The 224,779-nt window shown below is 73.4% G+C and carries 202 protein-coding genes, 6 tRNA genes and 2 pseudogenes (2 of these 210 running past the window's edge); 98 read left to right on the forward strand and 112 right to left on the reverse strand.

Annotation, left to right across the window (positions count from 1 at the left end):
• A protein-coding gene (locus tag ACZ6Y7_RS00260) for a helix-turn-helix transcriptional regulator (protein ID WP_465755631.1) crosses the window boundary here: on the reverse strand, positions 1-1,472 show its 5' portion. Its footprint begins 1,039 nt before the window's first position; the window shows 1,472 of its 2,511 coding nt (coding positions 1-1,472); the start codon lies at positions 1,470-1,472; the stop codon falls past the left edge of the window.
• A gap of 225 nt (positions 1,473-1,697) precedes the next feature.
• Between ACZ6Y7_RS00260 and ACZ6Y7_RS00265 the strand changes: the two genes are divergently transcribed.
• Genes ACZ6Y7_RS00265 through ACZ6Y7_RS00295 form a run of 7 tightly spaced genes read left to right on the forward strand, consistent with a single transcriptional unit; the run spans position 1,698 to position 12,378 of the window.
• Positions 1,698-3,974, forward strand: coding sequence for a TOMM precursor leader peptide-binding protein (locus ACZ6Y7_RS00265; RefSeq protein WP_465755632.1), 2,277 nt, complete (start codon positions 1,698-1,700; stop codon positions 3,972-3,974).
• A gap of 21 nt (positions 3,975-3,995) precedes the next feature.
• Positions 3,996-5,576, forward strand: coding sequence for a SagB family peptide dehydrogenase (locus ACZ6Y7_RS00270; protein WP_465755633.1), 1,581 nt, complete (start codon positions 3,996-3,998; stop codon positions 5,574-5,576).
• Positions 5,573-6,385, forward strand: a complete 813-nt coding sequence (locus ACZ6Y7_RS00275) for a biotin/lipoyl-containing protein (RefSeq protein WP_465755634.1) — start codon at positions 5,573-5,575, stop codon at positions 6,383-6,385. Before ACZ6Y7_RS00270 ends, ACZ6Y7_RS00275 begins: the two co-directional genes overlap by 4 nt.
• 10 nt (positions 6,386-6,395) lie before the next feature.
• Positions 6,396-8,672, forward strand: a complete 2,277-nt coding sequence (locus ACZ6Y7_RS00280) for an NHLP family bacteriocin export ABC transporter peptidase/permease/ATPase subunit (RefSeq protein WP_465755635.1) — start codon at positions 6,396-6,398, stop codon at positions 8,670-8,672.
• On the forward strand, positions 8,669-11,635 hold the full coding sequence (locus tag ACZ6Y7_RS00285; RefSeq protein ID WP_465755636.1) for an NHLP bacteriocin export ABC transporter permease/ATPase subunit: 2,967 nt from the start codon (positions 8,669-8,671) through the stop codon (positions 11,633-11,635). The genes ACZ6Y7_RS00280 and ACZ6Y7_RS00285 overlap by 4 nt, the downstream gene beginning before the upstream one ends.
• A 33-nt stretch (positions 11,636-11,668) precedes the next feature.
• Positions 11,669-12,019: a YciI family protein gene (locus ACZ6Y7_RS00290; protein ID WP_402223952.1), complete on the forward strand. Its 351-nt coding sequence runs from the start codon at positions 11,669-11,671 to the stop codon at positions 12,017-12,019.
• Positions 12,020-12,024: 5 nt separating this feature from the next.
• The gene (locus ACZ6Y7_RS00295; protein ID WP_465755637.1) at positions 12,025-12,378 is read left to right on the forward strand and encodes a YciI family protein; all 354 of its coding nucleotides are present in this window, start codon (positions 12,025-12,027) and stop codon (positions 12,376-12,378) included.
• A 65-nt stretch (positions 12,379-12,443) separates the two neighbouring features.
• Here ACZ6Y7_RS00295 and ACZ6Y7_RS00300 read toward each other — a convergent pair whose 3' ends face one another.
• Positions 12,444-12,899, reverse strand: coding sequence for an ATP-binding protein (locus ACZ6Y7_RS00300; RefSeq protein ID WP_465755638.1), 456 nt, complete (start codon positions 12,897-12,899; stop codon positions 12,444-12,446).
• A 14-nt stretch (positions 12,900-12,913) separates the two neighbouring features.
• On the opposite strand from ACZ6Y7_RS00300, the gene ACZ6Y7_RS00305 reads away from it, so the two are divergent.
• The 7 genes from ACZ6Y7_RS00305 to ACZ6Y7_RS00335 all read left to right on the forward strand — a co-directional run bounded on the left by ACZ6Y7_RS00305 (position 12,914) and on the right by ACZ6Y7_RS00335 (position 18,295).
• Positions 12,914-13,903 (forward strand): helix-turn-helix domain-containing protein, encoded by a 990-nt coding sequence (locus ACZ6Y7_RS00305; protein WP_465755639.1) that lies wholly within the window; start codon positions 12,914-12,916, stop codon positions 13,901-13,903.
• A 2-nt stretch (positions 13,904-13,905) separates the two neighbouring features.
• On the forward strand, positions 13,906-14,091 hold the full coding sequence (locus ACZ6Y7_RS00310) for a DUF397 domain-containing protein (protein WP_465755640.1): 186 nt from the start codon (positions 13,906-13,908) through the stop codon (positions 14,089-14,091).
• A 71-nt stretch (positions 14,092-14,162) separates the two neighbouring features.
• Positions 14,163-14,399 carry a DUF397 domain-containing protein gene (locus ACZ6Y7_RS00315; protein WP_465755641.1) on the forward strand — a complete coding sequence of 79 codons (237 nt, stop codon included), beginning with the start codon at positions 14,163-14,165 and terminating at the stop codon, positions 14,397-14,399.
• Positions 14,400-14,633: 234 nt separating this feature from the next.
• Complete coding sequence (locus tag ACZ6Y7_RS00320; RefSeq protein ID WP_465755642.1) at positions 14,634-15,035, forward strand: WXG100 family type VII secretion target; 402 nt, start codon at positions 14,634-14,636, stop codon at positions 15,033-15,035.
• A 3-nt stretch (positions 15,036-15,038) separates the two neighbouring features.
• The gene (locus ACZ6Y7_RS00325; protein ID WP_465755643.1) at positions 15,039-16,751 is read left to right on the forward strand and encodes an alpha/beta hydrolase; all 1,713 of its coding nucleotides are present in this window, start codon (positions 15,039-15,041) and stop codon (positions 16,749-16,751) included.
• A complete protein-coding gene (locus ACZ6Y7_RS00330) occupies positions 16,748-17,287 on the forward strand; it encodes a hypothetical protein (protein ID WP_465755644.1) in 540 nt (179 codons plus the stop codon). The genes ACZ6Y7_RS00325 and ACZ6Y7_RS00330 overlap by 4 nt, the downstream gene beginning before the upstream one ends.
• Before the next feature lie 288 nt (positions 17,288-17,575).
• The gene (locus tag ACZ6Y7_RS00335) at positions 17,576-18,295 is read left to right on the forward strand and encodes a G1 family glutamic endopeptidase (RefSeq protein WP_465755645.1); all 720 of its coding nucleotides are present in this window, start codon (positions 17,576-17,578) and stop codon (positions 18,293-18,295) included.
• A 114-nt stretch (positions 18,296-18,409) separates the two neighbouring features.
• On the opposite strand, the gene ACZ6Y7_RS00340 is transcribed toward ACZ6Y7_RS00335, so the two are convergent.
• The 9 genes from ACZ6Y7_RS00340 to ACZ6Y7_RS00380 all read right to left on the reverse strand — a co-directional run bounded on the left by ACZ6Y7_RS00340 (position 18,410) and on the right by ACZ6Y7_RS00380 (position 26,685).
• A complete protein-coding gene (locus ACZ6Y7_RS00340) occupies positions 18,410-19,087 on the reverse strand; it encodes a hypothetical protein (RefSeq protein WP_465755646.1) in 678 nt (225 codons plus the stop codon).
• A complete protein-coding gene (locus tag ACZ6Y7_RS00345) occupies positions 19,084-19,674 on the reverse strand; it encodes an RNA polymerase sigma factor (protein WP_465755647.1) in 591 nt (196 codons plus the stop codon). Before ACZ6Y7_RS00345 ends, ACZ6Y7_RS00340 begins: the two co-directional genes overlap by 4 nt.
• A gap of 263 nt (positions 19,675-19,937) precedes the next feature.
• Positions 19,938-20,723, reverse strand: coding sequence for an alpha/beta fold hydrolase (locus ACZ6Y7_RS00350; RefSeq protein WP_465755648.1), 786 nt, complete (start codon positions 20,721-20,723; stop codon positions 19,938-19,940).
• Positions 20,724-20,733: 10 nt separating this feature from the next.
• Entirely contained in the window at positions 20,734-21,675 is a 942-nt protein-coding gene (locus ACZ6Y7_RS00355) for a Rieske 2Fe-2S domain-containing protein (RefSeq protein ID WP_465755649.1), read from the reverse strand.
• A gap of 11 nt (positions 21,676-21,686) precedes the next feature.
• On the reverse strand, positions 21,687-22,925 hold the full coding sequence (locus ACZ6Y7_RS00360) for a flavin monoamine oxidase family protein (protein WP_465755650.1): 1,239 nt from the start codon (positions 22,923-22,925) through the stop codon (positions 21,687-21,689).
• Entirely contained in the window at positions 22,922-24,316 is a 1,395-nt protein-coding gene (locus ACZ6Y7_RS00365) for a cytochrome P450 (protein WP_465755651.1), read from the reverse strand. Before ACZ6Y7_RS00365 ends, ACZ6Y7_RS00360 begins: the two co-directional genes overlap by 4 nt.
• 33 nt (positions 24,317-24,349) lie before the next feature.
• On the reverse strand, positions 24,350-25,231 hold the full coding sequence (locus ACZ6Y7_RS00370; RefSeq protein ID WP_465755652.1) for an ABC transporter permease: 882 nt from the start codon (positions 25,229-25,231) through the stop codon (positions 24,350-24,352).
• Complete coding sequence (locus tag ACZ6Y7_RS00375) at positions 25,228-26,223, reverse strand: ABC transporter ATP-binding protein (RefSeq protein ID WP_402223965.1); 996 nt, start codon at positions 26,221-26,223, stop codon at positions 25,228-25,230. The genes ACZ6Y7_RS00370 and ACZ6Y7_RS00375 overlap by 4 nt, the downstream gene beginning before the upstream one ends.
• Before the next feature lie 93 nt (positions 26,224-26,316).
• Positions 26,317-26,685 (reverse strand): hypothetical protein, encoded by a 369-nt coding sequence (locus ACZ6Y7_RS00380; RefSeq protein WP_350526397.1) that lies wholly within the window; start codon positions 26,683-26,685, stop codon positions 26,317-26,319.
• Between the two features lie 372 nt (positions 26,686-27,057).
• Here ACZ6Y7_RS00380 and ACZ6Y7_RS00385 point away from each other — a divergent pair, with 372 nt between their 5' ends.
• The 3 genes from ACZ6Y7_RS00385 to ACZ6Y7_RS00395 are packed head-to-tail and all read left to right on the forward strand — an operon-like array spanning position 27,058 to position 29,404.
• Positions 27,058-28,338: a cytochrome P450 gene (locus ACZ6Y7_RS00385; protein WP_465755653.1), complete on the forward strand. Its 1,281-nt coding sequence runs from the start codon at positions 27,058-27,060 to the stop codon at positions 28,336-28,338.
• Positions 28,335-29,195, forward strand: a complete 861-nt coding sequence (locus tag ACZ6Y7_RS00390; protein WP_465755654.1) for a class I SAM-dependent methyltransferase — start codon at positions 28,335-28,337, stop codon at positions 29,193-29,195. The genes ACZ6Y7_RS00385 and ACZ6Y7_RS00390 overlap by 4 nt, the downstream gene beginning before the upstream one ends.
• Positions 29,196-29,218: 23 nt before the next feature.
• Positions 29,219-29,404: a hypothetical protein gene (locus ACZ6Y7_RS00395; protein WP_030245889.1), complete on the forward strand. Its 186-nt coding sequence runs from the start codon at positions 29,219-29,221 to the stop codon at positions 29,402-29,404.
• Between the two features lie 158 nt (positions 29,405-29,562).
• Here the strand turns inward: ACZ6Y7_RS00395 and ACZ6Y7_RS00400 are convergent, their stop codons facing one another.
• The 5 genes from ACZ6Y7_RS00400 to ACZ6Y7_RS00420 form a co-directional block, all read right to left on the reverse strand.
• Complete coding sequence (locus tag ACZ6Y7_RS00400) at positions 29,563-31,569, reverse strand: carbamoyltransferase C-terminal domain-containing protein (protein WP_465755655.1); 2,007 nt, start codon at positions 31,567-31,569, stop codon at positions 29,563-29,565.
• A gap of 309 nt (positions 31,570-31,878) precedes the next feature.
• Entirely contained in the window at positions 31,879-33,138 is a 1,260-nt protein-coding gene (locus ACZ6Y7_RS00405; RefSeq protein ID WP_465755656.1) for an ATP-grasp domain-containing protein, read from the reverse strand.
• Positions 33,139-33,173: 35 nt separating this feature from the next.
• On the reverse strand, positions 33,174-34,454 hold the full coding sequence (locus ACZ6Y7_RS00410; RefSeq protein WP_465755657.1) for an MFS transporter: 1,281 nt from the start codon (positions 34,452-34,454) through the stop codon (positions 33,174-33,176).
• Between the two features lie 112 nt (positions 34,455-34,566).
• A complete protein-coding gene (locus ACZ6Y7_RS00415; protein ID WP_465755658.1) occupies positions 34,567-36,168 on the reverse strand; it encodes an amino acid permease in 1,602 nt (533 codons plus the stop codon).
• Between the two features lie 231 nt (positions 36,169-36,399).
• On the reverse strand, positions 36,400-37,242 hold the full coding sequence (locus ACZ6Y7_RS00420) for an AfsR/SARP family transcriptional regulator (protein ID WP_465755659.1): 843 nt from the start codon (positions 37,240-37,242) through the stop codon (positions 36,400-36,402).
• A gap of 448 nt (positions 37,243-37,690) precedes the next feature.
• On the opposite strand from ACZ6Y7_RS00420, the gene ACZ6Y7_RS00425 reads away from it, so the two are divergent.
• A complete protein-coding gene (locus tag ACZ6Y7_RS00425) occupies positions 37,691-38,542 on the forward strand; it encodes a 2OG-Fe(II) oxygenase (RefSeq protein ID WP_465755660.1) in 852 nt (283 codons plus the stop codon).
• Positions 38,543-38,591: 49 nt separating this feature from the next.
• Here the strand turns inward: ACZ6Y7_RS00425 and ACZ6Y7_RS00430 are convergent, their stop codons facing one another.
• On the reverse strand, positions 38,592-39,581 hold the full coding sequence (locus tag ACZ6Y7_RS00430) for a ScbA/BarX family gamma-butyrolactone biosynthesis protein (RefSeq protein WP_465755661.1): 990 nt from the start codon (positions 39,579-39,581) through the stop codon (positions 38,592-38,594).
• A 148-nt stretch (positions 39,582-39,729) separates the two neighbouring features.
• Here ACZ6Y7_RS00430 and ACZ6Y7_RS00435 point away from each other — a divergent pair, with 148 nt between their 5' ends.
• Positions 39,730-40,389: a ScbR family autoregulator-binding transcription factor gene (locus ACZ6Y7_RS00435; protein ID WP_465755662.1), complete on the forward strand. Its 660-nt coding sequence runs from the start codon at positions 39,730-39,732 to the stop codon at positions 40,387-40,389.
• On the forward strand, positions 40,386-41,291 hold the full coding sequence (locus ACZ6Y7_RS00440) for an NAD-dependent epimerase/dehydratase family protein (RefSeq protein ID WP_465755663.1): 906 nt from the start codon (positions 40,386-40,388) through the stop codon (positions 41,289-41,291). Before ACZ6Y7_RS00435 ends, ACZ6Y7_RS00440 begins: the two co-directional genes overlap by 4 nt.
• 14 nt (positions 41,292-41,305) lie before the next feature.
• Here ACZ6Y7_RS00440 and ACZ6Y7_RS00445 read toward each other — a convergent pair whose 3' ends face one another.
• The gene (locus ACZ6Y7_RS00445) at positions 41,306-41,917 is read right to left on the reverse strand and encodes a TetR family transcriptional regulator (RefSeq protein WP_465755664.1); all 612 of its coding nucleotides are present in this window, start codon (positions 41,915-41,917) and stop codon (positions 41,306-41,308) included.
• 361 nt (positions 41,918-42,278) lie between these two features.
• Between ACZ6Y7_RS00445 and ACZ6Y7_RS00450 the strand changes: the two genes are divergently transcribed.
• Together ACZ6Y7_RS00450 and ACZ6Y7_RS00455 are read left to right on the forward strand one after the other, a co-directional pair.
• Positions 42,279-43,442: an IS701 family transposase gene (locus ACZ6Y7_RS00450; protein WP_465755665.1), complete on the forward strand. Its 1,164-nt coding sequence runs from the start codon at positions 42,279-42,281 to the stop codon at positions 43,440-43,442.
• Between the two features lie 87 nt (positions 43,443-43,529).
• Positions 43,530-44,360: an ATP-grasp domain-containing protein gene (locus ACZ6Y7_RS00455; protein WP_465755666.1), complete on the forward strand. Its 831-nt coding sequence runs from the start codon at positions 43,530-43,532 to the stop codon at positions 44,358-44,360.
• 100 nt (positions 44,361-44,460) lie between these two features.
• On the opposite strand, the gene ACZ6Y7_RS00460 is transcribed toward ACZ6Y7_RS00455, so the two are convergent.
• Together ACZ6Y7_RS00460 and ACZ6Y7_RS00465 are read right to left on the reverse strand one after the other, a co-directional pair.
• Positions 44,461-44,533, reverse strand: a tRNA-Lys gene (locus ACZ6Y7_RS00460).
• A gap of 48 nt (positions 44,534-44,581) precedes the next feature.
• Positions 44,582-45,379: a nucleotidyltransferase domain-containing protein gene (locus ACZ6Y7_RS00465; protein WP_465755667.1), complete on the reverse strand. Its 798-nt coding sequence runs from the start codon at positions 45,377-45,379 to the stop codon at positions 44,582-44,584.
• A 113-nt stretch (positions 45,380-45,492) separates the two neighbouring features.
• Between ACZ6Y7_RS00465 and ACZ6Y7_RS00470 the strand changes: the two genes are divergently transcribed.
• The 3 genes from ACZ6Y7_RS00470 to ACZ6Y7_RS00480 all read left to right on the forward strand — a co-directional run bounded on the left by ACZ6Y7_RS00470 (position 45,493) and on the right by ACZ6Y7_RS00480 (position 48,336).
• Complete coding sequence (locus ACZ6Y7_RS00470) at positions 45,493-46,707, forward strand: DNA glycosylase AlkZ-like family protein (protein WP_465755668.1); 1,215 nt, start codon at positions 45,493-45,495, stop codon at positions 46,705-46,707.
• 58 nt (positions 46,708-46,765) lie between these two features.
• Positions 46,766-47,527, forward strand: a complete 762-nt coding sequence (locus ACZ6Y7_RS00475) for an SDR family oxidoreductase (RefSeq protein ID WP_465755669.1) — start codon at positions 46,766-46,768, stop codon at positions 47,525-47,527.
• A 110-nt stretch (positions 47,528-47,637) separates the two neighbouring features.
• The gene (locus ACZ6Y7_RS00480; protein WP_465755670.1) at positions 47,638-48,336 is read left to right on the forward strand and encodes a tyrosine-protein phosphatase; all 699 of its coding nucleotides are present in this window, start codon (positions 47,638-47,640) and stop codon (positions 48,334-48,336) included.
• 16 nt (positions 48,337-48,352) lie between these two features.
• Here the strand turns inward: ACZ6Y7_RS00480 and ACZ6Y7_RS00485 are convergent, their stop codons facing one another.
• Both ACZ6Y7_RS00485 and ACZ6Y7_RS00490 read right to left on the reverse strand, forming a co-directional pair.
• On the reverse strand, positions 48,353-48,883 hold the full coding sequence (locus ACZ6Y7_RS00485) for an RICIN domain-containing protein (protein ID WP_465755671.1): 531 nt from the start codon (positions 48,881-48,883) through the stop codon (positions 48,353-48,355).
• Complete coding sequence (locus tag ACZ6Y7_RS00490) at positions 48,876-50,042, reverse strand: low temperature requirement protein A (RefSeq protein WP_465755672.1); 1,167 nt, start codon at positions 50,040-50,042, stop codon at positions 48,876-48,878. Before ACZ6Y7_RS00490 ends, ACZ6Y7_RS00485 begins: the two co-directional genes overlap by 8 nt.
• A gap of 76 nt (positions 50,043-50,118) precedes the next feature.
• Between ACZ6Y7_RS00490 and ACZ6Y7_RS00495 the strand changes: the two genes are divergently transcribed.
• The gene (locus tag ACZ6Y7_RS00495; RefSeq protein WP_465755673.1) at positions 50,119-51,213 is read left to right on the forward strand and encodes a hypothetical protein; all 1,095 of its coding nucleotides are present in this window, start codon (positions 50,119-50,121) and stop codon (positions 51,211-51,213) included.
• Positions 51,214-51,419: 206 nt separating this feature from the next.
• On the forward strand, positions 51,420-51,758 hold the full coding sequence (locus tag ACZ6Y7_RS00500) for a hypothetical protein (protein WP_465755674.1): 339 nt from the start codon (positions 51,420-51,422) through the stop codon (positions 51,756-51,758).
• A gap of 88 nt (positions 51,759-51,846) precedes the next feature.
• Here ACZ6Y7_RS00500 and ACZ6Y7_RS00505 read toward each other — a convergent pair whose 3' ends face one another.
• The 6 genes from ACZ6Y7_RS00505 to crcB (ACZ6Y7_RS00530) all read right to left on the reverse strand — a co-directional run bounded on the left by ACZ6Y7_RS00505 (position 51,847) and on the right by crcB (ACZ6Y7_RS00530) (position 57,397).
• Positions 51,847-52,680, reverse strand: a complete 834-nt coding sequence (locus tag ACZ6Y7_RS00505; RefSeq protein WP_465755675.1) for a TIGR02452 family protein — start codon at positions 52,678-52,680, stop codon at positions 51,847-51,849.
• 263 nt (positions 52,681-52,943) lie between these two features.
• Positions 52,944-55,097, reverse strand: coding sequence for a DEAD/DEAH box helicase (locus ACZ6Y7_RS00510; RefSeq protein ID WP_465755676.1), 2,154 nt, complete (start codon positions 55,095-55,097; stop codon positions 52,944-52,946).
• Positions 55,098-55,292: 195 nt separating this feature from the next.
• Positions 55,293-55,907 carry a hypothetical protein gene (locus ACZ6Y7_RS00515; protein ID WP_465755677.1) on the reverse strand — a complete coding sequence of 205 codons (615 nt, stop codon included), beginning with the start codon at positions 55,905-55,907 and terminating at the stop codon, positions 55,293-55,295.
• A 229-nt stretch (positions 55,908-56,136) separates the two neighbouring features.
• Complete coding sequence (gene crcB, locus ACZ6Y7_RS00520) at positions 56,137-56,511, reverse strand: fluoride efflux transporter CrcB (RefSeq protein ID WP_465755678.1); 375 nt, start codon at positions 56,509-56,511, stop codon at positions 56,137-56,139.
• Positions 56,508-56,876, reverse strand: coding sequence for a DUF190 domain-containing protein (locus ACZ6Y7_RS00525; protein WP_465755679.1), 369 nt, complete (start codon positions 56,874-56,876; stop codon positions 56,508-56,510). Before ACZ6Y7_RS00525 ends, crcB (ACZ6Y7_RS00520) begins: the two co-directional genes overlap by 4 nt.
• Positions 56,873-57,397, reverse strand: a complete 525-nt coding sequence (gene crcB, locus ACZ6Y7_RS00530) for a fluoride efflux transporter CrcB (protein WP_465755680.1) — start codon at positions 57,395-57,397, stop codon at positions 56,873-56,875. The genes ACZ6Y7_RS00525 and crcB (ACZ6Y7_RS00530) overlap by 4 nt, the downstream gene beginning before the upstream one ends.
• 70 nt (positions 57,398-57,467) lie before the next feature.
• On the opposite strand from crcB (ACZ6Y7_RS00530), the gene ACZ6Y7_RS00535 reads away from it, so the two are divergent.
• From ACZ6Y7_RS00535 to ACZ6Y7_RS00560, 6 genes are all read left to right on the forward strand, one after another.
• A complete protein-coding gene (locus ACZ6Y7_RS00535; RefSeq protein WP_465755681.1) occupies positions 57,468-57,809 on the forward strand; it encodes a metallopeptidase family protein in 342 nt (113 codons plus the stop codon).
• Positions 57,810-57,947: 138 nt separating this feature from the next.
• Positions 57,948-58,020, forward strand: a tRNA-Glu gene (locus tag ACZ6Y7_RS00540).
• A 63-nt stretch (positions 58,021-58,083) separates the two neighbouring features.
• Positions 58,084-58,157, forward strand: a tRNA-Asp gene (locus tag ACZ6Y7_RS00545).
• Positions 58,158-58,184: 27 nt separating this feature from the next.
• Positions 58,185-58,258, forward strand: a tRNA-Phe gene (locus ACZ6Y7_RS00550).
• A 118-nt stretch (positions 58,259-58,376) separates the two neighbouring features.
• Positions 58,377-58,922 (forward strand): Uma2 family endonuclease, encoded by a 546-nt coding sequence (locus tag ACZ6Y7_RS00555; protein ID WP_465755682.1) that lies wholly within the window; start codon positions 58,377-58,379, stop codon positions 58,920-58,922.
• 89 nt (positions 58,923-59,011) lie between these two features.
• Positions 59,012-59,512, forward strand: coding sequence for a DUF3995 domain-containing protein (locus ACZ6Y7_RS00560; protein WP_465755683.1), 501 nt, complete (start codon positions 59,012-59,014; stop codon positions 59,510-59,512).
• On the opposite strand, the gene ACZ6Y7_RS00565 is transcribed toward ACZ6Y7_RS00560, so the two are convergent.
• Together ACZ6Y7_RS00565 and ACZ6Y7_RS00570 are read right to left on the reverse strand one after the other, a co-directional pair.
• Complete coding sequence (locus ACZ6Y7_RS00565; protein ID WP_465755684.1) at positions 59,481-60,548, reverse strand: alpha/beta hydrolase family protein; 1,068 nt, start codon at positions 60,546-60,548, stop codon at positions 59,481-59,483. The genes ACZ6Y7_RS00560 and ACZ6Y7_RS00565 overlap by 32 nt on opposite strands.
• A 28-nt stretch (positions 60,549-60,576) precedes the next feature.
• Positions 60,577-61,497 (reverse strand): zinc-binding dehydrogenase, encoded by a 921-nt coding sequence (locus tag ACZ6Y7_RS00570; protein WP_465755685.1) that lies wholly within the window; start codon positions 61,495-61,497, stop codon positions 60,577-60,579.
• A 568-nt stretch (positions 61,498-62,065) separates the two neighbouring features.
• Between ACZ6Y7_RS00570 and ACZ6Y7_RS00575 the strand changes: the two genes are divergently transcribed.
• The 3 genes from ACZ6Y7_RS00575 to ACZ6Y7_RS00585 all read left to right on the forward strand — a co-directional run bounded on the left by ACZ6Y7_RS00575 (position 62,066) and on the right by ACZ6Y7_RS00585 (position 67,368).
• Complete coding sequence (locus tag ACZ6Y7_RS00575) at positions 62,066-63,025, forward strand: LysR family transcriptional regulator (protein WP_465755686.1); 960 nt, start codon at positions 62,066-62,068, stop codon at positions 63,023-63,025.
• A gap of 182 nt (positions 63,026-63,207) precedes the next feature.
• Positions 63,208-67,188 (forward strand): ATP-dependent RNA helicase HrpA, encoded by a 3,981-nt coding sequence (gene hrpA / locus ACZ6Y7_RS00580; protein ID WP_465755687.1) that lies wholly within the window; start codon positions 63,208-63,210, stop codon positions 67,186-67,188.
• Positions 67,189-67,294: 106 nt separating this feature from the next.
• A tRNA-Asp gene (locus tag ACZ6Y7_RS00585) sits at positions 67,295-67,368 on the forward strand.
• A gap of 346 nt (positions 67,369-67,714) precedes the next feature.
• Here ACZ6Y7_RS00585 and bldC read toward each other — a convergent pair.
• Together bldC and ACZ6Y7_RS00595 are read right to left on the reverse strand one after the other, a co-directional pair.
• Positions 67,715-67,921, reverse strand: coding sequence for a developmental transcriptional regulator BldC (gene bldC, locus ACZ6Y7_RS00590; protein ID WP_014137253.1), 207 nt, complete (start codon positions 67,919-67,921; stop codon positions 67,715-67,717).
• Positions 67,922-68,407: 486 nt separating this feature from the next.
• Complete coding sequence (locus ACZ6Y7_RS00595) at positions 68,408-69,322, reverse strand: DUF8083 family protein (RefSeq protein WP_465755688.1); 915 nt, start codon at positions 69,320-69,322, stop codon at positions 68,408-68,410.
• Positions 69,323-69,528: 206 nt separating this feature from the next.
• Here ACZ6Y7_RS00595 and ACZ6Y7_RS00600 point away from each other — a divergent pair, with 206 nt between their 5' ends.
• Positions 69,529-70,686 carry a Glu/Leu/Phe/Val dehydrogenase dimerization domain-containing protein gene (locus ACZ6Y7_RS00600; RefSeq protein ID WP_465755689.1) on the forward strand — a complete coding sequence of 386 codons (1,158 nt, stop codon included), beginning with the start codon at positions 69,529-69,531 and terminating at the stop codon, positions 70,684-70,686.
• Between the two features lie 385 nt (positions 70,687-71,071).
• A complete protein-coding gene (locus ACZ6Y7_RS00605; protein WP_402221592.1) occupies positions 71,072-71,329 on the forward strand; it encodes a DUF3073 family protein in 258 nt (85 codons plus the stop codon).
• A gap of 165 nt (positions 71,330-71,494) precedes the next feature.
• Here ACZ6Y7_RS00605 and purM read toward each other — a convergent pair whose 3' ends face one another.
• The 3 genes from purM to ACZ6Y7_RS00620 all read right to left on the reverse strand — a co-directional run bounded on the left by purM (position 71,495) and on the right by ACZ6Y7_RS00620 (position 75,347).
• The gene (purM, locus tag ACZ6Y7_RS00610; RefSeq protein WP_465755690.1) at positions 71,495-72,577 is read right to left on the reverse strand and encodes a phosphoribosylformylglycinamidine cyclo-ligase; all 1,083 of its coding nucleotides are present in this window, start codon (positions 72,575-72,577) and stop codon (positions 71,495-71,497) included.
• Positions 72,578-72,675: 98 nt separating this feature from the next.
• Positions 72,676-74,259 (reverse strand): amidophosphoribosyltransferase, encoded by a 1,584-nt coding sequence (purF, locus tag ACZ6Y7_RS00615; protein ID WP_465755691.1) that lies wholly within the window; start codon positions 74,257-74,259, stop codon positions 72,676-72,678.
• Positions 74,260-74,501: 242 nt separating this feature from the next.
• Entirely contained in the window at positions 74,502-75,347 is an 846-nt protein-coding gene (locus ACZ6Y7_RS00620) for a diacylglycerol kinase family protein (protein WP_465755692.1), read from the reverse strand.
• A gap of 126 nt (positions 75,348-75,473) precedes the next feature.
• On the opposite strand from ACZ6Y7_RS00620, the gene ACZ6Y7_RS00625 reads away from it, so the two are divergent.
• Entirely contained in the window at positions 75,474-76,757 is a 1,284-nt protein-coding gene (locus tag ACZ6Y7_RS00625; protein WP_465755693.1) for an adenylosuccinate synthase, read from the forward strand.
• 135 nt (positions 76,758-76,892) lie between these two features.
• Entirely contained in the window at positions 76,893-77,495 is a 603-nt protein-coding gene (locus ACZ6Y7_RS00630; RefSeq protein ID WP_465755694.1) for a GNAT family N-acetyltransferase, read from the forward strand.
• A 36-nt stretch (positions 77,496-77,531) separates the two neighbouring features.
• On the opposite strand, the gene ACZ6Y7_RS00635 is transcribed toward ACZ6Y7_RS00630, so the two are convergent.
• Positions 77,532-77,687 carry a hypothetical protein gene (locus ACZ6Y7_RS00635; RefSeq protein ID WP_465755695.1) on the reverse strand — a complete coding sequence of 52 codons (156 nt, stop codon included), beginning with the start codon at positions 77,685-77,687 and terminating at the stop codon, positions 77,532-77,534.
• A 325-nt stretch (positions 77,688-78,012) separates the two neighbouring features.
• On the opposite strand from ACZ6Y7_RS00635, the gene ACZ6Y7_RS00640 reads away from it, so the two are divergent.
• From ACZ6Y7_RS00640 to metG, 3 genes are all read left to right on the forward strand, one after another.
• Positions 78,013-78,861, forward strand: coding sequence for a helix-turn-helix domain-containing protein (locus tag ACZ6Y7_RS00640; RefSeq protein WP_465755696.1), 849 nt, complete (start codon positions 78,013-78,015; stop codon positions 78,859-78,861).
• A complete protein-coding gene (locus tag ACZ6Y7_RS00645; RefSeq protein ID WP_465755697.1) occupies positions 78,858-79,097 on the forward strand; it encodes a DUF397 domain-containing protein in 240 nt (79 codons plus the stop codon). The genes ACZ6Y7_RS00640 and ACZ6Y7_RS00645 overlap by 4 nt, the downstream gene beginning before the upstream one ends.
• 185 nt (positions 79,098-79,282) lie before the next feature.
• The gene (metG, locus tag ACZ6Y7_RS00650; RefSeq protein ID WP_465755698.1) at positions 79,283-81,013 is read left to right on the forward strand and encodes a methionine--tRNA ligase; all 1,731 of its coding nucleotides are present in this window, start codon (positions 79,283-79,285) and stop codon (positions 81,011-81,013) included.
• Positions 81,014-81,079: 66 nt separating this feature from the next.
• Here the strand turns inward: metG and cutA are convergent, their stop codons facing one another.
• The 6 genes from cutA to ACZ6Y7_RS00680 form a co-directional block, all read right to left on the reverse strand.
• Entirely contained in the window at positions 81,080-81,418 is a 339-nt protein-coding gene (cutA, locus tag ACZ6Y7_RS00655; RefSeq protein WP_465755699.1) for a divalent-cation tolerance protein CutA, read from the reverse strand.
• A gap of 137 nt (positions 81,419-81,555) precedes the next feature.
• Positions 81,556-82,479, reverse strand: coding sequence for a class I SAM-dependent methyltransferase (locus ACZ6Y7_RS00660; RefSeq protein ID WP_465755700.1), 924 nt, complete (start codon positions 82,477-82,479; stop codon positions 81,556-81,558).
• A gap of 226 nt (positions 82,480-82,705) precedes the next feature.
• Positions 82,706-83,200 (reverse strand): hypothetical protein, encoded by a 495-nt coding sequence (locus tag ACZ6Y7_RS00665; RefSeq protein WP_465755701.1) that lies wholly within the window; start codon positions 83,198-83,200, stop codon positions 82,706-82,708.
• Positions 83,173-83,655: a hypothetical protein gene (locus tag ACZ6Y7_RS00670; RefSeq protein ID WP_465755702.1), complete on the reverse strand. Its 483-nt coding sequence runs from the start codon at positions 83,653-83,655 to the stop codon at positions 83,173-83,175. Before ACZ6Y7_RS00670 ends, ACZ6Y7_RS00665 begins: the two co-directional genes overlap by 28 nt.
• Before the next feature lie 309 nt (positions 83,656-83,964).
• Complete coding sequence (locus tag ACZ6Y7_RS00675; protein WP_465755703.1) at positions 83,965-84,534, reverse strand: GNAT family N-acetyltransferase; 570 nt, start codon at positions 84,532-84,534, stop codon at positions 83,965-83,967.
• Between the two features lie 23 nt (positions 84,535-84,557).
• Positions 84,558-85,385 (reverse strand): imine reductase family protein, encoded by an 828-nt coding sequence (locus ACZ6Y7_RS00680; RefSeq protein ID WP_465756451.1) that lies wholly within the window; start codon positions 85,383-85,385, stop codon positions 84,558-84,560.
• A gap of 227 nt (positions 85,386-85,612) precedes the next feature.
• Between ACZ6Y7_RS00680 and ACZ6Y7_RS00685 the strand changes: the two genes are divergently transcribed.
• A complete protein-coding gene (locus ACZ6Y7_RS00685; protein ID WP_465755704.1) occupies positions 85,613-85,960 on the forward strand; it encodes a winged helix-turn-helix transcriptional regulator in 348 nt (115 codons plus the stop codon).
• 88 nt (positions 85,961-86,048) lie between these two features.
• Here ACZ6Y7_RS00685 and ACZ6Y7_RS00690 read toward each other — a convergent pair whose 3' ends face one another.
• Positions 86,049-86,537: an LURP-one-related/scramblase family protein gene (locus ACZ6Y7_RS00690; RefSeq protein ID WP_465755705.1), complete on the reverse strand. Its 489-nt coding sequence runs from the start codon at positions 86,535-86,537 to the stop codon at positions 86,049-86,051.
• A gap of 112 nt (positions 86,538-86,649) precedes the next feature.
• Between ACZ6Y7_RS00690 and ACZ6Y7_RS00695 the strand changes: the two are divergent.
• Positions 86,650-87,159, forward strand: a pseudogene (locus ACZ6Y7_RS00695) (GNAT family N-acetyltransferase); the annotation flags it as partial.
• A 318-nt stretch (positions 87,160-87,477) separates the two neighbouring features.
• The gene (locus ACZ6Y7_RS00700) at positions 87,478-89,298 is read left to right on the forward strand and encodes an NHL domain-containing thioredoxin family protein (protein WP_465755706.1); all 1,821 of its coding nucleotides are present in this window, start codon (positions 87,478-87,480) and stop codon (positions 89,296-89,298) included.
• Between the two features lie 77 nt (positions 89,299-89,375).
• Here ACZ6Y7_RS00700 and ACZ6Y7_RS00705 read toward each other — a convergent pair whose 3' ends face one another.
• Positions 89,376-90,683: a M18 family aminopeptidase gene (locus ACZ6Y7_RS00705; RefSeq protein ID WP_465755707.1), complete on the reverse strand. Its 1,308-nt coding sequence runs from the start codon at positions 90,681-90,683 to the stop codon at positions 89,376-89,378.
• 378 nt (positions 90,684-91,061) lie between these two features.
• Positions 91,062-92,891 (reverse strand): acyl-CoA dehydrogenase, encoded by a 1,830-nt coding sequence (locus ACZ6Y7_RS00710; protein ID WP_465755708.1) that lies wholly within the window; start codon positions 92,889-92,891, stop codon positions 91,062-91,064.
• A gap of 225 nt (positions 92,892-93,116) precedes the next feature.
• On the opposite strand from ACZ6Y7_RS00710, the gene ACZ6Y7_RS00715 reads away from it, so the two are divergent.
• From ACZ6Y7_RS00715 to ACZ6Y7_RS00730, 4 genes are all read left to right on the forward strand, one after another.
• Positions 93,117-93,620 carry an SseB family protein gene (locus ACZ6Y7_RS00715; protein ID WP_465755709.1) on the forward strand — a complete coding sequence of 168 codons (504 nt, stop codon included), beginning with the start codon at positions 93,117-93,119 and terminating at the stop codon, positions 93,618-93,620.
• A gap of 127 nt (positions 93,621-93,747) precedes the next feature.
• A complete protein-coding gene (locus ACZ6Y7_RS00720; protein ID WP_465755710.1) occupies positions 93,748-94,707 on the forward strand; it encodes a pirin family protein in 960 nt (319 codons plus the stop codon).
• A 180-nt stretch (positions 94,708-94,887) separates the two neighbouring features.
• A complete protein-coding gene (locus tag ACZ6Y7_RS00725; protein ID WP_465755711.1) occupies positions 94,888-95,358 on the forward strand; it encodes a hypothetical protein in 471 nt (156 codons plus the stop codon).
• The gene (locus ACZ6Y7_RS00730; RefSeq protein ID WP_465755712.1) at positions 95,355-95,657 is read left to right on the forward strand and encodes a transcriptional regulator; all 303 of its coding nucleotides are present in this window, start codon (positions 95,355-95,357) and stop codon (positions 95,655-95,657) included. Before ACZ6Y7_RS00725 ends, ACZ6Y7_RS00730 begins: the two co-directional genes overlap by 4 nt.
• Positions 95,658-95,795: 138 nt before the next feature.
• On the opposite strand, the gene ACZ6Y7_RS00735 is transcribed toward ACZ6Y7_RS00730, so the two are convergent.
• The 4 genes from ACZ6Y7_RS00735 to ACZ6Y7_RS00750 all read right to left on the reverse strand — a co-directional run bounded on the left by ACZ6Y7_RS00735 (position 95,796) and on the right by ACZ6Y7_RS00750 (position 99,171).
• On the reverse strand, positions 95,796-96,617 hold the full coding sequence (locus ACZ6Y7_RS00735) for a protein phosphatase 2C domain-containing protein (protein ID WP_465755713.1): 822 nt from the start codon (positions 96,615-96,617) through the stop codon (positions 95,796-95,798).
• A 318-nt stretch (positions 96,618-96,935) separates the two neighbouring features.
• A complete protein-coding gene (locus ACZ6Y7_RS00740; RefSeq protein ID WP_465755714.1) occupies positions 96,936-97,541 on the reverse strand; it encodes a TIGR03086 family metal-binding protein in 606 nt (201 codons plus the stop codon).
• Positions 97,542-97,596: 55 nt separating this feature from the next.
• Positions 97,597-98,919: an amidase gene (locus ACZ6Y7_RS00745; RefSeq protein ID WP_465755715.1), complete on the reverse strand. Its 1,323-nt coding sequence runs from the start codon at positions 98,917-98,919 to the stop codon at positions 97,597-97,599.
• 21 nt (positions 98,920-98,940) lie between these two features.
• Positions 98,941-99,171 carry a hypothetical protein gene (locus ACZ6Y7_RS00750; protein ID WP_465755716.1) on the reverse strand — a complete coding sequence of 77 codons (231 nt, stop codon included), beginning with the start codon at positions 99,169-99,171 and terminating at the stop codon, positions 98,941-98,943.
• 217 nt (positions 99,172-99,388) lie between these two features.
• Here ACZ6Y7_RS00750 and ACZ6Y7_RS00755 point away from each other — a divergent pair, with 217 nt between their 5' ends.
• Entirely contained in the window at positions 99,389-100,306 is a 918-nt protein-coding gene (locus ACZ6Y7_RS00755; RefSeq protein WP_465755717.1) for an LAETG motif-containing sortase-dependent surface protein, read from the forward strand.
• A gap of 72 nt (positions 100,307-100,378) precedes the next feature.
• Here ACZ6Y7_RS00755 and ACZ6Y7_RS00760 read toward each other — a convergent pair whose 3' ends face one another.
• On the reverse strand, positions 100,379-101,017 hold the full coding sequence (locus ACZ6Y7_RS00760) for an ATP-binding protein (protein WP_465755718.1): 639 nt from the start codon (positions 101,015-101,017) through the stop codon (positions 100,379-100,381).
• Between the two features lie 230 nt (positions 101,018-101,247).
• Here ACZ6Y7_RS00760 and ACZ6Y7_RS00765 point away from each other — a divergent pair, with 230 nt between their 5' ends.
• From ACZ6Y7_RS00765 to ACZ6Y7_RS00820, 12 genes are all read left to right on the forward strand, one after another.
• The gene (locus ACZ6Y7_RS00765; RefSeq protein ID WP_465755719.1) at positions 101,248-102,072 is read left to right on the forward strand and encodes a hypothetical protein; all 825 of its coding nucleotides are present in this window, start codon (positions 101,248-101,250) and stop codon (positions 102,070-102,072) included.
• A 202-nt stretch (positions 102,073-102,274) separates the two neighbouring features.
• Positions 102,275-103,039 (forward strand): YcnI family copper-binding membrane protein, encoded by a 765-nt coding sequence (locus tag ACZ6Y7_RS00770; protein WP_465755720.1) that lies wholly within the window; start codon positions 102,275-102,277, stop codon positions 103,037-103,039.
• Positions 103,040-103,128: 89 nt separating this feature from the next.
• Complete coding sequence (locus tag ACZ6Y7_RS00775; protein WP_465755721.1) at positions 103,129-103,806, forward strand: SCO family protein; 678 nt, start codon at positions 103,129-103,131, stop codon at positions 103,804-103,806.
• A complete protein-coding gene (locus ACZ6Y7_RS00780; RefSeq protein WP_465755722.1) occupies positions 103,803-104,318 on the forward strand; it encodes a copper chaperone PCu(A)C in 516 nt (171 codons plus the stop codon). Before ACZ6Y7_RS00775 ends, ACZ6Y7_RS00780 begins: the two co-directional genes overlap by 4 nt.
• A 13-nt stretch (positions 104,319-104,331) precedes the next feature.
• The gene (locus ACZ6Y7_RS00785; protein WP_465755723.1) at positions 104,332-106,386 is read left to right on the forward strand and encodes a copper resistance CopC/CopD family protein; all 2,055 of its coding nucleotides are present in this window, start codon (positions 104,332-104,334) and stop codon (positions 106,384-106,386) included.
• A 65-nt stretch (positions 106,387-106,451) separates the two neighbouring features.
• Entirely contained in the window at positions 106,452-107,783 is a 1,332-nt protein-coding gene (locus tag ACZ6Y7_RS00790; protein ID WP_465755724.1) for a Dyp-type peroxidase, read from the forward strand.
• Between the two features lie 360 nt (positions 107,784-108,143).
• Complete coding sequence (locus tag ACZ6Y7_RS00795) at positions 108,144-108,686, forward strand: RICIN domain-containing protein (RefSeq protein ID WP_465755725.1); 543 nt, start codon at positions 108,144-108,146, stop codon at positions 108,684-108,686.
• 212 nt (positions 108,687-108,898) lie between these two features.
• On the forward strand, positions 108,899-109,834 hold the full coding sequence (pheA, locus tag ACZ6Y7_RS00800; RefSeq protein WP_465755726.1) for a prephenate dehydratase: 936 nt from the start codon (positions 108,899-108,901) through the stop codon (positions 109,832-109,834).
• Positions 109,835-110,342: 508 nt separating this feature from the next.
• Positions 110,343-111,617 carry a serine--tRNA ligase gene (gene serS, locus ACZ6Y7_RS00805; RefSeq protein ID WP_465755727.1) on the forward strand — a complete coding sequence of 425 codons (1,275 nt, stop codon included), beginning with the start codon at positions 110,343-110,345 and terminating at the stop codon, positions 111,615-111,617.
• Between the two features lie 104 nt (positions 111,618-111,721).
• Complete coding sequence (locus tag ACZ6Y7_RS00810) at positions 111,722-112,579, forward strand: HAD family hydrolase (protein ID WP_465755728.1); 858 nt, start codon at positions 111,722-111,724, stop codon at positions 112,577-112,579.
• Positions 112,580-112,837: 258 nt separating this feature from the next.
• The gene (locus ACZ6Y7_RS00815) at positions 112,838-113,569 is read left to right on the forward strand and encodes a FadR/GntR family transcriptional regulator (RefSeq protein WP_465755729.1); all 732 of its coding nucleotides are present in this window, start codon (positions 112,838-112,840) and stop codon (positions 113,567-113,569) included.
• A gap of 63 nt (positions 113,570-113,632) precedes the next feature.
• A complete protein-coding gene (locus tag ACZ6Y7_RS00820) occupies positions 113,633-114,871 on the forward strand; it encodes a CynX/NimT family MFS transporter (protein WP_465755730.1) in 1,239 nt (412 codons plus the stop codon).
• A 203-nt stretch (positions 114,872-115,074) separates the two neighbouring features.
• Here ACZ6Y7_RS00820 and ACZ6Y7_RS00825 read toward each other — a convergent pair whose 3' ends face one another.
• From ACZ6Y7_RS00825 to ACZ6Y7_RS00855, 7 genes are all read right to left on the reverse strand, one after another.
• Positions 115,075-115,794: an ABC transporter permease gene (locus ACZ6Y7_RS00825; protein WP_465755731.1), complete on the reverse strand. Its 720-nt coding sequence runs from the start codon at positions 115,792-115,794 to the stop codon at positions 115,075-115,077.
• Between the two features lie 136 nt (positions 115,795-115,930).
• The gene (locus tag ACZ6Y7_RS00830; RefSeq protein WP_465755732.1) at positions 115,931-116,848 is read right to left on the reverse strand and encodes an ABC transporter ATP-binding protein; all 918 of its coding nucleotides are present in this window, start codon (positions 116,846-116,848) and stop codon (positions 115,931-115,933) included.
• An 11-nt stretch (positions 116,849-116,859) separates the two neighbouring features.
• Positions 116,860-117,759: an ABC transporter permease gene (locus tag ACZ6Y7_RS00835; protein ID WP_402221462.1), complete on the reverse strand. Its 900-nt coding sequence runs from the start codon at positions 117,757-117,759 to the stop codon at positions 116,860-116,862.
• A complete protein-coding gene (locus tag ACZ6Y7_RS00840) occupies positions 117,743-118,870 on the reverse strand; it encodes an ABC transporter ATP-binding protein (RefSeq protein WP_465755733.1) in 1,128 nt (375 codons plus the stop codon). Before ACZ6Y7_RS00840 ends, ACZ6Y7_RS00835 begins: the two co-directional genes overlap by 17 nt.
• A 168-nt stretch (positions 118,871-119,038) precedes the next feature.
• On the reverse strand, positions 119,039-119,638 hold the full coding sequence (locus ACZ6Y7_RS00845) for a hypothetical protein (protein WP_465755734.1): 600 nt from the start codon (positions 119,636-119,638) through the stop codon (positions 119,039-119,041).
• 145 nt (positions 119,639-119,783) lie between these two features.
• Complete coding sequence (locus tag ACZ6Y7_RS00850) at positions 119,784-120,671, reverse strand: LLM class flavin-dependent oxidoreductase (RefSeq protein ID WP_465755735.1); 888 nt, start codon at positions 120,669-120,671, stop codon at positions 119,784-119,786.
• A gap of 124 nt (positions 120,672-120,795) precedes the next feature.
• A complete protein-coding gene (locus ACZ6Y7_RS00855; RefSeq protein WP_465755736.1) occupies positions 120,796-121,707 on the reverse strand; it encodes a serine/threonine-protein kinase in 912 nt (303 codons plus the stop codon).
• Between the two features lie 85 nt (positions 121,708-121,792).
• Here ACZ6Y7_RS00855 and ACZ6Y7_RS00860 point away from each other — a divergent pair, with 85 nt between their 5' ends.
• The 3 genes from ACZ6Y7_RS00860 (at position 121,793) to ACZ6Y7_RS00870 (ending at position 123,985) form a co-directional block, all read left to right on the forward strand.
• Positions 121,793-122,338, forward strand: a complete 546-nt coding sequence (locus ACZ6Y7_RS00860) for an RNA polymerase sigma factor (protein WP_465755737.1) — start codon at positions 121,793-121,795, stop codon at positions 122,336-122,338.
• Entirely contained in the window at positions 122,335-123,210 is an 876-nt protein-coding gene (locus tag ACZ6Y7_RS00865) for a hypothetical protein (protein WP_465755738.1), read from the forward strand. Before ACZ6Y7_RS00860 ends, ACZ6Y7_RS00865 begins: the two co-directional genes overlap by 4 nt.
• A 94-nt stretch (positions 123,211-123,304) precedes the next feature.
• A complete protein-coding gene (locus ACZ6Y7_RS00870; RefSeq protein ID WP_465755739.1) occupies positions 123,305-123,985 on the forward strand; it encodes a hypothetical protein in 681 nt (226 codons plus the stop codon).
• A 73-nt stretch (positions 123,986-124,058) separates the two neighbouring features.
• Here ACZ6Y7_RS00870 and ACZ6Y7_RS00875 read toward each other — a convergent pair whose 3' ends face one another.
• Entirely contained in the window at positions 124,059-126,491 is a 2,433-nt protein-coding gene (locus ACZ6Y7_RS00875) for a non-reducing end alpha-L-arabinofuranosidase family hydrolase (RefSeq protein WP_465755740.1), read from the reverse strand.
• A 263-nt stretch (positions 126,492-126,754) separates the two neighbouring features.
• Here ACZ6Y7_RS00875 and ACZ6Y7_RS00880 point away from each other — a divergent pair, with 263 nt between their 5' ends.
• Both ACZ6Y7_RS00880 and ACZ6Y7_RS00885 read left to right on the forward strand, forming a co-directional pair.
• Positions 126,755-129,376 (forward strand): RICIN domain-containing protein, encoded by a 2,622-nt coding sequence (locus ACZ6Y7_RS00880; protein ID WP_465755741.1) that lies wholly within the window; start codon positions 126,755-126,757, stop codon positions 129,374-129,376.
• A 378-nt stretch (positions 129,377-129,754) separates the two neighbouring features.
• Positions 129,755-132,424, forward strand: coding sequence for a S53 family peptidase (locus ACZ6Y7_RS00885; RefSeq protein WP_465755742.1), 2,670 nt, complete (start codon positions 129,755-129,757; stop codon positions 132,422-132,424).
• An 83-nt stretch (positions 132,425-132,507) separates the two neighbouring features.
• On the opposite strand, the gene ACZ6Y7_RS00890 is transcribed toward ACZ6Y7_RS00885, so the two are convergent.
• Complete coding sequence (locus tag ACZ6Y7_RS00890) at positions 132,508-132,756, reverse strand: hypothetical protein (protein ID WP_465755743.1); 249 nt, start codon at positions 132,754-132,756, stop codon at positions 132,508-132,510.
• Positions 132,757-132,953: 197 nt separating this feature from the next.
• Between ACZ6Y7_RS00890 and ACZ6Y7_RS00895 the strand changes: the two genes are divergently transcribed.
• Positions 132,954-133,799 (forward strand): HAD family hydrolase, encoded by an 846-nt coding sequence (locus ACZ6Y7_RS00895; protein WP_465755744.1) that lies wholly within the window; start codon positions 132,954-132,956, stop codon positions 133,797-133,799.
• Between the two features lie 82 nt (positions 133,800-133,881).
• Here the strand turns inward: ACZ6Y7_RS00895 and ACZ6Y7_RS00900 are convergent, their stop codons facing one another.
• The 17 genes from ACZ6Y7_RS00900 to ACZ6Y7_RS00980 all read right to left on the reverse strand — a co-directional run bounded on the left by ACZ6Y7_RS00900 (position 133,882) and on the right by ACZ6Y7_RS00980 (position 157,067).
• On the reverse strand, positions 133,882-134,778 hold the full coding sequence (locus ACZ6Y7_RS00900) for a phosphate ABC transporter ATP-binding protein (protein WP_465755745.1): 897 nt from the start codon (positions 134,776-134,778) through the stop codon (positions 133,882-133,884).
• 22 nt (positions 134,779-134,800) lie between these two features.
• On the reverse strand, positions 134,801-135,715 hold the full coding sequence (locus tag ACZ6Y7_RS00905; protein WP_465755746.1) for a sortase: 915 nt from the start codon (positions 135,713-135,715) through the stop codon (positions 134,801-134,803).
• Complete coding sequence (locus ACZ6Y7_RS00910) at positions 135,712-137,547, reverse strand: substrate-binding domain-containing protein (RefSeq protein ID WP_465755747.1); 1,836 nt, start codon at positions 137,545-137,547, stop codon at positions 135,712-135,714. The genes ACZ6Y7_RS00905 and ACZ6Y7_RS00910 overlap by 4 nt, the downstream gene beginning before the upstream one ends.
• Positions 137,548-137,585: 38 nt before the next feature.
• Positions 137,586-138,833 (reverse strand): phosphate ABC transporter permease PstA, encoded by a 1,248-nt coding sequence (gene pstA / locus ACZ6Y7_RS00915; protein WP_465755748.1) that lies wholly within the window; start codon positions 138,831-138,833, stop codon positions 137,586-137,588.
• 64 nt (positions 138,834-138,897) lie between these two features.
• Positions 138,898-139,929 carry a phosphate ABC transporter permease subunit PstC gene (gene pstC / locus ACZ6Y7_RS00920; RefSeq protein WP_465755749.1) on the reverse strand — a complete coding sequence of 344 codons (1,032 nt, stop codon included), beginning with the start codon at positions 139,927-139,929 and terminating at the stop codon, positions 138,898-138,900.
• A 224-nt stretch (positions 139,930-140,153) separates the two neighbouring features.
• Positions 140,154-142,748, reverse strand: a complete 2,595-nt coding sequence (locus tag ACZ6Y7_RS00925) for a hypothetical protein (protein ID WP_465755750.1) — start codon at positions 142,746-142,748, stop codon at positions 140,154-140,156.
• 453 nt (positions 142,749-143,201) lie between these two features.
• Complete coding sequence (locus ACZ6Y7_RS00930) at positions 143,202-143,795, reverse strand: hypothetical protein (protein WP_465755751.1); 594 nt, start codon at positions 143,793-143,795, stop codon at positions 143,202-143,204.
• Positions 143,796-143,929: 134 nt separating this feature from the next.
• Positions 143,930-144,964: a PstS family phosphate ABC transporter substrate-binding protein gene (locus tag ACZ6Y7_RS00935; RefSeq protein WP_465755752.1), complete on the reverse strand. Its 1,035-nt coding sequence runs from the start codon at positions 144,962-144,964 to the stop codon at positions 143,930-143,932.
• Between the two features lie 320 nt (positions 144,965-145,284).
• Positions 145,285-145,689 carry a hypothetical protein gene (locus ACZ6Y7_RS00940; protein WP_465755753.1) on the reverse strand — a complete coding sequence of 135 codons (405 nt, stop codon included), beginning with the start codon at positions 145,687-145,689 and terminating at the stop codon, positions 145,285-145,287.
• Positions 145,679-146,023 carry a YegP family protein gene (locus ACZ6Y7_RS00945; RefSeq protein WP_465755754.1) on the reverse strand — a complete coding sequence of 115 codons (345 nt, stop codon included), beginning with the start codon at positions 146,021-146,023 and terminating at the stop codon, positions 145,679-145,681. Before ACZ6Y7_RS00945 ends, ACZ6Y7_RS00940 begins: the two co-directional genes overlap by 11 nt.
• A gap of 294 nt (positions 146,024-146,317) precedes the next feature.
• Complete coding sequence (locus ACZ6Y7_RS00950; RefSeq protein ID WP_465755755.1) at positions 146,318-148,126, reverse strand: sensor histidine kinase; 1,809 nt, start codon at positions 148,124-148,126, stop codon at positions 146,318-146,320.
• 58 nt (positions 148,127-148,184) lie between these two features.
• Positions 148,185-151,688: a thiol reductant ABC exporter subunit CydD gene (cydD, locus tag ACZ6Y7_RS00955; RefSeq protein ID WP_465755756.1), complete on the reverse strand. Its 3,504-nt coding sequence runs from the start codon at positions 151,686-151,688 to the stop codon at positions 148,185-148,187.
• A gap of 4 nt (positions 151,689-151,692) precedes the next feature.
• Complete coding sequence (gene cydB / locus ACZ6Y7_RS00960) at positions 151,693-152,763, reverse strand: cytochrome d ubiquinol oxidase subunit II (protein ID WP_465755757.1); 1,071 nt, start codon at positions 152,761-152,763, stop codon at positions 151,693-151,695.
• Between the two features lie 30 nt (positions 152,764-152,793).
• On the reverse strand, positions 152,794-154,338 hold the full coding sequence (locus ACZ6Y7_RS00965; RefSeq protein WP_465755758.1) for a cytochrome ubiquinol oxidase subunit I: 1,545 nt from the start codon (positions 154,336-154,338) through the stop codon (positions 152,794-152,796).
• A gap of 416 nt (positions 154,339-154,754) precedes the next feature.
• Positions 154,755-156,134, reverse strand: coding sequence for an oxygenase MpaB family protein (locus ACZ6Y7_RS00970; protein ID WP_465755759.1), 1,380 nt, complete (start codon positions 156,132-156,134; stop codon positions 154,755-154,757).
• The gene (locus ACZ6Y7_RS00975) at positions 156,127-156,738 is read right to left on the reverse strand and encodes a Uma2 family endonuclease (protein WP_465755760.1); all 612 of its coding nucleotides are present in this window, start codon (positions 156,736-156,738) and stop codon (positions 156,127-156,129) included. The genes ACZ6Y7_RS00970 and ACZ6Y7_RS00975 overlap by 8 nt, the downstream gene beginning before the upstream one ends.
• A gap of 239 nt (positions 156,739-156,977) precedes the next feature.
• The gene (locus ACZ6Y7_RS00980) at positions 156,978-157,067 is read right to left on the reverse strand and encodes a hypothetical protein (protein WP_465756452.1); all 90 of its coding nucleotides are present in this window, start codon (positions 157,065-157,067) and stop codon (positions 156,978-156,980) included.
• On the opposite strand from ACZ6Y7_RS00980, the gene ACZ6Y7_RS00985 reads away from it, so the two are divergent.
• On the forward strand, positions 157,042-157,224 hold the full coding sequence (locus tag ACZ6Y7_RS00985; RefSeq protein ID WP_465755761.1) for a hypothetical protein: 183 nt from the start codon (positions 157,042-157,044) through the stop codon (positions 157,222-157,224). The genes ACZ6Y7_RS00980 and ACZ6Y7_RS00985 overlap by 26 nt on opposite strands.
• Before the next feature lie 94 nt (positions 157,225-157,318).
• Here the strand turns inward: ACZ6Y7_RS00985 and ACZ6Y7_RS00990 are convergent, their stop codons facing one another.
• From ACZ6Y7_RS00990 to ACZ6Y7_RS01000, 3 genes and pseudogenes are all read right to left on the reverse strand, one after another.
• On the reverse strand, positions 157,319-158,827 hold the full coding sequence (locus tag ACZ6Y7_RS00990) for a sensor histidine kinase (protein ID WP_465755762.1): 1,509 nt from the start codon (positions 158,825-158,827) through the stop codon (positions 157,319-157,321).
• Between the two features lie 12 nt (positions 158,828-158,839).
• Positions 158,840-159,592 (reverse strand): response regulator transcription factor, encoded by a 753-nt coding sequence (locus ACZ6Y7_RS00995; protein ID WP_465756453.1) that lies wholly within the window; start codon positions 159,590-159,592, stop codon positions 158,840-158,842.
• A gap of 414 nt (positions 159,593-160,006) precedes the next feature.
• Positions 160,007-160,591 (reverse strand): annotated as a pseudogene (locus ACZ6Y7_RS01000) (sigma factor); the annotation flags it as partial.
• A 169-nt stretch (positions 160,592-160,760) separates the two neighbouring features.
• Between ACZ6Y7_RS01000 and ACZ6Y7_RS01005 the strand changes: the two are divergent.
• Complete coding sequence (locus tag ACZ6Y7_RS01005) at positions 160,761-161,318, forward strand: nuclear transport factor 2 family protein (RefSeq protein WP_465755763.1); 558 nt, start codon at positions 160,761-160,763, stop codon at positions 161,316-161,318.
• A gap of 67 nt (positions 161,319-161,385) precedes the next feature.
• On the opposite strand, the gene ACZ6Y7_RS01010 is transcribed toward ACZ6Y7_RS01005, so the two are convergent.
• The 4 genes from ACZ6Y7_RS01010 to ACZ6Y7_RS01025 form a co-directional block, all read right to left on the reverse strand.
• Complete coding sequence (locus ACZ6Y7_RS01010) at positions 161,386-161,964, reverse strand: GNAT family N-acetyltransferase (protein WP_465755764.1); 579 nt, start codon at positions 161,962-161,964, stop codon at positions 161,386-161,388.
• A 67-nt stretch (positions 161,965-162,031) separates the two neighbouring features.
• Positions 162,032-162,391, reverse strand: a complete 360-nt coding sequence (locus ACZ6Y7_RS01015; protein ID WP_465755765.1) for a YciI family protein — start codon at positions 162,389-162,391, stop codon at positions 162,032-162,034.
• A gap of 96 nt (positions 162,392-162,487) precedes the next feature.
• Positions 162,488-162,685, reverse strand: coding sequence for a DUF397 domain-containing protein (locus tag ACZ6Y7_RS01020; RefSeq protein WP_465755766.1), 198 nt, complete (start codon positions 162,683-162,685; stop codon positions 162,488-162,490).
• Positions 162,678-163,544 carry a helix-turn-helix domain-containing protein gene (locus ACZ6Y7_RS01025; RefSeq protein ID WP_465755767.1) on the reverse strand — a complete coding sequence of 289 codons (867 nt, stop codon included), beginning with the start codon at positions 163,542-163,544 and terminating at the stop codon, positions 162,678-162,680. The genes ACZ6Y7_RS01020 and ACZ6Y7_RS01025 overlap by 8 nt, the downstream gene beginning before the upstream one ends.
• Before the next feature lie 228 nt (positions 163,545-163,772).
• Between ACZ6Y7_RS01025 and ACZ6Y7_RS01030 the strand changes: the two genes are divergently transcribed.
• Positions 163,773-164,138: an ATP-binding protein gene (locus tag ACZ6Y7_RS01030; RefSeq protein ID WP_465755768.1), complete on the forward strand. Its 366-nt coding sequence runs from the start codon at positions 163,773-163,775 to the stop codon at positions 164,136-164,138.
• Positions 164,135-164,386, forward strand: coding sequence for a hypothetical protein (locus ACZ6Y7_RS01035; protein WP_465755769.1), 252 nt, complete (start codon positions 164,135-164,137; stop codon positions 164,384-164,386). The genes ACZ6Y7_RS01030 and ACZ6Y7_RS01035 overlap by 4 nt, the downstream gene beginning before the upstream one ends.
• A gap of 74 nt (positions 164,387-164,460) precedes the next feature.
• Here the strand turns inward: ACZ6Y7_RS01035 and ACZ6Y7_RS01040 are convergent, their stop codons facing one another.
• The 5 genes from ACZ6Y7_RS01040 to hisC form a co-directional block, all read right to left on the reverse strand.
• Positions 164,461-165,150 (reverse strand): hypothetical protein, encoded by a 690-nt coding sequence (locus ACZ6Y7_RS01040; protein ID WP_465755770.1) that lies wholly within the window; start codon positions 165,148-165,150, stop codon positions 164,461-164,463.
• A gap of 14 nt (positions 165,151-165,164) precedes the next feature.
• The gene (locus ACZ6Y7_RS01045; RefSeq protein WP_465755771.1) at positions 165,165-166,379 is read right to left on the reverse strand and encodes an ABC transporter permease; all 1,215 of its coding nucleotides are present in this window, start codon (positions 166,377-166,379) and stop codon (positions 165,165-165,167) included.
• Positions 166,376-167,179, reverse strand: coding sequence for an ABC transporter ATP-binding protein (locus ACZ6Y7_RS01050; protein ID WP_465755772.1), 804 nt, complete (start codon positions 167,177-167,179; stop codon positions 166,376-166,378). The genes ACZ6Y7_RS01045 and ACZ6Y7_RS01050 overlap by 4 nt, the downstream gene beginning before the upstream one ends.
• A 2-nt stretch (positions 167,180-167,181) precedes the next feature.
• The gene (locus ACZ6Y7_RS01055) at positions 167,182-168,570 is read right to left on the reverse strand and encodes an efflux RND transporter periplasmic adaptor subunit (RefSeq protein ID WP_465755773.1); all 1,389 of its coding nucleotides are present in this window, start codon (positions 168,568-168,570) and stop codon (positions 167,182-167,184) included.
• A 378-nt stretch (positions 168,571-168,948) separates the two neighbouring features.
• Positions 168,949-170,028, reverse strand: coding sequence for a histidinol-phosphate transaminase (gene hisC, locus ACZ6Y7_RS01060; RefSeq protein ID WP_465755774.1), 1,080 nt, complete (start codon positions 170,026-170,028; stop codon positions 168,949-168,951).
• 345 nt (positions 170,029-170,373) lie between these two features.
• Between hisC and ACZ6Y7_RS01065 the strand changes: the two genes are divergently transcribed.
• From ACZ6Y7_RS01065 to ACZ6Y7_RS01080, 4 genes are all read left to right on the forward strand, one after another.
• Positions 170,374-171,531, forward strand: a complete 1,158-nt coding sequence (locus ACZ6Y7_RS01065) for a LacI family DNA-binding transcriptional regulator (RefSeq protein ID WP_402221326.1) — start codon at positions 170,374-170,376, stop codon at positions 171,529-171,531.
• 261 nt (positions 171,532-171,792) lie between these two features.
• A complete protein-coding gene (locus ACZ6Y7_RS01070; RefSeq protein WP_465755775.1) occupies positions 171,793-173,154 on the forward strand; it encodes a metallophosphoesterase in 1,362 nt (453 codons plus the stop codon).
• Positions 173,155-173,383: 229 nt separating this feature from the next.
• Positions 173,384-174,298: a hypothetical protein gene (locus tag ACZ6Y7_RS01075; RefSeq protein WP_465755776.1), complete on the forward strand. Its 915-nt coding sequence runs from the start codon at positions 173,384-173,386 to the stop codon at positions 174,296-174,298.
• A 392-nt stretch (positions 174,299-174,690) separates the two neighbouring features.
• The gene (locus tag ACZ6Y7_RS01080) at positions 174,691-175,266 is read left to right on the forward strand and encodes a hypothetical protein (protein WP_465755777.1); all 576 of its coding nucleotides are present in this window, start codon (positions 174,691-174,693) and stop codon (positions 175,264-175,266) included.
• A gap of 82 nt (positions 175,267-175,348) precedes the next feature.
• On the opposite strand, the gene ACZ6Y7_RS01085 is transcribed toward ACZ6Y7_RS01080, so the two are convergent.
• Positions 175,349-176,245, reverse strand: coding sequence for a LysR family transcriptional regulator (locus ACZ6Y7_RS01085; protein ID WP_465755778.1), 897 nt, complete (start codon positions 176,243-176,245; stop codon positions 175,349-175,351).
• 166 nt (positions 176,246-176,411) lie between these two features.
• Between ACZ6Y7_RS01085 and ACZ6Y7_RS01090 the strand changes: the two genes are divergently transcribed.
• Positions 176,412-176,798, forward strand: a complete 387-nt coding sequence (locus ACZ6Y7_RS01090; RefSeq protein WP_465755779.1) for a VOC family protein — start codon at positions 176,412-176,414, stop codon at positions 176,796-176,798.
• An 89-nt stretch (positions 176,799-176,887) separates the two neighbouring features.
• On the opposite strand, the gene ACZ6Y7_RS01095 is transcribed toward ACZ6Y7_RS01090, so the two are convergent.
• The 7 genes from ACZ6Y7_RS01095 to ACZ6Y7_RS01125 all read right to left on the reverse strand — a co-directional run bounded on the left by ACZ6Y7_RS01095 (position 176,888) and on the right by ACZ6Y7_RS01125 (position 181,635).
• Positions 176,888-177,040 (reverse strand): hypothetical protein, encoded by a 153-nt coding sequence (locus tag ACZ6Y7_RS01095; RefSeq protein WP_465755780.1) that lies wholly within the window; start codon positions 177,038-177,040, stop codon positions 176,888-176,890.
• Positions 177,041-177,088: 48 nt separating this feature from the next.
• Positions 177,089-177,487: a type II toxin-antitoxin system VapC family toxin gene (locus ACZ6Y7_RS01100; RefSeq protein ID WP_465755781.1), complete on the reverse strand. Its 399-nt coding sequence runs from the start codon at positions 177,485-177,487 to the stop codon at positions 177,089-177,091.
• 37 nt (positions 177,488-177,524) lie between these two features.
• Complete coding sequence (locus tag ACZ6Y7_RS01105) at positions 177,525-177,752, reverse strand: AbrB/MazE/SpoVT family DNA-binding domain-containing protein (RefSeq protein ID WP_196950805.1); 228 nt, start codon at positions 177,750-177,752, stop codon at positions 177,525-177,527.
• Between the two features lie 159 nt (positions 177,753-177,911).
• A complete protein-coding gene (gene thiC, locus ACZ6Y7_RS01110; RefSeq protein ID WP_465755782.1) occupies positions 177,912-179,726 on the reverse strand; it encodes a phosphomethylpyrimidine synthase ThiC in 1,815 nt (604 codons plus the stop codon).
• Positions 179,727-180,020: 294 nt separating this feature from the next.
• On the reverse strand, positions 180,021-180,221 hold the full coding sequence (locus ACZ6Y7_RS01115) for a DUF5326 family protein (RefSeq protein WP_402221312.1): 201 nt from the start codon (positions 180,219-180,221) through the stop codon (positions 180,021-180,023).
• A 261-nt stretch (positions 180,222-180,482) separates the two neighbouring features.
• Positions 180,483-181,151 carry a thiaminase II gene (gene tenA, locus ACZ6Y7_RS01120; RefSeq protein WP_465755783.1) on the reverse strand — a complete coding sequence of 223 codons (669 nt, stop codon included), beginning with the start codon at positions 181,149-181,151 and terminating at the stop codon, positions 180,483-180,485.
• Between the two features lie 166 nt (positions 181,152-181,317).
• Positions 181,318-181,635: a cupin domain-containing protein gene (locus ACZ6Y7_RS01125; protein WP_465755784.1), complete on the reverse strand. Its 318-nt coding sequence runs from the start codon at positions 181,633-181,635 to the stop codon at positions 181,318-181,320.
• A gap of 107 nt (positions 181,636-181,742) precedes the next feature.
• On the opposite strand from ACZ6Y7_RS01125, the gene ACZ6Y7_RS01130 reads away from it, so the two are divergent.
• The gene (locus tag ACZ6Y7_RS01130; protein ID WP_465755785.1) at positions 181,743-182,123 is read left to right on the forward strand and encodes a phage holin family protein; all 381 of its coding nucleotides are present in this window, start codon (positions 181,743-181,745) and stop codon (positions 182,121-182,123) included.
• 121 nt (positions 182,124-182,244) lie between these two features.
• Here ACZ6Y7_RS01130 and ACZ6Y7_RS01135 read toward each other — a convergent pair whose 3' ends face one another.
• Complete coding sequence (locus tag ACZ6Y7_RS01135) at positions 182,245-182,673, reverse strand: SsgA family sporulation/cell division regulator (RefSeq protein WP_465755786.1); 429 nt, start codon at positions 182,671-182,673, stop codon at positions 182,245-182,247.
• A gap of 138 nt (positions 182,674-182,811) precedes the next feature.
• Here ACZ6Y7_RS01135 and ACZ6Y7_RS01140 point away from each other — a divergent pair, with 138 nt between their 5' ends.
• A complete protein-coding gene (locus ACZ6Y7_RS01140) occupies positions 182,812-183,354 on the forward strand; it encodes an NUDIX domain-containing protein (RefSeq protein WP_465755787.1) in 543 nt (180 codons plus the stop codon).
• 36 nt (positions 183,355-183,390) lie between these two features.
• Here the strand turns inward: ACZ6Y7_RS01140 and ACZ6Y7_RS01145 are convergent, their stop codons facing one another.
• The 4 genes from ACZ6Y7_RS01145 to pdhA form a co-directional block, all read right to left on the reverse strand.
• The gene (locus tag ACZ6Y7_RS01145) at positions 183,391-184,860 is read right to left on the reverse strand and encodes a globin domain-containing protein (RefSeq protein ID WP_465755788.1); all 1,470 of its coding nucleotides are present in this window, start codon (positions 184,858-184,860) and stop codon (positions 183,391-183,393) included.
• A 454-nt stretch (positions 184,861-185,314) separates the two neighbouring features.
• Positions 185,315-186,709, reverse strand: a complete 1,395-nt coding sequence (locus ACZ6Y7_RS01150) for a dihydrolipoamide acetyltransferase family protein (RefSeq protein WP_465756454.1) — start codon at positions 186,707-186,709, stop codon at positions 185,315-185,317.
• A 5-nt stretch (positions 186,710-186,714) separates the two neighbouring features.
• Positions 186,715-187,716: an alpha-ketoacid dehydrogenase subunit beta gene (locus ACZ6Y7_RS01155; RefSeq protein ID WP_465755789.1), complete on the reverse strand. Its 1,002-nt coding sequence runs from the start codon at positions 187,714-187,716 to the stop codon at positions 186,715-186,717.
• Positions 187,716-188,855, reverse strand: coding sequence for a pyruvate dehydrogenase (acetyl-transferring) E1 component subunit alpha (pdhA, locus tag ACZ6Y7_RS01160; protein WP_465755790.1), 1,140 nt, complete (start codon positions 188,853-188,855; stop codon positions 187,716-187,718). Before pdhA ends, ACZ6Y7_RS01155 begins: the two co-directional genes overlap by 1 nt.
• 149 nt (positions 188,856-189,004) lie before the next feature.
• On the opposite strand from pdhA, the gene ACZ6Y7_RS01165 reads away from it, so the two are divergent.
• Positions 189,005-189,475, forward strand: a complete 471-nt coding sequence (locus ACZ6Y7_RS01165) for an Lrp/AsnC family transcriptional regulator (RefSeq protein ID WP_465755791.1) — start codon at positions 189,005-189,007, stop codon at positions 189,473-189,475.
• 7 nt (positions 189,476-189,482) lie between these two features.
• Here the strand turns inward: ACZ6Y7_RS01165 and ACZ6Y7_RS01170 are convergent, their stop codons facing one another.
• The gene (locus tag ACZ6Y7_RS01170) at positions 189,483-190,067 is read right to left on the reverse strand and encodes a TetR/AcrR family transcriptional regulator (protein ID WP_402221289.1); all 585 of its coding nucleotides are present in this window, start codon (positions 190,065-190,067) and stop codon (positions 189,483-189,485) included.
• Between the two features lie 142 nt (positions 190,068-190,209).
• On the opposite strand from ACZ6Y7_RS01170, the gene ACZ6Y7_RS01175 reads away from it, so the two are divergent.
• The 3 genes from ACZ6Y7_RS01175 to ACZ6Y7_RS01185 all read left to right on the forward strand — a co-directional run bounded on the left by ACZ6Y7_RS01175 (position 190,210) and on the right by ACZ6Y7_RS01185 (position 194,941).
• Positions 190,210-191,472: a hypothetical protein gene (locus tag ACZ6Y7_RS01175; RefSeq protein ID WP_465755792.1), complete on the forward strand. Its 1,263-nt coding sequence runs from the start codon at positions 190,210-190,212 to the stop codon at positions 191,470-191,472.
• Positions 191,473-191,624: 152 nt separating this feature from the next.
• Positions 191,625-193,325, forward strand: a complete 1,701-nt coding sequence (paaN, locus tag ACZ6Y7_RS01180) for a phenylacetic acid degradation protein PaaN (RefSeq protein ID WP_465755793.1) — start codon at positions 191,625-191,627, stop codon at positions 193,323-193,325.
• A gap of 134 nt (positions 193,326-193,459) precedes the next feature.
• Positions 193,460-194,941 carry an FAD-dependent monooxygenase gene (locus tag ACZ6Y7_RS01185; RefSeq protein ID WP_465755794.1) on the forward strand — a complete coding sequence of 494 codons (1,482 nt, stop codon included), beginning with the start codon at positions 193,460-193,462 and terminating at the stop codon, positions 194,939-194,941.
• Positions 194,942-195,232: 291 nt separating this feature from the next.
• On the opposite strand, the gene ACZ6Y7_RS01190 is transcribed toward ACZ6Y7_RS01185, so the two are convergent.
• The gene (locus ACZ6Y7_RS01190) at positions 195,233-195,787 is read right to left on the reverse strand and encodes a CGNR zinc finger domain-containing protein (RefSeq protein WP_465755795.1); all 555 of its coding nucleotides are present in this window, start codon (positions 195,785-195,787) and stop codon (positions 195,233-195,235) included.
• Positions 195,788-196,109: 322 nt separating this feature from the next.
• Between ACZ6Y7_RS01190 and ACZ6Y7_RS01195 the strand changes: the two genes are divergently transcribed.
• The 5 genes from ACZ6Y7_RS01195 to ACZ6Y7_RS01215 all read left to right on the forward strand — a co-directional run bounded on the left by ACZ6Y7_RS01195 (position 196,110) and on the right by ACZ6Y7_RS01215 (position 202,522).
• Positions 196,110-198,281, forward strand: coding sequence for a S53 family peptidase (locus ACZ6Y7_RS01195; protein WP_465755796.1), 2,172 nt, complete (start codon positions 196,110-196,112; stop codon positions 198,279-198,281).
• A 303-nt stretch (positions 198,282-198,584) separates the two neighbouring features.
• The gene (locus ACZ6Y7_RS01200; protein WP_465755797.1) at positions 198,585-199,607 is read left to right on the forward strand and encodes an XRE family transcriptional regulator; all 1,023 of its coding nucleotides are present in this window, start codon (positions 198,585-198,587) and stop codon (positions 199,605-199,607) included.
• A gap of 174 nt (positions 199,608-199,781) precedes the next feature.
• Complete coding sequence (locus ACZ6Y7_RS01205; protein ID WP_465755798.1) at positions 199,782-200,240, forward strand: VOC family protein; 459 nt, start codon at positions 199,782-199,784, stop codon at positions 200,238-200,240.
• A 3-nt stretch (positions 200,241-200,243) separates the two neighbouring features.
• Positions 200,244-201,146: a pyridoxamine 5'-phosphate oxidase family protein gene (locus ACZ6Y7_RS01210; protein ID WP_465755799.1), complete on the forward strand. Its 903-nt coding sequence runs from the start codon at positions 200,244-200,246 to the stop codon at positions 201,144-201,146.
• 116 nt (positions 201,147-201,262) lie between these two features.
• Complete coding sequence (locus tag ACZ6Y7_RS01215; protein WP_465755800.1) at positions 201,263-202,522, forward strand: peptidoglycan-binding protein; 1,260 nt, start codon at positions 201,263-201,265, stop codon at positions 202,520-202,522.
• A gap of 1 nt (position 202,523) precedes the next feature.
• On the opposite strand, the gene ACZ6Y7_RS01220 is transcribed toward ACZ6Y7_RS01215, so the two are convergent.
• From ACZ6Y7_RS01220 to ACZ6Y7_RS01245, 6 genes are all read right to left on the reverse strand, one after another.
• Positions 202,524-203,276, reverse strand: coding sequence for a TrmH family RNA methyltransferase (locus tag ACZ6Y7_RS01220; RefSeq protein ID WP_465755801.1), 753 nt, complete (start codon positions 203,274-203,276; stop codon positions 202,524-202,526).
• Positions 203,277-203,703: 427 nt separating this feature from the next.
• Positions 203,704-205,932 carry an FUSC family protein gene (locus tag ACZ6Y7_RS01225; RefSeq protein WP_465755802.1) on the reverse strand — a complete coding sequence of 743 codons (2,229 nt, stop codon included), beginning with the start codon at positions 205,930-205,932 and terminating at the stop codon, positions 203,704-203,706.
• 9 nt (positions 205,933-205,941) lie between these two features.
• Complete coding sequence (locus tag ACZ6Y7_RS01230) at positions 205,942-207,081, reverse strand: HTTM domain-containing protein (protein WP_465755803.1); 1,140 nt, start codon at positions 207,079-207,081, stop codon at positions 205,942-205,944.
• Between the two features lie 131 nt (positions 207,082-207,212).
• Complete coding sequence (locus ACZ6Y7_RS01235) at positions 207,213-207,875, reverse strand: DUF5819 family protein (RefSeq protein ID WP_465755804.1); 663 nt, start codon at positions 207,873-207,875, stop codon at positions 207,213-207,215.
• Positions 207,876-208,041: 166 nt separating this feature from the next.
• On the reverse strand, positions 208,042-208,368 hold the full coding sequence (locus ACZ6Y7_RS01240) for a rhodanese-like domain-containing protein (RefSeq protein ID WP_465755805.1): 327 nt from the start codon (positions 208,366-208,368) through the stop codon (positions 208,042-208,044).
• 150 nt (positions 208,369-208,518) lie between these two features.
• The gene (locus ACZ6Y7_RS01245; protein ID WP_465755806.1) at positions 208,519-209,337 is read right to left on the reverse strand and encodes a hypothetical protein; all 819 of its coding nucleotides are present in this window, start codon (positions 209,335-209,337) and stop codon (positions 208,519-208,521) included.
• A gap of 248 nt (positions 209,338-209,585) precedes the next feature.
• Between ACZ6Y7_RS01245 and ACZ6Y7_RS01250 the strand changes: the two genes are divergently transcribed.
• Positions 209,586-212,429, forward strand: a complete 2,844-nt coding sequence (locus ACZ6Y7_RS01250) for an ATP-binding SpoIIE family protein phosphatase (protein WP_465755807.1) — start codon at positions 209,586-209,588, stop codon at positions 212,427-212,429.
• 54 nt (positions 212,430-212,483) lie between these two features.
• Here the strand turns inward: ACZ6Y7_RS01250 and ACZ6Y7_RS01255 are convergent, their stop codons facing one another.
• Positions 212,484-213,197, reverse strand: a complete 714-nt coding sequence (locus tag ACZ6Y7_RS01255) for a hypothetical protein (protein ID WP_465755808.1) — start codon at positions 213,195-213,197, stop codon at positions 212,484-212,486.
• A gap of 257 nt (positions 213,198-213,454) precedes the next feature.
• Complete coding sequence (locus ACZ6Y7_RS01260) at positions 213,455-215,287, reverse strand: phosphatidylglycerol lysyltransferase domain-containing protein (RefSeq protein ID WP_465755809.1); 1,833 nt, start codon at positions 215,285-215,287, stop codon at positions 213,455-213,457.
• 341 nt (positions 215,288-215,628) lie between these two features.
• Between ACZ6Y7_RS01260 and ACZ6Y7_RS01265 the strand changes: the two genes are divergently transcribed.
• Both ACZ6Y7_RS01265 and ACZ6Y7_RS01270 read left to right on the forward strand, forming a co-directional pair.
• Positions 215,629-216,279, forward strand: a complete 651-nt coding sequence (locus ACZ6Y7_RS01265; protein WP_229928260.1) for a response regulator — start codon at positions 215,629-215,631, stop codon at positions 216,277-216,279.
• On the forward strand, positions 216,276-217,421 hold the full coding sequence (locus ACZ6Y7_RS01270) for a sensor histidine kinase (protein WP_465755810.1): 1,146 nt from the start codon (positions 216,276-216,278) through the stop codon (positions 217,419-217,421). The genes ACZ6Y7_RS01265 and ACZ6Y7_RS01270 overlap by 4 nt, the downstream gene beginning before the upstream one ends.
• A 91-nt stretch (positions 217,422-217,512) precedes the next feature.
• Here the strand turns inward: ACZ6Y7_RS01270 and ACZ6Y7_RS01275 are convergent.
• Positions 217,513-217,596, reverse strand: a tRNA-Leu gene (locus ACZ6Y7_RS01275).
• A 419-nt stretch (positions 217,597-218,015) separates the two neighbouring features.
• Here ACZ6Y7_RS01275 and ACZ6Y7_RS01280 point away from each other — a divergent pair.
• From ACZ6Y7_RS01280 to pknB, 6 genes are all read left to right on the forward strand, one after another.
• Positions 218,016-218,882, forward strand: coding sequence for an FhaA domain-containing protein (locus ACZ6Y7_RS01280; protein ID WP_465755811.1), 867 nt, complete (start codon positions 218,016-218,018; stop codon positions 218,880-218,882).
• 46 nt (positions 218,883-218,928) lie between these two features.
• Entirely contained in the window at positions 218,929-219,480 is a 552-nt protein-coding gene (locus ACZ6Y7_RS01285) for an FHA domain-containing protein FhaB/FipA (RefSeq protein ID WP_465755812.1), read from the forward strand.
• A 53-nt stretch (positions 219,481-219,533) separates the two neighbouring features.
• On the forward strand, positions 219,534-221,186 hold the full coding sequence (locus tag ACZ6Y7_RS01290) for a PP2C family protein-serine/threonine phosphatase (RefSeq protein WP_465755813.1): 1,653 nt from the start codon (positions 219,534-219,536) through the stop codon (positions 221,184-221,186).
• A 160-nt stretch (positions 221,187-221,346) separates the two neighbouring features.
• Positions 221,347-222,723: an FtsW/RodA/SpoVE family cell cycle protein gene (locus ACZ6Y7_RS01295; protein WP_465756455.1), complete on the forward strand. Its 1,377-nt coding sequence runs from the start codon at positions 221,347-221,349 to the stop codon at positions 222,721-222,723.
• Positions 222,720-224,174: a peptidoglycan D,D-transpeptidase FtsI family protein gene (locus ACZ6Y7_RS01300; RefSeq protein ID WP_465755814.1), complete on the forward strand. Its 1,455-nt coding sequence runs from the start codon at positions 222,720-222,722 to the stop codon at positions 224,172-224,174. Before ACZ6Y7_RS01295 ends, ACZ6Y7_RS01300 begins: the two co-directional genes overlap by 4 nt.
• A gap of 260 nt (positions 224,175-224,434) precedes the next feature.
• Positions 224,435-224,779, forward strand: the 5' portion of a protein-coding gene (gene pknB / locus ACZ6Y7_RS01305) for a Stk1 family PASTA domain-containing Ser/Thr kinase (protein ID WP_465755815.1). The gene runs 1,749 nt beyond the window's last position; the window shows 345 of its 2,094 coding nt (coding positions 1-345); the start codon lies at positions 224,435-224,437; the stop codon falls past the right edge of the window.

Raw genomic sequence — 224,779 nt, forward strand, 5'->3', positions numbered from 1 at the left:
GCGGTGGCGGCGAGGGCGTGGGCGGCCTCGCCGAAGGGGACGGTCGCCGCGCCGGAGGAGCCGAGGGCCAGCACCGGGCCGGTGAAGGGCCGCAGCAGCCGGGCCCGTTCGACCGGGTCGGCGACGGCGGCCAGGCCGGCGGCGCAGCGGGCGGCGGCGGAGACGTCCCGGTGGAGTTCGACGGCGCCGAGCTGTCCGGTGAGCGAGCGGACCGTCTCCGGGTCGGTGGTGTCGGCGAGGGCGCGCTGGAGGTAGCGGGCGGCGTCGTCCCAGTGGCCGTCGGCGGCGGCCTCCCGGGCGGCGGTGCGCAGCACCGGGACGGCCCAGTCGAGGCCGGTGGTGCCGGAGGACATCAGGTGTTCGGCGGTGCGTCCGGCCGGGGCGCCGAGCCGGACCAGCAGGGCGGCGGCCCGCTCGTGCAGGGCGACCAGGATCCGCGGGTCGGTGCGGGCCAGGACGGCGGTGCGGACCAGCTCGTGCCGGAAGGTCTCGGGCGGGCCTGGTTCGATCAGGTCGGTGCGGCGCAGCGCCTCGCGGGCCTCGTCGGCGAGCAGTTCGCCCTGGCCGGCCAGCAGGGCGGCGGTGGCGAGGTCGGCGTCGGCGCCGAGGACGGCGAGGCCGGTGAGCAGTTCGGCGGCCCGGGGGTGGCGCTGCCGCAGCCAGCTGAGGGTGGTGTCGGCGAGGGTGCCGGCGCCGATCCGGCGGACGGTGTCGAGGTCGGGCGAGCCGGGCGAGATCCGGGCGGCGACCAGCCGGGCGGTGAGCTCCTCCAGCACCAGCGGGTTGCCGCGGGAGAGGTTGTGGCAGACGGCGGCCAGTTCCGGGTCGACCGGGGCCTCGAACTCCTCGGCGACCCGCTCGGCGACGCAGCTGTCGCAGAGCGGTCCGGGGGTGACGGTACGGGCGTGGCCGAGCGCGCCGAGTTCGGCGGCCAGCGGGTCCTCAGCCTCGTCGGCGGTGGTGGCGAGCAGGGCGACCGGCAGGCCGTCGAGCCGGCGGGCGAGGTAGGAGAACCAGTGCCGGGACTCCTCGTCGGCCAGGTGGAGGTCGTCCACGGCCATCACGACGGGCGTCCGGGAGGTCAGCGACCGGGCGGCGTGGAAAAGGCTGTGGAGGACCCGTTCGCGGCCGTTCCCGGAGTTTTCCGTACGCTCCGGGAGCGCCTCCGCGAGGAATTCCCCGCCGGGGAATTCCGGGCCTTGCGCGGGATTGCTTGACATGCGCATGATGGGGTCGAACAGCTGGCGCACCACCCCGTACGGAAAGTCCCGCTCGTCGTCGTGACATCGGGCCCGCAGCACCACCGCCTCGCCCGGCATCCGGGCCAGCGCGGCCCGCAGCAGCGCACTCTTGCCGATCCCCCGCACGCCCCTGACCAGCACCACCGCGGGCCGCCCGGCACCCGCGCCAGCCACCGCCCGGGCCAACTCGGCCAGCTCCTGTTCACGGTGCAGCAGAACTCCTGTAGGCAACGCAACCCCCCGTCGGTACGCTCGCGCGGACCCACCAGTACCCCCTCCCCCACCGGGCTGTCAACGCGCCGGACGAATACGTACCGCGCTACGTACCGGCGCCGCGGAATACGTAATTCCAGGCGATGCGTATATCGACCGGCCGCTCGAATTTGCAGTATGTACAGCCGTTTTGACGGCATGTTCAATATCAGCAACGCACTTGTGAACACAGGGGGATGACTTATGGAGCGACCGCGGCTCAAGGCCCATTTCCTCACCGAGACGGTGGACGACAAGGTCTTCCTGCTCGGAGAGGGACAGGACTACCTCGTCCCGGGGGCCGCCGCGGTGCGCCTCCTGCCCTACCTGGACGGACGGCGCACCGTCGCCGAGATCCTCCAGGAACTGGGCGGCACGGTGCCGCTCGGCCAGGCGCTCACCGCGCTGCGCCGCTACGAGGCGGCCGGGCACCTCGCCGAGGGCCGGCCCGACCTGCCGGACCACGTGCTCGCCTACTGGGACGCCCAGGGCGTCGACCCGGCCGTGGCGCTGGAGTCCGCCCGGGCCACCGAACTGCTGGTGCTCGCCCTCGGCGACACCACCGCCGCGACCCTGGTCGACGCGCTCACCGCGACCGGCCTGCGGGCCCGCCCGGCCACCGAGGACGAGGCCGTCACCGCCGGCCCCGACACCCTGGTCATCGCGCTCACCGACGACTACCTGCACCCGGTGCTGGAGCGGCTGAACACCGCCCGCCTCGCCGACGGCCGCGCCTGGATGCTCGCCAAGCCCACCGGCACCGCCCCCTGGCTCGGCCCGCTGCTGCGCCCCGGCGAGACCGGCTGCTGGACCTGCCTGGCCCAGCGCGTCAGCGGCAACCGCCAGGTCGAGCGCTACCTGGCCGGCAAGCGCGGCGAGCGCGTGCCGTTCCACCCGCTGCGCGCCGCGATCCCGGCCGGCCCGGCGACGGCCGCCCAGCTGCTGGCCGCCGAGACCGCCCGCACCCTGGCCGACGCCTGCTGCTCCGCGCTGGCCGGCACCATGGTCAGCCTCGACCTCACCACCCTGCAGACCACCGAGCACACCCTGGTCCGCCAGCCGCAGTGCCCGAGCTGCGGGGACCCGTCGCTGCTCACCGAGCGCAGCCCCAAGGTCGTCCTGCAGCCCAGCCCCGCCCGGCACACCACCGACGGCGGCTACCGGGTGCAGGCCCCGCAGGTCACCTACGACCGGCTGAAGCACCACATCAGCCCGCACCTGGGCGCGATCACCCGCCTCGGCGCGCACGAGGAGACCGGCAACGGCATCACCTACAGCTTCACCGCCGGCCACAACTTCGCCATGGTCAACGACAACATGGACCTGCTGCGCCGCAACATGCGCGGCCAGAGCGGCGGCAAGGGCCGGTCCGAGATCCAGGCCAAGGTCAGCGCGATCTGCGAGGCCATCGAGCGCTACTCGGCGGTCTGGCGCGGCGAGGAGCCGGTGGTGCGCGCCGCCTACCGCGACCTCGACCCGGCGGTCGCCGTCCACATGGACGCCCTGCTGCAGTTCTCCGAGGCCCAGTTCGCGGGCCGCGCCGCGTGGAACGCCGACCCCAACCACCGGCTGCACCTGGTGCCCGACCCGTTCCCGACCGACGTCGAACTGGACTGGACCCGCGCCTGGTCGCTCACCCACGACGCCGAGCGGCTCATCCCCTCCGGCTACGCCTGGTACGGCCACCCCGACCTGCAGCAGCACTTCTACTGCGTCGGCGACTCCAACGGCTGCGCCAGCGGCAACACCCTGGAGGAGGCGATCCTGCAGGGCTTCTGCGAGGTCGTCGAGCGCGACGCCGTCGCCCTGTGGTGGTACAACCGGCTCAGCCAGCCCGAGTTCGACCTCGACTCGCTGAACGACCCGTACGTGGACACCATGCGCGCCTTCTACGCCTCGGTGGACCGCGAGCTGTGGGTCCTGGACATCACCTCCGACCTCGGCGTGCCGGTGTTCGCCGCCGTCTCCCGGCGCAAGCACGCGGTCGAGGACATCATGGTCGGCTTCGGCGCCCACCCCGACCCGCGGATCGCCGCGATCCGCGCGCTCACCGAGGTCAACCAGTTCCTTCCGTTCGTCGACCGCCGGGACGAGGAGGGCAACACCCTCTACCGCACCGACGACCTGGAGACCCTGGAGTGGTGCAGGACCGCGACCGTGGCGAGCGAGCCCTGGCTGCTGCCGGACCGCGCGCAGGCCGCCAGCACCCTCGCCGACTTCACCCCGCTCGTCGGTGACGACCTGGCCGGCCACGTCCGGGACTGCGTCGAGCGCGCCGCCAAGGTGGGCGTCGAGGTGATCGTGCTCGACCAGAGCCGCCCCGACCTCGACCTCAGCGTGGTCAAGGTGATCGCCCCCGGCATGCGCCACTTCTGGCGCCGCCTCGCTCCCGGCCGGCTCTACGACGTCCCGGTCCGCCAGGGCCGGCTCGCCGCGCCGCACACCGAGGAGCAGCTCAACCCGAAGAACGTCTTCTTCTAGGAACGGCCGGGTGCTGACACCATGACCACCGCTCTGACCACCGCTCTGACCACCGCTCTGACCACCGACCGCGCCGCCGGTCCCGCCGCCGCTGCGGCCACCGCTGCGGACACGCCCGGCCTGCCCGCGACCGCCCGTACGGTCCGCCGGCTGCGGCTGCGCCCGGACGGCGCGTTCGCGCCGCTCGGCCCGCGCGCCGTCCGGCTGACCGCACCCGTCGGCGCGCTGAACCTGAACGACCTGGCGCCCGGCGCCCTGGAGGCCGTCGCCGCACTGGCCGCCGGGGAGCACACCGAGGAGGAACTGGCCGCCCTGGTCGCCGCCCGGGACGGCGACGCCGGGCTGCTGCGCTGGCAGCTGACCCGCCGCCGGCTCGGCACCACCGGGCTGCTGGAGCACTCCGTCCACCTGGTCACCGGCACCGCCGACGAGCCGCTCGCCCGGCTGCGGCCGGTCGGCCGGGGCGCCGCCGAGCCCGGGCCGACCCCGGACCCGACGGGGCGGGTGAAGCTGTCCCGCTTCGCCTCCGCCTCGGCCGAGGACGGTGCCCTGCTGGTCCGCGCCCCCGGCAGTCCGCTGGCCGTCCAGCTGACCGCCCGGGCGGCCGGGCTGCTGGCCGCGCTGGCCGGCTGGACCAGCCCCGCCGCCCTCGCCCAGCTGCCCGGCGGACTGCCGCTGGACGCCGTCCGGCAGACCCTGCGGCTGTTCGCCGCGGCCGGCCTGCTGGCGTACGGCTCCCCCGGCGCCGAGCCGGAGGCCGAGGAGCAGCGCTTCGCCCAGTGGCAGGCCGCCGACCTCGCCTTCCACTCCCGCACCCGCCGGCCCACCACCGTCGCCGGGTACGGGGGCACCTACCGGTTCGGCGACCGGTTCGCCCCGGAGCCCGCCTCGCCCGCGCCGTTCCCCGGCCCGAAGGTCGCCCTGCCCGTCCCGGACCTGGACGAACTCGCCCGCGCCGACCGGCCGTTCACCGAGGTGCTGGAACAGCGCCGCTCGGTGCGCGACCACGACGAGCAGGCGCCGATCACCCTGGAGCAGCTCGGCGAGCTGCTCTACCGCAGCGCCCGCCGACGGCAGACCTTCACCGGCGGCGACGGCCAGGAACTCGCCGACCGGCCGTACCCGAGCGGCGGCGCGGTGCACGAGCTGGAGCTGTACCCGCTGGTCACCTCCTGCGCCGGCCTGGAGCCCGGCCTGTGGCACTACGCGACCGACCGGCACGAGCTGGAGCTGGTCAGCGAGCCGAGCCCGGCCACCGCCCAACTGGTCGCCAGTGCGCGCGAGTCCAGCCTGATGAAGACCGACCCGCAGGTCGTGCTGCTGGTCACGGCGCGCTTCGGCCGGGTGATGTGGAAGTACGAGACCGTCGCCTACCCGCTGATCCTCAAGCACGTCGGCGCGCTGTACCAGACCCTCTACCTGGTCGGCACGGCGATGGACCTCGCGGTCTGCGGCCTCGGTGGCGGCGACGCCGCCGACTTCGCCGCGGCCAGCGGCCTCGACTACTTCACCGAGGGCACCGTCGGTGAGCTCGTGATCGGCAGCCGGCCCCCCACGCTGCGCCAGGACGTCGGCGTGCCACGGAGAGAAGCGAGAAGATGAAGTTCCGTTTCAAGGCGCTGCAGCGGATGCGCGAACCGGACGAGCTCGACTCGCCCACCCTGCTCGCCGCACCGCGCGGCTGGATCGCCCTGTTCGTCGTGATGATCACCATGGCCGCCGCGCTGCTGTGGACCTTCGCCGGGACCATCCCGATCACCGTCGACGCCCCCGGCCTGCTGACCCGCCCGCACGGCACCGCGATGGTCCAGAGCCCGTACGGCGGAATGGTCCGCACCGTCCTCGCCAAGCCCTCCGACCAGGTCAAGCAGGGCCAGTCGGTGGCCCGGGTCGAGGACGCCGAGGGCCGCAGCCGGGAGATCACCAGCCCGTTCGGCGGCCGGGTGGTCGGCCTGTCCGTCACCGACGGCCAGGTCGTCGCCCCCGGCTCCCCGGTGGTCTCGGTCGAGCGGATCGAGGACCCGCAGGAGGGCATGGTCGCCATGGTCTTCGTGCCCGCCGCCCACACCGTCGGCCTGGAGCCGGGCGACCAGGTGGACCTCAACGTCTCCACCACCCCGGCCGGCGCCTTCGGCCTGCTGCGCGGCACCGTCAGCTCGGTCAGCCCGTACGCGCTCACCAAGGAGGCCGTCTCCGGCCTGGTCGGCGGGGACCTCGCCGCCCAGCGCTACCTCGGCAAGGACGCGCCCCGGCTGGTGGTGGTCGAGCTCAAACCCGACCCCAGCACCCCCAGCGGCTACTCCTGGACCTCGCAGAGCGGCCCGCCGAACCCGCTGGGCACCCAGGTCGCCGTCACCGCGACGATCAACGTCGGCAAGCAGACCCCGTTCAACCTGATCCTCGGCCGCTGAGGGGGCTCCGATGACCGCCACGATCCCCGAGGCCACCCGGACCGCCGCCGGCCCGCAGCCCGGGCCCGGGAAGAAGAAGCGCCGCGGCCGCCCCACCCGGGCGGCCGCGCCGCGGCGCTGGCGGCACGCCGTCCCGACCGTCCTGCAGATGGAGTCGGTCGAGTGCGGTGCCGCCAGCCTCGCCATGATCCTCGCCTACCACGGCCGCTGGGTGCCGCTGGAGGACCTGCGCGGCGTCTGCGGCGTCTCCCGCGACGGCGCCCGCGCCTCCACCCTGCTCAACGCCGCCCGCACGTACGGGCTCAAGGCCCGCGGCTACCAGACCGAGGCCGAGAACCTCCGCGACCTCGACGGCCCGGTCATCGTCTTCTGGGCCTTCCAGCACTTCATGGTCGTCGAGGGCGTCCGCACCCGGTACGGGCGCACCGTCGTCGCCGTCAACGACCCGGCCAGCGGCCCGCGCCTGATGGAGTGGGACGAGTTCGACTCCGGCTTCACCGGCATCGTGCTCTCCTTCGAGAAGGGCCCGGACTTCCGGCCCGGCGGCGACAAGGGCGGCATCGCCCGCGCCCTGCTGGAACGCCGGCTGCCCACCGGGCGCGCCATGCCGCTGGTGCTGCTCGCCAGCCTGCTGCTGGTGCTGCCCGGCATCGCGATCCCCGCGTACACCCGGGTGTTCATCGACCGGGTGCTGGCCGGCAGCGGGAGCGGCTACCTCCTGCCGCTGCTGGCCGCCATGACCGCGACCGCCGTGGTCGTCTTCGTGCTGACCAGCGTCCAACGGCACTACCTGCTGCGGATCGAGATCCGGATGGGGCTGGTCAGCTCCGCCCGGTTCTTCCGGCACCTGCTGCGGCTGCCGGTCGACTTCTTCCTGCAGCGCCGCCCCGCCGAGGTCGCCAAGCGGGTGTCCGGCAACGACGTGGTCGCCGAGATCCTCTCCCGCGACCTCGCGCTGACCGTCATCAACCTCGGGCTGGTGCTGTTCTACGCGGCCGTCCTGATCCGCTACGACGTCCTGCTCGGGGTGGTCGGCGTCGGCATGGCGCTGCTCAACATCGTCGTGCTGCAGGCCGTCGCCCGGTCCCGCACCGACGCCGTCGCCGCGCTGCGCACCGACCGCGGCAACCTCACCGCGACCACCTTCACCACGCTCTCGCTGATCGAGACGGTCAAGGCCACCGGCGCCGAGCCGGACGCGTTCAGCCGCTGGGCGGGCTTCCTCGCCAAGGTGGTCACCGCCAAGCAGAAGCTGGGCATCCCCAGCGCCGTGCTCACCGTGGTGCCGCCGATGCTGGCCGCGCTCAACAGCGGGCTGATCCTGCTGGTCGGCGGGCAGCGGGTGGTGGACGGCGCGATGAGCGTCGGCATCCTGGTCTCCTTCCAGACCCTGCTGGCCTCGCTCAGCCGACCCGTCACCCAGCTCACCAACCTGGGCGGCCGGCTGCAGGACGTCACCGCGGACATCAAGCGGCTCTACGACGTCGAGCGCTACCCGGTGGCCGCCGCCTTCGCCCGGCCCGAGCCGCCGGCCGGGCCCAAGCTGGACGGCACCCTGGAGTTCGAGAACGTCCGCTTCGGCTACAGCCCGCTCAGCGAGCCGATCATCAAGGACCTCAGCCTGACCGTCGTCCCCGGCCGCCGGATCGCCGTCGTCGGCGGCTCCGGCAGCGGCAAGTCCACCCTCGGCCGGCTACTGACCGGCCTCTACACCCCCTGGTCGGGCCGGATCCTGCTGGACGGGCGGCCCCGCGAGGAGATCTCCCGCACCGTGCTGGCCGCCTCGCTGGCCTACGTCGACCAGGACATCTCGCTGTTCGAGGGCACCGTCCGCGACAACCTCACGCTGTGGAACGACGACGTCCCCGACGAGGCCGTCACCGCCGCGCTGCACGACGCCGCCGTCTTCGACACCGTGATGACCAGGCCCGGCGGCATCCACAGCGCCGTCCTGGAGGGCGGGCGCAACTTCAGCGGCGGCCAGCGCCAACGCCTCGAACTGGCCCGCGCGCTGGCCACCGAGCCGACCCTGCTGGTGCTGGACGAAGCCACCAGCGCGCTCGACCCGGAGACCGAGCGGGTGATCATGGACAACCTGCGCCGCCGCGGCTGCGCCTGCCTGATCATCGCGCACCGGCTCTCCACCGTCCGCGACGCCGACGAGATCATCGTGCTCCAGGAGGGCGAGATCGTCGAACGCGGCACCCACGACGAGCTGTTGGCGCTCGGCGGGCACTACACCGCGCTCATCGAGTCGGCGCGCCGCGAAGAGGAGGACGAACTGTGACCGTGGCTCCGGAAGTCTTCACGCCGTTCTTCACCGACGCGGCCGAACCGGTCGAACCGCTGGCCGACCGCTACCTGGTGCTGGACGACCCCGAACGGATGCTGCTGGTCCGTTCCGGCGCCGTCGACCTGTTCGCCGTCCGTCTCGACTCCGGTGCGCCGCAGGGGCGCTGGCACTTCCTGTGCCGGATCGAGGCGGGCACCCTGGTGCCCGGTGCGGCCGCCGGGGCGCGCCGCGGCATCGTCGCCCGACCGGTTCTCGGCGCCGAACTCTCCTTCCTCGCCACCTCCTGGGTCGAGGGCCTCTCCGCCCGCGGCCGGGAGTGCGGCACCGCGGCCGGCGCCGCCGTGCGGGCCCTGCCCGAGGGCGAACAGCAGCTCGCCGCCGACCAGTTCCTGGCCGGACTGGCCCGCGGCCTCACCGCGCTGGCCGGCGCGCTGCGCGACACCCTGCCGCCGCGCGAGTTCACCCCGCTCGACCCGGCCGGGCCGACCGCCCTCAAGCGCGGCCAGGCACTGCGCTCGGTCGACGGCCTGCAGTGGGTGCGGATCGAGGAGGGCACCGTCGAGGCGCCGGGCGTCGCGGCGGGCGAACTCGCCGAGGGCGCCGAACTCTGCCTCACCGAGAAGGACTGGCTGGTCGCCACCGGCGCGGCCAGCGTCCGGGCCCGCTCCCCGCGCGACCTGCTCGACGAGGGCGGGCTCTGGGAGCGCCTCACCGCGCACTGCGGGCGGCTCCTGGACGCCGTCGACCGGCGCATCGAGAGCCGCCGCGACGGCGAGACCGCCCTGATCACCGCCCGCCGGGAACGCGACGCCGGCACCCTCGCCGACTCCGCGCGCGGCTTCGAGACCATCCTGCGCGACACCGCCTCCCGGCTGCGGATCGGCGACGCCACCGGCGACGAACCCACCCTGGCCGCCGCCCGGCTCGTCGCCGGGCACGAGGGCTTCAGCATCACCGCCCCGGTGACCGGCAACGGGCACGACCGCCGGCTCGACCGGCTGCAGGCGATCGCCCTCGCCTCCGGCGTGCGCACCCGCTCCGTCCGGCTGGACGGCCGCTGGTGGCGCCAGGACCTCGGCCCGATGATCGGCTACCGCAAGGCCGGCGCCCCCGTCGCCCTGCTGCCGATCGGCGACGGCTCCGGCGGCGGCTACGTCCTCGCCGAGGGCGGCAAGGTCACCCCGCTGACCCCGAAGGTCGCCGCCGAACTGCAGAACAAGGCCACCGTGCTGTACCGGCCGCTGCCCGCGACCGTACGGACCGTCGGCGGGCTGCTCAGGTTCGGCCTGCGCAACAACCGGCGCGACCTGTGGATGTTCACCGGCATGGCCGCCCTGGTCGCGGTGATCGGCCTGCTCGTCCCGGTGATGACCGGCCAGGTGCTCGGCACCTTCGTCGCGCACGCGGACCGCAACCTGATCACCGAGGGCGCCCTGGTGGTGATCGGCTCCGCGATGGCGGTGGCCGCGCTGTCCATCGTGCAGAACATCGCGGTGCTGCGGATCGAGAGCCGGTCGACGGCGGCGATGCAGGTCGGCGTCTGGACCAGGCTGCTGTCGCTGCCCGCGCCCTTCTTCGCCGACTACTCCACCGGCGAACTCGGCACCACCGTGCTCGGCGTCAGCGCCGCCCAGGAGACCCTCTCCGGGATGATGACCACGGCGACCCTCGGGCTGCTCACCGGACTCGCCAACCTGGTGCTGGTGTTCTTCTACGACCTGCGGCTGGCCGCGCTGGCCACCGTCCTGGTCCTGGTCGGCGGGGGCTTCGCGCTGGTCGCCGGCCGGTTCGAGGTGCGCTGGCAGCGCCGCCTGTACGCGCACGAGCAGGCCATGTCCGCCCGGGTCTTCCAACTGCTCACCGCCATTCCCAAGTTGCGCGTCACCGCGGCCGAGGACCGGGTGTTCGGGGTGTGGGCCGCCGAGTTCGGCAAGGGCCGCGGCCTCGCCGCCTCCTCGCGCCGGGTGCAGAACGCCGTCACCACCCTCAACGCGGGCTTCCCGCTCGTCTGTTCGGTCATCGTCTTCGGCGTGATCGCCGGACCGCTGGACGGCAGCGTGCCGATCCCGGTGTTCCTGTCGTTCTTCACCGCCTTCAACCTGCTGATCGCCTCCAGCCTGCAGTTCACCTCCGCCGCCGTCACCGCGATGGGCGTCGTCCCGATGCTGGAGCGCCTGCGGCCGATCCTGGAGGAGAAGCCCGAGGTCGACGACAGCAAGGCCGACCCGGGCGACCTCTCCGGCCGCCTCGGCCTCAGCCACGTCACCTTCCGCTACGGCCAGGACGGCCCGCCCGCCCTGCAGGACGTCACCCTCGCCATCGAACCCGGCGAGTTCGTCGCCATCGTCGGCCCGTCCGGCAGCGGCAAGTCCACCGTGCTGCGACTACTGCTCGGCTTCGAACGGCCGGAGAGCGGGACCGTCCTCTACGACGGCCAGGACCTGGGAGAGCTGGAGGTCTCCGCGGTGCGCCGCCAGTGCGGCGTGGTACTCCAGCACGGCGCGCTGCTGGCCGGCGACATCAAGGCCAACATCGTCGGCTCCACCAACCACACCCTCGACGACGCCTGGGCGGCGGCGGAGATGGCCGGCATCGACAAGGACATCGCCGCCCTGCCGATGGGCATGAACACCGTGCTCTCCGAGGGCACCAGCACGCTCAGCGGCGGCCAGCGGCAGCGCCTGATGATCGCCCGCGCGCTGGTCTCCCGGCCCCGCATCGTCTTCTTCGACGAGGCCACCAGCGCGCTCGACAACCCGACCCAGCGCCTGGTCACCGAGTCCACCCGCCGCCTCAACGCGACCCGCGTCGTCATCGCCCACCGGCTGTCGACCGTCGCCGAGGCCGACCGGATCATCGTCATGGACCAGGGCCGGGTCGTGCAGCAGGGCCGCTACGAGGAACTCCTGGCCGACCGGGACGGACTGTTCGCCCGGCTCGCCAGCCGGCAGATGTAGTTCTCGGTTCGGGTGACGGCGTCGGGAGGGGACATGGAGTACGCACTGCTGGTGTACGGCCAGGAGACCGACTGGGACCGGATGACACCGGAGGAACGCGAGGCGCGGTTCACCGCCAACCGCGCCTTCGGGCGCGAACTCGCCGAAGCCGGCGTGCGGATCGTCTACGGCGCGCGGCTGGCCCGGCCGGCCGCCGCCGAGGGCGAGGCCCGGGCCGCGGAAGGCGTCCTGGAGGTCGGCGGCCTCTGGGTGATCGACGTGCCCTCCGAACAGGAGGCGCTCGGCTGGGCGGCGAAACTGCCGCACAGCGAATCGGGCCGGGTGGAGGTCCGTCGCTGCGACGGCCCGCCACGGACCAACCGGCCGGTGGGAACGGAGAACTGAGGCTCATGGAATACACCCTGCTCATTCACGGCGACGAGCGGGTCTGGAACGGGCTGAGCGAGGCGGAGGAGGCCGCCCTCGACGCCGCCCACGCGAGATTCGGCCGCGCGATGCACGAGGCGGGGGTCGCCGTCCGCTACGGCGGCGGGCTGCAACGCAGCTGCAGCGCGCGCCTGGTGGTGCCGGGGGGCGCCGCCGGCACGCCGGTCTCCGACGGCCCCTACCGCGAGGGGCACGAACACCTCGGCGGCATCTGGGTCATCGACGTGGCCGACGAGGCGGAAGCCGTCGCCTGGGCCCGCCGCATGCCCGCCGCCCCGGGCGACCTCGTCGAGGTCCGCCCGGTCCGGGTGACCTGAGCGGCTTGTTCCGCTACGAATGGGAGTGGGAAGTCGGCCGGGCCGACTTCCCACTCCCTTCGTCGCTATCCCGCACTGTCGACGAGGTCCAGCTCGGCCCAGACGGTCTTCGCGTTGGGGTGCCGGGGAATGGTCCCCCAGCGGTGGCAGAGGGCGTCGATGAGGGTCAGGCCACGCCCGGACTGGGCGTTCGGCGCGTGGACGGTGGGGAGGACGGGGAGCCGGTCGCCCCTGGGGTCGGAGATCTCGATGCGGAGGGTGGTGCCCCGGCGCACCGTGGTGGTGAGCGCGAGGTGCAGCTCGAACCCGCGCCCCGGAACGCGTCCGTGCGAGATCGCGTTCGCGGCGAGCTCCGCGACGATCAGGAGAGCCGAGTAGTACGGCTCGGTGTGCGTCGAATTCAGCCCCCAGGAGGTGAGTTGACGTCTGGCGATCCGCCGACAGATCGCGGCGCCCTTGGGGGTGGCGGCGAGCGTGGTGGTGTGGCTGCGGGGGGCGTCGAGGGGGATTTCGGTCGTCATGGGAGAAAAGCGTGATGGCGCGGACGTACCCTGACCATGCATCCGGCGAGCACGGAGAGTACGTGTGCGGGTGCGGAGGGTTCGCCTGTCGGGCGGCCCGGATCATTCGATCGAAAGGGCGGGTGATTGCCGTGGGTGGCGTCGAGCGCACGGTCTTCGACGACGGCGAGACCGCGGAGAACTCCGACGGGGTCGCGGAGTTCTACAGCGCGGTGGGGAAGCTGATCAAGCTCTTCCGGGAGCGGGCGGGGCTTACGCAGAAGCAGTTCGCGAAGCTGAGCGGGTACAGCGAGGACCTGATCGGCGCGATGGAACGGGGGGTGCGGACGCCGAGGATCGAGTTCCTGACGATCGCCGACGACCTCCTCAACGCGGGCGGGGTGCTGCGGGCGGTCGCGGACGACGTGATGAAGGCCAAGATCCGGGTCGCCACGCGGCACCCGGCGTTCAACCGGGCCTTCACGGCGGAGGAGGCCCGGGCAGTGGAGATCAACAGCTACAGCCTGTTCGCCATCCCGGGGCTCCTGCAGACCGAGGCCCATGCAAGGGCCCTCTACGAGATGCGCAGGCCGTGGCTGTCGGCGGAACAGGTCGACGAATGGGTGGCTGCCAGGATGCAGCGGCAGGAAATCCTGACTCGGTGGCCCCTGCCAACCATGAGCTGGGTCCTCGACGAGAGCTTGCTGCGAAGGCCGTTGGGCGGCGGGGAGACGCATCGGGAACAGTTGCAGCATCTGCTCAAGGTCGGCGAGATCCGCGGCCTGGAGCTGCAAGTGATGCCCCTCGACAAGGCCGAGAACGCCGGCATGGGTGGACCCTTCACCCTCCTGACCCCGCCCGGGCGCCCGCAGATCGCCTACGTGGAGATCCAGCACGTCAACAGGCTCATCACAGACCCTGAGGAAGTCCGTAAGATGGCCGCACGATACGGCACCCTCCGGGCGCAGGCGCTCGATATGAGGGAGTCCCTGGCCTTGATCGAGACGATCCTGGGAGAGCGGTGAGCATGGCCGAACTGTCGTGGTTCAAGAGCAGCTACAGCACCAACGAGGGCGCGGAGTGCATCGAGGTCGCCGAGGCCCCCGGCACCGTCCACGTCCGCGACTCCAAGGACAAGACCGGCCCCCAGCTTGCCTTCGAGCCGGCCGCCTGGAAGGCGTTCGTGACCTTCGCCGCCACCACCGAGGTCTGACCTGACCCAGACCTCCCCACAACGGCCCACCGCCTTCCCGGCGGCGGGCCGTTGGCGTACCGTCAGAAGATATGGAACTGGTCTGGTTCAAGAGCAGCCACAGCAGCAACGAGGGCGCCCAGTGCGTCGAGATCGCCTGGCGCAAGGGCAGCCACTGCGACAACCAGCAGTTCGCCTGCATCGAGATCGCCGAGGCCACCGAAGCCGTCCTCGTCCGCGACTCCAAGGACAAGACCGGCCCCCACCTGACCTTCACCCCACCCGCCTGGCAGGCCTTCCTCACCTTCGCCACCACCACCGAGGCCTGACCCCGCCCCCAAGACACCGGCCCACCGCGCCCAGTGACGGGCGCTGGCACGCCTTCCTCGCGCATATGGCGTGCGCACGCCTCCATGCCGGCCGTTCGCCAGGTCTCCTGAGTAGGCGCATGGCCACCTCCCGGTCGCAGCCAGAAAGCAGTCGATTACTATCCGACAATAGGATGCTGCCAAGGCGCGCGGCCCAGGCCGACGCCTCGGGGGACCGACTGCAGGGGGGAATACATGGCAGACACTGATCTCTCATTGTCGCTCAAGGTCAATCCGGCCGAACTGGACGGCTGCGGACAGAGCGCCCAGCACATCGGAGGACTCATACCGGGCGAGACCTCGAAGATCACCGAGCCGTCCAACCAGGCCGCAAACACGCTGACGGGCTGGCAGCTCGCGGCCGCGATCCGGAACTGCGGGACGAACTGGAAGACCCTGCTGGACAAGCTTGGCGGCGACATGGGAGATGTCGGCAAGAAGCTCGCCGCGTCGGCCACCTACTACCGCCAAGTCGAGAAGGACATCCACGCGAGCCTCAAGAATCCGAACATGCCGGTTGCGGACGAGCCTGACCCCTTCGGCACTGTCGTCATCCCAGGTCCTGTGAAGCCTTACAGCCCCAAGGCGGCCGAGTAAGCGATGGACATCAAGACGCTCTACGACGCCAACATCAATAACATCACCGTCGCGAAGAACGCCTACGACGCCCTCTTCACCGCCTTCGGCCAGCACATGGAGTCCTGGCAGCACGAGGTCGTGGACCGCCTGGCCAACTCGCACTGGACCGGAACAGCCTCCGGCCATGCCCATGCCCGACTCCAGCTCCTGGGCACCGAGCTGCAGGCGGCGAAACAGGAACTCGGCCTCATCAGCAAGGCACTCTCCGACGCTGCAGAGGGCATCGCGGCAGCACAGTCCCATCTGATCAGCGCGCTGGACGAGGCCAAGAACAACAAGATGACCGTGGCCCCTGACGGCCGCATCACCTGGGACAACGACCCCAATTCCGCCAATTACAGCGGTGACAAGGCTGAGGCCACCGCCCAGGCGATAAGCGCACGGATCACCGCCGCACTCACCGAGGCCGACCACGCCGATCAGGCCATCAGTGCACGGCTCGGCCACCTGGCGACCAACGCAGCCAACGGCACCGGGCTCGACGCCGTCACAGCGAAGAGCGACCAAGCTGCCGCCAATGCGCTCAATCAGATCCCTGCTGCCGGCACCGACCCGAGCGGCGTGAAGACCTGGTGGGATGGCCTCACCGACGCTCAGCGCCAGCGGATGATTCTCACCGCACCCGACAAGATCGGCGGCCTGGACGGTGTACCTGCCACCGCCCGGGACCAAGCCAACCGGATCAATCTGCAACGTGGCAAGCAGGACCTCCAGCGTCAGCTCGACGGCCTCGGGCCCGAGCCTGTGAAGACCCTGGCAACCGTCAATGGCCAAGCCGTCAAGAACCCCGCATACGAAGAGTGGAAGCGCAAGCACGACGCCCTTCAGGACAAGATGAGTGGCGTCCAGGCCATCGAGGACCGGCTGAACAAGCCTGTTGACGCCGACCACCCGCCCGCCTTCCTGCTCGGTTTCGACACCAAGGGCACGGGCCGCGCCATCGTCGCGGTCAACAACCCGGATACCGCCGACAACGTCTCGACGTACGTCCCGGGCACCGGTTCTCGCGTTGGCGGCAGCCTCAGCGGCGACATCGAGCGCTCGGACCAGATGGTCGCCTCCGCTAACGCCGCCAACAAGAACGCCGGAGACCCTGCCACCACGTCGTCGATCACCTGGGTCGGCTACACCGCACCACAATCACTCTTCCCTGACGCGGCAATCGACCTCTACGCCAAGGCCGCCGAGAACGACCTGCACAGCTTCGAGACCGGACTGCGCGCCACCCACGAGGGGAAGCCCTCGAACAACACCATCCTCGGCCACAGCTTCGGCACGACCACCGTGGGTTACACCTTGCGCGACAAGGGACTGCCCGTCGACAACGTCGTGCTGATCGCCAGCCCGGGCGTCGGCGTCGAACACGCCCGTGACCTGGGCGTAGACCCGTCACGCGTCTTCGTGGCGCAGGGCGACAAGGACCCAATCAAGTTCGCGATTCCAGAGAATGCGGACAACGTGGCGGGCAATATCGTCAACAACGTCGGCAATGGCCTTGGATACAATGACAATCCCGACCATCACGTAGCCTTCGGACGTGACCCGAGCGTCCCGCAGTTCGGCGCGCAGACGATCCCCACCAGCCCGGGGACGGATCACTCCGACTACTGGGCGAGCAACTCCGCTTCCCTCATCGCGATGGGACGAGCCATCGCGGGAAAGCCGATCTCATGAGCACCTCGATGCGCGCCTTCGCGGTGGCGGTCTCGACCCGAAGGTCTGCGCTCGCAGCCGTGTTGTCGGTCACACTGCTGGCCCTGAGCGCCTGCGGAGCGAGCACCTTGCAGGAACGCTCCAAGCCCACGATGACACTGGACCAGACCAAGAAGCAGATCGACAGCTACCTCGCGGACATCCTGGCCAAGCTGCCGATAAAGCCCACGGCGAGTTCGGGCGACTTCAGCGATCTGGAATGCGAACTCAACGACATCGGTCCGCATGGCAGAAAACAGACGAGCCGGGGATACGACTTCGGAGACGTTCCGTCCGCTACCAGGGCCGAAGCTGCCAGCGCGTTCCGCACCCTGATGACCGGGCGTGGCTTCCAGCCGGTAGCGGACGCCCCCGACTTTCATTCCGACTGGATCAAGCTCAAGAACCCCGCGGACAACTTCCTCGCTGTCCTGGACGGCGTCTCCGACGCCAGTCGCAACGTCTCCTTGAACGTCAGCTCGCCCTGCGTCTGGCCCAACGGCACCCCGCCGGCCTGATCCAACCGCCTCTCTCGGCCCGCCGCTCGCGAGCGGCGGGCCGTCAGGGCTGCGCTCAGGCCCCTGCAGTGGCCCGCGGCCGGACGGCGGCCTCAACGAGGGCGACGAGACCGGCATGAACGTCAAGTGCTGGGCTGGGCATGGCAATTACTTCATCAACCTTTGCACCCCGCCCCTTGCTGGGCTCATGACAGGTCGGCGATCCTGCTCCTGCCACGCCGCCACGGCCACCCCCACGGATCGAACCGGCGTGTGAGCCGCCTGCCCGTCCCCCACGAAGGAGCAAGCATGCGCAAGGTCCTGATACGCGTCGCCGCCCTCGCCGCCGCGGTCACCGCCGTCGCGGCGCCCGCCGTGCCGACCACGGCGGTGGCCGCTCAGGCACTGTCGTTCCGCCCGCTGAGCTACAACACCAACGGCTACAACTGGGGCGGTTACGCCGCCACCGGCAGTGGTTTCACCTCCGTCTCGGCGACCTGGACGGAGCCGCGCGCGACCTGCAACTCCACCAACGACCTGTACGCGCCGTGGGTCGGCATCGACGGGTACGGCTCCTCCACCGTGGAGCAGACCGGGGTGGCCACGGACTGCTCCAGCGGAAGCCCGGTGAACCAGGCCTGGTACGAGATGTACCCGGCGAACCCGGTCTACCTGAGCACCGGTTCGTACCCCGTCTCGGCGGGCGACGTCATCAGCGCCTCGGTGACCTACGCGGGGAGCAACAAGTACACCCTCAAGCTGACGAACTCCTCGCGCGGCTGGACGTACAGCACCAGCAAGACCCTCTCCGCGCAGCGGACCAGCGCCGAGGTCATCATCGAGTCGCCGACCGGCTCCTACCCCAACTTCGGGACGCTGAGCTTCACTTCGGCCACCGTCAACGGCAAGCCGCTCGGCTCCTACGGCCCGGTCGCGCTCGACCCCAGCGCGAACGGCACCTACGAGGCCCGCACCAGCGCGCTCGGTGGCGGCGGCACCAGCTTCACCGACACCTACCTGCACCAGTAGCCGCGCCGACACCCTCGCGAACCCCCGACCGAAGCGGCCCGCTCCCGCGCGCAGGGAGCGGGCCGCCGGTGTCCGGCCCCGGACCCCGCCCATGACCGGCCGGACGCGGGCGGTTCAGTCCACGCCGATCCCGGTCTGGGAGAGCGGGAAGCAGCCGGGAGCCTCCTTGACCAACGAGATGTCCACGTTCCGGACGGTGCTCGGGTGGAGCGCGCCCTTGGGCGCCGTGTTGACCAGCAGCAGGCTTTCACCGGCCGGGATGGCTGCGGGGTGCAGGATCGCGATGCGGCCGTTCTGGGGGTCCGGCGACATCACCTCCTCCAGCCGGCTTCCGTCGGTGACCACCCGGGTGTGGCAGTCGGCTGAGGGCGTCATGATCAGCGCGGGAACGCCTACCGAGCGCAGGGCCTCCTGGAGTCCGGACCAGTCGGCGCCGATCAGCTGGAAGGAGACGGTGCCGTCCGTATTGGCGGCCACCGTGTAGGACGCGGTGGTGAGCCGCACCGCGGTCGGGGAGCCACCAGCGGTCGGGGAGCCACCGGTTGCCGGGGAGCCATCGGCAGGCTGCGAGGCGGGAGGGCCGGCCTGCGGCTTGGCGGCCACGCCGTCGGCACCGCCGTGCGGCACCAGGACGACCGCGCTGACGGCGGCCGCCAGCCCGAAGCCGGTCACCACCAGCCCGCGGGTGCGGCGCGGACGGATCCTGACCGGGGCGCCCGCGGCGGGCAGGTTCGCGGCACGGGCGGCGAGTTCGTCGCCGAGCCGCTGCCGGAAGTTCAGGGGCGTGGTCACGAGGCGGCCTCCAGGATGGTGTTCACGGACGTGGCGGTGGTACCTGCCTGCGGGACGACCTTCTGCAGGGCCTTGCGCGCCCGGTGCAGCCGCACCCGGGCGGTCGTCGCGCTGATGCCCAGGACCTTGGCCGCCTCGCGGACGGCGAGTCCGTCGACGGCCACCAGGTCCAGCACCGCGCGCAGCGGCTCGGACAGGGCGGCGTGCCGGTCCGCCAGTCCGCGGGCCTCGCGGGCCGCGTCGATGCGTCCTTCGATCACGGACACGTCCTGGTCGTCCAGCATCCGCTGACCGGCGATCCTGGCCACCGCCTTGAGCTCGCGCACGTTGCCGCGGAAGTGGGCGGCCAGGACGTTGCGGGCGATGCCGTACAGCCAGGCGACCGGCGCGCCGCGGCGGGCGTCGTAACGGTCGGCCTGCTCCAGCGCCGTCAGGAAGATGTCGGCCGTCAGGTCCGCGGCCAGGTGCGCGCTGTCGGTGCGACGCGTGACGAAACCGAGCACGGTGTCGAACTGCTGCTGGTAGAACACGGCGAACGCCGCCGGATCACGTGAGGGTGGTGCTATCGGGTGGTGCTCCGCTGACACGGATGGCTCCTTGGGAGGACGAGCACTGCCTTACGTCCCTACTTGGCTCGCGCTCTCCGAAGCGTTACACACGGTCTCCGGCCCGTGTGCCGCGGTACGGCCCCGATGTCCGGCGCGACCCGGCCCGCCGCACGACCGCCTGGCGGGCTCACAGGGCATGACGGGGCCGCCCCCGCCCGGGAGGACGGGGGCGGCGGCGTGCGGCGCCCGCGAGTAGTGGTCCGCGTCCCTGCGCACAGGACGCCGACCCGCTCCCGTACGGCTCAGGCCAGGTGGGCGGCGATCAGCGGGGCGCACTCCTCCGGCCGTTCGAGCAGGGGCAGGTGGCCGGTCTCCTCCAGCACCGACAGCCGGCAGTCCGGGAGGGTGTCGCGCAGCAGCTCGCCGTTGCGGGTGAAGGCGGGCATGTCCTCGTCGCCCAGCAGCACCAGGGTGCGGGCGGTGATGCGGCGCAGGTCGTCCGCGGTGTGCCGGTGGGCGGTGAGGCCGTCCATGGCGCGGTTGCCCAGTTCGGCCCAGCTGTGGCGGGCGACCACGGACCGCAGCGCGGCGCGCAGGGCGGGGTGGCGCTCGGTGCCGGTGAAGATGTCGGGCGGGGACTGCATCCAGAGGTCGGCGAGCTGCTCGCCGGGGCCGGCGAAGCGGTGGAGCATGGTCAGCTGCCGGTAGCGGACGCGGGCCGAGTCCTCGTTGGGGGTGCCGGCCAGGGTGGGCGCGGCGAGCACCAGCCGGTCCAGCAACGACGGGTGCTGGAGCGCGAGTTGGATGGCCGACATGGAGCCGAAGGAGAGCCCGACCAGCCGCCGGGCACCGGTCTCCTCGGCGATCGCGGCCAGCTGCCCGGCCAGGGCCGTGAGCGTCAGTCCCGGGGGGAGCGGGGCCGAGCCGCCGTGGCCGGGCAGGTCGATGCCGATGTGGGTCCAGCCGGGGAGGCGGTCCCACAGCGGGTGCCAGGTGGTGGAGTCCATCGTGTAGCCGTGCAGCCACAGCACGGCGGGGCCGTCCCCGCTCCCACCTCGGTGCAGGTGCAGGCGGAGGGCCTCAGGCATGGCGGCGCCCTCAGGCATCACGGCCTCCGGAGAAGTCGGCGCAGAAGGCCCGGAAGGCGAGCACCGGCTCGTCCCGGGCGTCGTAGCGCGGGGTCATGGCGTGGTCCAGGTGCTCCCAGACCACCTTGTCCTCGGCGAGCGCCTTCTCGCTGCCGCCGAGCAGGGCGGGCAGCGCGGCCCGCTGGTCCTCCCGGACGCCGATGGCGACGCGGGCGACGCAGCCGCCGTCCTCGGTGGGCACCGAGCCGGTGACGATCACCTGCCGCTCCGCCTCCGGGCCGAACTCGGTGACCACCACGTTGGGGCTGAACGCCTGGGCGTGGAAGCGCGGTTTGAAGTCCCAGCGGACCCGTCCGGTGCGGACCGCCTCCCAGCGGATCTCCTCCAGCGTGCGCGCGTCCTGCCAGGGCGAGGTCTGCATCAGGAACTCGCCCTCGATGACGAGCCCGCCGCTCCCGCCGGCGCGCGCGGTCATCCCGCGGGTGCCGGGGACGCCGTGGACGGCCTTGAAGTGGTCCGGGTCGAAGGCGTTCTCGACGACGTACTCGGACGGCACCGCGACGGGCAGGCTGACGGCCGCGACCAGCGGGAACTCCGCCTCCCAGCCCTTGACCGCCTGCTCGAAGCCGCGGTCGCCGTCCGGGTCGTCGGAGAGCCGGACGAACAGCGCGTCGCCCCACGCCAGGACCCGGTGCTCGGCGACCGACCAGTGCTTGGACGGGTCGCCGAGGCCGATCCGCTTCCCGTGGAACGGGCAGACGATGCAGTCGCCCTCGCGACGGCCGCCGTGGCCGAGGTGGGCGCCGCGGTGCGGGCAGGAGGCGTCCAGGACGCGGATCCGCTCCGCCTCCCGGACGGCGATCAGCCGGCGCGGGCCGACCGCCAACGGGGTGATGTCGTCGGTCAGTTCGGAGCGGAAGGCCAGCAGGTACCAGCCGTGGTGCACAGTCATCGGACTCACGTTCATCGAGTTGCCAGAGCCTTGAGGGCCTGTTCGGCGGCCCGTTCGCCGCTCGCCAGGGCGCCCTGCACCCAGGGCAGCCGCTCGCCGGACACGGTCGCCTCGCCGGCGAAGAACAGCGTGCCGTCCACCGGCTCCGCCCACTGGTGGGCGGCGCCCTCCAGTCCGGCCCGGGGTGCGGTGAACGCGCCGCCGGCGTACGGGTCCCGGCCCCAGTCGGCGACGGCGAGGTCGAGGACGGCGGCGCCGGAGGTCCAGGGCAGGGCGGGCGCCAGCAGGCCGGCCACCGCCGCGCGGTCGGCAAGGGCCGCGCGCAGGGAGGAGGCGGCCTCGGCCTTGGCGACCACCAGGGCCTCGGGTCGGCCGGCGGTGCAGCGGACGAAGCCGGTGCGGCCGTCCACGTCGAAGACGATCGTCGTCTCGGGCGCGGGCCGGTCCAGGGTGACCACGGCGCAGCAGCCGTCCCCGGCGGGCAGGCGTGCGGCGGCGGCCCGCTTCCCCTCGGGCAGTCCGGCGATGCCGCCGACGGCCGCCGGCGGGACGGTGAGCACGAGCGCGCGGGCGGTCGCCGCCCCGGCGTCCGTCCGGACGGTGACGCGGCCCGGCTCGTGCGCCAGCTCCCGGACGGGTTCGCCGAGCCGGACGTCCAGTCCTTCGGCCAGCCGCTCCGGCAGCAGTCCGAAGCCGCCCTCGACGGAGAACTCGCCCTCGCCGACGGCGCCCTCACCGACGGTGTCCCCGCGGTGTGCGGCGGCGACGGCGGCGGCGCTCAGCTGCTCCGGGTCGGCGGCCCAGTTCTGCCGGAACCACTCGGTGGCGGCCGCGGCTTCCGTGCCCGTGCTGCCGCAGGCGCGCAGCCAGGTGCCGACGGACAGGCCGGTGACGCCGGGTGAGCGCCGCAGCATGGCCTCCAGCTGCCAGGGCGCGCGGCGGCCGAAGCTCAGCGCGCCCATCTCCCGGTTGGCGCCGCCCTCGACGATCCGGGCGGTGACCCGGCGCGGTACGGCCGTGGTGCGGCCGGGGCCGACCAGCTCGTGCACGGGGTTGCGGTGCCCGTGCACCACCTGGGCGCCGAGCTCCAGCGGCGGGCCGCCGTCGGCGGGGTGGAAGGTGTGGATCCGCCCGCCGAGGCGGTCCCTGGCCTCGTACACGACCACGGAGAGGCCCTCCCGGCGCAGCAGCCGGGCGCAGTTCAGGCCGGACGGGCCGGCGCCGACCACGATGACGTCGTACGCGGTCACCGGGCCTCCTCGAAGCCGGGGTGGGGACACCGAAGGGACGGGGCGGGTTCCGGAGCGGGGGCGGGGACAGGGACAGGAGCGGGGGCGGCGGCGGGGACCGCAGCGGCCGGCCCCAGCTCCAGCGGGAAGGCGCGCAGCCGGCGCGGCACCAGGGTCTGGTCCCAGGCCGGGGCGCCGGCCGGGCCGCGCAAGGCCGGGAAGCGGCGGACCAGGCGCGGCAGCAGCAGGGCCGCGGCCTGCCGGACCAGCGGGGCGGCGAGGCAGAAGTGCGGGCCGCCGCCGAAGCCGAGGTGCGGGTTGGGGCTGCGGTCCAGGCGCAGGTCGTCCGGGTCGGCGAAGACCTCCGGGTCCCGGTTGGCGGCGGTGAGCACGGCGAGGACCCGGGCGCCGGCCGGCAGGACGCCGCCGTTCAGTTCGACCCGGTCGGTGGTGACCCGGGCGGTGAACGGGATCGGCGCCTCCAGCCGCAGCAGTTCGTCCACCGCGAGGCGGGCGAGGTCCGCGCCGGCCCCGGCGCTCCCCTCGGCCACGGCGGCCACGTCGGCCCCGACACTCCCCGCGCCCCCGTCGCCCCCCGCGCCCCCGACACTCCCCGCGCCCCCGTCGGCCGCGGCGAGCCGGGCGACGGCCGCGCGGTCGGGCAGCAGCACGTGCAGGGCGTTGCCGATGAACTCGGCGAGCGGCTGCCATCCGCCGATCACGGCCAGGTTGAGGATGCCGAGCATCTCGGCGCGGCTCAGCCGGTCGTCGGCGGCCAGCGCGGTCAGCGGCACCGCGACGCCGTCGGCCAGCAGCCGGTCGGTGTGCCGGCCGAGGTAGTGGGTGAGCGCGCCGGCGGCGCTGCGGCCGAGGGCGGCGCGGGCGGGCGGCACCATCGGGTCGAGGTTGACCGAGGCGGCCCGGGCGAGTGCCTCGAAGCGGGTGAACTCCGTCGCGGGAAGCCCGAAGAGGCGGGCGTAGACGGCGGTGGCGAGGCGTCGGCCGAGGTCGGCGACGGCGTCCACCGGACGGTCCAGGGGCAGGGCGTCGAGCAGCGCGTCCACGTCGGCGGCCAGGCCCGCGCCGAGCGGGCGGACGGCGGCCGGCCCCAGGAGCAGCGCCCCCGGGGCCCGGAGCCGGTGGTGGTCCGGCGGGTCGGTGGTGAGCATGGACGGCGGCAGCTCGTCGTCCCGGGCGCGCTCCCGCTGGCCCTGCGCGGCCGAGAAGCGCGGGTCGCGCAGCACGGTCGCGCAGTCGGCGTGCGAGGTGACCAGCCAGAGCCGGGACGCGGCGTCGAAGTGCACCGGGTCGTTGGCCCTGAGCCACCGGTACACCGGGTGCGGGTCGGCCCGCCCGGCCGGGGCGAACGGGTGGATGAGGTGCTCCGGCAGGCGCACCGACGCCGTCGTCATGGATCCAGCCCCCAAGAGGTCTAGCCGGTCGGTCTAGCGGACCCGGGGGCCGCGCCAGCGGAAGGAGAAGGCGGTCAGCAGCAGGCCGGCCAGCGACCAGGCGGTCAGGACCAGCGCGATGTGCCCCAGCTCCCAGTTCCCGGCCGGTTCCACGGCCGTGAAGGAGTCCGGCAGGAAGACCGAGCGGAAGCCCTGGGCCATCCACTTGACCGGGAAGAACGCGGCCACCGTCTGCATCCAGGCGGGCAGTTGGCCGAACGGGAAGAACACGCCGGAGATGAACTGGAGCACCATGAAGACCGGGGTGACGATCGCCGCCGCCGACCGGCTGTTGGGGATCAGTGCCGAGTACGCGGCGCCGGCCATCGCGCAGGCGACGGTGCCGAGCGCGAGGTCCCAGCCGAGGGTGAACCAGCGCTCCGGGGTGCTGGGCAGCGGCAGGCCGAACAGGGCCAGCGCGATGCCGATCAGCAGCACCGCCTCCAGCGCGGTGGTGACGATGACCCGCACCAGCTTGCCCACGAAGTAGGCGGACTTGGGCATCGGGGTCATCGCGAGGCGGCGGACGGTACCGGTGTCGCGCTCGATCGCGATGTTGATCGCGAGGCCGGAGAACGCGGTGCTCATCACGCCGGCGGCGATGATGCCGGCCATGAACACCAGCTTGACGTCGGTGTCGGTGCCGGCCACCTTGCCCGAGAAGATCGAGCCGAAGACGACCAGCAGGATCACCGGGAACATCAGGGTGAAGACCAGCGACTGCTTGTTCCGGAAGAACGCCCGCAGCTCCACCCTGGAGCGGGCCGCGCCGGCCCGCCAGATGCCGGGCATCCGGCCGGCCCGCCGGGGCGCCCCGGTGCTCCCGCCCACCCGGGCGGTCGTCGCGGTGGGTGCGGTGGGTTGGGTGAGGGTCATCGGGGGCCCGCCTCGTGGGTGATGCTCTGGCTGTTGTCGGCGCCGCGGTCGGTCCCGTCGACGTTCTCGCGGATCAGCTCCAGGTAGATGTCCTCCAGCGTCGGCCGGTGCACCCGCAGTTCGGGCAGTTCGCCGACCCCCGCCTGGTGCGCCCACGGGACCAGCGCCGCGAGCAGCGCGGTCGGGGCGTGCGTGGCGATCCTGAGCAGGCCGTCCACGCCCACCGGGGCCGGTTCGGCCCCGGGTGGCAGCGGCGGCAGCGTGCGGCCGGCGAGCTCCGGCGGAATCCGGAAGGAGACCGTGGTCGGAGTCTGCGAGCGGCCGCCGAACTCGGCCAGCGGCCCGTACTGGACCACTCGGCCGGCGACGATCACCGCGGCGCGCTGGGCCAGCGCCTCGGCCTCGTCCAGGTAGTGCGTGGTGAGCACGGTGGTGCGTCCGCGCTCGGAGAAGTAGCGGACCAGGTCCCAGGCCTCTCGGCGAGCCACCGGGTCCAACCCGGTGGTGGGTTCGTCGAGGAAGATCAGGTCCGGGTCGCCGACGATGCCCACCGCGACGTCGAGCCGGCGGGCCTGGCCTCCGGAGAGGTCCGTGCTCTGCTTCTTCTCGTGCTTGCCCAGTCCGACCATGTCGATGACCTGGCCGACCGGCAGCGGGTTCGGGTAGAACGCGGCGAAGTGCTCGACCACCTCGCGCACGGTCAGGTCCGAGTAGGCGCCGGTGGTCTGCGGGACCACCCCGATCCTGGCGCGCCACTCGCGCCGGTCCTCGGCTGGGTCGCAGCCGAGGACCCGCACGTCACCGCCGGTTCGCTGGCGGACCCCCTCCAGGATTTCGACGGTCGTCGTCTTGCCCGCGCCGTTCGGCCCGAGCAGGGCGAAGACCTCTCCCTGGTGGATGTCCAGATCCAGACCCTGGACCGCGTGCCAGTCGCCATAACTCTTGCGCAGGCCGCGGACTGAGACGGGGTGTTCCCCGACGGCAGTCGCCACTGTGGATCGCTCCTCTGTGGGGTGTTCAGGCCGACCCGGTCCTCAGGTCGACCGGCCGGGCGCTCTGCCCGGCGGGCGGGTTTCCCGGCTGGATCAGGTGCAGCAGCAGCACGGGCAGCAGCAGGAGTTGCCGCCGGCCGCGATGTCCGACAGGTCGCCCTCGCTCAGCTCGGCGGTGTCGATCTGCGGGGTCTCCGGGATGTGGAACTCGTAGCGACCGGTCGCGAGACCGATCTCGAAGAGCTCGACCTGCACCTCGAGGTTGCCCTCCTGCTCGCCCTCGGCGGCAGTCGAGACGATGACGATCTCGGCGTCGGCCGGGAGCTCCAGGCCGGCCTCGGCGAGGGCGGCACGGGCGTCGGTGCGCAGGCGGGCCGCGTACTCCTCGCTCGACCAGGCGCTGATCAGGGCGCGGGTGTAGCCGTTGACGAACTCGGCCCGCTTCCTCTGGTCCAAAGCCATGTGACTTTTCCTTTTCTCTGGTTTCCGGTTCGCCGGCGGTCCCGGAGCCTGTTGCCCGGTGCTTCCCGGTGCCGCCGACAAATGAAGAATGACACGGCCGCAATCGGCCGCCAAGACCTCATTTCCGGTGCCCGGACTAAGTATTGAGCACATGCGGCAGGTGCGGTAGATTTCAGCCGTCACAGGCCCGTGAATACGTATCAGAATACGCATCGGAATACGCATCCGGATACGTACCGAGGAATTCCTGGTACGCATTCGGGAGCCGAGTACGCATTCCGGGGTCCCGGGTAAGCATCGAGAGGAATCACGGGGGTGGTCCGCACCGTGCCTACGCACACCGTCCCGCCAGGTCCTGCCGAGGACGTCGACATGGCGCTGATGAGGGAGTCGCCGCTCGACTTCATCACCGGCCTGGCCCGCCGCTACGGCGACGTCACCCGCCACCGCGCGGACGGCGAGACCGTCTACCTGCTCAACCGGCCCGAGTACGCCAAGCACGTGCTCAAGGACAACGGTGCCAACTACACCAAGGAGGGCACCCCGGACGACGCCATGCTGCGCCCGCTGCTCGGCAACGGGCTGCTGACCAGCAACGGCGCCGACTGGGCCCGCCAGCGGCACCTCACCGCCCCGGCCTTCCGCCCCAGCGCCGTCCGCACCTTCGACGGGATCGTCACCGAGGCCACCGCCGGCATGCTGGAGCGCTGGCGCCCGTCCGTGGAGTCCGGCGCCCCGCTGGAGGTGGACCAGCACCTCACCGCGCTCACCCTCGGCATCCTCACCCGCGCCATCCTCGGCGCCGACATCGACGGCATCGGCGAGGGCTTCGGCCGCGCGGTGGACGCCGTCAACCGCTGCATCGGCCACTACGTACCGAACCCGGACCCCGACCCGGCCGACACCGCCCGACGGTTCGCCGGCTTCGGCCGCGCCCGGGTCTTCCTCGACACCGTCACCCGCACCCTGATCGCCGCCCGGCGCGCGGGCGGCACCAGCACCGCGGGCGGCGACCTGCTGGACACCATGATGTCCACCGACCACCTGGTCTCCGACGAGGACCTGCGCGACCAGGTGCTGACCATCGTGATGGCCGGCCACGAGACCACCGCCAAGTCGCTGACCTGGACGCTCTACCTGCTCGACCGCCACCCCGAGGAGCTCGCCAAGGTCCGCGAGGAGGTGGACCGCGTCCTCGGCGGCCGCCCGCCGACCGCCGCCGACCTCCAGGACCTCCCGGCCTGCCGCCGGGCGATCCAGGAGGCGATGCGGCTCTACCCGCCGGTCTGGCTGATCTCCCGGCGGGCCGTCGATCACGACGTCATCGGCGGGTACGACGTCGAGCCCGGCACCCTGGTGTGCGTCAGCCAGTGGGTGCTGCACCGCCACCCCGACCACTGGGACGCCCCGGACGCCTACCGCCCGGACCGCTTCGACGGCGCCACCCTGCCCAGCCACCTCTACCTGCCGTTCGGCGGCGGCGACCGGATCTGCGTCGGACAGCACTTCGCGATGCTGGAGGCCGTCCTGGTGCTCGCCACGCTGCTGCAGTCCGTCCGGCTGGAACTGGTCGAGGGCTTCCCGGTGGAGCCCGAGGCCCTGGTCACCCTCCGCCCCAAGCACGGCATGACGATGATCGCGAGGCCCCGATGAGCACGGCCGTCCGTCCCCTCGGCGGGTCCTACGACCCGGCCCGCACCACCGGCGGCGGCCTGTCCGCCGAACTCGACCGGCTGGAGGCGCAGGCCGCGCTCTCCTTCCCCGAGGAGTTGCGCATCCTGCGCGAACTCGGCCTGGAGAGCGGCACCGAGGGCGCGGACCGCACCGTCCTCGAACTCGGCGCCGGCCCCGGCGCGGTGACCCGGCGGCTGCGCGCCGCGCTGCCCGCCGGCACCACCCTGATCGCCGCCGACATCGACGGCGACCTGCTCGCCCACGCGGCCGGCCCCGGCGTCACCCTGCTGGTCGCCGACGGCGCCGACCTGCCGCTGCCGGACGCGAGCGTGGACTTCGTCCTGCTCCGCTACGTCCTCCAGCACGTCCCCGACCCGGCCGCCGTGCTCACCGAGGTCCGCCGGGTGCTGAAGCCCGGCGGCCGGGTCGCCTGCACCGAGGTCGACTCCGCGCTGTGGGGCGCGGCCGAGCCCTCGTACCCCGAACTCGCGGGCGTGCACGCCAAGATGGCCGCCGCCCAGCGCGCCGACGGCGGCGACCGGTCGATCGGCCGACGGCTGCCCCGGCTGCTGCGCGCGGCCGGCTTCGACGAGGTCGTGCTGCGCCCTTTCGCCACCACCAACGACGACCACCCCACCGACGCCTTCGCCCCCCAGCTCGGCCCCCGTCGCCTGGAGCCGCTGGTGGCCAGGGGCGTCCTCTCGCTGGCCGAACTCGCCCTCGCCGCGGACCGCTGGAACCGCTTCCGGTCGGACCCCGACGCCTGGGTGATGCTGCTCGGCCTCACCGCCGCCGCGACCGCACCCGCGGGCCGCGGACCGCAGGAAACCACCTGAGCGCAGCACCGAAAGGAACCGTCATGCACCCGAAGGTCAAGATCTTCATCACCATCTTCTGCTACATCAGCGCCGTGGCCGGGCTCATCACCGCCGTGATGGACGCCAGCCACAAGCCCGCCCAGACCACCGACGCGGTCGTCGCCGGCGTGCTCGGCGTCGCCTTCCTGCTGGGCGGCCTCGCGCTGACCCGGAAGCCGCGCTACTGACGGTGGGGGCCGCACCGGGCGGCTTAGCGGGAACACCGACGGGTCGGGGGGTGAGGCTTCGAAGCCTCACCCCCCGACCCGTTCCCGCCCGGCCGTTCCCTCCCGGCCGTTCCCTCCCGGCCGTTCCCGCCCGGCCGTTCCCGCCCGGGCGGCGCCGCCTAGCGCGAGCGGCGCAGCGGGTTGATCACCCCGAACGCCCCGGTCAGCGTGGACGGGTCGACGAAGGAGCCGCCCGGCCCGTGCGTGCGGCGGAAGTTCTCGACCAGCCCGCGGAACGACGGGTCCACCGTCATCCGGTACGCGGCCAGCAGGTTGACCCGCTCCGGCGTGGACAGCTCCTGCTCGGCGCGCAGCTGGTGGCTGCGCGACAGGTGGTACATGCCCTCGACGGTGTACCCGGCGTCCAGCCAGCCCTGCCACAGCGCGTCGCGGTCCGCCTCCTGCCCGGCGAAGTACTCCAGCGCGCGTCCGCGCGGCTCGGTCGGCGCGGGCGTGGCCGGCACCGGCTCGGCGCGCAGCTCGACCCGCCGCCCGCACAGGTAGAGCACCGGAACGCCCTTGCGGACGCAGAAGTTGAGCGCCTGCGCGGCCTGGTCGACGACCGCCTCGGCCTTGTCGTTGAGCGAGGTGTTGCACAGGATCGGCACCCCGGTCGCGGCCCGGAACGCGTCCAGCGCCCGGTGCAGCCGGGGGTTGGACTCGGCGGTCACCGTCTGGTGCCGGGCCGAGCCGTCCAGGTGGACGATCGCGGGCACCAAGTCCCGCACTTCCGGCCGGACCTGGACCGCCTCCAGCATGTACGGCGACTCGCGGTCCGAGGCGAACCACTCGCCGGTGTGCTCGGCCATCACCATCGGCGCGACCGGGCGCCACCACTGGCGCCGCTTGTACGCGTTCAGCAGGTCCTTGACCTTGAGCGAGCGCGGGTCGCCGATCAGGCTGCGGTGGCCCAGCGCGCGCGGCCCGAGCTCGGCCCGGCCGTCCACCCAGGCGATCACGCCGTCCGAGACGTCGGCGACGAACCGCTCCGCCTCGAAGTCCGTCACCGAGGCGATCCACGGCGCGAACTCGGCCAGCGCCTCCTCGACGTCCCGCACGTCCCGGCCGTAGTACGGCGAGACGATCCGCAGCCCGGACTCCTCCAGCGCGCCGGCCCCGTACAGGCCGAGCAGGCCGAGGCCGATGCCCTGGCCGGAGTCGTTGGCGCACGGCGGGGTGACCAGGCCCTTGAAGCCGAAGCGGTCCATCAGCAGCGTGTTGGTGGGGCAGTTCAGCGCGTAGCCGCCGCTGGTGGACAGGTGGGTGTCCTCGGCGCGGATGCCGCCGACCTCCAGCAGCCGCTCCACGTTGCGGATCGCGACGCCCTCGCAGCAGCGCTGGATGACCTTCATGACCGCGCTGCGCAGGTGGTCCTCGTGGCTGAGCGAGTCGTCCAGCACGGCGCCGGCGAGCTGCTCGTCGGCGGCGGCCACCACCGAGCGGACGAGGTCGTGCGCGGCCTTCCAGGGCTGGGTCGCGGAGCCGCCGAAGAAGGTGACGTCCGCGATCGCGGCCTCGGCGTCGAACTCGATCTCCGCGGTGGAGGCGGAGGCCAGCGCCATCAGCGAGCCGGGCTCCAGGCCGAACACCGTCTCGGCGGCGGTGTACAGCGGGCCGGGGGACTCCACCGGCTCGAAGGTGATCCGCCCCTGCTTCACCACGCAGCCGGCGTACCAGTAGGTGTTCGGGCGGCTCTCCTGCGCGTAGTCGGGCAGCGCGTCGATCGCCATACCGATGATCTGGCCCTCGCGGAACAGCGGGACGTCCCGCAGCACCCCGCTGAACAGGTGCGCCAGGCTGTGCAGCGGGAACTCCTCCGACCCGGCCGGCTTCGGCACCGGCCGCGCCTTCGGCAGCCCCGGCGTGCCCCAGGTCGCCGTCACGTCGTCGAGGGTCAGCCCCTCCTCCGCCAGCAGCGCCGACAGGAAGGCCTCGGCCCGGCCCTCGGTGTACAGCGGCCAGAAGTGGTGCTTCTGCCCGCTGATCCGCTCCAGCTCCCACACCCGCACCAGTTCGACGTCCGCGCCGTCCCGGCGCCACAGCGCGACGTTCTGGTCGTGCCGGACCGAGAAGACCGCACCCGGCCCCGGCGGCGTGAGATAGGCGGAAAGGAAATGCTCGGCCACGGTTACCTCTTTTTCCTCGGTCTGCCCAGAGGAGGTAATTCCGACCCGTTCGCGGGGGGATTTCCCGCACCCCGCCCAGGGCCGGCCGCCCGCCCCCGGCACCAGCGACTACCCGGTCATTCGACCACGCCCGCCGAGGCCCGGTACATACTGAAATCCCCTGTTACGCACGTCCGGGACGCCCGCATACGCATGCGCAGCGCAGCCTTTCCGGCCCCTCCGGCGGAGTTCACCGGAGGGGCAGGAAAGGCCGACGGGCCTCCGGCCGGGGATCCGGCCGCAGGCCCGGGCGCACGGCCGGGAGGCCCGTCACGCGAGCCGGTAGACGTGGTCCTTCAGCTTGGCGAGCCGCTCGTAGTCGGCCGTGAGCTGCTCCTCGCGCTCCGCGGTGAGGTGCGCGCGCAGCGGGCTGGTCAGCAGGTCGACGGTCGGGGTGATGCGCGCCCCGGGCCGGAGCTTCACCGCCAGGCTGAAGACGCTCTCCAGGCCGGCGATCTCGTCGACCACCGACTGGTCGACGGAGGCCACCACGCCCTCGAAGGCGGTGGGGGCGTTGTAGACCGCGGCGGGCCGGAGCTTGCGGTACGTCCGGTCGCCGTACCGCTCGGTGAAGCGCTCCGGCCGGACGTACGCCTCCGCGGTGAGGCCCGCCTGGTTGTGGCCGAGGCAGAGGTCGTGGAAGTCCGCGTGGAGGTTCCCGTTGAGCCGGGTGCCGATCTCCACCAGCACCGGGCCCTCCTCCGTCACGATGACCTCGGCGTGCGCGGGGCCCCAGCGCACGTCCAGGGCCGCCAGCACCTCGTCGATGTACGAGGTGAGCGCCGGGACCAGCTCCCCCTCCGGGTCGGCCAGGAGGTCACGGTTGTAGATGTTCCGGCCGGAGGACAGCAGCGTCTTCTCGTACTCCCAGACGCCGCAGGTGTACCGCTGCCCGTCGCAGCTGACGGTGTCCACGATGTACTCGGTGCCCCGGAGGTAGGACTGCACCAGGATCTCGGTGTTCGAGGCGCCGAAGATGTTCTGCGAGGCGAGGACGGCCTCGGCGGCCGCGAGGACCTCGGCCGCGTCGCGGCAGATCCGCACGCCGTCCGATCCGGCCGAGCTCAGCGGCTTGACCACGACCGGGAAGTCGTCGTGCTCCTGCGCCCACGCGGCCACGGCCGCGGGGTCCGTGCTCTTGAACTGCCGGGCGCAGCGCACCCCGGCCCGGCGGAGCGTCTCGATCATCTCGTACTTGTCGCGCCGGGCCCGGGAGAGCGCGGAGCCGTTGGACGGCACGCCCAGCAGCTCGCCCAGCCGGTCCGCCATCGGCACGGCGCCGTCCTGGCCCGCCACGACGCAGACCGGGGCGTACGCGCGGAGCCGCTCGACGAGGTCCTGCTCGTCGGAGCCGACCACGTTGGCCAGGTAGTCCGCGAAGTTCGGCGGGGCCATCGAGGTGATGAGCTCGGGCGTGCTCTGCACGTGGACGAGGTCGGCGCCGATCCGGGCGAAGGCGGCGGGGTAGAAGTTCCCGGCGGAGTAGCCGTCGACGACGACGGCGACGGGCCTGCGGTCTGCGGAGTTCATGGTCATCCTGTCAACTCGGTTCCCCGGGTGGGGAGTCAGTGGGTGTGCGCGTCGGCGGCAGCGGCGGCGGGACCGGCGGCGGAGGCGGTGCCAGCGGGACCGGCGGCGGAGGCGGCGGGAGCGGCTGGCGAGGCACCGGGCGCCGGATGGAAGCCGGGCATCCCGGCCAGGGCGCGGAAGCCCAGCGTGACGGCGAGTCCGAGGCCGAGGGCGGCGAGCCAGAGGGTGGCGTACCCGTACGAGGTCGCCACGGCGATGCCGACGGGCCCGCCGGCCACGAACGCCGCGTTCCAGGCGAAGAAGAACGACCCCTGGTAGGTGCTGACCCGGCCCGCGGGCGCCCGCTTCGCGACGAAGGTCGCCGAGACCGTCGTCCAGAGCACCTCGCCGAGCGTCCAGATCACCGTGGTGACGACGAACACCGGGACGCCGTGCGCGAACACGTTGAGTCCGAAGCCCACCGCGACCAGGCCGCTGGCCAGCATGATCGGCACCACCTCGGGCATGCCCGCGATGACCCGGGGCACCAGCGGCAGCAGGACCACGGAGAGCACCGCGTTGACGGCGAGCACCAGCCCGATCCGGCCCGGGCCCAGCCCCTCGGCGCGCATCCCCAGCGGGAGCGTCGAGTTCACCTGGAGGTAGACGCAGGCCATCAGGAAGGTGAGCGACAGGAAGACCAGCATGACCCGGGAGCGGAAGGGCTCGGCGACACCCCGGACGGCGGCGCGCAGCACCGAGGTGTCGTCCGGGCCGGCCGTCCGCCGGGCGTCGTCGGCGGGGAGCGCGCAGACCAGCAGGGCGTAGAGGCCGCTGCACGCCGCCCAGACGACGAACAGCGCCGACGGGCAGGCCGCCAGCAGGACGCCGGAGAGCACCGGCCCCAGGGACATCCCGACGTTGAACCCCACCATGTAGAGGCTGTAGGCCCGGGCGAAGTCCTCCGGCGGCACGATCTTGGCGATCAACCCGGCGCCGGCCGGGCGGTCCACGGCGGACAGGAAGCCGGTGAGCAGCGAGAGCAGGCAGAGCATCGACTCGTTGCTCGTCGCGAGGAACGCCAGGGCCGTGGCGGCTGCGAGCGGTTGGGCCGCGATGATGGTGCGCCGGGGGCCGACGGCGTCCGCGACGGCACCGCCCACCAGCCCGGAGGCGACGACGCCCGCTCCGAAGAGCCCGACGATGACGGGCGTCGTCCGGGAGTTCACCAGCTCGCCCTGCTCCAGGTAGAGCACCAGGAAGGCGGGGGCGAGCGTGCCGATCCGGTTGCACGCTTGTCCGAGCCACAGCAGCCAGAACGCTTTCGGGAGGCGCATCGATTCACAGCCTGTTCGTTGGTCGGGTCCCGGTCGGGATCTCGTTTCGGTCGGTCCGCCTCGGGCCCCGGCGTCGGGGGTGGGGGGCCGGCGGCGGGGCACCGGGGCGCGGCTACACCGCCGCGGGGGCGTCCGGCACCCACTCGTCCCGGGTGGCGTCCGCCGGAGCGGAGTCCGGCCGGGAGGCCGAACCGGGGACGGGGGCGGAGTCCGGCCGGGAGGCCGGAGCGGGCTCGGCCGGCCCGGTGGTCGGGGCGAGGCGGCTGTGGCGCCGGCCGTACGCCGCGTACAGCACCAGGCCGACGGCGAGCCAGACGACGAAGGTCACCCAGGTCAGCAGTTGGAGGTTGAGCATCAGGTACAGGCAGGCGACGAAGGAGACGCCCGGCAGCAGCGGGACCAGCGGCACCCGGAAGGGCCGGGCCAGGTCGGGGCGGGTGCGGCGCAGGACCACGACGCCCACCGAGACCAGCATGAAGGCGAAGAGGGTGTCGATGTTCACCAGGTCCGCCAGCACCCCGATGTCGACGAAGCCCGAGAGCACGGCCATGACGGCGCCCAGCACCAGCAGGCTGCGGTGCGGGGTGGCGAACCGGGGGTGGACGGCGGCGAAGGCGGGCGGCAGCAGCCGGTCCCGGCTCATCGCCAGCAGCACCCGGCTCTGCCCCCGGATGCTCACCATGCAGACGGTCACCAGGCCGACGACCACGCCGACGCTGATCAGACCCGCGACGGCCGGCTGTCCGACGGCCTTGAAGGCGTCGGCCACCGGCGCCTCCACCGAGAGGTCCCGGTAGGACTGCATGCCGGTGATGACCAGGCTGACGGCCACGTACAGCACGGTCACCACCGCGAGGGATCCGAGCAGTCCGATCGGCAGGTCCCGCTGCGGCTTGCGGGTCTCCTCGGCGGAGGTCGCGACGACGTCGAACCCGATGTACGACACGAACACCATGGCGGCGGCGGTCACCACGCCGCTGACGCCGAAGGCGGACGGGACCCCGCCGCCGAGCCACTGCAGGAGCGGCTGACTCATCCCCGAAGCCGCCTCGCTGGGCTCCGAACTCGGCACGAACGGGGTGTAGTTGGAGGCGCTGACGAAGAAGACGCCCACGCCGACGACCACCAGCACGACGACGAGCTTCACGGCGACCAGCGCCCGGGTGGCGCTCTTGGAGACCGAACCGCCCACCACCAGCACGCCGACCAGCACGACGATCAGCAGCGCGGCCGGCAGGTTGACCACGGACCCCTCACCACCGCTGAGCGCGGCCGGCAGGTGGACGCCGACGCTGTCCAGCATCGACTGCAGGTACCCGGACCAGCCCACGGCCACCACGCAGGCGGAGAGCGTGAGTTCGAGCATCATGGCCCAGCCGATGACCCAGGCCGCGGTCTCGCCCAGGGTGGTGTAGGCGAAGGTGTACGCCGAGCCCGCCACCGGCAGCGACGAGGCCAGCTCCGCGTAACAGAGCGCGGCGCAGCCGCAGATGACCGCCGCCAGCACGAAGGAGAGGGCCACCGCGGGACCGGCCATCTGCTTGGCCACCTGTCCGGTGAAGACGAAGATCCCGGTACCCAGCACCATGCCGACGCCGGTCACGACGAGGTCGAACCAGCCCAGGTCCCGGCGCAGCCGTCCGCCGCCCTCGGTACTCCGCAGATCCTGGAGGGTCTGCTCGACTGTTTTTATTCGCACGGTAATCCGTCCCATTGCGGAGAACCGGCACAAGGAGATCCGGCTCAGTAAAGGAGTTCCGGGACACCGTACTGGCCGGTGCGGTGGCACGCCTAGCCCGGACAGCCTTTCCCGGGCCGTTTTTCAGCGGATCGACGGAGCCGCTTTGGCGGCGCTTTAGCGGGTTTTCCCGGGAATGCCGGACAAGGCCCGCCGGAAATCCGGCAGGCCTTGCCACCATTCACTTCTGATCTTTTCGACGGGCGTTCACACCGCAGGGGCGAAGAGGCCGTCCTTGCGTTCTTCGAGCCATTTCTCGCGATTGAGGATCGCGCGGTGCAACCGGTTGAGCCGATGGCCCGGATCCATGCCGAGCCGGTCGACGAGGGCCCGGCGCAGACCGTTGTAGGCGGCCAGCGCCTCGGCCGCCCTTCCGTTGCGGTAGAGCGCGGTCATCAGGAGGCCCTGGATCTTTTCCCGCTCGGGGTACCGGAGCGCGAGCGCGCGCAATTCGCTGAGCGCCGAGAGTTCCCGGCCGAGCAGGAGGTCGATCTCCAGCTTCCGCTCGCCGGCCGCCATCCGGGCCTCGTCGAGCACCACGCCCAGCTCGCCCAGCGCGGTGACGTCCCGCAGGTCGGCCAGGGCCGGCCCGCGCCACAGCGCGAGCGCCTGCCGCAGGTGCCGGGACTCCTGCTCCAGGGCGGCCCGGTCCTCCGGGTAGGCGGCGCCCTGGTCCCTGGTGAGCCGGCGGAATTCGCGCAGGTCGAGGGCGTTCTCACCGAGGTGCAGGACGTAGCCGGGGAGGCTGGTGGAGAGGCTCCCGCCGTCGCACCCGGTCTCCCCCAGGTGCTTGCGCAGCTTGGAGACGTACACCTGGAGCGCGGCGCGGGCGGTGGCGGGGGCCCGGCCGTCCCAGAGCAGGTGCACCAGCTCGTTGACCGAGAGGCACTGGCCGTGCTGGGACACCAGCAGCGCGAGCAGCGCCCGCTGCTTCAGCGGCCGGGGCGTGCAGGCGGTCCCGCCGCGGGCCACGACCTCGAAATGGCCGAGTACCCGGAATTCCAGATAGGACGCGCCCGGCATTTCCGGGCGGTGCGGTTCGGATGACATCGGACCCCTCGTCGAGCTCGGAAAGCGTCGTCCTCCCCGGACGGTTCCCAACACCGTGAACGTACCTCGTGGCGGAGTCCGGATCCACCGGCTCCGGCCGGCCTCCGGACGTCGGACCGAGGCGCCGCAAGGGAAATGCGGCCGACCGGGACCGGCACCCCGCCACGACTTTGGCAACTCCCCTCCCCCCGCCCGGCCGGAACGCCGGCGCCGGGCCCGCCGACGGTCCCGGCGACGTCCCGCCGAAGTTCCCGGCGACGGGTGCGCGGGGGCGAATCCAAAGAACCGCCAAAGCGCCGCGGAAGCCCGGTATTCACGCGGGTTTCCGGGCCGTGCGGCGGCATTCCGGCCTGTCCTACGATCTTGGCGACCGATCACCGGCCGACCGTTCTCCACCGGTTTTCCCCGGCCGAGGACCCGCCGGAATCCCACGGAAAAGGACCCGCACATGCTCACTGCCGCCGACCCCGTCATTTCGCCCTTCGGCGAGCTGGCGAACCCCCGCGTCATCGAGGCCGACCGGATCAACCGCGCGGACCTCCTCGACCTGGCCCACGGCGAGGCCATCGCCATCGTCGTCCGGGACTACTGCCCGCAGGACCTCTGCGAGCGGGCCACCGAGCAGCTGATGCGCGACCGCCTCTACGGCGAGTACGCGAACGTTCCCGGCGTCCACAAGTGGGGCCTGAACACCTACGAGGGCCTGTCGAGCGAGGAGCGCGAGAAGCGCTACTTCTCCGAGGCGGTCGACGCCGTGCAGTCGCTGCGCTCCGCCTGGTCCCCCTACCTCTCCCCGATCGACCGGCTGCGCCTGGAGCTCCAGGAGGGGTGGCCGGGCGGCGCCAACATGGAGCACCTGGACGGCAACCCGCTCTTCGTCGGCCAGGCCCGGGTCTTCCAGGAGGGCAACGGCGCCATCCCGCACCAGGACTTCCTGTCCTGGGAGCTGGAGGACCTGCGCCGCGCCGCCCGGGTCGACGGCAAGCCCGAGCTGCTGACCCAGATGACCGCCAACCTGTACCTGCAGACCGCGGAGGAGGGCGGCGAGCTGGAGCTGTGGTCCCGCGGCTACGAGCACGCCGAGTACGACGCGCTGCGCATCACCGCCGACAGCTACGGCCTCAACCGGGAGCTGATCCCCGAGCCCACCGTGGCGCTCAAGCCGTCGGCCGGCATGCTGATCCTCTCCCACGCGTCCCGAATCCACGCGGTGCGTCCGTCCAAGGGGCGCGACCGCGCCGCGGTGAGCTTCTTCATCGGTGTGCGCGGCACCGAGCAGCCCCTGACCTACTGGAGCTGACCCGCCGCGAGCGCAGGGGGGCGGTCGGACCGGGCCGCCCCCTGCCGCCCTACGCCGCGCCGCCGGTCGGGGCGGCGGCCGCAGTCACGGCCGCAGCACCGCTCGCGGTCACGGGCAGGGCCGCAGCACCGCTCGCGGTCACGGTCGCGGTGAACACCTCCTGGCCGTGCTGCGAGGCGGTGACCCGGACGGCGGTGCCCTCCGGTCGGACCCCCAGCACCTCGGACTCGACCCAGCACGGCGCGTCGAGCTCGACGTAGCGGTGGAAGGCGCTCTCCATGCCCGTGACGCGCACCGGGTGCGGGTGCAGCGCCTCGTGCGCGGCCTGGCGGGCCGCCTCCAGCAGCAGCATGCCCGGCGCGTGGTCGACCGGGTGGTCGAAGAGCACCGGGTGCCCGAGGTCGACGCGCAGCTGGAACCGGTGGGCCCGGTCGCTGGGCGAGAGGACCACGTCCGCGAAGCCGCTCCGGCCCACCCGCCGCGCCGAGGCCGGCGGCGCCAGCGGGACGCACCCGGCGATCGCCTGCTCCAGGTCCGCGTACTTGCCGCGCAGGCGGGCGTAGAGCTTCGGCGCCTGGTTGGTGAAGCGGGTGCTCGCGGTGCCGAGGGGCGCGCCGTCACGGGTGAGCTCGATGTCCATGCGCAGCGCGGCGAGCCGTCCCGCGCGCCGTGTCACCTCGCCGCACCGCACCCGCAGCTCGACCTCGGCCGGGACCATGGCGCAGGACAGGGCGTCGGAGTCGACCGTCCAGCTGAGGTCCTCCCAGATCTGGCGGTGCCCGAACGGGACGTCGTAGCCCAGGTGGCTGATCAGCGGAACGGCCTGACGGACGGTCTCGACCAGGAGCATCGGGTCGTGCCGGCCGTCCGACACGCCGTAGTAGCTGTGGGCGCGCGGCCACTGCGCGGCGATCCGGAAGGAGTCGTCGCCGAGCGCGTTCCAGCCGGTGAGCAGGACTTCGCTCTGGGCCGCCTTGTGCACGTACTGGCGCGGGATGGCGGTGGCCGTGGCCGGGTGCTGCGCAGTGAGGACAAGCATGGGTTGGTCTCCCCCGGGAAGCGTCGACGCGGAAAAGGGCCGTCCACGGGTGGTGGCGGACGGCTGTGGTCCTGGTCAGGACTGCGGTGGTTTGTCGCGCTGCCGGTAAGATAAAGAACGATCGTTTTTTTGTCGAGAGGTGGCCGGCATGGTGCGCGAACCCGGGGACCAGAGCGAACGAACGCTGCAGAAACGGGCATTGCGGACACGGGAGAACATCCTGCGCGCCGCAGCGGAGGTGTTCGACGAGTACGGCTTCAGCGGCGCCTCCGTCACGAAGATCACCCGACGGGCGAAGGTCACCCAGGGAGCCGTCTACTTCCACTTCGGCTCGAAGGAGGGACTCGCCCGGGCCGTGATGATCGGCCAGGGCGACGACCTGGAACTGCCCGGGGGCACCGACGGCCTGCAGCGGCTGATCGACATCACCCTCTACCTGGCCGAGCAGCTGCAGACCAACCCCGTGCTCCGCGGCGGCGTGCGACTCGCCGTGGAGCAGGGCGAGTTCGGGCTCCGCGACGACCAGGCCTACCAGCAGTGGGTCGAGGTCTTCCGGGAACAGTTCACCGCCGCGCGGGAGCGCGGCGAGCTGCGGCCCGCCGTCGACGTGGGCGATCTGTCCTGGCTGCTGGTGAGCTGCTTCTCGGGCACCCAGCTCTTCTCCCAGATCTCGACCGACCGCGCCGACCTGCCGCAGCGGATCGTCCTGCTGTGGCACTACCTGCTGCCCGGGATCGCCGTCGACGAGGTCCGCCGGTCGCTGCGCGTCGAGCCGCGGACCGGCGCGGGCGGGACGCCCGAACGGTGAGGGTCACCCTGCTCGGCGCCACCGGCTTCGTCGGGTCCGCCGTCCTGCGCGAGCTGACCGGATCGGGCGCCCTGGTCCGGGCGGTGGCCCGCCAGGTGCCGGCGCGCACCGGCGACGGCCCGGTGGAGTGGGTGCGGGCCGACCTCGCCGAGCCCGGGTCCCTGCACGGCCTGTGCGACGGCAGCGAGGTGCTCCTGCAGTTCGCCTCCTACATCGGGCCGGACGAGGAGCGCTGCCACGCCGTCAACGTCCGCGGCACCCACGCCGCGGTCGCCGAGGCACGACGCGCCGGAACGCCCCGGATCGTGCTCCTGTCGACGGCCGCCGTGTACGGCGCCGGCCCCCACCGCGGGCTCGCGGCCGGGGAGTTGGCGCCCGACCCGGTCTCGGCGGTCAGCCGCAGCCGCCTGGCCGCCGAGGAGCCGGTGCTGGCCGCCGGGGGCACGGTGCTCAGACCCGGGCTGATCCTCGGCCCCGGTGACCGCTGGGTGGTCCCCGCGCTCCAGGACGCCGTCCGGCGCGTCCCGGCCCACTGGGACGCCGGACGCGCCCTGCTCTCCCTCGTCCACGTCGCGGACCTCGCCCGGCTGACCGCCGGGATCGCCACGGCCCCTGGGCCGGGCGCCCACCCGAGCGGCGTGTACGACGCGGGCCACCCCGCCCCCGTCACCCTCCGGGACCTGATCACCGCGCTCGCCCGGAACGGCCTGCTGGACCTGCCGGAACGGTCCTGGACCCTGGCAGAGTGCCTGGCCGCCCTCTGCGGCACCGCGGGGCGGGTGACGGAGCGCCAGTTCCGGCTGTTCGCCGAGGACCACTGGTACCGCAGCGACGCGGTGTGGGCCACGGCCGGCGTCGACCCGGGGCCCGGACCCCTCACCCGACCGCTCCTGGCGGACTGAGGCCCGGGGCGGGCTCAGTCCGCCCCGGGTCCCCGGTCGGCCATGCCCGGCTGCGTGATCTGCCACAGCCGCGCCAGGTGGGCGGCCCCGGACCCGCCGTCGGCGCGGCCCTGGTCGTCCGAACCCTCGACGTGCATCCCGATGCTCCGGATGAACAGCGCGGCGAGATCCGCGGTGCCGGCGGCCGACACCGCGCCGGGCAGGTCGCCGCCCTGGTACGCCTCCTGCGCCAGCCGTCGCACCACGGGCCACCAGGTCTCCCGCCAGCGCCCGGCGTCCCCGACCGCGTCGTCCCGCTCCAGCCGCGCCGCGCACCGTACGGCCACGTCGGCGTCGGCCGCCCGCGCCAGCCCCAGGACGACGGCGGTGAGCCGCCGCAGCGGAGGGCCTTCGGTGGCGGCCGCCCGGTCGACCACCGCGCGACCGGCCTCGACCGCCCGGTCCACCACGGCGGACGCCAGGTCGGCCTTGGAATCGAAGTGGAACGTCACGGCGCCGACCGAGGTCCCGGCGGCCTTGCTGATCCGGCTCAGCGCCGCACCGGCGTACCCTTCGCGCGCGAACTCGCCCGCGGCCGTCTCGATGAGCGCCGCGCGGGTGCGCTGCGCTCTGTCCTGTTTGGTCATGCTCCCCTTCTCGCGACGGCCGGGCCACCGGCGGGATCACCGGCCAGCTTGGCATCCGATCGCCCGCTGTTGAAGGGGCACTTGCCACAAACGCATTCCGTTTCCGTCGCGGCCCGACACCGACCCGGGCCCCCGGCCCTCCCCGGCGGCCCGCCTCCCCTTCCATACGCCCCGTCCCTCCCCGGCGCCCGAGCCCCACGCCGCCTCGGCCCGGCCAAGCGCGAGCCCACCCTTCCCAGATGCCCCCGCCCCGTCCCGCCTCGCCCCGAGCGCCCCTCCCCTTCCCCCTTCTCTCGCCCCGGGCTGGAAAAAAAAGAGAGCGTTATGTATTTTTCTTCCCGTCACCGGGAGGAGCACCACCATGGCCACGCACGTCGTGACACCGCTGCCGGCCCGCCGGGGCGACGAAGCGCTCGCGTCCTTCGCGCAGGAGCTGTTCGCCGCACTGCCCCGGGCCGATCAGCGCCGCTGGGCGCGGGTCTACCTGGAAGGGCTGCTGTCCGCACCGGGCACGAAGTCCATCCGCCACCTGGCGGCCGCCACCGGCAGTCCGGCGGCCGCGCTGTCCCTGCAGCAGTTCGTGAACGCGAGCCCCTGGGACTGGCGACCGGTGCGCACCGCACTGCTGACCTGGGCGGAGCGGCGGGCCGAGGCCGACGCGTGGACCGTCGCGCTCACCGCCGTGCCCAAGCGCGGCGAGCACTCGGCCGGTGTGCACCGCCGCTTCGTCCCCGCCCTGGGCCGCACGATCAACTGCCAGGCGGGCGTGGGCGCGTTCCTGTCCGGCCCGGACACCCGGGTGCCGGTCGACTGGCGGCTGCTGCTGCCCGGCCGGTGGAGCGAGGACGAGGACCTGCGGACCCGCACCCGCATCCCGGCCCACCACCGTGACCGCCCGCTCACCGCGCAGGTCCTCGACCTGGTCGACTCCCTGGCGGCGGCGAGCCGCACGGCCCCGCTGCCCGTGGTCACCGACGTGAGTCACGAGCGGGACGCCGGACGCCTGGTGCGGGAGCTGTCCCGCCGCGGGCACGACTACGTCGTCGCCGTCCCCGCCGCCCTGCCGCTGGCGCCGTACCTGCCCGGCGACCTCTCCGGCGGCCTGGTCGGCGCGGGCGCGCTGCTGGAGCGGTCCGGCAGCGCCGTCCTCGCGCTGCGGCCCGCCGGGGACGGCCCGGAGCGGGGCGTCCGCGTGCCGACCTGCCTGGTGCGGCTGCCGGGGCTGCCCGCCACGCGGGCGGTCCACCGGCTGTTCGCCCCGTACGACGCCGCGAGCCGCCGGGTCACCGGCGTCTGGATCACCAACCTGGCCCAGGAGCGCGTGCAGCGGCTGCTGGCCCTCTCCTCCCGGCACGACCCCGCGGCCACCCCGGGCGCGCCCGCGGACGACTTCGGGCTCGGGGACTTCGAGGGCCGCTCCTACCCCGGCTGGCACCACCACACGACCCTCGCCTCGGCCGCCTGCGCCTTCCACCACCTCGCGGGGGCGCGCGACGGGGTGGTCCCGGCGGCCTCGGCCGCGTGAGGCCCGGAGCCGGCGGCCGCCCCGGGCCGTCAGCGGGCGGTCCGGCCCGGCGGGTAGGTTGGGCGGCAGCCGAACCCCGGGAGAGCGATGTCGTCCGTCAAGCCCCGCGTCCTGTTCGTCACCGACCTGGCCTACGAGGCCCGCGGCCGTCGGTACGGCGACGAGGACGTCTTCCTCACCTCCAGGCTCCGTGAGGACTTCGACATCGCGCTCTGCCACCCGCTGGACGCGGCCGCGCTGATGGACTCCTTCGACCTGGTCGTCGTCCGGAACAGCGGGCCCGTGCTGAACTACCCCGCCGCGTACGAGGAGTTCCGCGCCCTGGCCGTGCGGAAGGGCGTGCGCGTCTACAACCAGCTCACCGGCAAGGCCGACATGGCGGGCAAGCAGTACCTCGTCGACCTCAGCGCCGCGGGCTACCCGGTGATCCCGACCGCCGACGACCGCGCCGGGGCGGACCGGCTGCCGGAGGCGGAGGCGTACGTGGTCAAGCCCAAGGCCGGGGCGGACTCGCTCGGCCTGCGCGTCACCACCCGGGACCGCCTGGCCGACCTCGACTACGGCGACGTCCTCGTCCAGCCGCGCGTCGACTTCCGCTACGAGGTCTCCTTCTACTTCGTCGACGACGCCTTCCAGTACGCCCTCCACGCGCCCGACCCGGACCGGCGGTGGGAGCTGGAGCCGTACCGGCCCACCGGGGACGACCTGGCCTTCGCGCGGCGCTTCGTGGACTGGAACGCGATCGACCACGGCATCCAGCGCGTCGACGCCTGCCGCACCCGGGACGGCCGGCTGCTGCTGGTCGAGTTGGAGGACCTCAACCCGTACCTGTCGCTGGACCTCCTCTCCGCCGAGGACCGCGAGGCCTTCGTGACGGCCCTGAAGGCGGCGCTGCACCGGTTCGCCGCCAAGCCCTGACGAAAAGCCCTGACGAAAAGCCCCGCGCCGGCGCACCGGCGAACCGGCGGCGGTGACGGCGGAGGCCGGATCAGCGGGTGGCTGATCCGGCCTCGACCGGTGGGGCACCAGGGGCTCGAACCCTGAACCTACGGATTAAAAGTCCGCAGCTCTGCCAATTGAGCTAGTGCCCCGCGGCCCCGGATGCCGAGTGGTGCCTGGCGGGAAGGGCCACGGCGATCCTACCCGGTGGCGCCCAGGGCTCCGCCAGTGGATTGCGCGGGCGCGCCGGTCGCGTGGAGCGCTCCTTGAGGCGGGGTGTAGTGGGCGGCGCGGACGCGGCGCAGCCAGGCCTCGACGGGGCGCGGGTCGGGGGCCGCGGGCAGGACTCCGGGGCCGGTCAGCCGGTCGGCGGCCTCGGCGAGCAGGGGCTCGGCGACGGCGGGCCGGTCGGCGATGCGTTCGCCGAGTTCGCGGATCCGTTCGGGGTCGGGCAGCCGGATCGGGTTGCGGCCGGTCTCGTGCAGCCGGACGGCCTGCTCGACCAGCCGGACCAGGTGCCGGGCGTGCTTGGCGGCCCGGCGGCGGGTGGCCGGGTCGGTGGTGTCGCGGGTCAGCAGCTTGCGGAACTGCTGGTCGGCGTACCCGAGATAGGCCTTCCGCACGGCCGGCGCGCTGAGGAAGGCGGTGCGGATGCCGATCAGTTCCTCGCCGAGCGGGGTGCGGACCTCGTACAGGTCGTCCGGCAGCCAGACGAGTTCGGAGGCGGTCGGGTTGCAACTCAGCGCGAGCCGGCACCACTTGGCGGCCTCGTGCAGGGTGAGGTCCGGCTCGGTGCTGACGTGCGACTCGGCCGGGCGCCGCAGGCCGTGCAACTCCTCGGTGGGGGTGGCGAACAGGCCCAGCCGGTCGACGTCGGAGCCGGCGTGGGCGAAGCCGTACGCGGTGGAGCCGACGATGCCGGAGAGCAGGACGGTGCCGGGCGCATGGCCGAGCACCGGGGCGGCGCCGAGAGCGGGCGCGGCGGCGGGGGCGGGCATGGGCAGTCTCCTCCCGGAGGCGTCGGGGCGTGAGCCCGCATCCTCTCCGGAACGGGCCGCGCCGGGCGAGCGAATTCCGCTGCCGGGCCCGCCCGGCCGCCGATACTGGGCCCATGGAGCACGATCCCCACGTGGAAGCGGTGGCAGCCGTCGGCGTCGAGAAGCTGCGCGCCTGGTGGTCGCACCGGCAGTGGCTGGACCGCCCGCACACCGGGGCGTCCGCCGCCGAGGTGCTCGCCGCCACCGGCTGGGCCCGTTCGGTGGGCGGCGCGGCTCCGTACCTGGGCCTGTTCGCCCGGGCCGGGCTCGGCCGTGCGGCGGTGGACGCGGCGGTGGCCCGGCTGGAGGTGCACGAGCTGCCGTCCGCGCGGGGCTGCACCTACGTGCTACCGGCCGCCGACTTCGCGCTCGGGCTGGCGGCCGGCGCGGCCGCCCCGGTGGGCGAACTGGCCGCGGCGGAGAAGCACCTGGGGGTCGGCCGGGACGAGGTGGAGAAGCTCTGCCTGGCCATCGAGCGGGTGCTGTCCGAGGACGAGCCGCTGGACCCGACCACGATCCGGGAGGCGGTCGGCGACGCGGTCCGCCCGCTCGGCGAGGCGGGCAGGAAGCGCGGCCTCGCCACCACCCTGCCGCTCGCCCTCGGGCTGATGCAGTCGCGCGGCCGGATCCGCCGGGTGCCCGTCAACGGCCGTCTGGACCAGCAGCGTTACGGCTACGTCGGCTGGGACCAGCCCGTCGCGGGGGACGCCGTCGACCTCGCCCGCCGCTACCTCTCCTGGGCCGGCCCGGCCACCCTCAAGCACTTCCGCTGGTTCTCCGGCTTCACCGCCGCCACCGCCCGCCGGGCCGTCGCCGAGGCCGGCGCGGTCCCGCTCGCACCCGGCTCCGAGTTCCTTCTCCCGCCCGAACTCGTCGACGAGTTCACCGAGTTCACGGCGCCGAGGGAGCCGCACTACACCCTGCTCGCCGGCATCGACGGCATCCACCTGCTGCACCGCGACCTGCCCCGGCTGCTCGACCCCGCCGACGCCGCCCGCCCGCTGCCCGCCGGCCGCACCGGCCGCACCTTCGGCACCGAGGCCGACCCGCAGACCCACGTGGTGCTCGACCGCGGCCGCATCGTCGGACTCTGGGAGTACGACACCGGGCGGGCCGAGATCGTCCTGCTGCCCTTCGTCCCGCTCGACGACGCCCTGCGGGCCGCCGTGGCCCGCACCGAGGCGTTCGTCCGCGAGGAACTCGGCGACGCCCGCGGCTTCAGCCTCGACTCCCCGAGGAGCCGGGCACAGAGGATCGCCGCGCTGCGGGCGGCCGCGGCGTCCGGCTGAGGCGGGCGGCTGAGGCGTGCCGACATGACGTCCCCGACGCGCGGGTAGCCTACGGACCATGTCCACCGCCCCCACCGATGAGGTCCTGATCGTCACCGGCGCCGGCCGCGGCATCGGTGCCGCCACCGCCCTGCTGGCCGCCCGGCGCGGCTACCGGGTCTGCGTCAACTACCGTACGGACGAAGCCTCGGCGGCCGCCGTCGTGGACGCGATCCGGGCCGAGGGCGGCACCGCCATCGCCGTGCGCGCCGACGTCAGCGGCACGGCCGGGGTGGAGCGGCTGTTCGCCACCGTGGACGCCGAACTCGGCCCGCTCACCGGCCTGGTGAACAACGCCGGCACGCTGGAGAAGCAGTGCCGCCTGGAGGATATCGACGAGGCCCGGCTGACCAGGATCTGGGCCGCCGACATCACCGGCCCGTTCCTGTGCGCGGCCCAGGCCGTCCGCCGGATGTCCACCCGGTACGGCGGGCGCGGCGGCGCCATCGTCAACGTCTCCTCGGCCGCCTCCCGGATCGGCGCGCCCCACGAGTACGTCGACTACGCGGCCGCCAAGGGCGCGCTGGACTCGATGACCCGCGGCCTGGCCCTGGAGGTCGCGGCGGAGGGGATCCGGGTCAACGCGGTGCGCCCCGGGCTGATCCACACCGACATCCACGCGCTCGGCGGCGAGCCCGGGCGGGTCGACCGGATCGCCCCCGGCCTGCCGATGCGCCGTGGCGGGCAGCCGGAGGAGGTCGCCGAGGCGATCCTCTTCCTGCTCTCCCCGGCCGCCTCGTACACCACCGGGGCGTTCCTGGAGGTCTCCGGCGGACGCTGACGGCCGAGCCGCACCGCTCCGGGGACCGGTTTCGGACAGCGTCGCCCCGCCACCGAACGGCCCCCTCCGGTTTCCTTCCCCGAGCCCGCCCCCGCCCGTACCGTGGGGCCATGACCGACGACGCCTTCATCGACATCCCCGGTGTGCGCAACTTCCGTGACGCGGGCGGGATCGGCGCCCTCCGCCGGGGCGTGCTCTACCGCTCCGGGTCCTTCCACGCGCTCACCGAGGAGGGCGCGCGGCGGCTCAAGTCCCTCGGCCTGCGCACGGTGATCGACCTGCGCAGCCCCTTCGAGCTGGACGTCTGGCCGGACCGGCGGCACGGCCTCGACCACGAGACCCTCCACCTGCCGACCCTGCCCGCCGACCGCGGCGACGTCGACCGGCCCTGGCCGGAGGACCAGGCCTCGCTCTACCCGTTCATGGCCGAGACGGCCGGCCCCTCACTCGCCGCCGTGCTGCGCCGCCTCGCCGCGCCGGAGTCGCTGCCCGTCGTCGTCCACTGCGCCGTCGGCAAGGACCGCACCGGCCTCACCATCGCCGTCCTGCAGTCCCTGCTGGGCGCCTCCGAGGCCGACATCACGGCCGACTTCCTGCTCTCCAACCGCGGCCTCGGTCTGGACGAGGGCCCCGTCCCGTACCTCGACGAGACCGGCACCGAACGCGTCTCCCGCCCGGTCGGCGCCGAACACCTCGCCTCCGCCCTCGCCTGGATCCGCACCCACCACGACTCCCTCCCCGCCTACCTCCGCCACCACGGCGTCACCGAGGCCGAACTCGACGCCGTCCGCGCCAACCTCTCGGTCTGACCTGCGGGCCCCGTGCCTACCCCCGGCGCTCGAAGCGCCACCACTGGGTGGGCCGGTCGACGTCCTCCCACTGCCGCACCGCGGCGTCCGGGGCGGCCGGGTCCTCCGGGGCCGTGAGGGGCTTGCCGCTGATGAAGCTGGTGACGGTGTAGGTGCCCGGGGCGTCGACGTGGGCCTCCAGCAGCCACTCCTGGGCGCCGAAGGCGTTGGCGCCCCACTGCTGGATGGGGACGCCGTCGTCCGGGGAGGCACCGGTGACGTCGAGGCGCTTGCCGCTGCCGGCGTTCTCCAGGTGGAAGAGCGCACCGCCTGGGTGGACGGCGGCGAGGTGCCAGAGCTGGGCGTGGCTGCCGTCGTCGGCACCCAGGACGATCCGGGCGCCGCTGCGCCGGGAGCCGTCGGCGACCTGCAGCAGCAGGCCGCTGCCGACGTTGCGGACGAGGTAGCTGCCGTCGGTGATCGCGGGGTCGGTCGCCGGCGCGGTGCCGGGGTCGGCCGCAGGGGCGGTCGCTGGGTCGGCCGCGGGGTGGCGCGCGCTGTCAGTCACGGTCGAAGTCTGCCACCGGGTACCGACAGGCCTCGTACCCGAAGACCAGCGCCAGCACCACCACCACCGCGCCGACCTGGGCGAGCGCCGACACCCGGGTGCCCAGCGGCACGGTGGCGGCGACCAGGGCGGCGCCGAGCAGCCGGGGCAGGTGCGGGCGCAGGCCGAAGAAGCCGCGCAGGGCCGTGTTGACCAGCAGGTAGAGGGTGATCCCGCCGGCCAGCGCCGCGGCCTGCGGCCCGCCGATCGCCGCGGCGGGCTGGCCGACCGCGGACTTGACCCCGGCGGCGAACAGCACCACGCCGAGCAGCAGCCCGAGGTGGCCGAGGTAGTAGACGGCGACGGCCGCGCGGTTGCGCTCGGCGGAGGGCAGCGCGGCCATCCGGTGCTCGGCGCGGGCGTCGTCGTCGTGCCCGAAGTACGCCCACCAGAGCCCGACGCAGACGGCCAGGCTGAGCAGCGCCACGGCGATCAGCGCCGGCCCGAGTTCGGCGGTGCCGGCGCCGACGCCTATCGCGATCACCGATTCGCCGAAGGCGATGATCACGATCAGCCCGTGCCGCTCCACGAAGTGGTCGGCGCGCAGCCGGAACGCGGGCAGCCCGGCCACCCAGGGGGTGACGAACTGCAGGGCGAAGGCGACCGTCCAGAGGCCGAGTTGGACGGTGCCGCCGAGGTAGCCGCCGGTCACCACCACGGCGCCGACGACCACGTTGCCGGCGCCCATCCGCAGCACCGCGGCGGGCGTGACCCCGGCGGCCGTGAACATCCCGGTGTGCAGGGCGACCGTCACCAGGTACGCCCAGCCGAAGGCGGCGCCGCTGCCCTCGAAGGCGTGCGGCACGGACAGCGAGATCACCAGGAAGGCGCCCATCGCCAGCATCAGCGGGGCCCGTCGGCGGTGGGTGTGCGGCGGCATGGCGTTGGTGAGCCAGATGAAGGCGTCGTACATCCACCAGATCAGGGCCAGCATCACCAGGACCTGGGCGAGGCCGCCGGGGCCCAGGTGGTGGGCCAGGCTGCCGGTGAGCTGGGTGATGGCGAAGACGAAGACGAGGTCGAGGAAGAGTTCGAGCGGCGCCACCTTCAGCGCCGGTTCGAGGTCCGCCGGAGCCTCGGTGGCCCCGGGAGCGGCGGGGAAGACAGGGGACGCGGTCACCGCGCGAGTATCCGTCACCCGGCCGGGGAGCGGGGGCGTTTCGACCGGACCGGCTCGGCCGCCTATGCTGCGGCGAATGTCCACCGAGCAGATGCCGTCGCACCGTCAGCAGCCCACCCTCCTGGAAGCCGTGGCCGACCTGGAGGCGGCGATCGCCACCGGGGACGACGAGCGCTTCGGCCCCGCCCTCGGTCTGGTCGGCGGCCTGTTCGGCTCGGCCGACCCGCACCAGCGGGTGGCGGCCGGCCCCCGGCTGGCCGCGCTGCTGCCGGACGCCCCGCCGTTCCCCCGCTCCCACCTGGCCATGGTGGTGGGCGCCTGTGTGGAGCAGGGCGCCGACCCGGTCGCCTGCGCCGGTCCGGTGCTGGCCGGCCTGCGCGGGGCGCTGACCGGCGCGGAGCTGCTGGTGCGGCGCTGGGAGGAGACCGGTGGCGGCCCGCTGCCGGACCCGGAGGAGGACGATCCGGCCGAGGCCCACGAGCGGATCGCCGACCCGGCGCTGCTGGACGAGTGGCACACCCACCTGGCCGTGATCGGCTGGTGGACGCTGCACCTGTGGCAGCAGGCGGCGTGGGCGGTGTACGCGCACGCCGCGGTCCGGGCCGAGGCCCGTGCCTCCGGCGTCACCGAGGCGCTGGTGGAGCTGATCGGCCGCTACCGGGGCGAGCGGCACGACCTGCGGGGCCTCGCCCACCTGGCGCTGGTGCTCGACGACGAACCGCTGCTGGTGCTCGACCGCCCCACCGGCACCGGCTACCTGGTGCGGATGAGCGGCCTGAGCGACACCTTCCAGCTGCACACCCTGCTCGCCGACGTGCTGATCGGCGGCGGCCACCTGCCCGGCACCCGGCAGGACCCGGAGGTGGTGGCGCTGGCCCGGACGGCATTCCTGGACGGCCGCCGGGTGATCGCGACCGGCGCCTTCAACCTCGTCGCCCCGGACGGCTCCTGGCTCTGGAACGAGGGCACCCCGAGCGACGTCCCGGTGCTGGACGGCGTGCGCACCCTGGTGCTGGAGCCGCTGCCGTACGAGCGCTCCTGGTCGGCCGGGCGGTTCATCCAGGAGATCCCGGGCGATCTGCGGCTGGAGCGGGTGCTCGACCCGGCGGAGGCGGCGCGGCGGCTGGCCCTGACCGTCCCGGGGCGGTCCCCGGCCGAGGCCTTCCGGTAGCGGGCGCCGACGGGAGTCCTCCGGCAGCGGGCCTACGGCAGCGGGCTTCCCGCCACGGTCGTCCGGCAGCGGGGCCACCGGCAGCGGGCCCCGGGCAGCAGGCCACCGGCAGCGGGCCTCCGGCAGCGGGCGGAGGCCGCCACGGCCCGCCGGACCGGTCGGGTTATGGTCGGAAGCCGACACAGCCCCGAGGAGTGGAGTCGACGATGGCGAAGGTCCCGAACGTGCTCGCGGCCGCCGCGCCCGCCGCGCTGACCGCGGCGAGCGGTCTGGTCGGCGGCTACGGCGTCGCCCGCTGGAGCGGCCGGCGCGAGCTGGGCGGCGCGGTGCTGGCGGTGGCCGGTGCCGGTGCGGCCGCACAGTGGCGCCGGAACGCGGGCCCGGGCGCCGCGGCGGCGCTGACCGGCCTGTACGTGGCGGCCTTCGGCGGCTCGCACCCGCTGGCGAAGAGGATCGGCGCCTGGCCGTCCGTGTTCGCCGTCACCGGCGTGGTCGCGGCGGCCTCCACGGCCGCGACGGCGCTGTCCGCCCGCAAGGGCCGCTAGGCCCGCCCGGCACCACCGCCGGAGCCCGAGAAGCCCCGGAAGCCCCGCGGCCCCGCAGCCCCGCAAGCCCCGAGAACCCCAGGCCCCGTCAGGAGCCGCTCCCCGCGCCGAACCGGGCCTCGAAGGCGGCCCGGTTCGCCGAGACCGGCGTGCGGTCCCAGACCGCGAACACCACCCGCTCGAAGGCCGCCCCGTACCGGGTGAGCGCACCCTCGAAGGCCTCGGCGACCTGCGCCGGGTCGTTGCGGAACACCCCGCAGCCCCAGGCGCCGAGCACCAGGGTGCGCACCTCGTGCCGGGCGGCCGCCGCGAGCACCCGGTCGGACCGCTCGGCGAGCACGCCCCGGACGTCCGTCCCAGGCGAACGCCGTTCCAGCTGACCGGCGTTGGGCGCGGGCGAGGTCAGGAAGGTGACCGGGTACGGCTGCGCCAGCAGCTCGCCGCGCGTGCCGCGGATCACCGGGACACCGGGCGAGACGATCACCCGGTGGCTGTACCGGAGGTCGGCGGAGGCGCGGTGCGCCTCGTAGTAGTCCGGCGCCTCCAGCAGGCAGCTGTACAGCAGCGCGCTGCGGCACAGGTCCTCCTCCTGGGCGCGGGCGCCGCGCAGGTACCCGCCGCCGGGGTTGCGGGCGGAGGCGAAGTTCAGCACCCCGACCGGGCCGGCCCCCTGCGCCAGCAGGCGCCGGGCGGCCTCGATGCTCCCCTCGGCCGTCACCTCGACGTTCCCGCGCGGGCCCGGCCCCGGCGCCCCCGCCGCCACCAGTGCGTCCAGGGCCGCCGGCGCGTACGACACCGTCCCGGCCCGGGCCGCCGTCAACTGCTCTCCCACCTGCACGAGTTCGCCTCCGGCCGTCCGGTAGCTCCCCCGCGCGGCGATCTCTTCGTTCACCCGTGCCACGTCGTGCAGTCTGCTGCTCATGCCCCGGACGCTACGGGACTACCGTCTCCGCGCGCCACAGGTTATTCTCAGTTCCAGAACAACACCTCGGGGGGACGCAGGACGAGGTGTCGGGGGGTATCGGGGGAAACGCGAAGGGCCCGCTCCGGGGGACGGAGCGGGCCCTTCGTACGTTCGGCGCGCGTTCGGCACCTACCTCGCCGTACCCGGCCGGCGTGCACGTTCAGTGAGAGCGTGCAGCCGGCCGACGGTCGGCCGGGCGGTCGGAGACCGCCCGCACGAGGTCAGTTCTTCCAGCGCGGCTTGCGGTCGTCGCGGTCGAAGCCACCGGCGCGACGGTCGTCGCGGTCACGGCCGCCGAAGCCGCCGCGGTCACGGTTGAAGCCACCGCGGTCGCTCTGCGGACGGCCGCCGGAGCGGTGGTCGTCGCGGCGCGAGAACGGACGGCTGCTGCCGCCGCGCTCGTCGCGGTCCCGACCGAAGGAGGGGCGGTCACCGAAGGAGCGGGCCGGGCGGTCGCCGAAGGAGCGGCCGCCGCGGTCGTCGCGGTCACGGTTGAAGCCACCGCGCTCGCCGCCGCGGTCACGGTCGAAACCGCCCGCGCGACGGTCGTCGCGGTCACGGCCGCCGAAGCCACCGCGGTCACGGTTGAAGCCACCGCGGTCACCGCCGCGGTCACGGTCGAAACCGCCCGCGCGACGGTCGTCGCGGTCACGGCCGCCGAAGCCACCGGAGCGGCGGTCGTCACGGTCGCGGCCGAAGCCACCCGAGCGGCGGTCGTCGCGGTCACGGTCCCGGTCGCGGTCACGGCCGAAGGCCGGACGCTCGCTGCGGGCCTCGCGGTACGACGGGGCGCGCTCCTCGGCCTGCGGCGCGGCGGCGGGGGCCTCGGCGGCGGCCGGAGCGGCCTCGGTCGCGGCGGACTCGCCGCCCTCCTCGGCGGCGGCCGGCGCCTCGTCCTCGATGCCCAGCTCGGCCCGCTCGCGGGCGGCCCGGGCGGCCAGGCGGTCGGCCTCCTCGCGCAGCTCGGCGGCGCGGCGCTGCGCGCGCTCCAGCTGGCGGGTCATGTCGGCGATCTCGCGCTCGGCGGCGCCGGCGATGTTGGCGGCGCTCTCCGCCTGGACCTCGGTGAGCGAGCGGGCGCCGGTGATCCGGGCGACCTCCGCGTCGAAGGCGTGGTCCAGGATGTGGCGGCTGGCGTCGACGCCCGCGTCCTCCATCAGGCGGAAGACGCCGCGGCGCTGGTGCGGCAGCACCAGGGTGACGACGGTGCCGGAGCGGCCGGCGCGCGCGGTGCGGCCGGAGCGGTGCAGGTAGTCCTTGTGGTCGCCGGCCGGGTCCACGTTCAGGACCAGGTCGATGCCGTCGACGTGGATGCCGCGGGCGGCGACGTCGGTGGCGACGACGACGTTGGTGTAGCCGTCCTTGAAGTCGCCGAGGACGCGGGTGCGGGCGCCCTGGGTCATGCCGCCGTGCAGCGCGTCGGCCTTCACGCCGGCCTCGATCAGCTGCTCGGCGACGCGGTCGGCGCCCATCTGGGTGCGGACGAAGATGATCGTGCGGCCCTTGCGGGCGGCGATCGCGTTGGTGATCGGCGCCTTGTCCTTGGGCTTCACCACGAGGATGTGGTGGGTCATGGTGGTGACGGCACCGGCCGACGGGTCGACCTCGTGGGTGACCGGGTTGTTCAGGTAGCGCTTCACCAGGGTGTCGATCTCGTTCTCCAGGGTGGCGGAGAACAGCAGGCGCTGGCCGCCGGCCGGCACCTGGTCGAGGATCTCGGTGACCTCGGGCAGGAAGCCCATGTCGGCCATCTGGTCGGCCTCGTCGAGGACGGCGACCTGGACGTCGTCGAGCTTGGCGGAGCCGCGGTTGATCAGGTCGCGCAGACGGCCGGGGGTGGCGACGAGGACGTCGACGCCGCGCTCCAGCGCGTAGATCTGGTTCGACATCGAGGTGCCGCCGCAGACGACCTTGAGGCGCAGGCCGAGCACCGAGCCGAAGGGCTCCAGGGCGTCGGCGACCTGCATGGCCAGCTCGCGGGTCGGGACCAGGATCAGGCCGCGCGGCTGCTTGGCGCGGGTGCGCTCGCCGTCGGCGAGGCGGGTCAGCAGCGGCAGGCCGAAGCTGAGGGTCTTGCCGGAGCCGGTGCGGCCGCGGCCCAGCACGTCCTTGCCGGCCAGGGCGTCCGGGATGGTCGCGGCCTGGATCGGGAACGGGGTGGTGACGCCGCGCTTGGCGAGGGCGCGGACGACCTCGTCCGGCAGGCCCAGGTCGCCGAAGGTGACGGTCGGCTCGGCGGCCGCCTCCTCGGTGGCCTCCACGGCCTCGGCGATCACCTCGTCCGCGGCGGTGTCGAGGGTGTCGTGGGAGTCGGTGACATCGGCGGCGGCCTCGTTCGCGGGCATGGCGAAGCGGGCGTCGTCAACGAGAGACATGCAAAACCTTCCGGAAGTGGCACGCGCCAAAGTCCGGGGTTCTGTTTCACAACCGCCTCTATGCGGTCAGCCACGGATCGCCGGAACGCGCCAAGGGCGCCAGATGGGAGTAGGGCGCCAGTCAAATGGATCAAACGAACGATCTACCACCATAGAGGACCCTCGGGATCGGAGGCAAATGCCCTGCTCAATCCCCTAGTGGCCGCCCGCCCGCGGGCTCGGGGCCGAGGAACCGGAGCTGCCCGAGGAGGGCTCCGGGGCCGGCGTGGCGGTCGCGGGCGGCGAACTGCGGTCCGGCTCGGGGGTGTTCGACGGGCGGCTGCTCGGCGTGGCCGAGGGGGTGCCCGAGGTGCCGCCGGAGCGCCCCTCCCCGGTGCCGCCCGTGCCCGCCGTGCCGCCGGAGCCGGTCGGCGCGCCGCCGCCCGGGTGCGGCGGGGGGCTGGTGTCCGTCCCGCCCGGCGAACCGGCACCCGGCGCGCCCTCGGGAGCGCCCGCCCCCGGCACCGGGATCACGCCCGCGCCCGCGCCGTTCGCGCCGGGCGGCACCTCACCGGGCGCCGCGGCCGTCGCGTTCTCCGCCGACGAGCCCCCCGGCCGCTCCGGGCGCCCCGAAGCGCCGCCCGGGTGCCCGGCCCCCGGCGAGACCGACGGACCGGCCGTCGCCCCCGGCTTGCCCGCCGGACCGGCCTGCCCGACCGGCGCCACCCCGCCGTGCTTCTCCTCCGCCGCCGGACCGACCGACATGCACCCGGTGAGCCCCAACCCGGCCACCGTCAGCACCGCCGCCGCCCGGACCGCGCGCGAGCGCAAGGCCGCCGCCTGCCGTACCGGGGCCGTCCGCACCCGCGTCGCCCGTGCCGCCCGAACCGCGCGCACTGCCCGAACCGCTCGTACCGCCCGCACCGAAGCCACCGAGGTCCCTCTCTACCGCCCCACCCGGGCCGCCCACTCGCGCGCGGCCGCTTTCGGTACCCAACGCTCGCCCGGCCCGGCGGGACACGGGCAGCACGGCAGTTCGCCTCCGGCCCGCGCCGGGAGCTCAGCCCCAGAGCGCCGAGGCCAGCTCCGCCCCGGCGTACACCGCGGCCAGCCCGGCCGCCACGCTGCCGACCACGTTGGCCACCGCGTACCGTCCGGCGCCGGTCTCGGCCAGCCGCAGGGTCTCGTACGAGAAGGTCGAGTAGGTGGTCAGCGCGCCGCACAGCCCCGTCCCCAGCAGCAGTTGGAGCCGCGAGGACGCCGCGCCCGCCGCCACCGCCCCGGTCACCGTGCCGAGGACCAGGCAGCCGACCACGTTCACCGTGAACGTCCCCCACGGGAACACCGAGTCGTGCCGGGACTGCACCGCGCGGTCGGTCAGGTACCGCAGCGGCGCGCCGACCGCGGCGCCCGCCACCACCAGCAGCCAGTTCACTCCGCCGACTCTCCCCGCCCGTCCCCCGGGTCGCGGCCCGCGTACGTCACCACCTCGCAGCGGTCCAGCAGCACCAGGCCCCCGGCCACCAGCCCCTCCAGCTCCGGCAGGAACGCCCGCACCCGCTGCTCCTCGTCCACGATCACCACCGCCACCGGCAGGTCCTCGCTCAGCGACAGCAGCCGCGTGGTGTGCACCAGCGAGGACGCCCCGAACCCTTCGATCCCCCGGAAGACGCTCGCCCCGGCCAGCCCGGCCGCCCGCGCCCGGTGCACGATCTCGCTGTACAGCGGGCGGTGGTGCCACCGGTCGCCCTCCCCGACCAGCACCGTCAGCCGCAGCGCCGGCCCGCCCAGCCCGGTCACCCCGCACCCCCGCCCGTCGCCGCCCGGCGGCGGACCGCGCGGTGGACCAGACGGCGGGTCAGCCCGGCGGCCGCCCACACCGCGAGCAGCGCGCCCAACAGCGTCAGCCCCAGGTACGCCAGCCCCGGCCCGAGCCGGCCCGACTCCAGCAGCCGCCGGACGTCCACCGCGTACGTCGAGAAGGTGGTGAACCCGCCCAGCACGCCGGTGCCGAAGAACGGCCGCACCAGCGGATGCGTCTGCCGCCCCTCGGTGATCACCACCAGGAACACCCCGATCACCGCGCAGCCGACCACGTTGACCAGCAGCGTCGTCCACGGGAAGGCCGTCGGCCCGGTCCTCCAGCCCAGCCCGGCCGCGTACCGGGCGACCGCCCCGATCGCCCCGCCCAGGGCGACCACCGCCACGGCCGGCCCCTGCCCGCGCAGCACCGGCGGCCGGTTCCGCGCGCGCGCCGCGGCCGGCGCCGGCCGGAGCGGACCGTCCACCCGGTCGTCCAAAGCCGCCTCCGAGGTCGTCACAGCCCCATCAAACACCGGCTTCCGCCACCTGGCACACCGTCACTCCAGACCCGACAATGATCCGGTGGAGATGACCCGGGAAGAGTTCGAGACGCTGGTCAGCGACGCGCTCGACCAGATCCCCCCGCAGCTCGCGGCCATGATGGACAACGTCGCGATCTTCGTCGAGGACGAACCCGACCCGAGCGACCCCGAGCTCCTCGGCCTCTACGAGGGCACTCCGCTCACCGAACGCGGCGAGTGGTACGCGGGCGTCCTGCCCGACCGCATCCTGATCTACCGCGGCCCGACCCTGCGCCACTGCGAGTCCCGCGAGCAGGCGGTCGAGGAGGTCCGCACCACCGTGATCCACGAGGTCGCCCACCACTTCGGCTTCGACGACCACGAGCTCGACGAGCTCGGCTGGTCCTGATCCCCCTCCGACCCCCTCCCCGCCCCCCGCCCGCACGGCGCCCCACCCACCCGGTCGAAACCCGTTTTGGCGATCCGCCCGGCATCCCATATGCTTCTCGACGTCCCCGAACGCCGGAAACGGCGGGACAGGCCGCAAGCCCTCATCGTCTAGTGGCCCAGGACGCCGCCCTTTCAAGGCGGTAGCACGGGTTCGAATCCCGTTGGGGGCACGCAGTACCGCATTACCGTAGTACAGTGCAGTGCCGCAAGACCTTAGTGGTTCGCCACTACAAGGTCCCGTGGAGCAGTTGGTTAGCTCGCCACCCTGTCAAGGTGGAGGTCGCGGGTTCAAGTCCCGTCGGGATCGCTCGTCTCGCAAGAGACGGTGCAGTACGGCCAGGTAGCTCAGTTGGTACGAGCGTCCGCCTGAAAAGCGGAAGGTCGCCGGTTCGACCCCGGCCCTGGCCACAATCCGGAGCCCCGCAGCGCATGCGCTGCGGGGCTCCGCCGTTACCGGGCGCCGCTCACCCCCGACTACGCTGGGTGCCCGGCCAACGGCGGATTCGGTTCAGGAGGCTTCGCGCTCATGACCCCGGAACACTTCGAGCTCCTCGAGGAAGCCCGCAGGGCCCTGCCCGACGGGTTCAAGGTCGAGATCTCCGGCGACACCATCACGATGATGGTGAGCCCCTCCGGGATCCATCAGCGCAACCTGCTGGTGGTGCGCCGGCAGTTCGACGCGCACACCCCGGCGGGGCTGCTGCCGAGCGAGAACACCGATCTGGTGTCGCCCACCGTGGGCAAAAGCCGCAACCCCGACCTGACGTACGTTCCGGACGATGCGCTGTCCACGACCGACAACCAGGTGCCCGCCGACTTGGCCGCGATCGCGGTCGAACTGGTCTCGCCGTCCAATCCCGAGAACGACTGGGTCGGGAAGCTGCGCGACTACCCGTTGATGGGCATCCCGCTGTACCTACTGGTCGACGCGCGGCAGAAGACCGTCACCCTCTTCAGCAGGCCGGACGCCACGCGCTATCACCGCCGTGAGGACGTCGGCTTCGGCGAGACGCTGCACGTCCCGGAGCCCTTCGACTTCGAGCTGGTCACCGACGGACTGCTGCCGTACTGACTCCAGCCGCCCCGGATCCCCCCGCGGAGGGAGGGGGAACCGCCCGCGGGACGATCCGCCGGGGCGGGCCCGGGCGGGACGGTGGGGGCATGGAGACGACGAGGGACACGGGCTGGAACCGGGTGGCGGCGGGGGCCGGGTACGCGGCGGCGGGGTGGGCGGTGGCCTTCGCGCTGGTGCACCTGTACTGGCTGGCGGACGGGCGGCTCGGGCTGCCGGAGGGCCGGTCGGTGTGGAGCAGCACCCCGCTGCTGGTGATCGACGTGATCGCGGTACCGCTGTGCGCGGTGGCCGCGGCGGTGGCGCTGGCGCCGGTACGGCGGTGGGGCCGACGGGTGCCGGCCCGGCTGCTGACCGGGGCGCTGTGGGGCACCACCGTGCTGCTGGTGCTGCACGCCGCGCCGTCCGTGCCCGACTGGTTCGCCCTGGCCGCGGGCAGCCGGTCGGCCGCCGACCTGGACGCGATGGCCCGGTTCGCGACCTTCGGCTACGAGCCGTTCTTCCTGGCCGGCGGCCTGCTCTTCGCCCTCGCCTCGCTCGGCCGCCGGGCGGCCCGGGTCAGCGGCGCGGGGCGCTCAGGTGCGCGGTGAGCCAGTCCGCGGTGCCGGGCAGCCAGTCCGGCAGGGCGGTGCCGAGCAGGTGGTTGCCGTGCGGGACGAGGAGCAGCTCGGCCTCGGGGGCCTGCTCGGCCAGCGCGGTGGCGGCGGTGACGCCCGGGATCCGGTCCTCGCCGCCCTCGACCACCAGCAGCGGGACGGCGATCCGCGGTGCCAGGGCGGTCAGGTCCACCCGGTCGGCGAAGGCGCGGGCCGCCTCCTCCCCGCCGCAGCGCTGCGCGAGGGTCGCGGTGACGAACGGGACCAGGCCGTCCCAGTCCAGCCGGTACGGGCCGCTGACCGTGGCCACCGCCCGCAGTCGGGGTTCGTGGGCGGCGGCCTCGGCGACGTAGTAGCCGCCCAGGCTGAGGCCGATCACGGCGGTCCGGTCGGGGTCCAGGCCGTCGCGGGCGGCGAGCGCGTCCAGGGCGCGTCCGACGACACGGTGGTACTCGGGCTCCGGCGCGCTGCGGGCGGCCAGCACGCCCTGCCCGGGCCCGTCCATGGCGAGCACCGCGACGCCCCGGGCCAGCAGGGCCTCGACGACCGCGTGGAACTCCTCCTTGCCGGAGTCCATCCCCGGCACCACCAGCACGACCGGCGTCGGCGCGCCACCCGCCGCCGGGCGCCGCAGCCAGCCCGCGAACCCCTCGCCCTCGACCCGCTCCGCCGCCGGATCGAGCAGTGCCAGCGCCCGTCGCATCGCCTCGTCCGCCTCGTCCGCCGCCTCCGCCGCCGCGACCCGGTCGGGGTGCGGGAGCAACCCGGCGAAGTGGTACCAGCGGGCGGCGCTCCGGTACGCCGCACCGGCGGTGACGGTACGGCCGTCGGCGTCGGCGCGCTCCGCCGCCTCGACGTACCGGCGGCCGGCGGCGCGGCAGGCGGCCGGCCAGTCACGCAGGGAGGTCAGCGCGTCGGTCACCCGGGCGTACTCGTACGGGTCCAGGCCGGCGCCGTGGGCGCGCGGGCGGTTCTCGGCGACGAAGGCGGCCGCCAGGCCGGGGGCGTCGAGGAACGACAGGTCGGGCACGGTGGGAACCCCTCGGGAGTCGGTCGGTTCAGGAGACGGTGAGGACGGCCTTGCCGCGGATCCGGCGCTCGCGCAGGTCGGTGAGCACGGCGGCGGTCTCGTCCCAGGGCGCCACCCGGCCGAGTTCCGGGGTCAGCCGGCCCTCGTCCGCCAGGCGCACCAGGGTGGCCAGGTCCTCGCCGTCGGGCACGTCGGAGTCGGCGTAGTGGAAGTGCCGCAGGACGGCCGACTCCGGGCCCTTGAAGAAGTCGAAGAAGTCGAGCGTGGCGGGCGTCCGGGAGGCCTGGCCGAACCAGATCAGGGTGCCGCGCCGGGCCAGCCGGGCCAGGGCGAGCGGCAACGCGGCGCCGCCGGTGGACTCCAGCACCAGGTCGTACGGTCCGCGCGCCCCGGCGAGGTCGTGGACCACCTCGGCCGCCCCCAGCTCGACCAGCCGCCGGCCGCGCTCCGGCGAGGCGGTGACGGCGGTCAGCTCCGCCCCGGCCGCGGCCGCCAACTCGGTGACGTAGTGCCCGACGCCCCCGGAGGCCCCGGTCAGCAGCACCCGCCGCCCGGCCAGCGCCCCCGCCGTACGGAGCAGCCGCAGCGCGGTCAGCCCCGCGAGCGGCAGCGCGGCGGCCCGGACGGCGTCCAAGCCGTCGGGCAGCTCGGCGAGGGAGGAGGTCGGCACGCACACGTACTCGGCCCACCCCCCGGCCGGCGGGTGCGCCACGACCCGCCGGCACACCGCGGGCCCCGACCCGTCCGCGGCGGCCTGCACCACCAGCCCGGCCACGTCCTTCCCCGGCCGCCACCCGTCCCGGGGCGCCTCCAACTGGAAGGTCTCACCGCGGTTCACCGAGAACGCCTCGACCTTCACCAGCACCTCCCCCGGCCCCGGCCGCGGCTGCTCCACCTCCGCGAACCGCACCGGCTCCGCCATCCGCCCCGTCGCCACCAGCGCCTTCATCCCCGCTCCTCCCTCGGTCACCCCCTCACCCCACCGCGCCCCACCTCCCCCGGTCCAACAACCACCCCCCACCGACGACAACCACCGGTTGTGCCCGCCCCCCCCACACCCGCACCCACACCCACACCGCCCTCCCCCCCACCTCCCCTCACCCACCCCACCACCCTCCACCCCCACCTCCCCCCACCCACCCCCGCGAGAGGGACGCGCTGCGGAAGGGGCGGCGCAGGGGGCGGCCCGGAGAGGGGCGTTGCGGGTGATTTTCAGACTGCCAACGACGCCCAACCCCCGCCCCACCTCCTCCACCCCCACGACCCCCTCACCCGACCAAGCGAGAGGGACGCGCTGCGGAAGGGGCGGCGCAGGGGGTGGCCCGGAGAGGGGCGTTGCGGGTGATTTTCAGACTGCCAACGGCGCCCAACCCCCGCCCCACAGAGTGGGCAGTCTGAAAATCATCCAGCCCCTCGGAGCGGCCACCCCCGGAGCCGCCCCGGCACCCACCCTCCCGAGAGCCACCCCCCACACACCAGCCCCGCGCCAGCGGCACAGCACGCCGTAGGGTGCCCGGGTGGATCTGGATCTGGCGCAGGTGCGGGGATTCGTCGTGGCGGCCGAGGAGCTGCACTTCGGGCGGGCGGCGGCGCGGTTGGGGATCAGCCAGCAGGGGCTGTCGAAGCGGGTGGCGCGGCTGGAGGCGGCGTTGGGGGTGCGGCTGCTGGAGCGGGACGCCCGGGGCGTGGGGCTGACCGCTGCGGGGCGGCGGTTCCTGGAGCCGGCACGGCGGCTGCTGGTGCAGGGGGAGCGGGCGGTGTCCGCCGTGGGGTGTGCCGCGCGGCCGCTGCGGATCGACGTGTGGGGGCACCTGTACGCGCCGATGCGGACGCTGGCGCAGGCGGTGGACGCCGCGCCGGGGCTGGCGGTGGAGCCGGTGCCGGGCCGGGATCTGCCGTCGGTGGCGGCGGCGTTGCTGCGCGGGGAGTCGGACGCCGGGTTCGGCCGGGTGCATCCGCTGCCGGACGGCGGGGACGCCGGGTTGACGCACCGTCTGGTCCGCCTGGAGCCGGTGGACGCGTTGTTGAGCACCGATCACCCGCTGGCCGGCCGCGACGTGCTGAGTCCTGCGGAGCTGCGCGGCAGCGTGCTGCGCTACCCGGCGGCGGTGGACCGGCTCGACTTCCTGACCCGGTTCGCCACCCGCTTCGACGTCCCGCACCGGGTCGGCTCGACCAACCTGGGCCTGGAGCACTTCCTGGACCAGGTCGGCGGCGACCCGTCCTGCTTCTCGCTCGTCCCGGCGGACACCCCGCTGCCCGACCGTCCGGGCGTGCGGACCGTCCCGCTGGCCGACCCGACCCCGCTCTACGCCTGGTCCCTGCTCTGGCGGCAGGACGCGTCCACCGACCCGCACCCGCGGCTCGACGAGCTGCTCAGGGCGTTCACCACGGAGGCCGCCCGCAACCGCTGGCTGGAGTACGACCCCGCCCGGGACTGGCTTCCGGACGCCGACGAGGCCGCACTCCGGCCCTGAACCGCGGAGCCCCCGGTCTTCTGTGCTCCCACGGGCACCTCCTCACCCTCCCGGAGCCCGCGGAGCCCGCGGCGGCCGCGGACCGTTGCCCGGCGTTCGCGATTCGCCACCGGCGGCTGTGACACTGGAGGGGCTCGAAAACCGAGGTGCGCTCCGCCGTGCCTCCTTGCGAACCTAGAGGGATGCCCGCAGTGAGTTCTCCCGCAGTCCAGTCCGCCCCCGCGCCCGCCGAGGGTCCCGGCATCGGTGAGCTGGCCGCCCGCCTGCCCGAGCTGACCCTGCGCGACGAGGTGCGGATCGGGCGCCGGCTGGAGGGGGCCCGCCGGGTCCGCAAGGCCGAGGCCCGGCAGAAGATCGCCGCCGAGATCGCCGCCGACATCGACCGCGCCGAGCTGCTGGTCGCGCAGCGCCGGGCCGCGGTGCCGGCCATCACGTATCCGGCCGAGCTGCCGGTCAGCCAGAAGAAGGACGAGATCCTGGAGGCGATCCGGGACCACCAGGTGGTGATCGTCGCGGGCGAGACCGGCTCCGGCAAGACCACCCAGATCCCGAAGATCTGTCTGGAGCTCGGCCGCGGCGTGCGCGGTCTGGTCGGCCACACCCAGCCGCGCCGGATCGCCGCCCGTACGGTGGCCGAGCGGGTCGCGGAGGAGCTGAACAGCCCGCTGGGCGAGGCGGTCGGCTGGAAGGTCCGGTTCACCGACCAGGTCGGTCAGGACACCCTGGTCAAGCTGATGACGGACGGCATCCTGCTCGCGGAGATCCAGACCGACCGCGATCTGCGCCAGTACGACACCCTGATCATCGACGAGGCGCACGAGCGCAGCCTCAACATCGACTTCCTCCTCGGCTACCTCAAGCAGCTGCTCCCCCGCCGGCCCGACCTCAAGGTCGTGATCACCTCCGCGACCATCGACCCGGAGCGCTTCGCCCGGCACTTCGGCGACGCCCCCATCGTCGAGGTCTCCGGCCGCACGTACCCGGTCGAGGTCCGCTACCGCCCGATCGTGGACGAGGGCGACGAGGACCAGGACGAGACCGACCGCGACCGGGACCAGGTCCAGGCGATCTGCGAGGCCGCGCAGGAGCTGCAGGCCGAGGGCCCGGGCGACATCCTGGTCTTCCTCTCCGGCGAGCGCGAGATCCGGGACACCGCCGACGCCCTGAACCGGCTGAAGCTGCGGAACACCGAGGTCCTGCCGCTGTACGCGCGGCTCAGCTCGGCCGAGCAGCACCGGGTCTTCCAGCGTTCCAGCAGCCGTCGGATCGTGCTGGCCACCAACGTGGCCGAGACCTCGCTCACCGTCCCCGGCATCAAGTACGTGATCGACCCGGGCACCGCCCGGATCTCCCGCTACAGCCACCGCACCAAGGTGCAGCGGCTGCCGATCGAGGCGATCAGCCAGGCCAGCGCCAACCAGCGCAAGGGCCGCTGCGGCCGCACCTCGGACGGCATCTGCATCCGGCTGTACTCGGAGGAGGACTTCCTCTCCCGGCCCGAGTTCACCGACGCCGAGATCCTGCGCACCAACCTGGCGTCGGTGATCCTGCAGATGACCGCGGCCGGCCTCGGCGACATCGCCGCCTTCCCGTTCCTGGACCCGCCGGACTCCCGCAACATCAAGGACGGCGTGCACCTGCTGCACGAGCTGGGCGCACTGGACCCGGACGAGAAGGACCCGCGCAAGCGCCTCACCCAGCTCGGCCGCAAGCTCGCCCAGCTCCCGGTGGACCCGCGGATGGCCCGCATGGTGCTGGAGGCGGACCGCAACGGCTGCGTCCGGGACGTGATGGTGATCGCCGCCGCGCTGTCCATCCAGGACCCGCGCGAGCGCCCCGCCGAGAAGCGCCAGGCCGCCGACGACCGGCACCGCCGGTTCACCTCGGAGACCTCGGACTTCCTCTCCTACCTGGCGATGTGGCGCTACGTCCGCGAGCAGCAGAAGGAGCTCTCCTCCTCGGCCTTCCGCCGGATGTGCAAGGCCGAGTTCCTCAACTACCTGCGGATACGGGAGTGGCAGGACGTCTACACCCAGCTGCGCACCGTGGCCAAGCAGTTGGGCGTGACGATCGAGGAACCGCATCCCGACGCCGAGCCGGACGCCGACCGGATCCACCAGTCGCTGCTGGCCGGACTGCTCTCCCACATCGGCCTGTTCGACGTGGAGAAGCGCGAGTACGGCGGCGCGCGCGGCGCCCGCTTCGCGGTCTTCCCCGGCTCCGGCCTGTTCAAGAAGCCGCCGCGCTGGGTGATGTCGGCCGAGCTGGTGGAGACCTCCCGGCTCTGGGCCCGGATCAACGCCAAGATCGAGCCCGAGTGGGTCGAGCCGCTGGCCGGCCACCTGATCAAGCGCAGCTACAGCGAGCCGCACTGGGAGAAGAAGGCCGGCGCGGTGCTGGCGTACGAGAAGGTCACCCTGTACGGGATGCCGATCGTCTCCCAGCGCAAGGTCAACTACGGGAAGATCGACCAGGAGCTCTGCCGCGAGCTGTTCATCCGCAACGCGCTGGTGGAGGGCGACTGGGAGACCCACCACCGGTTCTTCGCGGAGAACCGCAAGCTGCTCGGCGAGGTCGAGGAGCTGGAGAACCGGGCCCGCCGCCGGGACATCCTGGTGGACGACCAGACCCTGTTCGACTTCTACGACGCCCGGCTGCCCGACGAGATCGTCTCCACCCGGCACTTCGACTCCTGGTGGAAGAAGGCCCGGCACGAGCAGCCGGACCTGCTGAACTTCGAGAAGTCGATGCTGATCAACGACGCCGCGGACGGCGTCACCGAGGCCGACTACCCGGACTACTGGCAGCAGGGCAAGCTGCGCTTCAAGCTCACGTACCAGTTCGAGCCGGGAAGCGACGCGGACGGCGTGACCGTGCACATCCCGCTGCCGGTGCTCAACCAGGTCACCGCGGAGGGCTTCGACTGGCAGATCCCCGGTCTGCGCGAGGAGCTGGTCACGGCGTACATCAAGTCGCTGCCGAAGGCGATCCGGCGCAACTTCGTCCCGGCGCCGGACTTCGCCAAGGCGGCGCTGCGCGCGGTGAAGGACCGCCAGGAGCCCCTGCTGCCCGCTCTGGAGCACGCCCTGAAGCGGCTGACGGCCGTCACGGTGCCGCCGGAGGCCTGGGACGACGAGCGGGTGCCGGACCACCTCAAGGTGACCTTCCGGGTGGTGGACGGGCGCCGCAAGCTCGCCGAGTCCAAGGACCTGGAGGAGCTGCGGCTGAAGCTCAAGCCGAAGCTCAAGGAGACGCTGTCCTCGGCCGCCTCGGGCCAGGGCATCGAGCAGGGCGGGCTGACCGCCTGGCCGGAGTCCCTGCCCGTCCTGCAGCGCACCTTCGAGCAGCGCTCGCGCGGCCACTCGCTGCGCGCCTACCCGGCCCTGGTGGACGAGGGCACCTCGGTCGGCATCAAGCTGTTCGACACCCCGGAGGCCCAGGCGCAGGCGATGTGGGAGGGCACCCGGCGCCTGCTGATGCTGACCACCACCTCCCCGGCCAAGTCGATCCAGGGCCGGCTGGGCAACCAGGCGAAGCTGGCGCTCTCGCACAGCCCGCACGGCTCGATCGGCGCGCTGTTCGAGGACGTGGTGTCGGCGGCGACGGACCGGCTGATGGCCCTGGCCGGCGGACCGGCCTGGGACGAGGCGGCGTTCGGCACGCTGCACGACAAGGTCCGCGCGGACCTGTACGACCTGTCCGCGGACACCACGTTGAAGACCGCCACCGCGCTGATCGCCTTCCACAAGGCCTCGACCCGGCTGAAGACGGTGAGCAGCCCGGTGCTGCTGAACGCGGTGAACGACGTCCGGCTGCACCTGGCCTCGCTGGTGCACCCGGGCTTCGTGACGGCCACCGGCTGGCAGCGCCTGCCCGACCTCAAGCGCTACCTGCTGGCGGTGGACCGCCGCCTGGAGGCGCTGCCCAACCACCCGCAGCGGGACGCCCAGCAGCTGCTGAAGGTGCAGCAGGTGCAGCAGGCCTACGGGGAGCTGCTGGCGGCGGTGCCGGCCGGGCGGCAGCCCTCCGCGGAGGTGCGGGCGATCCGCTGGATGATCGAGGAGCTGCGGGTCAGCTTCTTCGCCCAGTCGCTGGGCACGCCGAGCCCGGTCTCGGAGAAGCGGATCATGAAGGCGATGGAGGCGGCGAGGGCCACCCTCTGAGCTGCGGGTGGGCCTTCAGGAGCCAGTTCGACCTGGGGGCCCACCATGGGCTACGATCTGTCTTGTTCGCAGCGCGGCAAGCGAGTGAACGAGATCAGAACACTCTGGTCCCGTGGAGCAGTTGGTTAGCTCGCCACCCTGTCAAGGTGGAGGTCGCGGGTTCAAGTCCCGTCGGGATCGCCGTAGGCGAGAGGCCCGGAACCGTCAGGTTCCGGGCCTCTCGCTTTTGTCCGCCCGGCCTTATACCCCAGACCGGGCGCGGACCACAAGTGAAGGACCGCGTGACGGTCGTCACCGAACTCCCTCGAAAACCCGGCTCGGCACACCCCGCCCAAGAGGCCGTTAATTTAATATGTAAAATTGCACTTCTATTCACTGTAAATCCCCCCCGCCCCTTGAGCATCAAATCGTTATCCGGAGTTCAGCATTCCGACGGTCGGGCGGGCGGCCGGGGGTATGGCAAAGGGGCCGCTTACCGGACCCGGCGGAGTCCGGTAAGCGGCCCCTTTAAAGAGCCTTTGGCCTATCAGGCCTCAGTGCGCTGAGCCGGAATCCCGGCCAGCAGGGCGCGCACCTCCGCCTCGCGGTAACGGCGGTGACCGCCGAGCGTGCGAATCGACGTCAGCTTGCCCGCCTTGGCCCAGCGGGTGACCGTCTTCGGGTCCACGCGGAACATGGTGGCAACCTCTGCCGGCGTCAGCAGCGGCTCAGCATCAGGGGTACGAGCGGTCATGAGCGGCCTCCTCGGGAGAACCGAACCAGGGCGGTTCTATCCTTCAAATTCTGCACCTTGGCCCGCGATGCCCGAAATGGCATAGACGGGCCGAGTCGGTTATAGGACGAACGGCTTGTCCTGGTGTCTACAACTACACCATCCGTCCAGCCCTATCGACCAAACCGCCAAAATTGACCCCTCACGGGTTCAAGGCCGACGGATGGCGATGGACCACCCCATAACGGACAGTCACACGGCGATGACATCCGGTTACGAGGGGACCAGACCCTCCGTTTCCCCGCAAAGCACGCATCGACTCCAGAACCACCCAAAAGTGGGCACGCTCACGTGAAGTTGGGCTGGTTGTCCCATTTTTGCACATAGGGGTAAGTTCGCGTCAACGGTGAGTAGTGTCACGTTCGGCAGCTATTGACCCGAACCAGGACCTTGGTCATGGCCGGTGCGGCCCAAGGACCCTTCCAGTCATACACGGGCGGTCGGACGTCAGTTCGCGTACCGCAGCGCCAGCACCCGGCGCCAGCGGACCGTCAGTTCTCCGTACACGCGCAGCGCCTCGGCGGTGTCCCCGGCCCGCAGCGCCCGCAACCCCTCCTCCAGCTCTCCCGCCGAACGGTCCGCCAGCAACCGCTCCGGCCCCAGCAGATGCACCAGTCCCCCGTAGTCCAGCTCCACCAGCGAGCGCGGGTGGAACTCCTCCAGCCACCGCCCGATCCGCTCCGCCCCGCGCGCCAGGTCCCCCTGCGGCACGGCCTCGCGCAGCGCCCGGTAGGCCCGGGCCACCCGCCGCCGCGCCTGCGCCATCGGCACCAGGTAGAACAGCGCCGCCGGCCGGGCGTCCCCCTCCTCTCCGCCCCCTCCGTCCTCCTCTTCCCCCGCTCCGCCCGGCACGAAGCAGCGGTCCTCGTCCCCGAACGGCAGGAACCAGCGCACCGGGACCTCCCACCGGCTGGTCAGGATCCACGGCCGGGCGTCCGGGTGCTCGGCCCGCCAGCGCTCCCGGTCCGCCTCGGCGGCCTCCCGGGCCGCCGCCGGAAGCGCGGTGTCCAGCAGCGCCACCGGGCCCCCGGCCCGCAGCTCCTCCAGCGCCTGCCAGCTGCGCAGCCTGGTCGCCCACGGGCAGACGTACAGTACGCCGTCCACCACCCGCAGGTACGCCCGCCCGCTCTCCCGCTCGGGCAGCGCCCGGGGCGTCCGGGCGGCCAGCTCCGCGAGCGCCTCCCGCTGCTCCTCCAGCACCGCCGCCGCGACCGGCTGGGCCGCCTCCACCGCGTCCGGGCCGCGCTCCGCCGCGTAGGCCTGCCAGCGCGCCCGCTCGGGCTCCGGATAGGCCGCCAGCGGCTCGTAGACCCGCAGGTGGGCGGCGTACGGCGGTTGTACGGAGGTGCGTACGACGGTCACGTCCTGCATGGTCGCACGCGCCGACCGGACCGGGGAGGGCGTGCCCCGGACCGTTCGCGCCCGCACCGCCCACCCCTCCTCGTCTCACCCCTCGGACAACCGGCACAAGCTCGGACAAGAGGGCGGATCGGCGGCGCGCTCGCGACTACGCTTCGCCTTAGGCGCCCGCACCACAGCAGCGGGCCTTCGATACTGGAGTCACCACAGTGACCGACGTACAGACCCCCGCCACGCACCCCGCACCCGGCGTGCTCAGCAGGATCTTCCGTACCGAACAGGACGGCGCCCCCGGCGACGGCCACGAGCAGGTCGTCCTCTGCCACGACCGCGGCTCCGGCCTGAAGGCGATCATCGCCATCCACTCCACCGCCCTGGGCCCCGCCCTCGGCGGCACCCGCTTCTTCCCGTACGCCTCCGAGGAGGAGGCGCTGGAGGACGCGCTGAACCTGTCCCGCGGGATGTCCTACAAGAACGCGCTGGCCGGGCTGGACCTCGGCGGCGGCAAGGCCGTCATCATCGGCGACCCGAACAAGGACAAGAACGAGGCGATGCTCCGGGCCTACGGCCGCTTCGTCGAGTCCCTGCGCGGCCGCTACATCACCGCCTGCGACGTGGGCACCTACGTGCAGGACATGGACGTCATCGCGCGCGAGACGGAGTTCGTGACCGGCCGCTCGCCCGAGCACGGCGGCGCCGGCGACTCGTCCATCCTGACCGCCTTCGGCGTCTTCCAGGGCATGCGGGCCACCGCCCAGGCCCGCTGGGGCCAGCCGACCCTGCGCGGCAAGCGGGTCGGCGTCGCGGGCGTCGGCAAGGTCGGCCACTACCTGGTCGGCCACCTGATCGCCGACGGCGCCACCGTCGTCATCACCGACCCCTTCGAGGCCGCCGTCAACCGCGTGCGCGCGGCCCACCCGGACGTCGAGGTGGTCGCCGACACCGCCGCCCTGCTCCGGGCCAAGCTGGACGTCTACGCCCCCTGCGCCCTCGGCGGCGCGCTGACCGACGACGTCGTCGCGGCGCTGGGCGAGTTCGGCACCTCGATCGTCTGCGGCGCGGCCAACAACCAGCTGGCCCACGCCGGCGTGGAGAAGGACCTCGCCGACCGCGGCATCCTCTACGCGCCGGACTACCTGGTGAACTCCGGCGGCGTCATCCAGGTCGCCGACGAGATCGACGGCTTCAACTTCGAGCGGGCCAAGAACAAGGCCACCAAGATCTTCGACACCACCCTGGAGATCTTCACCCGGGCCGCCGTCGACGGCGTCCCGCCGGCGGTGGCCGCCGACCGCCTGGCCGAGAAGCGGATGCGCGAGATCAGCGCGCTGCGCACGGTCCTGCTCCCGGGCGCCCGCCGGGCCTGATCCCGGTCGCGTCACCGGAGTCCGGATGCGCGGGGGGCCGCCACCGCGGTCCCCCGCGCATCACGATGTGGAACCGGATTCTCACTTCTCCGTCCGAACGGGTGATCCGAGGTCCCCCTTGGGGGGATAATCGGTCCTGGAACGACGAACCTCAGACACCTCTGGACAGCGCGCAAATTGCCGCAAAACCTCCCCTGACCTGGGACGACCCGGTCTCGGGTGCGGTCGGTGCGCGCCACGTCACACCGACGACGTACCGTCCAGCGGCGGAAACAGGTACCGTTAATGCTCCAAGGGACGGTCCTCCCATTCGGGCAGACCGGTCCTGATCATGAACACGTGTCAGACTCGGGGCCGTGAGCCCCATCGTTGAGGGGGTCGACCCATGGGGCGCGGCCGGGCCAAGGCCAAGCAGACGAAGGTCGCCCGCGAGCTGAAGTACAACAGCGGCGGGTTCGACGCTCATCGTCTGTCCAACGAGCTGGGCGTATCGCCGTCCACCGCTTCGATCGACCCCGAGCCGATCGAGGAGGAAGAGGACGACGACCCGTACGCGGAGTACGCCGCCCGCTACGGCGCCCTCGACGACGAGGACGACAACGAGCCGGGTGCCGGGGCCTCGCAGGCCTCCCGCCGCTCGTAGCCACAGCTTCACCGGACCGGTCCGGGCGCCCAGTGCGCCGGGCCGGTCTTCGGCGTTCCCGCGGACGGCCCCGTGGGGCCCGCCGGTACCCGTGGGACGCGGGAGGCCCCCTTCCGGCGTGCCGGGAGGGGGCCTCTCGTCGGGTCGGGCGGGCCGGGGGCGGGATCAGGCCCGGAAGCCCTCGTAGGCGTTGTAGAGGGCCGCGCCGCCCTCGTGCTCGTCGGTGCGCTCGACGATGTCGCCGAGCAGCCAGGACTCGACGCCGCGGTCCTCCAGGATCGACAGCACGACGTCCACCGAGTGCGGCGGGACGACCGCGACCATGCCGACACCCATGTTGAGCGTCTTCTCGATCTCCAGCGTGGCCACGTTGCCGACCTCGGCGACGGTCCGGAAGACCGGCAGCGGGGTCCAGGTGCCGCGGTCCAGGCGGGCGTGCAGGCCGTCCGGGATGACCCGGGCCAGGTTGGCCGCCAGGCCGCCGCCGGTGACGTGCGAGAAGGCGTGCACCTCGGTGGCCCGGGTGAGCGCCAGGCAGTCCAGCGAGTAGATCCGGGTCGGCTCCAGCAGCTCCTCGCCGAGGGTGCGGCCGAACTCCTCGACCTTGCGGTCCAGCTTCCAGCCGGCCTCGTTCAGCAGCACGTGGCGGACCAGCGAGTAGCCGTTGGAGTGCAGGCCGGAGGCGGCCATCGCGATCACCACGTCGCCGGCCCGCACGCGGTCCGCGCCGAGCAGCGCGTCGGCCTCGACGACGCCGGTGCCGGCGCCCGCCACGTCGTACTCGTCCGGGCCCAGCAGGCCCGGGTGCTCGGCGGTCTCGCCGCCGACCAGGGCGCAGCCGGCCAGCGCGCAGCCCTCGGCGATGCCCTTGACGATCGCGGCGACCCGCTCCGGGACGACCTTGCCGACGCAGATGTAGTCGGTCATGAACAGCGGCTCGGCGCCGCACACCACCAGGTCGTCGACGACCATGCCGACCAGGTCGTGGCCGATGGTGTCGTGCTTGTCCATGGCGGCGGCGATGGCCACCTTGGTCCCCACGCCGTCGGTGGCCGAGGCCAGCAGCGGCCGCTCGTAGTTCTTGAAGGCGGACGCGTCGAAGAGGCCGGCGAAGCCGCCGAGGCCGCCGACCACCTCGGGGCGGTTGGCCTTCTTCACCCACTGCTTCATGAGCTCGACGGCGCGGTCGCCCGCCTCGATGTCGACACCGGCGGCGGCGTACGTGGCGCCGTTCTGGTTGGAGGTCACTGCGTGCGGCCCTTTCGGGTCTGGTGGGGGTGGTTCGTACAGCGGAAGGGGCGGAACAGCGGTGGGGCCCCGGTTCGCGGGACCCCACCGTGGTGTCGTTACGGGCGGCGCAGCGCGTCGGCCGCGCCCGCCCCGCCGAGCAGCGACTGGACGCCGTCCAGGTCGCTGCCGCTGGTCGGCTTGCCGCGGACGGCCGGCTGCTGCTGGCCGCCCTTGATCTCGGCCTCCAGCAGGAGCTTGCCGAGCAGCGCCGGGTCCGGCAGCTCCATCGGGTACTCGCCGTCGAAGCAGGCCCGGCAGAGCTTGTCCTTGGGCTGCTTGGTGGCCTCGATCATGCCGTCGATCGAGATGTAGGAGAGCGAGTCGGCACCGAGGGTGCGGCCGATCTCCTCGATGGTCATGCCGTTGGCGATCAGCTCCGCGCGGGTGGCGAAGTCGATGCCGAAGAAGCAGGGCCACTTCACCGGCGGGGACGAGATCCGGATGTGCACCTCGGCGGCGCCGGCCTCGCGGAGCATCTTCACCAGCGCGCGCTGGGTGTTGCCGCGGACGATCGAGTCGTCGACGACCACCAGGCGCTTGCCGGCGATGACCTCGCGCAGCGGGTTGAGCTTGAGCCGGATGCCGAGCTGGCGGATGGTCTGGCTGGGCTGGATGAAGGTGCGGCCGACGTAGGCGTTCTTCACCAGGCCGGAGCCGTACGGGATGCCGCTCGCCTCCGCGTAGCCGATCGCGGCAGGGGTGCCGGACTCGGGCGTCGCTATCACCAGGTCGGCCTCGACCGGGGCCTCCTTCGCCAGGCGGCGGCCCATCTCCACGCGGGAGAGGTGGACGTTGCGGCCGGCGATGGAGGTGTCGGGGCGGGCCAGGTAGACGTACTCGAAGACGCAGCCCTTGGGCTTGGCCTCGGCGAAGCGGGAGGTGCGCAGGCCGTTCTCGTCGATGGCGACGAGCTCGCCGGGCTCGACCTCGCGGATGAAGGAGGCGCCGACGATGTCCAGCGCCGCCGTCTCGGAGGCGACCACCCAGCCGCGCTCCAGCCGGCCGAGCACCAGCGGGCGGATGCCCTGCGGGTCACGGGCGGCGTAGAGGGTGTGCTCGTCCATGAAGACGAGCGAGAACGCGCCCTTGACCTTGGGCAGCACGACCTTGGCCGTCTCCTCGATGGAGAGGTCCGGGTGGCCGGCGAGCAGCGCCGTCACCAGGTCGGTGTCGTTGGTCGCGGCGGTCCGGCCGGAGCGCGAGACGTGCTCCTCGCCGGGCAGTTCGGCGACCATGGCCGCCAGTTCGGCGGTGTTCACCAGGTTTCCGTTGTGCCCGAGGGCCAGCGAACCGTGCACGGTCGCCCGGAAAGTCGGCTGGGCGTTCTCCCAGACCGAGGAACCGGTGGTCGAGTAGCGGGCGTGTCCGACGGCGATATGCCCGTGCAACGACCCCAGGGAGGCCTCGTCGAAGACCTGGGAGACGAGCCCCATGTCCTTGAAGACGAGAATCTGGGAGCCGTTGCTCACTGCGATGCCCGCGGATTCCTGACCGCGGTGCTGCAGGGCGTAAAGGCCGAAGAACGTGAGCTTGGCGACCTCCTCGCCGGGAGCCCAGACACCGAAGACGCCGCAAGCGTCCTGGGGGCCTTTCTCGCCGGGAAGGAGATCGTGGTTGAGTCTTCCGTCACCACGTGGCACGCCTTCGAGTCTAGGGCAGTTGGCACAGGCTTCCGGAACCCGGGATGCCGGGATTGTCGGACGATGGTTGAGTAACGCGCGTAGACAAAACCCCTTACGGGGTGGGGATTTCGGGGTGGCGCAATTCCGGCGGGTGGCGGTTGGCCTTGCGGTTCGCGCCCGTTGGGGAATTCCGTGTGCGGAGCGAGGGCCGTCGGCGCGCGGCCGAACGTGAGCCTGCTCACCCGGCGTTCACCGCCGCTTCACGCGGCCGGGAGCAGCAGGCCCCAGGCGCCCGGGTGCACCGTCCAGGTGCGGGCGCGCACCGGGCCGACCGGGTGGCCGTCCGCCTCGTAGCCGAAGCCCCGGCCGACCACCGAGACGCTGGCCGCCCTGGCCCGCACCAGGGCGCCGGAGGCCCGGACCACGACCTCCATCTCGCCCGTCCCGCCCGAGGCGCCGGAGGGCAGGGAGACCTGGACCAACCGGACGGGCCGGTGGACGTCCGCGAGCAGCCGCCCGTCCGCCTCGACCCGGACCCGGGGGCTGTGGTCGGTGCCCTCCGGAGTGAGTGCGTTCGCCTGCTCGGCCGCAGCCAGTTTCGCCCATAGCGAACGCCAGCCACCCGGACGGCCCACCAGTCGGCGGGTGCCGCCCCCCGTGATCCGCACCCCGCCGAGAGCGACCCCGCCGCCGTCGTCCACCAGCAGGTCCAGTCGGCGCGGCGCCCCCGACAGCACCGCCCGCGCGGCCCGGACCGGCTCCCCCGGCACCCCCAGCGCGCGGGCCGTCGCCAGCTCCTCCGTACGGCCGACCGGAATCATCCCCACCGCTTCCGCGCCCAGCTCACGCTGCCGATGCAGCGCCTGCAGCACCCGCTGCAGGGCGAAGTCGGAACCGATCACCACCGGTCGCCGCCGCCCCCGGTGCGAAAGCATCCGATCAAGCTCGGAAGGGTTCTCCGGAAGCACCACCTTGACGTCCGCACCCCCGCAGAGCACGTCCTTCGCGATCCGCACCGACTCGCCGTCGGTCTGCCGGGCCACCGGGTCGAGGAGCAGCAGGAGCGGCTCGGGGCCGCTCGTTCCAGGCGTGGACAGGGACGACACGACCGGTCCTTCCTCAGGTAATCTCTCGGTGCAAGAGCCCCTTGCGCCATTGCGCCAGGGGCTTCGTCTATCTCGGGGCAGACTGCGGCCTACGCAGGATGCCCCAACCGGAAGGGGTGTACGCCTGTGCCGGCACTCGTGCTCGTTGGCGCTCAGTGGGGAGACGAGGGCAAGGGGAAGGCCACCGACCTCCTCGGTGGCTCCGTCGACTACGTCGTCCGCTACCAGGGCGGCAACAACGCCGGTCACACGGTGGTCATCGGCGACCAGAAGTACGCCCTGCACCTGCTCCCTTCCGGAATCCTCAGCCCGAACGTCACGCCGGTCATCGGCAACGGCGTCGTGATCGACCCGGCGGTGCTGCTCTCCGAGCTGGCCGGCCTGAACGACCGCGGCATCGACACCTCCAAGCTGCTGATCTCGGGCAACGCCCACCTGATCACGCCGTACCACCGCACCCTGGACAAGGTCACCGAGCGCTTCCTCGGCAAGCGCCGGATCGGCACCACCGGCCGCGGCATCGGCCCGACCTACGCGGACAAGATCAACCGCGTCGGCATCCGGGTCCAGGACCTGTTCGACGAGTCGATCCTGCGCCAGAAGATCGAGGCGGCGCTGCACGACAAGAACCAGGTCCTGGTCAAGCTGTACAACCGCCGCACCATCCCGGCCGACCTGGTGGTCGAGGAGTACCTGGGCTACGCGGAGAAGATCAAGCCCTTCCTCGCCGACACCACCCTCGTCCTGGACGAGGCGCTGAAGGCGAACAAGGTCGTCCTGCTGGAGGGCGGCCAGGGCACCCTGCTCGACGTCGACCACGGCACGTACCCCTTCGTGACCTCGTCGAACCCGACCGCGGGCGGCGCCTGCACCGGCGCCGGCATCGGCCCCACCAAGATCGACCGGGTCATCGGCATCCTCAAGGCCTACACCACCCGCGTCGGCTCCGGCCCGTTCCCGACCGAGCTGTTCGACGCGGACGGCGAGGCGCTGCGCCGGATCGGCGGCGAGCGCGGGGTCACCACCGGCCGCGACCGCCGCTGCGGCTGGTTCGACGCCGTCATCGCGCGCTACGCGACCCGGGTCAACGGCCTCACCGACTTCTTCCTGACCAAGCTCGACGTGCTGACCGGCTGGGAGCAGATCCCGGTCTGCGTCGCGTACGAGATCGACGGCAAGCGGGTCGAGGAGCTCCCCTACAACCAGTCCGACTTCCACCACGCCAAGCCGATCTACGAGACGCTGCCGGGCTGGACCGAGGACATCAGCAAGGCGAAGTCCTTCGCCGAACTGCCGAAGAACGCCCAGGCGTACGTCAAGGCGCTGGAGGAGATGTCGGGCGCGCCGATCTCGGCCATCGGCGTCGGCCCGGGCCGGGACGAGACGATCGAGATCAACTCGTTCATCTGAGCCTGGGCACCGCCCGATCGCTTCGAGGGCCCCGCGGGATTCGTCCCGCGGGGCCCTCTTTCCGTCCCGGCCGGGTCGTTTGCACTAGCGCAACAACCTCTTGCTTCTAGTTCAACGTCGCGTTACGTTCGGCCCATGACCGCGAAGCTGCCCACGCCCGTCACCCTCACCGGCCGCCACATCCGGCTGGAACCGCTGGACCGCCGCCACTTCGCCGACCTGTGGAGCACCGTCGGCCCCGACCCCGAGGTCTGGCGCTGGGTGCCCGTCGTCGTGCCCGCCACGGAGGAGGAGATGAGCGCGCTGCTCGACGCCCGCCTCGCCGAGGCGGCCGCCGGGGAGTCGGTGTACTTCGCCGCCGTCGACCTCGCGGGCGGCCGGGCCGTCGGCATCACCGGCTACCACGACTTCAGCGCGGAGAACGAGTCCCTGGAGATCGGCGGCACTTGGTACGCCCGCTCGGTCTGGCGCACGGCGGTCAACACCGAGGCCAAGCTGCTGCTGCTCACCCACGCCTTCGAGGAGCTCGGGATGGGCCGCGTCTTCTGGAAGACCGACGCCCGCAACGAGCGTTCCCGCAAGGCGATCCAGCGCCTCGGCGCACAGTTCGAGGGCGTCCACCGCCGCCACCGCGCCCTCCCGGACGGCACCTGGCGGGACAGCGCCTACTTCTCGATGCTCACCGAGGAGTGGCCGGCCGCCAAGTCCCGTCTGACCGGACGGCTTTCGCAGGGCTGACGGTCCGCCAGCTGTCGGGATCGCCGAATGCGCCCGCTATTTCCGGTCGGCGCCGGTGGAATGCCCGGCCGCGAACTCGCGCTTCGCCCGGCGGGGTTCACGGGGCTGGATGTTCACCAGCCAGACCAGCCAGCCGACGAATACGACGGCGAGGAGCAGGGCGGACAATGCGGCGACCAGGAGTGCATTCACCGCGACGCGGAAATGCGACGGGAAGGGCGGGGATGATGAGGGGGGCGGAGAGACGGGGGAAGTGGCATGGCTGTCTCCGGTCGGTGATGTCGGGCGCCGCGACCATGCATCTGGCGTGTCATTACGGCTGTTTGATGACTGTTTAGACAACAACAAGTCAGTGAGTGACACGGACGACCCTAGGGTCAGGGTGCCAGAGTTGCTACCGAGCGGCAGAACGTTCACTCCATCGTGGGGTATCCCCCATTTCGGTAGCTGGCGCCCGGTATGCGCGGCACACTTCACCGGAAGCATCGACCGCAGCCGCGACCCGGAGAAGAGAGTCATGCCACCCCGCTTGTCGCCGACCGTGCGCCAGCAGCGCCTCGGGATCGAGTTGCGCAGGATGCGCGAACGCGTGGGCGTGACGCCCAAGACCCTCGCCGCCACCATCGGCACCGACCTCCCCAAGATCTCCCAGATGGAGAACGGGAAATCGGGCATCAGCGCGGAGCGGCTGCGGATCTGGGCACACACCTGCGGCTGCGAGGACGGACCGTACCTCGACGCGCTGCTCGCCATGACGCAGGACCGGCGCAAGTACTGGTGGGACGGCTACCGCGGCCGGCTGCCGAACGCGATCATCGACATCGCGGAGATGGAGCACCACGCGGCGTCCCTGTCCATCCTGAACAGCACGTTCATCCCCGGCCTGTTGCAGACTCCCGCGTACGCCGCCGCGGTGTTCGAACGGCTCCCCCCGCAGCACCGGCAGGAGGCGGAGATCCGGAAGGCATTCCGGATTCGGCGCCAGCAGGTCCTCGTCGACCAGCCGAAACCGTACAGCGCGATCCTGCACGAGTCGGCGCTGCGCATGCAGTTCGGTGGTCCGGAAGTACTGCGCGACCAGTTGCGGGCCCTGCTGGAGAATTCCGAGCGGCCCGGGGTGGAGATCCGGGCGATCCCGTTCAGCGTTCCCACGTACACGGGATCCGGGGAGAGCCTGTACCTCGCCCGGGGGCCGGTCCCGGAGCTCGACACCGTCCAGATCGATCTCTCGCACGGGCCCAAGTTCGTGCACTCCGCGGTGGAATTGGACTCCTACCGCCGGATCAAGGAGAGGACCGCGGAGATCGCTCTCGGGCCGGAGGAGACCCGGGAGTTCATCCGGACCTTACTGAAAGACTTCTCATGAGCACGTGGAACAAGGCATCGGCCAGCGGCGAGAGCACCGACTGCGTCGAAGTCAGGTCGGCGGGCGGGCTGGTGGAGATCCGCGAATCCGACCGGCCCGAGGTGGTCGTGCGCACCACGCCCCGAAAGTGGGCCGCCTTCGTCCGCGGAGTGAAGGCCGGGGAGTTCGACCGGTACGGCGATCCCCCCGTGACCGGCGGCCGGGCGGGCCGTGACCAGCGGCCCCGCCGGCCGTGACCAACGGCCCGGCCGGGCCCTGGCCAACGGCCTCGCCGGGCAGGGCGAGCGACCCCCGCCGGCCGTGGGGGCGAGCGGGCGAGCCCGGCGGCGGCGGTAGGCTTGGCAGCCCACAGTGGACCCCTGCGCCTGGCACAGCACCCCCGGGTGGGGTGCGCGTGCGGGAGAAATCGGAGCATCCGAGGATGGCTCGGCACCTGATCACCAGCGCCCTTCCGTACATCAACGGGATCAAGCACCTGGGCAACATGGTCGGGTCGATGCTCCCGGCGGACGTCTACGCCCGCTACCTGCGCCGGCGCGGCCACGAGGTGCTGTTCATCTGCGCCACCGACGAGCACGGCACCCCCGCCGAGCTGGCCGCCCAGGAGGCCGGGCTGCCGGTCGCCGAGTTCTGCGCCCGGGCGCACGACGCTCAGAAGGCGGTCTACGACGGCTTCGGGCTCTCCTTCGACCACTTCGGCCGCAGCTCCTCGCCGCAGAACCGGGAGATCACCCAGGAGATCGCCCGCGAGCTGCAGCGCAACGGCTTCATCGAGGAGCGCGCGGTCCGCCAGGTGTACTCCAACGCCGACGGCCGCTTCCTGCCGGACCGCTACATCGTCGGCACCTGCCCGCACTGCGGCTACGACAAGGCACGCGGCGACCAGTGCGAGAACTGCACCCGGGTGCTGGACCCGACCGACCTGCTGGAGCCGCGCTCGGCGATCAGCGGCAGCGCGGACCTGGAGGTCCGCGAGACCCGGCACCTCTTCCTGCTCCAGTCGAAGCTGACCGAGGAGGTCGAGGCCTGGGTCGCCGCGCACGGCGACGAGTGGCCGGTGCTGGCCTCCTCGATCGCCCGCAAGTGGCTGACCGAGGGCCTGCAGGACCGCTCGATCACCCGCGACCTGGAGTGGGGCGTCCCGGTGCCGGCCGACGTCTGGCCCGAACTGGCCGCCGAGGGCAAGGTGTTCTACGTCTGGTTCGACGCCCCGATCGAGTACATCGGCGCCACCAAGGAGTGGGCGGACGCCGCCCCGGCCGGGCAGCGCGACTGGAAGTCCTGGTGGTACGAGGCCGACGAGACCGTCCGCTACACCGAGTTCATGGGCAAGGACAACGTCCCGTTCCACACCGTGATGTTCCCGGCGACGATCCTGGGCTCGCGCCGCCCCTGGAAGACCGTCGACTACGTCAAGGCCTTCAACTGGCTGACGTACTACGGCGGGAAGTTCTCCACCAGCCAGAAGCGCGGCATCTTCAGCGACGTCGCGCTGGAACTGCTGCCCGCCGACTACTGGCGCTACTTCATGATGGCGCACGCCCCCGAGTCGGACGACTCCAGCTTCACCTGGGACCTCTTCGCCTCGGTGGTCAACAAGGACCTCGCCGACACCCTGGGCAACTTCGTCAACCGGGTGCTGTCCTTCAGCCGCAAGCGCTTCGGCGACGACGTCCCCGGCGGCCACGCCGCGGGCGAGGCCGAGCAGCGCCTCGGCGAGCAGGTCGCCGGGCTGCTGGCCGAGTACGAGGCCCAGCTGGACGCGCTCAACTTCCGCAAGGCCGCGCAGGCCCTGCGCGCGCTGTGGAGCGCGGGCAACGCCTACCTGGACGAGAAGGCGCCCTGGCTGCAGGTCAAGACCGACCCGGACGCGGCGGCGCTGACGCTGCGCACGGCGATGAACCTGATCCAGCTGTACGCGGTGGTGTCCGAGCCCTTCATCCCGACCGCGGCGGCCGCGATGCGCGCGGCCTTCGCGCTGCCCGCGGACTCCCCGGCGGCCACCCTCCGCTGGGTGGCCCCGGAGCAGGCCCGGGCGCTGGACCTGGTGCCGGCCGGGACGCCGTTCACGGTGCCGCCGGTGCTGTTCGCCAAGATCACCGACGAGGACCTGGCAGCCTGGACGGAGCGCTTCGGCGGCGCCGAGGGCTGAGGACCGTCACCCGGCGGCGGGGCCCGGAGGATCACCTCCGGGCCCCGCCGTGGCGCGGGCCCCCGGTCATCCGGCCCGGTCGGCCGTCTCCGTGGCCAGCCAGCCCAGGTAGCCGGGGCTGCCGGCCACCACCGGCACGGCGACCAGCTCGGGCGTGTCGTACGAGTGCCGTTCGGCGACGAACGCGCCGAGCCGGTCGGCCAGTTCGGCGCGGGTCTTGAGGTCGATCCGCCACTCCTCGCCCTCCTGCACCTCGCCCTCCCACCAGTACACCGACCGTACGGGGTACACCTGGGCGCAGGCCGCCAGCCGCTCCCGCACCACGGCGGACGCCAGGGCCCGCGCCTGCTGCTCGCTCTCGTGGGTGGTGGTCACCACGACGAAGCGCTGCTCGCTCGCTGTCATGCCCCGACGGTATCCCGGGCGTCGGGCGGGGCGGGCGGTCCGGCGGGGCGGCTGGTCCAGCGGGCGCCCGCCCCGGCGGCGGGCGGGCCAGCGGCGGGCGGGCCGGCGGCGGGCGGGCCGGCGGCGGGCGGGCCGGATCAGGCCTTGCGGGCCGTGTGGACGGTCATCGCGGAGAGGTAGAAGGCGTCCGGGCGGCGCAGGATGCCGGTCGGGGCGTCCTCGTCGAGGAGGGCTTCGAGGGTGGCGCGGTCCTCGGGGAGGAGGCTGTCGGCGAGTTGGTCGTGCAGGCGGCTGAGCTGGGTGTGCAGGTACGCGCGGGTGGGCCGGTCGAGCGGGGCGGGGCGGTCGACCAGGAAGGTGCGGGTGCCGCTCGGGGTCAGCCCGGCGCGCTCCAGCATGGCCGGCCAGTCCTCGATCTCCTCGGTGCTGCCCGGCAGTTCGGCCCGCATGGTGCTGAAGCCGTCCTCGTGGGCCGCGTCCAGCCGGGCCTGGAAGCCGGGGCGACCGAGGCCGAAGTCGCGGGGCAGGTAGCGCGCGGCCAGGCCGCGTTCGGCGACGGCGAGCAGACCGCCCGGCCGCAGCAGCCCGGCGAGCGAGGTGAGCGCGGCCTGCTGGTCGCCCAGGTGGTGGATCGCGTTGCCGGACCAGATCAGGTCGGCCTCGCCGAGCTTGTCGAACTCGGCCGGCAGGTCGGCCTGTTGGGTGCCCAGCCGGCCGCCGGAACGGGCCCGGGCGCGCTCCAGCAGGGCGGCGGACTGGTCGACGGCCACCACCTCGGCCGCGGGGAAGTCGTCCGCCAGCAGCCCGGCGATCACCCCGGGCCCGCTGCCGACGTCGAGGACCCGGCGCACCTCCCCCGCGCCGTACAGACCGGACAGCCAGTGCGCGGCCGCGGTGACGGCGTCGGCCCTCAGGTCGGCCTCGTGCTCCAGGTGCGCGGCTAGCGCGTCCCAGTCGAAGTCGCCGGCGGGGACGTGGCCGTGACCGTGGCCGTGGCTGTTGCCGTGACCGTTGCCGTGGCTGTTGCCGGGGTGGTGCTGCCGGTGGTGGTTCGAGGTCATGTCCGGACTCTCCGTTCGTGGGTGCCGAAAGCTTTCCCGCCGGCGCGGGCACCGAGGCGCCGGACACGCGGCGTGGCCGCGGTGCCCGTCCGCGGTCCTCCTCCGCCAGGCTGCGACCGGTCTCCGCTCTTCGGCAAGCTTTGTTGCCACCCCAGCAAATCCTCCCGCGAGCCGGCCTCGCTCAGCCCCGTCCCGCTCAGCCCCGCCCCGCTCAGCCCCGCCCCGCTCAACCCCCGGTCCGCCGCCAGTACGAGCGCGCCGCCAGGGCCAGCGCGACCCCGTACCCGGCGAACGCGCCGATGCCGACCCAGGCCACCAGCAGGGTCTGCTCGGGTGAGGCGGTGGGTTCGTGCCGGATGCCGACCACCCCCGCGCCGCACAGCACCAGGTAGCCGCTCCCGACCAGGCCGTACGGCGCCAGCGTCGCCGCACCGAGCAGCGCGGGGGTGAGCGGCAGCCAGCGCGGGACGCGGCGACCGCTCAGCGGCAGCGTCCAGCGCGGGAACACCTGCCCCCACGGGCGCACCAGGCCCCACAGCAGGAGCACCCCGACCGCCGCCAGCAGCACCGTGCCGTCCAGCCCCCAGGACTCCAGGGTGAGCCAGAGCCCGGAGGACCCGTTGCGCACGTACGCCGCGCGCACCTCGGCCCCGCTGATCCCGGCGAAGCTGCCGCCGAACGCCCAGACCAGCTTCATCGTCGCGTACGGCAGGAAGGCCAACGTCCCGGCGCAGGCGGCGAGTTGGACGGCGGCCGGGGCCGCCGAGGGGGCGGGGGTCGGTCGCCAGCACCGGGCCGTCGGGCACGGGCCGTGCGGGCCAGCAGCAGCGCCCCGCCGGCCGCGAGCGCGCGGTTCACCGCGTCCGGGACGCTGTCCACCCCCTCGCCGAACAGCAGTGTCACCACGTCCATCAGCAGGCTGAAGGCCGCCGCCGCGGCCAGCCCGCACAGCAGCCACAGCGCCCGCCCGAGCCGGCGCGACGCCCCCGGCCGCCCGCCCGGCGCACGCAGCCGCACCGCCGCCCACCCGGCCCCGACGGCGGCCGCTCCCAGCCCGGCGACCACCCACCCGAGCCCGGCCACCCCGAACAGCGCCGTCCCGCTCAGCGCGCACCCCAGCCCGAAGCCGGCGTAGCCGACCCCCCAGGTCACGACCGCCCATCCGTTCCTCGTCATGCCGCCAGGCTCACCCGCGGCACCCGGCCACGGCCTCCGCCCCCGCGACGATCCGGCTCCCCCGCCGGGGGGATCCGTGCGGCGGCCCGGCGGTTCGGCACGCTCGGCGCCCTCACCATCCGGGCCGAGCGCCGGTCCACGGCCACGACGCGTGCACCTGGTGATCGCAGCCGCCGCCCGCGGCCTGTCGCGCAACGCCCGGAACGCAGCGGAGTTCGTCGGGCTGGAGAGCGGGGGCGGCGTCATCCCGGTGTGACGTGCCCGCCCGGCCCGGGCAGCCGGGCGGGCACGCTGGGGCCGTCCCCTCTTCTACCCGCGCGGGGCGGCGAAGGAGTGGACGGTGACGGTACGGCCGGAGGCCCACCGCTGGTCGCCGCTGCCGAGGTGGGTCCAGCCGAGGCGGCGGTAGAGGGCGACGGCCGCGGTGTCGGTGGCCAGCACGTCGAGGACGGGGTGCAGGCCGAGCGCCCGCGCGTGCGCCACGGCGTAGGCCAGCAGACGGGCGCCGATGTGGTGGCCGCGCGCGCCGGGAGCGACGTAGAGGCGGCCGATCACGGCGGCGAGCTCCGGACGACCGCCGGTGCGGTGGCTCCACAGGGCGGGGGCGAGGTCGTCCGGGGCGCTGCGGGCGAGGCCGACGTGGCCGGCGAGCCGGCCCTCCGACTCGGCGATCCAGGCGGCCAGCAGGCCGTCCGGGGTGAGCCAGTCGGCGGGGCGTTCGGGCCAGTCGGCGGGGTAGCGGTCGGCGCTGTGGACGTCGCCCAGCACCCGGACGCAGTCGGCGAGGTCGTCCCCGCGGCGCGGTCTGACGAGTACCCCCGTCCCGGTCTGCCGTGAGCCGGACGCGACGCCGTCGGCGCGTTCTTCAAGGTCTGCCATGCCGGTACGTTACCGGCCGGTCCTCAGCGTCGCAGCAGGTCGACGACCCCGGTCAGGTCCTCCTCCCCGCTGCCGACGGCCAGCCGGCGCTCCATCAGCCGGAAGTACGGCTCCAGGAGTTCCGCGCTGACCCCCTGTTCCTCGGCGGTGCGCAGCAGCGTGGCCTTGCCCGCCACCTGCATCGCCAGGTTGGACACCACGCCCTCGGTGTAGTCGCCGCTCTCCAGCTGTTCCGCGGTCCTGGCCACCGAGCCGGACATCGCGGTGAGCCAACTGCCCAGCAGCGGAGCCAGGTCGCCCGGCGCGACGGCCTCGCCGCGGACCAGCGCGAAGGCGTGCGCGACCCCGGCGAACATGCCGTACATCGCGCTGAGCAGCGCCACGTCGTGCAGGGCCGCGTACCCGGCGTCCTCGCCCAGGTAGCGGGTGGCGGCGGGCGCGGCGAGGACCGTCCGGTGCTCCTCGAACAGCTCGGACGAGCCGCTGTAGAAGACGTAGGGCCCGGCCGCCGGGACACCGATCATCGGCGGGACGGCCATGATCCCGCCGTCCAGGTAGCGGGCGCCGCGCCGTTCGGCCCAGGCGGCGCGGGCGCGGGCCTGCCCGGGGGTGCCGGTGACCAGGTTGACCAGGTCCTTGCCGGTCAGGTCGAGCCCGGCCAGCGCCTCCTCGACCGAGGCGTCGTCGAGCAGGCAGACGACGACCAGGCGGTTCGCCGCGACGGCCTCGGCGGCGGTGGCGGCGACGGCCGCGCCGCGGGCGGCGAGCGCGTCGGCCCGGGCGGCGGTGCGGTTCCAGACGGTCAGCGGGTGCCCGGCGGCGAGCCAGGCTCCGGCCAGCGCGGTGCCCATGGCGCCGAGGCCGAGCAGGGTGAGCGGGGTGAGCGGGGTCGTGGTCGCATTCTCGGACGCGTTCGTGGTCGCGTTCGTGGTCGCGTTCTCGGACGGGTTCTCAACAGGCGTGTTCGTCACGGGGATCAGCCTCCGCGCCGCCCCCGGGAACGCTCAAGTACGCACTTCGAAGTGGGTGGTTACCCTGGGGTGAGCATCGAGGTCGGAGGGGTCCGGAAGGGGTGGGGATGGCGACCGTGCCGAGGCCGGGGGCGTACGTCTGCGGGATCGACGCCGCGATGGACGTGATCGGCGGCAAGTGGAAGGTGTTGATCCTCTGGGCGCTGGGCGAGCGCCCGAGCTGCCGCTTCGGCGAGCTGCGCCGGCTGGTGCCCGGGATCACCGAGAAGGTGCTGGCCGCGCACCTGCGCGAGCTGGAGACGGACGGCATCGTGCACCGGGAGGCGTACGACGAGGTGCCGCCCCGGGTCGAGTACGCGCTGACGGAGGCCGGGCACCGACTGAACGCCGCGCTGGGGCCGCTGGGCGACTGGGGGCGGCAGCACGTCCTGGGCGGGGCCCCGCGCCCCGCCTGACCGGCCCCCGGACCCTCGACCGGCTCGGTCGAGGGCCGGCGGAACACACCCCACGCGGTGGAGAGGCGGCCCGGGAACCCGGGACGGGTCAGTCCTCCTCGTGCGCCAGGTGGTCGACGCAGGCGGCGACGGCCAGCAGCAGGCCGGTGTCCGCGCCGTCGGCGATCTCCACCCCGTAGGTGTCCCGGATCCGGAACCACTTGCGGCTGATCCGGGCCAGCTCGTCGCCGTGGTCGTTCTCGATCCGGTAGTCCTTGTCGATCAGGTTCCCGTGGATCTTCAGCTCGCCACCGGAGGCCAGGTCCACCAGGTACTTGTCGCGGAACGGGGTGAACAGCTTCTCCCGGACGGTCGCGATCACCTCGCCGTCGGCGTTCTCGATCTTCATCGCGTCGCGGACGGTGAGCATCTTCTCCTTCACCACCGCCACCACCCGGTCCTGCGCGTCCCGCAGCTCGAAGGTGTGCCGCAGCCGCAGCACCTTGCCGTCCACCAGGTACGCCTTGTGGCCCCGGTCGTCCTCGATCCAGTAGTCGTCGCCGACCGCGAACAGCTTCTCCCTGACCAGATACCGCACCGCAGGACCTCCTCCGTGTTGACGTGGGACCCCATTCGACCCCGACCTCCCGCCCGCCGAAAAGCACCGCCACGAAGGACCCGCGGAAAACCCCGTCGCGACGGCCGCCGCGATGACCTTCAATACCGCCATGCGTCCCGACCTCACCGCGGCCCCGCTGCGCAGCGAGCGCCTCGACCTGCTGCCGATCGCCCCCGAGCACGCCGAGGAGCTGGCGGCCGCGCTCGCCGACCCGGCCCTGCACGCCTTCACCGGCGGCCGTCCGGCCACCGTCGGGGAGATGCGCGCCCGCTGCGCCCGGCTGGCCGCCGGTTCCCCGGATCCGTCCGAGCGCTGGGGCAACTGGGTGCTGCGGCTGCGCTCCGAGGGCGCTCTCGCCGGCTACGTGCAGGCGACCGTCCGCACCGAGGAGACCGAGCTCGCCTGGGTGGTCGGCACCCCCTGGCAGCGCCGCGGCCTGGCCACCGAGGCCGCCCGCGTCCTGCTGGCCCACCTCACCGCCGCCGGGGTCACCACCGCCGTCGCCCACGTCCACCCGGACCACCGCGGCTCCCGGGCGGTCGCCCGTGCCGTCGGCCTGCGCCCCACCTCCCGCGTCCAGGACGGCGAGACCCGCTGGCAGGCCGACCTCGGCCGGCCGGACCCCTTCTCGAACACCTCCGGCATGACGTACGAGGAGGCCGCCCGGCTGACCGCCGTCGTCGAGGAGTGCCGCCCGGTGCTCGCCGGGCAGGGCATGGAGGCCGTCCAGCGGCTGCTGGTCGAGCGCGGGCTGAGCGTGATCCCGGCGATCCTGGTCACCAGGGCCCTGCTCGGCCCGTCCGGGGTCCCGCTCCACGCGGCCCGGGAGGCCGTCGAACTGAGCGCCGCCCGACGGCCGGCGTCCTGAGAACCCGGTCCGCCCGGAATGCGGACGCCGGGCATGCGGTTTCATTGGGTCATGGCATCTCGTGCACGTGTACGCGCCCCCGAGCTGGTCGGGGCAGGCGGTTGGCTGAACACCGGCGGCAAGCAGCTCACGCTCGCCGACTTCCGGGGCAAGATCACCATCCTGGACTTCTGGACCTTCTGCTGCATCAACTGCCTGCACGTCCTGGACGAGCTGCGGGAGGTGGAGGAGAAGCACCGCGACACCGTGGTGGTCGTCGGGGTGCACTCGCCGAAGTTCGTGCACGAGGCCGACCACCAGGCCGTGGTGGACGCCGTCGCCCGGTACGAGGTGCACCATCCCGTCCTGGACGACCCGGCGCTGGCGACCTGGAAGCAGTACGCCGTCCGGGCCTGGCCGACGCTGGTGGTGATCGACCCGGAGGGCTACGTGGTCGCCCAGCACGCCGGTGAGGGCCACGCCCACGCGATCGCCCGGCTGGTCGAGGAGCTGGAGGCCGAGCACGCCGCCAAGGGCACGCTGCGCCGCGGCGACGGCCCGTACGTGGCGCCGGAGCCGACTGCGGGGGACCTCACGTTCCCCGGCAAGGCGCTCCGGCTGCCGAACGGCCACTTCCTGGTCGCCGACTCCGGCCGTCACTCGCTGGTCGAGCTGGCCGAGGACGGCGAGACGGTGGTGCGCCGGATCGGCGATGGGCAGCGCGGCCTGGTGGACGGCACGACCCCCCGGTTCAGCGAGCCGCAGGGCCTCGTGCTGCTCCCCGAGGGCCACCCGTACGACTACGACGTGGTCGTCGCCGACACCGTCAACCACGCGCTGCGCGGTCTGCGGCTGGCCGACGGCAGCGTGACCACCCTGGCCGGCACCGGCCGCCAGTGGTGGCAGGGCTCGCCCACCGAGGGCCCGGCCCGCGAGGTGGACCTCTCCTCGCCGTGGGACGTCGCCTGGTTCGACGGCCGGGTGTGGATCGCGATGGCGGGCGTGCACCAGCTGTGGGCGTACGACCCGGCGGCCGGCACGGTCGGCGTCGCGGCCGGCACCACCAACGAGGGCCTGGTGGACGGCCCCGCCGCCGAGGCCTGGTTCGCCCAGCCGTCCGGCCTCGCGGTCTCCGCGGACGGCGAGCGGCTCTGGGTCGCCGACTCCGAGACCTCGGCCCTGCGGTGGGTTTCACGTGAAACCAAGACGGTCGAAACGGCCGTCGGCACCGGCCTGTTCGACTTCGGCCACCGCGACGGCGCGGCCGACCAGGCGCTGCTCCAGCACCCGCTGGGCGTCACCGTGCTGCCGGACGGCTCGGTGGCCGTCAGCGACACCTACAACCACGCGCTGCGCCGCTACGACCCGGCGACCGGCGAGGTCAGCACCCTGGCCACCGATCTGCGCGAGCCCTCCGGGGCGGTGCTGGTGGACGGGGACATCGTGGTGGTCGAGTCGGCCCGGCACCGGCTGACCAGGCTGCGGCTGCCGGAGGAGGCGGTACGGGTCGAGTCGGTGGCGCACCGCACCCAGCGCGCGGCCACCGAGGTCGCGCCGGGCGCCTTCCGGCTGGACGTGGTCTTCTCGGCGCCGAGCGGCCAGAAGCTGGACGAGCGCTACGGCCCGTCCACCCGGCTGCTGGTCAGCGCCACCCCGCCCGAGCTGCTGGTCTCCGGCGCCGGCGCGGACAGCGAGCTCTCCCGCGAGCTGGTGCTCTCCGCGGAGGTCGGCGAGGGCGTGCTGCACGTCTCGGCGATGGCGGCCTCCTGCGACGACGATCCGGAGATCGAGTACCCGGCCTGCCACGTGCACCAGCAGGACTGGGGCGTGCCGGTGAAGCTGGTCGCCGACGGCGCCCGCCGCCTCCCGCTGGTCCTGGCGGGCATGGAGTAGCCCGCGCGGCACCGCGACGACGAGGGGCCCGACGGACGAGTGACCGTCCGCCGGGCCCTTGTCGTGCCCGGAGGGGATCAGCCCTCCAGGAAGGCCTTGATCGCGCTGGCCAGCAGGTACGGGTCCTCCGCGCCGCACAGCTCGCGCGCCGAGTGCATGGACAGCGCCGCGATGCCGCAGTCCACGGTCTTGATGCCCAGCCGCGCCGCCGTGATCGGGCCGATCGTCGTGCCGCAGGGCATCGCGTTGTTGGAGACGAAGGTCTGCCACGGCACGCCGGCCTTCTCGCAGGCGGCCGCGAACACCGCCCGGCCGACGCCGTCGGTCGCGTAGCGGTTGTTGACGTTGACCTTGAGGATCGGCCCGCCGTTGGGCATCGGGTGGTGGCCCGGCTCGTGGCGCTCGCTGTAGTTCGGGTGGACGGCGTGGCCCATGTCCGAGGAGAGGCAGACGGTGCCGGCGAGCGCCCGGGCGCGGTCCTCGGTGGTGCCGCCGCGCGCGTGGATCGTCCGGTCCAGGACGTTGCCGAGCAGCGGGCTCTGCGCGCCGGTGTCGGACTCGCTGCCGGTCTCCTCGTGGTCGAAGGCGGCCAGCACCGGGATGTACGGCAGGTCGCGGGCGCCGCCGGCGGAGGCGGCGGCGGCCAGCGCGGCGGTGGCCGCGTGCACCGAGAGCAGGTTGTCCAGGCGCGGGCCGACCAGCAGTTCGCGGTCCCGGCCCAGGTAGGAGGCGGGCTGGACGTCGTGCGTCATGAGGTCCCAGCCGACCACGTCGGCCGCGTCCAGACCGGCCCGCCGGGCGACGTAGGAGATCAGCGCGCCCTCGTCGACCGGGCCGAGGCCCCAGATCGGGGTGAGGTGGCGCTGCTTGTCGAGCTTCATGCCCTCGTTGACCTGGCGGTCCAGGTGGATGGCGAGCTGCGGCACGCGCAGCAACGGCTCGTCCAACTGGACGAGCCGGGCGGTACCGTCCTTGAGCGCGAGTCTGCCGGAGATGCCGAGGTCCCGGTCCAGCCAGGTGTTCAGCGGGACGCCGCCGTAGATCTCCACCGCGACCTGCCGCCAGCCGGCCGAGCCGGTGTCCGGCAGCGGCTTGACCCGCAGGTTGGGCGAGTCGGTGTGGGTCCCGACGATCCGGAACGGGGTCTCGGGGCCCGCTCCCTCCGGGAGGTACCAGGCGATCAGGGCACCGCCGCGGATCAGGTACCGCCCGCCGGCGGCGCCGTCCCAGGCGTCCGTCTCGGCGACCTGCCGGAAGCCCGCCTTCTCCAGCCGCTGCGCGGCGCTCGCGACCGCGTGGTACGGGGACGGCGAGGTGCCGAGGAACGCGATCAGGTCGTCGCTGTGCGTCCGGTCGAAGAATGCCTGGCGGGCGGCGGTCGACATACTGCTCCTGGGTCGAGGGAGGGTCGGAGCCGGATGGGGGTCGGCTCCGCCCCTTGAGCATATGCCCGTACACGGACAGGGCGTTCGGAACCTCAGGACCCGGACACAACCGTGAACCACCTGCGACACGCGCCGTCCTTCCACCGGATCGGCCCTGGTCGCACCCGGTCGGCGGGCCGCCCGGACGGACCGGGCGAACGGGCCGGACGAACGCCCGGCGCGTCAGCCCGCCGCCGCGGCCCGGCACCCGGCCGGAGGAACACCGAAGGACCCGGTGGCAGCCGGGCCCTTCGGTGTGAGGGTGTTCGTCAGGCAGTCAGGAAGGTGTCGCGCGCGGCGTTTCCCGAGCGGGAGTGCGGGCGGGACGGGCGGTCAGGCCTAGAAGGCCTCCTCCGCCAGCTCCATGATCTCGTTGTCGATGCCCTCGGCGATCACGCGCTGCGGCGTGACGGTCGGCAGGACGTTCTTGGCGAAGAAGCGGGCCGCCGCGACCTTGCCCTGGTAGAAGGGGACGTCCTTCTCGGAGGCGCCGGCCTCCAGCTTGGCCAGGGCCACCGCGGCCTGACGCAGCAGCAGCCAGCCGACCACGACGTCGCCGGAGACCATGAGCAGGCGGGTGGTGTTGAGGCCCACCTTGTACATGTTCTTGACGTCCTGCTCGACCGAGGTCAGGTCGGCGATCAGCTTGCCGACGATGGCCTCCAGGTCGCCCGCGGCCTTGGCGAGCAGCTCGCGCTCGGCGGCCAGGGCGTCGCCGCCGGCGGCGGAGCCGATGAACTTCTGGATCTGCTCGTTCAGCGCGGTGAGCGCCTGGCCGCCGTCCTTGACGATCTTGCGGAAGAAGAAGTCCTGGCCCTGGATGGCGGTGGTGCCCTCGTACAGGGTGTCGATCTTGGCGTCGCGGATGTACTGCTCGATCGGGTACTCCTGCAGGTAGCCGGAGCCGCCGAAGGTCTGCAGGGACTGGGCGAGCTGCTCGTAGGACTTCTCCGAGCCGTAGCCCTTGACGATCGGCAGGAGCAGGTCGTTCAGACGCTCGGCGGCCTCGTCGCGCTCGCCGCGCAGCTTGGCGGCCAGCATGTCGTCCTGGGTGGACGCGGTGAACAGGACCAGCGCGCGCATGCCCTCGGCGTAGGCCTTCTGGGTCATCAGCGAGCGGCGCACGTCGGGGTGGTGGGTGATGGTGACGCGCGGGGCGGTCTTGTCCAGGAACTGCGAGATGTCGGCGCCCTGCACGCGCTCCTTGGCGTACTCCAGCGCGTTCAGGTAGCCGGTGGAGAGGGTGGCGATGGCCTTCGTGCCGACCATCATGCGGGCGAACTCGATGATCTTGAACATCTGGCGGATGCCGTCGACCTTCTCGCCGAGCAGCCAGCCCTTGGCCGGGTGCTTCGCGCCGAAGGTCATCTCGCAGGTGTTCGAGGCCTTGAGGCCCATCTTGTGCTCGACGTTGGTGGCGTAGACGCCGTTGCGCTCGCCGAGCTCGCCGGTCTCCCAGTCGAAGTCGAACTTCGGGACGATGAAGAGGCCCAGGCCCTTGGTGCCCGGCTTACCGCCCTCGGGGCGGGCCAGCACCATGTGGATGATGTTCTCGGACATGTCGTGCTCGCCCGAGGTGATGAAGCGCTTCACGCCCTCGATGTGCCAGGAGCCGTCCTCCTGCTTGATCGCCTTGGTGCGGCCGGCGCCCACGTCGGAGCCCGCGTCGGGCTCGGTGAGGACCATGGTGGAGCCCCACAGGCGGTCGGTCATCCGCTTGGCGATCTCCAGCTGCTCCTCGGTGCCCTCCTCGGCGATGACGCCGGCGAAGGCCGGGCCGGAGGAGTACATCCAGATGGCCGGGTTCGAGCCCAGGATCTGCTCGGCGAAGGCCCAGATCAGCGAGTTCGGGGTGACCTGCCCGCCGATCGACTCCGGGATGCCAAGGCGCCACCACTCGGCGTCCATGAAGGTCTGGTAGCTCTTCTTGAACGAGGCCGGGATCGGCGCGGTGTTGGTCTCGGGGTCGAAGACCGGCGGGTTGCGGTCGGTGTCGGCGAAGGACGCCGCGAGGTCGTTCTCGGCCAGGCGCGCGATCTCGCTCAGGATGTTCTTCGCGGTCTCGACGTCCATGTCCGCGAAGGGTCCGGTGCCGTAGACCTGCTCGCGGCCGAACACCTCGAAGAGGTTGAACTCCACGTCACGCAGGTTGGACTTGTAGTGACCCATGGCCGTTTTCTCCGGTTCGTCGCTTCCGGGAGACCGCCGCGTTCGGGCGTCCCGTACCCACCAGTAGGCATCATGATGCTACCCAGCGGTAACTTGAGCAAGCCCTCGACCGCGAACTCGACGGTCGATCGCTATGAACGTGGTCACGTCCCACAGTCCGGACGACCACTCCTTTGTCAGGATCCGCGCCAGCGCGGGCGGCTGCGCTCCCGCTAGCCTGTCCGTGTGTACGGATATGACCAGAACGCATACCCGGGCGACCCCTACCAGCAGCAGGCGGGACCGCAGCCGGGCATGAACGGCATGCCCGGACCGGACGCCTACGGCGCGCAGTCGCAGGCGGGCCAGCAGTCGCTCTACCCGGAGCCCTCCCCGCCGTCGCTGGCGGACGCCGTCCGGGCGTTCACCACCGGCTCGATGGCGGTCGAGGACTTCCAGGCGATCTTCATCACCTCCAAGGTGCACTGCCCGCGCGGCGACCGCCCCGGCTTCCTCGCGCTGCACAACACCCCGACACCGGTGATCCCGATGTTCAGCTCGCTCAAGGAGCTGCGCCGCTACGCCGGCAAGGACTCCAAGCACTTCACCGTCACCGGCGCCGAGGTGCTGGACCTGCTGCCGACCGGCTACGGCTTCGCGCTGGACATGGAGGGCGAGCACCGGATGGTGTTCGACGCCAAGGCGGTGGAGCAGATGGTCGACTTCACCATGCGCCGGATGTACGGCTGACCCAGGATGGACAGGGAGCCCCGCGCTTCCTCGTCGACACATAGTTCAATCTTCAACTTGCTTGTTGTTGAGAATTGAACTAATCTCGTGGACGTAGGCCGCAGAACCCCCCTCGAAGGAGGCCGACATGCCCGCCGTGACCGTCGACAACCCGCTGACCCTCCCCCGCGTCACCACGCCGGACGCCGCCGCCACCAGCGCCCGTCCGGTCCTGACCGTGGTCACCGCTCCCGAGGGCTACGAGGGCGAGGGCTTCCCCGTCCGCCGCGCCTTCGCCAAGATCGACACCAAGTACCTCGACCCGTTCATCATGATGGACCAGATGGGTGAGGTGGACTACGCGGCCGGCGAGCCCAAGGGCACCCCCTGGCACCCGCACCGCGGCTTCGAGACAGTCACCTACATCATCGACGGAACGTTCGTCCACCAGGACTCGCACGGCGGCGGCGGCGTCATCACCGACGGCGACACCCAGTGGATGACGGCCGGCTCCGGCCTGCTGCACATCGAGACCCCGCCGGAGTCCCTGGTGAAGTCCGGCGGCCTCTTCCACGGACTCCAGCTGTGGGTGAACCTGCCCGCCTCGGACAAGATGATCGCCCCGAAGTACCAGGACATCCGCGGCGGCAGCGTCAAGCTCCTCAGCACCGAGGACGGCGGCGCCCTGCTGCGGGTCATCGCCGGCGAGCTCGACGGCCACCAGGGCCCCGGCGCCACCCACACCCCGATCACGATGATCCACGCCTCGGTCAGCCCCGGCGCCCAGATCACCCTGCCCTGGCGCTCCGACTTCAACGCCCTGGCGTACGGCCTGGCGGGCAAGGGCTCGGCCGGCCAGGAGCGCCGCCCGTTCCACCGCGGCCAGGCCGTCCTCTTCGGCGACGGCGACTCCCTGACCATCCGCGCCGACGAGAGCCAGGACTCCCGCGACACCAACTTCGAGGTCGTCCTGCTCGGCGGCCTCCCGATCCGCGAACCGGTCGCCTGGTACGGGCCGTTCGTGATGAACAGCCACCGCGAACTCCAGCAGGCCATGGCCGACTTCCAGGCCGGCCGCCTCGGCACCATCCCGGCCGCCGGCCACTGACCCCCTCCCACCGTGGCCCCGTGGGGGACCGGCTCGGGTGGAGCCGGTCCCCCACGGGGCCCTCCCGCTGCCGGGCGGGCCCCGCTCGGCCCGCTCCCGCGCCCGGGTCCGGCCCCGCCCGACGGGGCCGTCACCGAACCACTTGCCAAGTCGGACAGTAGTATGGCTATGGTTTCCACCATGGAAAGCACTTCGCGCAACTCCGGCCCGCGCCGGACCGATTCCGCCCGTGCCGCCCTGGACGCCGTCGCCGACGCCCGGGCCCTGGTGGCCGACCGGGTCCGTGCCCCGTGGTGGTACCACCTCGGGCTCGGTGCGGCGCTCGCCGCCTGGTTCGCCTCGATGAGCCTGCGGGCCGCCTCCTGGGGGACCCCGGCCTTCGTCCTCGTGGTGCTGGGCCTCGCCTGGGCGCTGCGGGAGTCGACCGGGGTCTCCTTCACCGCCCTCACCGCCACCCCCGCGACCCGCAGGCTGTACGCCGGCTACCTGATCGCCCTCGTCGTCCTGGCCGCGGCCGGGATGTCCCTGGAGTGGGGGGCGGGCGTCCGGTGGGCCATCGCCGCCGCGGGCCTCGTGATCGGGGCGCTCACCGTCGCCGTGGGGTACCGGGCCGATGCCGCGGCCCGCCGGGACATCCGGGCCGGGCGATGACCGAGCCGGTCTTCGACGAGCTGATCCACGCACCCAACCGGCTGCAGATCTGCAGCATGCTCGCCGCCGTCGACGCGCTGGAGTTCTCGGTGGTCCGCCAGGCCCTCGACGTCAGCGACTCCGTCCTGAGCAAGCACGTGAAGGCCCTCCAGGCCGCCGAGTACGTCAGCGTCACCAAGGTCCGGGGCGCCTCCTACCCCCGCACCTGGCTCGCGTTGACCCCCCTCGGCCGCAAGGCCTTCGAGGGCCACATCGCCGAACTCCGCCGCCTGCTGGACCTCGCCCAGGGCCACGACTGACCCTGGGCCGCCCCCTGCCCGGGCGGTCCGACGTCGACTCCCGCGCGCACGGCCCGGCCGGCAGGGCCGGTCGCAGGACCCACGGCCCGCCTGCGACCGCCTCACCGTGCCGCCGTGCCGCCGTGCCGCCGCCCCGCGCTACAAGAGCGCGTACACGGCCGAGGCGTCGTCGTGCGTCTTGCCGCGCGGCCAGCGCTCGCAGGCGGCGTCCGCCCGCTCCACCGCGCGGACCTGCGCGATCAGCTCGCCCGGGCCCGACTCCGCGAGCAGCCGCAGCGCGTCGCCCCAACTGCCCAGCCCGAAGCGCTCGGTGAAGCGCGAGGCGCCGTCGGTGAGCGCGGCCAGCGCGCGCAGCCGGTCGAGCCGGACGAAACCGGTCTCGGCGTGCTCGGCCGCGCGCGGGCTGGCCGCCGCGATCCACGGGCCGTTGCCCCGGTTGCGGGCGGCGCGGACGGCCAGCGCGTACTCCAGGTGCAGCGCCGCCCGTTCGGCCGAGCCGGGGACGGTCGACCAGATCTGGCGGCGCAGGCCCTCCCCGCCGGGGAAGCGCTGGTTGTCCCCGATCACCTTCGGCGGGCCGTCCTTGAACTCCAGCACCAGCAAGGAGTCGCCCAGCACCAGGTACTCCAGCGCCTCGCCGTGCCGCCGGGCGGCGACCACCATCGCGGCGGGCGTGTTGGGATGGGCCAGGTCGCAGCGGCCGCCGTGCAGCGCGGCCGTCTCCACGATGGCGTCGGACAGGCACTCGGCGATCGAGCGGTCCGCCCGGTCGGTGAGCCGGGCGAGCAGGTGCACGCCCATGCGGCGCACGTACCAGGCCGTTCCGTGCCGACACCCGGAGTCCAGGCCGGCCGGCGAACTCGCGCCGTCCAGCAGGACCAGCGCCTCCGGCGAGGCCGCCGCGAAGTCCTCGCTCTCGCGGTCGGGCCGCCGTGCTTCCCCTGCGAGCTGTAGCTGCATCCCGACAGTGTGGACGCCGCCCCGGGCCCGCGCCCAGACCCCTGCGCCGGTGCGGGGCGGACCGGCGCCCGATGCCCGGTGGCAGCCGGGGCGATTCAGCCATACCGTCGGACAGTGACCGGACAATTCGGCCAATCGGGGCGGGACAGGTTTCGGATCACCTTCGGGTGGCCGGGCGGCCCGCGACTGACGAGGAGCGGAAGATGTTCTGGCAATTCATCGTGGTGACGGCCGCCTCGCTCGGCTTCCCGACCGCCGCGCTGCTGTTCCTGATCGGCGGCCCGCGCTTCCCCGACGAGCAGCGCGACCGGAGCTGAGCTACTTCCAGGCCGGGTCGCGGCCGAGCAGCGCGAGGACGCGCGCGAACCGGTCCGCACCGTCGCCGGTCGGCAGACCCGGACGGAAGGCCCTGCCCGGCGCCCGGGCCTCCGGGGTGTCCGGGACGGCCTCGGTCACCGCGACCAGGGCTGCCAGCAGCTCCGCCTCGCCCTCCACCGCCGCGACCAGCCCGTCCGGAGCGCCGAGCGCGGCGGCGACGTCCCAGCCGTGCACCAGGGTGTCGAGCAGGTGGAAGCCCACCGCCCGGTCGAGCGGGACGGGGCGGTCGGCGCGGATCTCGGGCAGCCACACCGCCCGGCCCGCCCCGGCCGCTTCCCGGAACGCGGCGGTGAGTTCGGCGCCGGTCCGGCGGAAGGCGCCGGCCGGGTCCGGGCCGACCGGGGCGGGCGCGAACAGCGCGAGGTCGGGGCCGGCCCCGCGGGCGGCCGCCACGAAGCCGTGACGCTGCCCGAGTTCGTGCTCCAGCAGCTGCCGCAGCGTCCAGTCCGCGCACGGAGTCGCGAGGTCCAGCCGGTCCGGCCGGACGGCGTACACCACCTCGGCCGCCAACTCCAGTGATCGTGCGTGCAGTTCGATGAGGTCCATCCCACCGACCCTACTCATCCGACCGCGAATTCCGGTGCCGCGGCAGGGAATTCGCTCACCCCGGCCCGGAGCGCCCACCGGTCAGCACGCCTTCGAGCAACGCCGCTTGGGCCAGCAGACGCTCGTCGCCGCCCGACGCGCCGACCACCTGGAGCCCCAGCGGCAACCCCTCCGGGGTGCGCCCGGCGGGCAGGCTCAGCGCCGGCCGCCCGAGGAAGCTCCACGGCAGCGACATCGCACCGCTCCCGGTGCCGTGCAGGCCCTCCGGCGCCCCACCGGTCGCCGAGGGCGCCACCCAGAGGTCCACCCCGGCCGCCGCCCCGGCCCGGTCCACCCGCTCGCGCAGCCGCTCCCGGAACCCCAGCGCCGCCGCCCGGTCCTCCGGCGCCACGCCCTGGCCGACCCGGATGCTCGCCACCGTCTCCGGCCGGTAGAGGCCGCCGAACCGGGCGAACCAGTCGGCGTGGCTGCGGGCCGTCTCGAACCGGTTGATCGCCTGCAACCGCCGCCCGATCTCGCCGAGATCGGGGAACAGCTCGACCCGGCGCACCGCCAGCCCGGCCCGCGCCAACCGTGCCAGCTGCTCCTCGAAGGCCCGCAGCGCGCCCGGCTCGACCCGCTCCAGGTACGCCCCGTCCGGCACCCCGAGCACCGGGCCGGGGCCCGGCTCCGCGGGCCGCCAGCCGTCGCAGAGCAGCGGGGCCGCCAGCGCGACGCCCGCCAGGTCCGCGGTGAACAGTCCGAGGGTGTCGAAGGTCGGCGCGTTCGGGATCACCCCGTGGAACGGGATCCGCCCGTACGTCGGCCGGAAGCCCACCACCCCGCAGTACGCGGCCGGGCGGATCACCGAGCCGACCGTCTGGGTGCCGAGTGCGAGCGGCACCAGGCCGGCCGCGACCGCCGCCGCCGAACCGCTGCTGGAGCCGCCCGGGGTGTGCCCCGGGTGGTGCGGGTTGCGGGTCGGGCCAGGGGCCGTCCCGGCGAACTCGGCGGTCACCGTCTTGCCCGCGACCATCGCCCCCGCCGCCCGCAGCCGGTCCACCGCCGCGGCCTGCGGCCCGGCCAGCACCCCCGGCGGCAGCGCCGAGCCGCCGTGCGTGGGCAGCCCGTCCACGTGCACGATGTCCTTGACCCCCACCGCCACCCCGTACAGCGGCGGCCGCCCGCCCGGCTCCGGGTACCTCGCGGCCAACTCCCGCGCCCGTGCCCGCAGTCGGTCGTGCCGCCCGGGCTCCGGCACGAACGCGTGGATCAGCGGGTCCACCCGCTCGACGAGCGCGCAGAACCGGTCGACGTACTCCGGCAGCCCAGGATCCCCGGCCCGCAGCCGGGCGGCCTCACGGGTCAACGACAGCGGCCGGACCAGGGGTTCCTCCATGCCGCGCAGCCTAAGGGTGTCTTACGGGTGCTCGGCCGCCAGGTACGGCGCCTCGCGCAGGAAGTACGCCCCGCAGGTGTGGCAGCACAGCTCCGGGGTCTTGCCCCAGTCCACCGCCGGCCGCACCGGCGCCTGCGGATCGAGCTCCCGCCCGCACATCGCCACGCTCTCCTCGCCCCGGACCACGTGCCACAGCCGCACCCCCTCGGCCTCGCCGCCGGCACCGTACTCGGCTCGCATCTGGTGCATCATGCCCCCCATCGTCCGACCGCCTCCCACCCCCGGCAACCGGAACCGCCCCCTCGCGACGGCCACCGCTGCGCCCCCGAACGGACCGGGCGACCCAGGGCGAAATCCAGCCACCGGGGCCCGGTAGGGTACGCGGGCGCGACCAGCCCCGGCGGCTCTGCCGAAGGGCCAAGGCGCCCTATTTCAGCCATATTTCATCCTTACGTGGGGGACTCTCACCGTGCGCACTTCCCGCCTTCTGGCCGCGTCCACCCTGCTGGCGCTCTCGCTCGGCGCCACGGTCGGCGCCGCCACCGCCGGCGCCGTCAGCGTCACCCCGACCCCGACGGCCACCGCGACCGCGACGGCCACCCCGTCGGCCACGGCCTCCCCGAGCGCCACCGCGACCACCCCGGCCCCGACGGCCACCGGCAAGCCGACCAACCTCCCGACCCCGCCGAAGCCCACCGTCGACGACCGCTGCCACGGCGGCGTCTACCAGAGCTCCCTGCTCAAGGTCACCGGTACCGGCCTGTACGGCACCACGCTCGTCAAGGGCGGCCCGGCTGCCGAAGTCACCGTGACCTTCGAGAACAACAGCGGCGTCGACCTGCTCCAGGTCCAGAACTCGTTCTACGTCACCGACGAGTTCGGCGGCGCCCGCCCCGTCGATTGGAAGCCCGACTTCTTCGACGTCCAGCTGAACACCGGAAGCGGCTGGAAGCCCGCGCAGCTCGTCGACCGCAGCATCCGGGGCGCCGATCTCAAGCTGGCCAAGGGCGCGAAGACCACCCTCCAGATCCGGATAGCCGCCACTGCCAAGGCCCCGGTCGGAAAGTACGGCGCCAACTACGACGCCGGTTCGGAAGCCTTCGACAACGACAAGGTCCCCACCCCGGCCAACAACAAGCCGCAGGCCTGCACGCAGTTCTACGGCGGATACACCGGCGAGTTCCAGGTCGCCGAGGCCGGCGCCACCGCGCCCGCCACCGCCCCGGCCGCGACCGCCTCCCCCTCGCCGTCCGGCGGCCCGCACCTGGCCGAGACCGGTGCCGACTCCACCACCCTCCCGATCGCCCTCGGCGGCGCGGCCGTGCTCGCCGTCGGCGCGGGCACCCTGGTCGCCCTGCGCCGCCGCAAGTCGGCCACCGGGAGCTGACCCTCCGTCCTCGACTCCGAGGGGCGCGGACCGTCGGTCCGCGCCCCTCGGGCGTTCGAGGAGGACTCCTCCTCAGGAGGCCGCGCGCAGGAGCGCGTCGTCCTGCCACTTGAGGATCTTGTCGAAGCTCACGATCGCCCCCCGGAGGGGGTGGTTGCGGAGCTGGACGTGGTCGGTGAGGGCGTGGATGAGGAAGAGGCCGCGACCGGACTCGGCGGTGAGGTCGGGGAGGGTGTCGAGGTCGACCGGGCGGAGGGTGGGGGCCGGAGGGCGGCAGGGCAGGACGTGGGTGTCGTACGGGTGGCCGTCGCGGCGGGGGCGGTGGGCGCTGAGGACGCGGGCCGGGACGGTGGCGCGGCCGCGGCGGGTGCGGCGGGGCCCGCGGCCGGTGGCGGCGGGGCGGGCCGGGGCTGCCGCGGCCGGGCGGCGGACCGACGGGGCGGCGGGGGCGGACAGGCCGGGGCCGGAGTCGGTGACCTCGATCCGCAGCCGGTCGCCGCTGATCGAGGCGGTGACCTGGAAGGCGTCGTCGGGCCGCCCGGTGGCGCCGTGCTCGACGGCGTTGGCGCAGGCCTCGCTGAGGGCGACGCCGAGGTCGTCGGCGATCTGCGGGTCGACGCCCGCGGTCGCCATCGCACCGAGCAGGATGCGCCGGGCCAGCGGAACGCTGGCCGGGTCGCGCTTGAGGTGCAGAGTCCACCAGATGTCCACGGGAGGTCCCTCCTGGCTGCGGCTCCACATACAACTAGGTATCTCCGGGCGATTCGGCGGTGAACCGTGCCCGGGGGCCGCTACCGCCCGTTCGGCGGATGGACCGGGGAACGGGGTCTGTGCCGGGCGGCGCACGTCGGGGCCCGCACGCCGCTGCCGAACGGGGCATTCGTAGGGATTTCCCACCCTGCCCGTGTCGGCGTCGTACGCAATGAGAGGATGGCCCGGCCATGACTGCCCTCGCCGCCGCCCCGCTCCCGGGCGCCCCAGGACCGGCCCAGCCGGTGCGGGCCGCCGCCTGGGACCTGCGGCTTGCCCGGGCCGTCCCGTTCGCGCTGGTCTGCACGCTGATCGCGGCCGCCGGACACGCCCTGGCCGGTGGCGGGAACGTGCCGCCGACGGCGCTGGCGACGGGCTTCGCCGCGGTGCTGGCGCTCGCGGCGGTCTGCGGCGGGCGGGAGCGTTCGCTGGCGGCCATCGCCGGGGCGCTGGGCGCGGGGCAGCTCGGACTGCACGTCCTCTTCCACGGTCTCGGCGGCCACGGCGCCGGTTCCATGGCCGGCATGCACCACGGCTCCGGTCCACTGACCGTGCCGCAGGTCGCCGGCCGGCTGATCTGCAACGAGGCCCGGCCGGGAACGCTGATCGGCCTGCCCGGCAGCCCGACCCCGGAGCAGCTGGTCTCCTCGGCCGGTCTGGACCCGCACGCGTTCGCCGCCGCGCCCTGGTGGCAGGGCGGCGTGTTCGGCGTGTCGCCGGCGATGCTGGCCGGGCACCTGGCCGCCGCGCTGCTGGCGGGCTGGTGGCTGCGGCGCGGTGAGGCCGCGCTGTGGCGGCTGCTGCGGGTGGCCGCGTCGGCGGCCCGGGAGCACTGGGCGGCGCCGCTGCGGTCGGTGTTCGCGCTGGTGTCCGCGTTGCTGCGCGGTCTGTTCGGCGTGGCCGGTCCGGTCCGCCGGTTCGGGGTCCGGGGCGGGGAGGGCCCGCTCCCGGTGGGTGCCGTGCTGCGGCACAGCGTGGTGCGGCGGGGGCCGCCGTACGGGGTCCTCGCGTACTGATCCGCGCCTTCCGGCGGCCCGCGGGCCGTACCGGGCGCGGGTGTGCGCAGCGTCCGGGCCGTTCTCCGACCACACCGGGTCCGGCCCCTGGTTCCGCCCCCCACGTCCCCATCCGCGGCGCCGCCGAGGCACTGCCGGGGCACGGCTCCGTCCGTCGCCCGCGCCCGGCCCGCCGCCGAGCTCCGATCGGAGACCCCGCATCATGCGTTCCCTTCCCACCCGCCGTCTCGCCGCCGTCGCCCTGACCGCCGCCGCCTCCGTGGTGGCGCTGGCCGGTCCGGCCTTCGCGCACGTCACCGTGAACCCGGGCGCGGCCGCCCAGGGCGGTTACACGGCCGTCGACTTCCGGGTGCCGAACGAGAGCGACACCGCGAGCACGGTGAAGCTGGAGGTCAACCTCCCGCTGGACCACCCGCTGGCCTCGGTCCGGACCCTGCCGCTGCCGGGCTGGACGGCCACGGTCGAGAAGTCGAAGCTCGACAAGCCGATCAAGGTGCACGGCAGCGACGTCAACGAGGCCGTCTCCAAGATCACCTGGACCGCCGACGCCGGCACCAAGATCGCCCCCGGCCAGTTCCAGGAGTTCCGGGTCTCGCTCGGCCCGCTGCCGACCGACTCGGACAGCCTGGTCTTCAAGGCCCTGCAGACCTACGACAACGGCGACGTCGTCCGCTGGATCGACGAGTCCAAGGACGGCCAGCCCGAGCCGGCCAAGCCCGCGCCCGTCCTGAAGCTCACCAAGGCCGACGCCGGTGACGGCCACGGCGACAGCCACGGCGCCACCGCCTCCCCGGCCGCCGACGCGCACGGGGACAGCTCGGACCACGCCGCCGCCTCCGACGGCGGCAGCAAGGCCAGTGACTCCACCGCCCGTACCCTCGGCGTGGTCGGCATCGTGGTCGGCGTGATCGGCACCGCCGTCGGCGTGCTCGGCCTGCGCCGCAAGAACGGCGGCTCCGCCTCCTGACCCCCGCGCCGACGGGGCCGTGCCCCCGCACCGCACCCGCGCCCGGGTACGGCCCCGTCGGCGGTTCACCGCGCACGATCGGATCACGCATGTCCCGCACCGCCCGCACCACCCGTACCACCCGGCTGGCCGGGGCGGCCGCCCTCGCGCTGGCCGCCGCCCTGACGCTGTCCGCCTGCGGCTCCTCCGGCGGCGGCTCCTCCGCCGCGAAGGTCACCCAGCAGAAGGAGTCCACCCCGTACCAGGGCACCAAGCTGGCCAAGAACTTCGAGAAGCCGGACCTCCAGCTGACCGACACCTCCGGCCGGCCGTACGACCTGCGGCAGCAGACCAACGGCAAGGCCACCCTGCTGTTCTTCGGCTACACCAGCTGCCCGGACGTCTGCCCGACCACCATGGGCGACATCGGCGTGGCGATGAAGGCGCTCTCCGCGGAGGACCGGCAGAAGATCAACGTGGTCTTCGTCTCCACCGACCCGCAGCGCGACACCCCCCAGGTGCTGCGCACCTGGCTGGACTCGATGGGCAGCGGCTTCATAGGCCTGACCGGCGACCTGGCCAAGGTGAAGACCGCCGCGAAGTCGCTCGGCATCATGATCGAGGACCCGGTGGTCAACGCGGACGGCACGGTGACCTCGACCCACGGCGCGCAGGTGCTGGCCTTCCTCCCCTCGGACGACAAGGCGCACGTGCTCTACATGAGCGGCACCGAGGAGAAGACCTACGAGCACGACCTGCCGCTGCTCGCCCAGGGGGTCGCGGCGTGATCGCCGTGACCGGGACCCGCTTCCGGCGCACGGCCCTCACCGGCGCGGTGCTGGCCACCGTCCTGGGCGGCGGCGCCATCCTGGCCGCCTGCGGGACGGGCGGCTCCGACGGCTCCGGCGCCTCCGGTGCGGCCTCCGGCGGGCCGGCCAGGCTCAGCGTCGCCGACCCCTACATCCCGCTGCCCCCGGCCGGCGGCATGGCGGCCGGCTACCTGACCGTCCGCAACGACGGCGGGCAGGACCAGCTGGTCAAGGTGACCAGCCCGGGAGCCGAGTCGGTCACCATGCACCGCTCGACCCCGTCGAGCATGGAGCAGGTCGCCAGCCTGGACGTGCCCGCGCACGGCGCGCTGCAGTTCGCCCGCGGCGGCACCCACCTGATGATCATGGGCTGGCAGAAGGCCCCCGCCCTCGGCGACGAGCTGGAGCTCGACCTCACCTTCGCCAAGTCCGGCACCATCTCGGTCAAGGTGCCGGTCAAGGAGCTCACCTACCGCCCCGGCCAGAGTTAAGGGGACCGCCACCATGCAGTCGGTCGGCCTGGAGAAAGCCACGCACCGCCGGATCGCCGCGGTGCTCGGAGCGCTCGGCGCGCTGCTCGCGCTGATGCTCGCGGGCGCCGTACCGGCCTCCGCGCACGCCACCCTGGAGTCCACCGACCCGCGGCAGACCTCGGTGGTCGCCACCGCCCCGCAGGCGGTGACGCTGACCTTCAGCGAGTCCGTCTCGCTGTCGAGCGACTCCGTGCGGGTCCTCGACCCGGCCGGCAAGGCCGTGGACACCGGCGATCCCGCGCACGCCGACGGCAAGGGCAACACCGCCCGGGTCGGGCTGAAGGGCGGGCTCGCGAACGGCACGTACACCGTCGCCTGGCGGGCCGTCTCGGAGGACTCGCACCCCGTCGGCGGGGCGTTCACCTTCTCCATCGGCGCGCCCTCGGACACCTCGGTGTCGGCCACCGCGCTGCAGGGCGCCAAGGCCGACGGCCTGGTCGCCGCCCTGTACGGGACCGGGCGGACGGTCGCCTACGCGGCGTTCGCGCTGCTGGCCGGCGTCGCCGCGTTCGTGCTGGCCTGCTGGCCGGCCGGCACCGCCAGGCGCCCGGTGCAGCGGCTGCTGATGACCGGCTGGACGGCACTGCTGGTCTCCACCGTCGCGGTGCTGATGCTGCGCGGCCCGTACGAGCGCGGCTCGGGGATCGGGCAGGCCTTCGACCTGTCGCTGGTGCGCGCCACGCTGGACGAGCGGATCGGCACCGCGCTGGCGGCCCGGCTGCTGCTGCTCGCGGCCGGCGGGGTGTTCCTGTCGCTGCTGGTCGGCCAGCTGGGGCAGCCGCCGCAACCGCTCGCGGCGCAGGCCCGGGCGGACGAGGACGCGGGCGGCGAGGACGCCCGTGACGAGGACGCGCGCGACGAGGGGGAGGACGCCGAGGCCGCCGAACTGCGCGCGCTGGAGCAGCGGGCCGCCGAACGGCCGCAGCGTGAGACCCGGCTCGGCCTCGGCGTGGCCGGGCTGGTGCTGGCGGTCGCGCTCGCGGCGACCTGGGTCGGCGCCGACCACGCCTCGGTGGGCATCCAGGTCTGGCTGGCGCTGCCGCTCGGCATCCTGCACCTGATCGCGATGGCGCTGTGGCTGGGCGGGCTGGCCGCGCTGCTGGTCGCGCTGCGCGAGGGCGTCGGCGCCGAGGTGGCGGACCGCTTCTCCAGGGTCGCCTTCGGCTCGGTCGCCGTGCTGGTCGTGACCGGGATCTACCAGTCCTGGCGGGGCCTGGGCAGCTGGGGCGCGCTGACCGGCACCGAGTACGGGCGGCTGCTGCTGGTGAAGAGCGGCTGCGTGGTCGTGATGCTCGGGGTCGCCTGGATGTCCCGCTCCTGGCTGGCCCGGCTGCGGTCGACCCCGGCCGAGGCGGCGGAGGTCGAACCGGCCGAGCTGCCGGAGCCGGTCGGCGCCACCGCCGCGCACCACGACGAGGACCCGGTCCGCCGGGCCCAGCTGGCCCGCCAGCGGGCCGCCCGGGAGAACGCCGGACGCGACCGCGGGCTGACCCCGACCCGGGCCGGACTGCGCCGCTCGGTGCTGGTCGAGACCCTGGTGGCGGTGGCGGTGCTGGTGGTGACCACGATGCTCACCAACTCCCCGCCCGGGCGGGTGGCGAGCGAGGTCGCCGCCGGGACGGGGAGCGCCGGGGCGCCGGTCGCCGACGGCGGGGCCGCCGCCCCGCAGACCGAACCCGGCCGCACCGTCGAACTCAAGCTCCCGTACGACACCAAGGGCCGGACGCCGAACGCCAAGGGCACCGCGACCGTCACCCTCAACCCGGCCCGGACCGGCCCCAACGAGGTGAAGCTCGCGCTGGACGGCGCGGACGGGCAGCCGGTGGACGTCCCCGAGGTGCAGCTCGCCTTCACCCTGCCGGACCGCGACCTCGGCCCGCTGCCGGTCGCGCTCACCCCCGAGGGCACCGGCCGCTGGAGCGGCACGGCGCAGCTCCCGTTGGCGGGCAACTGGGTGGTGTCGGTGCAGATCCGCTCCTCCGACATCGACCAGACGACCCCGACCCAGCAGTTCAAGATCGGCTGACGGCGGTGGACGACGTGACGACGGAACGGACCTCGACGGGACCTGGCCCGGCGGAGCCGGCCGGCGTGCAGCCGGCCGGGGCCGGGCCGACGGTGGCGGAGCCGGCGACGGCCGGGACGACGGGCGCCGGGCCGGCCGACGCCGGCCGGGCGGGCTTCACCCGGCGGGCGCTGCTCGGCACCGCCGGAGCCGGACTGCTGGTCGGCGCCGGCGCGGGCGCCGCCGGGGCGGGCGCCCTGGACCGCGGCGGCCGCACCGGCCCCGCCGCCGGTCCGGCGCCCGCCGGGGGCGCGCTCGGCGCCGCCCGGGTGCCGTTCCGCGGCGAGCACCAGGCCGGGATCCTCGAACCGCAGCAGGCCCGGGTGCAGCTCGCCGCCTTCGACCTGGCCGAGGGCGTCGGCCGGGACGGGCTGCGCACCCTGCTGCAGCGCTGGACCAAGGCCGCCGAACGGCTGACCGCCGGGGAACCGGCCGAGGAGTTCGACAACCAGGTCGCACTGGACGCCGGGCCCTGCTCGCTCACCCTCACCCTGGGCTTCGGCGCCACGCTCTTCGACAAGGCCGCGCCGGCCGACCGGCGCCCGCCCGGGCTCGAACCACTGCCCGCCTTCCCCGGCGACGCGCTCGACCCGGCCCGCGGCGGCGGCGACCTGTTCGTCCAGATCGGCGCCGACGACGCCCTGGTCACCGTGCACGCCCTGCGGGTGCTGCAGCGGCTGGCCGCCGGCACGGCCGCGCTGCGCTGGCAGTCGGCCGGCTTCGCCCGGACCCCCGGCGCCGCCGCCCGGGCGGTGACCGGCCGCAACCTGATGGGCCAGATCGACGGCACCAACAACCCCAAGCCCGGCCAGGACGGCTTCGCCGCCACGGTGTTCTGCGCGGCGGGCGGCGATCAGCCGGGCTGGCTGGCCGGCGGCTCGTACCTGGTGTTCCGGCGGATCAGGATGCTGCTGGACCACTGGGAGGCGCTGCCCGTCGACCGCCAGGAGCGGGTGATCGGACGGCGCAAGGCGGACGGCGCCCCGCTCGGCGCACCCGCCGGAGCCGGCGAGCACGCCCCGGTCGACCTCTCCGCCCAGGGCCCGGACGGCACGCTCGCGATCCCGGCCGACGCGCACATCCGGGTCGCCGCCCCGGCCGCCAACGGCGGGGCCGCCATGCTGCGGCGGGGCTTCTCGTACCACGACGGGCTGCTGCCGGACGGCTCCCCGGACGCCGGGCTGCTCTTCCTCGCCTACCAGTGCGACCCGCGCAGGGGCTTCATCCCGGTGCAGCGCAAGCTCTCCCGGGGCGACGGCCTCTCCCGCTTCCTGCGGCACGAGGCCGGCGGCGTCTACGCACTGCCCCCGGCGGCCCCGACCGGCGGCTACCTCGGCCAGCAACTGCTGGAGGGGTAGGGCGGTGATCGGGGGCGTCCACCGGGTCTGCGGTCGGCTTCCGGACACCTGACGACGGGCCCCGGTCAGGTCCGCGGGCCGAGCGACGACGGCCGGCTCCCGGCCGACCGTGCCCGACCGGCCATTCACCCGCTGCTCCATTCGCCCACCGGGCGCACGAACGCTCCAGGTCACAGCGCTCCTGGAGTGATTCTCCCGAAACGACCGGGTGGCCTGAACCCGACGGTGTGGTGGGCGGGAGGAGATTTTCTCGAACCGACCTGCAACCCCGGCGGGGGTGACGCGTCTATGGGAGTGAGACGGTCGGGAGGACCCGGCCGCTCGGATGCCAAACCTTCAGTCCAGTCCCAGGGGGGGACCATGTTCGACAACACCGCACTCAAGCGCCGGGTCGGCTCCGCTGCCGCCGCACTCGCGGTCGTCGTGGGCGGCGGCCTGCTCACCGCCTCGCCGGCCGCGGCGAGCAACGGAGTGACCTACAAGCTGATGGACACCGCCGGCGTCGCCAAGCAGCTGCAGGTCAAGTCCACCGGCAAGTGCCTGGAGGTCGCCGACTGGAGCACCGCGGACGGCGCGCCGGTGCGGCAGTGGACCTGCACGGGCGGTGCGAACCAGCAGTGGACCTTCAGCCACGGCCTGGCCGTCAACAAGGCGAGCGGCAAGTGCCTGGAGGTGCCCGGGTTCAGCACCGCGGTGGGCACCGCGGTCCAGCAGTGGAGCTGCCACGGCGGTGACAACCAGCTCTGGGGCGAGGTCAACGTCGGCGACGACGGCTACCAGGCCTTGGTCGACGTCAACAGCGGGTACGTGCTCGACGTCAACGGCAACAGCGGCGCGGACGGTGCCGTGGTCATCCAGTGGTACCCGACCGGGGCCCCGAACCAGCGCTGGCGCCTGGTCTGACGGCTGCCGTGCCCCAGGGCCTGTCCCTTGGATCCTCGCCGGACCAGGCGTGATCCAGGAGGCAGGCCCTCGTGCTGTGACCGGGGACGGCCGACCGGTCGGCCGTCCCGTCCCGGTGCTCGGGACGCTTACCGGCCGGGCTCGCAGAATCGTTATGGTGACTGCTTCGGCACCACCCGTCAGTGCAGCACCGAGAACCCCACGGAGGCGTCATGTCGGCCACCCGCTACACCTACCTCGGCCCGGCCGGCACCTTCACCGAGGCGGCGCTGCACACCCTGCCCGAGGCGGCGACCCGGGAGCTGGTGCCGCTGTCGTCGGTGGCGCTGGCCCTGGACGCGGTGCGCGGCGGAGAGGCCGCCGGGGCGTTCGTGCCGATCGAGAACTCGGTGGAGGGCGCGGTCACCGCGACCAACGACGAACTGGCCTCCGGCGCACCGCTGATGATCTACCGCGAGGTGCTGCTGCCGATCGCCTTCGCCCTGCTGGTGCGGCCCGGCACCGAGCTGTCCGGGGTCAAGACGGTGACCAGCCACCCGGTGGCCCAGCCCCAGGTGCGCCGCTGGCTCGCGGCCAACCTGCCGGACGCCACCTGGGAGTCGGCCGCCTCCAACGCGGACGGCGCCCGGCTGGTCGCCGAGGGCCGCTACGACGGGGCGTTCGCGGGGGAGTTCGCGGCTCCGATCTACGGACTGGACCCGCTGGTCAAGGACATCGCGGACGCCAAGAGCGCGGCCACCCGGTTCGTGCTCGTCGGCCGCCCCGGCCGGGTCTCCTCGCCGACCGGTGCCGACAAGACCTCGATGGTGGTCTGGCTGCCGGACGACCACCCCGGTGCGCTGCTGGAACTGCTGCAGGAGTTCGCGGTGCGCGGGATCAACCTGATGCGGATCGAATCCCGGCCGACCGGTGAGGGCCTGGGCAGCTACTGCTTCCTCATCGACTGCGAGGGCCACCTCACCGAGCGCCGGGTGGGCGAGGCGATGATGGGGCTCAAGCGGATCTGCCCGCAGGTGCGGTTCCTCGGTTCCTATCCGCGCGCCGACCGGCAGGTGTCCACCCACCGGCGTCCCGGGACCTCGGACGAGGATTTCAGCTCGGCCGCGGACTGGCTCTCGCGCGCGCTCGACGGGCGCGGGGACATCTGAGCGACACCCGTTGTCTTTCTGACCTTTTCCGACCGTTTTGGATCGGGTCGGTCAGGCGAGGGCGGGCGACCGCACCCGTCGTCCACAGGGCCCCCGGCACCGGGGGCCACTGTCCACAGGCCTCCCCGCTGTCCACAGCCGGAAGTTATCCACAGGCCTGGGGACGAGTCGACAAACCGGTATAGCCATTGCCCAGAACTGGTCGGATCATCGGTTTGCGTTGCAGAGATGACTAATCGGACCAGAGTCACCCGGTTGCCAGCAAATCACCCGTCTGAGTGCTTCAATTCCCTCACTCGGGAAGGTCGAATGAGGTTTGAAACCTCAATTCCCTGGTTCGATCGCCCGGAGGGTGATCGTCCCCTTCGATCCACAGCCCCGGCTCCCAGCCTGTGGATAACCCGCCCCCGGCACGTTCCCCACAGAAGTTATCCACAGGGCCGGGGCGGTTATCCCCAGGGGAAAACCGGTACCGGTGGAGGAACGCCCGCCCGGTACGCTTGGCCCTGTGATTGACCTTCGCCTGCTCCGTGAGGACCCTGACCGAGTACGCGCCTCGCAGCGCGTCCGTGGCGAGGACGTCGACCTGGTCGACGCCCTCCTCTCCGCCGACGAACGGCGCCGGTCCTCGGGCAGCCGCTTCGACGAACTGCGCAACGAGCAGCGGGTGCTCGGCAAGCAGGTCGCCCAGGCCAAGGGCGACGAGAAGGCCGCCCTGCTGCAGCGCACCAAGGAACTCGCCGCCGAGGTCAAGGCCGCCGACGCCGAGCAGAGCGCCGCCAAGGAAGAGGCCGACCGCCTGCTCCGCTCGCTCGCCAACCTCATCGACCCGGCCGCGCCGATCGGCGGCGAGGAGGACTTCGTCACCCTCGAGGAGATCGGCACCCCGCGCGACTTCGCCGCCGAGGGCTTCGAGCCCCGCGACCACGTCGAGCTCGGCCAGATCCTCGGCGCGATCGACACCGAGCGCGGCGCCAAGGTCGCCGGTGCGCGCTCCTACTACCTGACCGGCGTCGGCGCCCTGCTGGAGCTCGCCCTGGTCAACATGGCGATCGCCCAGGCCACCGCGGCCGGCTTCATCCCGATGATCACCCCGACCCTGGTCCGCCCGGCCGCCATGGACGGCACCGGCTTCCTCGGCCAGGCCGCCGAGAACGTGTACCACCTCGCCGAGGACGACCGGTACCTGGTCGGCACCAGCGAGGTCCCGCTGGCGGCGTACCACATGGACGAGATCCTCGACGCCGACAAGCTGCCGCTGCGCTACGCCGGCTACTCGTCCTGCTTCCGCCGCGAGGCGGGCACCTACGGCAAGGACACCCGCGGCATCATCCGCGTCCACCAGTTCGAGAAGGTGGAGATGTTCGTCTACACCACTCCCGAGGACGCCGAGAACGAGCACCGCCGCCTGCTCCAGTGGGAGAAGGACTTCCTCAACGCGCTGGAGCTGCCGTACCGGGTCATCGACGTCGCCTCCGGCGACCTCGGCGCCTCGGCCGCGCGCAAGTTCGACATCGAGGCCTGGATCCCCACCCAGGGCAAGTACCGCGAGGTCACCTCGACCTCCAACACCACCGAGTACCAGGCCCGCCGGCTGTCCATCCGGATGCGCGAGGAGGGCAAGACCCGCCCGCTCGCCACCCTCAACGGCACCCTGGTCGCGATCCCGCGCACCATCGTGGCGATCCTGGAGAACCACCAGCAGGCCGACGGCTCCGTCGTCGTGCCCGAGGCGCTGCGGCCGTTCCTCGGCGGGCGGACCGTCCTGGAGCCGGTCAAGTAGGCCGGGCCCGTACCCGCTCCGCCCGCAGTACGCGCTCTGCCCGCAGTACCCGCACGCACTCGCAGTACCCGCTCCACCCGCAACTCCCGGGAGACGACCGGCCCATGAGCACCACCAGCCCCAGCCCCGTCTCCCCGGAAGGCACCCTCGGCGGTGGCGACCTGCCCTACCGGCTGGTCGCCACCGACCTCGACGGCACCCTGCTGACCAGCGCGGAGACCGTCTCCGAGCGCACCCGCGCCGCACTGGCCGCGGCCACCGGCGCGGGCGCGCTGCACATCATCGTCACCGGCCGCTCGGCCGTCTGGGCCCGGCCCGTCTTCGACGAGATCGGCTACACCGGGATAGCCGTCTGCGGCCAGGGCGCCCAGGTCTACGACGCCGGCGCGCACAAGCTGCTCACCTCGCTCACCCTCGACCGCCGGCTCGCCGCGCTCGCCATCGAGAAGATCGAAGCCGAGACCGGGCCGCTCGCCATCGCCGCCAACCAGGACGGCCTCGACGGCCAGGTGCTGGCCGGGCCGGGCTACGAACTGCTCATCGGCTCCGACCTGCCCGTCGTCCGGGTCGACCGCGGCGAGCTGCTCGCCTCCCCCGTCAGCAAGCTCTACATCCAGCACCACGCCCTGACCGACGACGCCCTGGCCGAAGCCGCCCGCCGCGCCGCCGGCGACCTGATCGGCGTCGTGATGGCCGGCGCCGGCGTGGTCGAACTCCTCCCGCTCGGCCTCTCCAAGGCCACCGGGCTCGCCGTCGCCGCCCGCCGCCTCGGCCTGCGCGCCCGCGACACCATCGCCTTCGGCGACATGCCCAACGACGTCCCGATGTTCGGCTGGGCCGCGCACGGTGTCGCCATGGCCAACGCCCACGAAGAACTCCTGGCCGTCGCCGACGCGGTCACCACCAGCAACGACGAGGACGGCGTCGCGGCCGTGCTGGAGCAGCTCTACCCGCCCCGCTGACCAGGGCCTCGGCGGCCCGGGGGTACGGGGGTGTGCCCATGGAGGGTGCGGCCGGGGACACGCGCGGACGGACAGGCCGGTGGGCCGTGACCGTGGGGGCGCTGGCTCGGGGGCGGGGCCTGCCGGGGGCGCGGTTTCCGTGGGCTCGAAGGTGGCAGGACGTTTACGGACTGTTCTGGGCCAGTTGTAGGATGACCGGGCAAGCAGTTGTAGGATGACCGACGACTGGTGAGGCGCGGTGACGGAGGGAGGCCCGGGATGAGCGGCGACGGCAACGGTCTGCAGGCGGCCGGGCGGCGGTCGCTGGTGGACACCGCGATCGAGCAGCTGCGGGAGCAGCTGGCCGCTGGCGCGTGGCCCGTCGGGTCGCGGATCCCCACCGAGCACGAGCTCGCCGAGCGGTTGCAGGTCGGGCGGAACACCGTGCGGGAGGCGATCCGGGTGCTGGTGCACGCCGGGATGCTGGTCTCCCGCCAGGGCGAGGGGACCTTCGTACGGTCCACCAGCGACCCGGCGTCGGTGCTGCGCGGCGTCCAGCGTTCGGGCATCCGGGACGTCCTGGAGGTCCGCGCCGCGCTGGAGACCGAGGGCGCGCGGCTGGCCGCGCTGCGGCACACCCCCGAGGACGTCCGGCGGATGCGCGCCGCGCTGGCCCGTGAGGCCGAGGTGTTCGCGACGCACCCCGAGCGGGCGAGCCGCGAGGCCACCGTCGAACACGACCTGGAGTTCCACACCGCCGTCGTCGAGGCCGCGCACAACCCCGCCCTGACCGAGGTGTACCGCTACTTCGGCGCCTCCGTCCGCGAGTCCATGACCGCCGCGTTCGGCGACCACGACATGCCCGAGGCGGTCATGGCGACCCACGAGGCACTGGTCGACGCGATCGAGAGCGGTGACCCGGACCGGGCCGAGGCGGCGTGTCGTGCGCTGCTCGCCGGCCCGACCGCGGCCGTCGAGCAGCTGCTCGCGGCCATCGCGGCCCGGAAGTAGGGACGGCGCGAGCCTCCGCTTCCCGCCCGCATCCACGTACGTCCAGAAAGAAACAGCACCCCCATGGCCGTCACCCGTGCCCAGCAGCCGGTTGTCACCACTCCCGCCCCGCTCCCCGTCCGCGCCCGGCTGGCCCATCCGCTCCTGCTGCTGACCGGCATCGTGCTGGTCGCGCTGAACATGCGTGCCTGCCTGGCCGCGGTCTCCCCGATGGTCGGCGAGATCCAGCGGACCTTCGGCCTCTCCGCGACCGCGAGCGGCCTGATCACCACCGTGCCGGTGCTGTTCCAGGGCGTCGGCGCCCCGCTCACCCCCCGGCTGACCCGCCGCTTCGGTGCCGAGCGGGTGGTGCTGGGCGCGGTGCTGGTGCTGGGCGCCGGCGTGCTGCTGCGGGTGCTGCCCTCGGTGTTCGCGCTGTACGCGGGCTGCGTGGTGATCGGCGTGGCCATCGCGGTGCTGAACGTGTCGATGCCGGGCCTGGTCAAGCGGGAGTTCCCGGACCGCGCGGCGACCATGACCGGTGTCTACTCGACCACCATGCTGGTCGGGGCCACCCTCGCCGCGGGCACCTCCGTCCCGCTGGAGCACGCCCTCGGCGGCGGCTGGCGGGCCTCGCTCGGCGCCTGGTCACTGCTCGCGCTGGTCGCGGCGGTGGCCTGGCTGCCGCAGGTGCTGCGCAGCCGTCGGGAGCGGGGCGTGGTGGCCGCGGCGGCCGCGCCGGGGAAGCCGATCGAGGGCCTCTGGAAGTCCCCGCTGGCCTGGCAGATCAGCCTCTTCATGGGCATCTCGTCGCTGCTGGTCTACACCCTGGTGGCCTGGATGCCGACGATCCTGGCGGACCACGGGATGGACCGCGGCCAGGCCGGTCTGGTCTTCGCCTTCTCCAACCTGGTGCAGGTGGCCGGGGCCTTCCTGGTGCCGCTGATGGCCGGCCGGATGACCAGCCAGCGGGCGCTGGCGGTGACCATGGCCGCGCTGAACGGACTGGGCATCGCCATGCTGCTGGTCGCGCCGGTGTCCGCGGCGTGGGTCTCGGCGGCCGTCCTCGGCGTGGCGCAGGGCGGTTCGCTCGGCCTGGGCCTGGCGTTCATCGTGCTGCGCACCGGCAGCGCGGCCGGGGCCGCCCAGCTGGGCGGGATGTCGCAGGCGATCGGCTACCTGGTCGCGGCGGCCGGACCGGTCGGCGCGGGCGCGCTGCACCAGCTCACCGGCGGCTGGGAGACCACCCTGGTGCTGATGCTGGTGCTGGTCGTGGTGGTGGGCGCGGCCGGCTGGGGCGCGGGCCGCGACCGTACGCTCTGAGAACCTTTCGTGGGTCCTTCCGTACGGCGCTCCGGGGATGCCCGGGGCGCCGTACGGCTCATTCCGCGTCGCGCGCGCCGGTCGGGACCACTCCGCGCCGCGCCCGCCGGGCGGGATCACTCCTCACCCCGTGTGCGGGTCGGGGTCACTCCTCGCCTCGCGTGCGGGTCGGGATCACTCCCCACCCCGTGTGCGGGTCGGGATCACTCCTCGCCGGCCAGGGTCAGTCCGGCCAGCTTCACCGAGGCCAGCACCGTCGCTCCGACGGTGACCGCCAGCAGCAGCGGGACGGCCACGCCGAAGGAGACGTCGGCGCCGATGGCGGCGTCCCCGGCGACCGCCTCGGCCACCGCGCGGCCCCACTGCTGGATGCTCAGCGTCCGGGCGCCGTCGACGAAGTTGCCGACCACCGACTCCCAGATCAGGGCGTACCCGAGCCCCGCCACCACGGCGTGCCGGGTGACCACGCCGAGCAGCAGGAACAGCGCGCTGTACGCGGCCCCGGCGACCAGCACCGCGACGGTGTAGCCCAGCACCATGCCGTCCCGGGTGCCGTACAGCAGCAGCCCCGACAGCAGCGTCGGGACGACCGAGAACAGCCAGGTGACGCCGATCGCGACGGCCAGCTTGGTGGTGATGATCCGCCACCGCGGGAGCGGCTTGGCGAGCAGGTAGACGATCGAGCCGTCGTCGATCTCGGTGGCGATCACCCCGGTGCCGACCACCAGGCCGAGGATCGGGACGAGGGTGCCGAGGCCGAGATCCCCGAGGATCCGGACGGTCAGCCCGTGCGTGTCGGTGTTGTCCGACCCGCTCGCGAGGGCGGAGACGAGCAGCAACAGGGCGGGGACCACCAACAGCAGCAGGCCGCGGCGGCGCCCCAGCAGTCCGCGCAGGGTCAGCCTGGCGACGGTGGGGTTCATGGTCGGTCGGCCCCTTCCTGGGCAACGGAGGGCATGGCGGCGGGCACGGGGTCGGGCGCGGCGGCCGGTGCTGAGCCGGGCACGGCGGCGGGCACGGGGTCGGGCGCGGCGGCGAGCACGGGGTCGGGCGCGGCCGTCACGCGGAGACCAGGTACGAGAAGACGCTCTCCAGCGACTCGTCGGCCGGGGAGACGGTGTACAGGCGGATGCCGGCCTCCCGGGCGACCCTGGGCAGGAGGGTGGTGAAGCCCTGGAAGTCGACCGCCTGGATCCGCAGCGCGCGGTCGCGCTCGTCCACCTCGATGCCGGTGGTGGAGCCGTCGGCGATCAGCGCGGCGGCGAGCCGGCGGTCGTCGCTGGAGCGGACCAGGTAGCGGTGCGGGCGGTCGGTCATCAGCCGGCGGATCCTGCGGAAGTCGCCGGAGGCCGCGTGCCGGCCGGCCACCACCACCTCGATGTGCCGGGCGAGTTGCTCGACCTCCTCCAGGATGTGGGAGGAGAACAGCACCGTCCGGCCGTCGGCGCCGAAGCGGCGCAGCAGGTCCATCAGCTGGAGCCGCTGGCGCGGGTCCATGCCGTTGAAGGGTTCGTCCAGCAGCAGCACGGCCGGATCGTGGACGAGCGCGGAGGCCATCTTGACCCGCTGCTTCATGCCCTTGGAGTACGTCCCGGTGCGGCGGTCCTTGGCGTACGCCATCTCGACCAGGTCCAGCGCCCGGCGGGCGGCGGCGCCGGGCTGCGGCAGGCCGTGCAGTTCGGCGTTGGCGAGGACGAACTCCCAGCCGGTCAGGTAGTCGTACATGGACTCCCGCTCGGGGACCAGTCCGATCTGCCGGTAGACCTGCTGGTTGCGCCAGATCGGCGCGCCGTCCAGGGTGACCGAGCCGCTGGAGGGGGAGAGGAAGCCGCTCATCATGTGGATGAGGGTGGACTTGCCCGCGCCGTTGGGCCCGAGCAGGCCCGTGATGCCGGGACCGATGGACATGGTGATGTCGTTGACCGCGACCACGTTCCCGAACCAGCGGGAGACCTTGTCGATGCTGATGGTGGCCATGCCGCCCTCTCTCAAACCTTCTTGTAGCGGCGCAGCAGCAGCTGGTACGAGCCCACCACCATGGCCACCGCGACGAGTGCGAAGACCGCCAGGCCGAGCCCGCCCGGCGCGTGCCGGCGGTCGAGGCCGGTGCCGAGGTCGAACAGCTCGTTGACGAGGGACTCCACCAGGTTGGTGGGCGAGATCAGCGAGGTCCACTGCGCGGTGTCGGAGCCGGTCGTGCTCGGGTTGCTGATGCCGACCGCGACGCCGGCCACCGCGGCGCTGATGGCCAGGTAGCCCATGACGGCGGCCACCCCGAAGCCCCGGCGCGGGGTGGCGGCCGCGATGACCAGCGCCACCGAGGTCGGCACCAGCGCGTACAGCACGGCCGCGGCCAGGCCGTACAGGACGTGCCCGGTGTTGTACGAGAAGTCCATCCCGCCGAGCAGCGCACCGAGGTACAGCACCAGCAACGGCGCCGACATCAGCAGCAGTTGGGCGCAGACCATGGCCGCGAACTTGGCCCGGACGTAGTCGGTGCGGGTGATCGGGCGGGAGAAGTAGAGCGGCACGGTCTGGTAGCGGAGGTCCCGGGAGAGCAGGACCGGCGCCTGGGAGGCGAGGAAGACCGAGACCACCAGGTTGAGACTGGCGAGGTAGCCCGCGTACTCGACCGGGAGTTCCTCGCGCTTCAGGGTGATCGCGAACGCGACCATGATGACGGCGGGCACGGTGACCACGCCCAGCACCAGCATCGGCAGCACCTTGGACTTGCCGGAGCGGCCCAGGCCGTAGGCGGCGCGCAGGCTCTGGGTGAACAGCGAGCGGGTGGCGTAACCGCGGCCCAGCCGGGGGCCGTTGTAGCCGCGGTAGCCGATGTCGTGGATGACGCCGGTGTCGGCGGGCGCGGTCTCAGGAGGCAGCGACATCGTCCGTCCCTCCCCTGCTCTGCTCGGTCTGCTCGGTGTGATCGGTCTGCTCGGTGTGATCGATCCGCTCCGCTTGCTCGGCCCGTTCGGCCTGCGCCGCCTGTGCTGCCTGCGCCGGCCGCTCGGCGGTCCGGCCGTCCTCGCCCGTCGGGGAGGTGAAGAGTTCGGCGACCCGGTGCCGCCGCTGTTCCAACCGGACCAGGCCGAGGCCGAGTTCGGCGACGGTGTCGCGGATGGTGTCGTACGTCGACTCGTCCGCGAGCCGGACCAGCAGCAGGTGCGAGCCCTCGGGCTGGACCTCGATGCCGGCGGCGGCCAGGCGCTCGCGCACGGCCGCCCCGGGTTCGAGCCGATGGTCCTCCGGGTGGTCCGTGACCTCCACCGCGAGGACGGCCGTCGTCCCGGTGAAGGAGGCGGTGGAGGAGGACCGCAGCAGCTTGCCGCCGTCGATGACGACCAGGTGGTCGCAGGTGCGCTCCAACTCGCCGAGCAGGTGGGTGGTGACCAGCACGGAGATGCCGAAGTCGGTGTGCACGCGGCGGATCAGGGCGAGCATCTCGTCCCGGCCGGCCGGGTCGAGGCCGTTGGTCGGCTCGTCCAGCAGCACCAGCTTGGGGTCGTGCACCAGTGCCTGGGCGAGCTTGACCCGCTGCTTCATGCCGGTCGAGTACCCGCCCATCGGGCGGTACCGCTCCTCGTACAGGCCGACGTGCCGCAGGATGTCGGCGGTGCGCTCCCGGGCGGCGGTGGCGGGCAGGCCCGCCATCCGGGCCATGTGGACGACGAACTCGGTCGCGGAGACGTCCGGCGGCAGGCAGTCGTGCTCGGGCATGTAGCCGACCCGCTCGCGGATCTCGGAGCCCCGGGTGGCGATGTCCAGGCCGAGGACCTCGCCCCGGCCGGACGTGGCCGGGGCCAGCCCGAGCAGGATCTTGATCAGGGTGGACTTGCCCGCACCGTTGGCCCCGACCAGCCCGACCACCCCGGGCCGCACCTCGACGGTGAGCTGGTCGAGGGCGGTGACCCGGGGGAACCTCTTGGTGAGGCCGTCCGTCGTGATGACAGCTGTGGACACGCCCTCAAGGTAGTGCGCACGGGCCGCGGCGGGCATGGGCTGGAATGACGAGGCCCTGTGCTGCTGCGGTATGACGCCGGGGCCGATCTCCCCTAGGGGTCGGCGGATCGGCCCCGGGCCGGCGGTGCGGACTCGGGCGAGCGGACCCAAGCGTGCGGACCCAAGCGTGCGGAGCCAAGCGCGTGCGGACTCAGGACCGGGAACTCAGGAGTGCGGGCGCTCCCACAGCTCGACGACCTTGCCGGAGGCGTCGAGCGCCAGCTTGTAGTCGCCGGTCGAGCAGGGGTACGAGCCCTTCTGGTTCCCCGGCGTGGCGATGCACTCGTTGATGTGCTTGACCACGTCGGCCACGTTGACGTCCTTCGGCGGGGCGACCACCGAGCGGAGGTGGCCCTTGGCGGTCGGTGCGAAGGCGGCGGTCTTGTCGGCGCCCACCGGCTCGAAGCCGACGTCGTCGACGCCGCAGACGTCCTTGGTCTCCTTGTAGACCAGGGTGGTCGTGGTGGTGCCCTTCACCGGGTAGATCCACTTCTGGCCGGCCGGCAGCGGGTCGTGGGTGCAGAACCCCTCGGGCTCGCCGGAGGCCCCCGGCGAAGCCGTCCCCGAGGGCTTCCCGCTCGGCGCGGTCTTCCCGGGGGCGACGGAGGGCGAGACGGCCGGGGCCGCGGTGGTGGGGGCGGCGGTCGCGGCGGTCGCTCCGCCTCCCGCGCCCTGGTCCGACGAGTCGTCCGGTCCACAGGCCGCCAGACCGAACGCGGCGGTGGCCACCAGAGCGGCGGCGAGCAGTCTCCTGGAAGCAGGCATGACGAAGGATCCCCCGTTGTGACGCATGATCAGTTGGATGGTGCGGCCGACAGACTAGCGCCTCCCGCCGACACCCTCGGGGGTGTTCCACCGCCACCCGCCCGGCCGGGGCGCGCGCCACCCCGCGCGCCCGGGCCGGAAGGGGTCAACTCAGCTGCGCCAGGCCCTCGGTGGCGATCCGCTCGAAGACGGCGAGGTCGTTCTCGAAGATCGAGTCCGGCACCGGCCAGTGGATGACCAGCTCGGTGATCCCCAGCTCCCGGTACGTACCCGCCCAGTCGACGAAGGCGTCCACGGACTGGAGCGGCTTCTCCGCCGTCGAGCCCTGGAGCAGCACCTTCTCCAGCGTGGCCGCGTCCCGGCCCTGCGCCTCGCAGGCCGCCGTCAGCTTCGCGATCTGCTGGGCGATCACCGCGGGCGCCTGCTCGACCGGGACGTCCGCCGGGCCCTTCGGGTCGCCGTACGTCACCCAGCCCTGGCCGTACTCGGCGGCCAGCCGCAGCCCGCGCGGGCCGGTCGCGGCGACGTAGAACGGGACCCGCGGCGTCTGCACGCAGCCGGGGATGTTCCGCGCCTCGACCGCCGAGTAGTACGTGCCCTCGCGGGTGGTGGCGTCAGTGCGCAGCAGCTCGTCCAGCAGCGGCAGGAACTCGCCGAACCGGTCGGCCCGCTCCTTCGGCGACCACGCCTCCTGGCCCATCGCCGTCGCGTCGAAGCCGGTGCCGCCGGCGCCGATGCCCAGGGTGAGGCGCCCGCCGGACACGTCGTCCAGCGTGATCAGCTCCTTCGCCAGCGTGACCGGGTGCCGGAAGTTCGGCGAGGTCACCAGCGTGCCCAGGCGGAGGCGCTCGGTGGCGGTGGCCGCCGCCGTCAGGGTCGGGACCGAACCGAACCACGGCTCGTCCCGGAAGGACCGCCAGGACAGGTGGTCGTAGGTGTACGCGGCGTGGAAGCCGAGGTCCTCGGCCCGCCGCCAGATCTTCTGCCCCTCGCTCCACCGGTGGATGGGGAGGATCACCGTGCTCAGTCGCATGCCCCGACCCTACGGGAGCCGTCGGCGGCCGGGCCCGCGCCGACTCGACGACCGTTGCGGCCCGGGCGAGGCGGGTCGGGGACGGGGAGCGGCCGCCGGGCCGGGGCGGCGGTCCCGGTCGGCTTCACCGCAGCAGCCAGCTCAGCAGGGTCGTCGCCGTGAACACCGTGCCGGACGCCAGGAGGACGGCGCGCCGGGTCAGCCATCCCGGGCCGTCCGGGGGCCGGGACTGCGGGACCGGAGCCAGCAGCGCGTCCGCGAAGTCCCGGGCGGTCGGCGGGCGGTCCGCCGGCTCGACGGACATCGCGGCCCGCAGCAGCAGGGCGACGTTCGGCGGGAGTTCCGTTCCGGCGGGGAGCGCCGGCAGCGTCGAGGCGGTCGGCTGGCCGCTCATCAGGGCGGTGGCGCGTCCGCCCGGGCCGAAGGGCTTCTGCCCGGTGAGCAGCTCGTAGGCCACGACGGCCAGCGCGTAGACGTCGGCCCTGCCGTCGAACCCGCCGGTCTGGAAGGCCTGTTCCGGTGCCATGTAGGCGGGCGTGCCCGTGGTCACCGTCAGCCCGGACGCGTCGGCCAGTTGCTTCGCGCTGCCCAGATCCGCCACCAGCACGGCGGCGGGCGCGGAGTCGGTGGCGAGCAGCAGGTTGGACGGTTTGACGTCGCGGTGCACCACGCCCGCCTCGTGCAGGACCTGGACCGCGTAGCCGGCCTCCGCGGCCAGCCGCAGCGCCTCCTGCGGGTCGCACTGCCCGACCCGGTCCGCCAGGGTGCCGCCGCGGACGTAGTCCATGACGAAGTAGGGCCGCTCCTCCTGCACCCCGACGTCGTGCACCCGGACCACCCGCGGGCTGGCGATCCGGCGCAGCAGCCTCGCCTCCGCCAGGAACCGCTCCCGCACGTCGGCGTTGGCCGCCCAGTTCTCGGCCAGCACCTTCACCGCGACCTCGGTGTCGAGCTCCGGATCGTAGGCCTTCCAGACCGTGGCGAAGGAGCCCGCTCCGAGCCGCTCCAGGAGGAGGTAACGGCCGAGCTTGCGCATGTGGCAGCATTCTGCCGGAGTCGGGGGGAGCGCGGAACTCCCGCCGGACGGGCGGGTGCCGGGCGGGACGAGACGGGGGATCCGGGTGTTCGAGGAAGGCGAGCTGGAACGGCTCGTGGCGGCTGCCCAGGCGGGGGACCCGGGGGCCAGGGAGTACCTGCTGGCCAAGCTGCGGCCGGTGGTGCTGCGCCGCTGCGCGCGCTTCCTGCCCCACCACGCCGACGCGGAGGAGGCGGCGCAGGACGCCCTGCTGTCCATCAGCACGCACCTGGGCGAGTACGGCGGCCACGGCTCCTTCCAGGGGTGGGTGACGGTGATCGCCTCGAACGCCGCCCGGTCCACCTACCGCTCGATGCGCCGGCGCGCCGAGGACAGCCACGCCGACCTCCCCGAGTCCGTCGACCCGCGCACCACCAGCGTCATCGCCGGAACCCGGCTCGACCTGATGGAGGCGCTGGCCGCGCTGGAGCGGCAGCACCCCGCCCTCGTGGAGGCCTTCGTGCTGCGCGACCTGGGCGACCTGACCTACACCCAGGTGGCCGAGGCGCTGGACGTACCGCTGGGCACCGTCAAGGACCGCATCCACAAGGCCCGCCGCTTCATGCGCGAGCGCCTGGTCACCGGTCCGTGAAGGGCCGTCCCCCGACGGGCGGCGGCCGCGTCGTCCTGCGGCCCCGGTCCGCCGCGGCCGCCCTGGTGGCAGCCGCCGCGCTCGGGCTGGCGACCGGCCGGTACGTCCTGCCGACGCCTCCGGGCGCCACCCCGCACCCGGCGGCGCAATCGGGGGCCGCGGCCGGCGCGGCGTCCCCGGGGGCGTCCGCTCCCGCGCCGCCCGGCGGTTCCGCACCGGCTCCCGGGTCCTCGGCCTCCGGCGCCGCCTCACCGACCGCGGCGACTGCGGCGACCGCGGCGACCGGCGCGACCGGGCCGCTGACGACCGCGAACCTCCTGGGCCCCGCGGCGTTCGGCCAGGACGTCGGCGGCGGGCGGATCCACGTCACCGACCGGTACGGCGACGGGGCCTACGCCAACGCCGCCTGCACCGGCGAGAAGACCCTCACCCAGACCCTGGGCGGCCGCGGCGCCCACTTCCGCGGACTGATGACCGGCACCCGTACGACCCCGGAGGACCCCACCCTGGCCGTCAGCCCCGACGACCAGGTCGCCCGCGAGGTCGCCGCCGAGGCCCAGAGCCCCTCCCTGGCGCAGAACTACGCCCAGCGCCTGCTGCTGGAGGAGGAGCCCTGCCAGGAGGCACCGGCGGGGCACTGGGTCTACGGGAGGACCACGGCGCTGCGGCTCGGCCCGGACGTCACCGCGAGCTGGATGGGCAGCTACCAGGGATCTCTCAACACCGGCGGCACCGCGCCCGAGGGGAGGGAGCCCTGCGGCGGCATCGCCGTGCTGCGCAGCGGCAGCCACTACGGGGTGCTGGAGGTCTACGCCTGCCTGGACACGGCCGCGATGGACCGCGTCGTCAGGACCGCTCTGTCACAGCTGTGAAACAGCGGATCGGGGCTCCAACTTTCCCCCGGGTCGCGGCATCTCCCCGGTTGTACGAGGACGCAGCAGGCGTCCCGACCAGCAGGGGGACACGATGACCGAGAACCGGACCGTCCAGCAGAAGTCCGTCCGCCGCACCCGGCTCGCCGCCGCGGCCTGCTTCACCGCCGCGCTGATCACGGCCGGCGTCGTCGGCGCCCAGTCGGCCACCGCCGAACCGGCCGCGCACGACGCCGCCCGTCCGGCCGCGGTCGCCGCCGCGCCCGGCCTCGGCTCCGCCCGCCTCGTCCAGAGCGAGGACCTCCAGCGGGGCCTGAACCCGGTCGGCGCGACCGTCACGCTGACCGGACGCCAGGGGCTGTCCGCGTGCTCCGGCGAGGAGACGATGCATGACCTGACCCAGGGCAAGGCCACCGCGTACGCGTCCGTGACCTGGACCTTCGACACCAAGGGCCTGCTCATCGAGTCGGCCGCGAGCGCCCCCACCGGGGCCGCGGCCGACACGTGGGAGAAGCAGCTCGTCGCGCTCGTGCAGGACTGCCAGGACGAGCCCGCCGGCCACTGGCACTACGGCCCGGCCCACACCCTGGCCGCCACCGGCGGCAGCGGCCGCTGGTACCAGTCCTACGACGGCGACGGCACCGTCAGCGGCGGGGTCGCGGTCCTGCGCAGCGGCACCAAGGTCGCCGTCGTCGAGCTCACCGGCCGGCCCGCCGACGCCCCGGCCTACGTCGAGGGCCTCGCCACCGCAGCGCTGAAGCGCCTCGCCTCCTGAACGGCCGCCCGGCTCCGCCCGCGTGCGGGCGGAGCCGGCCGCTCCGGGGAGCGCCCGTGCGCGGTGGGGCCGGTCAGCGCTGGAGGGTGAGGAGGCCCGGGCGCCAGGGGAGCTGGTCGTAGGGGCCGGTCGCGGTGGGGGACTTGCCCTGGTAGAGGAGCTGGAGGTGGCAGGGGTCGATGGTCATCGTCTGGTCGGGGTTGTCGCGGACGAGGTCGCCGTGGCTGATGTCGTTGGTCCAGCCGGCACCGCTGTTGGCCTTGCCGGCGAACGGGTTGTTCTCGGTGGCGGCCTGCGGGGTCCAGGGGCCGTTCAGGCTGGTGGCGGTGAAGGAGCGGAAGTAGCGCTGCTCGCTCGCGCCCCGGGCCTCGACGATCATCAGGTACTGGTTCCGGTCCTTGACCTTGTAGACCTGCGGGGCCTCGAAGAGGTTCTTCACGGTGTCGGTCATGACCGTCGTGGCGGAGGAGCCGAAGGTGCCGGGGAAGTTCCCGATCGGCATGCTCGCGCGGTAGATGCTGCCGTTGTCACCGGCGAAGAACAGGTACATGTTCTGGTCGTCGCCGATCAGGGTCTGGTCGATCGGGCCGGTGCCGGAGCCCGGGATGGAGCCGGTGAACAGCGGCTGCGGCGCGGACCAGCCGTTGGGGTTGGTCGGGTCGCCGGAGGTGCGGTAGACGAACGGCCACGGGCCCCACTGGTAGGCGAGCACCCAGATGTTCTTGGGCGCGAAGTAGAACAGGCTCGGCGCCACCGCCTTCTCGCTCATGCCGGTCTGGGGGGCCGAGGCCATGTCCGACCAGTCGGTGAACGGGGCGAAGGCCATCGAGCCGTACGAGGAGCCGTTCACGGTCGACCCGTAGACCAGGTGCTTGCCGTGGTAGACCACGTCGGTGAAGTCCTTCAGCGCGCCCCAGCCGTGGGCCGGCTGGGCGAGTGCGCCGGTCGAGGACCAGTGGTACGTCGACGGCAGGGCGCAGGTGCTGCTGCCGCCCGTCGGCGCCCCGGCCGGCTTGAAGGTCCAGTGCTGGTTGGCGGCGCCCCAGGAGTCCCAGATCTGGACGCCGGTGCCGTTGGCGGTCCGGTTGCCCGGGGTCTCCAGGGCGCGGCCGCTGGCGACGTTGGTCAGGGTGTGGGTGCCGTCGCTGTTGCGGGCGGCCTTCCAGTGCTGGTTGGCACCGCCGTTGGCGTCCCAGACCTGCACCGTGGTGCCGTTGCCGGTCCGGTTGCCCGGCTCGTCCAGGACGCGGCCGCTGGCGAGGTTGGTGAGCGTGTAGGAGCCGTCGCCGTTCCTGGTGGCCCGCCACTGCTGGTTGGCGGCCTCGCCGTTGGCGTCCCAGACCTGGAGCGGGGTGCCGTTGCCGTTCTGGCCGGCGGGCTCGTCGAGGACGCGTCCGGTGGCCGCGCCGGTGAGGGTGTAGACGCCGCCGGAGGTGAGGTCCCCGTCCGGCGTACCGCCGCCGGCGCCCGCCAGGGTGGTCAGCACCGAGCCGTAGGCGGCCTTCTTGGTGCCCTTGCCGTCGAACAGCAGCGGGTTCTCACCGGTGCGCCAGGAGTCGCTGTCGCGGATGCCCCACACCGTGATGCCGGTGCAGCGGGGGGTGTCGAGGCAGGCCTTGACGGCATCGGCGTAGGCGTTGGCGGCGGCCTGGGCGATGTCGAGTTCGGTGAGCTGGACGTCCACGCCGAGCGCGGCGAAGTTGGCGAGCGTGGTGCGGAAGCTCGCCGGAGCGCCGCCGGCGCCGAAGTGGCTCTGGAAGCCGACGCAGTCGATCGGCACGCCGCGGGACTTGAAGTCCTTGACCATGCGGTAGACGCCCTGGGTCTTGGCGTCGGACCAGTTCTCGATGTTGTAGTCGTTGTAGCAGAGCTTGGCGGTGGGGTCGGCGGTGCGCGCGGTGCGGAAGGCCTCCTCGATGAAGCCGTCGCCGAGCACGTCCTGGAAGACCGAGCTGCGGTGGCGGCCGCTGCCGTCGTCGGCGAAGGCCTCGTTGACCACGTCCCAGGCGTAGATCTTGCCCTTGTAGTGGGACGCCTCCTGGGTGATGTGGTTGTCCATCACGCCGCGCAGCGTGTTGGCGTCGTTGATCGAGCGGACCCAGCCGGGCAGTTGGGAGTGCCAGACCAGGGTGTGGCCGCGCAGCTTCTGGCCGTGGGCGGCGGCGTGGTTGACGATCGCGTCGGCGGGGCCGAAGTTGAACGACCCCCGGGACGGTTCGGTGCTGTCCCACTTCATCTCGTTCTCCGGGGTGATGGTGCCGAACTCCCGGTCGAGGATGGCGGAGTACGTCGAGTCGCCGAGCCGGCCCGCGGCCACCGCGGTGCCGAAGTAGCGGCCGCTGCCGGCCGCCGCCGCACCCAGCGTGGTCGGCGTGCCGGAGTCCGGCGTGAACGCGGCCTGCGCGATCAGCGGTACGGCCGCGCCCACGGCGGCGAGGGCCACGGCGACGGCGATGACGCGGCGGGTGGGCGGACGGCGGCGATGAACACGGTTCTGGTCTGACAACGGCTTGTCCCTCCGACGCTGTGGGCCCCGATCCGGGCCTCGGTCACCTGCCGGTTGCCGCCGCGCGCACGGAGGTTGCCGCCGCCGGGAGGAATCTTTCCCGTCGGGCCGGCCCCGGATTCCCTCCTCGGGCCGCCCCGAAGAATTCTCCGGCCCCCGGCAACCTTCGCGGAACCGGTGACCACCAGGGGGTGGATCCGGCCGGTGCCGCCGTCCGGATCCGCACTTCTTCCGTGACCGGTTCGCAAGGAGAACGTCTACCCATGAGCACCCCTCCGAAGGGCAGCCGACGCGGGCGCCACCGCCGTCGCGCGGGCACCACCGCTCTGCTGCTCGGTGTGCCCCTCGCCGCCGTGTCGTACTTCTTCGTGCACGAGGACTCGCAGGCCGCGACGATCGACGACGGCGCCTACTACCGGCTGGTCTCCGTGAGCAGCGGCCAGGTGCTGGACGTCAACGCCTTCTCGACCGCCGACGGCACCCGCGTCCAGCAGTGGCCCGACCAGAACACCGCCAACCAGCAGTGGAAGCTGAAGCCCACCGGGGACGGCTACTACGAGCTGGTGAACCGCAACAGCGGCAAGGTGCTGGGCGTCGCGGGCGACTCGAACGGCAAGGGCGCCGCCACCGAGCAGCAGACGGACCGCTCCTCGGGCTCGCAGCAGTGGAGGATCGCCGACGCGGGACAGTCCGGTGCCGTCACCTTCACCTCCCGCGCGAGCGGTCAGGTCCTGGACGTCTCCCGGTACTCCTCCGACCGGGGCGCGCAGATCATCCAGTGGCCGCTCACGGGCGGCGCCAACCAGCAGTGGAAGCTGGTGAAGTCGGGCGGTGCGCAGCCCTCCGGGAACGGCTCGTACGTGTGGAAGAACGCCCCGGTGGCGGGCGGCGGCTACGTCACCGGCCTGGTCTTCAACCAGAAGGAGAAGGGCCTGCTGTACGCGCGCACCGACATGGGTGGCGCCTACCGCTGGGACACCGCGGCCGAGCAGTGGATCCCGCTGACCGACTGGGTCGGCGAGAAGGACTGGAACCTGCTGGGCATCGAGTCCCTGGCCACCGACCCCGTCGCCCCGGACCGGCTCTACCTCGCGGCCGGCACCTACACCAACGACTGGTCCGGCAACGGCGCGGTCCTGCGCTCCACCGACCGCGGCCGCACCTTCCAGCGCACCGACCTGCCGTTCAAGCTGGGCGGCAACGAGGACGGCCGGGGTGCGGGCGAACGGCTGGTGATCGACCCGGCGAACCACGACACCCTGCTGCTGGGCACCCGGAAGAACGGCCTGTGGCGCAGCACCGACGCCGGTGCCACCTGGAGCCAGGTCTCCTCGTTCCCGGTCAAGGACGGCGCGAGCTTCGGCACGGGCATCTCCTTCGTGACGTACGGCCCGGCCGGCAGCAACACCGTGTACGTCGGCGTCGCCGACAAGTCCACCAATCTCTACCGCTCGACCGACGGCGGCAGGACCTGGCAGGCCGTCGCCGGACAGCCCACCGGCTACGTGCCCCAGCACGGCGTGCTCTCCGGGGACGGCTCGCTGTACGTGACGTACGCCGACAACCCCGGCCCCAACAACGTGACGGCGGGTGCGGTCTGGAAGTACGCGACGAACGGCGGGGCGTGGAAGAACGTCTCCCCGTCCCAGGGCGACTACGGGTTCGCCGGCCTGGCCGTCGACCCGCAGAAGCCGTCCACGGTGATGGTCACCACCCTGGACCGCTGGTGGCCCGCCGACGAGCTCTACCGCTCCACCGACGGCGGGGCGACCTGGAAAACCCAGTCCGACAGGTCGGTGCGGGACGCCTCCGCCGCCCCGTACGTCGGCACCGGCATCGGGCACTGGATGACGGCCCTGTCCATCGACCCGTTCGACTCCGGGCACGTGCTGTACGGCACCGGCAGCGGCCTGTGGGGCAGCAAGGACGCCGACGCGACCGACCACGGCGGCACCAGCCACTGGACGGTGCCCGCCCGCGGCCTGGAGGAGACGGCGCTGTACGACGCGGTCTCCCCGCCCGGCGGCCCCGCCCTCATCACCGCCATGGGCGACCAGGGCGGCTTCGTGTACGACGACCTGACGAAGGAACCCGCCGGGCGGCTGGTCAACCCGACGATCTACAACAGCACTTCCGTCGACTTCGCCCAGTCGAACCCGTCGCTGGTGGTCCGGGTCGGCAGGGGCGGCGAGCAGGACGGCGCCGTCTCCACCGACGGCGGCCACACCTGGAAGGGCTTCCCGTCGGAGCCGGTGCCCAGCGCCGACAGCGGACACATCGCCATCGCGGCGGACGGCTCCAGCATCGTCTGGACCGAGGCCGGTCAGGCCCCGTACCGCTCCACCGACCGGGGCGCGAGCTGGTCGAAGGTCAACGGCCTGGGCAACGGGGCCGTGGTCGTCGCCGACCGTTCCTCGGCCGGCACGTTCTACTCGGTGGCCAACGGCACCCTCTACGCCAGCACCGACGGCGGTGCGACCTTCACCGCCCGCGCCGGGAACCTGCCGAGCGGCAAGCTCAGCGCCGTCCCCGGTGTCGCCGGTGACCTGTGGCTCGCCGGCGGCGGCAGGGGCCTGCTGCACTCCACCGACGGCGGGCGCAGCTTCGGCACGGTCTCCTCGGTGGAGTCCGCCTCCGCTCTCGGCTTCGGCAAGGCCGCGCCGGGAACCTCGTACCAGGCCCTCTACCTGATCGGCCACGTGAAGGGGGTCGCCGGCGTCTTCCGCTCCACCGACGGGGGCACCAGCTGGGTCCGCGTCAACGACGACGCCCACCAGTGGGGCAACTTCGCCGGCACCGCCCTCGTCACCGGCGACCCCGACGTCTACGGCCGGGTCTACGTCGGCACCAACGGCCGCGGTCTCCAGTACGGCGACCCGTCCTGATCCCGTCCTGATCCCGTCCTGATCCCGGGCCGGTTCCGAGGCCGGGCCCAGGGCTGATGCCAGGGCAGATCCCGGACCGATCCCGGGATGATCGCGGAGCCCGAGCGGGGCCGCAGGCACGACCGCCTGCGGCCCCGCCGTGCTTCGGGGAAGCCACCCGTCCTCGCCGATCCGGCGCCGGAGGCGCCCCCGCCCCCGTCAGCAAAGGGACTTGAGCGGACATACGGTGCACGGCGCCGGGGACCGGACCCCCGGCCGGCCGCCGTGAAGGGCGTCAACCGGGTATTCGCTTGCGAAGGAGTCGGCGCGGCCTGATAGAACACCCGTCGGACTCTCGTTCGAGGGTTCCTCGGATCATCCACATTGGGGGGAGCGCGGATGTCTCATCCGGCGCCACACGCCCGGCCCCTCTGGACGGCGAACCCGCTGTCCCGTGCGGCCACCCTGGCCATAGCCACCGCGGCTCTGGTCACCTACGCCGGCCTGCCGGCCGCGCACGCCGACGCGCCCACGACGCAGCGCGTCGGCAGCGTGCCGAACGCGATCCCGGCCGACGCGACCAAGACCGCCGCTCCGGCGGACGACACCCCGGTGCAGCTGAGCGTGCACCTGAAGTCGCGTGACGAGGCCGGCGCCAACGCGCTGGCCGCGGCGGTGAGCGACAAGTCGTCGCCGCTCTACCACCACTTCCTGAAGACCGGTGAGTTCGCGCAGCGCTTCGGCGCCGACCCGGCCACCGTCGCCAAGGTCAAGCAGGCCCTCACCGCGCAGGGCCTGAAGCCCGGCGACCTCGCCGCCGACGGCCTGACCATCCCGGTCTCCACCACCGTCGCCCAGGCCAAGCGCGCCTTCGACGTCGAGCTGGCCGGCTACCAGACCTCCGACGGCCGCACCGGCTTCCTGAACACCGCCGCCCCCGCGGTGCGTTCGGACGTGGCCGGGGCGATCACCGGCGTGGTCGGCCTGAACACCCTGGCGCAGGCGCACAGCAACCACGTGATCGGGGCCAAGGGCGACGGTGCCACCGGGCTCGCGCACCCGGCCGCCACCCCCGCCGCGACCTCCGGCTACCCGACCCTGTGCGGCGGCGTGGCCATGCAGTTCGGCGGCAAGACCGACGGCAAGGACTACTTCAGCCCGGCCGCGCTCGCCTCGGCCTACGGGCTCAACAGCCTGACCGACGGCGGCTACGGCACGACCGTCGCCATCTTCGCCCTGGAGGACTACTCGGACGCCGGTCTGAGCGCCTTCCAGTCCTGCTACGGCACCAACGCCTCGGTGCAGCGGGTCAAGGTCAACACCGGTGCCCAGGCCGCGCCGAGCGACAACGGCGTCGGCGTCGAGACCGCGCTGGACCTCGACACCGTCATCGGCCTCGCGCCCCGCGCGAACGTCCTGGTCTACCAGGGTCCGGACGCCTCGCGCGCCACCCAGGCGGACATCCAGAACACCTACCGCCAGATCGTCTCGGACAACCGCGCGCAGGTGGTCTCCACCAGCTGGGGCGTCTGCGACCAGGTGATGGCGGGCAGCGACCTCGCGGCGGAGCGGGACATCTTCCTCCAGGCGGCGCTGCAGGGCCAGACCGTCGTGGCGGCTTCCGGTGACGACGGCTCCAGCGGCTGCAACTACCTGAAGAACATGGGCGCTCCGGCGAACATCACCAACCTGCTGAGCACCTCCGACCCGGCGAGCCAGCCGCTGGTCACCGGTGTCGGCGGCACCAGCCTGAGCAGCAACGGCGGCGCCGTCACCGAGACGGTGTGGAACCGCAACGGCGGCGCCAGCGGCGGCGGCGTCTCCCGCTGGTCCCTCGCGGCCAACGCCTACCAGGGCGGCTTCACCGGCCCCGGCTACACCAGCACCAACTGCCAGGCCACCGGCACCAACATCTGCCGCCAGGTGCCCGACGTGGCCGCCGACGCCGACCCGGCGACCGGCTACATGGTCGCCACCGGCGCCGGCTCCTGGATGATCATCGGCGGCACCAGCGGCGCCGCTCCGCTCTGGGCCGCCATCACGGCGCACCAGAACAACCCGGGCTGCTCCGGCCGCGTGGGCTTCATCGCCCCGGCGTTCTACTGGGCCGCCAAGCACGGTCTCGGCGCGCTGCGCGACGTCACCTCCGGCAACAACGACATCGGCATCCAGGGCGGCCTGTACTGGGCCGGTTCGGGCTACGACATGGCCACCGGCCTGGGCACCCCGAACGCCGACAAGGTCATGAAGCTGGTCTGCAACCCGGACGCCGGCATGGACCGGACGATCGAGGCCGTGGAGAACGGCCAGCTGCACGAGGTCTACACCGACACCACCGGCTGGCACGACGGCACCGTCCCGGGCGTCACCGGCGTCTCCGCGCTGAGCTTCACCTACAACGCCAACGGCAACCGGGTGATCGAGGCCATCGAGAACGGTGAGCTGCACGAGATCTACACCGACGCCACCGGCTGGCACGACGGCGTGATCCCGGGCCTGTCCGGCATCACCGCGCTGAGCTTCAGCTACAGCCCCTCGGGCGCCCGCGTCATCGAGGCCATCAAGGACGGCGAGCTGCACGAGATCTACAGCGCCTCCGACGGCTGGCACGACGGCGTGATCCCCGGCCTGTCCGGCATCACCGCCATGAGCTTCAGCTACAGCCCCTCGGGCGCCCGCGTCATCGAGGCCATCAAGGACGGCGAGCTGCACGAGATCTACAGCGCCTCCGACGGCTGGCACGACGGCGTGATCCCCGGCCTGTCCGGCATCAACGCGCTGAGCTTCAACTACAACTCCTCCGGCGCCCGCGTGATCTCGGCCGTCAAGAACAACCAGCTGCACGAGGTGTACAGCGCCTCCGACGGCTGGCACGACGGCGTGATCCCCGGCATCGGCGGCAACATCACCGCACTGTCGGGCAAGATCAACCCGCACAACGAGCGCGTGATCGAGGCCATCGTCGACGGCCAGCTGCACGAGGTGCACAGCGCCGACGGCTACTGGTTCGAGGGCGCGCTGCCCGTCCCGAGCTCCGGCTCGACGGCCCTGTCGCTGGCGCTCCACTAAGGACGCCGCGGGCCCGTGAAGGGGGCCTCCCGACAGCTCGCACCGCGGGCTGCCGGGAGGCCCCCGGCGTTTTCCCGCCCCGGCTACGGGTGCGGGCGGGTGCGCTGGGCCGGGAGGCCGGGGGCGGCGGCGCGGCGGGCGAGGTCCGCGAGGGTGTGGAAGAGGACGTCACCGAGCAGGACCGGGTCGCGCGCGGGGTCGCTCGTGTCCGGGCCGCAGGACCCGGGGTGGACGGCTCCCGGGTGGACGGACCGCGGGCGGGCGGAGCCGGGGTGGGCGGCGTCGGGGTGGACGGTCGGGGACGGCTGGTCACGGAGCTGGCGAGTGGGCATGGCTCTTCCTGCCGACGGGGTGGCCGTGGGCAGTCCTGCCCCCGCTACGGTGCCGGGACACCCCGGGTGGCGGCGGATCGGCCGGAAAGCTCGTACGAAGGGCCGGATCGAACCGCGGACGGCCCCCGCGGCGCCCGGGAGCACCCGGGAACGCCCGGTGCACCGGCCCCGACCGCACCGGTGACCGGGTGGCGCCGATGGGCGAAGATGGACCGGTGACCGAACCCCGCACCGCTCCCCGTCTCGTCGCCACCGATCTGGACGGCACCCTGCTCTGCTCCGGCGGCACCGTGACCGACCGCACCGCCGCGGCGCTGGCGGCGGCCGAGGCGGCCGGGGTGCAGGTGGTGTTCGTCACGGGGCGCCCGCCGCGCTGGATGCAGCAGGTGAGCCCGCACATCGGCGGCCACGGGGTGGCGATCTGCTCGAACGGCGGCGCGGTGGTGGACGTGCGGCGCGGCGAGCTGCTGGAGTCCTTCCCGCTGCCGGTGCGGACCACCCTGGCGGTGGTCGAGGTGCTGCGGGCCAAGCTCCCCGGCACCGCCTTCGCCTTCGAGTACCCGGACGGCTGGGCCCGCGAGGACGACTACATGGTGCCGATGTGGGGCGACGAGCTGGAGCACGCGGTCGGCTCGGCGGAGGAGCTGCTGGGGCCCGACGGACCGGTCCGGGGCCTGTTCAAGCTGCTGGCCAAGCACCCGGAACTCGACCCGGACACCTTCCTGGTCGAGGCCCGGGCGGCGGCCGGGCACCTGGCCGAGATCACCCGCTCGGCACCGATCCCGCTGCTGGAGATCAGCGCGCCCGGCGTCACCAAGGCCAGCACGCTGGCCCGCTGGTGCGCCGGGCACGGGATCGACCGCACCGAGGTGGTGGCCTTCGGCGACATGCCGAACGACCTGGAGATGCTGGCCTGGGCCGGCGCCGCGTACGCCGTCGCCAACGCCCACCCGCAGGTGCTGGCGGCGGTGGCGCAGCACACGGTGAGCAACGAGCAGGACGGCGTCGCGGCGGTGCTGGAGGAGCTGCTCGGGCTCGGCTGACGCACCCGGGCGCCCTGCCCGACGTTCCTGCCCGACGTTCCCCGGCCGAGCTTCCTCTCCGAAGCCCCCTCCCCGAAGTTCTCTACCCGAAGCGCCCGTTGACGTAGTCCGCGGTCCGCTGGTCGCGCGGGCTGCCGAAGACCTGCCCGGTCGGCCCGGCCTCGACGATCCGGCCCGGGGTGTCGTGGGTGGCCAGGAAGAACGCGCAGGTCTGCGAGACCCGCTGGGCCTGCTGCATGTTGTGGGTGACGATCACGATGGTGAGCCGCCCGCGCAGCTCGGCGATGGTCTCCTCGACCCGCCGGGTGGAGGTCGGGTCGAGCGCGGAGCACGGCTCGTCCATCAGCAGGATGTCCGGGGAGACGGCCAACGACCGTGCGATGCACAGGCGTTGCTGCTGCCCTCCGGAGAGGGCGCCGCCCGGGGTGTGCAGCCGGCCGGACACCTCGTCCCAGAGTCCGGCCCTGCGCAGGCTGGTCTCCACGAGGTGCTCGCGCTCCTCCTTGGACACCTTGATCCCGGCCAGTTTGAGCCCGCTGGAGACGTTGTCCTGGATGGACATCGCCGGGAAGGGGTTGGGCCGCTGGAACACCATGCCGATCCGGCGCCGCACCTCGGCCGGGCGCCGTCCGGGCCGGTAGACGTCGTCGCCGTCCAGCAGCACCTCGCCGGCGAGGGCGGCGCCGCGCACCATCTCGTGCATCCGGTTGAGGATCCGCAGGTAGGTGGACTTGCCGCAGCCGGACGGGCCGATCAGCGCGGTGACCGCGCCGGCCGGCATCGCCAGCGAGACCCGCTCCAGCACCTTGCGGCTGCCGAACCAGGCGGAGACGTCGCGGGTCTCCAGGCCGGCGAGCGGCTCGCCGCCGGGCCGGCCCGCGGCGAGCGGGCCGGCGGCGTCGGGGGCGACCGGGGGGAGGGTGAGGGTGTCGGCGGCCGGGTCGGCCGGCGGGGTGTCGGTCAGGGGTGCGTCGGTCATCGGTACGGCCTCCGGGCGCGCGTCAGTAGAGGTTGGGCAGCAGGGCGGCGGCGTTCTCGTAGACCGCCCAGAGCAGCGCGCCGACCACCGGCGCGAGGCTCAGGTAGGCGGCCGAGCGCCGCCAGTACCGGGCCAACACCAGCGCGCCGAGCACCGCGCCGAGCAGGCCGAGCGACCACAGCTGCAGGGTGGCCAGCGCGCCCTTGTCCGCGGCCAGCGCCTTGTCGTACGGGACGGTCGCGGGCCGGCCGCCGGGGTTCCGCTCGGGGTCGCCGTCGAGCCGGGCGCCGATCAGCACGGTGGAGCCGGGGATCCAGTCCGAGTCGCCGGTGACCAGGACCAGCCGGTTGCGGGCCCGGTCGGCGATCGGGTGGTCTCCGTCGCCGTACGCGTTGACGGTGTAGGTGAACGTGCCCTGGCCGGTGGTGGCTTCGATCTTGTCCCCGACCCGCAGCCCGGACAGCCGGGCGAACGGGGCGCCGAAGGTGGCGCTGCGGCCGAAGACCACCGCGACGCCGCTCTGGCCGGGCAGCGCGGTGTCCCGGCGGTGCCCGGGGCCGCGCATCAGGTCCCGGCCGGTGGTGCCCTCGACCACCACGGCCCGGTGCAGGCCGATCGCCGGGATGTCCAGCAGGGCCACCGGGTCGCCGTCGGCGGCCGAGCCGGTGGGGGCGACGGCCCGGGCCAGTTGGTCGCGGAAGGTCTTGTACGCGGTGGACTGGTAGTGCTGCTGCTGGATGTGCGAGAGCGTGAACAGGTAGCCGACGAAGCCCAGCACCAGTGCCGCGGCCAGGCTGGCCGCCCAGGCGCCCTGGAGGAACCGCCGCCGCCCGGCGGGCACGGCGGGCCCGGCCGGGGCGGTGTCGGCGGCGGGCCCCCGCCCGGCCGTCGGGACGGCGGGCGGAGCGGCCGGCTCCGCCGGCGCCGGGGCGGTCACGAGGTGCCGCCCGAGCCGTCGCGCCGGCGCAGCAGCCGGCGGCCGAGCAGCGGCGGGACGAGGACCACGGCGAGCAGTTCCACCGCGGTGAGGGTGGACAGCGTCCAGTCCTCGGGCTTGCCGCTGACCTCGACCACGTTGGCCGCCACCTCGGTGGCGCCGCCGCGGCCGCGGGCGACCACCTGGCCGGTCTGCGGGTCGACCACGTCCCCCGTGCCGTCGTCGGCGCCGGGCGCGTTCGGGTCGCCGGTGCCCGCGCCGGGCGCGTCGGGGTCTCCGCCGGCCGCGCCGCCGACCCCGCCGGCGCCCGCTCCGGCGCCGCCCGTACCCGCGCCGTTGCCGGTGGTGCCCGTGCCGCCGGCGCCGCCGCCACCGGATCCGCCGGTGCCGCCGGGGCCGCCCGCCGCTCCGCCGGACCCGCCGCTGCCGCCCGCGCCGCCGGCGCCGCCGGCGCCCGAACCGGTCTTCACCGGCTGGCCGTTCTGCACGGTGCAGTCCAGCGGGGCGCCCTGCTTGTCGCAGGGGCTCGGCATCGGGGCGTTCTTGAGGACGGTCAGCTCACCGGCCGAGTTGAAGGTCGGGTTGGCGCAGTTGGCGAGCGTGTTCGGATCGACCGGGCTGGCGTTGCCGGGGATGGACCGGGTCTGCAGCAGCCCGCCGCGGACCAGGCCGCGCGGGATCGGCGAGTAGCCGAGGTCGTCCGCCTTGCCCTGGCCCTCGCACAGCACGTAGGACAGGAAGCGGCTGAGCGCGGAGCCCTTGTCGTTGGTGAAGCGGGGCGGCGGGGGCAGCGCCGCCCCGGCGCGCGGCACGATCAGGTAGCTGTAGCTGGAGATCGGGTAGGCCCGCGGGTCGTTCATGGTGTAGACGCCGTCGAGGTTCTGCTGCAGGTAGTTCGGGTCGTCCGCCGGGGTGCCGTCGTCGACGCCGCGGATCTTGGCGGCGGTGAGCGCGACGGCGACGTTGGAGGCGGTCGGCAGCGCGTAGTAGCCGGCCGAGTTGAGCACCTTCACGACCGGCCAGTTGCTGCGCTTGGCGAAGGCGTACTCGTCGTAGCCGATGGTGCCCTGGTTGCCGGGGGACTTGATGTAGCCGGCCACCACGTCGGAGCCGTTCTGGGCGGTCATCCGGCCGGAGGGCGGGAAGAACTCGGTGTAGTCACCGCAGGTCACGCCGTTGACGGAGGTGCAGTAGGCGTCCCACTGCGCCTTGTGGGTGTGCTCCATCCAGCGGGTGAACTGCGCGGTGGCGCCGGAGCCGTCGGAGCGGATCACCGGGGTGATCTGCAGGTTGGGCAGCGCCTTGCCGTAGTCCGCGGTGATCTTCGGGTCGTTCCAGTTGGTGATCTTGTTGGTGAAGATGTCCACGATGGTCTGCGGGGACAGTCGCAGGTCCCGGACCTGTTTGCCGCCGACCTGCAGGTTGTACATGAAGGTCGTGCCGCCCGCGGTGATCGGCACGTACGAGAAGCCGTAGACCGGGTTCTCCTTGCTCCCGGCGCCGGCGTCCTTGCCGCCCTGGCCGACGCCGGTGTCCGGCGCGGAGCGGAACGGCACGTCGGAGGCGGTGAAGTCGTCCTGCCCGATCGACCACTGGGTGCGGCCGGCCGCCGAGCCGACCGGGTTGAAGTTGATCTGGATGCCCTGCGGGGAAACGTCCTGCCGCCACTGGTCGATGGCGGGGCCGGCCCAGCTGGAGCCGTCCGCGCTGAGCGAGACGGACGCCGCGTGGGCCGGGGTCTGCCCGAGCAGCAGGGAGGCCGTGGCGAGCGACAGGGACATCGCCGCTGCCAGCAGCCGGGCCATGGAGCGCCTTGCGGCCTCCCGGAACATGTGAACTCCTCTGGGAAGGTTGGCGGTTGGGCGGGACGTCACGGCTGCACCTGCGGACGCGGCGGGTACGAGCGGGCGGCCGCACCGACGGCGGCCGCCTCCAGGCGGCGGACCTCCCGGTCGATCCGGCGCCTCTGGGCACGGGTCAGCCGGCCCGGCTTGCGGCCGCCGAGCACGCGCGCGGTGACGAAGAGGACCAGCACCACGACCATCAGGGTCAGCCCGGCCGCGAAGCCGCGCGCGATCATCCCGTCGTACGGCTGCTTGACGTAGTTCCAGATGTAGAGCGGCAGCGAGACCTGGTGCCCGTCGAACGGGTTGCCGTTGAACTGCGAGGTGAAGCCCGAGGTGAGCAGCACCGGCGAGGTCTCGCCGACGCCGCGGGCCATGCCGAGCACCACCGCGGTCACCAGGCCGGGCCGGGCGGTGGGCAGCACCACGTTCCACACCGTGCGCCACTGGCTGCCGCCGAGCGCGTACGAGGCCTCCCGCAGGGTGCCGGGCACCAGCCGGATGACCACCTCGGCGGCGCGGGTGACGATCGGCATCATCATCACGGTGAGCGCGAGCGAGGCCGCGAAGCCGCTCTTCTCGAAGCCGAAGGTGATGATCACGACGCCGAGGATGAACAGCCCGGCCACGATGGACGGCAGTGCCGTCATCGCCTCGACCAGGGTGCGCACCGGGCGGGCCATCCGGCCGCCGACCTCGGACATGAAGACGGCCGCCGCGATGCCCAGCGGCACGGCGAACAGCGTGGCCAGGCCGAGCTGTTCGAGCGAGCCGACGACGGCGTTGAGCGCGCCGCCGGAGGTGAGCGCGTCCAGCGGGCCGGTGTGCTCCATCGACTCGGTGAAGAAGTTGAGGTGCTGGGCCGCCTCCCAGCCCCGGCTGCCGACGTAGCCGATCTGGTCGGCGATCAGCCCGACCACCAGCAGCCCGGCGCTCCAGGCGACCACCGAGACCAGCCGGTCGCGCACCATCATCGGGTGCCACTGGAGCCGGCCGATCAGGTAGTAGCCGCCCAGGAAGAGCAGGTACCAGCAGATCAGGAAGCCGAAGGCGCCGCTGAACGGCAGCACCCGCTCGTAGAGCACCCAGTCCAGCGCGAGCGAGCCGGTCAGGGATCCCGCCAGGGTGAGGACGTCCTCGCGGGTGACGCCGCCGATCCGGAGCCTCCTCTCGGGGCGGCGGGCCACGGCCGCGGCGACCCGCGGGGCCCCGGCGGGCCCGGGCTCGCCGACGGGCCCGGGTGCCGCGACCGGCGGCTGGTCGAGCGTGGTCATCGGGGGTTCCCTTCAGGATTCGGGTGGCGGCCTGCGCGGCGGGTTCGCTGACGCTGCGTCACGGTCAGTCCGCCGTCGCGGCGCCGGAGCGCGAGCGGTTGATGACGATCCCGGCCAGCACGTTGACCAGCAGGGTGAGGGCGAACAGCACCAGCCCGGCGGCCATCAGGGCGGAGAGCGACAGCGCGTCCGACTCGCCGAAGCGCAGGGCGATCAGCGCGGAGATCGAGTTCGCGCCGTTCTCCAGGATGTGGGTGATGGTCTTGAAGTTCGGCGAGATGATCAGCGCGACGGCGATGGTCTCGCCCATCGCGCGGCCGAACCCGAGCATCACCGCGCCGATCACCCCGCCCTTGCCGAACGGCAGCACCACCGCCCGGACCATCCCCCAGCGGGTGGAGCCCAGCGCGTACGCGCCCTCCCGCTCGCCCTGCGGGGCCTGCGAGAAGACCTCCCGGCTGAGCGAGGTGATGATCGGGATGATCATCAGGGAGACCACCACGCCGGCGATGAAGGTCGAGGAGGTGTACGAGGTGCCGATGTCGCCGATCCGCACCTTGAGGAAGGGGACGGTGTCGCCCAGGTGGTTGGCCAGCCAGCGGACGAAGCCGATGATCCGCGGCTGCAGGAAGAACAGGCCCCACAGGCCGTAGACGATGCTGGGGATCGCCGCCATCAGGTCGATCAGCGAGATCAGCGCGGCGCGCAGCCGCACCGGCGCGTACTCGGAGATGAAGACCGCCGTGCCGAGCGCCACCGGGACGGCGATGACCAGCGCGATCAACGCGATCAGCAGGCCGTCGGGCAGGACGGCGGCGATGCCGAAGTTGTGCGCGGCGGTCTGCCACTTCTGCTCGGTCAGGAAGGACCAGCCGACGGCGCGCAGGGCGTCGGTGCCGCGCAGGATCAGGAAGAAGGCGATCAGGCCCATGATCGCGAAGACCGAGAGGCCGGCCGCCCGCAGCACGCCGCGGAACACCCGGTCGCCCGGGGTCGCGGGGGCGGTGATGGCGCGCGGCACGTCCTGGTCGGGCCCGTGCTCGGGTCGGCGGGGCGCCCCGGCGTACGGTGCCGCGGGCTCGGCGGCGGATGTCATGGTGTGCTCTCCGGGCTCGGGAACGGGCGGACCGACGGGCGTACGGACCGACGGGCCGGCGCGTGAACGGGCGGGCGGCCCGACGGGGTGCGGCCCGACGGGGTGCGGCCCGACGGGGTGCGGCCCGACGGGGTGCGGCTCGACGGGCGTGAGGCCCGACGGGCCGGCACGTGAACGGGGGGCTCGGCGGGGCCGTGACGGCGGCCCCGCCGAGCGGCGGGTTCCTACCTGCGGCGCAGCCGCGCCCACCGGGTGCGGGCACCGGCCAGCACCTTCGCCCCGGCCGGGGTGCCGCCGAGGAACAGCGCGGCCGGTCCGCCGACCAGCAGCACCAGGCCGGCGATCAGCGCGACGGGCAGCAGCAGCCGGGCGGTGCCGGGGCGGTCGGGCACCGGGGTGCCGACCGGGGCCGCGGCCAGCGGGCCGCCGGAGGGGGCGGCGGAGGGGGCCGCGGTCGCACCGGGCTTGGCGCCCGCCGCCGGGGTGCCGGCCGCGGCGCCGGCGGCGCCCGTTCCGCTGGAGCCGGTGCCGGAGAGCCCGCCGCCGGTCAGTCCGTCGGAGGAGCCGCCGCTGCCGCCGGAGTCGCCGCCGGTGGAGGTGGCGCCGGTGCCGGCGTCGCGCACCGGGCTCGCCCCGCCGGACGTCCCGCCGGAGCCGGCCCCGGACGTCCCGCCGGTGGTGCCGCCCGGGGTGCCGCCGTTCCCGCTGTCCGGGGCGCCCGGGTCGGTGCCCGGGGCCGGCGGCGCGGTCTGGTTGCCGGGCAGCTTGCCGTCCTGCGCGGCGACGTGCTGCACGGCCTCCTGGGCCTGCTGGCGCTGGGCGCCGGTCAGGGCGAGGTAGCCCTGGGCGAGCTGCCCGGGCGCGATGCCGTAGGTCTGCCCGTCGGTGGTCACGGACTTGAGGAACTGCGCGATCGCGGCCGCCTTCGCGGCGGGCACCCCGCCGGTCGGCACCATCGCGTACTGGACGACGCTCAGCGGGTAGGCCCGCTGGTCCCGCGAGAACGCGGTGTCCGGCGTGCCGTAGGGCAGCTGCTGGACGCCGGTGGCGGGGTCGCTCGGCATGTCGGCGACGGCGGCCTGGAAGCCGGCCGTACCGGGCGCGACGAAGGAGCCGGCCGGGTTGAGCAGCGCGGCCTCGGGCAGCGAGAACGCCTTGGCCTGGGCGGTGTCCATGAGGGCGAGCATGGCGCGCCCGCCGGGGAGCTGGACGGAGCAGGCCTTGTGGACGCCGGTGGAGTCGGTGTTCGGGTCCTGGCAGTTGGGCTGGCCCTGCATCATGTTCCGCAGCACCCGGCCGAGGCCGTCGATGGAGGGGTTCCACTCGTACTGTTTCCAGTGCCGCAGGTCCACGTTCGGCTTGTCCATGTCGGGGCCGGTGAAGTCCTGGGCCTGGAAGGCCTCCGCCGGGTAGCCGGCGAACTTCGGCTTCAGGTAGAAGCTGTCGACGCGCATGCCCCACGGGTCCGGCTCGCCGTCGAGGAAGCGGGCCGCGTCCGGGTCGGAGGCCACCCACGAGGTCAGCAGGTAGGTGAAGTCGGTGGTGCCGCCGGGGACACCGGGGTAGATCGTCAGGATGCCGCCGCAGCCCGTCGGCCAGTGGATCCCGTTGGCCGCCGTCTCCGGGTTCAGCTGCTTGAACTCGGGGTCGCCGAAGAGGCAGACCGGGTTGCCGGCCACGGAGGGGATGGTCGAGCCGGGCGACGCGTAGGACTGGGTGAGCAGTTTGGCCACCAGCCGGGCGTTCAGCTTCATGTCGCGGATCGGCCGGCCGGTGGTCGGGTCGTCGACCAGGTACGTGAGCGAGATGCCGGTCGTGGCGAGCGGCGCGTAGACGTAGGGGCGCGGCGGCGGCGACCGGTCCGGCCGCGCCGTCAGCGCGACCTCGGTGCTGCCGCTGCCGGACAGGAACGCGGCCCGGGCCTGCGGCTCCCCGCTGGCCGGGACGTAGCCCACGGTCATCGGCGAGTCGCCCAGGCACAGTCCGGCCCGCCACTGCTGCATGGCCCGGTTGGCCAGCTCCAGCCCGGCGGCGCCGAAGGACTGGGCGTTAGCGGTGCACGCGTCCGGCGCGGGGGCGAAGGACAGCGGGACCACCGTCCGGTGCTGCCAGGCGCACTGCTCGCTGGTCCGGTTGCCGGTCTTCCAGTTCTGGAAGGCGGGGCCGGGGGCCATGATCCCGTCGGCGGCCGTGTAGCCGTCGAGGTCGTCGTCCAGGTCGTGGAACTCGCAGTCGGCCCCGCCGTCGTGGGTCTGGAAGAGGTCCAGCGGGTCACCGCCGTAGTTCGGCTCGACCACCAGGGAGCAGGGGTGGGTGGCGTCGCAGCCGAGCGTGGCGCTCTCCTTGGCGCTCCACACCTCGATCGAGGTGCTGCCCGAGCCGTCCGGGCCGGTCGCGGCGATGACCTGGTTCGAGGGCCACTCCGGCGTCTCCAGGTGCGTGGGGCGGGGCGGCTGCTCGAAGCCCTTCGTCCGGTCGCCGCCGTAGAGCGTGCTGCCGTAGCAGTCGGTCACGGAGGGGTCCGTCCCGCGGCACTGGTAGACCCGCACCGCGTAGAGGATCTTGGTCGACTCCTTGAGCGCCACCGACACCGGGGCCTTGCTGCCGATCGCGACGGTCGGGGTGAACCCGCTCCAGGAGACCTGCAGCACCTGGTTGGTCAGGTTGGTCGTCTGGGAGACCGTCACGCTGCCCGCCGGACCGTACTGCTTGGTGGCCGGGATCCAGACCTTCGGACCCGGCACCGTCACGGCCGAGTCGGCGTGCGCCGGCGGCACCGCGCCCAGCCCGAACGGAACGACGACTAGCGCCGCGACCACGGCCCAGACGGCTGACAGGGCCGGTAGTCGACGGCGCCACCGCCCTCGGCCTCTCGGGTCGGGTACGCGGTTTCTCATGGCGGAGCCTCCGGAGGTGCGGGCCGCCGAGGGGGGCGGCGCGAGGGCGTCGATCGCGCTGGGACGGACGATTCCGTGCGTACGATTCGGCCAGTCGGACATGGCGGGATCCGGTCGGCCAGGTGTACGAGACCACAACGCGGCGACTCCGTACCGGAGTTGGACGATCCGCACGCGACGGGCCCGCACCGTGGCGCGGGCCCGTCGATCTGCGGTGCGGTGCGGTGCGGCGGCCTCCGCCACGGCGGCGTGCGGCGCGGCGGCACGCGGTGCGACGGCACGCGGTGCGGCGGCACGCGGTGCGGCGGCACGCGGCGCGGCGGGGTGCGGTGCGGCGGGGTGCGGTCGGCGACGCCGCGGTCGGGCCGCCGGGGATCAGTGCGCGGGGGTGTAGGCCAGCGCGAGCCTGCCGATCTGCCGGCCGGCGGTGAAGAAGCCGGTGCCGAGCTTGGCGTCGAGGTAGTTCGCGCCCTCCGCGTCCACCTGGAAGCTGGAGGAGGTCAGGTTCTGGGTGAGGCCGCTGCGGTTGATCACGTTGTCGCCGGCCGGGTCCAGCAGCGGCACGGGCGTGGTCGAGCCGTTCGGCACCGCGGTGAAGTAGCCGTCGGCCACCGAGAAGTCGAACTGCTTGAAGGACACGCTCTTGCCGGTGGCCAGGTTCAGGAAGAGCAGGCCGCCGCCGAACTGCACGTCGCCGTAGAAGGACGGGATGTTCGCGGCGCCGCCGCTCACCGGGAGGGTCACGGTCAGCCCGGCGGCCGGGTCGAAGGCCGGGTTGGCGGGCTGGAGCGGGATGACCACGATGCCGTTGCGCGCGGCGTCGGTCAGGAAGTCCACGTCGGTGGTGATCACGGCCTGGCCGGACGCCGGCGTGGCGGGGGTGTCGGCGGCGGCCGCACCGCCCGCGGCGGTCACGGCGAGGACGACGGCGGCACCGGTCGAGGCCAGGCGGGCGCTGATGCGGGACATGCTGAACTCCTGGGGAGAGGAAGGGTGAGGGGTCGTGCGTCGGGGCCGGACGGGCCCCGGGTGCCGTCGAGTCGCCGATCCGGCCCGGCGGCCGCGGGGTGGAGCCCCGCGGCCGCCGGTCTGGTGCGGGTGACTCAGGAGTGGGTGACGCTGCCGCAGGCGAAGGAGGACAGCGGGAGGAAGCCGAAGCTCTTCAGGTCGGCCGCACCCTTGGTGCAGATCCAGCCGCCCTTGCCGAAGACGGCGCGCAGCGTGGTGCCGTGCACGTCGGTGGCGGTCCACTCGGCGTCACGGAACACGTTGTAGACCACGCGGGAGTAGGTGGTGGCCGCGTAGGCGGAGCTGATGGTCTTGTTCACGGTGTCGACCGGCGCGACGCCGTCGACGTTGCGGATGGTCAGCGGGCCCTGGACGTCGGCGCCGCTGCCCTTGCCGAAGTAGACCTGGCCGATGTAGTGGGCCACGGAGTACGGGACCAGCGCGTTCACGTCGGACAGGGCCGGGTCGCTGCCCTGGTTCTCCTGCACGCCGCTGGTGACGCAGGAGCCCGGGTTGACCGCGACGCCGCCACCGATGGTGGTCAGGAAGAAGGAGCGGGTGCCGGAGCTGGTCTGCGGCAGGAACGGCTTGATGGTGGCGTTCGGCAGCGACGGGTTGATCTGGGTCCAGTTGGTGACCGCGCAGGTGTAGATGTCCTTCAGGTTCTGCGTGGTCAGGTTCGCCGGGGCGTTGCCGGTGCTCGGGGCGGCCCAGGCGACGGCGTCCTTGGCCATCGCGACGAAGTCGTCGGTGGTCGGGTCGGTCGGCTGCGGGCCGCGCGAGGAGCGGGCGAAGTCCACGGTGGCGCTGGTGTTGGCGTTCAGCGCGGTGATGCCGGCGCCGGAGCCGTTCGGGCGGGCGATCGGGGTGGCGCCCGACTTGGTGGTGATGGTCCCGGAGGGGATGGCGTCCCAGCTGTACAGGTGCGGGGCGCTCGGGCTGGTCACGGTGAGGTTGTAGTCGGCGGCGAGCTGGTTCAGCACGGCCTGGGTGGTGTCCGAGCCGACGCCCACGATGTCCTGGGAGTTCGGCAGGGAGGCCGGGTCGGCGACGGCGGTGCCGGCGAAGACGGTGGCGACCGAGGTCGCCAGGGCGACGGCGGCGAGCAGGTTGGCAGCGGTCTTACGCATGTTCCTCTTCCTCCGGTGGGAGAGACGTCCATCGCGTGAAACCCGTACTCCGGTCGGGAGTTCGGGGCCGGTGGCCGCGTCCGCTGCGGCCCGCCCGGCAGTGCAGATCCTGTCCGGCGGCCAGGTTCTGCCGGAAGGGAGGTCGAGAACGGCCGGGGAATGTCGATTCATCGGTTCAGCGAGGTTTAGGCACTGGTCAGCGGGGACGCGACAGGGGGGCGACCGGCCCTCCGAACGGCGTCGACGTTCTTCTCCAGGAGGCTGCTCGGGGTGTTGCCGGAAACCTGGGCTTCACCGAATGCGCACGAACGGAGGAGGACTCAGAACGGCGGGCGGCCGTCGCGCCCGGACCGGCGCAACTCCTGCCCCACCCACTGCAGTCCGGCCAGGAACCCGTCGATTCCGGCCTGGCACTGGTCGCGCCGCAGGTAGCCGCGCGCGCTGCGGGCGACCGGGACGGCGGAGGCCGCCCCCGGCCGGGTGCTGCGCACCGGCAGGTGGGCGGCCCAGACCCACTGGCGCCCCTCCGACTGCCCGATCGCGCACCGCAGCGTGGCCCGTTCGATCAACAACTCCCTGACGGCTTGGGCGAGTTCTTCCTCGCTCCGGTACGTCCTGACGCCGATGCCGAGCGGCCGCCCGTTGGCGGCCCGCAGCACCCAGCCGACGCAGCGGTCGGCCGCCGGCACCACCAGCAGCCGCGGGCCGCGCCGCTCAGCGGCCATCGGTGCGTCTCGACGGCGCCGTCCGCTCCGGGAGTTCGCGCGGCGGCTGCTTGGCGAGCAGCACCACGAAGCGCCGGAAGGCGTTCTGGCAGGTCGCGTACCGCTCGTACGCGCGGCTGGAGCGCACTTCGGGGAGGTTGCGCGAGCCCGGGATGACCCAGACCCAGCCGAGGCCGTCCCGGACGTGGGTGATGCGGGCGGTCAGGTCGGCCGCTCCGGCCCGCAGGCCGTCGAAGCCGCGCTCGGCCTCGCCGGCCGTCTCGAACGCGGCCGGGGTGATCGCGACCACCCGGCCGTTGGGCGCCTTGAGTTGCCAGCGGTAGCGCCCGTCCACGCCCCGTTCGGCGCGGAATCCCCCTCGACTTGCTCCTGCTGCGGCGCGGCCGCGGCCGGAAGCGTCCACTGCCCCCTCCGTCCGGTCACCCTCCGGTTTTCCCCTCCGGGACGGAGCAAAGCTATGTGTGCACACCGAGCGGACGAAAGCCCAGAACGTTCACAACTTGCGCCGTTGGTCGGGAAGTTCTCCCTCGTTCAACCTTCACCTGTCCGGCCCGGACGACATCGGAGCGGCCTGGGAAAGCGGCCGGTCGAAGCCCGGGATGAACCCCTGGTGCGGCTCCGGCCCGGCTCAGAGCCGGGCCGTCCAGCGCACCACGGTGCCCTTCCGGTAGGGCCCGCGCTCGTGCCAGGCGTCGCCCCCGAGCGCCTCGGCGCGGCGGGCCAGGTTGCGCAGCCCGCTGCGCCGGCCGCCCTCCGGGATGCCCACGCCGTCGTCGGTCACGCTGAGCAGCACGCCGGGCCGCCCGCCCCGGTCCAGCGACTCCGGATCGCCGCCCACCGGCCGGCCGTCGTCGCCCAGGTGGACGGTGGCGTCGACCTCCACCCCGACGCGGGAGGCCCGCGCGTGCCGGGCCGTGTTGGAGAGCATCTCCCGCAGTGCGGCCAGGAGTTGACGGCCGGTCTGCTCCTCGACGAGGCTCTCCACCGGGCCGACGAAGCTCACCGAGGGCTTGAAGCCGAGCGCCGCCGCGGCCTGGCTGGCCTCCCGCAGCACCCGGGTGCGCAGGGTGTCGGGCGCGTCGCCGTGGTTGTCGTGCTGCAGGGCGTAGATGGTGGTGCGGACCTCCTGGATGGTGGCGTCCAGCTCGTCCACCGCCTTGCCGATGCCGGTCCTCACCTCCGGCACGACGGCCCGCCGCGCCGCGCTCTCCAGCATCATCCCGGTGGCGAACAGCCGTTGGATCACCAGGTCGTGGAGGTCGCGGGCGATCCGGTCGCGGTCCTGGAAGACCGCCAGCCGCTGCTGGTCGCGCTGGCCCTCGGCGAGCCGCAGGGCCAGCGCGGCCTGCGAGGCGAAGGTCCCGGCGAGCTGTTTCTCGGTGTCGGTGAACGGCAGGGCGCCGAGCGGGCGCCAGACGCAGAGCCCGCCGAGCACCCGGCCGGCGGCGACCATCGGCACGGCCATGGACGGTCCGAAGCGGCGGGCGAGGCGCATCACCACGGTCGGGTCGGTGGACATGTCGTCCAGGTAGACGCTCTCCCCCGCCAGCAGCCGGGCCGCGAAGCTCTCCTTGGGCAGCAGCTCGCCGCGGACGAACTCGGCCACCTCGCCGGAGGCGTGGGCGACCCGCATCTGCCCGTCGCCGTCGCCCTCCGGACCGGTCGGCAGCAGGATCATGCCGAGTGCGGCGTCCGCCAGCTCCCGTACCTGCTCGGCCGCGACGGTGAGCGCGGCCTCGGCCTGCTCGGCGGAGAGCAGCGCGGTGGTGACGGCGGCGGCGCCCGCGATCCAGCGCTCCCGGCGGCGGCCCTCCTCGTACAGCCGGGAGTTCTCGATCGCGACGCCGGCCGCCGCGGCGAGGGCGTGCACCACCTGTTCGTCCTCGGGGGTGAACGCGCCGCCGCCCTTCTTCTCGGTGAGGTAGAGGTTGCCGAAGACCTCCTCGCGGACCCGGATCGGCACCCCCAGGAAGGTCCTCATCTGCGGGTGGTGCGAGGGGAACCCGGAGGAGCGCGGGTCGGCGCCGAGGTCCGTGAGCCGCAGCGGTTCGGGGCGGTCGATGAGGACGCCGAGGATGCCGCGCCCGTCGGGCAGGTCGCCGATCTCGGCGCGGGTCTCGTCGTCCACGCCGACGTGGATGAAGTCGGCCAGGCCGGTGCCGCCGGGCGCGATCACGCCGAGCGCCGCGTAGCGGGCGTCGACCAGTTCGGCGGCGCCGGTGGCGATCCGGTGCAGGGTGGCGTGCAGGTCCAGCCCGGCGCCGATGGAGACCACCGCCTCCAGCAGCCGCTGCATCCGGTCGGTGACGGCGGCGGCCGACTGCAGGCGCTCGGCGACCTCGGTGACCAGGGTGTCCAGACCGAGCGAGGCGATCTCGGGCACCCGATGGGGTGTCGGCTCGGGGGTGGCCTCGGGGAGGTCCGGCGTGGGGTCCATGAAGAAAGCCTAGTTTGTACGCTTTTCAGGCGAAGGACGGTACGGCCGGACGGCCCGGTCAGCGGGCCCCGGCCGGCTCCAGCAGGCCGTCCGCCTCCCGCTCCCGCCGCCACATCGCGTGCAGCCGTCCGTCCGGGTCGGCGAGCAGCTCCGACCAGCGGCCCCGCTCGGCCACCCGGCCGCCGTCCAGCACCAGCACCTCGTCCACCGTGCCGTCGTCCAGCCCGGCCAGCCGGTGGGTGATCAGCACGGTGGTGCGGCCCTCGGTGGCGGCCAGCAGATCGGCGGTGAGCGCGTCGGCGGTGGGCAGGTCGAGGTGCTCGGCGGGTTCGTCCAGGACCAGCACGGGGAAGTCCGCCAGCAGTGCCCGGGCCAGCGCGAGCCGCCGGCGCTGGCCGCCGGAGAGGCGGGCGCCGTGCTCGCCGACCATCGTGTCCAGGCCGTCCGGCAGACCCTCGGTCCACTCCAGCAGCCGGGCGGCGGCCAGCGCCGCGCGCAGCTCCTCCTCCCCCGCGTCCGGCCGGGCCAGCCGCAGGTTCTCCCGCAGCGAGCTGTCGAAGACGTGGGCGTCCTGCGCGCAGAGCCCGATCACCCGGCGGACGTCCTCCCCGGCGAGCGCGCGGCTGTCCACAGCCTGTGGACGGCCGTCGGCGAACCGCACCGACCCGGCGGCGGGCTCCAGGAAGCGCAGCAGCGCCTGGGCGAGGGTGGTCTTGCCGGAGCCGGACGGGCCGACCACGGCGATCCGGCGCCCGGCGGCGAGGTCGAGGTCCACTGCGGTGAGCGCGTCCACCGCCTGCCCCGGGTGCCGTACGGTCAGCCCGCGCACGGCGACGGGCAGCGGCCGCTCGGGCAGCCGCACCGGCTCCGCGGGCTCGTGGACCGGGGGTTCGGCGGAGAGCACCTCATCCAGCCGGGCCCGGGCGGCGCGGCTGCGCTGGCGGGCCTGCACGGCGAGCGGCATCCCGGTGACCGCCTCGAAGGCGGCCAGCGGGGTCAGCACCACCAGGGCCAGGCAGACCGGCGCGAGCGCCCCGGCGCGCACCCCCTGGACGCCGACGGCCGCCGCGGCGGTCACGGTCAGTCCGGTGAGCAGCGTGATCAGCCCGGTGCCGAGCGCCGTGGTGGCGGCCGACCGGGCCGCCAGCCGGGTCAGCGCCGCGTCGGCGGTGCGGACGGCGGCCAGCCGGCCGGGCAGCGCGCCGGCCACGGTGAGTTCGGCGGTGCCGGTGAGGGCGTCCACCACGGCGGTGGCGAGCCGGCCGCGGGCCGGGGCCTGCCGCCGCTCGGCGCCGGCCGACCAGCGGGCGGCCAGCGCGGGCACCAGCACGCCTGCGAGCAGCAGCCCGAGGCCCAGCACCGCCCCGGCGGCGGGCAGGAAGGCGGCCAGGGCCGCCGTCGAGGCGAGCCCGACCACGCCCGCGACGGCGGCGGGCAGCCGCCAGCGCAGGTAGTGGTCCTGCACCGCGTCCACGTCGGCGACCAGCCGGGAGAGCAGGTCGCCGCGGCGGAAGGCGGGCAGGGCGGCCGGGGCGAGCACGCTCAGCCGCCGGTACACGGCGGCCCGCAGGGTGCCGAGGGTGCGCAGCACCGCGTCGTGCGAGACCAGCCGTTCGGCGTAGCGGAAGACGCTGCGGCCGATGCCGAAGGCCCGCACCGCGGTGACGGCCATCATCAGGTAGAGGACCGGCGGCATCTGCGAGGCGCGGGAGATGAGGTAGCCGGAGGTGGCCATCAGTGCGACGGCGCAGCCGAGGGCGAGCGCGCCGAGCAGGACGGACAGCGCGAGCCGGGGCGTGGCACCGGTCCCGGAGTCCCCGGAGTCCCCGGGCTCCTCCGGTACGGCGGGGGCGGGCGTCGGCCGCCCGCTGTGGGCGAGCGGGGCCACCGGCGCGGCGGCCGGAACGGTGGCGGGGCCGGCGAGCCGGACCCGCTCGTCCACGACGGCCAGCAGGGCGGGCCGGTGCGCGACGATCAGCACGGTGCGGGCCGGGTCCTCGGCGAGGGTGCGGACGGTGTCCACGACGGCCTCCTCGGAGGCGCCGTCCAGGTGGGCGGTCGGCTCGTCCAGCAGCACCAGCGGCCGGTCGTCGGCGAGCAGCACCCGGGCGAGGGCGAGCCGCTGGCGCTGGCCGGCGGAGAGCCCGGCGCCGTCCTCGCCGAGTCCGGCGGCCAGGTCGGTCACGAAGTCGAGGGCGTGCGCGGCCTCCAGCGCCGTCCACAGCTGCTCGTCGGAGGCGTCCGGCCGGTAGAGCCGCAGGTTGTCGGCGACCGTTCCGGCGAACAGGTGGGGGTGCTGCGGCACCCAGGCGATCTGCCGGCGCCAGCTCACCGGGTCCAACTCGGCCAGGTCGTACGAGCGGCCGTCGGCGGCGGTGATCCGGACGGTGCCGGAGGTGGGGGCGGTGAGGCCGAGCAGGACGGCCAGCAGGGTGGACTTGCCGGCGCCGCTGGGGCCGGTGAGGGCGGTGCCGGAGCCGGGACGCAGGGTCAGCCCGGCGCCGTCCAGGGCGGGTTCGGTGCGTCCGGGGTGCCGCACGACCAGGTCCTCGACGGTGATCACGGCCCCGGCGAGCGCGGGGGCCGGGGTGGTCCCGGCGGCGGGCAGCGGGGTCTCCAGCACCCGGAACAGTTCGTCGGCGGCGGTCAGGCCCTCGACGCTGGAGTGGTAGAGCGCGCCGACCTGGCGGATCGGGGCGTACACCTCGGGGGCGAGGACCAGGATCAGCAGCCCGGTCTCCAGGTCGAGGGTGCCGTCCACCAGCCGGAAGCCCACGGTGACCGCGACCAGCGCGACGGACAGCGTGGAGAGCAGTTCCAGGGTGAAGGAGGAGATGAAGGCGATCCGCAGGGTGCGCAGGGTGGCCCGGCGGTAGTCGGCGGTGATCCGGGCGATGCCGGCGGCCTGGGCCCGGGCCCGGTTGAACACCTTGAGGGTGGGCAGCCCGGCGACCACGTCGAGGAAGTGGTGGGAGAGCCGGGCCAGGGTGTCCCACTGCCGGTCCATCCGGGTCTGGGTGGCCATCCCGATCAGCACCATGAACAACGGGATCAGCGGCAGCGTCCCGGCGATGATCGCGGCCGCGGTGGGGTCGGCGCCGAGGATCCGCAGCAGCACGATCACCGGGACGACCACGGCCAGCGCCAGCTGCGGCAGGTACCGGGCGAAGTAGTCGTCCAGCGCGTCGACGCCGCGGGTGGCGAGGGTGGTGAGTTCGCCGGTGCGCCGGCCCGCCAGGTAGGCCGGGCCGAGCGCGGTGGCGTGGTCGAGCAGCCGGCGCCGCAGGGTGGACTTCACCCGGGCGACGGACCGGTGCGCGGTGAGTTCGGTGAGCCAGCCGACCAGCCCGCGCCCGACGGCCGTCAGGGCGAGCAGCAGCAGCGGCGTGGTCAGTTCGGCGGGGGTCGCCCCGCGCTGGAAGGCGCGGACGACGATCTCGGCGATCAGACTCGCCTGGGCGACCACCAGGGCCGCGCCGACCGCGCCGAGGAGCACGGATCCGGCGAGGAAGACCCGGGTGGTGCGGGCGTACCCGAGGAGTCGGGGGTCGACCGGCTTCATCGCGTCAGGCCCGGTCGGTGCGGTCGGTGCGGTCGCTGCGGTCGCTGCGGTCGACGGGCCCGACGGGCGCGGCGGGCGCGTGCCCGGGGATGTGCTGGACGCCGATCCGCTTGCGGAACACCCAGTACGTCCAGCCCTGGTACAGCAGCACCAGCGGGGTGAACACCGCCGCCACGACGGTCATCAGCTTCAGCGTGTACGGCGAGGAGGCCGCGTTGCCGACGGTCAGGCTCCACGCCTCGTTCAGGGTGGAGGGCATGACGTTCGGATAGAGCGCCAGGAAGAGCATCGCGACGGCGGCCGCGACGGTCGCCCCGGAGAGGGCGAACGCCCAGCCCTCGCGGCCGCGCTGGTTGGCGGCCAGCGCACCGACCAGGGCCAGCACGGCGATCACCAGCGCGGCGAGGCTGCGGCCGTTGCCGCTGTCGTGCTGGGTCCAGACGAGGAAGAACAGCGCCAGCACGGCGGCGGCCAGCCCGGTCCGCAGGGCGGCCGCGCGGGCCCGCTCGCGGATCTCGCCGACCGTCTTGAGGGCGGCGAACACCGCGCCGTGGAAGGTGAACAGGGTGAGCGTCACCAGGCCGCCGAGCAGCGCGTACGGGTTCAGCAGGTCCCCGAGGCCGCCGACGTAGTTCTTCTGCGCGTCGATGTCCACGCCGCGCACGATGTCGGCGAAGGCCACGCCCCAGAGGAAGGCCGGGAGGAGCGAGCTCCAGAAGATGGCCTCCTCCCAGTTCCGCTGCCAGCGGGCGCCGTCGCGCTTGGCCCGGTACTCGAAGGCCACGCCGCGCACGATCAGGCAGACCAGGATCGCCAGCAGCGGGAGGTAGAAGCCGCTGAAGAGCGTCGCGTACCAGTCCGGGAAGGCCGCGAAGGTGGCTCCGCCGGCGGTCAGCAGCCAGACCTCGTTGCCGTCCCAGACCGGGCCGATGGTGTTGATCAGCACCCGTCTCTCGGCGGTGTCGCGGGCCAGCCCCTTGGTCAGGATGCCGATCCCGAAGTCGAAGCCCTCCAGGAAGAAGTAGCCGATCCACAGCACCGCGATCAGCACGAACCAGACGTCGTGGAGTTGCATGTCAGATCCTCAGTTCCCCTGCGGTGTGCGTCAGTACGCGAAGGCGAGCGGCTTGTCGGCGTCCTCGTCCGAGGACGGTCCGCGCAGTGAGGGGTCCTTGGTGGGCGGCTGCTCGGTCACCACCGGGCCGGCCTTGGCGTACTTGACCAGCAGCCGGACCTCGATGACGGCGAGGATCGCGTAGAGCGTGGTGAAGGTGGCCAGCGCCCCGATCTGGGTGCCGACGCCGACGTTGGGGGAGACCGCGCTGGCGGTGGTCATCAGGCCGAAGACGGCCCAGGGCTGGCGGCCCATCTCGGTGAAGATCCAGCCGAAGCTGTTGGCGATCAGCGGGAAGCCCATGGTCAGGATCCCGATCCGCCAGCTCCAGGTGGTCAGCAGCGGGCTGAGTTCCCGCCCGGGAGTGAGCATCAGCCGGGGCACTTCGGTCTCGCCGGTGCGGAACCCGGGGCGCAGGAAGAGCTTCTTCCGGGTGGTCCAGAGGCCGATCAGGCCGGCCACGAAGGAGGTCATCCCGAAGCCGATCATGAGGCGGAAGCCCCAGTAGGTGACGAAGATGCTCGGGATGTAGTCCTTGGGGTCGCCGCCGTGCTGGGCCGCCTCGGCGGCGGCGGTGTCGTTGATGCCGGGGACGGAGGAGCTGAAGTCGCTGTGGGCGAGGAAGGACAGTATCCCGGGGATCTCCAGCTCGACCGAGTTGTGGCCCTTGCCGACGTCGCCGACCGCGAAGACCGAGAACGGCGCCGGCGCCTGGGTGTCCCACAGCGCCTCGGCGGCGGCCATCTTCATCGGCTGCTGCTCGAACATGACCTTGCCGAGCTCGTCGCCGCTGAGCGCGGTGCCGGCGCCGAAGACCACCGCGAGCACCAGGCCGAGCCGCAGCGAGGTCCGCATCGAGGCGGTCTTCCGGGGGTCGGCCGTCTCGGGCTTGCGCTTGGTCTTCCAGAGGTGGAAGGAGGAGATGCCGACCATGAACGCGGCGCCGGTGAGGAAGGCGGCGGTCAGGGTGTGGGCGACGACGGTGAGGGTGGTGTTCTGGAACAGCACCGCGGTGATGTCGGTCAGCCGGGCCTTGCCGGTGGCCGGGTCGATCGCGTAGCCGACCGGGTGCTGCATCCAGGAGTTGGCGGCCAGGATGAAGTACGCGGAGAGGACGGTGCCCAGCGCGACCATCCACATGCAGGCGCAGTGGATCTTCCTCGGCAGCTTGTCCCAGCCGAAGATCCACAGGCCGATGAAGGTGGACTCGAAGAAGAAGGCGATCAGCGCCTCCATCGCCAGCGGGGCGCCGAAGACGTCGCCGACGAAGCGGGAGTAGTCGGACCAGTTCATGCCGAACTGGAATTCCTGGACGATTCCGGTGACCACGCCCATCGCGATGTTGATGAGGAAGAGCTTTCCCCAGAACTTGGTCGCGTGGAAGTACTTCTCCTTGTTCGTCCGCACCCAGGCGGTCTCCAGACCGGCCACCACGGCGGCCAGGCTGATCGTGAGCGGTACGAAGAGGAAGTGGTAGACGGTGGTGATGCCGAATTGCCACCGCGCGATGGTCTCGTGAGCGATTGCCAGTTCCACGTCGCCCTCTCTCCCAGCCGGCCCGCACGTTCGACGGGCGCATTCCGGACAAACCTCTTGTGTAGCCGCAGACCGTCGCCAAGCCGTGCAAGCTTGTCCGCTTGTGAACGTGAACACGTTCACAAGGGCCAGTATCCACCATCCTTACGGGGGAACGGCAGGTGGGGTGGGGTAGACGGACCTGTGCGGTGCGTCACGGCGTGCGGGGCGGTGCGCCCAGTCTGCGGATCCGGCCCCGGCCGGGGCAACGCACGACCGGGCGCCCACGGCCGCGCTCTTGGCCGAACCGGCGCTTGACAGGCCGACGCCCCGCTCGCGTCGGCGAGCGGGGCGTGCTAACGGGAGCGCACCGGCGGCAGGACGTGCCGACGGCGGGGCGCACCGGCGGCAGGAGGTGCCGCGGCGGGGCGCGCCGGTCAGGCGCGGCCGAGCAGCTGGGTGCCGCCGGTGGAATCGGCGCGGGCGGTGAAGAACTCGGTGAAGCCGTGCAGGAACTCCTCCCGGGTGATCCGGCCGTCCCCGTCCCCGTCCAGCTGCCGGAACCCGTGCGACAGCTCCGCCGGGTGCACCCGCGGGCCGCCGAACACGGCGCGGTACTCGTCGAACTCCAGGAAGCCGCTGCCGTCGGTGTCGGCGGCGGTGAACACCGCCCGCAGCGCGGGCAGCAGCCCCTGCTCCAGGTAGGCGCCGTCCCGGTCGCAGCCGGCCAGGGTCGCGGCCACGAACTCCTCCCGGCTGACCTTCCCGTCGCCGTCGGCGTCCATCGCCGTGCGCAGCTGCTCCCACCAGCCCTCGAAGGCCCGGTGGACGCGGTCCTCGGCGTCCTCGTCCAGCTCCAGCTGCCAGCACACGTTGTGCGCCATCGCCCGCAGGTCGTGCGCGGTGACGAAGCCGTCGCCGGTCTGGTCGAGCACCTCGCGGAAGAAGCGGTCCAGCCGGGGCCCGCGGGTGTCCCGGCGCGGCCGGCGGAGGCGCGCGGGCGGGCCCGACTCCTCCGGGGAGCGGTACCGCAGCCGGTCCGGCAGCCGCCGCACCAGCGCCCCGGTGCCGCGGTGCAGCACCACCGACAGCAGCGCGCCGCGCCGGGTGGCCCGCAACCCGAACCGCTCCCGCACCACCGGCGGCAGGTCCGCCACGGTCAGCTCGGTGATCACGGCGGCGGCGAGGCCCCGCACCACGCGCCAGCCGGCGTCCCCGAGGAACCACAGCCGCCGGGGCCGGGGCGCCTCCCGCACCAGGTCGCCCATCAGGTAGCGCGCCGCCTCGGTGAACTCCAGCCGCTCCCTGGCGTAGCGGGCGAAGTAGGCCGGCAGGCCCTGGGCCGTCGCGGGGAGTTCCCCCTCCGGGAGCTCGAAGGCTGCCACCGCCTCCTTGAACTCGCCGTAGGCCTCCTCCAGTCGGACGGCGTCGTACGGGTCCCCGCCGAGCCGGCGCATGGCGACCACGCACTCGAAGAGGGTCAGCAGCACCCACGCCCTGGTCGCGGCGTCCCGCGCGTCGTACGCCTGGCCGTCCGGCCCCGTCCCGCGGATCCGCTTGTGCGCCCGCTCCAGCCGGGCGACCTCCCGCCGCAGGGTGTCGGCGTCCTGGTAGAACAGCCGCCGCTCGCTCCCGAGCGTGTGCTCCACCCGCCGCCACGGGTGCGCCCGGTACGTCGAGTGCTCCGCCATCCCGGCGCCCACCGCCGGATCCGCCCCCTGCAGCACCAGCAGCCGCCACGCCACCAGGACGATCCGCCACTCCGCCAGGTCCCGCTTGAACGACGCCGAGCGGTCGGCCGCGGCGCGTTCAGTCACGGCGCTCGCCGGTGATCTCCGGGCCGATCACGAAGCCCTTGGCCGGGCCCTCGGGGATCACGGCTTCCTTGCCGTAGGGGACGCGGGTGGAGGAGATGTACTCACGGCTGTCGGCGTCGGGAGCGGTGAGAACGGTCACCGCTCCACCGTCGTCGTGATCGTCGATGATCACGTACACCGGGATGCCGGCGGCAGCATAGGCGCGTCGCTTGAGGACGTGGTCACGGCGCCGGTTCTCGGCTCCGGGGGACACGGTCTCGACGACCAAGGAGACTCCCGAGGCGAGCAGGCCCAAACCCTCGGGGTGCTCGACCTCTTCGATCTCCCTGCTAGCCACGAACGCGTCCGGGATGAGCACCTTGAGCCCGTGGATGACGTTGCAGTCGTTCCCGGGCGCCCAGCCACTTCCCCGGAGGTAGTCGAACAGAGCCTCGAGCACGGCCCGATTTACGGCGAAACGGCGGCTGCCGCCAGTGGGTGACACCGTGAGGTTCTCCTCGATGATCTCCACGCGGTAGCCCTCGGGCACGTCCGAGGACTTCCACATGTCCCACAGCACCTGGTCCAGGTTCACGACGGTCCCCTCAGCAACGAGCGCGCTCATTGAGACACCTCTTTCCTGTCCAGTCTGATCAGCCCGCGCGAGTCCGCACAAGCAATGGCTGCACGGTCGCACACGACCGAGGGGCCGGTCGTGTGAACGGTTTCCGGTTCACTCGATCGGGGCGTTTGGGGCTCGGAAACGGCGGAACCGCAGGACGGGCCGGGGCCTGTCCTGCGGTTCCGGGCGGGGTGCGGTGGCGGTGCGCGGCCTCCTCCCGAGCGGGCGCGAACCGGGGTGGGTCAGCGGGCGGTGCGGGCGGCCGGCTTGCGGCGGGAGACGTGGAGGGCGGCGGCACCGAGGCTGATGGCCAGGCCGGAGCCGAGGGCCAGGTACGGGGTGGCCGGGTTGGAGCCGGTCTCGGCGAGCTCGGTGGACGAGCCGGTGGTGGTGGCGGCGGTGGCGGCCCGGGTGGTGGTGGCCGCCTGCGAGGTGGTCGCACCGGTCGTGGTGCCCGTGGTCCTCCCGGCCGGGCGGAGCCGATCATAGGCAGACGCTTTCCTGACGCTCCATGCCGGTTTCCGGCAAGGAGCGCGCCATGGAATTTCCTGTTCAGCGAAAGAATTGACGAGTCGACGTTTCCTCAGGAATCCCGGTCGCCGTGATCCGGCAGTTCGACCCGGAACGTCGCGCCCTCGCCCGGGGCGGTCTCCAGGCTGAGGGTGCCGCCGTGCGCCCGGGTGAGGGCGGTGGCGATGGCGAGGCCGAGTCCGGCGCCGCCGCCGTTGTCCCGGCTGCGCGAGGCGTCGACCCGGAAGAAGCGGTCGAAGACCCGCTGGGCCTGCTCCTCGGTGAGGCCCGGGCCGGCGTCGGCGACCTCCAGCAGGCAGGTCCCGTCGGGCCGGGCGCCCACCCCGATCCGTACCGGGGTGCCGGCCGGGGTGTGCTTGACCGCGTTGCCGACCAGGTTGGTCACCACCTGCCGCAGCCGCGCCTCGTCGCCGAGGACGGGCGCCGCGCCGGGCGCGCCGGCGCCGGCCGGACCGGTGAGCGCGACCGGGCGGCTCGGGTCGAGCGCGGTGAGGTCGTGCAGGGCGTCGGCGGCGAGGGTGCGCAGGTCCATCGGGGCGAGGTCGAGCGGGCGTTCCTCGTCCAACCGGGCGAGCACCAGCAGGTCCTCGACGAGGGCGCCCATCCGGTCGGCCTCGCTCTCGATCCGGGTCATGGTGCGCTTGACGTCCGCCTCGGTGGGCAGCGCGCCCATCCGGTACAGCTCGGCGAAGCCGCGGATCCCGGCCAGCGGGGTGCGCAGCTCGTGCGAGGCGTCCGCGACGAACCGCCGCATCCGGGCCTCGGATTCGGCCCGGGCCGCGAAGGCCGCCTCGATCTGGGTGAGCATCCCGTTGAGCGCGACCGACAGCCGGCCGACCTCGGTGCCCGGCGAGAGCTCGGGCATCCGGTGCGACAGCTCCCCGGCCGCGATCCGCGCGGCGCCCTCCTCGATCCGTCGCAGCGGCCGCAGCCCGGCCCGGACCGCGAAGAAGCCGAGCGCGGCGATCAGCAGCAGCACGGCGCCGCCGATGGCCAGGAAGGAGGTGCGCAGCTTGCCGAGGGTCGCGTCGATGTCCTCGCGGGAGACGGCGACCATGACGTGGGTCGGAGTGCCGGGCGAGGCGAAGGCGCTGGCGGCGGGGGCCTGCCCGTGCGGCGTCTGGAGCGGCAGGACCAGCACCCGCCAGCGGTGGTGGCCGCGCTGGTCGGGCAGGTCGAAGGGGACGTCGGGGGCGGTCCGGGTCGGGTCCAGGCCGGCCAGTTGCGGCGCCGGGTCGCTGTCCGAGACGGGCTGGCGCATCACGGACTGGACCTTGCCGTCCGCGGACAGGTACTCCACCAGGTACTGGCTGGGCAGGCTGATCCGCCGGCCCGTGGCGGCGGGCCGGTTGGGGTCGGGCGTGGCCTGCCGGGCCGGCGGCTTGCGGGACAGCGGCGGCCCGTACCGCTGGAGCTGCTCGTCCAGCTGCTCGACCAGCTGCGCCCGGACGGTGCCGACGACGAAGATGTCGCTGACCACCAGCCCGGTGGTGACCAGGGCGACGGCGAGCACCAGCAGGCGGGCGCGCAGCGACAGCCGGGAGGAGAAGCGGGCGAACACGGGCGGCGGCGGTCAGGCCTGCGGGGGGCGGCGCAGCGCGTAGCCGATGCCGCGCACGGTGTGGATCAGCTTGGGGCCGTGGGCCGGGCCGGAGTCGAGCTTGCGGCGCAGGTAGGAGATGTACGACTCCACGATGGAGAGGTCGCCGCCGAAGTCGTAGGCCCAGACGTGGTCGAGGATCTGCGCCTTGGAGACCACCCGGCCGACGTTGGCCATCAGGTAGTGCAGCAGCTTGAACTCGGTCGGCGAGAGCGAGACCGGGATGCCGCCGCGGGTGACCTCGTGGGCGACCGGATCGAGGCTGAGGTCGGCGACGAGCAGCCGGCCGTCCTCCGCGGGGCCGCCGGCCCGGCGCAGGATGGCGCGGATCCGGGCGATCAGCTCCTCGAGGCTGAAGGGCTTGGTGACGTAGTCGTCGGCGCCGGCGGCGAGGCCCTGCACCTTGTCGCCGACGCCGTCCTTGGCGGTGAGGAAGAGCACCGGCAGGTGGTCACCGGGGTGCCCGTGGACCGGCCCGGCTATCTGGCCGCGGCTGGTGCGCTCGCGCAGCTTCTCGACCACGGTGAAGCCGTCGAGGTCGGGGAGCATGACGTCGAGCACGACCAGGTCGGGCCGCTCGGCGGCGATCAGTTCGAGCGCCTCGGTGCCGCTGGCGGCGGAGGCGACCCGGAAGCCGGAGAAGCGCAGTGAGGCGGCGAGCAGTTCGCGGATGTTGGGCTCGTCGTCCACGACGAGCAGGAACGCCTCGCCCTGGCCCCCGGCCACCGTGGGGCCGCCTGGTGTGGTGACAGTGCCTTGCACGGGGGTTTCGCCTCCCGGTCGGACGATGACGTTCAGCATGAGGCTAGCCCCGGGAGGCTATGCGGCATGGATGAATGTTGGATTAACACCTTATCGGTCGGTTTTGCGACGACAAGCCCATAGCCGGGCGCTCGGTGGTGTGCGGACGGGCGTGGACACGCCCAATGCGCCCCCCGGAACACCCTGCCCGCCCCCGGGCCACGCCCGGTATGACGTACCTCACTCCCGCCCGCACTCCCGCCCTCGCTCCCGCCCGGACGCGGTTCCCTCCGGTGCGACCGGCACCCCGGGCACCGGCCCCGGTCCGGCGGGCGAGTCCGGCTTCCGGTCCGGCCGCGAGTCCGTCGGCGAGTCCTCCGGCGAGTCCGGCCGCGAGTCCGTCGGCGCCGCGGAGGCCTGCGCGGCGCGGATCCGCCGGCGCCCCGAGGCGGCCAGCTGCCGGCAGGCCGCGGGCGACTTCCCGACGATCGCCGCCACCTCGGCGAACGGGTACCGGAAGACGTCGTGGAGGACGAAGGCCACCCGCTCGGCCGGGGTCATGGACTCCAGGACGGCCAGGACGGCCGGGCTGACCGGCTCGTCCGGGGTGACCCGGCCCGCCGGATTCCCCGCAGCCTCGGCGGAGGTGGCGCCGGACGTCGCGCCGGACGCCCCCTCCCGCCGCCCCGGCAGCGGCTCGGGGGCCCCCTCGCCCGCGTGGTGCCCCCGCCGCACCCGGGCCGAGGCGAGGACGTTCAGACAGATCCGGCTGGCGACCGTGGTCAGCCAGCCGCCGGGCGAGCCGATCGCCTCCCGCTCCCGCCGGGGCAGCGCGTACCAGCGGGCGTACGTCTCCTGCACCACGTCCTCGGCCCCGTCCCGCGAACCGAGCAGCCGGTACGCCAGGTCGGTCAACTGGCGCCGCTCGCCCATGATCGCGCCCAGGCCGGGATCGGACCGCTCCACCGCTTCGTCCCCTCGCATCCCGCCCCGCCCCTTCGTCTCGCCGGCCCGCTCACTCTTCGACAGCGCGGTGCGCCGGATTGTGACCCCCGAGGGGTGTGACGTCCACCGCGCCGCCGCGCGTTGCGTCCGACGTGTCACATTCCGGGGCACCGCGCGGTCGTAGGGGCGGAAGGAAACGGAGGACCCGATGAACGACTTCCAGGCGGTCGCCGACCGCGTCGAGATCCAGGCTCTGCAGTACGAGTTCACCGACGCCGTGATGATGCGCGACCGCGCCCGGCTCTCACGGCTGTTCACCCCGGACGGCGTGCTGCGGATGCCCGCCGTGCCGATCGAGCTGGTCGGCCCGGAGCAGATCCGCGTCGGCGGCGAGAAGCTGCAGGAGCAGTGGGACTTCTTCATCCAGACCACCCACCCGGGCACCATCGAGATCGACGGCGACACCGCGACCGGCCGCGCCTCCATGCACGAGCTGGCCCGCCTGAAGAACGGCGTCGAAGGGCTCAACTATGCCATCTACCAAGACCGTTACCGCCGCACGGAGGAAGGCTGGCGGTTCGCCGAGCGGGTCTACGAGGTCCGGTACCTCGACACCACCCCGCTGACCGGCGCGGCCCCCGGTCCGAGGCCGCCTACGGACAGCCCAGCGCGGTCGACCAGCTGCTGGTCCTCAACGCCCCGGCCCGGACGACCCCCGGCACCGTCCTCCTGCTGCGGGAGGCCATCGGGTACTGAGCAACGGTGACGAGTGCGCGGCGGGTGCCCTCCGGGGCCGGACCCGCGACCGGGTGGGGCCGGACCCACCGCCGGAGTCAGCGGGACTTCCGTCGCTCCCAGTCCTCCCGGAGCAGCTCGTACTCGACCTCGCCGTGCTCGGAGCCCGGGATGGCCTCCGGCCAGTCGTCGGTGTAGCTGCGCAGGAACGTCAGGCCCGACTTCTCCATCACCCGCCGGGAACGCGCGTTCACCGCCATGGTGTTCGCCGTGACCCGCCGCGCGCCGAGGTCGGTGAACGCCTTGTCGATGAGGGCCAGCGCGCCCTCCGTGGCGTACCCCTCGCCCCAGGCCGCCCGGTTCAGCCGGTAGCCCAGCTCGACCACGGCGGGGTCGTGGTCGGAGAGCGGACGCAGTTCGAACCAGCCGAGGAAGGTGCCGGTGGCCCGCTCCTCGACGGCCCACCAGCCCCGGGTCCCGGTGCACGGGTGGTCGTGCAGGAGGCGGGGGAGGATCCGGGTCCGGATCGCGTCGAGGTCGGCGGGCTTGCCGCCGTTGATGAAGCGCATGACCTCGGGGTCGTCGTCCAGCGCGAACAGGTGGTCGGCGTCGGCCTCGGTGAACGGACGCAGCACCAGGCGCTCGGTCTGCAGGAAGGGGCGCGGGAAGGGTCGCATGCCGCGATCCTCACCACGCGCGGTCGGCCCTGCCACCGGATATCCGGGCCGGGCGACCGGCAGGGACTCATTCCATCCCGAAGAAGTCGTGGATCGGCCGCACCTCGACGGCCACCACATGGAAGTCCAGGACGCGTGCGGCGATCTCCCGCGCCCGTTCCCGGGTCGCGCAGTCGATCACGTAGTAGGCGGTGAGGTGCTCGGCGGCCTCCTGCAACGGGCCGGGTGTCGTGGTGGATCCGTCGCCGTCGACGCGGAGGGTCGTGGTGTCCCGGGGGAAGGCCAGCCCGGCGCCGTTCAGCATCTCGCCGGTGTCCTCCAGGTCCCGGTGGAGCGCTTCGTGTCGACGGAAGACGTCGGCCCGCTGCTCGGCGGACATCGCCGCGGTCGCCGCCGGATCGGCGTACATCAGCACCATGTACTTCATGCCGCGATCGTCGCACTCTTCTCCTGGACGGGGGAGGAAGCCGAAAGCCCGTGCCCCCTGACCGGCGCGGCCAGGGGGCACGGGGAGCCCGGAAAGTCAGGCCGTGGTGAGGTGGTCGAACTCACCGGCCTTCGCGCCCCGGAGGAAGGCGGCGAACCTGGGCACGGAGGTCCGCACGATGACGTCGCCCTCGTCGGACTCACGCACCTCGATCACCCCGTCGACGGCACGGACCTCGACGCACTCGGCGTTCGCACCTGAGTAACTGGACTTCTGCCAGGAGGAGTTACGCATACTTGCTTTCCATATCCTTCATAATGGATCGAATGAACTCTCGGGATTCGTCTTCCGAGAGAGCCGCCGCGTCGATCCGGGCGATCAGGGAGCGAAACCGAGCCATGTGAGCCGGTGCATCGAAGAGCACGTTCCCAAGTCCTGAATCCAACTGCGCTGTGTCCAGCTCGGGAATCGGGCCTTCGGCGTACGTGAAGTTCTCGTGGGTGAGGGGAAGCGTGCCGACGTCGAAAAGCACGACCCGGATTGAGATGGTCGGCTTCTCGGAGTCCTCGATGAGGCTGCCGAGCTGCTCGGCCTGAACCTTGGGGCCGCTGAACTGCATACGCAGCGCCGCCTCATGGATGTATGCGACGTACGGCGTTTCGCCGGACCGCACGATGCGCTGCCGCTGCATGCGGAAGGCCGTCCTCAGATCGACCTCGTGCTGCGGGAGTGGCGGGAGGTTTCGCGCGAAGACGGCAGAGGCGTAGGCACTGGTCTGGAGCAAGCCGGGGATGAAGGCCATCGTGTACGTCGAGAGCCTGTGCGCACGCCCCTCGATCTCAGCCACTTCAAGGAAGTCCGACGACAGGCTTCCTCGGTATTCCTCCCACCAACCGCCGCGATCGCGATCCGTGATGATCTCCGCGAGCGCGTCGATCAGCGGCTCGTTGACGCACATGCACAGCGCCGCGATCGTGCGCAGGCGTTCGACGCTGATGCCGGTCCTTCCGCTCTCCATCTGGGTCACGTGCGCGGGGTTGATGCCCAGCGCACGGGCGAGCTGGCTGCCGCCGAGTCCGGCCTGCTCGCGCATCCTGCGCAGCTCGGCACCCAACCGCAGCTGGCGGAGAGTTGGGTTCGATCGAAGAGCCATGGGACCAGTCTGCCTCAGTGTGGTGACCACGTTCGGGGGAACTTCGCTCATTACGCCACAAATCTGTGGCGAGCCGCGCTATGGTCACTCCCAGATGGATCCTACGGTCCGTCAGCACCTCTCTCGTTCCCGGCAGTAGGCGCCTGCTGCCCTCTCGCCGAAGAGCAACCGTCACCCGGCCTGGCTCACGGCTTCCTTCTCCCCCGCCACAGCCTCACGGAGGTTCCCGTGTGCACCCCTGACGCCACCCCCTCGCTCATCCTCGGCCGGCAGGCCCTCCGGGCCGCCCTGGTCCGGTGCGGCTGGGACCCGGAGGCCATCTTCAACGCCGAACTCGCCCTCGCCGAACTGGTCGTCAACGCCTGGCGGCACGCGGGCACCGCCTCACCGGTCGTGCACTTCTCCCTCGTCCACCGCACCCTGCGGGTCTGCGTCTCCGACGGGAGCGACGCGCTGCCGCAGGAGCGGGCCGCCGCCCCCACCGCCGAGTCCGGCCGGGGCCTGCGCCTCGTCTCCGGGCTCACCCACCGGTGGGGTGTCGAGCCGCAGAAGCACGGCAAGACGGTGTGGTACGAGCTGGACTCCGTCGCGTGATCCGCGAACCCGTCCAGCCGGACGACCCGCGGATGCTCGACTACTCCGCGTCCCAGATCACCGCGCTCCTCGGCGAACTGCACCGGCGCGGCCTGCCGTACGGGCTGCTCTGGGGTTCCGCCTCGGCCGGGGAGGGCACCCTGGACGGGCGGCTGCTGGTCGACTTCGGCAACGCGCCGGTGAGCACGCTGCTGAACCTCCTCCACCTGCTCCGCGAGCTGGACCGGAACGAGGCCTGGGAGCGGTAGCCGCGATGAGCAGCACGCGAAGGCCCCCACCCCCCAAGGGGCGAGGGCCTCGCGGTCGTCCGGCGAGTTCCGGGTCAGCCGCCGGACGGGTTCCGGCTGCCGCCACCACCGCCGAAGCCGCCTCCGCCGAAACCTCCGGCGGCGTTGCCTTCGACGAGCTGGTTGGCGTTGTAGCCACCGTTGGCGTCGGGGGTGCCGACGACGGTCACGCTCTGGCCGGGCTGCAGGTCGGAGACCTTGCCCTCCTTGTTGAGCTGGACCTTCGTCGCGTCGCCGGTGGTGACCTTCACGGTGTTGCCATTGGAGTCTGTCAGGTACACGACGTTTCCGTCCACGGCTTTCACGGTGCCCCGGGCGAACCCGGCCTGTCCACCCTGCCCCTGACCACCGCCCTGGCCACCGCCCTGCCCGGCGCCCTGGCCGCCGCGGCGGCCGTTCTGCCCGGCCCCCGCACCCTGGCCGTAGCCCCCGCCCTGACCGTACCCGCCGGCCCCCCGCTGCTGCCCGGCGGAGGCAGCAGCCGCCGCGACCGGCCGGGACGACTTCCCGCCCGACGAGGACCCGTTGTCCTTCTGGTACCAGACCCCGCCCGCGAACGCCCCCGTCGCGATGACCCCGCCGGCCAGCACCAGGCTGAGCCAGGGCAGCTTCCGCCGGGGCGGCGCGGCCAGTTCGGCGCTCACGTCGCGGGCGTCCGGCGGGGTGGAGAGCAGGGCGACCTGCTCGGCCGGGGTGCTGCTGACCGTGGCGATCTCTTTGCTCATGGTGTGGAGGGTCCCTACTCGTGCCGGAGGGCGTCGATCGGCCGCAGCGAGGCGGCCCGGTTGGCGGGGTAGCTGCCGAAGAACAGCCCGATGGCGACGGCGATGCCGAACGCACCGAGCACCGACTCGGGGATCACCACCGGCTTGATGCCGACGATGCTGAAGTGCGAGCCGACCATCCCGGCCGCGACTCCCAGCCCCGCGCCGATCACCGACAGCAGCGTCGACTCGGTCAGGAACTGCCCGAGGATCACCGCGCGCGGCGCGCCGAGCGCCTTGCGGATGCCGATCTCGCGGGTCCGCTCGGTGACCGTCACCAGCATGATGTTGGTGATCCCGATCCCGCCGACCAGCAGCGAGATCGCGGCGACCGCGCCGAGCAGCACCGTGAAGGTCTTCGTGGTGCTCTCCCTCGCCGTGAGCAGCGAGGCCTGGTTGGTGATCCGGAAGTCGGCCTTGGCCGGGTCGGCGATCGCGTGCGCCGCGAGCAGCACCCGGGTGATCTCCGACTGGGCCGCCGTGGTGCTGTCCGCCGAGGCGGCCTGCACCAGGATCTGGTTGACGGCGCCGAAGCCGGTGAACGCGTTCTGCACCGTCGGCAGCGGGGCGATCACCACGTCGTCCGGGTCGGTGAACCCGCTGCCGCCCTTGGCCTGCAGTACGCCGACCACGGTGAACGGCGTGCCGCCGAGGACGATCCGCTTGCCGACCGGGTCCTCGGTGTCGAACAGCTGCTTCGCCGTGGTGGCGCCGAGCACCGCGACCTTGCGCGAGCCGAGCACGTCGTCGTCGGTGAAGTACTCGCCCTTGGCGACCTTCTGGTTGGCGGTCTCGAAGTACGCCGGGTAGGTGCCCACGATCGAGCCCGGGGCGTACGAGATGTTCCCGTACAGGGCCGTCCCGCTGGTGGTGACGACCGGGGCCACCGACTTGATCGCGGCGGAGGCGTCGGCGTCGGTCGCCAGCGCCTTGGCGTCCGCCACCGTCAGCTTCTTCACCGAGGAGGCGGCCCGCGCCCCGCCGGCCGCCGAACCGGAGCTGACGGTGAGCGCGTTGGTTCCGAGCGAAGTGATCGACTCCTTGACCGCGACCGACGAGCCGTTGCCGACCGCCAGCAGCAGGATCACCGAGGCGACGCCGATCAGCACGCCGAGCATGGTGAGCGCGGAGCGCACCTTGTTGGCGGCCAGGCCGCCGACCGCGAAGCGGAGCGTCTGCCAGAGGATCACGCCGACACCCCCAGCGCGCTGAGGGCGGGCGGCGGCCCGTCCACCGGGGCCTGCCGGACGTCGCTCACGATCTGCCCGTCGACCAGCCGCAGCACCCGCTTGGCGTGCGCCGCGACCTCGTCCTCGTGGGTGATCAGCACGACCGTGCGGCCGGTGGCGTTGAGCCCGTCGATCAGGGCCAGCACCTCCTCGGTGGAACGGCTGTCCAGGTTCCCGGTGGGTTCGTCGGCGAGCAGCATCGCCGGCGCGGTGACCAGCGCCCGCGCCACCGCGACGCGCTGCTGCTGGCCGCCGGAGAGCTCGTTGGGCTTGTGCCCGGCCCGCTCGCCGAGGCCGACCAGGGAGAGCGCGGCCAGCGCCCGGCGGCGCCGCTCCGCCGCCCGGACGCCCGCGTAGGCGAGCGGCAGCTCGACCTGGGCGAGGGCGGTGGTGCGGGGGATCAGGTTGAAGGACTGGAAGACGAAGCCGATCTTGCGGTTGCGCACCAGCGAGAGCTGCTGCTCGTCCAGGTGGCCGACGTCGACGCCGTCCAGCAGGTAGCGGCCGGACGTCGGGACGTCGAGGCAGCCGAGGATGTTCATGAGGGTGGACTTGCCGGAGCCCGAGCTGCCCATCACGGCGACGAAGTCGCCCTGCTCGATGTCCAGGCTGACGCCCTGGGGCTCGCCGGTCTCCGGGTCCGCGGGGCCGCGCAGCGCGTGCACGGTGGCGTCGCCGTGCCCGTACGCCTTGGTGAGCCGGCGGATCCGGATCACCGGCACGGGCGCCGCGGGGACGCGCTTGTCGATGACGTGACGCACGATCAGCCCCTGCCGCCACGACCGGCGCCGCCGCCACCGTTGCCGCCACCGCCACCGTTGCCGCCGCCCGGGAAGACGCCGCCGCCGGTGCCGCCCCGGCCGTTGCCGCCCGCGCCCGGGAAGGAGCCGTTCGGGAAGCCGTTGGTGCCGCTGGTGGTGGGGAGTTCGACCTTGTCGCCCTCCTGCAGGCCGGAGACGATCTGCACCGTGCTGTCGCCCTCGACGCCGACGCCGACGGTGACCCGCTCGGTGGCGCCGTTCTCGTGCACCACGGTCGCGGTGCGGGAGGTGCCGGTGCCCGAGAGCGCGGAGGTGGGCAGCGAGAGCGCGTTGTCGGCCTCGCCGGTGATCACCTGGACGGTGGCGCTGAGGCCGGTGCGCAGCGTGCTGGTGTCGCCGCTCAGCTGCAGGGTGGCCGCGTACTGGACGGCGGAGGAGCCCGCCGCGCCGCCGGATCCGCTACTGACCGGCAGCGAACTGACCGACAGGACGGTCGCGTTGAGCTTGGTGTCGGACTGCGCGTTCAGCGTGACGGTGGCCGCCTCGCCCTTCTTCAGCTTGAGCGAGTCGAGCTCGGAGAAGTTCGCGGTGACCTGCATCCCGGTCGGGTTGGTGAGCACGATGAAGCCGCTGGGAGCGGCCGCGCCCGTGCCGGTACCGGTCGCCTTGGCGGAGCCGCCGCCGGTGGATCCGGAGGCGCTCGCGCCGACCGTGTCGCCGACCTTGTTGGCGATCGAGGCGACGGTGCCGTCCGTCGAGGCCGTCAGCGTCGTCCCGGCCAGCGCCGCCTGGGCGTTGGAGAGGTTGGTCTGCGCGGTGGCGACCTGCTGCTGGGCCTGGGCCACGGCCGCGTCGTCGACCTTGGTGGTGGTGATGGTGGTGGTCTGCGGGGCGGGCGTACTGCTCCCGCCCGCCCCGCGTCCACCACCGCCGCTGCCGGTTCCGCCCCCGGACCCCCCGGAGGTCGGGGCCGGCAGCGGCTCGGTGGTCGTGGTGGTGACCCCGGCCTCGGCCTTGGTGAGGTTGGCGTTGGCCGTGGTGAGGGCCACCCGGGCCGCGTCCACCTGCTGCTGGGCCGCCGTGGTGTCGACGGTGGCCAGCACCTGGCCCTTCTTGACGGTGTCCCCGACCGCGACCTTGATCGCGGTGAGCTTGCCACCGGTGGTGAAGTCCTGGGCCGCGTCGGTGGGGGACACCAGGGTGCCGGTTCCGGACACGGTGGCCAGGACGGTGCCCTTGGCGACCGTCGCGGTCCGCGCCACCGGCTTGGCCGAAGCCGGGCCGGAGCTGCCGCTGACCGTGGTGTACACCAGCGCCGCACCGCCCAGCAGGGCCACACCCAGCGCGGAGTTGAGGAGGACGGCACCGCGCCGCCGTGGGAGCACCTTCATGCCGGACAGCTTCGCGGGGCGCTCTTGCGGAGTCCTGGGCGCGGGCTGGGAGAAGACTGACCGGGCGGATCCGGGCATCGCGGACAGAACCGCCGCCCCGCGCGGCCCGCTTGGGCGCTCCGTGGCCCGCTGTTGGCCGAACTCCCAGCGGGCTCCCAGCGATCCACAGCCATCCGGGAGCGAGCCGGGAACGCGCCGGGCCCTCCGGTGACGTGCCGCGGACGTCCGCGGGAGCCGGGGACGCGTCGGCGGGACGGCGGGACGGCGGCGCGCCCCGGTGCGTTCCCGGTACCCCAGGACGGCGGCGGGCCGTCCCCGGGAACGTCGCGGGGGCGCACCGGCGATCCGGCACGCCCCCCGGGAGGACGGAACGGGACCTCAGAGCGACTTGCGGAACGCCTCCGCCACCGACAGCAGGATCGAGTTGCCCTCGGGCTCCCCGATCGACACCCGCACGCCCTCCGGGAACGGCCGCACGATCACGCCGGCCGCGGCGCAGGCCGCCGCGAACTCCTGCGAGCGCTCGCCGAGCCACAGCCAGACGAAGTTGGCCTGCGAGTCCGGGATCTCCCACCCCTGGGCGCGCAGCCCGGTCACCACCCGGGTGCGCTCCTCGACCAGCGCCTCCACCCGCTCCATCAGCGCCTCCTCGGCGCGCAGCGAGGCGACGGCGGCGTCCTGGGCGAGCTGGCTCACGCCGAACGGGACGGCGGTCTTGCGCAGCGCGTTCGCGACCGGCTCGTGCGCGATCGCGAAGCCGACCCGCATGCCCGCCAGGCCGTACGCCTTGGAGAAGGTGCGCAGCACGCAGACGTTCGGGCGGTCGCGGTAGAGGTCGATGCCGTTGGGCACCTCGGGGTCGCGGATGAACTCGATGTACGCCTCGTCCACGACGACCAGGACGTCGCCGGGGACGGCGTCCAGGAAGCGCTCCAGCTCGGCCCGGCGGATCACGTTGCCGGTGGGGTTGTTGGGGTTGCAGACGAAGATGAGCCGGGTGTTCGGGGTGATCGCGGCGAGCATCGCGTCCAGGTCGTGGTCGCCGCCCGCGGTGAGCGGCACCGGGACGGGCGTGGCGCCGGCGACCTGGGTGATGATCGGGTAGGCCTCGAAGGAGCGCCAGGCGAAGATCACCTCGTCGCCCGGACCGGCCGTGGCGAGCACCAGCGACTGGGCGACGCCGACCGAGCCGGTGCCGGTGGAGATGTGCTCGGCGGGCACGCCGAAGCGCTCGGCCAGCACCGCGGTCAGCTCGGAGACGCCCATGTCGGGGTAGCGGTTGAGCGAGCCGGCGGCCTTGACGGCGGCCTCCAGCACGCCGGGCAGCGGCTCGTACGGGTTCTCGTTCGAGGACAGCTTGTAGGCGTCGGCGCCGGCCGGCTTGCCGGGCTTGTAGGTGGGGATGCCGTCCAGGGTCGGCCGCAGGCGCGGGCCCTGCGCTGACGTACCACTGCTCACGGTCGTACTCCGTTTCCAGAAGTTGCACAACAGTCCGGTGCGCCGTCCCGCCACGGACGGGTTCGCCCCCGTGCCCGGGATCTCCCGACGCGCCCGGACCACCCCGGTCGGGTGCCTTGCACGATACCGACCGCCCTCACCCGTAGGAGTGAGATGCCCGGACGGCTTACCGGCTCAGATCAGCCATTCTGCCGGGTTCCTTTGGCACATGTCAGAGGTAAGAAGCCTGGTTTCAGACGGGTATCGAAGGGGCGCACCCCGGCTCACTCTTGGAGAAACGTATCTCCGAGGGCTCCTGATGCGCCGGTCACAGACCCTTGTCAGGAGCCATACGATCGGTCCGCCATGACAGCAGCAGCCAACCAGAGCGGTCGGCGTCCCACCACCTCACGGCGTCTGGAGCGGGCCGGCATCCGGGATGTGGCGGCAGCCGCCGGAGTGTCGATCACCACCGTCTCCGACGCGCTGAACGGTAAGGGCCGCCTGCCCGACGAGACCCGCAGCCGGGTGCGCGAAGTCGCCGAGCGCCTCGGCTACCGCCCCTCGGCGGCGGCCCGCACCCTGCGCACCGGACGGTCCGGCCTGATCGGGCTGACCGTCACGACCTACGGCGAAGAGCCCTTCACCTTCACGGAGTTCGCGTACTTCGCCGAGATGGCCCGGGCCGCCACCAGCGCCGCCCTCGGCCGCGGCTACGCGCTGGTGGTGCTGCCCGCCTCCTCGCGCCACGACGTCTGGGGCAACATCGCCCTGGACGGCACCGTGGTGATCGACCCGCCCGACCAGGACCCCCTGGTCAGCGAGCTGTACCGGTCCGGCGTGCCGGTGGTCAGCGACGGCAAGCCGGGCAACTGCCCGGTCACCGCCTGGGTCGACAACGACCACGAGGCCGCCGTGCTCGGCATCCTGGACCACCTCTCCGAAGCCGGCGCCCGCCGGATCGGCCTGCTCACCGGCACCAGCACCGACACCTACACCCGGCTCTCCACCGAGGCCTACCTCGCCTGGTGCGCCAAGGTGGGGCAGGAACCGGTGTACGAGGCCTACCCGGCGCACGACCCGGCCGCCGGCGCCGTGGCCGCCGACCGGCTGCTCGCCCGCCCCGACCGGCCGGACGCGGTCTACGGACTGTTCGACCCCAACGGCACCGACCTGCTCGCCGCCGCCCGCCGGTACGGCCTGCGGGTGCCCGACGACCTGCTGCTGGTCACCTGCAGCGAGAGCGACGTCTACGCGACCACCGAACCGCCCATCACCACCCTGTCGCTCAAGCCGCGCAAGATCGGCACCACCGTGGTCAACCTCCTCATCGACGCCATCGAGGGCGTGGACTCCGGCACCGGCGTCGACATCGCCCGGCTGTTCCCGCCGAGGTTCCGCACCGCCGGCAACGGCCCGCCCCCGGGCACCCTGATGCCGACCGAACTGATCGTCCGCGCGTCCTCCCAGCGCCGGAGCCCGCGCACCACCGTCAGCCCGCCCCGCCCCCCGGGCGAGGTCTAGACCCCGCGGCGCCGGACCGGCGTCCGACCGGTCGGGGCGACCACCCCGGCCGACCCCGGCCGTCACCCGACCACCCCCGAACGAGCCCCGATCGACCACCGACCGGAGCCGGGTGAGCACGAAGGACGCCCGGTCAGAGCCGACGAGACCATACCGAGCCAGGACAAACCGGACCCTGCGGGACCGCCCGGCTGACGCTCCGGAGGATTGGATGCCCACCAGGTGACGACGGCGGGAGAGTGGTCTTCCTATGATGGGCGAATGACACCCGAGGACCGCTTCCCCGGGCCCGAGCACCCCCACTCGGGCCCCCGCCACCAGCCGGACCTCGATGTGCTGCCGTACGGCACCTATTACGAACCGGAGCCCGCGCAGGGCTACCCGGGCACCCCGTACGACGCCGAGACGTACAGCGGCTACGGCGGCGCCCGCTACCTGGAACAGCACTGGACCTCCGACGGACAGGGCCACACCGTGCACGCCCACGGCAACGCGGTCGGCCAGGCCCCGGTCTTCTCCCACCAGGACCACCCCGGCTACGACGGCCGGCCCGGCTACGAGGAGCACCCCGGCTACGACGGCCAGGACCACGCCCCGTACGACGGCCGGGACCACGCGGCCTACGAGGACGACGGCGGCTACGACGACCGCACCGGCTACGAGCCCACCCTCCCCGACCAGCCCTCCCCGGCCCTCCGGCTCGACGACCGCGACGGCCGCGACGACCCGCCGACCATCGAACTGGGCCCGCCGCTGCCCCTGCCCGACCCGGCCGCGCCGACCTACCCGTACCCGGCCCCCGGCCCCGGGGAGCCGCCCGGCCCGGTCTACGTCGTCGGCGACGTGCACGGCTACCTGGAGGAGCTGCGCGCCGAACTGCACAACCAGGGCCTGATCGACGCCGACGGCCACTGGTCGGCCGGCCGCGCCCGGATCTGGTTTCTCGGCGACTTCACCGACCGCGGCCCCGACGGCATCGGCGTCATCGACCTGGTCATGCAGCTCGCCGCCGAGGCCGCCGCGGCCGGCGGCTACTGCCGCGCCCTGATGGGCAATCACGAACTGCTCTTCCTCGGCGCCGCCAAGTACGGCGACGAGCCGGTCCAGTCCACCGCCGGCACCGCCTCCTTCCTCGCGGCCTGGCGGCTCAACGGCGGCCAGCAGAGCGACCTGGACCGCCTGGAGGCGCACCACATCAGCTGGCTGTCCCGGCTCCCCGCCATCGCGCTGGAGGACGACCACCTGCTGCTGCACTCCGACACCACCGCCTACCTGGAGTACGGCGAGTCCATCCCCGACGTCAACGACGCCGTGCACGCCCTGCTCGCCGACGGCGGCGTGGACGAGTGGTGGGACTGCTTCCGCCGCTTCACCAAGCGCTTCGCCTTCCGCGGCGACACCGGCCCGATGGCCGTCCACGAGCTGCTCGGCACCTACGGCGGCGGGCGGATCGTGCACGGGCACAGCCCGATCCCGTACCTCACCGGCGCGGTGCACGCGGACGACGGCCAGCCGCCGCACATCCCCGGACCGTACGTGTACGCGGACGACCTCGCGGTGGCGATGGACGGCGGCGTCACCATGGAAGGGCGGCTGCTCGTCGCCCGACTGCCCATCAACTGACGGCCCGCACCGAACGGTTGTTCCCGGCGCCCGGGCCGTCGCACGCGCGCGGTCCGGGGCGCGAAATTCCGGAAACCGACTGTCAGCCCGGGCACACCCGCCCCTACCATGAGGCACACCACACCCGGCCGCCCGTCCGGCGGCCCGCCTCCGCGCCCGATTCGGCGTCCTGAGGGCGCCCCGCGCCCCCGGGGCGGAGCGAACCGGAGTCCGCACGAACGGGGTCCCCATGTCCAACCCCCCGCCGCTGCTCGCCGAGGACCGCCCGGAGTACGAGCGCCTCCTCGCCGAAGCCCTGCGCGACCGCACCGTCCTCACCGCCCTGCGCGCCCCCGGCGCGCTCGCCACCGACCAGCTGCGCCTGCGCGCCCTGCGCGACGCCGACACCGTCAACGCGGCGGCCGCCACCGAGTACGCGCACTACACCCGGCTGCGCGACGGCCTGCGCGCCACGCCCCCGCCGAGGCCCGGCACCGAGCCCACCGCCCCCGGCCTGCTCACCCAGCTGCGCTCCGCGAACGGCGGCGCCGGCCTGTTCCCCGTCCTCACCGTGCTCACCCCGATCCTGGCCTGGGCCGCCGCGGTGTTCCTGCTGCTGATCGGCTACCTGCTGCGCGCCGCCGACCCGGGCCTCGTCCTCGGCCGCTCCCTGGTCACGGCCGGCTGGGTCGCGCTCGCCGCCGGCGTCGCCGCGATGGCCATCGGCATCGTCGGCCTGCTCCTCACCGCCATACGCGACGGCACCGCCGCCGCCCCGGCCGGCACCGACCCGGGACTCGCCGCCGAACTCTCCGACGCCCGCGCCGCTTGGCGCACCGCCCTGCGCGACCGGGGCCTGCTGCCCTACCTGCACGCCGCCCTTCCCCCGGTCCCGGGCGCCGAACGCGCCTCCCGGACGGCCACGGCCGAAGGCAGCGACTCCACCGGCCCCGACTCCACGCGCCCCGACTCCGCCGGCCCCGAGTTCAGCAGCCCGGACTTCAGCAGCCCCGGCTACACCTCCCCGTCCTTCAGCAGCCCCGGCCCCGACGGCCTGACCGACCCCGAGGGCCGCACCGCCCGCCCCGCCGCCTTCACCGGCCCCGACTTCACCGGCCCCGGCTACACCCCGCCGGCGTTCACCAGCCCCGACGACGTCGCCTGACCCGCCGGGCGCGGCCCGCCGGCACGGGAGCGGCGCGGACCCCGGCACGGACCGCGGCCCGGGGCCGGTGCCTCCGCCTCTGCCGGTGCCGGTGCCGGTGCCGGTCCGACGGTGGACCGGGAGCGTCGCCGGCGCCTTCACGCTGGTGCGACGTCCGCACTCCCGCCCGCCGGGTCTCCTCCGGTCGTCGCACCGGGGAGCCGCCCCCGTCCTCCTACCGGAGTACGACGCCCGGCCCCGGCTGCTCCTCCGGCCCGGTCCCCCGTGCGGGGGACCGCAGTGCCCGGGGTCCGCCCCCGGAGAGGACGCCCCGGGCCCGGATCCGCGGGACCGTCGATGCCAGACGACAGACGGCGGGCGACGGACGTCCGTCCCGGGCGGGAGGCGACAGCATGAACACGGCCACGACGGCACCACGGACGTCGACCCGACGGCTGCACGGCGCACCCGCCCCCGGCGTGCCGCGCTGGGCCGTCCGGACCGCGTACGCGATCACCCTGGTCGTCCTGCCCTCCTGCCTCTGGCGGATCGCCGGCTTCATCCTCGGCCTGCCGCTGCTCGACCACGGTCCGACGCCCCCCGAGGCCGACCCGGCCTCCTTCGACGGCGGCTGGGTGTACATCCTCGCCCTCAGCGTGGTCAGCGAGGCCCTGGCCTTCCTCTGCTTCGGCCTGGTCGCGCGCTGGGGCGAGGTGTGGCCGCGCTGGATCCCCTTCCTCGGCGGCCGGCCGGTACCGGTGCTCGCCGCCGTCGTCCCGGCCGGCCTGGGCTCGGCGGTCCTGATGGTCTTCCCCTACGCGATGGTGATGTTCTCCCTCGGCCTGACCATCCGCGGCGACCGGGGCGGGGTCATCACCCACGGCTGGCAGACCGCGGTGTTCTGGATCAGCTACCTCCCGCTGGCCGCCTGGGGCCCGCTCCTCGCGGTCCTCACCGTGCACTACTACCGCCGGCGCAGGGCCGGTTGAGCTCGCACCGGGGTGGGCCGCCCGGGCGTGGACGGCGCCTCCGGGGCGACCGCCGCCGCGGGACCGTGGGCCTCCGCGCCGGTCAGCCGCCCGCCGCCGGGCCGGCCGCGTCCGCCGCCGCCCGTACGAAGGCCAGGACCGTGGCCGTCGAGTTCCCCTCCCGCCAGACCGGCCCGCGGAGGATCGGCGGCGCGTCGTGGATCGGCACGTAGGCCACGTCCGGGCGGGGATAGTAGCGGCGCGAGTGCTCGCCGACCGGCAGGACGCCGCGGCCCAGGGCGACCAGGCTGAGCATCTCGGAGAACGTCCTGCCGGACGGGCCCTTGGGCACCGGGCGGCCGGACGGGGTGTGCTCGGGGGTGCGGTCCCGCTTGAAGGACGCCGAGGTGACGGCCGGGTACTGCACCACCGGATGGTCGGCCAGCACCTCGACCGACACCGAGCGCTCCGCGGCCAGCGGGTGCCCGGCCGCCACGGCCAGGACCCGCCGCTCGCTCAGCAGCACCGGGCCGTTGGCCATCCCGTCGAACGGGTAGGAGGCGATCAGCACGTCCACCGAGCCGTCCTCCAGACTCGTCCGGGAGTTGCCCAGCTGCACCTCCCGGACGTCGACCCGGCATTCCGGGTGCCGCTCCCCGAACAGCGCCACCGCCCTGAGCAGCACCGGCGCCGTCCACTCGCCCAGGAACGCCACCCGCAGCTCCCCGGTGACCCCCCGGGCGGCGTCCTCCGCCCGGCGCAGCGCGGCCGCCATCGCCTCCACCACCGGGGCCAGGTCGTCCGCCAACTGCCGCCCCAGGGAGGTCAGTCGGACCGACCGACTGGTGCGTTCGAAGAGCCGGCCGCCGATCCGGCGCTCCAGCTTCCCCACCACCTGGCTCACCCTCCCGGTGGTCAGGTGCAGGCGCTCGGCCGTCCGGCCGAAGTGCAACTCCTCCACGAGCCCGAGGAAGACCTCGATCTCCAACCGCTCCAGCAATCCGCCCGCCGCCCCTCGATCGTTGAATCGGGCTCAACGATCGTACGGCCGATCGTCGTTGATGGAGCGGCCGGTACGGGGGATCGTGGACCACGTCACCACCCGCCCGGAACGGCCCGCGGCACTCACCGCGACCGGCCGGGAGCCCCCACCCGAGGAGACCCTCATGCGCGTCGTGGCCTTCGACCACCTCGTCCTCAACGTCTCGGACGTCGAGCGTTCCCTGGCCTTCTACTCCGGCCTCCTCGGCCTGGAGCCCGTCCGCGTCGAGGAGTGGCGCGCCGGAGAGGCGCCGTTCCCCTCCGTCCGGGTCACCGCCGACACCATCATCGACCTCACCGCCCGCCCCCGGCAGGAGTCCAACGTCGACCACCTCTGCCTCACCGTCGAGCCCCTCGACTGGCAGGAGGTGATCGACTCCGGCACCTTCGACGTCCTCGAAGGCCCGGTCCCCCGCTACGGCGCCCGCGGCACCGCCACCTCCGTCTACGTCCGCGACCCCGACGGCAACACGGTCGAACTCCGCTGGTACCCCGAGCCCCCCACCGCCTGACCGGCCTCTGCCCCGGCCCCACGGGGGTGGGCCGGGGCAGGCCCGGCGGCGGTGCCCTCGCCGCGCCCGTCAGGGTCGCGGCACCTTCCTCAGTCCGCCGGCGGCAGGTAGACCCGGTTGCCGTGCTCCGCGAACTCGGCCGACTTCTCGGCCATGCCGGCGAGCGCCTCGGCGTCGTAGCCGGCCTCGACCGCGGTCGATCCGTCCCCGTGCTCGTCGCTGATCTTCTGACTGATCCTCATCGAGCAGCGCTTCGATGAAGGCACCATCGGGGCTCGATGGAGATCCTGCTATGGACAGATCAGTTCGATGGTCGGAAAGTACGTCCGATACCGCGAGGCGTCGCGCGTGAGCAAACGGTACCCACGCACAGCGGCATGCGCTCCGATGTAGAAGTCGGGCAGCGGCGCCGTCTTCTGCCCACCGCGCTTGCGATACAGCAGAAAGGCCTTGCCCGCCAGGAACCCCGCCTCATAGGGAAGCGGCTCTCGTGCGAAGTCCTCAGCGGGCAGGACCGCGTCCAAGTCCTCGATCGCGGCATACGCCACCGAGACTTCCGCGTAGACGATCGGATTGATGACCACCTCCCCCTCGTCCTGGGCCTTGGACAGTGCGGTCTCCGACCAGTCGGCCCAGTTCTCGTCCTCCGTCATCAGATCCAGGAGCACACAGGAGTCGACCAGTGTCACCGGTCGGCCCTGGCCCGGGCCGACCAGCCTCAACCTGCTACTCGCCACGCAGTAGCTCCATGATCTCGTCCGTGGACATGCCGCCCGCGGCACTTCCCCTCATGCGGCGGGCCACCCGCTGTCCTCTGGTGCCGTGCCCCTCCCGGCGCACTATCCGCAGGACACCACCCTCCTCGATGACGTCCACCTCGTCCCCGGGCCGCAGACCGCACTTCTCGCGAAGGTCCGCGGGGATGGTGACTTGCCCCTTGCTGTTGAGCCGCATCTCCCACCTCCTGTAGCACGTAATACCGCTACCACGTAATACTAGACCCGCCCGCGCCCACCCGGAGCGGTGCGATCACCGCCCAGTGCTCGGGCGGCGCTGAACATGGATGTGGCTCGGGAGTCGATCAAGACTCCCGAGCCACAGCCGTCGTCGATGTCAGTCCGCCAGCGGCAGGTAGACCCGGTTGCCGTGCTCCGCGAACTCGGCCGACTTCTCGGCCATGCCGGCCAGGGCTTCCGCATCGAACTCGGTGTTCACGGCGGTCGATCCGTCGCCGTGCTCGTCGCGGATCTTCTGGCTGATCTTCATCGAGCAGAACTTCGGGCCGCACATGGAGCAGAAGTGCGCCGTCTTGGCGGGTTCGGCGGGGAGGGTCTCGTCGTGGAAGTCGCGGGCGGTCTCCGGGTCGAGGGCCAGGTTGAACTGGTCCTCCCAGCGGAACTCGAAGCGGGCGTCGGAGAGCGCGTCGTCCCATTCCTGGGCGCCGGGGTGGCCCTTGGCGAGGTCGGCGGCGTGGGCCGCGATCTTGTAGGTGATCACGCCGGTCTTGACGTCGTCGCGGTTGGGCAGGCCCAGATGCTCCTTGGGCGTGACGTAGCAGAGCATCGCGGTGCCCCACCAGGCGATCATCGCGGCGCCGATGCCCGAGGTGATGTGGTCGTAGCCCGGGGCGACGTCGGTGGTCAGCGGGCCGAGGGTGTAGAACGGCGCCTCGTCGCAGATCTCCTTCTGGAGATCCATGTTCTCCTTGATCTTGTGCATCGGGACGTGTCCCGGGCCCTCGATCATCACCTGGACGTCGCGCCCGCGGGCGATCCGGCCGAGCTCGCCGAGGGTCTGCAGTTCCGCGAACTGCGCCTCGTCGTTGGCGTCGGCGATCGAGCCGGGCCGCAGGCCGTCCCCGAGCGAGAAGGTCACGTCGTAGGCGGCGAGGATGTCGCAGAGTTCCTCGAAGTTGGTGTAGAGGAAGTTCTCCCGGTGGTGCGCCAGGCACCAGGCCGCCATGATCGAGCCGCCGCGCGAGACGATGCCGGTCTTGCGGCGGGCGGTCAGCGGGACGTAGCGCAGCAGCACGCCGGCGTGGACGGTCATGTAGTCGACGCCCTGCTCGCACTGCTCGATGACGGTGTCCCGGTAGACCTCCCAGCTCAGCTCCTCGGCCTTGCCGTCCACCTTCTCCAGGGCCTGGTAGAGCGGCACGGTGCCGATCGGCACGGGGGAGTTGCGCAGGATCCACTCGCGGGTGGTGTGGATGTTGCGGCCGGTGGAGAGGTCCATGACGGTGTCGGCGCCCCAGCGGGTGGCCCAGGTCATCTTCTCCACCTCCTCCTCGATCGAGGAGGTGACGGCGGAGTTGCCGATGTTGGCGTTGATCTTCACCAGGAAGTTGGTGCCGATGATGGCCGGCTCCACCTCCGGGTGGTTCACGTTGACCGGGATGACGGCCCGTCCGCGGGCCACCTCCTCGCGCACGAACTCCGGCGCCAGGCCCTCGCGCAGCGCCACGAACTCCATCTCCGGGGTCACCACGCCGCGCTTGGCGTACGCGAGTTGGGTGACGGCGACACCGCCGCGGCCGCGCAGCGGGCGGCGCGGGCGGCCGGGGAAGACGGCGTCCAGGTTGCGCAGGTTGCCGCCGCGCGGCGCGGTGTGCTTGATCCCGTCGTCCTCGGGGCGCGGCTCGCGGCCGTCGTACTCCTCGACGTCGCCGCGCTGGCGGATCCAGGGGTCGCGCAGCGCGGGCAGGCCGCGGCGCACGTCGGGCTCGTACGACGGGTCGGTGTACGGGCCGGAGGTGTCGTACAGCGGGACGGTCCTGCCGTCCGTGAGCAGCACCTCGCGGTACGGGACCCGCAGGTCGGGGCGGGATCCCTCGCGGTGCGCCTTGCGCCAGGCCGGAGTCGGATAGCCGGTGCGCTCGCTGCTGGGGGCGCTCTGGGCAGACTGCGGCTGTGCTTCGAACGTGGTCATCTGACCTCTACTCCCTACGCCGGCATTACCCGGTCCAGGTTCCTGCGGTCGACGCAGCCGTCGGTCCGTCCGTCGACGGTCCGGTCAGCGTCCTCTCAGCCCGGTGCTCCGAGCTCCCGCGTCGCAGGCGGTTGCCTGCACATGACGCCCAACACGGTAGCGAGCCGTCTGCCGCAGGTCCAGAGGGGGTCCGTCCCCCGGCCCCGGGAACGGGTGGCCGACGTCCGGGAACGGCCGAGGCCCGGCTCCCCGTGACGGGGGCCGGGCCTCAGGGCGGCGGATGGGGGAGCAGGGTCAGCTCTTGGCCGCCTTCTTCACCAGGATCACCACGGCGGCCGCGATGCCCACCACCACCAGCAGCTTGATCACGATGCCCAGCAGGAACCCGACCACGCCGAACACGAAGGCGACGATGTTCCAGGCCAGCACCAGGACCAGCACCGGGATGACGATGTTGCGCACCCAGGAGGGCAGCGACTTCCAGAGCTCAGCCATGTCGGATCCTCTTCTCCCCTCGGGTCGGCCGCCGTCCGGAGCCGCATCCCGCTTGCTTTCGATACGTCGATCGTACGGGGGCCGGAGTGCCGGAACGAGGCCCAACGGCCCGGAGAGAACCCCGAGATCACCCCGAGTGCGACCCCCGGGGACACCCCCGGCCGACCTCCGGGAGGAACCCCGGGAAGGACCCCGGCGGACGTCCGCGCAGAAGGCTCCGGGAGCCGCCGGACATCCGCGCCGGAGCGCCTGCGCCGCAGGTCAGACCGGCCAGCGCTCGCCGCGCCAGGCGGCGTCCCAGAACATCCACTCGTAGCGCGAGGTGGTCGCGAAGTGCTCCACCACCTTGCGGCGTTCGGCCGGCGAGAGCTCCTCGCCGATCCGGTCGGCGAGGGCCAGCACCCGGCGGACCACCGACTGGAACGCCTCGTCGCCGTAGGTCGCGATCCACTTCGCGTAGAGCGGGTCGGGGGAGCCCTGGGCGAGCAGCGCCTCGCCGACCCGGGCGTAGATCCAGTAGCAGGGCAGCACCGCGCCGAGCGCCTCGGCGAAGGAGCCGCCGTAGACGGTGGCCAGCAGGTAGCTGGTGTAGGCCCGGGTGGTGGGCAGCACCGGCTCGGCCGCGGCCTGCTCGGCGGTGCCGCCGAAGGCGGTCAGGAACTCGGCGTGCATGCCCTGCTCGGCGGCCAGCGCGCCGACCGCGTCGTCGGCGAAGGCCCGGACGTCCTCCTCGCCGGGCGCCTTGGCGGCGCAGACGGCGAGGGCGCGGGCGTAGTCGCGCAGGTAGTGCGAGTCCTGGACGACGAAGTGGCGGAAGGCCTCGCGCGGCAGGGTGCCGTCGGTGAGGCCGGCCAGGAAGGGGTGGGCCAGGATCTCGGCGTAGACCGGCTCGATGGCGGCCCAGAGTTCTTCGGTGAGGCTGCGGGTCATGCCGCCGACCCTAAACGGCCGCGCGCCGTCCGGGCGCGGCCGGACCGGTCCGCCCTGTCCGGCCCGCCTGCTCCGGGCCAGCCCGCCCGCTCCGGACCCGCCCGGCCGGTCCGGACCCGCCCGTCTGCTCCGGACGCGCCCGGCTGCTCCGGACCCGCCCGTCTGCTCAGTCCTCCGGCGGGGAGAACACCACCAGCACCCGCAGTTCCTCGGTGATGTGGTGGAACCGGTGCGGGGTCCCCGCCGGGACGTACACGACGGTGCCGCGTCCGACGGCCGCGGTCTCGGCGCCGACGGTCAGCTCGGCGCGGCCGCTGACCACCTGGTAGATCTCGTCCTGGTCGTGCGCGGTCTGCGGATCGGTGTCGCCGGGGGAGAGCGCGTACAGCCCGGCGGACATCCGCGGTTCGCGCAGGAACCGCAGGTACGCACCGTCGTTGGCCGCCCGCTCGGCGTCCAGTTCGTCCAGCCGGAACAACTTCACCGCCGCCGTCCTCCCTCGTCCGTCCGCCTCCGGGACCACGGGCATTCAACACCAAACCGCCGTGTGGTGGTTCCCCGTGACCGGTCCGCCTGCCAGGCTTGGGCGCCATGAAGGGTTTCGTCATCAAGACACTGATCAACGCGGCGGCCATCTGGGTCGCCGCCTGGATCGTCAGCGGCATCCAACTCGCCCAGGGCGGGGCCGACTGGCAGCACAAGGCGCTCACGGTGCTCGGCGTCGCCGTCGTGTTCGGCCTCGTCAACTGGCTGATCAAGCCGGTGGTCAAGCTGTTCTCGTTCCCGTTGTTCATCCTCACGCTCGGCCTGATCACCTTCGTGATCAACGCCCTGATGCTGATGCTGACCTCGTGGGCGTCCGGAAAGCTGGAGCTGGACTTCCACGTGACCGGCTTCGGTGCGGCGCTGATCGGTTCGCTGATCATCAGCCTGGTGGCCTGGGGCCTGCACCTGGCCCTGGACGACGACTGACGGCGCCGTGCCCGCCCGCGCGAGGGGGCCCGCACCCGGTGGACCTCCCGGGTACGGGCCCCTTCGTCGTCCGGGGCGGGCGTCCCCGGCGCAGGACTTCCGGCGGGGCTCCCCCGACCGCTCACCCCGCGTTCTCCCGCCCCCTGAGGATCTCCGCCAGCCGGGCGTCGAGCTCCCGCCCCGTGCGCTCCCCGCCGATCGGCACCAGCGCGACGGTACGGTCCAGGAACGCGACCAGCGGCGCCGCCGGGGCGCGCAGCTCGGACTGCCCGTCCGGGGAGCGCAGGGCGACGCACACCTCCGCGCGGCCGTCCCCGCCGACCGGGCGGACGCGCACGTCGCCCTCCCCCGCCGGGCCGGCGGTCCCGTCGAGCAGCAGCTCCCGCGCGAAGAACCAGGTGACCGGCGCGGCGCCGGGCAGGTGGAAGGTGAACCGGACGGCGTACGGGTCGGCGGCCTCGTACCCGGCGTCCGTCGGGATGCGGACGGAGAGCCCGGGCGAGACCACGAGGTTCATCGCCAGACGGATCCGGACCGTGCCGTGCTGCATGCTCCACTACCTCTCGTTCGTGGTCGGCGACCCGCTTTCCGGGCGGTGACCGGGGAGACGTTCCGGCCCGGTCCCCGGGTTTCGGCGCATTCCCGGCGCGGCAGACTCCCGCACAACGCTCCAGCCCCGGAGGTGGCCATGGACCCCGAGAACCGCACCCCGCCACCGCGCCCGGTCGTGAAGCGCACCGCGCGGGCGATCCTGCTGGAGCTGGACCCGGACGATCCGTACGGCCCGGCCTCGATCGTGCTGATCCGGCGGGTCCGGCCGGGCGCGCCGCACCCGTACTGGATCACGCCCGGCGGCGGGGTCGAGCGCGAGGACCGGACGGTGGTCGAGGCGCTGCACCGCGAGGTGGACGAGGAGCTCGGCGCCAAGGTCGTGGACGTGGTGCCCGCCTTCGTCGACACCATCAGCCACCCCTTCCACGACGACGGGACGCTGCTGCACCCGCACGGGGTCAAGGTGCAGCACTTCTTCGTCTGCCGACTGGTCTCGATGGACCTCAGCCGGCGGCACGGCCCGGAGGTGACGGAGCCGAACGGCGAGTACGAGGTGGTCCGGCTGCCGTTCACCCGCGAGGGCGTCACCTCGGTCAACGTCGTACCGCCCCGACTGCGGGCGTACCTGGCGGCCAACATCGAGGGCATCCGCGCGCTGCTCGCGCCCGACCTCGGGTGATCACCCGGCCGCCCAGCCCGCCACCCAGCCCGCCGCTCAGCCCGCCGCCAGGTCGCCGACCAGGTCGTGCCGGATCCGCTCGGCCGGCACCCCCGAGCGCAGCAGCACCCCGACGCCCCGGCGCACCATCGCGGGCGGTCCGCTGAGCACCGCCTCGCGGCCCTCCCACGGGCCGAACCGGCTGACCACTTCTGGCAGTTCACCGGTCAGCGCGCCCTCGGCCGGGCCGGTGCCGGACAGCACCGGCCGCACCGTCAGCCAGGGGTGGAGCCGGGCCAGCTCGCGCAGCCCCTCCAGGTCGTACAGCTCGGCGACGCCGCGGGCGCCGTAGAACACCTCGATCCGGCGGCCGGAGCCGCCGTGCTCGGCGGCCTCCTCGACCAGCGCGCGGATCGGCGCGATGCCGGTGCCGCCGCCGAGGCAGAGCAGGTCCGGGCCGGCGGTGTGGTCGACGGTCATCGAGCCGGCCGCCGGTCCCAGCCGCAGGACGTCGCCCGGAGCGGCCCGGTGGACCAGCGCGTTGCTCACCCAGCCCGCCTGGACGGCCTTGACGTGGAAGGTCAGCAGCCCGTCCGGGCGCGGCGCGGTGGCGAAGGAGTAGTGCCGCCAGACCCGCGGCCACCAGGGCGTCTCCAGGCTGGTGTACTGCCCGGCGCGGTACGGGTAGGCCTGGTCCGGACGGACGGTGATCACCGCGATGTCCCGGGTGCGGCGCTCGTGCCGGACGACCTCGCCCTGCCACCAGGGCGGCGAGGTGCGGGCGGCCTCCTCGGCGGCCCCGATCATGATCGAGGAGATCAGCCGGTAGGCGCGCCGCCAGGCCAGCTCGGTGTCGGCGTCCCAGCGGCCGCCCGCGTACCGGGCCAGCGCCTGCACCAGGCACTCCCCGACCGGGGCGTAGTGGCCGGTCAGCGTGCCGTAGCGGCGGTGGCCGCGGCCGAGTCCGGCGAGCTTGGCGGTCAGGGCCACCGGGTCCTCGGCCCCTCGCGCGGCGTCCAGCAGGGCGCGGAACAGCCGGTCGCGCTGGACGTCCATGGCGGCGGGGAAGAGCGGGCGGACCTCGGGGTGCTGCAGGAACAGCAGCGCGTAGAAGTGCGCGGTGGCCCGGTCGGCGACCGGCTCGACGGCCGCGAGGCTGGCCCGGATCAGCTCGATGTCCCGTGCGGTGAGCGGCAGTTCGACGGCGGAGGCATCAGGCGCGGGGGCGGCGCCGGCGGTGGGTGCCGCCTGCTCGGGCGGCGCCGCCGGGGTCTGCACCGGAGCCCCCTGCACGCTCCAGGCGTCACTCCACCTGTCCCCCGGCCCGGCCCAGTTGAGCCCCGGCGCATCGGCGAACAGCGGACGGAAGGCCGGCGAGCTGCCGGTGACCGAGACGGCCTCCGGATGGCTCGGCGCCGGAACGGCCGGCGGCTCGGTCGGCATCGCCGGGATGGACAGCACGACCGGGCCGGCCTCCGCCGGGGGAGCGGCCGCCGCCGGCGGGAGGTCCGGCGGGTCCAACGGCATCGGCGGCCGTACGGTCTCCTCCGGGGAGGGCACCGACGTCGGCGCCCCGGGCGCCGGCGCCCCGAGGACCCGTGCCGGTGCCTGCGCCGCCTCGGGCGGGAGCTCCGGCAGGCCCGGGACGGAGGCCGCGCCCGCTGAGCCGTGCCCGGTGCGGACCAGAAGTGTTCTGCGGGACTTCACCGCTACGTTTCGAGTACCCAAGAGAATCGTTTCGCCTCCGGCCGGCCTGCGCCACCACCTGGCTTGTCTCTGCTGACGCCTAGGCAGCGTGGCACGGCCGAAGTGCTCATCCGACAAATCCCGCGAAGCCCGGACGCCGGGGCCCGGAACGCGCTACTCTCACTCGATCGCGGTCGCCCTGAGTGGCCCCCCGTCCACCCAGGGCGACCGCGGCCTGCTCACGGCGGTGGCCGCGAAACCGGCGGCGGCCCCGTCCGGAGCGCCGCCGGCTCGCTCAGAGCTGCCGCAGCAGCATCCCCGGCTGTTCCACGCAGTCCGCGACGAACCGCAGGAAGCCGCCCGCCGTCCCGCCGTCGCAGACCCGGTGGTCGAAGGTGAAGGACAGCTGCGTCACCTCGCGCACCGCCAACTCCCCTGCGTGGACCCAGGGTTTGGCCACGATCCGGCCGACCCCGAGCATCGCCGCCTCGGGGTGGTTGAGGATCGGGGTGGACCCGTCCACACCGAACACCCCGTAGTTGTTCAACGTGAAGGTCCCGCCGGTCAGTTCGGCCGGGGTGATCGAACCGTTGCGCGCGGACTCGGTCAACCTGCCGAGTTCCTCCCCGAGTTGCTCGGTGCTGCGGTCCTGCGCGTCCCGCACCACCGGGACCACCAGACCGCGCTCGCCCTGTGCGGCGAAGCCCAGGTGCACCGCCGAGTGCCGGACGATGCCCGAACCGTCCTCGGTCACCGAGGAGTTGAGTTCCGGGAAGCGCGCCAGAGCGACCGTGCAGATCCGCGCCAGCAGCGCCAGCACGCTCACCTTCGGGCCCGGGGTCGCGTTCAACTGCCGGCGCAGTGCCATCAGTTCGGTGGCGTCGGCGTCCACCCAGCAGGTCGCGGCCGGGATCTCCCGGTGGCTCCGGCTGAGCTTCTCGGCCACCGCCTTGCGCAGCCCGCGCAGCGGTACCACGCCCTCCTGGGCGCCCGACGGACCCGCCGCCGGCACGCCCGCCGGAACGCCCGCCGGAACGACCGACGGCGCCGCCGGGGCCGCCGGGGCCGCCGGGGCCGCGACCTTGGCCGCGACCGCCCGTTCGACGTCCGCCCGCATGATCAGCCCGTCCGGCCCGCTCCCGGTGAGCGCGGCCAGGTCGACCCCCTGCTCCCGGGCCAGCCGCCGCACCAGCGGCGAGATCACCGGCACCACGACGGCGGCGGGCGCGACGACGGCAGCGGGCGCGACCGGGGCAACCGCGGCAGCAGCGGCCGGAGCCGCCGGAGCCGCCCCCGCGAGCGCAGCCGCCCCGACCCGGCGCCGCCGCCCGCCCTTCGCGGTCTCCGCGACGCCGTACCCGACCAGCGGTCGCTCGACCTCGGCGGAGGCCGCGACAGCGGGCGCGGACCCGCCCCCGGACGCGTCCGGGGAGCCCCCGCCCGTCGACGCCACCGCGACCGTCACCAGCGGCGCGCCCACGGCGATCTCCTCGCCCTCCGCGCCGTACCGCGCGGTGACCACCCCGCCGTACGGGCAGGGCACCTCGACCACCGCCTTGGCGGTCTCGACCTCCACCACCGGCTGGTCGACCGCGATGACCTCGCCGACCTCGACCATCCAGCGCACCACCTCCGCCCCGGTGAGCCCCTCACCGAGGTCGGGCAGCCGGAACTCCCGCACGACGGGCATCATGCTCAGTCCTCCCACTGCAGTCGGGCGACCGCGTCCAGGATCCGGTCCACCCCGGGCAGGTGGTGGTGCTCCAGCATCGGCGGCGGGTACGGGATGTCGAAGCCGGTGACCCGCAGCACGGGCGCCGCCAGGTGGTGGAAGCAGCGCTCGGTGACACGCGCGGCGATCTCCGCGCCGGTGCCGCCGAAGCCGGTCGCCTCGTGCACCACCACGGCCCGCCCGATCGAGCGCACCACCCGGCAGACCGTCTCGTCGTCGAACGGCACCAGGGTGCGCAGGTCCAGCACCGCGAGGTCCCAGCCCTCGGCCTTCGCCGTCTCGGCCGCCTCCAGGCAGACCGGCAGCGAGGGGCCGTAGGTGATCAGCACGGCGGACGTCCCGGGGCGGCGCAGCACCGCCCTGCCGATCGGCTCGACGGCCGCCGCCGGGTCCAGCTCGGCCTTGCCCCAGTAGAGCCGCTTGGGCTCCAGGAAGACCACCGGGTCGTCGGAGGCGATCGAGGCGCGCAGCAGCCCGTACGCGTCGGAGACCGTCGCCGGGGTGACCACGTGCAGGCCGGGGGTGCCGGCGTAGTACGCCTCGGAGGCGTCGCTGTGGTGCTCGACCCCGCCGATGCCGCCGCCGTACGGGATCCGGACGGTGATCGGCAGCGGGAGCCGGCCCGCGGTGCGGTTGCGCATCTTGGCGACGTGCGAGAACAGCTGCTCCAGCGCCGGGTAGGCGAAGGCGTCGAACTGCATCTCGACCACCGGGCGCAGCCCGTACATCGCCATGCCGATCGCGGTGCCGAGGATGCCGGCCTCGGCCAGCGGGGTGTCCAGGCAGCGGTCCGGGCCGAACTCGGCGGTCAGCCCGTCGGTGATCCGGAAGACGCCGCCGAGCGCGCCGACGTCCTCGCCGAGGACGTGCACCGTCGGGTCCTCGCGCATGGCGTCCCGCAGCGCGGAGTTGAGTGCCTGTGCCATGGAGGCGGTGCGGGCACCGGAGGTGAGGACGGTCGACATCAGTGCTGCACCTCGGCCTCGGCGGCCAGCTCGGCGGACAACTGGGCGGCCTGCTCCCGCAGTTGCGGGGTCGGCTCGGCGAAGACGTGGGCGAACAGGGACATCGGGTCGAGCTCGGGGTCGGCGTGGAACTCGGCCCGCATCCGGGCCGCCAGCGCCTCCGCCTCCTCGGCCGCCTCCCGCACCAGGGCGTCGTCCAGCACGCCGAGGCCGCGCAGGGCCCGCTCCATCAGCAGGATCGGGTCGTGCTCCCGCCAGGCCTCCACCTCGGGGTCGGTGCGGTAGCGGGTGGCGTCGTCGGCGTTGGTGTGCGCCTCGATCCGGTAGGTCAGCGCCTCGACCAGGGTCGGGCCGCCGCCGCAGCGGGCCCGCTCGACCGCCTCGGCCAGCACGGAGTGCACGGCGGGGGCGTCGTTGCCGTCCACCAGCCGGCCGGGCATGCCGTAGCCGACGGCCTTGTGCGCCAGGCTGGGCGCGGCGGACTGCGCGCTGAGCGGGACGGAGATCGCGTAGCCGTTGTTCTGGACCAGGAAGACCACCGGGGCGCCCAGCACGGCCGCGAAGTTCAGCGCCTCGTGGAAGTCGCCCTCGCTGGTGCCGCCGTCGCCGAGCATCGCCAGCGCGACGACGGGTTCGCCGCTCAGCCGGGCGGCGTGCGCCAGCCCGACCGCGTGCGGCGCCTGGGTGGCGAGCGGGGTGCAGAGCGGGGCGGTGCGGCTGGCGCGCGGGTCGTAGCCGGTGTGGGCGTTGCCGCGCAGCAGGGTCAGCGCCTCCAGCGGGTCGACGCCGCGGGAGACCACGGCGAGGGTGTCGCGGTAGCTCGGGAACAGCCAGTCCTGCTCGCCGAGCACCAGCGCGGCGGCGATCTGGCAGGCCTCCTGGCCGGTGGACGCGGGGTAGACGGCGAGGCGCCCCTGCTTGGTCAGGGTGGTCGCCTGCTGGTTGTACCGGCGGCCGACGACCAGGCGGCGGTAGAGCTCGCGCAGCAGCGCCGGCTCGTACTTCTCCAACGCGGGGGTGCCGAGCACCCGAACGGGGGAGAGGTCCGGGAGGAGGGGGGCCGGGTCGGTGCGCGGGGCGGTGGCTCCAGGCGCCCAACCGGGCACGCCCGTGTGGTGTCTGTGGTCGAGAACGGTCATCTCGGGGCACCTCCAGGGGTGGCGGGGGCTCCCTACCGATTGTTCGGTCGTCTGTTCATCTTGACCAGAAGCGTGACAAGGTGGTGGACATTCGGCCTGAGCGGCGGTCGACTGGTGGCAGTACGTCCAATCGGTGAGGGTGGGGGGTCATGTCGGCTGAACAGACGTCCAGACTCGATCGCGTCGACCGGTCGATCCTGCGGCTGCTGCAGCAGGACGGTCGCGCCTCGATCCGCTCGGTCGCCGAGCGGGTGCACGTGTCCCGGGCCAATGCGTACGCCCGGATCTCCAGGATGGTCGAGGACGGCATCATTCGCGGCTTCACCGCCAGGGTGGACCACGAACGGGCAGGTCAGGCCGCGTCCGCGTACATCACCCTGAAGATCGTCCAGAACTCCTGGCGCACGGTCCGCGAGCAGCTGCTGGAGCTGCCCGGGGTGGCGCACATCGCGCTGGTCGGCGGGGACTTCGACGTCCTGCTCCTGGTGCACACCGCCGACAACCGGGCACTGCGGGAGCTCGTGCTCAACCGCATCCAGTCCATCCCCCAGGTGCTCGGCACCCGCACCATGCTGGTCTTCGAGGAGACCGACCAGGTCCCCCCCGACCCGCCCCTTTGATCGGCGCCTAGCGTGCCCGCAGGCCGTCGAAGGCCAGGTGCACCACCGCGTCCGCGACCCCGTCGGCCGCCTTGAGCCCCGGCCGGTACCACTCCACGATCGAGTTGATCATCCCGAACAGCAGCCGGGTGGCCAGCCGCGGCTCCACGTCCCCGCGCAGCGCGCCGTCCGCGACCGCCGCCCGCAGCAGCTCGGCGACCTGGTGGTCGAAGTCGCGGCGCCGCTCCAGCGCCCACTGCTCGGTGGCCGTGTTGCCGCGCACCCGCAGCAGCAGCGTCACGTACGGCAGCTCCGCCAGCAGCACCTCCGCGGTGCGCCGCACCACGTGCTCCAGCCGCTCCACCGCCGGGCCCTCGACCGCGGCCGGCTCCGCCAGGATCGCGAACAGCCCGTCCAGGGCCCGTCCGACCGCCAGCCGCAGCAGCTCCTCCTTGCCGCGGACGTGGTGGTAGATCGAGGACTTGGAGATCCCGGCCGCCCGGGAGAGGTCCTCCATCGAGGTGCCGTCGTAGCCGCGCTCGTTGAAGACGTCGACGGTCACCGCGAGCAGTGACTCCACGGTGTAGGTGGTGCGCGTGGTGTGATCGGCCATCCCCCGAGTATCCCCGGCGGCAGCGCGCGGTACGCGATCGGGTCCGCTCCCACCGGCCGGTCCGGCCCACCCCGGCCGCAGCCGCAGGCCCTAGACTCTCCGGACGATCCGTCCACGTCCAGCAGGCTGGGGTCCACGGCTGATGAACGCAATACCGGCAGTCGCCTCCGACGCGCCCGAGCAGCGCAGCGGGGAGCCGGAGGAGGGGCGCACCTGGCAGGAGCGCGCCCACGCGCTGGTGGTCCGCTTCGGCCCGGCGGTGTGGTGCTACGCGGTGCTCAAGCTGATCGGCTTCACGGCGTTCATGAAGCTGCTCACCTTCGCCGGCGACTACGCCAGGAAGCCGGCCCGGTTCGGCGGCGGCGCCAACCCCTGGGACGTGCTGGCCAGCTGGGACGGCTGGTGGTACCAGCAGGTGGCCCAGTTCGGCTACCACCCCGCGCTGGTCCCGGTCCCGGGGCCGGAGGGCTTCAACATCGAGCAGAACTCGGCCGCCTTCTTCCCGCTCTACCCGGGCCTGATGCGGCTGACCTCCGAGGTCACCCCCTTCGGCCTGTACGGCGCCGGGATGCTGGTCTCGGTGGTCGCCTCGCTGTTCGCCGCCGCCGGGATCCACGCCGTGGTGGCGAAGCTGTCCGGGGACGTCCGGGCGGGCGTGATCGCGGCCGGGCTCTGGGCGATCGCGCCGGGCTCGGGCGCCGAGTGGGCGGTCTACTCGGACTCCCTCTTCGTCGCGCTGGCCGCCTGGGCCTGCTACTGCGTGATGACCAAGCGGTGGATCGCGGCTGGGGCGATCACCCTGGTCGCCGGCCTCAACCGGCCGACCGCCGCGGCGCTGATCGGCGCGGTCGGCCTGGCCGCGCTGGTCGAGCTGTACCGGCGGGAGAGCGGCGTGCTGCGCCCGCTGGCCGCGATGCTGATGGCCCCGGTCGGCCTGCTCGGCTACGTCGGCTGGGTGGGCTGGAAGACCGGCGAGTGGGGCGGCTACTTCCGCCTGCAGCACGACGCCTGGCTGCACTACTTCGACTGGGGCCAGGGCACCTGGCACGCGATCCGCGGCGTGCTGCTCGGCCGCAACGACTACCCCTTCGCGTTCCCGGTGCCGGACCTGCTGGCCACCCTGATCGTGCTCACCCTGCCGGTGCTGATCGTGCTGCTGGTCCGACTGCGCCCGCCGCTGGTGCTGACCGCCTACACCCTGGCCACGATCGTCTCGGTGCTCGGCAGCCTCGGCATCTTCGGCAACACCTCGCGCTACCTGCTGCCGGCGTTCCCGCTGCTGATCGCGCTCGCGATCGGGATGCGCAAGCTGAGCTGGCCGGTGCTGGCCGCCGTGCTGGGCACCGGCGCGCTCGCCTCCGGCTGGTACGGCGGGTACGTGCTGTTCGAGCTGGGCGTGCCGTAGACCGGGACGACCCGAAGCCCCGGAGGGCGCGTCCGCCGCGGACGCGCCCTCCGTGCGTCCCGGGCGGATTCCCCTCCCCACACCCTCTTGAGCCGACCGATCGTTCGGTTACTCTGTGACGTGTCCCGTCCTCCCCTCTGAGGAGCGCACAGATGTCCGCAGCGGTCACCCACCCCCTCGTCAGCGAGCTGGTCGCGCGCCACCAGGCCACCCTGGACGCCGCGCTCGACGCCGCCGCCAAGCGCGACTACTGGTCGCCCTACCCCGAGTTCCCCAAGGCGTACGGCGAGAGCGGCCCGGCGGACGGCAAGGCCGCCTTCGACGCCCTGCTCGGCAAGCCCTTCGCGCTGGCCGGCCACCCCACCGACGGCGACCAGGTCGGCGGCGAGGCCTCCCCGTACGGCGTCGAGCTGGGCATCACCTACCCGCACGCCGACCCGGACACCCTGATCGCCGCGCTCGACGCCGCCCGCCCGGGCTGGGCCGCCGCCTCGCCGCTGGAGCGCGCGGCCGTCTGCCTGGAGATCCTGCACCGGATCAACGCCCGCTCCCACGAGTTCGCCCAGGCCGTCATGCACACCACCGGCCAGGCCTACGGCATGGCCTTCCAGGCCGGCGGCCCGCACGCCCAGGACCGCGGACTGGAGGCCGTCGCCTACGCGTACGCCGAGCAGACCCGGCTGCCGAAGCAGGCCGGCTGGACCAAGCCCCAGGGCAAACGCGACCCGCTGGTGATGACCAAGGAGTTCACCGTCGTCCCGCGCGGCCTGGCGCTGCTGATCGGCTGCAACACCTTCCCCACCTGGAACGGCTACCCCGGCCTGTTCGCCTCCCTGGCCACCGGCAACCCGGTGCTGGTCAAGCCGCACCCCCGCGCCGTGCTCCCGCTCGCGCTGACCGTCGCGATCGCCCGCGAGGTGCTCGCCGAGGCCGGCTTCGACCCCAACCTGGTCTGCCTGGCCGCCGAGCACGAGGGCGGCACCGTCGCCGCGACCCTCGCAGTCCGCCCCGAGATCAAGATGATCGACTACACCGGCTCCACCGCCTTCGGCGACTGGCTGGAGGAGAACGCCAAGCAGGCCCAGGTGTACACCGAGAAGGCCGGCGTCAACGCCGTCCTGATCGACTCCACCGACGACTACAAGGGCATGCTGTCCAACCTGGCCTTCGCGCTCTCGCTCTACAGCGGCCAGATGTGCACCACCCCGCAGAACGTGCTGATCCCGCGCGGCGGCATCAGCACCGACCAGGGCGACAAGAGCTACGACGAGGTGGTCGCCGACCTCGCCGGCGCGATCGAGGGCCTGCTCGCCGACGACGCCCGCGCCGCCGCCATCCTCGGCGCCGTGGTCAACCCTGGCGTGCTGCAGCGATCGGCGGCGGCGGCCGGCGGCGAGTACGGCGAACTCGCCCTCGCCCCGCGCGCGGTGACGTCGCCGGACTTCCCCGGCGCGACCGTCCGCACCCCCGCCCTGGTCAAGCTGGACGCCGACAAGCCGGACGACCGCGCGGTCTTCCGCAGCGAGTGCTTCGGCCCGGTCTCCTTCGCCGTCGCCGTCGAATCCACCGCCGCAGGCGTCGAGTTGCTGCGCACCACGGTCCGCGAGAAGGGCGCCATGACGGCCTCCGGCTACACCACCTCGCCCGAGGTGGAGGCCCTGCTGGTCCAGGCCGCGCTGGACTCCGGCGTCTCGCTCTCGCTCAACCTGACCGGCGGGGTCTACCCCAACCAGACCGCCGCCTTCTCCGACCTGCACGGCACCGGCGCCAACCCGGCCGCCAACTCGGCCTACTGCGACGGCGCGTTCGTCGCCAACCGGTTCCGCACGGTGGAGATCCGCCGGCACGGCTGATCCCCCCGGGGCCCGGCGGTCACCGACCGCCGGGCCCGGCGGTTCACACCTCACGGCCGGGCCAGCGATGATGGAGGCTGGGAGAACGCCGGGAACGGCGTCCAACCGCCCTCCGAACACCGGGAGCTGAAGACATGGCCGTGAAGCCGACGACCGAAACCGACGTCCTGATCGTCGGCGCCGGACCGACCGGACTGCTGCTCGCCGGCGACCTCGCCGCCGCCGGCGTCGGCGTCACCGTGCTGGAGAAGCGGGCCGCCGAGTCCGACCTCACCCGGGCCTTCGCCGTGCACGCCCGCAGCCTGGAGCTGCTGGACGCCCGGGGCCTGGCCGAGGACCTGATCGCCACCGGCCGCCCGCTCGACTCCCTGAAGCTGTTCAACCGCTTCCGCATCGACCTCGGCTCGCTGCAGACCCGTTTCCCGTTCGTCCTGATCACCCCGCAGTACAACGTCGAACGGCTGCTCCTGCAGCGCGCGCAGAACGCCGGCGCGACGGTGCTGCGCGGCGCCGAGGTCACCGGCCTGCGCCAGGACGCCGAGGGCGTGACCCTGGAGACCGCGGACGGGCACACCCACCGCGCCGCCTACGCCGTCGGCACCGACGGCGTCCACTCCGCCGTCCGCGACCTGCTCGGCATCCCGTTCCCCGGCGAGTCGGTGGTCGACTCCGTGGTGCTGGCCGACGTCCGGCTGGAGCGCGAACCCGCCGAGGCGATCACCGGCGGCGCCAACGAGACCGGCTTCGCCTTCATCGCCCCCTTCGGCGACGGCTGGTACCGGGTCATCGCCTGGGACCGCAACGAACGCCACCAGGACGGCACCGTCCCCTCGACCGAGCAGCTCGCCGCCCTGCTGGAGAGCGTCCTCGGCGAGGACTACGGCCCGCACGACGTGCGCTGGAGCTCCACCTTCCACAGCGACGAGCGCCAGGTCCCCACCTACCGCTCCGGCCGGGTCTTCCTGGCCGGCGACGCCGCCCACTGCCACTCCCCGGCCGGCGGCCAGGGCATGAACACCGGCCTGCAGGACGCCGCCAACCTCTCCTGGAAGCTCGCCGCCGCCCTGAACGGCCGGGCCACCGACGCCCTCCTGGACACCTACCAGACCGAACGGCACCCGGTCGGCAAGACCGTCCTGCGCACCTCCGGCGCACTGATCCGGCTCGCCCTCGCCGAATCCGCCCCCACCCGCGCCCTGCGCGGAGCGCTCACCGCCCTGGGCGGCCACCTCGACCTGATCACCGAGCGCGGCGCCCGACTGGTCTCCGGCATCGAGATCTCCTACCCCGCCCCCAAGGGCTCCCACCCCCAGGTCGGCAAGCGCGTCCCCGACCTCCGGCTGACCGCCCTCAGCAAGCCCACCGAAGGCGCCCCCGAACGCCTCTACGAAGCCCTGCGCACCGGCCGGTTCGTCCTCGTCAGCAACGACGAACTCGCCGCCGCCGACCCCTGGACCCCCCACATGGTCGCCGCCGCCCCCGCCGACCCCCACGGCAAGCTCCGCGACACCGTCCTCCTGATCCGCCCCGACGGCTACGTCGCCTGGGCCGCCGTCGACCCCGGCCAGAACGAACTCACCACCGCCCTCACCACCTGGCTCGGCACCCCCGCCTGACCGCCCCCAAACCCGCCCCCCAAACCCCACCTACACCCACCCACACCCACCCCCACCGCCCCCTCACCCGACCCCGCGAGAGGGACGCGCTGCGGAAGGGGCGGCGCAGGGGGTGGCCCGGAGAGGGGCGTTGCGGGTGATTTTCAGACTGCCAACGACGCCCAACCCCCGCAGAACAGAGTCGGCAGTCTGAAAATCATCCAGCCCCTCGGAGCGGCCACCCCCGGAGCCGCCCCGGCACCCACCCTCCCGAGAGCACCCACCCACCCCCCAGCCCCGCGCAGCGGACCCTCACACCCGCCCCTTCTCGTAGTGCCGCGCCGCCTTCGCCCGATTCCCGCACACCGCCATCCGGCACCACCGCCGCCGCCCGTTCTGCGAGGCGTCGAAGAAATGCAGAATGCACGCCTCGTGCGCGCACTGCTTCACCCGCGAAGCCCCCCGCCCGAGCAGCGTCAGGAAGTCGTCGGCGGCCAGCCAGGGCGCCAGCCACTCCGCCCGGTCGACCTCGACCCGGTCCTCGGCGCCGCCCGGCCCCGCCGTCCGCCGGATCCGCCCGTGCGCCAGCACCGCGTCCAGCCCGGCCGTCGCCCGCGCGCCCAACCCGCCTTCCCGACCGGCCTCCTGGGCTGCGAGCAGGATCGCCTCCCGAGCCTCCCGGATCGCCGCCAGTCCCGCCTCGTCCGCCGTACAGCGCTCGCCGAGCCCGGCGGAGGAGAGCCAGATCCCGTACCCTTCCACCCCGGTGAGCAGGTCGTTGACGGGCGTCCCGGCCCAGCGTGTGTTGAGCAGGTCGAGCGCGAGCGGCTCACCGATGAGCGGTCGCGGGTCCCTGGGGTCTGCCATCACGTCAGTCATCGCCCTCCCTCGGATCCCCCGATCCTACGTCCGCTCCCCACCCTCCCCCAGGCCCGCTCCACGGCCACTCCCCACCCGCCCCACCCCCATTCCTCCCCCGCGCATCGGCATGGACCGTCAGCGAATTCCCTGTCATTCACTGTATGGAAACCCGGAGTTTCTCGGCCTCCACACTTGACTGTTTTTTAGCAATGAATTGCTTGATCATGAGCCACTTCGCACACCGGTTCTGTCATGTTCGAGCCAGCGTTCTCGACCCCGGAACGCCTGGCCCCTTGCCGGCCCCCACAGCCGGCCGGAGGAGGATCCGTTGCGCCCCCGCACCCTTGCTCTCGCCGCGGCGATAGCCGTCCTGCCGCTGACCGCCGTCTCGCTCGGTGTCTCCACCGCGCAGGCCGCCACCCCCAACGCCGCGAGCCCCAACGCCGCCCCGCGCGTCGCCCTGCCGAACACCGTGAACCCCGCGGTGGCCCACTCGGAGAAGAAGGGTGACGTCCCGGCCGAGCAGCAGATCTCCGTCGCCGTCAACCTGAAGCTGCGCAACGCCGACGCGCTGGAGCGCTTCCTCGCCGCGGTCACCACGCCCGGCACCCCCGAGTTCGGCAAGTACCTGACGCCGGAGCAGTTCACCGCGCAGTTCGCCCCGACCCAGGACGCGGTCGAGCAGGTCAAGACCTACCTCGCCCAGCAGGGCCTGACGGTGACCGACGTGAGCGCCAACCGCCAGGTCGTCAACGCCCGCGGCACCGCCGCGCAGGTCTCGCAGGCCTTCGGGACGCACGAGAGCTCGTACGTCGACCCGCAGCTGCAGCGCGCCTTCTTCGCCAACGACGCCGCCGCCTCCATCCCGTCCGACCTGGCCTCCGTGGTCCAGGGCGTCGTCGGCCTGGACAACCACGCGGTGCGCAAGAACCGCCTGGCCCAGCCGAACGGGATCTCCCCGAAGGCCGCCACCGCCTCCCCGTCCGGCATGAACCCGGTGCAGTACACCGGCGCCTACAACCTGAACAAGACCGGCGCGGACGGCACCGGCACCACGGTCGCGCTGTGGGAGTTCGACGGCTACCAGTCCTCGAACCTGACCACCTACGACTCCCAGTTCGGCCTGACCGGCCCGGCCGTCACCACGGTCTCGGTGGACGGCGCCAACTACGACGCCAAGCCCGGCCAGGGCCAGGGCGAGGTCGAGCTGGACAGCGAGATCGTCCGCGGCGCGGCGCCGAAGGCCACCCAGCTGGTCTACGAGGCCCCGAACAGCGACCAGGGCGAGATCGACATGGCCAACAAGATCGTGGCCGACAACCGGGCCTCGGTCATCTCGATCTCCTGGGGCTCCTGCGAGCCGGACACCACCGCCGCCTCGATGACCGCGGTCGACAACGCCTTCAAGCAGGCCGCCGCCCAGGGCATCTCGATCTTCTCCGCCTCCGGTGACGACGGCTCGCGCGACTGCACCCGCTCCACCAGCGGCTCGACCGTCAAGGCCGTCGACTTCCCGGCCTCCAGCCCGCACCAGACCGGTGTCGGCGGCACCAACCTCAAGGTGTCCGGCAGCAACACCTACTCCTCGGAGAGCGCCTGGAGCACCGCCGGCGGCGGCGTCTCCACCGTGTTCTCCAAGCCGAGCTGGCAGACCGGCACCGGCGTCAGCGGCACCATGCGCACCGTCCCGGACGTCTCCTCCAACGCCGACCCGGCGAGCGGCTTCTCGATCTACACCGCCGGCGGCTGGCAGGTCTACGGCGGCACCAGCGCGGCGGCGCCGCTCTGGGCGGGCTACGCGGCCCAGTTCAACCAGAAGGCCAAGGCGGCCGGCCAGCCGGCCCTCGGCGAGGCGAGCCCGCGGCTGTACACCGTCGCGAACAGCAGCAGCTACGGCAGCGTCTTCCACGACGTGTCCACCGGCGCCAACCAGGACTTCTCCGCCAAGGCCGGCTACGACCAGGTCACCGGCTGGGGCTCCCCGGTCGCCGACGCGCTGACCACCGCCCTGCTCGGCGGCGGCACCACCCCGCCGCCCGGCGGCTGCACCGCCGCCCAGCTGGTCGGCAACGGCGGCTTCGAGACCGGCTCCGCCGCCCCGTGGACCACCTCCACCGGCGTCGTCGACAACAGCTCCTCCCAGGCCGCCCACACCGGCAGCTGGAAGGCCTGGATGAACGGCTACGGCTCGGCCCACACCGACACCATGTCGCAGACCGTCTCGATCCCGGCCGGCTGCACCTCCGCGAAGCTGACCTTCTGGCTGCACATCGACACCGCGGAGACCGGCTCCACCGCGTACGACAAGCTGACCGTCCAGGCGAACAGCACCACGCTGGCGACGTACTCCAACGCGAACGCCGCCGCCGGCTACGTGCAGCGCACCCTGGACCTGACCTCCTTCGCCGGCCAGACCGTGACCATCAAGTTCACCGGCACCGAGGACGCGTCCCTGCAGACCAGCTTCGTGGTCGACGACGTCGCGCTGAACGTCAACTGATCACATGCGGTAGCACCGCATAGCACTCGGTAGTCCACCGATACCCCCGCCGGGGCGGCGCCGTCAGGGCCCGCCCCGGCGGTGTCGCGTCCGCCGCGGGCGCCCCGGTAAGCACGGTGTTTCCGGACTGTTTCAAGATCGCTAACCATCCGGTCGACCAGCCGTGACCACTGTCATACGCACGACTGATGACGTAGCCTCTCGACCGTGCATAGGGTTCCCCAAAGCTCGGTGAAGCCGCTGGCGACGCGCCCCGGCGTCGGCCCGGTCCCACCGAACTCACCTGGTGGGGAGGGTCACCGTATGGCCGCACAACAGCCTCAGGACGCCGCGAGGCTGCGGCTGGTCGGGTCGCAGACGGAGCGCCCCGGACCGCCCGCACCCGGGTCGGCGCAGGCCCAGACGCCGGCACCGCCCTCCGGGCGGCTCGCCCCGGTCGGCGGCTTCGCGGACACCCTGCACCTGGCCATCGAGGCCAGCGGCCTCAGCCTGGACCGGATCCGCGCCGCCCTCGCCCAACGCGGGGTCAGGGTCAGCGTCACGACGCTCAGTTACTGGCGGCGCGGCCGCAGCCAGCCCGAGCGGGCCAGCTCGCTGCGCGCCGTCCACCTGCTGGAGGAGCTGCTGGGCCTGCCGCACAGCGCGCTCTCCTCGCTGCTCGGGCCGCCCCGCCCGCGCGGCCGCTGGGCGGCCACCGCCAACACCCTGCACCTCGGCCTGGAGGACGTCTGGCCGGGCGAGCAGGAGATCGCCTCGATCTTCGCCGAGCTGGACGCCCCGCCGGCCGGCGAGCTGGAGCGGCTGAGCATCCACGACTCGTACTACGTGGACGCCGAGCAGCGCGGCAACCTGCTGCGGATGCGCCAGGTGGTGCGCGCCACCGTCGGCGGCGTCGGCCGCTGCCTGGTCGTCCACAAGGCCGACGAGGAGGCCACCGGCTGCCCCGAGATCACCTCGGTCCGGCACGGCCGGCTCGGCCGGGTGCGCCGCCGCCCGGACGACGGCCTGACCGTCGCCGAGCTGATGCTGGACCGCCCGCTCGGCCTCGGCGACAGCACCGTCTTCGAGTACGAGGTGGAGATCCCGCCCGGCGGGCCGACCCTGGAGTACAGCCGCCGCTTCGCGACCCCAGTGCGCGAGTACGTCCTCCAGGTGCACTTCGACCCGGCGGCCGTCCCGGCGCACTGCGAGCGCTACGACCGCGAGCCGGGCGCCGACGTGGACCACCGCCGCGAGCAGCTCTGGATCGGCGCCTCCGCGAGCGCCCACGTCCTGGCCCCCGACCAGCAACCCGGCCACATCGGCATCCGCTGGGAATGGGCTTAGATCCACCTCCCCGAGCCCCGTCGGACCGGTTCCGACGGGGCTCTGTGCTGTCCGCCCACCTAACCCCTTGAAGCCCGCACGCCGGTTGACGCCCCATCACCTAACCCCTACTCTCAATCTCACCGGTTAGGAAGAAGCCTCGCCGGCACCCCCTGCCTCCAGGAGTGATCAGGCATGCCCAGCACCACCCTGCAGACCGGCCACGTGGGCCTGAACGTCACCGACCTGGCCCGTTCGATCGACTTCTACCGCGCCGTCCTCGACCTCCAGGTCACCGCCGAGGGCACCGACCCCGACCGGCGGTTCGCCCTGCTCGGCCGCGACGGCCGCCTGGTGGTGACCCTCTGGCAGCAGAGCTCCGGCACCTTCGACCCCGCCACCCCCGGCCTGCACCACCTGTCCTTCGAGGTCGAGACCCTCGACGAGGTCCGCGCCACCGAGCGGCTACTGCGCGAACTCGGCGCCGAGTTCGCCTACGACGGCGTCGTCCCGCACGGCGAGGGCTCCACCTCCGGCGGCGTCTTCTTCACCGACCCGGACGGCATCCGGCTGGAGGTCTACACCCGGGCCGGCCTGGACGAGACCGAGGCCACCGCCCCCACCGCCGGCGCCCCGACCTGCGGCTTCTTCTAAGCCATGACCACCCCCTACCACGCCGGCGAGCGCACCGCCCAGGCCCGGGCCGGCCGGACCGAGCGGGCCGACCACGCCGGCCGCTCGATCCGCGACACCATCCCCGCGGTCGCCGCCCGCTTCCTGACCGAGCGGCGGATGCTCGTCCTCGGCGCCGCCGACGCGGACGGCCGGGTCTGGGCCACCCAGCTGGCCGGACCGGAGGGATTCCTCCGGGCCGCGGACGAGCGGACGATGTCGGTCGCCGCCCGTCCGACCGGGGCCGACCCGCTGGCCGAGGCGCTGACCCGCCCGGCCCGGGTCGGCACCATCGCCCTGGACCCGGCCGGCCGGCGCCGGATGCGGCTCAACGGCACCTCCACCCCGGACGGCGGCGACGGCCTGCTGGTCCGCGCCGAGGAGGTGGTCTCCAACTGCCCGAAGTACATCCAGCGCCGCACCCCGCTGGACCGCCCGACCGCCGGAGCGCCCCGCACGGTCGCCGCCGGGTCCCGGCTGACCACCGCGCAGCGCCTGGCCGCGGCCACCGCGGACACCTTCTTCATCGCCACCACCGGGCCGGACGGCAGCGTGGACGCCTCCCACCGCGGCGGCTTCCCCGGCTTCCTGGAGGCCGTGGCGCCGGACCGGCTGCGCTGGCCGGAGTACCCGGGCAACAGCATGTTCCTCACCCTCGGCAACCTGGAGCTGGACCCGAGGGCCGGGCTGCTGCTGCCCGACTGGGAGACCGGCGGGGCGCTGCTGGTCACCGGCGAGGCCCGCACCGACTGGTCCGAGGAGGCCCGGCAGGCCGTCCCGGGCGCCGAGCGGATGGTCGAACTGTCCGTCACCGGCGTCCTCGAACTCGCCGACGCCACCCCGCTCAGCTGGACCGACCCCGAGTACTCACCCGCGATCCCGCGCTGACCCCCGCTCAGGTCCACCGGGACCCGAACCGTCGTCACCCGCCCGGCCCACTCCGCCGCGCCGCACCCCACCCGCTCTGGGACTTTGGTCGGTGACCCACCGGAAAGAGGCGGAGCATGACCCCGACCGACCTGTCCCCGCTCCTGGAGTTCGCCGACGTCGAACCGGACGAGGACTGCATATGCGGGGGCTGCAGCGCCCGCCGCCGCGCCCGGCAGCACGCCGCGCCCCGCGGCATCCGGCGCCACGCCGCCGTCCTGGTGGCCGCCGTCGGCACCGCGATAGCCGGCGGCGCCGCCTCCGCCGCCGCAGCAGCCCCCACCCCGGACAACAACAGCACCACGCAGACCCCCCAGGGCGAGATCAGCGGACCCTACGGCCAGGGCGACCGCGCCGCCACCGCCCAGCCCCTCACCCGGGCCCAGATCATCCAGCGCGCCCAGAGCTGGGTCGACCAGAGCGTGCCGTACAGCATGAGCCGCTACTGGTCGGACGGCTACCGCCAGGACTGCTCCGGCTTCGTCTCGATGGCCTGGGGCCTCGGCAGCAGCCAGACCACCTGGACCCTGCCGGACTTCGCCGAACGGATCGGCAAGAACGACCTCCAGCCCGGCGACGTCCTCCTCTACAACAACCCGGCGAGCCCCGAGGCCGGCTCCCACGTGACGATCTTCGGCGGCTGGACGGACTCCTCCCACACCCGGTACCTCGCCTACGAGCAGACCGCCCCCGGCGCCAGGAAGCGCACCACCCCGTACGCGTACTGGACCAACTCCGGCGCCTACGTCCCGTACCGCTACACCGGCCTGACCGGCCCCAGCAACGACGGCGGCGTGTCCGCCACGGCCTTCCCCGGGCCGCAGTACTTCGGGCCCGGCCAGGACAACGCGTACGTCACCCGGCTCGGCCGGATGCTGGTGCAGCGCGGCGGCTCCCGCTTCTACACCGAGGGCCCCGGCCCCCGCTGGAGCGAGGCCGACCGCAGGGCCACCCAGGCCTTCCAACTGGCCCAGGGCTGGCGCGGCGCCGAAGCCGACGGCCTCCCCGGCAAGGACACCTGGGACTACCTGGTCCACGGCAAGGGCCGCGACATCGACAGCGGCACCCCGCTGCCCCCGCCGCCCCCCACCACCACGCCCCCGCCCTTCCCCGGCACCCGGTACTTCGCCCCCGGCCAGGACAACGACCACGTCCGCCGACTCGGCGACCAACTGGTCCGGAAGGGCTTCGGCGCCTCCTACACCGTCGGCCCCGGCCCCCGCTGGACCGAAGCCGACCGCAGCGCCACCGAGGCCTTCCAACGGGCCGAGGGCTGGCAGGGCCCCGAAGCCGACGGCTACCCGGGCCCCGACACCTGGCGCCACCTCTTCTCCTGACTCAGCGCCTCCCCGACATCCAGTGGAACAGCCCCATCGCCACGCTCGTCGCCAGGTTGAAGCTGGACACCCCCGGCTGCATCGGCACCGCGACCAACCGGTCGGCCCGCGCCTTGAGATCCGCCGAGACCCCGTGCCGCTCCGTCCCGAAGGCGAGCAACGCGTCGTCCGGGAACGGCAGGTCCCGGATGTCCGCCCCTTCCGGGTCCAACACGTACAACGGCCCCGCGGGGAGCTCCGGCAGAGCCACCCGCTCGACCGCCGTGGCAAAGTGCAGCCCCGCACTGCCCCGCAGCACGTTCGGGTGCCACGGATCCAGATCCCCCGTGGTCACCACCCCCGTGGCCCCGAACCCCGCCGCCAGCCGGATCACCGCCCCCACGTTCCCCAGGTTCCGCGGGTTCTCCAACACCACCACCGGCGCCCGCCGCGGCCGCTCCCCCAGCACCGCCAGATTCGCCCCCCGAGAAGGCCGCACCGCCAACGCCACCACCCCCGTCGGATGCAGCCGCGACACGATCCGCCGCACCACCGCCTCCGACACCTCCACCGCGAGCCCCTCCACCGCCGGCACCACGTCCGGCGCCAACTCCCCCGCCAACCCCAGCAACGCCCCCCGGTCCACCGTCACCACCCGCCGCACGTCCCCCCCGAACCGCAGCGCGTGCTTCAACGCATGAAACCCGTCCAACACCACCACCCCCGGCTCCCCCTCAGCCACCCGCCAAGCCCCCACCAACTCCTCATCGTCCATACGGCCCACTCTGCCACCCCCCACACCACCCCCACCCCCAGCAACCCAACCCACCCCCCTCAACCCCCACCACCCCCGCGAGAGGGACGCGCTGCGGAAGGGGCGGCGCAGGGGGTGGCCCGGAGAGGGGCGTTGCGGGTGATTTTCAGACTGCCAACGACGCCCAACCCCACCCCACCTCCTCCACCCCCACGACCCCCTCACCCGACCAAGCGAGAGGGACGCGCTGCGGAAGGGGCGGCGCAGGGGGTGGCCCGGAGAGGGGCGTTGCGGGTGATTTTCAGACTGCCAACGGCGCCCAGCCCCCGCCCCACAGAGTGGGCAGTCTGAAAATCATCCAGCCCCTCGGAGCGGCCACCCCCGGAGCCGCTCCGCCCCCACCCTCCCGGGAGCACCCACCCACCCCCCAGCCCCGCGCAGCGGCTCCTCATCCCCCAGAACTCCCCCGCAAAGCCCGCTCCAAGTCCCGCAAAGCCACCCCCACCAACCGAGTCCCCGCCCGCACCACCTCCCCCTGAACCCCCGCCCCTCCAGAGGCCAACCGAGCCTCCAACCGCGCCTGCGCCTCCCGCACCGCCCCGAACTCCACCGGCCGCCCCGTCAACAAAGCCGCCGCCGCAAGCGCCGTCGCCAGCCGCAGCTCCTCCGCATACTCCGACGCCCCCACCACCGGCTCCGCCCCCACGCCCGACCCCGCTCCCGCTCCCACCCCCACCCCCGCTCCCGCTCCCGCTCCCGCTCCCGCTCCCGACCCCGCTAGCGTTCCCGACCCCGACCCCGCTCCCGCTCCCGAGCCCCCTCCCGCCTCCGGCAAATGCGCCTCCAGCAACACCGCCGCCCGCCCCAAGTGCCCCACCGCCGCCCGAGCCCGCTCGATCTGCCGCCGGCTCACCCCCGCCAGCCCCGACTCGTGCCGCCCTGGTTCGGCGTCAGCCCGCTGCATCGCCTGGAGGAGCTCGGACCGCGCCTCCCGCGAGTCCAGCAGCGCTGTCCGCACGGCCCGCCCCCGCACCCCCGCCGGCTCCTCGTAACAGGCGATGACCGCCGCCGCGTACCTCCCGGCCGCGGCCAGCCATTCGGCGAGCCGCTCCCCGAGCCGCGCCGTCTGCCAGGTCGGGAACAGCGCGTACGTGACGAGCGCGATCGATCCGCCGAGCAGCGTGAGTCCGACCCGTTCGAAGGCCGTGACCAGCGGGTCCCCCTCCTGCAGCCCGAGCAGGAACACCACGTACGTCGAGATCCCGACCGTGGTCAGCGCGTACCCGGTCCGGAACGCGAGGTACGCCCCGCCGATGCAGACCACCGCCAGCCCGGCCAGCACCCACTCCCCGGGGTGGGCCAGCTGCACCACCAGCGTCGACACGGCGACCCCGACGACCGTCCCCGCCAACCGCGCGACGCCCCGGCTGTAGGTCTGCGCGAAGTCCGGCCGCATCACCATGGCAGCCGTCATCGGCGCCCAGTACCCGTGGTGGAACCCGGCGATCCGGGCCAGCAGGTAGGCGACGGTGACGACCGCGGTGAGCCGGACGGCGTGCTGGAAGATCGCCGAGCGCGGTCGCAGCTGCCGCCGGACGGCCCGCGCCGCGACGGGCAGCATCCGCCCGATCGACGGCTTGTGGAGCGCGCCGCCCGCCCCGACCACCGGCGTGGTGACGGTGTCCTCGTCGCCGCGGTCCAGGGTGTCCGCGGCCTTGCGCAGGAGTCCTCCGAGCCGCCGGGCGGAGCGCCGGGCTGCGCCCCGCAGTCGGGGCCCGTCGTCCGGCCCGGCGAGGGTGAGCGTGGGCGTGGACCGGGGGAGCCGGACGGGGTCGCCGGTGCGGATCGCCCGGGCCAGGGCGTCCATGACCTCGGCGGAGGCCGCCAGCACCTCCCGGGCCCGGTCCCGTTCGGGTCCTTCCTCGGGGGCGCCGACCCTGGGGTCGGCGAGCGCGGCGAGGGTGGGCCGGATCCGTTCGGCGATGCCGCGCAGGCCGCGCAGTTCGGGCGGCCGGTGGCGGTCCTGCCAGGGGGTGAGCGCCGCGGCGCGCCGCGCGGTCATGAACGGCGCCGGGTCCACGTGCGCGGTCGGGTCCTGGCGCAATCGTCTTGCGTAGTCGGCCAGTTCGGCGTAGGTGTCGGCGAGCGCGTCCCGCTGCGCGGTCCAACTCCCGATCGGCCAGAGGGTGATGACGACGGCCTGGACGACCCCACCGAGGGCGGCGACCAGTCCGTGCCCGAGCGCGGCCGTCGCACTGACCGGGAGCTGGACGACGATCAGCATCACCGAGACGGTGTTGGTCGCGACCACCCCGGCGGTGGGCCCGATCGCCCAGGAGAGCCCGGCCCCGAAGGCCCACACCGCGAGCAGCACCGGGAACAGTCCGGGGACTCCGGCGGCCAGGTAGCCGAGGAAGGTGCTGACGCCGAGTCCGGCGCCGGCGGCGACGGCGAGGCTGGCCCGGGGCCGGAAGCTGCGCTGGAAGGTGGCGGAGCCGGCGATGAACGCGCCCATCGCGGCCGAGGTGGCGAGCGGGACCCCGCCGAGCGCGAGCGTCGGGAACAGCACCAGCGCCACCGCGAGCGCCCCGCGCACGGCCCGCTTGGGGTCGGTGAGCGCCCGGTCCAGGGTGAGTCCGGTCCGCGCGGTGTCACGAAGTGCGGCGAACCAGGACATACCGACATCCTAGGGCGCGGCCCTCCGCAGGGCGGGACGGGTGCGGATCCGGCTCAGCCGCGCCGCGAACCAGGTCAGCGCACCGGTCGGCAGGAACACCGCGTCGGCCGCGATCATCGCGAGCGAGAACACCGGCAGCCCGAGCACCACCGCGATCCCGACGTGCTCCAGCATCATGACGGCCAGCAGCCCGTTCTTGACCCGCCGGTTGAGCAGCGTGAACGGGAACGCCACCTGCAGCATCACGGTGCCGTACGAGATCAGGAAGACCGGCAGCAGTGCCGAGCCGACCAGCGCGGACAGCCCGGGCCAGGGGGCGAAGTAGTCCAGGTGCAGCGGGTAGTAGAGCGCGGTGCCGTCCTGCCAGCGCGAGCCCTGCACCTTGTACCAGCCGGCCGTGGCGTAGATCAGCACCACCTCGACGGCGATCACCAGCATCGCGCAGTTGTGCACCATGGTCGCCAGCGCGTCGAGCACCGCCCGCGCCTCGCCGTCCGGCCGCAGCCGTCCGGCCGTCCACCAGAGTCCGGCCACCGCCCAGAGCCCCCAGAACAGCGGCGACCAGCCGACGTAGGGGAAGTTCGGGCCGGTCCAGGTCAGGCTGTCGCCGGAGAAGCCCCCGAACTGACAGGCCGCCAGCACCACCCCGAGCACGCCCCAGAGCCCCACCCCGCTCGGCGCCCTCCCGTGCCTGCGCCGCCGGGCGTCCAGCGACCAGACCTCCGCACAGCGGGTGAAGACCAGGTAGACCGCCATCAGGTGGACGACGTTGTCGCCGCCGTCGCCGAGGAAGACGTCCCGGTTCTGCAGCGACAGCACGGTGACCAGGAAGAGCACGGTGCTCACCCGGGTCCGCCAGCCCAGCAGCACGGCGAGGGCGGCCAGCACCGCGAGGTGGTAGACCAGCTCGAACCAGGGCCGCCCACCGAACCAGGGCAGCACCGTGAACGCCCCGTCGTCGCCCAAAAACCGCTCGGCGAGCTCCAGCGACCAGGGGGAGCGGTCGCCGTACAGCACCCGCCGGTTGGGCCACTCGCGCAGCAGGTAGGCGAGCCAGACCAGCCCGAACCCGATCCGCACCGCCGCCGCCTGGTGCCGTCCGAGCACCTGGCCGGTGAAGGCCCCGACGGCCCGTCCGACCGGCGTCACCGGTCCCCGCGGCCGCCCGCCACCGCCCTGCCGCGGCACGCCGCCCGACACCGCCCCGTCCGACACCGCCTGCCCCGAAAGCTCCGCCCCCGACACCGCCGCCGCCCGGGAAGCCCCCGCCGACACCTCGCTCACCGACCCAGCCCCCGGTAGTCCTCGTCCGCCACCGGCCACCACGGCAGCTCCCGCACCTTGGGCGCCGGCGGCGCGGCCTCCCCGCTCCAGCTCGGCGCCGCAAGGGTGGCCGTGGTCACCCGGAACCGGATCTCCAGGATCCGCTCGCCGGCCACCTCCCGCCCGATCCGCTGCAGCGCGATCCGCTTCAGGTACTGCTCGGCGAGCTTGCCGCGCGCGTCGGTCGGCGTCTCGTCCTGCGCGCTGTGCGAGCCCTCGTAGAAGTCCCAGGCCCGGCGCAGCAGGTTCTGGTCGACGTGGCTGGGCGCCGGGTTGCCGCGTATCGCCGCGATGTCCTGCGCGGTCAGTCCGAGCCACTCGCGGGTGGTGGTCGCCCCGCCCGGCGCGACGGTCCGCACCTGGGCGTCCACGCTGACGTTCTGCTGCAGCGGGTCGGGCGCGAACAGCTTCCAGTTCTGCTCGAACTCCGGGTACACCACGCCGTCGATCTCGCTCCGGTACTGCCGGGACAGCGAGTTGGCGGGGGCGACGTGCAGGAACACCGCGGCGAGGAACAGCCCGGTGCCGCCGATCAGCGCGGCCCCGGCGAGGCCGAGGACGAGCTGCGCGGGCTTCGACCAGGCCCTCCCCGGAGCCGGCCGGTCCGTGGTCTCCGTCATGGCCTCCCCCAGCCCGGTCGGCGGACGGCGCCCGGCCCGGTGCCGGCGCGCTCGCTCGCGCGCGCCCATCCTGCCCTACCGTCCCGCCCGGTCCCGGCGGACAAGGGCCCGACCGCTCACGACCCGGGCGGCACCGGCCACGACCCGCACGGGTCCCCGCGACCGGTCAGAGGACGAAGGCCGCCTGCCCGGTGCTGCTGACCATCGGACGGCCGGCGCTCTCCCAGGCGTACATCCCACCGTCCACGTTCACCGCGTCCCGGCCCTGCTGCACCAGGTACTGGACGACCTGCGCGGAGCGGCCGCCGACCCGGCAGAGCACGTACAGCTTCTCGTCGGGCAGCTCGCCGAGGCGGGCGATGACCTGCCCCAGCGGGATGTGCAGCGCGCCGTCCACGTGGCCGGCGTCCCACTCGTCCTGTTCCCGCACGTCCAGCAGGGCGGCGTCGGCGGGCACGGCGGCGGCGTCGGTGGTGGGGATCTGCGCGAACATCGTGTGGCTCTCCTGAACGTCGGTCGGGTCCGTGCCATTGTCGCCCACCGGCACCGGGCCGTGGGGGTCCTCCTAGCCGTGCCCGCCGACGAGGCCCTGCCCGCCGACCGAGCCCTGCCCGCCGACCGAGCCGTGCCCGTCCACCGGGCCCTACCCGCCGAGCAGCCGCTCCAGCTCGGCCTGCCGCTCGGCGGCCTTGGCGAGCAGTTCCTCGGCGAGCTGCTCCAGCAGCCGGTCCGGGTCCTGCGGGGCGAGGGCGAGCAGCTGGCCCATCGGCGTCTGCTCCAGCCGGACCTGCTCGGCGGCCGTCTCGGCGATCTTGGCGGTCAGCCAGTCCAGCCGGCGGCGCAGCCAGTCCGACCGGTCGGGGGAGTCGAGGGCGGGCGCGGCCTCCGGCGCGGTGGACCACTCGGCGGCCAGGCCCTCCAGCGCTGCGGCATCCCCGTAGGCGTAGGCCTCGTTGACCCGGGCCAGGAAGGCGGCCCTGCGCTGCTGCTCGGCCGGATCGGTGGTGAGGTCGGGGTGGGCACGGCGGACCAGGTCGCGGTAGATCCGCTGAGCCTCCTTGCCGGGCCGCACCCGGGTCGGCGCGGCGGCCGGCGGCGGCGCGGTCCGCTCCCCCCGGCCGGCCTCCTCCTCCCGCCCGGCCAGCTCCTGCACCGAGTCGAACAGCGCGTCCAGGTCGGGCAGTTCCTCGACCTGCCGGCGCGCCTCGGCGGCCCGACGCCGGTCCTCGGGCCGTCCGGTCCGGGCCGCGACCGCTTCGGCGACCAGCGCGTCCAGCTCGTCCAGCCGGGCGTAGAGCGGGCCGAGCAGCTGGTGGTGGATCAGGGCGAAGTTGTCGATCTCGACCCGCAGCGTCTGCACGTCCACGTCCATGCTGAGCCAGGCGAGCTCGGCGGCGGCGACCCGCTCCTCCAGCTCCTGCTGCTCCGGGTCCGTCCAGCGGGCGGGGCTCTGCGCGCTCACTTCTCGCCTCTGTCTCGTCCGGCCGGCTGTGTCCTACGGGGCCGCCGCGGGGGCGGTCCGGCCTGCCACCCTACCGCCGTGCCCGAAAGCCCCGTCCGGGTGAAGCGGAGGTACGGACCGGCGCGCACCGTGTGACACGCAACCGATACTGAGGAATCTCCCCGTTTCGGTATCAAGCCCGGCCCGGTCCGTGCTTCGCTGGTATCCGCACAGCGTGCCTTCCTCCGGAGAAACGGCCGCCTCCAGGCGTGGCGGCCAGGCGGGAGCAGACCGAATCCATGGTGGCCGAGTCCAACTCCACACCGCGTCCGACGGCCGACGGGACCGCACCGGGCGCCCACCCGACGGGCGTGTCCGCCCTGGTCCGGCTCGCCCCCGTGCAGATCGACCGCTCCGGCCGGATCGCTCAGTGGGGCCGGGCCGCCGAGGAGCTCTTCGGACACCGCGCCGAGGTCGCCCACGACCGCCCGGCCTCCGGCCTGCTGCCCGCCGTGGAGTCGCGGGTGCTCGGCCGCTGTTCCGTGCGGCGCGCCTGCGACGCCTTCGACACCCTCGCCGAGCTGACCGCCGCCGGCCGCCCCTGGGCCGGCCGGCTGACCGTCACGGACCGCGAGGAGCACCAGCGCGACGTGCTCTGGTGGGCCTACCCGTTGCCCGGCCCGTCCGGCGGACTGCTCGCCCTGGCCGCCGACGCCCGTCCGCTGCGCACCACCGGCCCCCGGCTCGCACTCGGCGAGCGGCTGCTGCCGTTCTCCGCCGCCCCCGCCGCCCGGGGCGGCTTCCACGGCCTGACGGCCGCGCTCACCCGGCCGGTCGACCGGGTGCCGGAGCCGCTGGCCCGGCTGCTGCCCGCCGCCCACCGCCCGGCGGTGCTGGCCGCGCTCGGCGCGGGCGGCCTGCCCGCCCTGCGGGTGGACGCGGTCACCGTGCTGCCGGTGCTGCCCGCCGACGCGCAGGGCGGTACGGCGCAGGCGGCCGCCGGCCTGGGCCGCCGTTACCCGACGCCCCAGCAGCGCGCCGCCCGGCTCGGCCCGCCGCCGCAACCCGAGCAGACCGCCCCCGGCCGCCGTGCGAGCACCCCGCTGCCGACCCAGCGCGAAGCCCTCCCGCGCGAAGCCGCCCACCGCGAGAACGCCCACCGCGAGAACGCCGAGTTCCCCGTCGCCCAGCCGGTCGCCGCCGTCAACGGCGCCGCGGCGGGCGGCGGCCCGTCCGTCCCGCCTCCCGCATCCGGCCGGGAGGCGCCCGCATCCACTGGAGGAGGAGCCGCCATCGACCGAGCCCCCGTCGAGTCGGCCGCCAACGGCCACCCGCCACCGCCCGCCGACCGGGCCCCGACCCCCGCTCCGCCCGTCACCGCGCCCGTCCCGGCCCCCGCGAGCCCCGCGAGCCCGCCGCCAGGCCGGCTGGGGCCGTTCCTCACCAACGGCCAGGCCGGCGAGCAGCTGGCCCTGCTGAACGAGGTCGGCGGCAAGGTCGGCACCACCCTGGACCTCGGCTTCACCGCCCACGAGCTGTGCCAGGTGCTGGTCCCCCGGGTCGCCGACTTCGCCTGCGTGGACCTGGTGGACGGGCTGATCTCGGACTCCGAGCTGCCGGTCGCCCGCCCGGACGACGACACCATGCTGCGCCGGGTCGCGCTGGTCTACAACGAGACCGGCGGCGCCTGGGACCACGTGCTCTCCGAGGGCTCGCTGGTCAGCATGCCCCGGCGCACCCCGCCCGGGATGGCCCTGCAGCTGAACCAGCCGGTGCTGGTCCCGGTGGTCAGCGCGGACGTCGCGGTCGACTACGCGATCGCGCTCGGCGGCGCCCGCCTGGCCCCGGTGGTCTCCGGCCGCTCGATGCTGGTCGTCCCGCTCTCGGCCCGGGGCACCGTGCTGGGCATCCTCAAGCTGCTCCGGCTGCCGGACCGCGCCCCCTTCGACGAGAGCGACGCCGCGACCCTCAAGGAGCTGGCCGTCCGCGCCGCGCTGTCACTGGACAACGCCCGGCTGCACCGCGCCGAGGCGAGGGTCGCCACCACCCTGCAGCGCTCGATGATCCCGACCCGCCCGCCGCAGATCCCCGGTGTGCAGATCGCCCACCGCTACCTGCCCGGCGATCCCAAGGCCGAGGTCGGCGGCGACTGGTTCGACGCGATCCAGCTGCCCGGCAGCCGGGTCGCCCTGGTGGTCGGCGACGTGATGGGCCACGGCCTGCACTCGGCGGCCGCGATGGGCCGCTTCCGCACCGCCATGCAGACCCTCGCCGCCTTGGACCTGCCGCCCGGCCAGCTGCTGCGCCACTTGGACAACCTCGCCCACAAGCTCGGCGACGACCACCTCGCGACCTGCCTGTACGCGGTCTACGACCCGATCAACCGGACCTGCGAGCTGGCCAGCGCCGGCCACGTCCCGCCCGTCCTGGTGCACCCGGACGGCACCGGCGAGCTGCTGGAGATCCCGGCCGGCGCACCGATCGGCGTCGGCGGGGTGCCGTTCGTCGCCAAGACCATCGACGTCTCGGACGGCTCGATGCTGGTGCTCTGCACCGACGGCCTGGTCGAGGTCCGCGGCGGGGACATAGGAGCCGGCCTGGCCGCGCTCTGCGGGAACCTGATCGATCCGCAGCAGAGCCCGGAACAGGCCTGCGACGAGGTGCTGCGCCGGCTGCACAGCGACGACCGCAAGGACGACGTCGCCCTGCTGGTGGCCCGCTTCGACGGCGTCGCCCCGTCCGAGGTGGCCACCTGGGACCTCACGGTGGACCACCGGGAGGTCCGCCGGGCCCGCGCGCTGGTCCGCGAGCAGCTGGCCGGCTGGCACCTGGAGGCGCTCAGCGACACCACCGAGCTGCTGGTCAGCGAGTTGGTGACGAACGCCGTCCGGGTCGCCCGGGACCGCGTCCAGCTGCAGCTGATAAGGGTGGACAAACTGCTGGTCGAGGTGAGCGACGACAACCACAACCTGCCCTCACTGGAGCCGGCCGAGCAGCTCGGCGAGACCGGCCGCGGCCTGACCCTGGTCACCAAGCTCGCCGAGCGCTGGGGCACCGCCCGCAAGGCGGTGGGGAAGGTCGTCTGGTTCGAGCTGCCCCTCCCGCACGCCTGACGGCGGCGTACGGGCACCGTCCCGTACGCCGCCGTCGTCCGTTTCCCGCGGGCTTCAGGGGAGGGCGGCGCCCGCCGAGCGGCGGCGCCGGGCCTCGACCGCGACCTCCCGCGACGCGGCCGCGGCCACCGAGGTGGCGGCACCGACCCCGGCGAGCACCCGCGGCCAGAAGTCCCCGAAGACCTCGACCGAGACGGCGATCAGCAGTGCGGTGATCACCGCGACGACGTGCTCCAGGCCCGCCAGGTTCGGCAGCACGACCGCCTCGCCGACCATCAGGAAGACCACCAGACCGGCCGTGAACCAGGCCCGGCAGCGGAAGGCGATGCAGATCGCCAGCGCCACCACCGCGGCGGACGGCCCGGTGTCCCGCACGTAGGCCACCCACTTCGGGAAGCCGAACAGGTGGCCCGGCCCGATCGCCACGCCCACCCGGGCGAACAGCGTGCCCGCCAGGGTGCAGCTGTAGGCGACCACCAGGGTCATCCGCCGGCCGAGCACGATCTCGGCGATCGCGAAGACCACGAACACCTGGGCCAGCGCCCCCCAGACCGGCAGGTCCAGCGCCGGCACGTACAGCGACAGCGGGGTCCGCAGCAGCGAGACCTCCAGCGGCAGCGCCGCCCGCACCACTCCGATGTGGTTGACGAAACGCTCCCCGCCCGGCAGGTGCTGGACGATGCTGAACAGCAGGATCAGAAACGTCGCCACCGTGGCCAGCGGAAACGCGGCGAACTTCTTCCGCGCCACCGCGTTGCGCACCGTCACGAACAACGTCCCCCACTCGGCGACAGCGGCCGTTCTGGCTAGCGCCAGCGGCCCCTTTCGCACGCCCCCCGCGTGGGTCCTGTGAATCACAGCTTTTTCTCCGAATCCCCGAACTCTCGTCTACTTCAACATTAGAAGCCTCTTAACAAAGCCACATCGGCATGGATGGGGACAAGGGTCATCCTCAGGGGGGAGAGCGATCCCCCCGCCGGACCCCCATCCGGCCGGACCGGCCCCCTCCGCCCCCCGGCGGAGGGCTACCCCTTCCCGTCCCGGGCCGACACCGGCACCCGGGGAGCGGCCGCCACGGCGGCCCGGGCGTGCCGGCGTCGGAACAGGGCGGGCAGGCTGGGCGCGACGATGAAACCCTCGGCGCGCGCGCTCGCGATGCCGATCCGCGGAATCTCGCTGCTCTTCTCGAACAGCAGGTAGCGCGGCTCCCAGATCGGCCGGTACTTGGCATTCGCGCGGTACAGCGACTCGATCTGCCACCAGCGGGAGAAGAATCCCAGGACGGAACGCCAGAGCCGCAGCACCGGACCGGCACCGAGTCGCGAACCCCGCTCGAAAACGGACCGGAACATCGCGAAGTTCAACGAGACCCGCTTCAGCCCGACCTCGTCGGCGCGCTGCAGGAGCTCGATCACCATGAACTCCATCAGGCCGTTCTCGGTGTCCCGGGCCCGGCGCATCAGGTCCAGCGAGAGCCCGTCCGGGCCCCACGGGACGAAGCTCAGCAGTGCCTTCAGCTCACCCTCGCCGTCGAAGCACTCCAGCATCACGCAGCGGCCGTCGCCCGGGTCGCCGAGCCGGCCCAGCGCCATCGAGAAGCCGCGCTCGGTCGCCCCGTCGCGCCACTCGTCGGCCTTGGCCACCAGCGCGGCCATCTCCTCGTCGGAGATGTCCTCGTGGCGGCGGATCCGCACCGTGTAGCCGGCCCGCTTGACCCGGTTGTACGCCTGGCGCACGACCCGCATCGCCCGGCCGTCCAGCGAGAACTCGTCGAGTTCGACGATCGCCTCGTCGCCCAGCTCCAGCGCGTCCAGCCCGTGCCGGGCGTAGATCACCCCGGCCTCCTCGGAGGCGCCCATCACGGCCGGCGCCCAGGCGTGCTCGCGGGCCTCGGCCAGCCAGGCGTCGATCGCGCCCGGCCAGGCCTCCGGGTCCCCGATCGGATCGCCCGAGGCCAGCGAGACGCCGCCGACCACCCGGTAGGTGACCGCCGCCTTGCCGCTGGGGGAGAAGATCACCGCCTTGTCCCGGCGCAGCGCGAAGTAGCCCAGCGAGTCCCGCTCGCCCTGCTTCTCCAGCAGTCCGCGCAGCTTCGCCTCGTCCTCGTCGCTCAGCAGCTCCTTGCCGCGCGGGCTGCGGAAGGCCACGTACAGCACCAGCAGGAAAAGCACCCCGCCCATCGCGTTGATCGCGGCGTTCACCCAGGTCGGCGCGGCGATCACCGAACGCAGGTGCTCGGACGGGGTGATGGTGATCATCCGGCCGACCGAGTAGCGGAAGAGGTCCCAGAAGCCCGCGCCGGACAGCTCGTTGGTGGCCCAGACCAGCAGTCCGCCGACGAGGCCGCCGAACACCAGGCCGCCGACGAAGGTGCCCGCCGCGGTCTTCGGGTTGGAGCTGTCGCCCTTGGAGGTGAACTCCTTCCGCCCGACCAGCAGCGCCAGCACGAACAGGCAGGTCAGCACGGTGGAGACGTAGTTGAGCGGATGCCGGTTGAACCGCTCGTCCGGCAGCGCCATGGCCGAGAGGTAGAGCAGCGAGAACAGGCCGCCGAGCGCCGCGTTGAAGATCCACGCGGCCCGCTTGCGCCGCCGCATCGCGATGGCGAGGAAGACCGACAGCACCGCGCTGGCCAGGCCCGAGGTCATCAGGTACGGGGTGAAGTACTCACCCTCGTTGTGCTCGCTGACCTGGTCCCGGAAGGGCACCAGCAGGACCGTCGCCACGTTCAGCAGCGCGATCAACCGCAGGTACCAGACGGAGGCCACGGCGGCCCTCGGGCGCCAGCGGTCGAGCACGCCGACGGGCCGGGGCCCGGTGGACGCGGCGGACGGCTCCGACTTCACAGTGGACGACACAGCTCAATTCCAAACGATCAGATGGTGGGGCGCATCCGCGTACGGCCCGGCGCCGGGCGCCCGCACGGGCCCGACGGACTGACCGGCGACGCCCGCCCGGCTGTCCGCCCTGGTGAGGGGAGCAGCCCGGAAAGGGTCAGCCAACTCCATGGTTCCCCACCGAAGCTGAGAATTGCGTGAACCGGGTAGCGGATTCCCACCCCCGCCGAACGGCGGGGGTGGGCACCCCCCGGGAGTTCGGCGGCCCGCCCCCGCTACCCCTACTCTCGGAACCGACCCACGCGGACCGCCCACCCGGCCGCCCGAACCGAGGAGGCACCATCACCACCACCCGCGTGCTGATCGTCGACGACGAGATCCTGGTCCGCTCCGGCCTCGGCCTGATCGTCGGTTCCGCCCCCGACCTGGAGGTGGTCGGCGACTGCTCCGGCGGGCAGGCCGAGGAACACGTCCAGCGCCTGCGCCCGCACGTGGTGCTGCTGGACATCCGGATGCCCGACCTCGACGGCATCTCGGTGCTGCGCCGCCTGCGCGCCCTGCCCGACCCGCCCGCCGTCGCGATGCTCACCACCTTCGACACCGACGAGTACATCGGCACCGCGCTGCGGGCCGGCGCGACCGGCTTCCTGCTCAAGGACACCGCCCCCGAGCAGCTGGTGCACGCCGTGCGGGTGCTCGCGGCCGGCGGCAACATCCTGTCCCCGACCGTCACCCGCACCGTGATCGGCGGCTACGTGGACGGCGGCGGCCCGGACGCCGAGGCCACCGCGCTGGCCCGCACCCTCACCGGCCGGGAGCTGGACGTCCTCGCCCTGCTCGGGGAGGGGCTGTCCAACGCCGAGATCGCCGACCGCCTCTTCCTCGGCACCGGCACCGTCAAGGACCACATCAGCGCGATCCTCGGCAAGCTCGGCGCCGCCAACCGGGTGCAGGCCGCCGTCCTCGCCCACCGGGCCGGCCTGGTGCGGCCCAAGCCCGGCGACGGGGCATGATCGCCGCCGACCAGTTGCCCTCCCGCCGGCTGCCGGCCTGGTGCACCGCGCCCTGGCTGATGCTGCTGCTGCCCGTCCTGTACTCCCTGCTGGACGCCGCCCTGGTGGCCCGGGACGCCACCTGGTGGCAGCTGGCCCTCTCCACGCTGGCCGCCGTCGCGCTGTTCTGGCGCCGCCGCTTCCCGGTCACGGTGCTGCTGCTCACGATGCCCGGCAGCTGGGTGGAGGCGATCTGGCTGGCCCCGATGACGGCCGTCTACACGGTGGCCGCCGAACGCCCCCGCCCCCGGATCGTGATCCCCTGCGGCATCCTCTTCACCCTGGTCGAGTTCTTCCACTGGCCGCTGCCCGACAAGCTCGTCGACCTGAGCCGGGCCACCGCGCTGGACGCCATCCAGGCCGTGATGCTGGCCGCCGGGCCGGCCGCCACCGGTCTGCTCGCCCGCACCCGGCGGGAGCTGGCCGCCCGCCTGGACGAACTGACCCGCGGCCAGGAACGGGAGAGCCGGCTGCTGGCCGAGCGCGTGCTGATCACCGAGCGCGGCCGGCTGGCCCGGGAGATGCACGACGTGGTCTCGCACCAGGTCAGCCTGATCAGCATCCAGGCCGGCGCGCTCCAGGTCAGCAGCACCGACGCGGCCGCGGTGACCGCCGCCCGCACCATCCGCGAACTGTCCGTGCGGACCCTGGAGGAACTGCGCCAGATGGTCGGGGTGCTGCGCGGCACCGGCGCGCTGCCGGACGCCCCGCTCGCACCGCAGCCCCGGCTGGCCGACCTGCCCCGGCTGATCGAGGAGAGCGGACTGGCCGCCGACGCCGAGCTGAACCCCGGCGACCGTCCGTGGCCGGAGGCCGTCGAGCGGGCCGCCTACCGCACCGTGCAGGAGGCGCTCACCAACATCACCAAGTACGCCCCGGAGGCCGCGGTGCACGTGCGGGTCCGGGCGAAGGGCCGCCGGCTGCGGGTCGAGGTCCGCAACGAGGCCCCGCCGGTCCGCCCGGCCGAGACACTCCCCGGCGGCGGCCACGGCCTGGTCGGCCTGCGTGAGCGCGCCCAGCTGCTGGGCGGCACCCTGACCGCCGGCCCCACCCCGGACGGCGGCTTCGAGGTCCGCGCCGAGCTTCCCGCAGCCCGCTCCTGACCCACCGCGACCGAGCGGTGGAGAACGCCCCGGAACCCCGCGGGACGACGAAAAAGCCCCGCAGATCCGTAGATCTGCGGGGCTTTCGCTGTGCGCGAGGGGGGAGTTGAACCCCCACGCCCTTGCGGGCACTGGAACCTGAATCCAGCGCGTCTGCCTATTCCGCCACCCGCGCATGGGTGTTGTCCTCGTTGCCGACCGATCCTCCGAACCGCTCGGTACCATGAGGACTTCGCGTTTCCTTGGACCGGCCTCCCTTCCGGGCGGCCCTTCCGACGTGGAAAACAGTAGCACGACCTGGGGGGCTGCTCCGAATCGCCCGTCCGGCGGGACCGGCCGCATCCGAACGGGTGCGCGGCGAACGCGTGCGCGAGGAGTCGGCGCCCGCTCCGACGGGCACACCTGGCGTGCCGTGCCCGACATGCGTCACCCTGTGTGTCCGAGCCCACCCCCGGGCACCACACGGTCCGGGAACCGTACGGAAGGGCCCGGCGTGGATACGATCAGTACGGAAGTACCGCAAGTAGGCGCCACCGGTTCCCGGGCGGGATCCGGCCGGCAGGCAGGCGAACGAACCCTGGAAGGGGGTGCCCCATGGGAGTGCTGAAGAAGTTCGAGCAGCGACTTGAGGGTCTCGTCAACGGCACCTTCGCCAAGGTGTTCAAGTCCGAGGTCCAGCCCGTGGAGATCGCCGGGGCGCTGCAGCGCGAGTGCGACAACAACGCGAGCATCTGGAACCGCGACCGCACCGTCGTGCCGAACGACTTCATCGTCGAGCTGAGCCCGCACGACTACGAGCGCCTCAGCCCCTACTCCGGGCAGCTGGGCGCCGAGCTGGCCGGCATGGTCCGCGAGTACGCCGAGGCCCAGCGGTACACCTTCATGGGCCCGCTCCAGGTGAACCTGGAGAAGGCCGACGACCTCGACACCGGCCTGTACCGGGTGCGCAGCCGCACCCTCGCCGCCGAGGAGCCCCCGCAGCAGTACGCCCAGCAGCCGCAGCCCGGCTACGACCGCCCGCCGGCCGCCCCGGCCGTGGGCGCGCCGTGGCAGCAGTCCGGCGCCGGCCAGTACGGCACGCCCCCGCCCCCGGCCGTGCCCCCCGCCATGCCGCCGGGCCAGCCCGCGCCCGCGCGCGGCAACGTCCACAACCTCCCCGGCGCCGGCCACGGCGGTGCCTCGGTGCGCCGCTGGATCGAGGTGAACGGCGCCCGCCACCAGATCTCCGGTGCGGCCTGCGTGCTCGGCCGCTCCACCGAGGCCGACGTGCGGATCGACGACCCCGGGGTCTCCCGCAAGCACGCCGAGATCCGGCCCGGCAGCCCTTCGATGGTGCTCGACCTGGGTTCCACCAACGGCATCGTGGTGGACGGACAGCACACCCAGCGCGCTACGCTCCGCGACGGCTCGCGAATCGTCGTGGGCTCCACCACCATCGTCTACCGGCAGGTCGAAGGGTAGTGTCCGAATTGTTCGCGCGCCTCGCTCACCGACTGGCGGGACGGCCATGTCAGAACTGACCCTCACGGTCATGCGGCTGGGCTTCCTGGCCGTGCTGTGGCTGTTCGTCATCGTCGCGATCCAGGTGATCCGCAGCGACCTCTTCGGCACCAAGGTGAACCCGCGGTCCTCCCGTCGCGGCGCGTCCGCCACGGCGGCCGGCGGCGCTTCCCCCCAGGCCTCGGGTCGTCCCGCGCCCAGCCCCTCCCCGGCTCCGGCCGCGGCGGCGGCCCCGACCCAGCCCGGCGGCGGACGCCGGCGCGGCGGCCCGACCCAGCTGGTCGTGGTCCAGGGCTCGCTGGCCGGCACCACCGTGGCGCTGCAGGGCCAGACCATCACGCTGGGCCGCGCGCACGACTCCACCATCGTGCTGGACGACGACTACGCGTCCTCCCGGCATGCCAGGATCTATCCGGATCAGACTGGGCAGTGGACGGTCGAGGATCTAGGCTCCACCAACGGCACCTATCTGGACCGGCAGCGCCTGACCGCGCCCACCCCGCTCCAGCCGGGCATGCCGATCCGTATCGGCAGGACCGTCATCGAACTGCGGAAGTAGTAGCGCATGAGGGCAAGCATCCCGTCCATGACCCAGAGGGGGGCACAGGTCGCATGACCCTGGTGCTGCGCTTCGCCGCCGGCTCCCACAAGGGACTGATCCGGGAGGGGAACGAGGACTCCGGCTACGCCGGGCCGCGGCTGCTGGCCGTGGCCGACGGCATGGGCGGCGCCGCGGCCGGCGAGGTCGCTTCCTCCGAGGTGCTCGGCTCCATCGTCCGGCTGGACGAGGACGTGCCGGGCGCCGATCTGCTGACCCTGCTCGGTGACGCCGTCCAGGGCGCCAACGACCGGCTCCGGCAGATGGTCGAGGAGGACCCGCAGCTGGAGGGCATGGGCTGCACGCTGACCGCGATGCTCTGGACGGGCCAGCGGATGGGCCTGGTGCACGTCGGCGACTCCCGCGCCTACCTGCTGCGCGACGGTTCGCTGGTGCAGATCACCCAGGACCACACCTGGGTGCAGCGCCTGGTCGACGAGGGCCGGATCACGCCCGAGGAGGCCGAGACCCACCCGCAGCGCTCGCTGCTGATGCGGGCGCTGGACGGCCGCGGCCAGGTCGAGCCCGACCTGTCGATCCGCGAGGTCCGGGCCGGCGACCGCTACCTGATCTGCTCCGACGGCCTCTCCGGCCCGGTCAGCCACCAGACCCTCCAGGACACCCTCGGCAGCTACTACGCGCCCGAGCAGACCGTGCAGGAGCTGATCCAGCTCGCGCTGCGCGGCGGCGGTCCGGACAACATCACCTGCATCGTGGCCGACGTCATCGACGTCGGCGCCACCGACACCATGAGCGGCCAGTTCAACGACGTCCCGGTGGTCGTCGGCGCGGTCGCCGACGCCCCGCCGTCCTCGGCCGCCGCCGACCGCTCGATCGCGGACACCCCGGCCGGCCGCGCGGCGGGCCTCGGCCGCGGCCCGCAGGGCGCCTTCGGCCCGGCCGAGGGCTACGAGGGCGACCCCGGCCCCGCCGCGGGCGGCTTCGGCCCCGCCGAGGGCTACGAGGGCGGCGGGTACGGCTACGGCTCCGCCGACCCCTCGGTGTACGGCACCGAGGACTTCGACGAGGAGCAGCCCCGCAAGCGCAAGCGCAAGGGCCTGACCGTCTCGTTGGCCGTGCTGGTCACACTCGGCCTGCTCGGCGGCGCCGGCTTCTTCGGCTACCAGTGGACCCAGGACCAGTACTACATCGGCGAGGACGGCGACCACGTCGCGATCTACCAGGGCCTCAACCAGAACCTGGCCGGTCTGAGCCTGTCCTCGGTGCACTCCTCGTACAGCAGGATCCAGCTGAAGTGGCTACCCGAGGACCAGCAGGCCCACGTGAAGAAGACCATCTCGGTCGGCAGCATGTCGGACGCGAACAAGACCGTCCAGGAGCTCGACGGCTGGGTCCAGCTCTGCCAGCGCGCCGCCGCGGCGACGGCCCCGTCCGCCCAGGGCGCCCAGCTGACGCAGGCCACCCACGCCGCGTTCCTGGCCACCACGCCCAGCCCGGGCGAGAAGAGCCGTGGTCCGGCGGCCGCCCCGACGACCGCGCCCTCGCCCACGCCGACCCCGGCCACCCCGAACCCGACCACCACCCCGGGTGCGGCCGCCTCCGGCACTCCGGCGCCGAACGCGACCCCTCCGGCGGCCGGCGCGCAGGGCGGCGACCAGTTGACCGACGACGAACTCAACCGGGCCAACGCCTGCCCGAAGCAGTGACGTCCGTGATCCGACATAGGACCGCCCCGAGCGGGCCGGCCGGCCGTCAGGGAGCGGTCTCCAGGTGAGCAGCTACAACGTGAGCGAGGACACCCGCCGACTCGGCCGCCGCCGGGCGACGGCGGAGCGCGCCGTCCCCCGGCGGCGGGGCAACACCACGATCTCCCCGCAGGAGGCGCCGAACCGGCGCAACACCGAACTGGCCCTGCTGCTCTTCGCGGTCCTGCTGCCGGTGCTCGCGTACGCCAACGTCGGCCTCGCGATGGACTCCAAGCTGCCCGCCGGCATGCTCGGCTACGGGCTCGGCATGGGCGCCCTGGCCCTGGTCGCGCACCTGCTGGTGCGCCGCTTCGCGCCGTACGCGGACCCGCTGATGCTGCCGATCGCCACGCTGCTGAACGGGCTCGGCGTGGTGATGATCTGGCGGCTGGACAAGGCGGGCAAGCTGCTCAGCGGCAACTTCCCGGCGGCCCAGAACCAGCTGATGTGGTCGGGCCTGGGCATCGCGGGCTTCATCGGGGTGATGGTCTTCCTGAAGGACCACCGGGTGCTCCAGCGCTACACCTACATCTCGATGGTGGTGGCCCTGGTCCTGCTCGCCGCACCGGCCTTCTTCCCGGCCCGGGCGGAGGACTTCGGCGCCAAGATCTGGATCCGGATGGGCAGCTTCTCCATCCAGCCCGGCGAGTTCGCCAAGATCATCCTGACGGTCTTCTTCGCCGGCTACCTGATGGTCAAGCGGGACGCGCTGGCGCTGGCCAGCCGCCGCTTCATGGGCCTGTACCTGCCGCGCGGCCGCGACCTCGGCCCGATCGTGGTGATCTGGCTGCTCAGCCTGCTGATCCTGATCTTCGAGAACGACCTCGGCACGTCCTTCCTGTTCTTCGGCCTGTTCGTGGTGATGCTCTACGTCGCCACCGAGCGGACCAGCTGGATCCTGTTCGGCCTGCTGATGTCGGTCGGCGGCGCGGCCGCGGTCGCCTCCACCGCCAACCACGTGAAGGTGCGCATCAACGCGTGGCTCGACCCGATGGCCGCCTTCAACCCGAAGCCGCCGCCCGGCGCCACCGAGCAGATCGGCCAGTCGCTGATGGCGCTCGGCTCCGGCGGGGTCACCGGCTCCGGCCTCGGCCAGGGCCGCTCCTGGCTGATCAACTTCGCCGCCAAGAGCGACTTCATCCTGGGCTCCTTCGGTGAGGAGCTCGGGCTGACCGGCATGATGGCGATCTTCCTGCTGTACGCACTGCTGATCCAGCGCGGCCTGCGCACCGCGATCGCCGCCCGCGACCCCTTCGGCAAGCTGTTCGCCGTCGGTCTCGCCTCGGCCATGGCGCTGCAGGTGTTCGTGGTGGCCGGCGGTGTGACCGGACTGATCCCGCTGACCGGCATGACGATGCCGTTCCTCGCCCAGGGCGGTTCGTCCGTGGTCGCCAACTGGGCCCTGGTCGCGATCCTGCTGAAGATCAGCGACAGCGCCCGCCGCCCCGGCGTCGAGCCGACACCCGCCTCCGAGGGCCCGGGAGGACCCGCCCGATGAACAAGCCGATCCGCCGGGTCTCGATCTTCTGCCTCGTGCTGATACTGGCCCTGATGGTGCGCACCAACTGGGTACAGGGCGTCCAGGCCGACTCCTGGGCCGGCAACAAGAACAACAAGCGCCAGCTGTACGACCGCTACGCCCACCCGCGCGGGAACATCATCGCGAGCGGCCAGCCGGTCACCAAGTCGGACTTCGTCAACGGCCTGCGCTTCAAGTACCAGCGCTCCTGGGTCGACGGCCCGATGTGGGCCCCGGTCACCGGTTACGCCACCCAGTTCCAGAGCGTGGGCCTGGAGGCGCTGGAGGACGGCGTCCTGTCCGGGACGGACGACCGGCTGTTCTTCCGCAACACCCTGGACATGCTCACCGGCGAGCCCAAGCGCGGCGGCGACGTCGTCACCACCGTCAACGCCAAGGTCCAGAAGGCGGCCTGGGACGCCATGGGCAACAAGAAGGGCGCCGTCGTCGCGATCGACCCGAAGACCGGCGCCATCCTCGCCATGGTCTCCACGCCCTCCTTCGACCCGGGCAGCTTCGCCGGCTTCGACGGCGCCTCGACCAAGGCGTGGAACGACCTCAACGCGGACCCGAACAAGCCGCTGCTCAACCGGGCGCTCAAGGAGACCTATCCGCCCGGCTCGACCTTCAAGCTGGTCACCGCGACCGCCGCGTTCGAGAACGGCATGTTCCAGAGCATCGACGACGCCACGTCCACCCCCGAGCCGTACGTCCTGCCGGGCACCAACACGCAGTTGAAGAACGAGAGCCCCCAGGAGCAGTGCGAGAACGCCACGGTCAAGTCCGGGATGGACCAGTCCTGCAACACCGTCTTCGCCAAGATCGGCGCCGACCTCGGCAAGGAGAAGATGCGGGCGCAGGCCGAGAAGTTCGGCTTCAACAGCACGATCGACACCCCGGTCCGCTCCGAGGCGAGCGTCTTCCCGGACAGCAAGAGCTTGGACGGCACCGCCCAGGACTCGATCGGCCAGCACGACACGCGCGCCACCCCGCTGCAGATGGCCATGGTCTCGGCCGCGATCTGCAACAACGGCAGCCTGATGCAGCCCTACCTGGTCGACCAGGAGCGCTCGGCCTCGCTGACCACCATCTCCAAGCACACCGAGAAGCAGTTCTCCCAGGCCATGAGCCCGTCCACCGCGCAGAAGATGCAGGACCTGATGGTCTCGGTGGTCGAGAACGGCACCGGCAGGAACGCCAAGATCCCGGGCCTGCAGGTCGGTGGCAAGACCGGCACCGCGCAGCACGGCGAGGACAACGCCGGGCTGCCCTTCGCCTGGTTCACCTCCTGGGCGAAGGCCCCGGACGGCCAGTCGGTCGCGGTCGCGGTGGTCGTCGAGGACGGCTCCCAGAACCGTGACGGCATCAGCGGCGGCCGGCTCGCGGCCCCGATCGCCAAGGCGGTGATGCAGGCCGCCCTCGGCAAGTAGCCGACCGGGCCCGGAGTGAGGGGAATGTCACGATCGACACCCCCTGTCGGATACCGGTCTGATATCGGCCGACGGCTGACTCCGGTCCGATGGGGTGCGACCGGTAGCGTATCCGCCAGCAGCGGGTGTGCCCGTTGCCGCCCGCGAGGCACCGCTCGGCCCGGCCGGAGAACCGGTCGCGGACCGCGCGGCGTCACCCAGAGCGTGCGGGGACACCTACGTCACAACCTCACCGGCGGGTGAGGGAGAGGGTCGGAACTATGGAAGAGCCTCGTCGCCTAGGCGGCAGGTACGAGCTCGGCGGCGTCCTCGGACGCGGCGGCATGGCCGAGGTGTACCTCGCCCATGACACCCGGCTCGGCCGTTCCGTCGCCGTGAAGACGCTCCGGGCCGACATGGCCCGGGATCCGTCGTTCCAGGCCCGCTTCCGCCGTGAGGCCCAGTCGGCGGCGTCCCTGAACCACCCCGCGATCGTCGCCGTGTACGACACCGGCGAGGACTACATCGACGGCATCTCCATCCCGTACATCGTGATGGAGTACGTCGAGGGGTCGACGCTGCGCGAACTGCTGCACTCCGGCCGCCGGCTGCTGCCCGAGCGGGCG

The organism is Kitasatospora sp. NPDC053308, from assembly GCF_055585785.1.

Excerpts from the sequence above, each read along its gene's own strand:
- pstA (WP_465755748.1), bottom strand. The coding sequence starts at position 138,833 with ATGACCACGCTCGACCAGCCGCCGGTCGCGGCACCCGGGCCCGTCGGC.
- ACZ6Y7_RS00660 (WP_465755700.1), bottom strand. The coding sequence starts at position 82,479 with ATGACCTCGAACCACCACCGGCAGCACCACCCCGGCAACAGCCACGGC.
- thiC (WP_465755782.1), bottom strand. The coding sequence starts at position 179,726 with ATGACCACGTTCGAAGCACAGCCGCAGTCTGCCCAGAGCGCCCCCAGC.
- pstC (WP_465755749.1), bottom strand. The coding sequence starts at position 139,929 with ATGACATCCGCCGCCGAGCCCGCGGCACCGTACGCCGGGGCGCCCCGC.
- ACZ6Y7_RS01165 (WP_465755791.1), top strand. The coding sequence starts at position 189,005 with ATGTCGGCTGAACAGACGTCCAGACTCGATCGCGTCGACCGGTCGATC.
- bldC (WP_014137253.1), bottom strand. The coding sequence starts at position 67,921 with ATGACCGCTCGTACCCCTGATGCTGAGCCGCTGCTGACGCCGGCAGAG.
- ACZ6Y7_RS01145 (WP_465755788.1), bottom strand. The coding sequence starts at position 184,860 with ATGCCGTTGGACCCGCCGGACCTCCCGCCGGCGGCGGCCGCTCCCCCG.
- ACZ6Y7_RS00745 (WP_465755715.1), bottom strand. The coding sequence starts at position 98,919 with ATGGAGGAACCCCTGGTCCGGCCGCTGTCGTTGACCCGTGAGGCCGCC.
- ACZ6Y7_RS00850 (WP_465755735.1), bottom strand. The coding sequence starts at position 120,671 with ATGCGACTGAGCACGGTGATCCTCCCCATCCACCGGTGGAGCGAGGGG.
- ACZ6Y7_RS00880 (WP_465755741.1), top strand. The coding sequence starts at position 126,755 with ATGAGCACCCCTCCGAAGGGCAGCCGACGCGGGCGCCACCGCCGTCGC.
- ACZ6Y7_RS01105 (WP_196950805.1), bottom strand. The coding sequence starts at position 177,752 with ATGCGGCTCAACAGCAAGGGGCAAGTCACCATCCCCGCGGACCTTCGC.
- ACZ6Y7_RS01290 (WP_465755813.1), top strand. The coding sequence starts at position 219,534 with ATGACCCTGGTGCTGCGCTTCGCCGCCGGCTCCCACAAGGGACTGATC.
- ACZ6Y7_RS01080 (WP_465755777.1), top strand. The coding sequence starts at position 174,691 with ATGAACACGGCCACGACGGCACCACGGACGTCGACCCGACGGCTGCAC.
- ACZ6Y7_RS00680 (WP_465756451.1), bottom strand. The coding sequence starts at position 85,385 with ATGGGCACCGCGCTGGCCGGAGCCTGGCTCGCCGCCGGGCACCCGCTG.
- ACZ6Y7_RS00405 (WP_465755656.1), bottom strand. The coding sequence starts at position 33,138 with ATGAACTCCGCAGACCGCAGGCCCGTCGCCGTCGTCGTCGACGGCTAC.
- ACZ6Y7_RS00320 (WP_465755642.1), top strand. The coding sequence starts at position 14,634 with ATGGCAGACACTGATCTCTCATTGTCGCTCAAGGTCAATCCGGCCGAA.
- ACZ6Y7_RS01205 (WP_465755798.1), top strand. The coding sequence starts at position 199,782 with ATGCCCAGCACCACCCTGCAGACCGGCCACGTGGGCCTGAACGTCACC.
- ACZ6Y7_RS01235 (WP_465755804.1), bottom strand. The coding sequence starts at position 207,875 with ATGACGGAGACCACGGACCGGCCGGCTCCGGGGAGGGCCTGGTCGAAG.
- pdhA (WP_465755790.1), bottom strand. The coding sequence starts at position 188,855 with ATGACCGTTCTCGACCACAGACACCACACGGGCGTGCCCGGTTGGGCG.
- ACZ6Y7_RS00845 (WP_465755734.1), bottom strand. The coding sequence starts at position 119,638 with ATGCCTGCTTCCAGGAGACTGCTCGCCGCCGCTCTGGTGGCCACCGCC.
- ACZ6Y7_RS01240 (WP_465755805.1), bottom strand. The coding sequence starts at position 208,368 with ATGTTCGCGCAGATCCCCACCACCGACGCCGCCGCCGTGCCCGCCGAC.
- ACZ6Y7_RS01070 (WP_465755775.1), top strand. The coding sequence starts at position 171,793 with ATGACACCCGAGGACCGCTTCCCCGGGCCCGAGCACCCCCACTCGGGC.
- ACZ6Y7_RS00295 (WP_465755637.1), top strand. The coding sequence starts at position 12,025 with ATGGAATACACCCTGCTCATTCACGGCGACGAGCGGGTCTGGAACGGG.
- ACZ6Y7_RS00385 (WP_465755653.1), top strand. The coding sequence starts at position 27,058 with ATGGCGCTGATGAGGGAGTCGCCGCTCGACTTCATCACCGGCCTGGCC.
- ACZ6Y7_RS00370 (WP_465755652.1), bottom strand. The coding sequence starts at position 25,231 with ATGACCCTCACCCAACCCACCGCACCCACCGCGACGACCGCCCGGGTG.
- ACZ6Y7_RS00555 (WP_465755682.1), top strand. The coding sequence starts at position 58,377 with ATGACCCCGGAACACTTCGAGCTCCTCGAGGAAGCCCGCAGGGCCCTG.
- ACZ6Y7_RS00630 (WP_465755694.1), top strand. The coding sequence starts at position 76,893 with ATGACCGCGAAGCTGCCCACGCCCGTCACCCTCACCGGCCGCCACATC.
- ACZ6Y7_RS00675 (WP_465755703.1), bottom strand. The coding sequence starts at position 84,534 with ATGGCAGACCTTGAAGAACGCGCCGACGGCGTCGCGTCCGGCTCACGG.
- ACZ6Y7_RS00330 (WP_465755644.1), top strand. The coding sequence starts at position 16,748 with ATGAGCACCTCGATGCGCGCCTTCGCGGTGGCGGTCTCGACCCGAAGG.
- ACZ6Y7_RS00455 (WP_465755666.1), top strand. The coding sequence starts at position 43,530 with ATGTCGTCCGTCAAGCCCCGCGTCCTGTTCGTCACCGACCTGGCCTAC.
- ACZ6Y7_RS00605 (WP_402221592.1), top strand. The coding sequence starts at position 71,072 with ATGGGGCGCGGCCGGGCCAAGGCCAAGCAGACGAAGGTCGCCCGCGAG.
- ACZ6Y7_RS01185 (WP_465755794.1), top strand. The coding sequence starts at position 193,460 with ATGGCCGTGAAGCCGACGACCGAAACCGACGTCCTGATCGTCGGCGCC.
- ACZ6Y7_RS01005 (WP_465755763.1), top strand. The coding sequence starts at position 160,761 with ATGAACGACTTCCAGGCGGTCGCCGACCGCGTCGAGATCCAGGCTCTG.
- ACZ6Y7_RS01090 (WP_465755779.1), top strand. The coding sequence starts at position 176,412 with ATGCGCGTCGTGGCCTTCGACCACCTCGTCCTCAACGTCTCGGACGTC.
- ACZ6Y7_RS00895 (WP_465755744.1), top strand. The coding sequence starts at position 132,954 with ATGGGCGAAGATGGACCGGTGACCGAACCCCGCACCGCTCCCCGTCTC.
- ACZ6Y7_RS01140 (WP_465755787.1), top strand. The coding sequence starts at position 182,812 with ATGGACCCCGAGAACCGCACCCCGCCACCGCGCCCGGTCGTGAAGCGC.
- ACZ6Y7_RS00275 (WP_465755634.1), top strand. The coding sequence starts at position 5,573 with ATGAAGTTCCGTTTCAAGGCGCTGCAGCGGATGCGCGAACCGGACGAG.
- ACZ6Y7_RS00950 (WP_465755755.1), bottom strand. The coding sequence starts at position 148,126 with ATGGACCCCACGCCGGACCTCCCCGAGGCCACCCCCGAGCCGACACCC.
- ACZ6Y7_RS00825 (WP_465755731.1), bottom strand. The coding sequence starts at position 115,794 with ATGAACCCCACCGTCGCCAGGCTGACCCTGCGCGGACTGCTGGGGCGC.
- ACZ6Y7_RS00740 (WP_465755714.1), bottom strand. The coding sequence starts at position 97,541 with ATGGACCTCATCGAACTGCACGCACGATCACTGGAGTTGGCGGCCGAG.
- ACZ6Y7_RS00395 (WP_030245889.1), top strand. The coding sequence starts at position 29,219 with ATGCACCCGAAGGTCAAGATCTTCATCACCATCTTCTGCTACATCAGC.
- ACZ6Y7_RS00885 (WP_465755742.1), top strand. The coding sequence starts at position 129,755 with ATGTCTCATCCGGCGCCACACGCCCGGCCCCTCTGGACGGCGAACCCG.
- ACZ6Y7_RS01055 (WP_465755773.1), bottom strand. The coding sequence starts at position 168,570 with ATGAAGGTGCTCCCACGGCGGCGCGGTGCCGTCCTCCTCAACTCCGCG.
- ACZ6Y7_RS00685 (WP_465755704.1), top strand. The coding sequence starts at position 85,613 with ATGGCGACCGTGCCGAGGCCGGGGGCGTACGTCTGCGGGATCGACGCC.
- ACZ6Y7_RS00570 (WP_465755685.1), bottom strand. The coding sequence starts at position 61,497 with ATGAAGGCGCTGGTGGCGACGGGGCGGATGGCGGAGCCGGTGCGGTTC.
- ACZ6Y7_RS00280 (WP_465755635.1), top strand. The coding sequence starts at position 6,396 with ATGACCGCCACGATCCCCGAGGCCACCCGGACCGCCGCCGGCCCGCAG.
- ACZ6Y7_RS01225 (WP_465755802.1), bottom strand. The coding sequence starts at position 205,932 with ATGTCCTGGTTCGCCGCACTTCGTGACACCGCGCGGACCGGACTCACC.
- ACZ6Y7_RS00470 (WP_465755668.1), top strand. The coding sequence starts at position 45,493 with ATGGAGCACGATCCCCACGTGGAAGCGGTGGCAGCCGTCGGCGTCGAG.
- ACZ6Y7_RS00775 (WP_465755721.1), top strand. The coding sequence starts at position 103,129 with ATGTCCCGCACCGCCCGCACCACCCGTACCACCCGGCTGGCCGGGGCG.
- ACZ6Y7_RS00795 (WP_465755725.1), top strand. The coding sequence starts at position 108,144 with ATGTTCGACAACACCGCACTCAAGCGCCGGGTCGGCTCCGCTGCCGCC.
- ACZ6Y7_RS00420 (WP_465755659.1), bottom strand. The coding sequence starts at position 37,242 with ATGTCATCCGAACCGCACCGCCCGGAAATGCCGGGCGCGTCCTATCTG.
- ACZ6Y7_RS00720 (WP_465755710.1), top strand. The coding sequence starts at position 93,748 with ATGCCCGCCGTGACCGTCGACAACCCGCTGACCCTCCCCCGCGTCACC.
- ACZ6Y7_RS00700 (WP_465755706.1), top strand. The coding sequence starts at position 87,478 with ATGGCATCTCGTGCACGTGTACGCGCCCCCGAGCTGGTCGGGGCAGGC.
- ACZ6Y7_RS01065 (WP_402221326.1), top strand. The coding sequence starts at position 170,374 with ATGACAGCAGCAGCCAACCAGAGCGGTCGGCGTCCCACCACCTCACGG.
- ACZ6Y7_RS00785 (WP_465755723.1), top strand. The coding sequence starts at position 104,332 with ATGCAGTCGGTCGGCCTGGAGAAAGCCACGCACCGCCGGATCGCCGCG.
- ACZ6Y7_RS00870 (WP_465755739.1), top strand. The coding sequence starts at position 123,305 with ATGACCGAGAACCGGACCGTCCAGCAGAAGTCCGTCCGCCGCACCCGG.
- ACZ6Y7_RS00270 (WP_465755633.1), top strand. The coding sequence starts at position 3,996 with ATGACCACCGCTCTGACCACCGCTCTGACCACCGCTCTGACCACCGAC.
- ACZ6Y7_RS01150 (WP_465756454.1), bottom strand. The coding sequence starts at position 186,709 with ATGCCCGTCGTGCGGGAGTTCCGGCTGCCCGACCTCGGTGAGGGGCTC.
- ACZ6Y7_RS00645 (WP_465755697.1), top strand. The coding sequence starts at position 78,858 with ATGAGCACGTGGAACAAGGCATCGGCCAGCGGCGAGAGCACCGACTGC.
- ACZ6Y7_RS00900 (WP_465755745.1), bottom strand. The coding sequence starts at position 134,778 with ATGACCGACGCACCCCTGACCGACACCCCGCCGGCCGACCCGGCCGCC.
- ACZ6Y7_RS00930 (WP_465755751.1), bottom strand. The coding sequence starts at position 143,795 with ATGTCCCGCATCAGCGCCCGCCTGGCCTCGACCGGTGCCGCCGTCGTC.
- ACZ6Y7_RS00290 (WP_402223952.1), top strand. The coding sequence starts at position 11,669 with ATGGAGTACGCACTGCTGGTGTACGGCCAGGAGACCGACTGGGACCGG.
- ACZ6Y7_RS00415 (WP_465755658.1), bottom strand. The coding sequence starts at position 36,168 with ATGGGACGGATTACCGTGCGAATAAAAACAGTCGAGCAGACCCTCCAG.
- ACZ6Y7_RS00735 (WP_465755713.1), bottom strand. The coding sequence starts at position 96,617 with ATGCAGCTACAGCTCGCAGGGGAAGCACGGCGGCCCGACCGCGAGAGC.
- ACZ6Y7_RS00350 (WP_465755648.1), bottom strand. The coding sequence starts at position 20,723 with ATGCCTGAGGCCCTCCGCCTGCACCTGCACCGAGGTGGGAGCGGGGAC.
- ACZ6Y7_RS00975 (WP_465755760.1), bottom strand. The coding sequence starts at position 156,738 with ATGAGCGCGCTCGTTGCTGAGGGGACCGTCGTGAACCTGGACCAGGTG.
- ACZ6Y7_RS01115 (WP_402221312.1), bottom strand. The coding sequence starts at position 180,221 with ATGGCTGAGCTCTGGAAGTCGCTGCCCTCCTGGGTGCGCAACATCGTC.
- ACZ6Y7_RS01270 (WP_465755810.1), top strand. The coding sequence starts at position 216,276 with ATGATCGCCGCCGACCAGTTGCCCTCCCGCCGGCTGCCGGCCTGGTGC.
- ACZ6Y7_RS00445 (WP_465755664.1), bottom strand. The coding sequence starts at position 41,917 with ATGACCAAACAGGACAGAGCGCAGCGCACCCGCGCGGCGCTCATCGAG.
- ACZ6Y7_RS00300 (WP_465755638.1), bottom strand. The coding sequence starts at position 12,899 with ATGACGACCGAAATCCCCCTCGACGCCCCCCGCAGCCACACCACCACG.
- ACZ6Y7_RS01020 (WP_465755766.1), bottom strand. The coding sequence starts at position 162,685 with ATGCGTAACTCCTCCTGGCAGAAGTCCAGTTACTCAGGTGCGAACGCC.
- ACZ6Y7_RS01015 (WP_465755765.1), bottom strand. The coding sequence starts at position 162,391 with ATGAAGTACATGGTGCTGATGTACGCCGATCCGGCGGCGACCGCGGCG.
- ACZ6Y7_RS01175 (WP_465755792.1), top strand. The coding sequence starts at position 190,210 with ATGAACGCAATACCGGCAGTCGCCTCCGACGCGCCCGAGCAGCGCAGC.
- ACZ6Y7_RS00985 (WP_465755761.1), top strand. The coding sequence starts at position 157,042 with ATGGCCAGGCCGGAGCCGAGGGCCAGGTACGGGGTGGCCGGGTTGGAG.
- ACZ6Y7_RS00325 (WP_465755643.1), top strand. The coding sequence starts at position 15,039 with ATGGACATCAAGACGCTCTACGACGCCAACATCAATAACATCACCGTC.
- ACZ6Y7_RS00560 (WP_465755683.1), top strand. The coding sequence starts at position 59,012 with ATGGAGACGACGAGGGACACGGGCTGGAACCGGGTGGCGGCGGGGGCC.
- ACZ6Y7_RS00815 (WP_465755729.1), top strand. The coding sequence starts at position 112,838 with ATGAGCGGCGACGGCAACGGTCTGCAGGCGGCCGGGCGGCGGTCGCTG.
- ACZ6Y7_RS00830 (WP_465755732.1), bottom strand. The coding sequence starts at position 116,848 with ATGGCCACCATCAGCATCGACAAGGTCTCCCGCTGGTTCGGGAACGTG.
- ACZ6Y7_RS01210 (WP_465755799.1), top strand. The coding sequence starts at position 200,244 with ATGACCACCCCCTACCACGCCGGCGAGCGCACCGCCCAGGCCCGGGCC.
- ACZ6Y7_RS01190 (WP_465755795.1), bottom strand. The coding sequence starts at position 195,787 with ATGGCAGACCCCAGGGACCCGCGACCGCTCATCGGTGAGCCGCTCGCG.
- ACZ6Y7_RS00365 (WP_465755651.1), bottom strand. The coding sequence starts at position 24,316 with ATGACGACGGCGTCGGTGCGCCTGCCGGAGCACCTCATCCACCCGTTC.
- ACZ6Y7_RS01220 (WP_465755801.1), bottom strand. The coding sequence starts at position 203,276 with ATGGACGATGAGGAGTTGGTGGGGGCTTGGCGGGTGGCTGAGGGGGAG.
- ACZ6Y7_RS00265 (WP_465755632.1), top strand. The coding sequence starts at position 1,698 with ATGGAGCGACCGCGGCTCAAGGCCCATTTCCTCACCGAGACGGTGGAC.
- ACZ6Y7_RS00770 (WP_465755720.1), top strand. The coding sequence starts at position 102,275 with ATGCGTTCCCTTCCCACCCGCCGTCTCGCCGCCGTCGCCCTGACCGCC.
- ACZ6Y7_RS00475 (WP_465755669.1), top strand. The coding sequence starts at position 46,766 with ATGTCCACCGCCCCCACCGATGAGGTCCTGATCGTCACCGGCGCCGGC.
- ACZ6Y7_RS01200 (WP_465755797.1), top strand. The coding sequence starts at position 198,585 with ATGGCCGCACAACAGCCTCAGGACGCCGCGAGGCTGCGGCTGGTCGGG.
- ACZ6Y7_RS01155 (WP_465755789.1), bottom strand. The coding sequence starts at position 187,716 with ATGTCGACCGTCCTCACCTCCGGTGCCCGCACCGCCTCCATGGCACAG.
- ACZ6Y7_RS00910 (WP_465755747.1), bottom strand. The coding sequence starts at position 137,547 with ATGTTCCGGGAGGCCGCAAGGCGCTCCATGGCCCGGCTGCTGGCAGCG.
- ACZ6Y7_RS00305 (WP_465755639.1), top strand. The coding sequence starts at position 12,914 with ATGGCGCGGACGTACCCTGACCATGCATCCGGCGAGCACGGAGAGTAC.
- ACZ6Y7_RS00730 (WP_465755712.1), top strand. The coding sequence starts at position 95,355 with ATGACCGAGCCGGTCTTCGACGAGCTGATCCACGCACCCAACCGGCTG.
- ACZ6Y7_RS00425 (WP_465755660.1), top strand. The coding sequence starts at position 37,691 with ATGCTCACTGCCGCCGACCCCGTCATTTCGCCCTTCGGCGAGCTGGCG.
- ACZ6Y7_RS01040 (WP_465755770.1), bottom strand. The coding sequence starts at position 165,150 with ATGAGCAAAGAGATCGCCACGGTCAGCAGCACCCCGGCCGAGCAGGTC.
- paaN (WP_465755793.1), top strand. The coding sequence starts at position 191,625 with ATGTCCGCAGCGGTCACCCACCCCCTCGTCAGCGAGCTGGTCGCGCGC.
- ACZ6Y7_RS01300 (WP_465755814.1), top strand. The coding sequence starts at position 222,720 with ATGAACAAGCCGATCCGCCGGGTCTCGATCTTCTGCCTCGTGCTGATA.
- ACZ6Y7_RS00465 (WP_465755667.1), bottom strand. The coding sequence starts at position 45,379 with ATGCCCGCCCCCGCCGCCGCGCCCGCTCTCGGCGCCGCCCCGGTGCTC.
- ACZ6Y7_RS01010 (WP_465755764.1), bottom strand. The coding sequence starts at position 161,964 with ATGCGACCCTTCCCGCGCCCCTTCCTGCAGACCGAGCGCCTGGTGCTG.
- tenA (WP_465755783.1), bottom strand. The coding sequence starts at position 181,151 with ATGACCCGCAGCCTCACCGAAGAACTCTGGGCCGCCATCGAGCCGGTC.
- pheA (WP_465755726.1), top strand. The coding sequence starts at position 108,899 with ATGTCGGCCACCCGCTACACCTACCTCGGCCCGGCCGGCACCTTCACC.
- ACZ6Y7_RS00390 (WP_465755654.1), top strand. The coding sequence starts at position 28,335 with ATGAGCACGGCCGTCCGTCCCCTCGGCGGGTCCTACGACCCGGCCCGC.
- ACZ6Y7_RS00835 (WP_402221462.1), bottom strand. The coding sequence starts at position 117,759 with ATGTCGCTGCCTCCTGAGACCGCGCCCGCCGACACCGGCGTCATCCAC.
- ACZ6Y7_RS00940 (WP_465755753.1), bottom strand. The coding sequence starts at position 145,689 with ATGGCCGCTGAGCGGCGCGGCCCGCGGCTGCTGGTGGTGCCGGCGGCC.
- ACZ6Y7_RS00725 (WP_465755711.1), top strand. The coding sequence starts at position 94,888 with ATGGAAAGCACTTCGCGCAACTCCGGCCCGCGCCGGACCGATTCCGCC.
- ACZ6Y7_RS00705 (WP_465755707.1), bottom strand. The coding sequence starts at position 90,683 with ATGTCGACCGCCGCCCGCCAGGCATTCTTCGACCGGACGCACAGCGAC.
- ACZ6Y7_RS00765 (WP_465755719.1), top strand. The coding sequence starts at position 101,248 with ATGACTGCCCTCGCCGCCGCCCCGCTCCCGGGCGCCCCAGGACCGGCC.
- ACZ6Y7_RS01170 (WP_402221289.1), bottom strand. The coding sequence starts at position 190,067 with ATGGCCGATCACACCACGCGCACCACCTACACCGTGGAGTCACTGCTC.
- ACZ6Y7_RS00820 (WP_465755730.1), top strand. The coding sequence starts at position 113,633 with ATGGCCGTCACCCGTGCCCAGCAGCCGGTTGTCACCACTCCCGCCCCG.
- ACZ6Y7_RS00430 (WP_465755661.1), bottom strand. The coding sequence starts at position 39,581 with ATGCTTGTCCTCACTGCGCAGCACCCGGCCACGGCCACCGCCATCCCG.
- ACZ6Y7_RS00890 (WP_465755743.1), bottom strand. The coding sequence starts at position 132,756 with ATGCCCACTCGCCAGCTCCGTGACCAGCCGTCCCCGACCGTCCACCCC.
- ACZ6Y7_RS00410 (WP_465755657.1), bottom strand. The coding sequence starts at position 34,454 with ATGCGCCTCCCGAAAGCGTTCTGGCTGCTGTGGCTCGGACAAGCGTGC.
- ACZ6Y7_RS00840 (WP_465755733.1), bottom strand. The coding sequence starts at position 118,870 with ATGCCCGCCGCGGCCCGTGCGCACTACCTTGAGGGCGTGTCCACAGCT.
- ACZ6Y7_RS00355 (WP_465755649.1), bottom strand. The coding sequence starts at position 21,675 with ATGACTGTGCACCACGGCTGGTACCTGCTGGCCTTCCGCTCCGAACTG.
- ACZ6Y7_RS01215 (WP_465755800.1), top strand. The coding sequence starts at position 201,263 with ATGACCCCGACCGACCTGTCCCCGCTCCTGGAGTTCGCCGACGTCGAA.
- ACZ6Y7_RS00855 (WP_465755736.1), bottom strand. The coding sequence starts at position 121,707 with ATGCGCAAGCTCGGCCGTTACCTCCTCCTGGAGCGGCTCGGAGCGGGC.
- ACZ6Y7_RS01285 (WP_465755812.1), top strand. The coding sequence starts at position 218,929 with ATGTCAGAACTGACCCTCACGGTCATGCGGCTGGGCTTCCTGGCCGTG.
- ACZ6Y7_RS01095 (WP_465755780.1), bottom strand. The coding sequence starts at position 177,040 with ATGAGGATCAGTCAGAAGATCAGCGACGAGCACGGGGACGGATCGACC.
- ACZ6Y7_RS00380 (WP_350526397.1), bottom strand. The coding sequence starts at position 26,685 with ATGGCTTTGGACCAGAGGAAGCGGGCCGAGTTCGTCAACGGCTACACC.
- ACZ6Y7_RS00750 (WP_465755716.1), bottom strand. The coding sequence starts at position 99,171 with ATGATGCACCAGATGCGAGCCGAGTACGGTGCCGGCGGCGAGGCCGAG.
- cutA (WP_465755699.1), bottom strand. The coding sequence starts at position 81,418 with ATGACAGCGAGCGAGCAGCGCTTCGTCGTGGTGACCACCACCCACGAG.
- cydD (WP_465755756.1), bottom strand. The coding sequence starts at position 151,688 with ATGAAGCCGGTCGACCCCCGACTCCTCGGGTACGCCCGCACCACCCGG.
- ACZ6Y7_RS00710 (WP_465755708.1), bottom strand. The coding sequence starts at position 92,891 with ATGGGTCACTACAAGTCCAACCTGCGTGACGTGGAGTTCAACCTCTTC.
- ACZ6Y7_RS00450 (WP_465755665.1), top strand. The coding sequence starts at position 42,279 with ATGGCCACGCACGTCGTGACACCGCTGCCGGCCCGCCGGGGCGACGAA.
- ACZ6Y7_RS01025 (WP_465755767.1), bottom strand. The coding sequence starts at position 163,544 with ATGGCTCTTCGATCGAACCCAACTCTCCGCCAGCTGCGGTTGGGTGCC.
- ACZ6Y7_RS00510 (WP_465755676.1), bottom strand. The coding sequence starts at position 55,097 with ATGTCTCTCGTTGACGACGCCCGCTTCGCCATGCCCGCGAACGAGGCC.
- ACZ6Y7_RS01130 (WP_465755785.1), top strand. The coding sequence starts at position 181,743 with ATGAAGGGTTTCGTCATCAAGACACTGATCAACGCGGCGGCCATCTGG.
- ACZ6Y7_RS01280 (WP_465755811.1), top strand. The coding sequence starts at position 218,016 with ATGGGAGTGCTGAAGAAGTTCGAGCAGCGACTTGAGGGTCTCGTCAAC.
- ACZ6Y7_RS00505 (WP_465755675.1), bottom strand. The coding sequence starts at position 52,680 with ATGAGCAGCAGACTGCACGACGTGGCACGGGTGAACGAAGAGATCGCC.
- ACZ6Y7_RS00670 (WP_465755702.1), bottom strand. The coding sequence starts at position 83,655 with ATGACGAGGAACGGATGGGCGGTCGTGACCTGGGGGGTCGGCTACGCC.
- ACZ6Y7_RS00335 (WP_465755645.1), top strand. The coding sequence starts at position 17,576 with ATGCGCAAGGTCCTGATACGCGTCGCCGCCCTCGCCGCCGCGGTCACC.
- ACZ6Y7_RS01135 (WP_465755786.1), bottom strand. The coding sequence starts at position 182,673 with ATGCAGCACGGCACGGTCCGGATCCGTCTGGCGATGAACCTCGTGGTC.
- ACZ6Y7_RS00310 (WP_465755640.1), top strand. The coding sequence starts at position 13,906 with ATGGCCGAACTGTCGTGGTTCAAGAGCAGCTACAGCACCAACGAGGGC.
- ACZ6Y7_RS01075 (WP_465755776.1), top strand. The coding sequence starts at position 173,384 with ATGTCCAACCCCCCGCCGCTGCTCGCCGAGGACCGCCCGGAGTACGAG.
- metG (WP_465755698.1), top strand. The coding sequence starts at position 79,283 with ATGGCTCGGCACCTGATCACCAGCGCCCTTCCGTACATCAACGGGATC.
- ACZ6Y7_RS00315 (WP_465755641.1), top strand. The coding sequence starts at position 14,163 with ATGGAACTGGTCTGGTTCAAGAGCAGCCACAGCAGCAACGAGGGCGCC.
- cydB (WP_465755757.1), bottom strand. The coding sequence starts at position 152,763 with ATGCAACTCCACGACGTCTGGTTCGTGCTGATCGCGGTGCTGTGGATC.
- ACZ6Y7_RS00535 (WP_465755681.1), top strand. The coding sequence starts at position 57,468 with ATGACCCGGGAAGAGTTCGAGACGCTGGTCAGCGACGCGCTCGACCAG.
- ACZ6Y7_RS00480 (WP_465755670.1), top strand. The coding sequence starts at position 47,638 with ATGACCGACGACGCCTTCATCGACATCCCCGGTGTGCGCAACTTCCGT.
- ACZ6Y7_RS00810 (WP_465755728.1), top strand. The coding sequence starts at position 111,722 with ATGAGCACCACCAGCCCCAGCCCCGTCTCCCCGGAAGGCACCCTCGGC.
- hrpA (WP_465755687.1), top strand. The coding sequence starts at position 63,208 with ATGCCCGCAGTGAGTTCTCCCGCAGTCCAGTCCGCCCCCGCGCCCGCC.
- ACZ6Y7_RS00640 (WP_465755696.1), top strand. The coding sequence starts at position 78,013 with ATGCCACCCCGCTTGTCGCCGACCGTGCGCCAGCAGCGCCTCGGGATC.
- ACZ6Y7_RS00500 (WP_465755674.1), top strand. The coding sequence starts at position 51,420 with ATGGCGAAGGTCCCGAACGTGCTCGCGGCCGCCGCGCCCGCCGCGCTG.
- ACZ6Y7_RS00495 (WP_465755673.1), top strand. The coding sequence starts at position 50,119 with ATGTCCACCGAGCAGATGCCGTCGCACCGTCAGCAGCCCACCCTCCTG.
- ACZ6Y7_RS00435 (WP_465755662.1), top strand. The coding sequence starts at position 39,730 with ATGGTGCGCGAACCCGGGGACCAGAGCGAACGAACGCTGCAGAAACGG.
- ACZ6Y7_RS00935 (WP_465755752.1), bottom strand. The coding sequence starts at position 144,964 with ATGCGTAAGACCGCTGCCAACCTGCTCGCCGCCGTCGCCCTGGCGACC.